The 167,424-nt window shown below is 59.7% G+C and carries 149 protein-coding genes, 7 tRNA genes and 1 pseudogene; 82 read left to right on the top strand and 75 right to left on the bottom strand.

What is annotated here, in order from left to right; translation table 11 throughout:
- From BLQ09_RS24100 to BLQ09_RS24115, 4 genes are all read right to left on the bottom strand, one after another.
- The coding region (locus BLQ09_RS24100; protein WP_043293829.1) for a helix-turn-helix domain-containing protein at window positions 1-242 on the bottom strand (242 nt) is incomplete at its 3' end.
- 120 nt (window positions 243-362) lie between these two features.
- Window positions 363-1,457, bottom strand: a complete 1,095-nt coding sequence (gene zapE, locus BLQ09_RS24105; RefSeq protein ID WP_027604847.1) for a cell division protein ZapE — start codon at window positions 1,455-1,457, stop codon at window positions 363-365.
- Window positions 1,458-1,536: 79 nt separating this feature from the next.
- Window positions 1,537-2,892 (bottom strand): tryptophan--tRNA ligase, encoded by a 1,356-nt coding sequence (locus tag BLQ09_RS24110; RefSeq protein ID WP_027604848.1) that lies wholly within the window; start codon window positions 2,890-2,892, stop codon window positions 1,537-1,539.
- A 24-nt stretch (window positions 2,893-2,916) separates the two neighbouring features.
- Window positions 2,917-3,546: an alpha/beta hydrolase gene (locus BLQ09_RS24115; RefSeq protein WP_043293448.1), complete on the bottom strand. Its 630-nt coding sequence runs from the start codon at window positions 3,544-3,546 to the stop codon at window positions 2,917-2,919.
- 147 nt (window positions 3,547-3,693) lie between these two features.
- Here BLQ09_RS24115 and BLQ09_RS24120 point away from each other — a divergent pair, with 147 nt between their 5' ends.
- The gene (locus tag BLQ09_RS24120; RefSeq protein WP_003171734.1) at window positions 3,694-4,131 is read left to right on the top strand and encodes a Z-ring associated ZapG family protein; all 438 of its coding nucleotides are present in this window, start codon (window positions 3,694-3,696) and stop codon (window positions 4,129-4,131) included.
- Between the two features lie 84 nt (window positions 4,132-4,215).
- Here BLQ09_RS24120 and BLQ09_RS24125 read toward each other — a convergent pair whose 3' ends face one another.
- From BLQ09_RS24125 to BLQ09_RS24135, 3 genes are all read right to left on the bottom strand, one after another.
- The gene (locus BLQ09_RS24125) at window positions 4,216-5,940 is read right to left on the bottom strand and encodes an ABC transporter ATP-binding protein/permease (RefSeq protein WP_027604850.1); all 1,725 of its coding nucleotides are present in this window, start codon (window positions 5,938-5,940) and stop codon (window positions 4,216-4,218) included.
- 97 nt (window positions 5,941-6,037) lie between these two features.
- Entirely contained in the window at window positions 6,038-6,598 is a 561-nt protein-coding gene (locus BLQ09_RS24130; protein ID WP_010565532.1) for a response regulator transcription factor, read from the bottom strand.
- Window positions 6,591-7,853, bottom strand: a complete 1,263-nt coding sequence (locus BLQ09_RS24135; RefSeq protein ID WP_027604851.1) for an ATP-binding protein — start codon at window positions 7,851-7,853, stop codon at window positions 6,591-6,593. Before BLQ09_RS24135 ends, BLQ09_RS24130 begins: the two co-directional genes overlap by 8 nt.
- A gap of 204 nt (window positions 7,854-8,057) precedes the next feature.
- Here BLQ09_RS24135 and BLQ09_RS24140 point away from each other — a divergent pair, with 204 nt between their 5' ends.
- The 10 genes from BLQ09_RS24140 to BLQ09_RS24185 all read left to right on the top strand — a co-directional run bounded on the left by BLQ09_RS24140 (window position 8,058) and on the right by BLQ09_RS24185 (window position 21,465).
- Window positions 8,058-8,771 (top strand): SIMPL domain-containing protein, encoded by a 714-nt coding sequence (locus BLQ09_RS24140; protein ID WP_027604852.1) that lies wholly within the window; start codon window positions 8,058-8,060, stop codon window positions 8,769-8,771.
- A 92-nt stretch (window positions 8,772-8,863) separates the two neighbouring features.
- Window positions 8,864-10,465, top strand: a complete 1,602-nt coding sequence (locus BLQ09_RS24145) for an ABC transporter substrate-binding protein (RefSeq protein ID WP_092358784.1) — start codon at window positions 8,864-8,866, stop codon at window positions 10,463-10,465.
- A gap of 258 nt (window positions 10,466-10,723) precedes the next feature.
- The gene (locus tag BLQ09_RS24150; RefSeq protein ID WP_027604854.1) at window positions 10,724-12,352 is read left to right on the top strand and encodes an ABC transporter substrate-binding protein; all 1,629 of its coding nucleotides are present in this window, start codon (window positions 10,724-10,726) and stop codon (window positions 12,350-12,352) included.
- Between the two features lie 364 nt (window positions 12,353-12,716).
- Window positions 12,717-14,261, top strand: a complete 1,545-nt coding sequence (locus BLQ09_RS24155) for an ABC transporter substrate-binding protein (RefSeq protein WP_371914549.1) — start codon at window positions 12,717-12,719, stop codon at window positions 14,259-14,261.
- Window positions 14,262-14,432: 171 nt separating this feature from the next.
- On the top strand, window positions 14,433-15,830 hold the full coding sequence (locus BLQ09_RS24160; RefSeq protein WP_027604856.1) for an OprD family porin: 1,398 nt from the start codon (window positions 14,433-14,435) through the stop codon (window positions 15,828-15,830).
- Window positions 15,831-15,910: 80 nt separating this feature from the next.
- Window positions 15,911-17,506 carry an ABC transporter substrate-binding protein gene (locus BLQ09_RS24165; protein ID WP_027604857.1) on the top strand — a complete coding sequence of 532 codons (1,596 nt, stop codon included), beginning with the start codon at window positions 15,911-15,913 and terminating at the stop codon, window positions 17,504-17,506.
- A 76-nt stretch (window positions 17,507-17,582) separates the two neighbouring features.
- Complete coding sequence (locus BLQ09_RS24170; protein WP_003215992.1) at window positions 17,583-18,593, top strand: ABC transporter permease subunit; 1,011 nt, start codon at window positions 17,583-17,585, stop codon at window positions 18,591-18,593.
- A 10-nt stretch (window positions 18,594-18,603) separates the two neighbouring features.
- Window positions 18,604-19,515 (top strand): ABC transporter permease subunit, encoded by a 912-nt coding sequence (locus tag BLQ09_RS24175; RefSeq protein ID WP_027604858.1) that lies wholly within the window; start codon window positions 18,604-18,606, stop codon window positions 19,513-19,515.
- Window positions 19,516-19,525: 10 nt separating this feature from the next.
- Complete coding sequence (locus BLQ09_RS24180) at window positions 19,526-20,494, top strand: ABC transporter ATP-binding protein (RefSeq protein ID WP_027604859.1); 969 nt, start codon at window positions 19,526-19,528, stop codon at window positions 20,492-20,494.
- Entirely contained in the window at window positions 20,494-21,465 is a 972-nt protein-coding gene (locus tag BLQ09_RS24185) for a peptide ABC transporter ATP-binding protein (protein ID WP_017138288.1), read from the top strand. Before BLQ09_RS24180 ends, BLQ09_RS24185 begins: the two co-directional genes overlap by 1 nt.
- A gap of 119 nt (window positions 21,466-21,584) precedes the next feature.
- On the opposite strand, the gene BLQ09_RS24190 is transcribed toward BLQ09_RS24185, so the two are convergent.
- Complete coding sequence (locus BLQ09_RS24190) at window positions 21,585-21,830, bottom strand: hypothetical protein (protein ID WP_027604860.1); 246 nt, start codon at window positions 21,828-21,830, stop codon at window positions 21,585-21,587.
- 133 nt (window positions 21,831-21,963) lie between these two features.
- The gene (locus BLQ09_RS24195) at window positions 21,964-23,547 is read right to left on the bottom strand and encodes a peptide chain release factor 3 (RefSeq protein WP_027604861.1); all 1,584 of its coding nucleotides are present in this window, start codon (window positions 23,545-23,547) and stop codon (window positions 21,964-21,966) included.
- Between the two features lie 295 nt (window positions 23,548-23,842).
- On the opposite strand from BLQ09_RS24195, the gene BLQ09_RS24200 reads away from it, so the two are divergent.
- From BLQ09_RS24200 to BLQ09_RS24220, 5 genes are all read left to right on the top strand, one after another.
- Window positions 23,843-24,595 (top strand): ABC transporter permease, encoded by a 753-nt coding sequence (locus BLQ09_RS24200; protein ID WP_262382155.1) that lies wholly within the window; start codon window positions 23,843-23,845, stop codon window positions 24,593-24,595.
- Window positions 24,596-24,615: 20 nt separating this feature from the next.
- Window positions 24,616-25,509 carry a glycine betaine ABC transporter substrate-binding protein gene (locus BLQ09_RS24205; protein ID WP_092358788.1) on the top strand — a complete coding sequence of 298 codons (894 nt, stop codon included), beginning with the start codon at window positions 24,616-24,618 and terminating at the stop codon, window positions 25,507-25,509.
- A 12-nt stretch (window positions 25,510-25,521) separates the two neighbouring features.
- The gene (locus tag BLQ09_RS24210) at window positions 25,522-26,175 is read left to right on the top strand and encodes an ABC transporter permease (protein ID WP_027604864.1); all 654 of its coding nucleotides are present in this window, start codon (window positions 25,522-25,524) and stop codon (window positions 26,173-26,175) included.
- On the top strand, window positions 26,172-27,329 hold the full coding sequence (locus BLQ09_RS24215; RefSeq protein WP_017138294.1) for an osmoprotectant ABC transporter ATP-binding protein OsmV: 1,158 nt from the start codon (window positions 26,172-26,174) through the stop codon (window positions 27,327-27,329). Before BLQ09_RS24210 ends, BLQ09_RS24215 begins: the two co-directional genes overlap by 4 nt.
- Before the next feature lie 400 nt (window positions 27,330-27,729).
- Window positions 27,730-28,893, top strand: coding sequence for a type III PLP-dependent enzyme (locus BLQ09_RS24220; protein WP_014716890.1), 1,164 nt, complete (start codon window positions 27,730-27,732; stop codon window positions 28,891-28,893).
- Between the two features lie 49 nt (window positions 28,894-28,942).
- On the opposite strand, the gene BLQ09_RS24225 is transcribed toward BLQ09_RS24220, so the two are convergent.
- Window positions 28,943-29,692, bottom strand: coding sequence for a tetratricopeptide repeat protein (locus tag BLQ09_RS24225; protein WP_027604866.1), 750 nt, complete (start codon window positions 29,690-29,692; stop codon window positions 28,943-28,945).
- A gap of 1 nt (window position 29,693) precedes the next feature.
- The gene (locus BLQ09_RS24230) at window positions 29,694-30,374 is read right to left on the bottom strand and encodes a Fe2+-dependent dioxygenase (protein ID WP_027604867.1); all 681 of its coding nucleotides are present in this window, start codon (window positions 30,372-30,374) and stop codon (window positions 29,694-29,696) included.
- Window positions 30,375-30,580: 206 nt separating this feature from the next.
- Here BLQ09_RS24230 and BLQ09_RS24235 point away from each other — a divergent pair, with 206 nt between their 5' ends.
- Together BLQ09_RS24235 and BLQ09_RS24240 are read left to right on the top strand one after the other, a co-directional pair.
- Entirely contained in the window at window positions 30,581-32,884 is a 2,304-nt protein-coding gene (locus tag BLQ09_RS24235) for a TonB-dependent receptor (protein WP_027604868.1), read from the top strand.
- 132 nt (window positions 32,885-33,016) lie between these two features.
- Entirely contained in the window at window positions 33,017-35,542 is a 2,526-nt protein-coding gene (locus BLQ09_RS24240; RefSeq protein WP_092358790.1) for a PepSY domain-containing protein, read from the top strand.
- Between the two features lie 56 nt (window positions 35,543-35,598).
- Here BLQ09_RS24240 and BLQ09_RS24245 read toward each other — a convergent pair whose 3' ends face one another.
- Genes BLQ09_RS24245 through ptsP form a run of 4 tightly spaced genes read right to left on the bottom strand, consistent with a single transcriptional unit; the run spans window position 35,599 to window position 42,691 of the window.
- Window positions 35,599-37,140, bottom strand: coding sequence for an alkaline phosphatase D family protein (locus BLQ09_RS24245; RefSeq protein WP_092358792.1), 1,542 nt, complete (start codon window positions 37,138-37,140; stop codon window positions 35,599-35,601).
- A gap of 44 nt (window positions 37,141-37,184) precedes the next feature.
- The gene (locus tag BLQ09_RS24250; RefSeq protein WP_027604871.1) at window positions 37,185-38,900 is read right to left on the bottom strand and encodes a PTS fructose-like transporter subunit IIB; all 1,716 of its coding nucleotides are present in this window, start codon (window positions 38,898-38,900) and stop codon (window positions 37,185-37,187) included.
- Between the two features lie 11 nt (window positions 38,901-38,911).
- Window positions 38,912-39,832: a 1-phosphofructokinase gene (gene pfkB / locus BLQ09_RS24255; protein WP_027604872.1), complete on the bottom strand. Its 921-nt coding sequence runs from the start codon at window positions 39,830-39,832 to the stop codon at window positions 38,912-38,914.
- On the bottom strand, window positions 39,833-42,691 hold the full coding sequence (ptsP, locus tag BLQ09_RS24260) for a phosphoenolpyruvate--protein phosphotransferase (protein WP_092358794.1): 2,859 nt from the start codon (window positions 42,689-42,691) through the stop codon (window positions 39,833-39,835).
- Window positions 42,692-42,985: 294 nt separating this feature from the next.
- Between ptsP and cra the strand changes: the two genes are divergently transcribed.
- Together cra and BLQ09_RS24270 are read left to right on the top strand one after the other, a co-directional pair.
- Window positions 42,986-43,981, top strand: coding sequence for a catabolite repressor/activator (cra, locus tag BLQ09_RS24265; protein ID WP_027604874.1), 996 nt, complete (start codon window positions 42,986-42,988; stop codon window positions 43,979-43,981).
- A gap of 2 nt (window positions 43,982-43,983) precedes the next feature.
- A complete protein-coding gene (locus BLQ09_RS24270) occupies window positions 43,984-44,760 on the top strand; it encodes a TatD family hydrolase (RefSeq protein ID WP_092358796.1) in 777 nt (258 codons plus the stop codon).
- On the opposite strand, the gene BLQ09_RS24275 is transcribed toward BLQ09_RS24270, so the two are convergent.
- The 6 genes and pseudogenes from BLQ09_RS24275 to BLQ09_RS24295 form a co-directional block, all read right to left on the bottom strand.
- Window positions 44,707-45,138 carry a hypothetical protein gene (locus BLQ09_RS24275; RefSeq protein ID WP_092358798.1) on the bottom strand — a complete coding sequence of 144 codons (432 nt, stop codon included), beginning with the start codon at window positions 45,136-45,138 and terminating at the stop codon, window positions 44,707-44,709. The genes BLQ09_RS24270 and BLQ09_RS24275 overlap by 54 nt on opposite strands.
- Before the next feature lie 126 nt (window positions 45,139-45,264).
- A complete protein-coding gene (locus BLQ09_RS32020; protein ID WP_370737678.1) occupies window positions 45,265-46,005 on the bottom strand; it encodes a methyl-accepting chemotaxis protein in 741 nt (246 codons plus the stop codon).
- Window positions 46,006-46,122: 117 nt separating this feature from the next.
- Window positions 46,123-47,262 (bottom strand): annotated as a pseudogene (locus BLQ09_RS32025) (HAMP domain-containing protein); the annotation flags it as partial.
- Window positions 47,263-47,491: 229 nt separating this feature from the next.
- Window positions 47,492-48,328, bottom strand: coding sequence for a regulatory signaling modulator protein AmpE (gene ampE, locus BLQ09_RS24285; protein ID WP_092358800.1), 837 nt, complete (start codon window positions 48,326-48,328; stop codon window positions 47,492-47,494).
- Entirely contained in the window at window positions 48,325-48,888 is a 564-nt protein-coding gene (gene ampD / locus BLQ09_RS24290) for a 1,6-anhydro-N-acetylmuramyl-L-alanine amidase AmpD (protein ID WP_092358802.1), read from the bottom strand. The genes ampE and ampD overlap by 4 nt, the downstream gene beginning before the upstream one ends.
- A gap of 61 nt (window positions 48,889-48,949) precedes the next feature.
- Complete coding sequence (locus BLQ09_RS24295; RefSeq protein WP_092358804.1) at window positions 48,950-51,100, bottom strand: DUF1631 domain-containing protein; 2,151 nt, start codon at window positions 51,098-51,100, stop codon at window positions 48,950-48,952.
- Between the two features lie 244 nt (window positions 51,101-51,344).
- On the opposite strand from BLQ09_RS24295, the gene nadC reads away from it, so the two are divergent.
- The gene (gene nadC, locus BLQ09_RS24300; RefSeq protein WP_027604881.1) at window positions 51,345-52,193 is read left to right on the top strand and encodes a carboxylating nicotinate-nucleotide diphosphorylase; all 849 of its coding nucleotides are present in this window, start codon (window positions 51,345-51,347) and stop codon (window positions 52,191-52,193) included.
- Window positions 52,194-52,275: 82 nt separating this feature from the next.
- On the opposite strand, the gene BLQ09_RS24305 is transcribed toward nadC, so the two are convergent.
- The 4 genes from BLQ09_RS24305 to BLQ09_RS24320 form a co-directional block, all read right to left on the bottom strand.
- On the bottom strand, window positions 52,276-52,581 hold the full coding sequence (locus BLQ09_RS24305) for a DUF6388 family protein (RefSeq protein WP_027604882.1): 306 nt from the start codon (window positions 52,579-52,581) through the stop codon (window positions 52,276-52,278).
- Between the two features lie 150 nt (window positions 52,582-52,731).
- Window positions 52,732-52,804, bottom strand: a tRNA-Thr gene (locus BLQ09_RS24310).
- A gap of 48 nt (window positions 52,805-52,852) precedes the next feature.
- Window positions 52,853-54,253: an O-antigen ligase family protein gene (locus tag BLQ09_RS24315; protein ID WP_027604883.1), complete on the bottom strand. Its 1,401-nt coding sequence runs from the start codon at window positions 54,251-54,253 to the stop codon at window positions 52,853-52,855.
- A 35-nt stretch (window positions 54,254-54,288) separates the two neighbouring features.
- A complete protein-coding gene (locus BLQ09_RS24320; RefSeq protein WP_027604884.1) occupies window positions 54,289-54,699 on the bottom strand; it encodes a pilin in 411 nt (136 codons plus the stop codon).
- Between the two features lie 202 nt (window positions 54,700-54,901).
- Here BLQ09_RS24320 and BLQ09_RS24325 point away from each other — a divergent pair, with 202 nt between their 5' ends.
- Genes BLQ09_RS24325 through yacG form a run of 4 tightly spaced genes read left to right on the top strand, consistent with a single transcriptional unit; the run spans window position 54,902 to window position 57,790 of the window.
- Complete coding sequence (locus tag BLQ09_RS24325; RefSeq protein ID WP_092358806.1) at window positions 54,902-56,110, top strand: type II secretion system F family protein; 1,209 nt, start codon at window positions 54,902-54,904, stop codon at window positions 56,108-56,110.
- Entirely contained in the window at window positions 56,107-56,973 is an 867-nt protein-coding gene (locus tag BLQ09_RS24330) for a prepilin peptidase (protein WP_092358808.1), read from the top strand. The genes BLQ09_RS24325 and BLQ09_RS24330 overlap by 4 nt, the downstream gene beginning before the upstream one ends.
- A complete protein-coding gene (gene coaE / locus BLQ09_RS24335; protein WP_092358810.1) occupies window positions 56,970-57,593 on the top strand; it encodes a dephospho-CoA kinase in 624 nt (207 codons plus the stop codon). The genes BLQ09_RS24330 and coaE overlap by 4 nt, the downstream gene beginning before the upstream one ends.
- Entirely contained in the window at window positions 57,590-57,790 is a 201-nt protein-coding gene (gene yacG / locus BLQ09_RS24340) for a DNA gyrase inhibitor YacG (protein WP_027604888.1), read from the top strand. Before coaE ends, yacG begins: the two co-directional genes overlap by 4 nt.
- Here the strand turns inward: yacG and BLQ09_RS24345 are convergent.
- The 3 genes from BLQ09_RS24345 to BLQ09_RS24355 form a co-directional block, all read right to left on the bottom strand.
- Window positions 57,787-58,002: a hypothetical protein gene (locus BLQ09_RS24345; RefSeq protein ID WP_003171680.1), complete on the bottom strand. Its 216-nt coding sequence runs from the start codon at window positions 58,000-58,002 to the stop codon at window positions 57,787-57,789. The two genes, yacG and BLQ09_RS24345, sit on opposite strands and share 4 nt — an antisense overlap.
- 75 nt (window positions 58,003-58,077) lie before the next feature.
- The gene (locus tag BLQ09_RS24350) at window positions 58,078-58,767 is read right to left on the bottom strand and encodes an energy-coupling factor ABC transporter permease (protein ID WP_092358812.1); all 690 of its coding nucleotides are present in this window, start codon (window positions 58,765-58,767) and stop codon (window positions 58,078-58,080) included.
- Window positions 58,764-59,231: an FAD/FMN-containing dehydrogenase gene (locus tag BLQ09_RS24355; RefSeq protein WP_092358814.1), complete on the bottom strand. Its 468-nt coding sequence runs from the start codon at window positions 59,229-59,231 to the stop codon at window positions 58,764-58,766. Before BLQ09_RS24355 ends, BLQ09_RS24350 begins: the two co-directional genes overlap by 4 nt.
- A 105-nt stretch (window positions 59,232-59,336) precedes the next feature.
- Between BLQ09_RS24355 and BLQ09_RS24360 the strand changes: the two genes are divergently transcribed.
- From BLQ09_RS24360 to BLQ09_RS24370, 3 genes are read left to right on the top strand one after another with little or no spacing between them, the layout of a single operon-like run.
- Entirely contained in the window at window positions 59,337-59,966 is a 630-nt protein-coding gene (locus BLQ09_RS24360; protein WP_027604891.1) for a DUF1780 domain-containing protein, read from the top strand.
- Between the two features lie 53 nt (window positions 59,967-60,019).
- On the top strand, window positions 60,020-60,193 hold the full coding sequence (locus BLQ09_RS24365) for a DUF3094 family protein (protein WP_043293437.1): 174 nt from the start codon (window positions 60,020-60,022) through the stop codon (window positions 60,191-60,193).
- A 60-nt stretch (window positions 60,194-60,253) separates the two neighbouring features.
- Window positions 60,254-61,552, top strand: a complete 1,299-nt coding sequence (locus BLQ09_RS24370) for an NAD(P)/FAD-dependent oxidoreductase (protein ID WP_092358816.1) — start codon at window positions 60,254-60,256, stop codon at window positions 61,550-61,552.
- Window positions 61,553-61,680: 128 nt separating this feature from the next.
- Here BLQ09_RS24370 and BLQ09_RS24375 read toward each other — a convergent pair.
- From BLQ09_RS24375 to rluD, 7 genes are all read right to left on the bottom strand, one after another.
- Window positions 61,681-61,757: transfer RNA gene (locus tag BLQ09_RS24375), tRNA-Pro, on the bottom strand.
- Between the two features lie 94 nt (window positions 61,758-61,851).
- Window positions 61,852-61,927: transfer RNA gene (locus BLQ09_RS24380), tRNA-Lys, on the bottom strand.
- Window positions 61,928-61,932: 5 nt separating this feature from the next.
- Window positions 61,933-62,009, bottom strand: a tRNA-Pro gene (locus tag BLQ09_RS24385).
- Between the two features lie 9 nt (window positions 62,010-62,018).
- Window positions 62,019-62,094, bottom strand: a tRNA-Asn gene (locus BLQ09_RS24390).
- 303 nt (window positions 62,095-62,397) lie between these two features.
- Window positions 62,398-64,962, bottom strand: a complete 2,565-nt coding sequence (clpB, locus tag BLQ09_RS24395; RefSeq protein ID WP_027606841.1) for an ATP-dependent chaperone ClpB — start codon at window positions 64,960-64,962, stop codon at window positions 62,398-62,400.
- A 146-nt stretch (window positions 64,963-65,108) separates the two neighbouring features.
- Window positions 65,109-65,834 (bottom strand): peptidoglycan editing factor PgeF, encoded by a 726-nt coding sequence (gene pgeF, locus BLQ09_RS24400; RefSeq protein ID WP_092358818.1) that lies wholly within the window; start codon window positions 65,832-65,834, stop codon window positions 65,109-65,111.
- On the bottom strand, window positions 65,831-66,793 hold the full coding sequence (gene rluD / locus BLQ09_RS24405; protein ID WP_027606843.1) for a 23S rRNA pseudouridine(1911/1915/1917) synthase RluD: 963 nt from the start codon (window positions 66,791-66,793) through the stop codon (window positions 65,831-65,833). The genes pgeF and rluD overlap by 4 nt, the downstream gene beginning before the upstream one ends.
- Window positions 66,794-66,942: 149 nt before the next feature.
- On the opposite strand from rluD, the gene BLQ09_RS24410 reads away from it, so the two are divergent.
- Both BLQ09_RS24410 and BLQ09_RS24415 read left to right on the top strand, forming a co-directional pair.
- Window positions 66,943-67,968, top strand: coding sequence for an outer membrane protein assembly factor BamD (locus tag BLQ09_RS24410; RefSeq protein ID WP_027606844.1), 1,026 nt, complete (start codon window positions 66,943-66,945; stop codon window positions 67,966-67,968).
- A gap of 125 nt (window positions 67,969-68,093) precedes the next feature.
- A complete protein-coding gene (locus tag BLQ09_RS24415; protein ID WP_027606845.1) occupies window positions 68,094-68,327 on the top strand; it encodes a PP0621 family protein in 234 nt (77 codons plus the stop codon).
- Here BLQ09_RS24415 and thiO read toward each other — a convergent pair.
- The 5 genes from thiO to pilV form a co-directional block, all read right to left on the bottom strand.
- Window positions 68,314-69,423: a glycine oxidase ThiO gene (gene thiO / locus BLQ09_RS24420; protein WP_092358883.1), complete on the bottom strand. Its 1,110-nt coding sequence runs from the start codon at window positions 69,421-69,423 to the stop codon at window positions 68,314-68,316. The genes BLQ09_RS24415 and thiO overlap by 14 nt on opposite strands.
- A 62-nt stretch (window positions 69,424-69,485) precedes the next feature.
- Window positions 69,486-69,887: a type IV pilin protein gene (locus BLQ09_RS24425; RefSeq protein WP_092358820.1), complete on the bottom strand. Its 402-nt coding sequence runs from the start codon at window positions 69,885-69,887 to the stop codon at window positions 69,486-69,488.
- 11 nt (window positions 69,888-69,898) lie between these two features.
- On the bottom strand, window positions 69,899-70,429 hold the full coding sequence (locus tag BLQ09_RS24430) for a PilX N-terminal domain-containing pilus assembly protein (protein ID WP_092358885.1): 531 nt from the start codon (window positions 70,427-70,429) through the stop codon (window positions 69,899-69,901).
- Window positions 70,430-70,436: 7 nt separating this feature from the next.
- On the bottom strand, window positions 70,437-71,138 hold the full coding sequence (locus BLQ09_RS24435; protein ID WP_092358822.1) for a prepilin-type N-terminal cleavage/methylation domain-containing protein: 702 nt from the start codon (window positions 71,136-71,138) through the stop codon (window positions 70,437-70,439).
- The gene (pilV, locus tag BLQ09_RS24440; RefSeq protein ID WP_092358824.1) at window positions 71,135-71,620 is read right to left on the bottom strand and encodes a type IV pilus modification protein PilV; all 486 of its coding nucleotides are present in this window, start codon (window positions 71,618-71,620) and stop codon (window positions 71,135-71,137) included. The genes BLQ09_RS24435 and pilV overlap by 4 nt, the downstream gene beginning before the upstream one ends.
- Before the next feature lie 203 nt (window positions 71,621-71,823).
- Between pilV and BLQ09_RS24445 the strand changes: the two genes are divergently transcribed.
- The gene (locus BLQ09_RS24445; protein ID WP_092358826.1) at window positions 71,824-72,405 is read left to right on the top strand and encodes a GspH/FimT family pseudopilin; all 582 of its coding nucleotides are present in this window, start codon (window positions 71,824-71,826) and stop codon (window positions 72,403-72,405) included.
- Here BLQ09_RS24445 and ispH read toward each other — a convergent pair.
- From ispH to murJ, 6 genes are all read right to left on the bottom strand, one after another.
- Window positions 72,359-73,306: a 4-hydroxy-3-methylbut-2-enyl diphosphate reductase gene (gene ispH / locus BLQ09_RS24450; protein WP_027606852.1), complete on the bottom strand. Its 948-nt coding sequence runs from the start codon at window positions 73,304-73,306 to the stop codon at window positions 72,359-72,361. The two genes, BLQ09_RS24445 and ispH, sit on opposite strands and share 47 nt — an antisense overlap.
- A gap of 111 nt (window positions 73,307-73,417) precedes the next feature.
- The gene (gene fkpB / locus BLQ09_RS24455) at window positions 73,418-73,855 is read right to left on the bottom strand and encodes an FKBP-type peptidyl-prolyl cis-trans isomerase (protein WP_175472328.1); all 438 of its coding nucleotides are present in this window, start codon (window positions 73,853-73,855) and stop codon (window positions 73,418-73,420) included.
- A 7-nt stretch (window positions 73,856-73,862) separates the two neighbouring features.
- On the bottom strand, window positions 73,863-74,375 hold the full coding sequence (lspA, locus tag BLQ09_RS24460; protein ID WP_027606854.1) for a signal peptidase II: 513 nt from the start codon (window positions 74,373-74,375) through the stop codon (window positions 73,863-73,865).
- The gene (gene ileS, locus BLQ09_RS24465) at window positions 74,368-77,199 is read right to left on the bottom strand and encodes an isoleucine--tRNA ligase (protein WP_092358828.1); all 2,832 of its coding nucleotides are present in this window, start codon (window positions 77,197-77,199) and stop codon (window positions 74,368-74,370) included. The genes lspA and ileS overlap by 8 nt, the downstream gene beginning before the upstream one ends.
- A 14-nt stretch (window positions 77,200-77,213) precedes the next feature.
- Window positions 77,214-78,152: a bifunctional riboflavin kinase/FAD synthetase gene (gene ribF, locus BLQ09_RS24470; RefSeq protein WP_027606856.1), complete on the bottom strand. Its 939-nt coding sequence runs from the start codon at window positions 78,150-78,152 to the stop codon at window positions 77,214-77,216.
- A gap of 119 nt (window positions 78,153-78,271) precedes the next feature.
- The gene (gene murJ / locus BLQ09_RS24475; protein WP_092358832.1) at window positions 78,272-79,810 is read right to left on the bottom strand and encodes a murein biosynthesis integral membrane protein MurJ; all 1,539 of its coding nucleotides are present in this window, start codon (window positions 79,808-79,810) and stop codon (window positions 78,272-78,274) included.
- Between the two features lie 253 nt (window positions 79,811-80,063).
- Between murJ and rpsT the strand changes: the two genes are divergently transcribed.
- On the top strand, window positions 80,064-80,342 hold the full coding sequence (rpsT, locus tag BLQ09_RS24485) for a 30S ribosomal protein S20 (protein ID WP_003188401.1): 279 nt from the start codon (window positions 80,064-80,066) through the stop codon (window positions 80,340-80,342).
- A 202-nt stretch (window positions 80,343-80,544) separates the two neighbouring features.
- Here rpsT and BLQ09_RS24490 read toward each other — a convergent pair whose 3' ends face one another.
- Complete coding sequence (locus BLQ09_RS24490; protein WP_027606858.1) at window positions 80,545-81,030, bottom strand: FKBP-type peptidyl-prolyl cis-trans isomerase; 486 nt, start codon at window positions 81,028-81,030, stop codon at window positions 80,545-80,547.
- On the opposite strand from BLQ09_RS24490, the gene BLQ09_RS24495 reads away from it, so the two are divergent.
- The 3 genes from BLQ09_RS24495 to BLQ09_RS24505 all read left to right on the top strand — a co-directional run bounded on the left by BLQ09_RS24495 (window position 81,029) and on the right by BLQ09_RS24505 (window position 84,395).
- Window positions 81,029-81,319: a DUF3565 domain-containing protein gene (locus BLQ09_RS24495; RefSeq protein ID WP_065948463.1), complete on the top strand. Its 291-nt coding sequence runs from the start codon at window positions 81,029-81,031 to the stop codon at window positions 81,317-81,319. The two genes, BLQ09_RS24490 and BLQ09_RS24495, sit on opposite strands and share 2 nt — an antisense overlap.
- Before the next feature lie 79 nt (window positions 81,320-81,398).
- Window positions 81,399-83,498, top strand: coding sequence for a phosphate acetyltransferase (gene pta / locus BLQ09_RS24500; protein WP_027606860.1), 2,100 nt, complete (start codon window positions 81,399-81,401; stop codon window positions 83,496-83,498).
- Window positions 83,499-84,395, top strand: coding sequence for an acyltransferase (locus BLQ09_RS24505; RefSeq protein WP_092358834.1), 897 nt, complete (start codon window positions 83,499-83,501; stop codon window positions 84,393-84,395).
- A gap of 178 nt (window positions 84,396-84,573) precedes the next feature.
- Here the strand turns inward: BLQ09_RS24505 and cysN are convergent, their stop codons facing one another.
- The 3 genes from cysN to BLQ09_RS24520 all read right to left on the bottom strand — a co-directional run bounded on the left by cysN (window position 84,574) and on the right by BLQ09_RS24520 (window position 88,294).
- The gene (gene cysN, locus BLQ09_RS24510) at window positions 84,574-86,472 is read right to left on the bottom strand and encodes a sulfate adenylyltransferase subunit CysN (RefSeq protein ID WP_065924067.1); all 1,899 of its coding nucleotides are present in this window, start codon (window positions 86,470-86,472) and stop codon (window positions 84,574-84,576) included.
- A gap of 9 nt (window positions 86,473-86,481) precedes the next feature.
- Window positions 86,482-87,399: a sulfate adenylyltransferase subunit CysD gene (cysD, locus tag BLQ09_RS24515; protein ID WP_017137614.1), complete on the bottom strand. Its 918-nt coding sequence runs from the start codon at window positions 87,397-87,399 to the stop codon at window positions 86,482-86,484.
- A gap of 136 nt (window positions 87,400-87,535) precedes the next feature.
- Window positions 87,536-88,294: a Nif3-like dinuclear metal center hexameric protein gene (locus BLQ09_RS24520; protein ID WP_092358836.1), complete on the bottom strand. Its 759-nt coding sequence runs from the start codon at window positions 88,292-88,294 to the stop codon at window positions 87,536-87,538.
- A 102-nt stretch (window positions 88,295-88,396) separates the two neighbouring features.
- Here BLQ09_RS24520 and algW point away from each other — a divergent pair, with 102 nt between their 5' ends.
- Together algW and BLQ09_RS24530 are read left to right on the top strand one after the other, a co-directional pair.
- Window positions 88,397-89,551 carry a Do family serine endopeptidase AlgW gene (gene algW / locus BLQ09_RS24525; RefSeq protein WP_027606864.1) on the top strand — a complete coding sequence of 385 codons (1,155 nt, stop codon included), beginning with the start codon at window positions 88,397-88,399 and terminating at the stop codon, window positions 89,549-89,551.
- 112 nt (window positions 89,552-89,663) lie between these two features.
- Window positions 89,664-91,760: a TonB-dependent siderophore receptor gene (locus BLQ09_RS24530; RefSeq protein ID WP_092358838.1), complete on the top strand. Its 2,097-nt coding sequence runs from the start codon at window positions 89,664-89,666 to the stop codon at window positions 91,758-91,760.
- 51 nt (window positions 91,761-91,811) lie between these two features.
- Here BLQ09_RS24530 and hemH read toward each other — a convergent pair whose 3' ends face one another.
- Together hemH and BLQ09_RS24540 are read right to left on the bottom strand one after the other, a co-directional pair.
- Entirely contained in the window at window positions 91,812-92,837 is a 1,026-nt protein-coding gene (gene hemH / locus BLQ09_RS24535; RefSeq protein WP_092358840.1) for a ferrochelatase, read from the bottom strand.
- 15 nt (window positions 92,838-92,852) lie between these two features.
- Window positions 92,853-93,752: a TIGR01777 family oxidoreductase gene (locus BLQ09_RS24540; protein WP_027606867.1), complete on the bottom strand. Its 900-nt coding sequence runs from the start codon at window positions 93,750-93,752 to the stop codon at window positions 92,853-92,855.
- Between the two features lie 212 nt (window positions 93,753-93,964).
- On the opposite strand from BLQ09_RS24540, the gene BLQ09_RS24545 reads away from it, so the two are divergent.
- The 12 genes from BLQ09_RS24545 to BLQ09_RS24600 all read left to right on the top strand — a co-directional run bounded on the left by BLQ09_RS24545 (window position 93,965) and on the right by BLQ09_RS24600 (window position 103,962).
- Window positions 93,965-94,951, top strand: coding sequence for an NAD(P)/FAD-dependent oxidoreductase (locus BLQ09_RS24545; RefSeq protein WP_027606868.1), 987 nt, complete (start codon window positions 93,965-93,967; stop codon window positions 94,949-94,951).
- Window positions 94,948-95,163: a TIGR02450 family Trp-rich protein gene (locus BLQ09_RS24550; RefSeq protein WP_065924060.1), complete on the top strand. Its 216-nt coding sequence runs from the start codon at window positions 94,948-94,950 to the stop codon at window positions 95,161-95,163. Before BLQ09_RS24545 ends, BLQ09_RS24550 begins: the two co-directional genes overlap by 4 nt.
- Window positions 95,164-95,274: 111 nt before the next feature.
- Window positions 95,275-96,240 carry a YbgA family protein gene (locus BLQ09_RS24555; RefSeq protein ID WP_027606870.1) on the top strand — a complete coding sequence of 322 codons (966 nt, stop codon included), beginning with the start codon at window positions 95,275-95,277 and terminating at the stop codon, window positions 96,238-96,240.
- A 15-nt stretch (window positions 96,241-96,255) separates the two neighbouring features.
- On the top strand, window positions 96,256-97,185 hold the full coding sequence (locus tag BLQ09_RS24560; RefSeq protein WP_027606871.1) for a MerR family transcriptional regulator: 930 nt from the start codon (window positions 96,256-96,258) through the stop codon (window positions 97,183-97,185).
- On the top strand, window positions 97,186-98,628 hold the full coding sequence (gene phrB / locus BLQ09_RS24565) for a deoxyribodipyrimidine photo-lyase (protein ID WP_092358842.1): 1,443 nt from the start codon (window positions 97,186-97,188) through the stop codon (window positions 98,626-98,628). It abuts the gene before it with no gap.
- The gene (locus tag BLQ09_RS24570; protein ID WP_027606873.1) at window positions 98,621-99,043 is read left to right on the top strand and encodes a nuclear transport factor 2 family protein; all 423 of its coding nucleotides are present in this window, start codon (window positions 98,621-98,623) and stop codon (window positions 99,041-99,043) included. The genes phrB and BLQ09_RS24570 overlap by 8 nt, the downstream gene beginning before the upstream one ends.
- A complete protein-coding gene (locus BLQ09_RS24575; protein WP_092358844.1) occupies window positions 99,040-99,822 on the top strand; it encodes an SDR family NAD(P)-dependent oxidoreductase in 783 nt (260 codons plus the stop codon). Before BLQ09_RS24570 ends, BLQ09_RS24575 begins: the two co-directional genes overlap by 4 nt.
- Entirely contained in the window at window positions 99,819-101,066 is a 1,248-nt protein-coding gene (locus BLQ09_RS24580; protein WP_092358846.1) for an NAD(P)/FAD-dependent oxidoreductase, read from the top strand. Before BLQ09_RS24575 ends, BLQ09_RS24580 begins: the two co-directional genes overlap by 4 nt.
- Window positions 101,063-101,872, top strand: coding sequence for a DUF1365 domain-containing protein (locus tag BLQ09_RS24585; protein ID WP_092358848.1), 810 nt, complete (start codon window positions 101,063-101,065; stop codon window positions 101,870-101,872). The genes BLQ09_RS24580 and BLQ09_RS24585 overlap by 4 nt, the downstream gene beginning before the upstream one ends.
- A complete protein-coding gene (locus BLQ09_RS24590; protein WP_092358850.1) occupies window positions 101,859-103,130 on the top strand; it encodes an SAM-dependent methyltransferase in 1,272 nt (423 codons plus the stop codon). The genes BLQ09_RS24585 and BLQ09_RS24590 overlap by 14 nt, the downstream gene beginning before the upstream one ends.
- The gene (locus BLQ09_RS24595) at window positions 103,123-103,602 is read left to right on the top strand and encodes a DUF2878 domain-containing protein (RefSeq protein ID WP_092358852.1); all 480 of its coding nucleotides are present in this window, start codon (window positions 103,123-103,125) and stop codon (window positions 103,600-103,602) included. The genes BLQ09_RS24590 and BLQ09_RS24595 overlap by 8 nt, the downstream gene beginning before the upstream one ends.
- A 54-nt stretch (window positions 103,603-103,656) precedes the next feature.
- Complete coding sequence (locus tag BLQ09_RS24600; protein ID WP_027606879.1) at window positions 103,657-103,962, top strand: YkgJ family cysteine cluster protein; 306 nt, start codon at window positions 103,657-103,659, stop codon at window positions 103,960-103,962.
- Between the two features lie 74 nt (window positions 103,963-104,036).
- On the opposite strand, the gene BLQ09_RS24605 is transcribed toward BLQ09_RS24600, so the two are convergent.
- The 6 genes from BLQ09_RS24605 to hemA form a co-directional block, all read right to left on the bottom strand.
- On the bottom strand, window positions 104,037-104,555 hold the full coding sequence (locus tag BLQ09_RS24605) for an acyloxyacyl hydrolase (RefSeq protein ID WP_027606880.1): 519 nt from the start codon (window positions 104,553-104,555) through the stop codon (window positions 104,037-104,039).
- Between the two features lie 103 nt (window positions 104,556-104,658).
- On the bottom strand, window positions 104,659-105,453 hold the full coding sequence (murI, locus tag BLQ09_RS24610; protein ID WP_027606881.1) for a glutamate racemase: 795 nt from the start codon (window positions 105,451-105,453) through the stop codon (window positions 104,659-104,661).
- Window positions 105,446-106,201 carry a molybdopterin-synthase adenylyltransferase MoeB gene (locus BLQ09_RS24615; protein WP_027606882.1) on the bottom strand — a complete coding sequence of 252 codons (756 nt, stop codon included), beginning with the start codon at window positions 106,199-106,201 and terminating at the stop codon, window positions 105,446-105,448. Before BLQ09_RS24615 ends, murI begins: the two co-directional genes overlap by 8 nt.
- A complete protein-coding gene (gene prmC / locus BLQ09_RS24620) occupies window positions 106,195-107,025 on the bottom strand; it encodes a peptide chain release factor N(5)-glutamine methyltransferase (protein WP_027606883.1) in 831 nt (276 codons plus the stop codon). The genes BLQ09_RS24615 and prmC overlap by 7 nt, the downstream gene beginning before the upstream one ends.
- Window positions 107,026-108,108 carry a peptide chain release factor 1 gene (prfA, locus tag BLQ09_RS24625; RefSeq protein ID WP_027606884.1) on the bottom strand — a complete coding sequence of 361 codons (1,083 nt, stop codon included), beginning with the start codon at window positions 108,106-108,108 and terminating at the stop codon, window positions 107,026-107,028. It abuts the gene before it with no gap.
- Window positions 108,105-109,391 (bottom strand): glutamyl-tRNA reductase, encoded by a 1,287-nt coding sequence (gene hemA / locus BLQ09_RS24630; RefSeq protein ID WP_027606885.1) that lies wholly within the window; start codon window positions 109,389-109,391, stop codon window positions 108,105-108,107. Before hemA ends, prfA begins: the two co-directional genes overlap by 4 nt.
- A 182-nt stretch (window positions 109,392-109,573) precedes the next feature.
- On the opposite strand from hemA, the gene BLQ09_RS24635 reads away from it, so the two are divergent.
- The 19 genes from BLQ09_RS24635 (at window position 109,574) to BLQ09_RS24720 (ending at window position 123,944) form a co-directional block, all read left to right on the top strand.
- A complete protein-coding gene (locus BLQ09_RS24635; protein WP_027606886.1) occupies window positions 109,574-111,298 on the top strand; it encodes a tetratricopeptide repeat protein in 1,725 nt (574 codons plus the stop codon).
- 4 nt (window positions 111,299-111,302) lie between these two features.
- Window positions 111,303-111,920 carry a lipoprotein insertase outer membrane protein LolB gene (lolB, locus tag BLQ09_RS24640; RefSeq protein ID WP_027606887.1) on the top strand — a complete coding sequence of 206 codons (618 nt, stop codon included), beginning with the start codon at window positions 111,303-111,305 and terminating at the stop codon, window positions 111,918-111,920.
- A gap of 49 nt (window positions 111,921-111,969) precedes the next feature.
- Complete coding sequence (ispE, locus tag BLQ09_RS24645; RefSeq protein WP_205885421.1) at window positions 111,970-112,773, top strand: 4-(cytidine 5'-diphospho)-2-C-methyl-D-erythritol kinase; 804 nt, start codon at window positions 111,970-111,972, stop codon at window positions 112,771-112,773.
- Between the two features lie 37 nt (window positions 112,774-112,810).
- Window positions 112,811-112,885: transfer RNA gene (locus tag BLQ09_RS24650), tRNA-Gln, on the top strand.
- Between the two features lie 46 nt (window positions 112,886-112,931).
- Entirely contained in the window at window positions 112,932-113,873 is a 942-nt protein-coding gene (locus BLQ09_RS24655; RefSeq protein WP_003171603.1) for a ribose-phosphate pyrophosphokinase, read from the top strand.
- A 138-nt stretch (window positions 113,874-114,011) separates the two neighbouring features.
- Complete coding sequence (locus tag BLQ09_RS24660; protein WP_027606889.1) at window positions 114,012-114,611, top strand: 50S ribosomal protein L25/general stress protein Ctc; 600 nt, start codon at window positions 114,012-114,014, stop codon at window positions 114,609-114,611.
- A 167-nt stretch (window positions 114,612-114,778) separates the two neighbouring features.
- Window positions 114,779-115,363, top strand: a complete 585-nt coding sequence (gene pth, locus BLQ09_RS24665; protein ID WP_010213318.1) for an aminoacyl-tRNA hydrolase — start codon at window positions 114,779-114,781, stop codon at window positions 115,361-115,363.
- A 22-nt stretch (window positions 115,364-115,385) separates the two neighbouring features.
- On the top strand, window positions 115,386-116,486 hold the full coding sequence (gene ychF, locus BLQ09_RS24670) for a redox-regulated ATPase YchF (protein WP_027606890.1): 1,101 nt from the start codon (window positions 115,386-115,388) through the stop codon (window positions 116,484-116,486).
- Between the two features lie 311 nt (window positions 116,487-116,797).
- Window positions 116,798-117,721: a sigma 54-interacting transcriptional regulator gene (locus BLQ09_RS24675; RefSeq protein ID WP_027606891.1), complete on the top strand. Its 924-nt coding sequence runs from the start codon at window positions 116,798-116,800 to the stop codon at window positions 117,719-117,721.
- A gap of 220 nt (window positions 117,722-117,941) precedes the next feature.
- Window positions 117,942-118,154, top strand: coding sequence for a hypothetical protein (locus BLQ09_RS31140; protein ID WP_133822121.1), 213 nt, complete (start codon window positions 117,942-117,944; stop codon window positions 118,152-118,154).
- Window positions 118,155-118,200: 46 nt separating this feature from the next.
- Window positions 118,201-118,632 (top strand): EscI/YscI/HrpB family type III secretion system inner rod protein, encoded by a 432-nt coding sequence (locus tag BLQ09_RS24680; RefSeq protein ID WP_256221293.1) that lies wholly within the window; start codon window positions 118,201-118,203, stop codon window positions 118,630-118,632.
- Between the two features lie 5 nt (window positions 118,633-118,637).
- Window positions 118,638-119,438 (top strand): type III secretion system inner membrane ring lipoprotein SctJ, encoded by an 801-nt coding sequence (sctJ, locus tag BLQ09_RS24685; protein ID WP_027606893.1) that lies wholly within the window; start codon window positions 118,638-118,640, stop codon window positions 119,436-119,438.
- A gap of 13 nt (window positions 119,439-119,451) precedes the next feature.
- The gene (locus BLQ09_RS24690; RefSeq protein ID WP_027606894.1) at window positions 119,452-119,988 is read left to right on the top strand and encodes a hypothetical protein; all 537 of its coding nucleotides are present in this window, start codon (window positions 119,452-119,454) and stop codon (window positions 119,986-119,988) included.
- A 24-nt stretch (window positions 119,989-120,012) separates the two neighbouring features.
- Window positions 120,013-120,609 (top strand): type III secretion system stator protein SctL, encoded by a 597-nt coding sequence (gene sctL, locus BLQ09_RS24695; protein WP_027606895.1) that lies wholly within the window; start codon window positions 120,013-120,015, stop codon window positions 120,607-120,609.
- Between the two features lie 10 nt (window positions 120,610-120,619).
- A complete protein-coding gene (locus tag BLQ09_RS24700; RefSeq protein WP_027606896.1) occupies window positions 120,620-120,838 on the top strand; it encodes a hypothetical protein in 219 nt (72 codons plus the stop codon).
- A 1-nt stretch (window position 120,839) separates the two neighbouring features.
- Entirely contained in the window at window positions 120,840-121,232 is a 393-nt protein-coding gene (locus BLQ09_RS24705; RefSeq protein ID WP_027606897.1) for a hypothetical protein, read from the top strand.
- Between the two features lie 14 nt (window positions 121,233-121,246).
- Window positions 121,247-123,382, top strand: coding sequence for a type III secretion system outer membrane ring subunit SctC (gene sctC / locus BLQ09_RS24710; protein WP_027606898.1), 2,136 nt, complete (start codon window positions 121,247-121,249; stop codon window positions 123,380-123,382).
- Window positions 123,379-123,582 (top strand): HrpT family type III secretion system protein, encoded by a 204-nt coding sequence (hrpT, locus tag BLQ09_RS24715; RefSeq protein WP_027606899.1) that lies wholly within the window; start codon window positions 123,379-123,381, stop codon window positions 123,580-123,582. The genes sctC and hrpT overlap by 4 nt, the downstream gene beginning before the upstream one ends.
- An 11-nt stretch (window positions 123,583-123,593) precedes the next feature.
- Complete coding sequence (locus tag BLQ09_RS24720) at window positions 123,594-123,944, top strand: hypothetical protein (RefSeq protein WP_043293689.1); 351 nt, start codon at window positions 123,594-123,596, stop codon at window positions 123,942-123,944.
- On the opposite strand, the gene sctU is transcribed toward BLQ09_RS24720, so the two are convergent.
- The 11 genes from sctU to sctW are packed head-to-tail and all read right to left on the bottom strand — an operon-like array spanning window position 123,945 to window position 134,115.
- Window positions 123,945-125,042, bottom strand: coding sequence for a type III secretion system export apparatus subunit SctU (sctU, locus tag BLQ09_RS24725; RefSeq protein WP_027606901.1), 1,098 nt, complete (start codon window positions 125,040-125,042; stop codon window positions 123,945-123,947). It abuts the gene before it with no gap.
- Window positions 125,039-125,827 (bottom strand): type III secretion system export apparatus subunit SctT, encoded by a 789-nt coding sequence (gene sctT / locus BLQ09_RS24730; protein ID WP_027606902.1) that lies wholly within the window; start codon window positions 125,825-125,827, stop codon window positions 125,039-125,041. The genes sctU and sctT overlap by 4 nt, the downstream gene beginning before the upstream one ends.
- A 10-nt stretch (window positions 125,828-125,837) precedes the next feature.
- Window positions 125,838-126,101, bottom strand: a complete 264-nt coding sequence (gene sctS / locus BLQ09_RS24735; RefSeq protein ID WP_027606903.1) for a type III secretion system export apparatus subunit SctS — start codon at window positions 126,099-126,101, stop codon at window positions 125,838-125,840.
- Window positions 126,102-126,108: 7 nt separating this feature from the next.
- A complete protein-coding gene (sctR, locus tag BLQ09_RS24740; protein WP_027606904.1) occupies window positions 126,109-126,762 on the bottom strand; it encodes a type III secretion system export apparatus subunit SctR in 654 nt (217 codons plus the stop codon).
- Entirely contained in the window at window positions 126,759-127,772 is a 1,014-nt protein-coding gene (locus BLQ09_RS24745; protein WP_027606905.1) for a FliM/FliN family flagellar motor switch protein, read from the bottom strand. Before BLQ09_RS24745 ends, sctR begins: the two co-directional genes overlap by 4 nt.
- Window positions 127,766-128,227: a type III secretion system HrpP C-terminal domain-containing protein gene (locus BLQ09_RS24750; protein ID WP_027606906.1), complete on the bottom strand. Its 462-nt coding sequence runs from the start codon at window positions 128,225-128,227 to the stop codon at window positions 127,766-127,768. The genes BLQ09_RS24745 and BLQ09_RS24750 overlap by 7 nt, the downstream gene beginning before the upstream one ends.
- Window positions 128,224-128,652 (bottom strand): type III secretion system stalk subunit SctO, encoded by a 429-nt coding sequence (locus BLQ09_RS24755; protein ID WP_027606907.1) that lies wholly within the window; start codon window positions 128,650-128,652, stop codon window positions 128,224-128,226. The genes BLQ09_RS24750 and BLQ09_RS24755 overlap by 4 nt, the downstream gene beginning before the upstream one ends.
- Entirely contained in the window at window positions 128,639-129,997 is a 1,359-nt protein-coding gene (locus BLQ09_RS24760) for a FliI/YscN family ATPase (protein ID WP_027606908.1), read from the bottom strand. Before BLQ09_RS24760 ends, BLQ09_RS24755 begins: the two co-directional genes overlap by 14 nt.
- The gene (locus BLQ09_RS24765; protein WP_027606909.1) at window positions 129,994-130,902 is read right to left on the bottom strand and encodes an FHA domain-containing protein; all 909 of its coding nucleotides are present in this window, start codon (window positions 130,900-130,902) and stop codon (window positions 129,994-129,996) included. The genes BLQ09_RS24760 and BLQ09_RS24765 overlap by 4 nt, the downstream gene beginning before the upstream one ends.
- Before the next feature lie 34 nt (window positions 130,903-130,936).
- Complete coding sequence (gene sctV / locus BLQ09_RS24770) at window positions 130,937-133,030, bottom strand: type III secretion system export apparatus subunit SctV (RefSeq protein WP_027606910.1); 2,094 nt, start codon at window positions 133,028-133,030, stop codon at window positions 130,937-130,939.
- A complete protein-coding gene (sctW, locus tag BLQ09_RS24775; protein WP_169899173.1) occupies window positions 133,027-134,115 on the bottom strand; it encodes a type III secretion system gatekeeper subunit SctW in 1,089 nt (362 codons plus the stop codon). Before sctW ends, sctV begins: the two co-directional genes overlap by 4 nt.
- A 262-nt stretch (window positions 134,116-134,377) precedes the next feature.
- Between sctW and BLQ09_RS24780 the strand changes: the two genes are divergently transcribed.
- The 13 genes from BLQ09_RS24780 (at window position 134,378) to BLQ09_RS24840 (ending at window position 145,505) form a co-directional block, all read left to right on the top strand.
- On the top strand, window positions 134,378-134,929 hold the full coding sequence (locus tag BLQ09_RS24780; protein ID WP_027606911.1) for an RNA polymerase sigma factor: 552 nt from the start codon (window positions 134,378-134,380) through the stop codon (window positions 134,927-134,929).
- A 361-nt stretch (window positions 134,930-135,290) separates the two neighbouring features.
- Window positions 135,291-135,367: transfer RNA gene (locus tag BLQ09_RS24785), tRNA-Met, on the top strand.
- A 168-nt stretch (window positions 135,368-135,535) separates the two neighbouring features.
- Window positions 135,536-136,777 (top strand): tyrosine-type recombinase/integrase, encoded by a 1,242-nt coding sequence (locus BLQ09_RS24790; RefSeq protein WP_092358887.1) that lies wholly within the window; start codon window positions 135,536-135,538, stop codon window positions 136,775-136,777.
- A 300-nt stretch (window positions 136,778-137,077) separates the two neighbouring features.
- Window positions 137,078-137,746, top strand: coding sequence for a hypothetical protein (locus BLQ09_RS24795; RefSeq protein WP_092358854.1), 669 nt, complete (start codon window positions 137,078-137,080; stop codon window positions 137,744-137,746).
- A 67-nt stretch (window positions 137,747-137,813) separates the two neighbouring features.
- Window positions 137,814-138,317 (top strand): MerR family transcriptional regulator, encoded by a 504-nt coding sequence (locus BLQ09_RS24800; RefSeq protein ID WP_092358856.1) that lies wholly within the window; start codon window positions 137,814-137,816, stop codon window positions 138,315-138,317.
- Window positions 138,310-138,564, top strand: a complete 255-nt coding sequence (locus BLQ09_RS24805; RefSeq protein WP_092358857.1) for a helix-turn-helix transcriptional regulator — start codon at window positions 138,310-138,312, stop codon at window positions 138,562-138,564. Before BLQ09_RS24800 ends, BLQ09_RS24805 begins: the two co-directional genes overlap by 8 nt.
- Entirely contained in the window at window positions 138,561-138,866 is a 306-nt protein-coding gene (locus tag BLQ09_RS24810; RefSeq protein ID WP_092358859.1) for a hypothetical protein, read from the top strand. The genes BLQ09_RS24805 and BLQ09_RS24810 overlap by 4 nt, the downstream gene beginning before the upstream one ends.
- 527 nt (window positions 138,867-139,393) lie before the next feature.
- Entirely contained in the window at window positions 139,394-139,675 is a 282-nt protein-coding gene (locus BLQ09_RS24815) for a hypothetical protein (protein ID WP_092358861.1), read from the top strand.
- Window positions 139,672-139,953: a DUF3077 domain-containing protein gene (locus BLQ09_RS24820; RefSeq protein WP_092358863.1), complete on the top strand. Its 282-nt coding sequence runs from the start codon at window positions 139,672-139,674 to the stop codon at window positions 139,951-139,953. Before BLQ09_RS24815 ends, BLQ09_RS24820 begins: the two co-directional genes overlap by 4 nt.
- Window positions 139,950-142,856 (top strand): DUF927 domain-containing protein, encoded by a 2,907-nt coding sequence (locus BLQ09_RS24825; protein ID WP_092358865.1) that lies wholly within the window; start codon window positions 139,950-139,952, stop codon window positions 142,854-142,856. The genes BLQ09_RS24820 and BLQ09_RS24825 overlap by 4 nt, the downstream gene beginning before the upstream one ends.
- A 328-nt stretch (window positions 142,857-143,184) precedes the next feature.
- Entirely contained in the window at window positions 143,185-144,537 is a 1,353-nt protein-coding gene (locus BLQ09_RS24830; RefSeq protein WP_092358867.1) for a DUF1963 domain-containing protein, read from the top strand.
- Window positions 144,538-144,954: 417 nt separating this feature from the next.
- On the top strand, window positions 144,955-145,146 hold the full coding sequence (locus BLQ09_RS24835; RefSeq protein ID WP_092358869.1) for a hypothetical protein: 192 nt from the start codon (window positions 144,955-144,957) through the stop codon (window positions 145,144-145,146).
- Window positions 145,147-145,301: 155 nt separating this feature from the next.
- Complete coding sequence (locus BLQ09_RS24840; RefSeq protein WP_092358871.1) at window positions 145,302-145,505, top strand: hypothetical protein; 204 nt, start codon at window positions 145,302-145,304, stop codon at window positions 145,503-145,505.
- A 194-nt stretch (window positions 145,506-145,699) separates the two neighbouring features.
- Here BLQ09_RS24840 and BLQ09_RS24845 read toward each other — a convergent pair whose 3' ends face one another.
- From BLQ09_RS24845 to BLQ09_RS31145, 5 genes are read right to left on the bottom strand one after another with little or no spacing between them, the layout of a single operon-like run.
- Window positions 145,700-147,073: a TolC family outer membrane protein gene (locus tag BLQ09_RS24845; protein ID WP_256569108.1), complete on the bottom strand. Its 1,374-nt coding sequence runs from the start codon at window positions 147,071-147,073 to the stop codon at window positions 145,700-145,702.
- A complete protein-coding gene (locus tag BLQ09_RS24850; RefSeq protein WP_092358873.1) occupies window positions 147,073-148,497 on the bottom strand; it encodes an HlyD family type I secretion periplasmic adaptor subunit in 1,425 nt (474 codons plus the stop codon). The genes BLQ09_RS24845 and BLQ09_RS24850 overlap by 1 nt, the downstream gene beginning before the upstream one ends.
- Window positions 148,498-148,500: 3 nt before the next feature.
- Window positions 148,501-150,660 (bottom strand): type I secretion system permease/ATPase, encoded by a 2,160-nt coding sequence (locus BLQ09_RS24855; protein WP_092358875.1) that lies wholly within the window; start codon window positions 150,658-150,660, stop codon window positions 148,501-148,503.
- Between the two features lie 26 nt (window positions 150,661-150,686).
- Window positions 150,687-164,507, bottom strand: coding sequence for a S8 family serine peptidase (locus BLQ09_RS24860; protein WP_175472327.1), 13,821 nt, complete (start codon window positions 164,505-164,507; stop codon window positions 150,687-150,689).
- A 56-nt stretch (window positions 164,508-164,563) separates the two neighbouring features.
- Window positions 164,564-165,208 carry an imm11 family protein gene (locus tag BLQ09_RS31145; protein WP_139202136.1) on the bottom strand — a complete coding sequence of 215 codons (645 nt, stop codon included), beginning with the start codon at window positions 165,206-165,208 and terminating at the stop codon, window positions 164,564-164,566.
- Between the two features lie 1,501 nt (window positions 165,209-166,709).
- Between BLQ09_RS31145 and BLQ09_RS24870 the strand changes: the two genes are divergently transcribed.
- The gene (locus tag BLQ09_RS24870) at window positions 166,710-167,030 is read left to right on the top strand and encodes a hypothetical protein (RefSeq protein ID WP_092358881.1); all 321 of its coding nucleotides are present in this window, start codon (window positions 166,710-166,712) and stop codon (window positions 167,028-167,030) included.
- 252 nt (window positions 167,031-167,282) lie between these two features.
- Here BLQ09_RS24870 and BLQ09_RS32030 read toward each other — a convergent pair.
- Window positions 167,283-167,424, bottom strand: a 142-nt coding sequence (locus BLQ09_RS32030; protein ID WP_371914550.1) for a hypothetical protein, incomplete at its 5' end; no start/stop codon positions are given.

Raw genomic sequence — 167,424 nt, forward strand, 5'->3', positions numbered from 1 at the left:
TCCTTCATCGCGACTACACGGGCCAAAATCTCGTCGTCGGTTTTATTTGGGCTGTTGTGAGGTCGCCGGGACAGTTCGGATAAAGACCTCAAATCGCCGTCGTGCCGGGCAATCCACTTATCGACGGTAGGTCGGCTAACGTCAAAGCGGCGTGCCAACTGACTTTTAGTGAAGTTGCCAGAAAGCCAATCAGCTACCAGCTTGATTCTTTGATTCATGGGGGACTCTTGGTTCCAGGGCATGATCAGTTACCTCCTGATCATGCGTATTAGCCTGTAAACCATGTCCCCGGTTAGAAATGTAAACGATGTCCCCGGTTTGTACCGGGGCAAGCCCCCTCCCACATTTGACCTACATCGGTCTCAGGGTTTGTGCCCGCGCGACAGGAACTCGTGGGACTGCATTTCGAGCAAGCGGCTCAATGTCCGTTGGAATTCGAAGTTCAAGCGCCCGCCGGTATACAAGTCCTTGAGTTCGACTTCCGCCGAGATGATCAACTTGACATTACGGTCGTAGAACTCGTCGACCATGTTGATAAACCGTCGTGCGATATCGTCGGTGGTGACGCTCATCTGCTCCACGCCGCTGAGGATCACTGCGTGGAAGATCTTGCCCAGTTCGATGTAGTCGTTCTGGCTGCGTGGGCCGTCGCACAGTTGGCGGAATTCGAACCAGGCCACGTCATCGCAGGTACGCAGGGCGATGATTTCGCGGTTCTCGATCATCAGCTTGTCGTTTTCCACCGCCTGGGTGCATTCCGGCGTGAGGGCGCGGAAGCTTTTGCGCAGGCTTTCGTGCGCCGCTTCGTTCAGCGGAAAATGGAACAACTCCGCCTGTTCGAGGTGACGCAGACGGTAGTCGACGCCGCTGTCGACGTTGACGATCTCGGTGTTCTGCTTGATCAGCGCAATGGCCGGCAGGAAGCGCGCGCGTTGCAGGCCGTCCTTGTACAAGCCGTCGGGCACGATGTTCGAGGTGGCGACCAGGGTCACGCCGTTCTTGAACAACTCTTCCATCAGGGTGCCGAGGATCATGGCATCGGTGATATCGGAGACGAAGAATTCATCGAAGCAGATGACCCGCGCTTCATCGGAGAAACGCTTGGCGATGATGGTCAGCGGGTTTTTCTCACCCGGCAGGGTCTTCATCTCTTCGTGCACGCGCTTCATGAAGCGGTGGAAGTGTGTCCGTACCTTTTCCTTGAACGGCAGCGCTTCAAAGAATGTATCGACCAGGTAGGTCTTGCCCCGGCCCACGCCACCCCAGAAATACAGGCCCTTGACCGGCACGTGGTCTTTCTTGCCGAACAGCTTGCTGAGCATCCCCGGCTTGCTCTGTGAGGCCGCGACCAGGTCGTCGTACAGGCGCTGCAAATGACGCACCGCCGTTTCCTGGGCCGCGTCATGGAAGAATTCAGGGCGTTTCAGATCAGCTTGATATCGTTCTAGGGGCGTCATAATTTCGTTAGCAAGGCAACAAAAACGGGCCGTCACTGTAACGACGGCCCTGGATAATGGCAATCAACCCTTGGTCGGGTTAATCCTCGATTGGGGTCAACGCGATGCGCAAGGCTTCGATGGCGGCATCACGGGATGCGGCATCGGCGAACTCGGCGCTGTCGGCCACTGCGGCGCCGTCCAGCCATACGCTGAAGCTCAGGGCCTCGGTACGTACATCCAGCGCTTCACCGTTTTGCAGTTGCTTGGTCACCGCACCGGCCGCCTTGCCATCGACAAAGTTGCGCGACAGCAGCAGTTGTTCGCCATCGGCGGCCAACAGGCGGAAGCGGAAGCTGCCGTCGTCTTCACGGAAGCTCACAAAACGTGCGGCTTTGGCGGCCTTCTTCTTGGTCGCAACCGGCGCCGCAGCCTGGTTGACGAACGAACGCAGGCCCACCGCTTCACGCAACTCGGCCAGGAATGGCGCGGCTACGGCACGGGCTTTCCTGGCGCCCACCTGCAACAGGTCTTCCATGTCCGACGGGCGCGACATCAACTGGTGGTAACGCTCGCGCGCTTCGCCGAGCTGACCATCAAGCAGCTGGAACAGACGGTTCTTCGCCTCGCCCCAGCCCAGGCCTTGCAGCAGCTCGCCGCGGAACGCTTCTTCCTGGGCCTTGCTGGCAAACGCCTGGTAGAGGGTGAACAGGTGCGAGTTGTCCGGGTCCTTGGCTTCGCCGGGCGCGCGGGAGTCGGTAACGATCCGCGAGATGGCGTCTTTCATGTCCTTGGCACTGGTGAACAACGGGATGGTGTTGTCGTAGCTCTTGGACATCTTGCGGCCATCCAGGCCCGGCAAGGTGGCAACGCTTTCCTCGATCAACGCCTCGGGCATGGTGAAGAATTCTTTACCGTTGCCGAACAGGTGGTTGAAGCGCTGGCCGATGTCGCGGGCCATTTCCACGTGCTGGATCTGGTCGCGGCCCACCGGCACCTTGTGCGCGTTGAACATCAGGATGTCCGCCGCCATCAGCACCGGGTAGCTATACAGGCCCATGGTGATGCCCGCATCCGGGTCTTCGCCGGTCTCCACGTTCTTGTCCACCGAGGCCTTGTACGCATGGGCGCGGTTGAGCAGGCCCTTGGCGGCGACGCAGGTCAGCAGCCAGGTCAGCTCGGGGATTTCCGGGATGTCGGACTGACGATAGAAGGTCACCCGGTTCACATCCAGGCCACCGGCCAGCCAGGTCGCGGCGATTTCCATACGCGAGCGCTGGATGCGCTGCGGGTCATCGCATTTGATCAGGGCGTGGTAGTCGGCCAGGAAGTAGAAGGAATCGGCATTGGCATCCTGGCTGGCCAGGATCGCCGGGCGGATCGCACCGGCGTAGTTGCCCAGGTGCGGCGTGCCGGTGGTGGTGATGCCGGTGAGGATACGGGTACGAGTCGTCATGGGTAATCGCTTATCAGACTGCTATCAATTCGAGAGGCGCGGCAGCACCAGATCCTTGAGATCGGTGAGCTTGCCATGAAAAAAGTGCCCGCATTCTGCCACTTTCAGCAGCTCATGGGGGCGTTTCAAGGCGGCGGACCAGTCGTAGACGGTTTGCGGGTCGACCACTTCGTCGGTTTCCGGCTGGATCAGGGTCAACGGGCAGCTGTGGGGCAGCACATCGGTATCGCGCAGGCGCATCACCGCCGCGGCGACCATGAACAGGTGCGCGAGCTTTTCGCCTTTGGCTTCCAGGCGGCCGCCGAGGCTGGCCGCCACGTAGCCGCCAAAGGAAAAACCGAGCAGGGTGATCGGCAGGTCGGGGTGCTTTTCACGCAGCCAGGTGGCAGCCGCTTCGGCATCGTCCACTTCACCGGTGCTCATGTCGTGGGTGCCGGCACTCGCACCGACGCCACGGTAATTGAAACGCAAAGTAATCAACCCGGCATCGCGAGCCGTGCGTTGCAGGGTCGAAACGACTTTATTGAGCATGGTCCCGCCCTGCACCGGATTAGGGTGGCAGATCAGCGCCAGGCCACGTGGCTCGGAGTGATCCAGGTACAGGGCTTCCAATTGGCCTACCGGGCCATCGATCAAAACGGGGGTTTCACGCATGAGCAAGGAATGAACTCCGTGACCTCTCAAAGGGTCGACTCGTCTAGCTAAAAGTCTGTGCATGGCATCATTGCGAGCTTAATCGCGGTATACAGCGCAGGTTTGAGCCGTTAACGTAAAGCAAAGCCGTTTATAGAGGAAGGACTCGTGGAACACTCGCTCTTAGTTTGGTTGTTGCCGACTCTCGCCTTGGTTGCCGGTGTCGCCATTGGATTCCTGGTTGCCCGCCTGCTGCCGAATGCCGCGCCTAACCGCACGCAGCGTCAGTTGGATGACATTCAGGAACGTTTTGACAGTTATCAGAACGAGGTTGTTACCCACTTCAACAGCACCGCGACCCTGGTCAAGAAACTCACCCAGAGCTACCAGGAAGTACAGGATCACCTCGCCGATGGGGCAAACCGCCTGGCCCTCGACGACATCACCCGCCAGCGCCTGCTGGCCGCGCTGCATTCCGATGCACCGCAAACTCCACGGGAACGCCTGACTCCGCCCCGGGAGAACCAGGAACCGCCACGGGACTACGCGCCAAAAACGCCAAACGCCCCAGGCATGCTGGATGAGCATTACGGCTTGAAGAAGTAAGTTATTTTCAAGCAATAGAAAAGCCCGGTTGATCGCTGATCAACCGGGCTTTTTGTTGGGCACCATTCTCCAGAACAAGGGGCCTCAGGCCACAGGTTGCTCTTGAAGCCACCCACCCTCGATCCGCACATGCCGCCCATGGAAGCGCTTGAGGCTGCTGCGATGACCGACGCTGACAATGCTCAACCCCGGCAATTCATCAATCAACGCCTGATACAACGTCGCCTCATCCTCTTCATCCATGGCCGACGTCGCTTCGTCCATGTACAGCCATTGCGGCGCGAACAACAAGGCACGGGCAAAGGCCAGGCGCTGTTGCTCGCCGGGCGAGAGCATGCGTTGCCAATGGTTGGCTTCGTCCAGGCGCTCCACCAGGTGCGGCAGGCGACAGGTTTCCAGGACCTGTGCATAACGTTCCGCCGAATAGACGCTGTCGTCCTGTGGGTAACTCAACACCGCCTTGAGCGTGCCGATCGGCAGGTAAGGCTTCTGCGGCAGGAACAGGTAACGCCTGGCCGGCAGGCGAATGCTGCCGTGACCAGCCGGCCAGAGATGCCCCATGGCGCGCAGCAAGGTACTTTTGCCGCTGCCGGAACGGCCGCTGAGCATGACGCGCTGGCCCGGTTCAACGATCATGTTGGCGTCGGTCAGCAGGTGGCGACCATCCACCAGGTTCAAGCCCAGCCCTTGCACCACAAGACGCTCGCCTTCAGCGCTGACGTCGATGGCAGCTGGGCGCTGCTCGTTCTCACGCATGGCCTGCTGAAAACTCAGTAGACGGTCGCTGGTCGCGCGCCAGCCGGCCAGGTCGGCGTACGCGCTGATAAACCAGCTGAAGTTGCCCTGCACGTTGCCGAACGCCGAGTTGATTTGCATCAGCTCGCCCAGTTCGATCTTGCCGGAAAAGTAGCGCGGGGCAGCCACGATAAACGCAAAGACGATCGCAATCTGTTCATAGCCGGCAGTGAAGAACGTCAGGCGCTTGGACACCTTCATGATGTCCCAGTAGTTATGCCAGACCTTCCCGAACCGCGCGTTCAAACGCTGATGCTCATTGGGTTCGCCGTTGTACAGGGCGATGCTCTCGGCATTCTCCCGCACCCGCACCATGGAGAAACGCAAGTCCGCTTCGAAGCGTTGCTGCTGGTTGCTCAAGCCGATCAAACGACGACCGATCAGATGGGTCAGCCAACTGCCGACACCGGCATAGACCAATGCACACCAGAACATGTAGCCGGGGATGGTGATACCGAACACTTCAATACTGCCGGACACGCCCCATAGGATAATGGAGAACGACACCAGGCTGACCACATTGCGCAACAGCCCAAGGCCAAGACTCAGGGTGTTCAGGGTAAAGCTGTTGAGGTCTTCGGAAATCCGCTGGTCCGGGTTATCGGTGTAGCCGCCCTGCTCCAGCTGGTAGTAGTTCTTGTCGCCAAGCCAGCGGGCGAAATACTTTTCGGTGAGCCATGCACGCCAGCGAATGGTCAGCATCTGGGTGAGGTAGAGACGGTAGACCGCGCCGAGAATCGCCACCGTGGCGATACCGCAGAAATAACCGATCTGTTGCCAGAAGGCGGCGGTGTCCTTGTTTTCCAGGGCGTTGTAGAAGTCCTTGTACCAGTGGTTGAGCCACACGGAAATGGCCACGCTGAACAGCGACAGGCCAATCACCACGGCGAGCAACAACCAGGCCTTGCCCTTCTCTTCACTTCGCCAATAAGGCGTGATCATCGCCCAGGTTCGGCGAAAAAATTGCCCACGCACAGCGTCATTGACCGCGGAGTACTCAGCGTTCTGATTCATCGTTCAGGCTCGTAGGGAGGAAGGCAGGCGTTTGAACCGATCATAGGTGATCGGTTCAGGGTTCCGTGCGGCCTGAAGCAGGCTGTTCAGCTTAGGTTCAGCGGCGTACCGGACGCTTCTGCAGCTTGCGTTGCAGGGTGCGCCGGTGCATGCCCAGGGCGCGGGCAGTGGCGGAGATATTGCCTTCGTGTTCGGTGAGGACGCGCTGGATGTGTTCCCACTGCAGGCGGTCCACCGACATCGGGTTTTCCGGCACCAGGGTGTCGAGGTCGGCGTGCTCGGACAGCAATGCGGCCAGCACATCATCGGCATCCGCCGGCTTGCACAAGTAGTTGCAGGCGCCGCGCTTGATGGCCTCGACGGCCGTGGCAATGCTGGAGTAACCGGTGAGGATCACCACGCGCATTTCCGGGTCGAGTTCCAGCAGCTTGGGCAACAGCACCAGGCCGGAATCGCCGTCCATCTTCAGGTCGAGCGCGGCATAGTCCGGCAGGTCGGCCTGGGCGATGGCCAGGCCCTCTTCGGCGGAGCCGGCGGTGCTCACGCGAAAACCGCGACGGCTCATGGCGCGCGCCATCACGCGGGTAAACGTGGCGTCATCATCTACCAGCAACAGGTGCGGCAGTTCTTCGCCTTCGACTTGGATCTCGTCACTCATCGATATCTCCTCGTGCGACACGGGGCAGGCGCAGCTCGGTGAGCGTACCGCCTTCCTCGTGACTATAGAGCTTCACTGAGCCGCCCGCGCGGGTCACGCTGGCCTTGCTCAAAAACAGGCCCAGGCCGAAGCCTTTGCCCTTGGTGGTAAAGAACGGTTTGCCGATCTGCTCGGCGATGGCCAGCGGCACGCCTGCACCATGGTCGCGAATGCTGATCGTCAGGTCATCCACATCCCAATCCAGCCGGACTTCCAGGCCTTCGGGGCAGGCGTCGGCGGCGTTGTTCAGCAGGTTGAGCAAGGCTTGGGTCAGGTCCGGCGGTGGCGCCAGGCGCGGCACGGTCCCCTGCCCCAGCAGATGGAAACGGTAGCTGGCTTCGGGGCGCATCAGGTGCCAGCGGTTCAGGGCTTCGTCGAGCCACTGGGTCACGTCCTGCATCTCGACCGCCAGGCGGCGATTGGCTTCAGCCGCGCGTACCAGTTGCTGCAAGGTTTGCTTGCATTGCTTGACCTGTTCGCGCAGCACGCCGAGATCCTCTTGCAGCGCCGGGTCGTGATGGTCCTGGGTCATTTCGTTGAGCAGCACGCTCATGGTCGCCAGCGGCGTGCCCAATTCGTGAGCCGCGCCGGCGGCCTGGGTGGCGACGGCGAGCAGTTGCTGGTCACGCAGGCCTTCTTCGCGGCGAATGGCGCGCAGTTCTTCCTGGCGGCGCAGCTCTTCGGCCATGCGCGCAGCAAAGAAGGTGATCACGGCGGCAGACAGGGCAAAGCTCAGCCACATCCCGTAGATCTGCAGGTTTTCGCGGGCGATGGGGAACGTTTGCAACGGATAGAACCGCGCCAGCAGCAGGGTGTACAGGGTCAGGGCGATACCCGACAGCACCACCGAGTAGCGCCACGGCAAGGTCACCGCAGCGATGGTCAGTGGCACCAGGTAATAAGACACGAACGGGTTGGTGGAACCGCCGGAGAAATACAGCAACACACTGTGGATAAACAGGTCGCAGGCCAATTGCAGGGCGTATTCCAGCTCGGTCACCGGCCAGGTGGTGCGCAACCGAATGGCGGTAAACACACACAGCACGATGGAGAAACCCAGGGTCACGCCCAATTGCAGCCACGGCAGCGGCAGCAGGTCGAACCAATAGGCGAGCCCGACCGAACCAGCCTGCGCGGCCAGTACCAGGGTACGAATGAACGTCAGGCGCCAGAGGTTCTGGCGGGTGGCGGAAGTCAGTTTTACGGCGGCGAGCATGAGCTCTCCCGATGAGCGCTGCAGGCGGATCGGCAGGAGTATAAACGAAGCGGGCACGCTGGCATGGCGCGTGTGGCTCTTTGCCGCAGGCCGGGCGAACGACCGTTCGTCGGCGGCCGCACAATGTGTAGCGAATATGTAAACCCGAAGAACCCGACACCACCGTCTACAGTCATACCGATACGAACACCCTAAGGAGCTTCCATGTCTCGTTTCACTCGCAGTGCAGTTGTTCTCACCCTCAGCGCCAGCGCCCTGGCCAGCCTTCCGGCACTGGCCGCCGATGCACTGAATTACAACCAGATTTCCCTGCGCGCCGAGGTCAGCCAGGAAGTGGCCCGCGACAAGATGATCGTCACCCTCTACACCGAGTCCCAGAACGCCGACCCGGCCAAGCTCGCCGCCGAAATCACCACCACCATGAACAAGGCCCTGGGCCAGGCGCGCGAAGTCCAGGGCGTGACCTTGCGCCAGGGCAGCCGTAACAGCTACCCGATCTACGACAACAAGAACCAGAAGATCACCGGCTGGCGCGAGCGCGCCGAACTGCGCCTGGAAAGCGCGGACTTCCCGGCGCTGTCCAAACTCACCGGCGAACTGCTCAACACCCTGAAAATGGAAAACATGGACTTCGCCATCGCCGACACCACGCGCAAGACCAGCGAAGACGCCCTGCTCAAGGACGCGGTCGCCGCGTTTAAAGCACGCGCGCAACTGGCCACCGATGCGCTGGGCGGCAAGGGCTACAAGATCGTCAACTTGAACTTCAACACCAATGGCTACCCACAACCTTATGCCCGTGGCGGAATGATGATGAAGGCGGCCATGATGGATTCAGCACCGACGCCGGAAGTGGAGGCAGGTACCAGCCAGGTCAGCATGAGCGCCGATGGAGTGATCGAAGTGCAGATGCCGTAACCCCTACCCGGCAAACCTGAACGGCGGTAACCTCGGTGACCGCCGTTTTCGTTTGGGCAGCGTTTATATGCCTGCCACTTCTAGGGGTCTCCATGGAAAGAACCACCTTCAAACCGCTACTCCTTGCCGCAGGCCTGCTGGCTTTTATGCCGATGGCCCACGCAGCCAGTACCCTGGTCTACTGCTCCGAAGCCAGCCCCGCCGGGTTCGACCCCAGCCAGTACACCAGCGGCACCGATTTCGATGCGTCCGCCGAAACCGTGTTCAACCGCTTGACCCAATTCAAGCGTGGCGGCACCGAAGTCGAACCGGGCCTGGCCACACGCTGGGAGGTGTCCGAGGATGGCCTGGCCTACACCTTCCATCTGCGCGAAGGCGTCAAGTTCCACACCACTGATTTCTTCAAACCCAGCCGCGATTTCAATGCGGATGACGTGCTGTTTACCTTCAATCGCCTGCTGGATGCCGAGAGTCCGTTTCGCAAGGCCTACCCTTCCGAATCGCCGTACTTCACCGACATGGGCCTGAACACCACGATCAAGAGCGTCGACAAACTCGACGAGCACACCGTGCGTTTCAACCTGAACAACGTCGATGCCTCGTTCGTGCAGAACCTGGCCATGAGTTTCGCCTCCGTGCAATCGGCCGAGTACGCCGCCCAGCTATTGAAGGAGGGCAAGGCCGAAGACATCAACCAGAAACCGGTGGGCACCGGGCCGTTTGTGTTCAAGCGCTACCAGAAGGACTCGCAGATTCGCTACGTGGCCAATAAGCAGTACTGGAAACCCGAGGATGTGAAACTCGACAACCTGGTGTTCGCCATCACCCCGGACGCCGCGTCGCGCCTGCAAAAGCTCAAGGCCGGCGAATGCCAGGTCAGCGGCTACCCGCGCCCGTCGGACATCGAGGTGATGAAACAGGACCCCAACCTGCGCGTGCTGCAGCAAGCGGGTTTCAACCTGGGCTTCCTGGCCTACAACGTGACCCACCCACCGCTGGACCAGCTCAAGGTCCGCCAGGCCCTGGACATGGCCATCGACAAGCCGGCGATCATCAAGGCGGTTTACCAGGGCGCCGGACAATTGGCGCAGAATGCACTGCCACCGGCGCAGTGGTCTTATGACCCCTCCATCAAGGATGCCCCGCACGATCCGACCAAGGCCCGCGCGCTACTAAAAGAAGCAGGAGTTGCACCGGGCACTACCATCAACCTGTGGGCAATGACCGTCCAGCGCGCTTCCAACCCGAACGCGCGCATGTCGGCCCAGATGATCCAGCAGGATTGGGAAAAAGTCGGCATCAAGGCCAATATCGTCAGCTATGAATGGGGCGAGTACATCAAGCGCGCCAAAAATGGCGAGCACGATGCGATGATTTATGGCTGGACCGGCGACAACGGCGACCCGGATAACTGGCTCGGCGTGCTCTACAGTTGTGCCGCGGTCAAGGGCAGCAACTACGCCAAATGGTGTAACCCGGCCTACGACAACCTGGTGCAGCAGGCCAAGGTCAGCAGTGACCGCGAGCAGCGCATCAAGTGGTATCAACAGGCACAAAAAATTCTTAAAGAACAAGTACCTATAACGCCCATTGCAAACTCGACGGTTTTCCAACCCCTGCGCAAGGAAGTGAAGGACTTCAAGATCAGCCCCTTTGGGCTGACACCGTTCTACGGCGTGAGTCTAGATAAGTAACAGCAATGCCCCAACCGAGTGCGCCAGACGCCTCGGTTGACCCTCTCTGGTGCACCTTATGCACCGAAAAAAACCCATAAATACGTTCAAATATGTCAAAACTTTCATAATTGCGACATTCCTGTACGTTCGTACCACTCTTTCCGCCTTGCGACGGTTCAGCATCTTGCAATGGGTATGGCGCCTGCATAAGTATCCGCAGGCCGACTCACGAGGTCGCCCTCACCACCAAAAATGACAACAAATCATGAGGCCAACATGCTTAAACACGCAGTCCTTCCGTTATTAGTGAGCGCTGGCCTTATGGCCGCGGCCCCATTCGCCCAAGCGGCGACTAACCTGGTGTTCTGCTCCGAAGGGAGCCCGGCCGGTTTCGACCCAGGCCAGTACACCACCGGAACAGACTTCGATGCCTCGGCCGAAACCATGTTCAACCGCCTGAGCCAGTTCGAACGAGGCGGCACCGCCGTTGTTCCTGGCCTGGCCACCAGCTGGGACGTGTCCCCGGATGGCCTGACCTACACCTTCCACCTGCGCGAAGGCGTCAAGTTCCATACCACCCCATACTTCAAGCCGACTCGTGAATTCTCGGCTGACGACGTCCTGTTCACCTTCAACCGGATGATCAACAAAGACGATCCATTCCGTAAGGCCTACCCCACCGAGTTCCCGTACTTCACGGACATGGGGATGGACACCAACATCAAGAACATCGAGAAGGTCGATGCCCACACCGTCAAGTTCACCCTTGGCACCGTGGACGCCGCGTTCATCCAGAACCTGGCGATGAGCTTCGCGTCGATCCAGTCGGCCGAATATGCCGCCCAGTTGCTGAAGAATGGCACGCCTCAGGACATCAACCAGAAGCCAATCGGCACTGGCCCGTTCGTATTCAAGAGCTACCAGAAAGACTCGAACATTCGCTACACCGGCAACAAGGACTACTGGAAACCTGAGGACGTGAAGATCGATAACCTGATCTTCGCCATCACCACCGATCCGTCGGTGCGTATCCAGAAGCTGAAGAAAAACGAGTGCCAGATCACCTTGTTCCCACGTCCGGCCGACCTCAAGGCGCTGGGTGAAGACAAGGACCTGAAACTGCCGCACCAGGCCGGTTTCAACCTGGGCTATGTCGCCTACAACGTCATGGACAAGGTCAAGGGCAGCGACCAGCCCAACCCACTGGCCGACCTGCGCGTGCGCCAGGCGCTGGACATGTCGGTGAATAAACAGCAGATCATCGATTCCGTCTACCAGGGCGCAGGCCAACTGGCGGTCAACGCCATGCCGCCAACCCAATGGTCCTACGACACCACCATCAAGGACGCCAAGTACGATCCCGAGAAAGCCAAGGCGCTGCTCAAGGAAGCGGGTGTCAAGGAAGGTACCGAGATCGTTCTGTGGGCGATGCCGGTTCAGCGTCCGTACAACCCGAACGCCAAGCTGATGGCCGAAATGCTGCAAAACGACTGGTCCAAGATCGGCCTGAAGGTCAAGATCACCAGCTACGAGTGGGGCGAGTACATCAAGCGCTCCAAAGGCGGCGAGAACCAGGCCATGATCATTGGCTGGAGCGGCGACAATGGTGACCCGGACAACTGGCTGAACGTGCTGTTCGGCTGCGACTCCCTGGCCGGTAACAACTTCTCCAAGTGGTGCGACAAGAAATTCGACGGCGTCGTGAAAGAAGCCAAGGCTACGTCGGACGTCGCCAAACGCACCGAGCTGTATAAGCAGGCGCAACATATCCTCAAAGATGCAGTCCCGATGACACCTATCGCGCACTCGACGGTGTATCAACCCATGCGCAACACCGTACAGGACTTCAAGATCAGCCCGTTTGGCCTGAACTCCTTCTATGGCGTGAGCGTAAGCGGCAAGTAAGGACCAATGACGGCGACGTTTAATAACGTCGCCGCTATTGCATCCGCCTGGACCGTAGGAAATAGACCACGCTCGTAATCGCCGCTTCCTACAGCTGCGAACTGCGACAAGTAGCTCTTTTGCCTACAAGGTCAGTCCAATTTGGCGCATTTACTGCGCAGTCCGCGGCCCATACCGTCGTAGGACAGCAGAGGCTCCAACCTGGGAAAGGCACTTGCTGTGTGTGGGATCAGTAATGTCCCCCTGGCCGTACGCCTGGGTGATTGCTTGCTGATGACAACTACAAACAAGGATCGGGATCGTCATGCGCCATACCACCGTTCTATCCGCAATTTTTGGCACCAGCCTGCTGGCCGTAGCCACGATGGGCCAGGCGGCCGACAAGAAGAGCCTGGTGTTCTGCTCCGAAGGCAGCCCGGCAGGGTTCGACACCGCGCAGTACACCACCGCTACCGATAACGATGTGGCCGAGCCGCTGTACAACCGCCTGGTTGAGTTTGAAAAGGGAGCGACCAACGTCGTACCTGGACTGGCGACCAAGTGGGACATTTCCGAAGACGGCCTGACCTACACCTTTCACCTGCGTGAAGGCGTGAAGTTCCACAGCAACAAGGAATTCAAGCCGACGCGGGATTTCAACGCCGACGACGTGCTGTTCACCTTCAATCGCATGCTTGACCCCGACCATCCATTTCGCAAGGCCTACCCCACCGAGTTTCCGTATTTCAACGGGATGAGCCTGAACAAGAACATCGCCAAGGTCGAGAAAACCGACCCGCATACCGTGGTGATGACGCTGAACTCGGTCGATGCCGCGTTCGTGCAGAACATCGCCATGAGCTTTGCCGCCATCCTGTCGGCCGAATACGCCGAGCAGTTGCTCAAGGAAGGCAAGCCCAGCGACATCAACCAGAAGCCGATCGGCACTGGCCCCTTTGTCTTCCAGCGCTATCAGAAAGACTCGCAGATCCGTTATGTGGGCAACAAACAGTACTGGGACCCGAGCAAGGTCAAGCTGGACCAGCTGATTTTTGCCATCAACACCGACGCCTCGGTGCGCGTGCAAAAACTCAAGGCCGGCGAATGCCAGGTCACCCTGCACCCGCGCCCGGCCGACGTCGACGCGCTCAAGGCCGACCCGAACCTGCAACTGCTGACCAAGCCGGGCTTCAACTTGGGCTACATCGCCTACAACGTGCGCCACAAGCCCTTCGACCAGCTCGAAGTGCGCCAGGCGCTGGACATGGCGGTGAACAAGCAGAGCATCCTCAACGCCGTATACCAGGGCGCGGGGCAGTTGGCAGTCAATGCCATGCCGCCGACCCAATGGTCCTACGACGACAGCATCAAGGACGCCGCCTACAACCCGGAAAAAGCCAAGGAACTGCTCAAGGCCGCCGGCGTGAAGGAAGGTACCGAGATCACCCTGTGGGCGATGCCGGTGCAACGGCCGTACAACCCCAACGCCAAGCTGATGGCCGAGATGCTGCAAAGCGACTGGGCCAGGATCGGACTGAAGGTCAAGATCGTCAGCTACGAGTGGGGCGAATACATCAAGCGCACCAAGAACGGTGAGCACGATGTCAGCCTGATCGGCTGGACCGGCGACAACGGTGATCCGGACAACTGGCTGGGCACCCTCTACAGCTGCGACGCCATCGGCGGGAACAACTACTCCATGTGGTGTGACCCGGCGTACGACAAGCTGATCAAGCAAGCCAAGGTCGTGACCGACCGCGAACAAAGGACTGTTCTGTACAAACAGGCGCAACAACTGCTCAAGCAGCAGGTGCCGATCACACCCGTCGCCCACTCGACGGTCAACCAGCCGTTAAGCGCCAAAGTCGAAGGCTTCAAAGTAAGTCCCTTCGGCCGCAACGTGTTCTCGGGCGTCAGCATTAACCCATAAGAAAATAACCGGATTGCAGGGAGCGAAGTTGGCTCTCCCGCAAACGTGCAGCCTTTTATTGGGAAATTTCCTACGGCAAACGTTTGCAACAGCTTGATCGAGTTACACACCCAATAGCCGGATCACCAAAAAAGACCGGCATTAAAAAGAGAACCAAAGGAGCTTCAACCCATGAAACTGAGCAGCAAAGCGCTTCTGGCCTTGGCCATCAGCAGCATCACGGCCACCGCCTATGCTGAACCCGCCAGCCAGGACTTCGTCCCGACCACATTGGCCGGCGCCAGCGCCCAAAGCGAGGCCAAAGGCTTTATTGACGGTCAAAGCCTGGGCGGTACAACCCGTAACTGGTACTCCAGCGAGAAGAAATTCCGTGGCCAGCGTTTCTCCTATGAGAAACACAATCAGACGCGCACCGACGCAAACCGCACAAACTGGGTACAAGGCACCATCCTCAATTACTCCTCGGGCTTCACCCAAGGCACCGTGGGGGTGGCGACCGAAGTCGCGGCTTACAACGCCGTGGTCCTGGACCGCAGCAAGCGTGATATCAAGGGCGGTTCCAACCGTACCCTGGCTGACTCCGACGGCGATGCAGTAGGCCAGTGGAGCAAACTGGGCCTGGCGAACGTCAAGTTCCGCGTGTCCAACACCACCTTGACCGCCGGTCGCCAGAACTTCAGCAGCGGAATCGTCGATACCATCGGCAACCGTGCCCTGCCTTCGAGCTTCGAGGGTGTGAGCTTCAACAGCGAAGAGTTCAGCAACTTGTCGTTCCAGGGCGGCATCTTTGATCGCGTTTCGCCGCGTACCGAACAAAGCCTGTCGAAATTCCGTTCCGAGTACGGCAATGGCCAGGAAACCGACAAGGTCAAGACCCTGGGCTTCAACTACCAGCCGTTCAAGAGCCTGAAAACCAGCGTGTTCGCCGCTAACGTCGAAGACTTCTGGAACCAGTACTACTTCGGTGCCACCCACGAATTGGGTGATGCACAGACCCTGGCACTGACCACCGGCCTGAACTACTACAAAACCACCGACACCGGCAGCAAGAAGATGGGCAACATCGACAACGACACTTACTCGTTGTCCCTGGGGCTGACCCACCAGGCCCACAGCCTGACCTTCTCGTACCAGGAAGTTAACGGTGACGAGTACTTCGACTACCTGCACGAAACCAACGGCATCTACCTGGCCAACTCCCTGACCTCCGACTTCAACAGCCCGAACGAGAAGTCCTTCCAGATCGCCTACGGCATCAACATGGCCGAATACGGCGTGCCGGGCCTGAAGTTCAACGTCTACTCGGCGCGCGGCTGGGGCATCGACGGTACTCACTACAACGGTACCGCCTACGGTGAAGCCGGCGCTTCGCGTAGCGACCTGCGCCTGATGGACGGCGAGAAACACCAGGAATACGGGGTTGGCACGTCCTACGCGATTCAGAGCGGCCCACTCAAGGCCACCACCATCCGTGGCACCTACGTGACTCACCGCGCCAGCGCACAACAGGCTGACGGCAACATCAAAGAGTTCCGCCTGGTCACCACCATCCCGTTCAACATTCTTTAACTAGCACCAGGTAGACGGCAGGCTCAGGACGAGCCTGCCGTCTACGCTTGTCTGGTCCCATCGATTGCAGAGGGCTCTGAATGAAAATGCTCCCGCTACAAGCTGCCGTTGCCGCTGCGCTGTTAAGCGTGGCTATCGGCGTATCGGCCAAACCCCTGGTGGTCTGCACCGAAGCCAGCCCGGAGGGTTTTGACCCGGTCCTGTACACCACGGCCGTCACCGCCGATGCCGCCGCCGAAACCATGTTCAACCGCCTGGTGGACTTCAAGCCCGGCACCACCGAGATCGTGCCAGCGCTGGCCACTTCCTGGGAAATCAGTGACGACGGCCTGACCTATACCTTTCATCTGCGCGACGACGTCAAGTTCCACACCACCGACTACTTCAAACCCACGCGCAACATGAATGCCGACGACGTGCTCTGGAGCTTCCAGCGTCAACTGGACCCGAAACACCCGTGGCACAACAAATCCAGCGTGGGCTACCCGTACTTTGAAAGCATGGGCTTCAAGGAACTGCTCAAGAGCGTGGAGAAGACCGATGACCATACCGTCGTCTTCACCCTGACCCGCCCTGAGGCACCGTTCCTGGCCGATGTCGCGATGCCGTTCACCGCCATCCACTCCGCCGAGTACGCCGACAAGCTACTTGCCGCCGGCAAGACCGAAGAGCTCAACAGCAAGCCGATCGGCACCGGCCCGTTCATTTTCACACGCTACCAGAAGGACGCTCAGGTGCGCTTCAAGGCCAACCCGGAGTACTTCCGTGGCAAGCCTCCGGCCGATCCGTTGATCCTGGCCATTGCGGTCGACAACAACGTGCGCCTGCAGAAGCTCAAGGCCAACGAATGCCAGATCGCGCTGTATCCCAAGCCTGACGACCTTCCCAGCATCAAGAAAGACCCGAACCTGAAGGTCGCCGAACTGGCGGCGATGACCACCGCATACACCGCCCTGAACACCACCCACAAGTACATGAGCGACGCGCGGGTGCGTCACGCGATCAACATCGCGTTCGACAAGAAAGGCTACAACGAATCCCTGTATGGCAAAGGCAACGCCGTGGATGCCACCGGCCCGTATCCGCCGACCCTGCTGGGCTTCAACGACAAGCTGAAAAACCCTGAGCGCGACCTGGACAAGGCCCGTGCTCTGCTCAAGGAAGCCGGTGTACCGGAAGGCACCGAGTTCACCCTGTTCACCCGTAACGGCGGCGGCCCGACCAACCCCAACCCGATGCTCGGCGCCCAGCGCATGCAGGCGGATCTGGCGCAGATCGGCCTGAAGGTCAATATCAAGGTCATGGAGTGGGGCGAAATGCTCAAGCGCGCCAAAGCCGGCGAGCACGACATGGTTTCCGCCGGCTGGGCCGGTGACAACGGCGATCCGGATAACTTCCTTACGCCGAACCTGAGTTGCGATGCAGCGAAAAACGGCGAAAACTACGCCCGCTGGTGTAACAAAGAGTTTCAGGACTTGATCGATAAGGCCCGCGCCGACGCTGAACCCCAGCAGCGGGCCGCACTCTATCAACAAGCCCTGGAGGTTTTCGACAAGGACCAACCGTGGATTCCCATGGCGTACCCGAAAATGTTCACCGCCATGCGCAAGAACGTCGAGGGTTATACCCAAAGCCCTCTGACGAACAATAACTTCGCCACCACCCAGGTGAAGTAAATAAGAGAAACGCTCGGCACCGCCCACCAGGACGGTGCCGAACCTGCCTAACCGGCTGATTGAGGTACACCACAAGATGTTTAGTTTTATTGCCCGCCGACTGGGGTTATTGATCCCCACGTTTTTCGGCATCACGTTGCTCACGTTTGCGTTGATACGCATGATCCCTGGCGACCCTGTCGAAGTCATGATGGGCGAGCGGCGCGTCGACCCCGAGATGCACGCACAGGCAATGGAACGCCTTGGCCTTAACAAGCCGCTGTACGCGCAATACCTGGACTACGTCGGCAAGCTCGCCCACGGCGACCTTGGCGAATCCCTGCGTACCCGTACCAGCGTGTGGACCGAGTTCACCGCCCTCTTCCCGGCGACCCTGGAACTGTCCATGGCCGCCCTGTTGTTCGCCGGCATCCTGGGCCTGTTGGCCGGGGTGATCGCGGCACTCAAGCGAGGATCCCTGTTCGACCACGGGGTGATGGGCATCTCCCTGGCGGGCTATTCGATGCCGATCTTCTGGTGGGGCCTGATCCTGATCATGTTCTTCTCCGTGAGCCTGGGCTGGACCCCGGTGTCCGGACGTATCGACCTGCTCTACGACATCGAGCCGCGCACCGGCTTCATGCTGATCGACACCCTGCTGGCTGACGAGCCGGACGCATTCTGGGATGCGCTGCACCACCTGATCCTGCCGGCCATCGTGCTCGGCACCATTCCGTTGGCAGTGATCGCGCGGATGACCCGTTCATCCATGCTCGAAGTGCTGCGTGAAGACTACATCCGCACCGCCAAGGCCAAGGGCCTGTCGCCGGCGCGCGTGGTGTTCGTGCACGGCCTGCGTAACGCACTGATCCCGGTACTCACCGTGGTCGGCCTGCAAGTCGGCACCCTGCTGGCCGGTGCGGTGCTGACCGAAACCATCTTCTCGTGGCCCGGCATCGGCAAATGGCTGATCGAAGCCATTGGCGCACGGGACTACCCGGTGGTGCAAAACGGCATCCTGCTGATCGCCTGTCTGGTGATCCTGGTGAACTTCGTGGTGGACATCCTCTACGGCTTCGCCAACCCACGCATCCGTCACCAGCGCTGAGATCATGACCATGACCACACCTACTCAAGTGTCAGCAGTCGATCAAAGCCTGCTGTACCCGTCGCCGTACAAAGAATTCTGGCAAGCCTTCTCCAAGAACAAGGGCGCGGTTGCCGGCCTGCTGTTCATGTTGCTGATCGTGTTCTGCGCGATCTTCGCCCCCTGGGTAGCGCCGCATAACCCCAGCGAGCAATACCGCGATTTCCTGCTCACCCCACCGTCGTGGCTGGAAGGCGGGCAGATCCAGTTCCTGCTCGGCACCGACGAACTGGGCCGCGACCTGCTCTCGCGCCTGATCCAGGGCTCACGCCTGTCCTTGCTGATCGGCTTGTCGTCGGTGGTGATGTCGCTGATCCCGGGCATCCTGCTGGGTCTGTTCGCCGGTTTCTTCCCGCGCCTGCTCGGCCCGACCATCATGCGCCTGATGGACATCATGCTGGCCCTGCCCTCGCTGCTGCTGGCGGTTGCGATTGTCGCGATCCTCGGCCCTGGCCTGATCAACACCGTGATCGCCATCGCCATCGTGTCGCTGCCGTCCTACGTACGTCTGACCCGCGCTGCGGTGATGGGCGAGCTGAACCGTGACTACGTGACTGCCGCCCGCCTCGCCGGCGCCGGCCTGCCCCGCCTGATGTTCATCACCGTGCTGCCTAACTGCATGGCACCGCTGATCGTGCAGGCGACCCTGAGTTTCTCTTCGGCGATCCTCGATGCCGCGGCCCTGGGCTTCCTTGGCCTTGGCGTACAACCGCCAACCCCGGAGTGGGGCACCATGCTGGCTTCGGCCCGTGACTACATCGAACGCGCCTGGTGGGTGGTGAGCCTGCCTGGCCTGACCATTTTGCTCAGCGTGCTGGCAATCAACTTGATGGGTGACGGCCTGCGCGATGCGCTGGACCCGAAACTCAAGAACGCCGCCTGAGGAGATTCCCATGTCACTGTTAGAAATCAAGAATCTCAATGTGCGCTTCGGCGACAAGACCGCCGTGCCGGTGGTCGATGGCCTCGACATTGCCGTCGACAAGGGCGAAGTCCTGGCCATTGTTGGCGAGTCGGGCTCGGGTAAATCCGTGACCATGATGGCGCTGATGGGGCTGATCGAGCACCCTGGCATCGTCACCGCCGACGCCCTGAACTTCGACGGCAAGGACATGCTCAAGCTGAGCAACCGCCAGCGCCGCCAGATCGTCGGCAAAGACCTGGCGATGGTGTTCCAGGACCCGATGACCGCGCTGAACCCCAGCTACACCGTGGGTTTCCAGATCGAAGAAGTGCTGCGCCTGCACCTGAAAATGTCCGGCAAGCAAGCCCGCAAGCGCGCCATCGAGTTGTTGGAAAAAGTCGAGATCCCGGGCGCCGCCAGCCGTATGGACGCCTACCCGCACCAGTTGTCCGGCGGTATGAGCCAGCGTGTGGCCATCGCCATGGCGATTGCCGGCGAGCCGAAACTGCTGATCGCGGATGAGCCGACCACCGCGTTGGACGTGACCATCCAGGCGCAGATCATGGAACTGCTGCTGGCCCTGCAGAAAGAGCAGAACATGGGCCTGGTGCTGATCACCCACGACCTGGCAGTGGTGGCTGAAACCGCCCAGCGCGTGTGCGTGATGTACGCCGGCCAAGCCGTGGAAGTCGGCCAGGTGCCGCAGTTGTTCGATATCCCGGCGCACCCGTACAGCGAAGCGCTGCTCAAGGCGATCCCCGAGCACAGCCTCGGCGCCACGCGCCTGGCCACGCTGCCGGGTATCGTGCCCGGCCGCTATGACCGCCCGCAGGGTTGCCTGCTGTCGCCACGCTGCCCGTATGTGCAGGAAAGCTGCCGTGCCCAGCGGCCCGGCCTTGATCCGAAAAGCAACAGCCTTGCGCGCTGCTTCTACCCCTTGAACCAGGAGGTGGCGTAATGGCCGTCGTTCTTACCGCCCGCGACCTGACCCGTCATTACGAAGTGTCCCGTGGCCTGTTCAAGGGCCATGCGCTGGTACGCGCGCTTAATGGTGTGTCGTTTGAACTGGAAGCCGGCAAGACCCTCGCGGTTGTAGGCGAGTCGGGTTGCGGCAAATCCACCCTGGCCCGTGCGCTGACGCTGATTGAAGAGCCATCCTCGGGCTCGTTGAAAATCGCCGGCCAGGAAGTCGCCGGTGCCGACAAGGCCCAGCGCAAGCAATTGCGCAAAGACGTGCAGATGGTGTTCCAGAGCCCGTATGCCTCATTGAACCCACGCCAGAAGGTCGGTGATCAGCTGGGCGAGCCGCTGCTGATCAACACCAACCTGTCCGCCGCCGAACGCCGCGAGAAAGTGCAGGCGATGATGAAACAAGTGGGCCTGCGCCCTGAGCATTACCAGCGCTACCCGCACATGTTCTCCGGTGGCCAGCGCCAACGCATCGCCCTGGCCCGCGCGATGATGCTGCAACCGAAAGTGCTGGTGGCGGATGAACCCACCTCGGCGCTGGACGTGTCGATCCAGGCCCAGGTGCTCAACCTGTTCATGGACCTGCAGCAGGAATTCAACACGGCCTACGTGTTCATCTCCCACAACCTGGCGGTGGTGCAGCACGTTGCCGACGATGTGATGGTGATGTACCTCGGTCGCCCGGTGGAGGTGGGCCCCAAGGAAGACATCTACGCGCGCCCCCTGCATCCGTACACCCAGGCGCTCCTCTCGGCCACCCCGACCATTCATCCGGATCCGAACAAACCGAAGATCAAAATCGTTGGCGAGTTGCCCAACCCACTGAACCCGCCGCCGGGCTGCGCGTTCCACAAGCGCTGCCCGTATGCGACGGCACGTTGCAGCAGCGAGGAGCCACAACTGCGCGCCTTGGATAACCGCCAGGTGGCTTGCCACTACGCGGAGCAGTTCGTTGCCTGAGTAAAACAGCTGCTACGGAACATCAGATTAAAAATGTGTAAGCAGTGATACAGCGTTCTACAGCCCTTCCCGTCAGGTTGCGCATCAGCCTGGTGGGAGGGGCTTTCTTTTGGATGCAATTAACTGTCGCCGTCATCGTAGGTTTCGCTGTCTTCCCCTTCGTTGTAGGGGTTTTCTGCGTCCTCTTTTGGCGCAGGCTGGGCCTGGGGTTGCCAACTGCCGGAGTTGACCTCGTTCTGCTTTTTCTTGGTGACCGGCCCCGTGTCTTTCCACTGCGGCGCTCCTGCGCCCGCCAGTGCCGGAAGGGGCGCCAGCCCCAGGACGGCCAGCAACACCAGAGGGATGGCGCGTTGAGCATTTCGCACGGTGATCTCCTTTGCAGTCGGTGGTTAAACGCTAGACCCGATGCCGGATTCTCGCCAATCCCATGCCTGGAGGAGAAAAAAATGTGGGAGGGGGCTTGCCCCCTCCCACATTTTGTTTTGCGGCGCTCAGACCTTAGTGGTGCTCGCGGGTCGCGCGGAATTTCACATCCGGCCAGCGCTCTTCCATCAGCGCCAGGTTGACCCGGGTCGGGGCCAGGTAGGTCAGGTGACCACCGCCGTCGAGCGCGAGGTTTTCCACGGCCTTGTTGGAGAACTCTTCCAGCTTCTTCTTATCGGCGCATTCGATCCAGCGCGCGGAGTACACGGTGATCGGCTCGTAGGAGCATTCAACCTTGTATTCCTCTTTCAAGCGGCTGGCGACCACATCGAACTGCAGCACACCCACGGCGCCGAGGATGATGTCGTTGCTGCGCTCGGGGAAGAACACCTGGGTAGCGCCCTCTTCCGCCAGTTGCTGCAGGCCTTGGCGCAGTTGCTTGGATTTCAGCGGATCGCGCAGGCGCACGCGACGGAACAGTTCCGGGGCGAAGTGCGGGATACCGGTGAAGCCCAGCGTTTCACCTTCGGTGAAGGTGTCGCCGATCTGGATGGTGCCGTGGTTATGCAGGCCTATGATGTCGCCGGCGTAGGCCTCTTCGAGCTGTTCACGCTCGGAGGAGAAGAACGTCAGGGCGTCGCCGATGCGCACGTCCTTGCCGGTGCGCACATGGCGCATCTTCATGCCTTTTTCGTACTTGCCCGAGCAGATGCGCATGAAGGCAATACGGTCGCGGTGCTTGGGGTCCATGTTCGCCTGGATCTTGAACACGAAGCCGGTGAATTTCTCTTCCACCGGTTCCACGGTGCGCTCGTTGGCGACACGGGCCAGCGGCTTCGGTGCCCAGTTCACGACAGCGTCGAGCACGTGGTCGACGCCGAAGTTGCCCAGGGCGGTCCCGAAGAACACCGGGGTCAGCTGGCCGTCGAGGAATTCCTGCTGGTTGAACTCGTGGCAGGCGCCCTGAACCAGTTCCAACTGATCGACAAAGCGGTCGTACTCGTCACCCAGGTGGGCGCGGGCTTCGTCGGAGTCGAGCTTTTCGATGATTTTCACATCGGTGCGCTCGTGGCCATGGCCGGCGGTGTAGACAATGATGTAGTCGTCGGCCAGGTGGTACACGCCCTTGAAGTCGCGGTAGCAACCGATCGGCCAGGTGATCGGCGCAGCCTTGATCTTCAGGACGGCTTCGATTTCATCCAGCAATTCGATCGGGTCGCGGATATCACGGTCGAGTTTGTTGATGAAGCTGACAATCGGCGTATCACGCAGCCGGCATACGTCCATCAGCGCGATGGTACGTGGCTCGACGCCCTTACCGCCGTCGAGGACCATCAGCGCCGAGTCCACCGCGGTCAGGGTGCGGTAGGTGTCTTCGGAGAAGTCTTCGTGGCCCGGGGTGTCGAGCAGGTTGACCATGTGGTCGCGATACGGGAACTGCATGACCGACGTGGTAATGGAAATACCCCGTTGTTTTTCCATTTCCATCCAGTCGGAGGTGGCATGGCGGTCGGATTTGCGCGATTTCACCGTGCCGGCCACTGCGATCGCCTTGCCCATCAGCAGGAGCTTCTCGGTGATGGTGGTTTTACCGGCATCGGGGTGGGAAATAATGGCGAAAGTGCGGCGTTTCGCGACTTCGGCGGCCTGGTGGGTCATGGGAAATCGCCTGGCAGGTGAGTCAAAAAAGGGCGGCGAGTATAGCGCAAACCGCAGGTGCCGGACCACCGTTCACCCCATTGGGGGTGGCTAAATGCTGCCAAGTATGGAACCTTTTAAAAGGTAGAGACGTCCACTCCCCTGCTACCGCACTCGTAACAGGGGCTGAAAAATCAGCAAGTTAGCCTGACGAGGCTGCGCTCATGGCTCGATTTGATACCGCGTTGCCGGTATTGGCGAGCTGCTTTTCGCGACCCTATTCGCCGACAGCCAGGAATGGCATTGCCGCTCGGAAATGTGGTCGCCGACAAAAGAAAAAAGGAGTCCGCCTGTGGCTATTCGCTATGGCAAAGGGCTGATAGGAGGAGTGGTTGTCGTCGCTCTCCTGGCCCTGCTGGTCCACTGGATCGGCATCAACACGATCGAACTGTACCGCGACGATTTGTTGTTTTACCTGCAAGCTCATTTGATCCTGGTTCTAGTCTCCATGCTGGCCGCCCTCGTTGTGGGCATCCCCGCCGGTATCCTGCTCAGCCGACCGAACATGGTCGGGCGCGCAGAACGCTTCATGCAGATCTTCAACATCGGCAACACCGTCCCCCCCCTGGCCGTACTGGCCATCGCCCTCGGCGTCCTCGGCATCGGCAGCGGCCCGGCCATCTTCGCGCTGTTCCTCGCCTCCTTGTTGCCCATCGTGCGCAACACCTACGAAGGCCTCAAAAACGTTCAAGGCTCGCTGAAAGAAGCCGCCACCGGTATCGGCATGACCCCGCGCCAGGTGCTGTTTCGCGTCGAATTGCCGAACGCCGTGCCGATCATCATCGGCGGTGTGCGCGTGGCCCTGGCGATCAACGTCGGTACCGCGCCGCTGGCGTTCCTGATTGGTGCCAATAGCCTGGGCAGCCTGATTTTCCCCGGCATCGCCCTGAACAACCAGCCGCAACTGCTGCTCGGCGCCGCGTGCACCGCGTTGCTGGCGTTGCTGCTCGACGGCCTGGTAACCATGGCCAGCCGCCTCTGGCTGGAACGCGGGTTGCGTCCGTCTTAAGGCTTGGCAAAGGAATACACATGAAAAAAATCAACTTGATACTGAGCTGCGTCCTGCTGTTTGCAGGTCTTGCGCAAGCTGCCGAAAAACCCGTGATCCGCATTGGCGCGCGGGTGTTCACCGAACAGACCCTGCTGGCCGAAATCACCTCCCAGTACCTGCGCACCAAGGGCTATGACGCCCGCGTGACCGGCGGCCTGGGCAGCAACCTGGCGCGCAGTGCCCAGGAAAGCGGGCAACTGGACCTGATCTGGGAATACACCGGCGTGTCGCTCGTGGCCTATAACCATGTGGACGAGAAGCTCGACAGCGAACAGTCCTACGCCCGAGTGAAAGAGCTCGACGCGAAAAAAGGCCTGGTCTGGCTGTCGCCGTCGCGCTTCAGCAACACCTACGCCCTGGCACTGCCCGAGAAAGTGGCCGAGGAGCATCCAGAGATCAACAGCATCAGCGACCTCACCAACGCCATGGCAGAAGACACCAAGGAACACCGCCTCGTGGCCCTGGACACCGAGTTCGCCAACCGCTCCGACGGCCTCGCCGGCATGGTCAAGCTGTATGACATGAACCTGACGCGCAAAAACACCCGGCAGATGGACGCGGGCCTGGTCTACACCGCCCTGCGTAACGGCCAGGTGTTTGCCGGCCTGGTCTACACCACAGACGGTCGCCTCAACGCGTTCAAATTGAAGCTGCTGGCCGACGACAAGCACTATTTCCCGGACTACACCGCCGCCCCCGTGGTGCGCCAGGTTTACCTGGACGCGCACCCGCAGCTGGCCGCAGACCTTGCGCCACTGGCCGCGCTGTTCGACGACAAGACCATGCGCGAGTTGAACGCGCGGGTCGACGTCGACCATGAAAGCCCATCCGCTGTTGCCGCCGATTTCCTGCGCCAACATCCGATCAACTAAGAAGGAGAAGACATGGAATTCCTGAACGCCTTTTCCCATCTTGATTGGGCCCAGGTCCTGCACCTGACCTGGCAGCACATCACCCTGGTCGGTATCGCGGTGATCCTGGCGATTGTCGTCGGCGTGCCCCTCGGCGTGCTGATGACCCGCTTCCCGACCCTCGCCGGCCCGTTGCAAGCCAGCGCCACGGTGCTGCTGACCGTGCCGTCCATCGCCCTGTTCGGCCTGCTGCTGCCGTTCTACTCCAAATTCGGCCAGGGCCTGGGGCCGATGCCGGCGATCACCGCCGTGTTCCTCTACTCCCTGCTGCCGATCATGCGTAACACTTACCTGGCCCTCACCGGCGTCGAACCGGGCATCCGCGAAGCCGCCAAAGGCATCGGCATGACCTTCGGCCAGCGCCTGCGCATGGTCGAACTGCCCATCGCCGTGCCGGTGATCCTCGCCGGCGTGCGTACCGCCGTGGTGATGAACATTGGCGTCATGACCATCGCCGCCACCATCGGCGCCGGTGGCCTGGGTGTACTTATTCTGGCTTCCATCAGCCGCAGCGACATGTCGATGCTGATCGTCGGCGCCGTGCTGGTCAGTCTCCTGGCCATCTTCGCCGACCTGCTTCTGCAATGGCTGCAACGCTCGCTGACTCCAAAAGGACTGCTCAAATGATCGAACTTCAAAACCTGACCAAGACTTTTCAAAGCAACGGCAAAACTGTTTCGGCCGTGAACGACGTAAGCCTGACCGTCAACGAAGGCGAGATTTGCGTGTTCCTCGGCCCTTCGGGCTGCGGCAAGAGCACCACGCTGAAAATGATCAACCGCCTGATCAAGCCGACCTCGGGCAAGATCCTGATCAACGGCGAAGACACCACCGACCTCGATGAAGTGACCCTGCGTCGCAACATCGGCTACGTGATCCAGCAGATCGGCCTGTTCCCGAACATGACCATCGAGGAAAACATCGTGGTCGTGCCCAAGCTGCTGGGCTGGGACAAGCAGAAATGCCACGACCGCGCCCGCGAGTTGATGAGCATGATCAAGCTGGAACCCAAGCAGTACCTGCATCGCTACCCGCGTGAACTGTCGGGCGGCCAGCAACAGCGTATCGGCGTGATTCGTGCACTGGCGGCGGACGCGCCGCTGCTGCTGATGGATGAGCCGTTCGGCGCGGTCGACCCGATCAACCGCGAGATGATCCAGAACGAGTTCTTCGAGATGCAACGGGCGCTGAACAAGACCGTGATCATGGTCAGCCACGACATCGACGAAGCCATCAAGCTGGGTGACAAGATCGCCATCTTCCGCGCCGGCAAGCTGCTGCAGATCGATCATCCGGACACCCTGCTGGCCCATCCGGCCGACGAGTTCGTCAGCAACTTCGTGGGCCAGGACAGCACCCTCAAGCGCCTGTTGCTGGTGAAGGCTGAAGATGCGGCGGACAACGCCCCATCGGTGAGCCCGGAAACCCCGGTGGCCGATGCCCTGGAGCTGATGGACGAAACTGACCGCCGCTATGTGGTAGTCACGTGCGCCGAGAACAAGGCGCTCGGCTATGTACGCCGTCGCGACCTGCACCGTCAGACCGGTACCTGCGGCCAGTACCTGCGCGAGTTCAACGCCACGGCGGCGTATGACGAGCATTTGCGCATCCTGTTGTCGCGCATGTACGAGTTCAACCGCTCGTGGTTGCCGGTGATGGATGCGGAGCGGGTGTTCCTGGGTGAAGTGACCCAGGAGTCGATTGCCGAGTACCTGAGTTCCGGTAAGTCCCGTGGGGGCAAGACCAGCATTGTCTCCCCCGCCGAGACCGCCCTGGCCTGATCTTATGTGGGAGGGGGCTTGCTCCCTCCCACATTTGGTCCCGCGATCTGTCAGGGAAACACCTTCAATTATCCACATCCGGGGAACATCATTCCGTCACACGTGTCGGTTACATAAGTAGCTGCGCGCGGTCCCGCGACGAACGCGTGCAAAAACGCGACATTTTTAGTTGATCTATGGCCCCTCACGTCCTAAAGTTCGCGCCGAACGTCCATGCTGGAAACGATCCATCCGGCTCAAGTACTGACGACGAGACAGCAAGGCCAAGGGAAGCGACTATTCCCATGGCCTTTTTGCTTTCGGCGACATGCCTTGGGAAGTAGGCGAACCAAAGTGGGGATACGGAGGACGTTCATTTGCACCCATTGATCAATTTAGTTTGCCCTTAGGAGTTCCCAGCATGTCGATCAACGTCGAAGATTATTTCGCGCGCGCCACTTTTGACAAAATGAAGGCGTTCGCCGACAAACAGGAAACCCCGTTCGTGGTGATCGACACCGCGATGATCAGCCAGGCCTACGATGACCTGCGCGCCGGTTTCGAATTCGCCAAGGTGTATTACGCGGTCAAGGCCAACCCGGCCGTGGAGATCATCGACCTGCTGAAAGACAAGGGCTCGAGCTTCGACATCGCCTCGATCTACGAGCTGGACAAGGTCATGGACCGCGGCGTCAGCGCCGACCGTATCAGCTACGGCAACACCATCAAGAAATCCAAGGACATCCGCTACTTCTACGAGAAGGGCGTGCGCCTGTTCTCCACCGACTCCGAAGCCGACCTGCGCAACATCGCCAAGGCCGCGCCGGGTTCGAAAGTGTATGTACGTATCCTCACCGAAGGCTCGACCACGGCTGACTGGCCTCTGTCGCGCAAATTCGGCTGCCAGACCGACATGGCCATGGACCTGCTGATCCTCGCTCGTGACCTGGGCCTGGTGCCCTACGGCATTTCGTTCCACGTTGGCTCGCAGCAACGCGACATCAGCGTGTGGGACGCGGCAATCGCCAAGGTCAAGGTGATCTTCGAACGCCTGAAGGAAGAAGACGGCATCCACCTCAAGCTGATCAACATGGGCGGCGGCTTCCCGGCCAACTACATCACCCGCACCAACAGCCTGGAAACCTACGCCGAAGAAATCATCCGCTTCCTCAAGGAAGACTTCGGCGATGACCTGCCGGAAATCATCCTCGAGCCAGGCCGTTCGCTGATCGCCAACGCCGGCATCCTGGTCAGTGAAGTGGTATTGGTTGCCCGTAAATCCCGTACCGCCGTCGAGCGCTGGGTGTACACGGATGTGGGCAAGTTCTCCGGCCTGATCGAAACCATGGACGAAGCCATCAAGTTCCCGATCTGGACCGAGAAGAAAGGCGAGATGGAAGAAGTGGTCATCGCCGGCCCGACCTGCGACAGCGCCGACATCATGTACGAAAACTACAAGTACGGCCTGCCGCTGAACCTGGCGATCGGTGATCGCTTGTACTGGCTGTCGACCGGTGCCTACACCACCAGCTACAGCGCGGTTGAGTTCAATGGCTTTCCGCCGTTGAAGTCGTTCTACGTGTAAGACGCCCGCACACAAAAAACCCATGACATGTCATGGGTTTTTTTATGCCTCAGGCAAGGCTCACGGCCCGTTGGTGGAAGGCCTCGGCCAGCGCTCGAACCCGCGGATCACTCGCCGCCGCCAAGGCCGTGTGGGCTGTTCGCAGGAACTTCAGATTTCCGCCCGCCAGCGCCTTGCGCAACCACTCCAGCGCCGCCTCGACCTGGCCCCTGTCGGCCAACACCGCCGCGTAACTGAACTGCCCGCGAAAATCCCCGGCCTCGGCTGAGCGTCGATACCACTCCACAGCCGCCTCCAGGTCCCTCGGGCAAACCTGAGCGTCTTCCAGGTAGCGCCCCAGCAGGTTCATCGACTTGGCATGCCCCTGTTCTGCGGCTTGCCGATACAGGGCCAGCGCGTGCTGCGGGTTCTCGGCAACACCCCGGCCCGTCGCCAGCAGATTGGCATAGTTGTACTGGCCCCAATCCAATCCCGCGTCTGCCGCCAAACGGTATTCCCGCGCAGCCGCCGCTTCGTCGATGGCACACCCCCAGCCATGCTCCAGGCAACGCCCGGCCATATTGCGCGCCATTAAATGCCCGCCCTGCGCCGCAATCTGGAACCACCGCAGCGCCAGCGCTTCGTCGCGCGCAATACCGCGGCCTTCCAGCAGGATTTGCCCGAGCAAGGCCTGGGCATCCACCACGCCCTCCTTGGCCGCGATCAGAATCGCCTGGGCCGCGCGCACCGGCGAGTCGTCGAGCATGCCCTGCAATTGCTCAACGTTGAGCACTTCTTCGCGGCGCAATAAAAAGCCCATGTCAGACCTCGACCCAGCGACGCAACAGGTTGTGATAGGTGCCGGTGAGCTGGATCAACCCAGGGTGGTCGGGTACATCACGGCTCAATTGCTGGATGGCGCCGTCCATCTCGAACAGCAGGGTGCGCTGGCTGTCTTCGCGCACCAGGCTTTGGGTCCAGAAAAACGCGGCATACCGCGCACCTCGGGACACGGCGTTGACTTTGTGCAGGCTGGAGCCTGGGTACAGCACCATATCGCCGGCCGGCAACTTCACGCGCTGCAGGCCGAAAGTGTCCTGGATCTCCAGTTCGCCGCCGTCATAGTCATCCGGATCGCTGAAGAACAGCGTAGACGACAGGTCCGTGCGCACCCGTTCATGGCTGCCCCTGGCCTGGCGCACGGCATTGTCGATATGGAAGTCGAAGCTGCCACCGGCCGTGTAGCAATTGAGCAGCGGCGGGAAGACCTTGTGCGGTAACGCCGCTGACATAAACAGAGGATTTTTCCACAACCGTTCGAGCATTGCCGCGCCGATCTCCTTGGCCAGCGGGTGGCCTTCGGGCAATTGCAGGTTGTGCTTGGCTTTGGCGGACTGGTGCCCGGCGGTGATTTTGCCATCGGCCCAATCGGCGGTTTCCAGGGCGTGGCGGATGCGCTGCACTTCCTCGCGAGAGAACAGGCCGGGAATGTGCAGCAGCATGGGGCAATACCTGTAGGCAAAGAGGCGCCAATGGTATTGATTCTTATCCGCCCTGTAAAACGCCGGAGACGAACGAGAGCGTAAAAACCGTAAGGCAAAAGTGTAAAGAATGTAAATTCAGCGCGAATAGTAATGTATCGCAATTGATAGAAAGTCTTGTTCACCCTATATTCCGCGGCCTCACCTCCTTGGGGAAAGGACACGTCATGTCGCGCACCACCACAAAAACACCTGTTGGCTCACCCCGCATGCTGGCTTCGGCCATCGGCGTTGCGCTCAGCGCCAGCTCTGTCGCCCATCTGGCGCAGGCGGCCGAAGACACTGAACAAAAAGGCCAGCGCAACAGCATCGCCCTCGGCGCCACCAGCATCACCGGCGAAGAACAGGACAACACCGCGTACCAGGTCGAAAAAGCCTCTTCGCAAAAATACACCGCGCCGCTGGTGGACACGCCGCGCTCGGTGACCGTGGTGCCACAACAAGTCCTCAAGGACACCGCCGCCACCTCGTTGCAGGATGCCCTGCGCACCGTACCGGGGATTACCTTCGGCGCCGGCGAGGGCGGCAACCCCCAGGGCGACCGTCCATTCATCCGTGGTTTCGACGCCCAGGGCGACACCTACCTGGACGGCGTGCGCGACACCGGCGGCCAGAGCCGTGAAATTTTCGATATCGAGTCCATCGAAGTCAGCAAAGGCCCGAACTCCTCCTTCGGCGGTCGTGGCTCGGCCGGTGGCAGCCTCAACCTGGTGAGCAAGACTCCGCAAGCCCGGGACTTCACCAACGGCGGCTTCACTTACGGTTCCGACCAGACCCGCCGCTATGTACTCGATGTGAACCGTCAGTTCCTCGACGACAGCGCCGCGTTCCGCCTGAACCTGATGAGCCACGAACAGAACGTGGCCGGCCGTGACGCGGTCAATTACGACCGCTGGGGCGTGGCCCCATCGCTGACCTTCGGCCTGGGCACGCCGACCCGCGTCAACCTCAGCTACTACCATATGGAAAGCAATGACCTGCCGGATTCGGGCATTCCGTATGGCTACAGCTCTTCGACCGCCACCACTCATGCGCACGACAAACCCACCGACGGCGGCGACAGCAATAACTTCTACGGTCTCAAGGACCGTGACTTCCGCAAGACCCGCGCGGACATCAGCACGTTCTCCATCGAGCACGACCTGAACGACGACATGACGCTGAAAAACACCCTGCGCCATGGCAGCACCGGTCAGGACTACGTGCTCACGCAGCCGGACGATAGCCAACGCAACGTCAACCGTTTCGGCACGGTGTGGCGTCGCGCGAACACTCGCGTCTCCACCACCACGACCACCACCAACCAGACAGATCTGTTCGGCAATTTCCAGGCGCTTGGCTTCAAGCACAGCTACTCCACCGGCCTGGAATTCACCGGCGAAGAAACCCGCGTCAGCGGTTACACCGTCACACCGAACAGCAACCCGACGTGCACCGTGGCCGGCGGCGGCCGGGGTGGACAGTGCACCTCGCTGAGCAACCCGAATCCGGACGACGCCTGGACCGGCAGCATCGCGCGCAATTACAACGGCACCAACACCAAGGCCACCAGCCGTGCCGCCTATGTGTTCGACACCATCGAACTCGATCCGAAATGGCTGCTGAACGTCGGCCTGCGCTACGACACCTTCGACACCGAAGCCAACACCAACGCCGTACCGACCTCGACGGTCAGGGCGCGCAGCAAGGTCAAGGACGACAGCCAGTTCTTCAACTGGCAGGCCGGCCTGGTCTGGAAGCCTTTGGAGAACGGCAGCATCTACACCTCCTACGCGACCTCGGCCTCACCGGCAGGTGGACTGGTGGGCGAAGGAGTCGACAGCAATGCGATTCCTACCGGCATCAACACCAGCGACCTCAAGCCCGAAGAAACCGTCAACTACGAACTGGGCACCAAGTGGGACCTGTTCCACAACCGCCTGTCCCTGTCTGCCGCAGTGTTCCGTACCGAGAAGAAAAACACCCGCATCCTGGTGGACTCCAACACCTACGAAACGGCAGGCGAGTCGCGGGTCGATGGCCTGGAACTGTCCGCCAGCGGCAAGATCACCGAACAGTGGCAAGTATTCGCCGGCTACAGCTACCTGAAAGCCGAACTGGTTGACCCAGGCAAAAACGGCAACCGCCAGGGCGTCGTCCAGGCCGGTTCCAACAAAGGCAACCAAATGCCCAACACGCCGGAGCACTCGTTCAGCCTGTGGACCACCTATAACCTGACCCCGAAGCTGACCATCGGCGGTGGCGCGTTCTACGTCGATCAGGTTTACGGCGATGCGGCCAACACCGTGTATGTGCCCTCCTACACCCGCTACGACGCCATGGCCAGCTATAAGCTGAGCAAAAACGTCGACCTGCAATTGAACGTGCAGAACCTGACTGACAAGACCTATTACGACAAAGCCTACGCCTCGCACTTCGCCAACCAGGCGGCGGGCCGCACGGCGCTGCTGTCCACAAGCTTCCACTTCTAAACGGTCAGCAGCCCACAAAGCCCCACGCATCGGATGCGTGGGGCTTTTGCGTGTCAAACAGAATGTTTCTCGACAACCCACGGCATAATGCGCGCCGTGCCCTACATATTCAGATAGACGAGGCGGTCCGACGTGTTGAAGAAAACCCTGTTCCAGTTGCACTGGTTCTTCGGCATCACTGCCGGGCTGGTGCTGGCCTTGATGGGGATCACCGGGGCTGCGGTCTCGTTTCAGGATGAGATCCTGCGGGCGCTCAACCCAAGTGTGTTGAGCGTGGAGAAACGCGAAGCCGGCGTGCTGCCGCCCGCCGAGCTGGTGCGCAAGCTGGAAGCCACCGAAGGCAAGGCCGTGTCCATGCTGTGGGTGGAAAGCGAAAGCGGCAACGCCGCCCGCGTGTTCTTCACCCCGCCGCCGGGTGAGCGCCGTGGCCAGATGCGCTATTTCGACCCCTACACCGGCGACTACATGGGCGACGCGGTCGGCCAGGATGTACTCGGCTTTATCCTGCAACTGCACCGCTTCCTGGCCATGGGCGAAACCGGCCGGCAGATCACCGGCGCCTGCACGCTGATCCTGGTGTTCTTCTGCCTGTCCGGCCTGTACCTGCGCTGGCCGCGCCAGGTCGCCAACTGGCGTGCCTGGCTGACGCTGGACTGGCGCAAAAAGGGCCGCAGCTTCAACTGGGATTTGCATTCGGTGTTCGGCACCTGGTGCCTGCTGGCCTACCTGCTGGCGGCGCTGACCGGCCTGTCCTGGTCCTACGACTGGTACAGCCAGGGCCTGACCAAACTGCTGTCCGACGCGCCGCAGAATGAACGGATGCGCAAGCGCGGCCCACCGCCCGCAGGCCCGGCACCAGTGGCCAACTACGACGCGATCTGGAGCAGCATCTACAGCAACGCCGGCCCAGGCTTGAGTGCCTATAACATCCGCATGCCAGCCGTCGCCGGGCAACCCGCCATTGTCTATTACCTGCTCAAAGACTCCCCCCACGACCGCGCACTGAACCAGATCAACCTGGACCCGGCCACCGGCGAGGTCAAATCCCATGACACGTACGCCGGCAAAACCTTCAAGTCGCAGTTACTCACCAGCATCTACGCGCTGCACACCGGCAGTTATTTCGGCCTGGCGGGGCGCATTATCCTCACCGTCAGCTCGCTGCTCATGCCGTTGTTCTTCATCACCGGCTGGCTGCTGTACCTGGACCGTCGGCGCAAAAAACGCCAGGTACGCGACGCACGCAAAGGCCTCAGTGCCAACCACAGTGATGCCCCGGCCTGGCTGATCGGTTTTGCCAGCCAGAGCGGGTTTGCCGAGCAACTGGCCTGGCAGACCGCCGGACAATTGCAGGCGGCTGGCCTGCCGGTGAAGGTGCAGCCTCTGGGCAGTGTCAGCCAGGACGACTTGCGCCAGTCGGAAAATGCGCTGTTCGTAGTCAGCACCTTCGGCGACGGCGAAGCCCCCGACAGCGCCCGCGGTTTCGAGCGCAGCGTGCTCGGCCAGGATCTGTCACTCAAAGGCCTGAACTACTCGGTGCTGGCCCTGGGTGATCGCCAGTACCAACACTTCTGTGGCTTTGCCCGGCGCCTGCATTTCTGGCTGACCCACCAGGGTGGCAACCCACTGTTCGCCCCGGTGGAAGTGGACAGCGGCGACAGCGCCGCCCTGCTGCACTGGCAACAACAGCTTGGACAGCTGACGGGCCAGGCACCCGTCGCCGCCTGGCCGACCGCCCAGTATGAAAACTGGACGCTGAGCCAGCGCACCCTGCTCAACCCCGGCAGCGCCAGCTCGGACGTCTACCTGCTGGGCCTCACATCGCCATCGAAACAAAACTGGCTGGCCGGCGACCTGGTGGAAATCCTGCCGCGCAATTGCCCGTGGGCCATCGAGCACTTCCTCGAAGGCCTGGGGCTGATCGGCACTGATGGCGTGCTGATCGACGGCCTGCCACACACCCTCAACCAGGCCCTTGCGACCCGCCAACTGCCGGACAACCGGGCGCACCTGGTCGGCCTGCACGCTCAAGCGCTGGTGAACGCGCTCGCACCCCTGGGCATGCGCGAATACTCCATCGCCTCGATCGCCAGCGACGGCGTGCTGGAATTGATCGTGCGCCAGGAACGCCACCCCGACGGCAGCCTGGGTGTGGGCTCGGGCTGGCTCACCGAACATGCGGCCATTGGCTCGGCAATCAGCCTGCGCCTGCGCCGCAACAGTGGCTTCCACCTGCCGGAGGCGCCGGTGCCATTGATCCTGCTGGGTAACGGCACCGGCCTGGCCGGTTTGCGCAGCCTGCTCAAGGCGCGCATTGCCGATGGCCAGCAGCGCAACTGGCTGCTGTTCGGCGAACGCTCCATCGCCCACGACTACCTGTGCCGGGACGAGCTGCAAGGCTGGCTGGCCAGTGGTGACCTGGCCCTGCTGGACCTGGCGTTTTCCCGGGATCAGGAGGAGAAAATCTACGTGCAGGACCGCCTGCGCGAATCCGCCGATGTCCTGCGTAAATGGCTCGCGGACGGCGCGGCGATTTATGTGTGTGGCAGCTTGCAGGGGATGGCGACGGGCGTGGACCAGGCGCTGGTCGACATCCTCGGGAATGAGACAGTGGAGCGCTTGATCGAACAAGGGCGCTACCGCCGGGATGTCTACTGATGTGATCCAATGTGAGAGGGGGCTTGCCCCCTCCCACATTTAGATTGCATTTCAGGTCAGACCGGTTGCAGCTTCTGTTCGAATACCGAGACCCCATCCAGGTCGCGCAAAATCACGGTCAACTCCGCTGTCTGCCCGTCAATCTGCACTTCGCCAAAAAACTGAAACCCGGCAAACGGCGAGGTGTTCTGCGCCGGCGGGGCCTTCTCGAACACCACCTCAGGGCCAAAGGTTTTATCCAAGGGATTCGGACCGAAGCTGCCCGCATTCAGAGGCCCGGCGACAAACTCCCAGAACGGCTCGAAATCCTGGAACGCCGCCCGATCCGGGTGGTAGTGATGGGCCGCGCAGTAATGCACATCCGCCGTCAGCCACACATGGTTGCGCACTTTCTGCGCGCGCAGAAAGCCGAGTAATTCGGCGATTTCCAGCTCGCGGCCCTGCGCCGGGCCTGGGTCATTGTTGGCAATGGCTTCCCAGCGCGGTACGCCGGGGCTGACTTCGCCGTCGGGCACGCCGAGGCCGATGGGCATGTCGGCGGCGATCACCTTCCACTGGGCCTGGGAGGCCTTGAGTTCGCGCTTGAGCCAGTCCAACTGCTCGCGGCCGAGGAAGGGTTTTTCACCGCCCAGGTTGTCATCGTTGGGGCCGCGATAGCTGCGCATGTCGAGCACGAATACATCCAGCAGCGGGCCATAACTGAGCGTGCGATAAATCCGCCCGCCGCCGTCCGCGCTTTGCCGGCGCATGGGTGAATACTCCAGCCAGGCCTGGCGTGCACGACCCACCAAGGTGTTGATGTCCTTGGTCTGGTAGCGCTCGTCGAGTTGCTTGCCGGGCGACCAGTTATTCACCACTTCATGGTCATCCCACTGCCAGATCTGCGGCACCTCGGCATTGAAGCGACGCACGTTTTCATCCAGCAGGTTGTAGCGGTAGTTGCCGCGATATTCGTCGAGGGTTTCGGCGACCTTGCTCTTGGCTTCGGTGGTGATATTGCGCCAGATGCGCCCGCCCTCGGTAGGCAATTGCGCGGGCACCGGGCCATCGGCGTAGATGGTGTCGCCGCTGTGGATAAAGAAGTCCGGCAGGCGCAGGCGCATGGCTTCGTAGATGCGCATACCGCCGATGTCCGGGTTGATGCCAAAGCCTTGGCCGACGGTGTCGCCGCTCCACACAAAACGGATGTCGCGGCGTTGGTACGGCACGCTGCGCAGGTGGCCGAACCACGGCTCGCTGGCGACGCCGGTCTGGGCGTCTTCAAAGTGCACGCGGTAGAAAATCGCCTGGTCGGCGGGCAGTCCGGTGAGTTCGACGCGGGCGGTAAAGTCGGTGCGGTTGTCGGCCAGGGGCGAAACAAATCGACGCGGGTTGCTGAATACGCTGCGGGTGTCCCACTCCACCACCATCTTCGCCGGGCGGTCGCTGCGGCTCCAGATCATCGCGCGATCACCGAGCAGGTCGCCGGACTGCACGCCGTCGGTGAGTTGCGGCCGGTCCTTGACCGACGCGATCACCGCCGGGGCCAGGCCCGGCAGCAACAGACCGGCGCCGACGACTTGCATCACGCGGCGACGGCCGAGATCGAAGTGACTCATGCAGGTGCCCTCTTGAGTATCAAAAGGGCCACTAAAGCATGCGCTTATGACACCGGTGCGACAGCCAGCTCCACCGCTTCCGGACGCTTGATCAGCGCATACACCAAACCGGTCAGCAGGCTGCCGGCAACGATTGCCAGCAGGTACAGCAGCGCATGGTTCATCGCATTCGGGATCACCAGCACAAACAGGCCGCCGTGGGGCGCCGCCAGTTTGCAGCCGAAGTACATCGACAGCGCCCCGGTCAACGCGCCACCGGCGATGCTGGCCGGGATCACGCGCAACGGGTCCTTGGCGGCAAACGGGATCGCGCCTTCGGAGATAAAGCACATGCCCAGAATCATCGCGGCCTTGCCGGCCTCGCGTTCGGTCTGGGCGAACTTGCGTCGCGCCAGAAACGTGGCGATGCCCATGCCGATTGGCGGCACCATGCCGGCGGCCATGGTCGCGGCCATCGGTGCACCGCTCTGTGCCGCCAGCAAGCCGACGGAAAACGCATACGCCGCCTTGTTGATCGGCCCGCCCAGGTCGACACACATCATGCCGCCCAACAGGATGCCCAGCAGCACCGCATTGGTGGTGCCCATGGTCGCGAGAAAATCGGTCAGGCCCGTGAGCATGCGCGCCACCGGCGGCCCCACCAGGTAGATCATCGCCAGGCCCGTGAACAGGCTCGCCAGCAACGGGATGATCAGGATCGGCTTGAGTGCTTCCAGGCTCTGCGGCAACTTCACCGCACGGGTGATCAGCTTGACGCAATAACCGGCGAGAAACCCGGCGAAAATCCCGCCGATAAAACCGGCTCCCAAAGTGCCCGCCAACAGGCCACCGATCATGCCGGGGGCAATGCCCGGGCGGTCGGCAATCGAGTAAGCGATGTAACCCGCCAGCAGCGGCACCATCAGCATAAAGGCGCGGTCGCCGACGGTTTTCAGCGCGGCCGCCAACGTGCCTTCCTGCTCAAACGCATGGATGCCGAACACGAATGACAAGGCGATCAGCAAACCGCCCGCCACCACCATCGGCAACATGAACGACACACCGGTCAGCAGGTGTTTGTAGACGCCGGTTTTTTCTTTCTTGGCCACAGTACCGCTGGCGGCACTTTCCACCGCGCCTTCGGCCAGGGCTTTGTTGAGGGTCGCCTCGGATTGCTTGAGCGCAATACCGGTGCCGCAACGGTAGATCTTCTTGCCGGCGAAACGCTCGGTGGCCACTTCAATGTCGGCCGCCAGCAGCACTACGTCGGCATTCGCGATGGCCTCGGGGCTCAACGGCGTACGGGCACCGACCGAGCCCTGGGTCTCGACCTGCAAGTCATAGCCCAGGCGCTTGGCCGTCTGCTGCAAGGCTTCGGCGGCCATGAAGGTATGCGCCACGCCGGTCGGGCAGGCGGTAATCGCGACGATACGCGGCGCATGCTTCGACGCAGCCGCTGCCTGGCTGACGACATACTCCTGGGCTTCTTCAGCGCCCCGGCGCAACACCGCCTCGACATCCGCCAGCGCCTGGGCCGGTGTGCTCTGGAACACCCGCTTGCCGACAAACCGCTGCATATCCACCGCCGCGCTGCTGACCAGCAACACCCATTCGGCGGCGTCGATGGTGGCCTGCGACAACTGGCGCTCCGGGCGCTGTACATCCACCACCTCGACGCTGGTGCTCCAACCCTGGCGTTGCGCGGCGGCGTCCAACAAGCGGGCGCACAGCACACTGGTGACCATGCCGTTGGGGCAGGCAGTAACAATGGCTAACTTCATGACAATCCCTCTTATTGTTCTGTCAGCGGGCGTACAGCGACGCCGCTTTCAAGACGCGCCAGCTGCGCGGCGTCGCGGATGCCGAAACCGATCTGTGTCACCGCCATGGCGGCAATTGCCGTGGCGCGACGCAGGGTTTGTTCAGGCGCTTCAGACTCAAGCAAACCATGGAGCATCCCGGCCAGCAGCGAATCGCCGGCACCTACCGTACTGGCCACCGTCACCTTGGGCGGCGTGGCATGCAGGGTGGTGGCCCGGCTGTACCAGCTCACGCCCGCGGCACCGTCGGAGACGACCACATGCTCAACACCCTGCTGATGCAGTTGGCTGATGACGTTGGTGGCATCGCCCAGGGCATCGGCGAGCTCTTCGGTATTGGGTTTGATCAACCACGGGGCCGCCTTGAGACCGGCACGCAGCGCCTCGCCGCTGGTGTCCAGGGCGACTTTCAAGCCCAGACGCTTCAGGTGTTCCAACAGCCCCTGCAACCACTGCGGGCTGACGCCACACGGCAAGCTGCCGGCGACGACCACCGCATCATGGCCCGGCGCAATGCGCGTCAATTGGTCGAGCAACGCCTGCTGCGCCTGCTCACTGACCAACGGCCCCGGCGCATTGATATCGGTGACCCGGCCGTCCTGCTCGGCAATCTTGATATTGCTGCGGGTTTCGCCGGGCACGCGGATAAACGCGTCGGCAAAACCACGTTGTGCAATCAGCGCCTCGAAGGCTTGGGGATTGTCCTCGCCGAGAAAACCGCCCACGGTCACTTGATGGCCCAGGTCGGCCAGGACTTGCGCCACATTCACGCCCTTGCCGGCGGCATGGGTGAGCAGGGTTTCGCTGCGGTTGACTTCACCCGGCTCCAGGTGCGCCAGGCGTACCGTCAGGTCCAACGCCGGGTTCAGCGTCAGGGTCAGAATCCTTGCCATCTACACGGCCTCCACAAGGGCACGCACCTCGGCGGGCGAACCCACCGCCAGTGCTTTTTGCGCCAGGCCCTGGGCCTCGCTCAGACTGAATTCACGCACCCGCGCCTTCACTTCGGGAATGCTGCGGGCCGACACGCTCAACTCATCCACACCCAGGCCGACCAGCACCGGCACCGCCAGCGGGTCCGCCGCCAGTTCGCCGCACACCCCGACCCATTTGCCATGGGCATGGGCCGCACGCACGGTGATGTCGATCAGTTGCAGCACCGCCGGGTGCAGGCCATCGGCCTGGGCCGACAAGGTCGGGTGGCCACGGTCGATGGCGAGGGTGTACTGGGTCAGGTCGTTCGTGCCGACACTGAAGAAGTCCACTTCCTTGGCCAGCACCGGCGCCAACAGCGCGGCGGACGGCACTTCGATCATGATCCCCAGTTGCAGGTCGGCCACCGGGATTTCCAGGCGCAGGCGTTCGGTCATGTCGCGGGCCGCACGCCATTCATCCACGCTGCCGACCATGGGGAACATGATGCGCAACGGGCGGTTATCCGCCGAGCGCAGCAGTGCGCGTAATTGCGCTTCCATGATCTGCGGGCGTTGCAGGGTCAGGCGAATACCGCGTACGCCGAGGAAGGGGTTTTCTTCCTCGGCAATCGGCCAATACGGCAGCGGTTTGTCGCCGCCCACATCGAGGGTGCGCACCACCAGCGGGCGGCCACCGAGGCCGTCGAGCACACGGCGGTACTCGGCTTCCTGGGTGGCTTCGTCCGGGGCTTGGGGGTGGGCCATGAAAATCAGTTCGGTGCGCAGCAAACCAATGCCTTCGGCGCCCTGCTCCACGGCGCTGGCCACACCGGCGCTTTCGCCGATATTGGCGAACACCTCCACGGCGTGACCATCGCGGGTCAGCGCCGGCTCGTGGCGCTGGGCCGAGGCGGCCTGCAAGCGTTGCTCACGGGTATCGCGCTCGACGGTGGCACGTTGCAGGGTGGCTGCATCGGGGTCTACATGCAGGCGACCGCGCTGGCCATCCAGCAACAACGGCGTGCCGGCGGCCAGCAGCAATACCGCCGGGCCGGCACCGACCAACGCGGGAATACCGAGGGCCCGCGCGACAATGGCGCTGTGGGCGGTTGCGCCGCCACGGGCGGTGAGGATGCCGGCGACACGGGCCGGGTCCAGGCGTGCGACGTCGGAAGGGCCGACTTCGTCCATTACCAGGATGTAGGGTTCGCTCGGCTCCTGGGCGGTTTCAACGCCGCACAATTGCGCCAGCACCCGGCGACCGATGTCGCGCAGGTCGGCGGCGCGCTCGGCAAGCAACGCGTCCTGCAACGATTCCTGCTGCCTGGCGGCGGCTTCGATCACGCTCATCCACGCCGCTTGTGCGCTTTCACCTTGCTTGAGACGGGTGTCGACTTCGTCGGTGAGTTCCGGGTCGTCGAGCATTTCCTGGTGGGTGATGAAAATCTCGCGGATGGCTTTGGCCTGGCTGCGTTCGATCAGGCCCTGGATATCCCGGCGCACATCGGCCAGGGCATCCTGCAGGCGCTGGCGCTCAATGGCCGAGGACTCACCGCGCAAGGGGTAATCGAACACCTGTTGAATCTGGATATGTGCAGGACCAATGGCAATGCCCGGCGCCGCAGCGATGGCCTGGAGCTGGCTGCCGGCCTGTGGCGCGCTGATCACTGGCGCAATATCAAGGGCTTCGGGCTGTGCGCTCATGGTCGGCAGTGGCTCGACCTCTTCGCCCAGGCCCTCTTCGACGGCGGCCAGCAGCGCGGGCAACGCATCGCCGGCAATCGTCGGTTCAGCAACAAATTCCAGCACCTGGCCACGCCGGGCGCCAAGGCTCAGCAGCTTGCTCAGGCTCTTCACCGACACGGCGCCCACCGGGCCGTCAACGATGCGCACGCGGATGTCGCCTTCAAAACTTTTGGCCAATTGCGCGAGGATCTTCGCCGGCCGTGCGTGCAGGCCGTGGGCGTTGGCCAGGGTGATGCGGGCGCTGGGCCAGTCAGCTGGCAGCTCGCCGCCGAGCACTTCGAGCACCGCGCGACTGCTGGTGGCGCGGCCCAATTCCTGGCCACGACCTTCGATCAGTAACGCGCACAAGCGTTCAAGCAAGGCCTGATGGGCTTCACCCAGGCTGGCCAGGCAGAACAGACCGTTAAGGGGCTGGCCGAGATAGCGCATGGGCTTATCGGGCGTGACAAACGCCAGGCCCGGGCGCTTGACCGTCTGTTCACTGTGCAGCCACCACAGGCCATCACCCAGGGGCAAAGCATCGACCTGTTGCAGCACTGCGGCAAACCCATTGCTGACGCAATCGGCCTGGCGCAGCAGGCGTGCGCCTCTCCAGACAAGCTCTTCGAAGTCATCGGCAGACACGCCCAGGCTGATCATCTGCGCGTCCAGCGCCAGCTCCTGGGGGGCGCCCTGCAGCAGTTTCAGCAAGGCTTCAGCCGTGCCGGCGCGGCGCAGCGCCTGGCCCAGGTCGGTTTCACCGAGGGCGCGGGTGAGCAGTTGCAGCAGGCGCAGGTGTTCGTCGGATTTGGCGGCAATACCAATGGCCAGGTACACAATCTGCCCATCGCCCCAGTCCACCCCTTCGGGGAACTGCAACAGGCGCACGCCGGTGGAAAACACCTGGTCGCGGGTTTCGGGGGTGCCATGGGGGATGGCAATACCTTGGCCAAGAAAGGTCGAGCCTTGGGCTTCACGGGCTTGCAAGCCGCTGAGATATCCCTCGGCGACCAGGCCATCGGCCACCAGTTTGTCAGCGAGCAGGTGCAGGGCAGCAGATTTATCCACAGCCACCTGGCCCATGGAAATCTGCTCTACAGTGAGCTCAAGCATGCCGTTCTCCTAGTTAGTGCGATGGACGCACTAGGTATTGTTTTGAATAAAACAGTGTAATGGTGTTCCGGGACAGCTGACCGAGTAGTCAATTGGCAGTAGGCACTCAGTGGCTAACGTCGTAAAAATACGCTGGCTGAAACGTTTAATCTAGAATTTATGGCAGGTTACGCGTTAATTGCGCATCCTTGAAGGACCACTCGGCACTTGAGCTGAGACATTAGTCGTGTGCAGGAATCGGTTACGATTGGACAAAATGTCGGGGCGAGCTCCAAAAAACAAGGAAATCCCGGTTTGAAACTCAGTGATATCGCACGTCTGGCCGGTGTGTCCGTGACCACCGCCAGCTATGTCATCAATGGCAAAGCCGCACAGCAACGCATCAGCAGCGCGACCGTCGAGCGCGTGCGTGCCGTGGTTGAAGCCCATGGCTTTACGCCCAACCCCCAGGCCGCCGGGCTGCGCAGCCGGCATACCCGTACCCTGGGGTTCATCCTCCCGGACCTGGAAAACCCCAGTTACGCACGTATCGCCAAGCTGCTGGAGCAAGGTGCACGGGCCCGCGGCTATCAGTTGCTGATCGCCAGCTCAGACGATGAAGCCGACAGCGAGCGCCAACTGCTGCAACTGTTCCGCGCCCGCCGTTGCGACGCGCTGTTCGTCGCCAGTTGCCTGCCGGCCAGCGATGACAGTTACCGCGAGCTGCAAGCCAAGGGTTTACCGGTGATTGCCATCGACCGGGTGATGGGGGCGGACCAGTTCTGCTCGGTGGTCAGCGACGACCGCCAGGCCTGCCAGCAATTGACCAGCAGCTTGCTGCAACCGCTGCCCAAGCAGATCGTGCTGATTGGCGCGCGGCCCGAGCTGAGCATCAGCCAGGAGCGTGCGGCCGGTTTCCGTGAAGCGCTCGGCGGTTTCACCGGCGAGGTCATCGTCGAACACGGCGAAGCCTTCAGCCGCGACTGTGGCCGACAGCTGATGGAGCAACTTCTGCATCAACTGGGGCACTTGCCTGACGCCTTGGTGACCACGTCCTACGTGCTGCTGCAAGGCGTGTTCGACGCACTGCATGACTTCCCGCTCAAGTCACGCCCGCTGCGCCTGGGCACGTTTGGTGACACCCAGTTGCTGGACTTCCTGCCGCTGCCGGTCAACGCCATGGCCCAGCAACATCAGCTGATTGCCGACACCGCCCTGCGCCTGGCCCTGGCCGCCATTGAAGAAGAACAATACCAACCGGGCGTGCACGCCATCGGCCGGACCTTCAAGCAGCGTATCCACGAGGCCTGAGCGTGGAGCTGATCGACACCCACACCCACCTGGACTTCCCGGACTTCGACAGCGATCGCCGGGAAGTCCTCGACCACAGCCGTGAGTTGGGCGTGCGGCGCATGGTGGTGCTGGGGGTGTATCAGCAGAACTGGCAGCGGCTGTGGGATCTGGTGCAGGCGGATGCCGGTTTGTTCGCGGCCTTTGGCCTGCATCCGGTGTACCTCGATGAGCACAAGCCCGCCGACCTGACGGAGTTGGGCGACTGGTTGACCCGCCTGCACGGCCATCGACAGCTCTGCGCGGTAGGTGAGATCGGCCTGGATTACTTTGTTGAACAGCTGGATCGCGAGGGCCAGCAAGGCCTGTTCGAAGCCCAGCTCAAACTGGCGGTGGACTTCCAGCTGCCGGCGCTGCTCCACGTACGCCGCAGCCACGCGGCCGTGATCGCCACGCTCAAGCGCATCCGCCTGCCACGGGGCGGCATCATCCACGCGTTTGCCGGCAGCCGGGAAGAAGCCCATGAATACATCAAGCTCGGGTTCAAGCTCGGCCTGGGCGGCGCAGCCACATGGCCCCAGGCCCTGCGCATGCATAAGGTGCTGGCACAGCTGCCGCTGAACGCGGTCGTACTGGAAACCGACGCCCCCGACATGGCGCCGGCCATGTACCCGGGCCAGCGCAACAGCCCGCAGCACCTGCCGGCGATCTGCACCGCCCTGGCCGAGCGCATGGGCACCAGCCCCCTAGCGCTGGCCGAGGCGAGCACACGCAATGCGTGCGAGCTGTTCAATTGGTAATACCGGGGTCACCGCTTGCAGGTTCAAGGTCATTCGCTGCCGATGACGGACATAGCGCAGCACCAGGAAGTGCACCAGCAGCACCATCAATGACACGTTGAGCTGCCCGACCACACTGATCAGGCCAATCCACTCCGTCACCAGCGCCACGATCAGCACCACGCACGTCAGCACGGCCATGCTCGGGCATACCAGCGCCCAATGGTCCAGCGCCTTGAAATGTCGCAACTGCCGGGGGCAGTTCAGCTCCAGGACGCGCTGGCAATACGGGCAATCAAAGGGTTCTTCAATGGCGATGGCGTTCAACTGCCAAGGCTTGAGTTCAAACGTGATGTCGCAATGGGCGCAGTGCCCCTTGACGCCGACTGCAGTGGTCATTGTCATGCCTCCCTTGGACCTTGATTGAGTGACACAAATCTTCACTCATTCACCCGCGCAAAAAAGGCACTCCAGGAAATCAGGACAGGCACTACACCAACCAAAGACCAATCCTACGCCACCGCCTTACACACGAAAGGCCCCGATCAGTTGCTTCAACTCGATCACCTGTATCGACAGCTGCCGGCTCGCCGCTTCAGTCTGATGCGCGCCTTGGGCTGCATGCTCGCCGGCACGATTGATTTCGACGATATTCTGGTCGATGTCATGGGCGACGGCGGTCTGCTGCTCCACCGCTGCGGCGATCTGCTGATTCTGATCGACGATCATGCCCACGGCACCGAGGATATTTTCCAGGGCTTGCTGGACCTTGTCCGACTGTTCCACGGTGCCGCTGGCCATTTCATGGCTGGTGCCCATGGCCTTCACGGCCGCTGCCACACCGCTGTGCAGGCGGCTGATCATTTGCTCGATTTCTTCGGTGGAATGCTGGGTACGCCGGGCCAGGGTTCGCACCTCGTCGGCCACCACGGCAAAGCCGCGTCCCTGCTCACCGGCCCGTGCGGCCTCGATGGCCGCATTGAGTGCCAGCAGGTTGGTTTGCTCGGCGATACTTTTGATCACCTCCAGGACGCTGCTGATGGACTGGCTGTCGGTGGCCAACTGGTTGATCACCCTAACCGACTGGTCGATCTCCGAGGCCAGCCGCGCAATGCTGCCCTGCTGGGATTGCACCAGGCCGCGGCCATTGACGGTTTCATCGTTGACGCTGTGGGCACTGCTGACCGCCGCCGCGGCACTGCGCGCCACTTCCTGGGCGGTGGAAGACATTTGGTTCATGGCCGTCGCCACCTGCTCAATCTGCATGCGCTGGCCAGAGACCGCCTGATTGCTCCGGGCCGAGACCGTTTCCACTTGGCCGGCCTGCAACTCGACCTGGCTGACGGTATGCCCGACGCGCTCGATCAAATCATGGATTTTCGCCACGGTGCCGTTGAACACTTGGCCCAGGTCGCCCAACTCATCGCGGCTTTGGGCAACAAAGGTAACGGTCATGTCGCCGGCGGCCACCTTGTCCATCATCGCCCCCAGGCGCCGTAACGTGGTGCGCGTAGACGCGTAGAACCCTGCATACAGGTAGAAGATCAGCAAAAACACCGCCGTCAGCGCCGAGACCAGCACCACCATGTGCGTACGGTTCTGCGCCAGGCGCTGCTCCAGCTGCTGCCCGAGGAACGTCAGGGTGGCGTCATCGAGCTGATAGGTGTGCTCCATCAATTGGCTGACGCTGTCATAGAAACCCTGCCACGGCGCGTCAAGGGTTTCGGCCATCACCACCTGCTCTTCAAACAATTCACTGCCGTGCTTGAGGCTGGCATTGCTGGCCTTCGCCAGGCTGTCGAGCGCCGCGTGCGCGGCGTTGCTGGAGCCCAGGACGTCCTGCAATTTCAAGGCGTATTCGGCCTGGAGCTTTTCCAACTGTTGCAGCAGTTCGTCGAAGCGGGTACTGGAAGATGAGTTGAGAAAACCCTGGCCCAGGGAGTAGGCCCCCATCGCCCGGCCTTCTCCCAGGGTCTGGGTGACCTGCGGGGTGACACTGGTGATCAGCTCGCTGAGCTGGCGCAAGTCACTCTGGGGGTCGCGGCTCAAGCCGGACTGGCTGGCAATGATCTGGCTGAGCATCTGGGCCTTGTTGAGCAACTTGCCGATCAACGCACTTTTGCTCTGCAGCGAGCTTTCCTGTTGCTGGGCCTGGAAGGCGGTGATCAGTTCGTCACGCTTACCTTCAAAGGCGGCGATTTGCTCAGGTTCGGCAGCCATCGGGGTGAGGCCTTGCAGACGGGCGAGCACGCTCTGCTCCAGGGCGCTGATCTTGCCCTCAAGGTCAGCGGCCTTGCCGGACTGGCCAAGTATTGCGTTGATCTGCACCTGGTTATTGAGGGTTTCCAGGTCACGGCGCAGGACCAGGCTGCTGCCGAGCAAATCCAGGCTTTGCAGCTCGACACGGGTGCCCTGGAATTCGCGCCAGGAATCGCGCACCAGGTAATAGTTGGTGGCCAGCATCGGCAGCAGGAACAGCACGCTGATCAGGCTGAACTTCATGCCGAAGCTAAGACGGTTCATCAGCGCGACGGCGGGATAGAGCAAGCTCTTCACAGGTGACCTCCCCTTTGTTTTATTTTTATTCAGGCGCAGGGCGGCGGCAGAAAGCCACTATTTGGCGCTCTGTCTGTATAGCTCAATTTGAAAGGGAGTTTTGTAACGTAAAGTTAACGGACGAGGATTGCAGCGGGCTGCTGCGCAGCCCGGCGCGGGCGGTGCGACGATTCGACAAGCCCGCTTATCACAGGAGTCAGGGCAACACGGTCCAAATGGCGAAACCGGCATACCACAGCACCGCCGCACGCAGCAGCAGTTCCCACAGGCGATCCAGGCTGTTGATGCCATCGGCACCCACGGCCGGAGGCGGGATTTCAGCCGCGACCAGGCCAACTTTTTCCACCAGTTGCGCCGCGCTGATGTCCCAGCTCAGCAACTCGTGAAGCATGACACGGCTGACCGCGACGAAATTGCCCACCAGGGCAAAACTGGCCGCCAGCAGGCGCACCGGCAGCCAGTCGAACGCGTGACGCAATTGCCCGGCGCGCTCGGCCACCAGAGGGTTGTGGCTGTGCTCACTGGCGAGCGCCAGCAGTCGATAGGCCAGCGCGGCGACCGGCCCCAACAGGAAGTACCAGAAAATCACGGCAAAGAAGCTCTGGTAGGCCTGCCACAACAGATGGCCCTGGACGCGCTCCAGCAGTTGCTCGCCGCTGTCGGCGCCCAGCTTCAGGTCGCGCTCGGCCACATGCTCGGCCGCCTGCAGGTCACCACGGCGCCAGGCATCGCGAAATGGCCCCAGCCCAGCCAATAGATCGCCACGGCCCAGGCTGTAGATCACCACCAGCAAGTGCACCGGCAGCGCCAACAAACCATAGGCCACCGGCTCCAGCACCAGCAACAACAACGCCAGCAACGCCACCGGCAGCAACACCAGCAGGAGCAGAATCAGCCACGGCTGCTTGCCCATGCGCGGGTTCGACTCCAACTTGGCCAATTCGCGCAACCAGCCGCCATCACGCTGCAACCGCTGGCGCAGGGCCGAGAACTTCTCGATCCACACGGCCAGCACCAACACCAGAAAACTCATCGTGCGTGTCCTCCATCCTGCAGGGCGCTGCGAAAGCGCACCCAATCAAAAGCGGGGCCGGGATCGGTCTTGCGCCCCGGAGCGATATCGCTATGGCCGCAGATACGCTGCGGCGTAATACCTGGATAGGCTGCCAGCAACTGCCGTGTCAGGTCGATCAGCGACACATACTGGGGGTTGGTGAACGGCAAATCATCCGTACCTTCAAGCTCTATGCCCAGGGAAAAGTCATTGCACGTCTCACGCCCTTCGAAACACGAGACCCCGGCATGCCAGGCCCGGTCTATGCAGGATACAAACTGCGTCACGGTGCCATCGCGCTCAATCAGAAAATGCGCAGACACCCGTAGGTCGGCAATCCCTTCAAAGTAGGGATGTTCCGTGACGTCCAGGCGATTCTGGAAAAACTCCTGCACTTTGCCGGTAGCGAACTGCGCGGGTGGCAGGCTGATGTTATGCACCACCAACAGTGAGATTTCGCCTGCCGGGCGCTCGTTGAAGTTGGGTGAAGGGCAATGACGAATGCCCTGGCACCAGCCGCTGGCGGGGTCCAACTGCATACAGGATCCTTGAACGTGACTAAGTGTGACCAGTATGCCGCGTTCGACCCCGTGGTTGCGATCACTTGCCGCGATTGAGTTGACGCAGCTTGCCCACCACCGCCGCCAACGCCCGCTCGAACAGCGGCTCATCGTCGAGGTTATGCAGCGCGCCACGCTTGAATGCCATCGCCAGTTGGCCGGCACTCTTCTCCAGGACCTTGAGCCCGGTACGGCCGACGAAAATATAGGTGTTGGCCGGCGCCATGATCGCCGTCAGCTTGCACCGCAGGGTGCCTGCCGGGCCCTGCTGGAACACGATCCAGTCACCGACGCGCAATTGGTGCACCTTGGCCAGGTCCGGATCATCCTCCGGCAGGCCCTCGACGGGATCGAGCGGCAGTACGCTGAACACAAAGGGTTCACGCACTTCGAGCCATCCATCGCCACCCTCGGGCGGCCGGACATGCAGGGTCTGCAAGCGCACAAAAAAATCACGGGTGCTGAAGGGGTCGAATGCAGCGCTGGTCAACCCGTCGCGCAGTGCCTTGAGCAACCCGGGCAACTGCTCCAGCAAGTGCACCCCGGCTTCAGTGTCTGCCGGCAGGCTGACACTCCAGATCAGCTCATCCATGGTGCGCAGCCCTGCTTGCCATTGCACCGACTGCTCGCCGTGCTTGAGGCTGGCCAGCAACAGCACCTGGCTCCAGGCCTGTTGCAGGAACTGCACCACCGCCTGCGGCAAAACCTTGCCCAGCATCCGTCGATTCAGTACCTCGGCCACCCGTGCCCGCGCCGCTTCTGTACGCACGCGCCCTTCTTCAGCATGGCGGGTGTGCTGTTCAAGCAATTCGCTGCGACGACGCTCATCGGCAGTGAACGCGGTGAATTCAGTCAGCAATTGGGAAAAAATCGCCGGATCTTCAACAAACTCATTGAGTAAACGCTGAACCACCTGCTCTATGCGCAGGTACAGGCTGTCGCGCTGGAAGTCATCGACCGGGCTCCAGCCCATGGCGGTGGTAGCGATTTCATTCAACAGGCGCCGCGCCGGATGACCGGGGCGACTGAAAAAACTCTTGTCCAGCACCGCCACTTTCAGCATCGGGATCTGCAGGCGGCCGATCAAGGCCTTGAAGGCGTCCGGCACTGCGCGGTCATTGAGGATGAATTCGAACAGCAGGGCGATCAGGTTGATCACATCTTCATCCGCATCCTCCACCACCCGCGACTTGCCACTCTTGACGCTGACGCGGGTAAGCAACTGCTCGAGCTGGTTACGCAGGTCGAAATCATCCTCGGCTTCCGGCTCCGGGACGTACTGCTGCAAATGGGATAACAGCCGCAACAGGTCGCGGGTGGCGATGGGCTGGGGTTCGGCACTGGCTTCAAGGGTAGGCGACACGCTACCGCGCACGACGGTCAACAACGCCTGCAAGGCGCTGAAGGCTTGCTGGCCATTTTCGTCGACGTGTTGGTCGGTGCTCGGCAATACCTCTTCACGCTGATGATCACGGGCGGCACGGCCACAGGGGCGGCGGGACGGCGCGGCCTTGAGTTCCGGCAACACGCCGGTCGCGACCAGCAGCTGATTGGCTTCACCGTACAGTTGGTCAGCATCACTGAGTACGTACTTTTCAAACAGCTTGAGCATGATCAGCTTGACGCGGATCTCCACGCCCAGGCTACGCCCGGCACGCAGGAAAAACTCGCACAGCAGCGCCGGACCCAGGGGGTTCTCACTGTCGTCCAGGCGATTGCCGAGCAAGGCACTCAAGCGTGCCGTGAGTTGCGACAGCGCCAGGCCGTCGCGGTGGCGCACCCGGCCCAGCATGGCCTCAAGCGCGACGGCTTTTTCCAGGTCATCCTTGGACGTGCCTGAGGCCGCGTCATAGGACACCACCGGCACCAACTGAAGTTCACCACGGCCCGCCAGCCCCAGGTTGCCAAAGGCTTCGAACAGCCGCTCCATGAACACGCGCTCGAAATTCTTGCGCTTGAGGCGCAGGTCGCGCATGGCTTCAAAGAAGATATGGTGGTCCACGTTGTTGCGGGCCTTGTCGGCCATTTCGAACAAGGTGTCGTCGGCGTTATCGAACAGTTCCTGTAAACCCTGCTGTAACTGCTGCGCCGCCTTGTCGCGAACCTGCAGCAGCACCACCGGCAGGCGCGCGAGCGGCGATGGCGTGGCTTGTGCCTTGTTGATTGGCACCACCTTTCCGTCATTGTGCATCCTGGCCTCCTGAAACGGCGGTAAAGCGTTGGGGAAAGATCGGGTACAGGCCCAATAAGGCTGTGGATAACCGGTTATCACCAGGACGTCAAAGCTATGACGCCAATTGCAAGGCGCGAGATTATCTTGCAAATGAGTGCCGTTGCGCCAGCAAACTCTGACATTGCGCTGTAAATGAGTGGTGAGCCTGGGTTCAAACGCACGCTGCCCCTATAATCGGGACACTTTGTTTGTGGAGCCTGTTATGCCGAACCTCCGTCTTGCCGACCTCACCGCCGAAATCGAAGCCAACGTGCGCCGCGCGCTCCTGGAAGACATCGGCAGCGGCGACATCACCGCACAGTTGATTCCGGCCGAACGGCTGGCCACGGCCACCATCATTACCCGCGATGCCGCCGTCATCGCCGGCACTGCGTGGGTGGATGCCGTATTCCGCCAACTGGACCCACGGGTCGCCGTGCACTGGCAGGTGGCCGACGGCGAACGTGTCAGCCCCAACCAGGCACTGTTCCACCTGGAGGGGCCGGCGCGCTCGCTGCTCAGTGGCGAGCGCTCTGCCCTGAACTTCCTGCAGCTGCTGTCCGGAGTCGCCACCCGCGCCCGGTTCCTGGCGGATTTTGTCGCCAGCACCCAGGTCAAGCTGCTGGACACTCGAAAAACCCTGCCCGGCCTGCGCCTGGCGCAGAAATACGCGGTGACCTGCGGTGGCTGCCACAACCACCGTATCGGTTTGTATGACGCGTTCCTGATCAAGGAAAACCACATCGCTGCCAGCGGCGGGATTGCCCAAGCCATCAGCGCCGCCCACAAGATCGCACCCGGCAAGCCGGTGGAAATCGAAGTGGAGAGCCTGGACGAACTGCGCGAAGCGCTGGCAGCGGGCGCCGACATCGTCATGCTCGACGAATTGAGCCTGGAAGATATGCGTGAAGCCGTGCGCCTGAATGGCGGCAAGGCCAAGCTGGAAGCCAGCGGCGGGATCAATGAAAGCACCCTGCTGCCTATCGCGGAGACGGGGGTGGACTACATCTCCATTGGTGCGATGACCAAGGATGTGAAGGCGGTGGATTTGTCGATGCGCCTCAGTATCTGAGGAGAGGGCAAGCGGTGAGCTTCAAGCTGCAAGAGGGCTGCGTTCCAACTTGCAGCTTGCAGCTTGAAACTTGCAGCAGCGTCTAAACGACCAGGTCATTCATCTCGCAATACTCTTCCCATTCGACACCCAGCACCTCGGCCGCCTCTTTGTGCAAGGCCAGCCGTGCCGCTTCGAACTCTTCCGGCGTCGAGGTGTACTTGAGGGTCAGTTCCCAAGGCTGGAAGCCCTGGCTCTCGGCCTCGTCCTCAAACGCCCACTGGATCTGGTCGCGCTGATCATCGGCGCTCAGGTCCTTGATCTCTTCTTTAAGCTGCGGCGACTCCTCAAGGTATTTTTCGAGGGCTGCTTGATGCCGAACTTCCTGGGTCATTTCAGTCGTGGTCATGTCGTTCTCTTAGATCGAGGAATGGGGATGCATCTGGGTCATCAAGGTTGCGCAGATACAAAAGAGCCGGCACACGTGCCAACTCGTCTGGCCTTCAGAACCATTCTGGGATCATCTGAAAACATTGCCTTTGAAGCAGTATTGCCTTTTTGCCCGAGACAGGAATCGAACCTGCGACCTTCGCGTTACGAGTGCGCTGCTCTACCAACTGAGCTACACGGGCGGTGGGCTAAAGCTAGCACCGCATCGGGCGTCCGGCAACTTACGCCCTTCAACGGGCAATGACCCCCTGAGCCCAGAAGCGTGGTTGCAGGTAGTTACCTTTGCGGTCCTGGTACTGCTGCTGGGCTTGTTGGAGGTGAGGCACATCGCGCACCGCGATAAACACCAACAGACCAACGGCCAACACACCCAAGGCTTTCCATAGGTTCCGCGCCAACGGCAGCACAGCGCTTGCTGGCACGCGCAACTCATGCAGCGCCATCAGCCAGCCCACCACCAGCGCCAACCAGACCTGGGAGTTGGGCATCACGATCACGCCATCGACCATGGACTGCACCAGCGTCCCCACCAACGCCGCAAACAGGCACAAGCGCAGCAGATCAACCCGCGCGGCGGACAGCGCTCGCTCGCGCAGCACAGCCAAGGTGGTCCAGCCGCCTCGCCATGCCAACACCGCCACGCACAGCGCCGAGGGCACACCCCATTCGCTGGCCCATTGCAGAATCGCCTGATGGGGATGAGCGGCAATCCTGTTGGCAATATCGGCAAAATGCATCGGCCCAAAACCAAGCCACGGGCGCTCGACAAGCATATGCCACGCCTGCCACCAGATCGGGCCCCGTCCCGACAGCGAGGTGGTGAGGCGATCTGCGGCATCACTGGTGAGTTCAATCCCCAGGTAACCCGCCAGCCCCGTGAATATCAGCCAATACAGCAACAGCCCAACCGACACCGCGACCAATTGCCAGCCCAGCCAGCGACGCCCCCATGGCCCAAGCAGCGCCAACACCACGCCCGCCACGCCCATGCCAAGCCAGGTACCCCGCGTACCGCCGCTGATTGCTATCAGCCACCAGACACACAGCAACGCAAACACCATCCCCCGCAAGGCGCGGGAGACATTGGGCATCAGCAAAGGCAGCGCCAGCAATGGCAAGGTAAATGTCTGAAACTGTCCGTAGAAACGCTTGTTGGAAAAGCCGGAGAGCAGTCGGTCAGGATCCAGCATGCGCTCGCCGCTGGTGAACGCCAGCGTACCGGCATACAGATACTGGAGCGACTTGATCAGGCACAGCAACACCACAACCAGGATCAGCACGCGATCCAGAGGCTCGCCGCCGTGACGACGAAGCAGGGCAAAGGCGACGGCAATCGCCGCGCAGCTGACAAACAGCGCCACTTCGGTGAGTGCCCACAGCGGCTGATGGGCCAGCGCCGAGGACAGCAGGCCCAGCACCACAACCAGCACAACGCCCCAGGCAGTGGGCCTGTCTACCCAAGGTTCAGTGGAGGTAACCGATAACCCATACAGCACCGCGCAAAACCCGATGGCAATTTGCATGACACGCTGTAGATCATGCCCGCCGAACGGTGCACAGATGCCGACACTCAACAGGCACACCGCTGCTACCAGGAAAACACCGCCTCGCTGCTGTACGGATAACACCATCGGCCACCTCTACTTCCCTGTGGATGGTTTAGCAGTTATGCGCCGTCGGCGCCGCAGCCCTTGCTGGCATATTTCGCTTCAGCGGTCGTCGCGCACTTCCAGCCGGCGGCGCTGCGGACCAGGGTGATGGTCTTGCCCAGCACCGGTGCCGGTGCGTCGAGTATTTCGCAGCTGATGGAGCCCGCCCCCGTGGCCACATCGCCTGCCACATCGATCTTGCAGTTGGCCGTAGGGCTGGTGCCGCCGATCAAGGCCACGGTAGGTACGGTGCCCTGGTTGATGGTGTCTTCGTAACCGGCCTTCAACGCGGCAATTTCAGCCAGGCCGGCAGTGAACTTGGCCTTGGCCTGGTGGGTGGTGTACATGGGCAGGCCGATGGTGGCCAAAATGCCGATGATTGCCACGACGATCAACAACTCGATCAAGGTAAAGCCTTTCTGACGTATCACATTCACTCTCCCGAATAGAACTCATGACAAGGCGCGTCCTGCACCCCGTTTTTGCAACGGCGCCAGTGTACTCACCCGCAAGCGGCCAATCGCGCTCAAGACGCACATTCTGACATTTTTATCCTGCGCCATCGGCATGCCCGAATCCGTCACCTGACTAAGCTATAAATCTTCGACAGCCTGTATGCGGAACCGCGACATGGACAACGCTTCAACGACTTACGCCTGGGAAGGCATCAACCGCAAAGGGCGCAGGGTGTCCGGGCAAACCAAGGGGCACAACGCAGCCCTGGTCAAGGCACAACTGCGCCAGCAAGGGATCAGCCCCGGTCGTGTGCGCAAGCAATCCCCGCTGCTGCCAAGCCTCACCCCATCAGTCAAAGCGGCTGACATCACGCTGTTCACGCGCCAACTGGCGACGCTGCTGAAGGCTGGGGTTCCACTCCTGCAAGCCTTCGACATCATCTGCGAAGGCGTCGACAATCGCGCTGTGCGTGAGCAGGTGCTGGGACTTAAACAGGCGATCGCCGCCGGCAGCAGCCTGGCTGAGGCATTACGCAAACAACCGCGTTATTTCGATGAGCTGTACTGCAACCTGGTGGCCGCCGGCGAACAGGCCGGGGCGCTTGAGACACTGCTGGAAAGGGTGGCGATCCACCGGGAAAAGAGTGAACAGCTCAAGGCCAGGATCAAAAAGGCCATGACCTACCCCATTGCTGTCCTGGTGGTTGCCAGCCTGGTCACCGGCATACTGCTGGTCCACGTGGTACCGCAGTTCCAGGCCCTGTTCGCCGGAGTCGACGGCAAACTGCCGGCATTTACCTTGCACGTGATCGCCCTGTCGGCGTTCATGCAGCACGCATGGTGGATGCTGGTATTGGGCATAGTCGCGGGAGCCGCTGGGCTGCGCCAGGCCTATCGGGCTTCGTCGAGCTTTCGCTACTGGCTGGACACAGGTTTGTTGAAAGCGCCCCTGGCAGGCAAACTGCTGACAAAATCCGCCGTGGCCCGCTACGCCCGCACGCTCTCCACGACCTTCGCCGCCGGTGTTCCACTGGTCCAGGCATTGGATTCAGTCGCCGGCGCCGTGGGAAACGGCCCGTTCAAACAGGCAATCGAACATATGCGTCACGATGTATCCAACGGTATGCAACTGAATCAATCCATGCTCAACAGCGGCCTGTTTCCCGGCATGGCGATCCAACTGACGGCGATCGGCGAAGAGTCGGGCACCCTGGAACACATGCTGGAAAAGGTCGCCAGCCACTATGAGTCTGACGTGGACAACCAGGTCGACAACCTCACCAGCCTGATGGAGCCATTGATCATGGTGGTGCTGGGGGGCATCGTCGGTGCGCTGGTCATCGCCATGTACCTGCCGGTCTTCCAGCTGGGGAGTGCATTTTGAGCCTGCTGCTGAACGAGCACCCATTGGCCTTTGTCACCATCGCGCTGTTACTGGGGCTGATCGTCGGCAGTTTCCTCAACGTGCTGGTCTGGCGCCTGCCAAAAATGCTCGAACGGGAATGGCGTGCCCAGGCCCATGAAGTGCTCGGCTTGCCTGCCGAACCTGGCGGGCCGACCTACAACCTGATGCACCCCAACTCATGCTGCCCACACTGTGACCATCCCATCCGGCCGTGGGAAAATATCCCACTGCTCAGCTACCTGATGCTCAGGGGGCGCTGCGCCCATTGCCAGGGAGCCATCAGCCCCCGCTACCCTTTCACGGAACTCGCCTGTGGGTTGATCTCGGCCTGGGTTGCCTGGCATTTCGGCTTTGGCTGGCAGGCCGCAGCGGTGCTGGTGTTGAGTTGGGGGTTGCTGGCAATGAGCCTGATCGACGCAGACCACCAGTTGCTGCCTGATGTGCTGGTGCTGCCATTGCTGTGGCTGGGGCTGATCGTCAACAGCTTTGGATTACTGACGACATTACCCGACGCACTATGGGGCACCGTGATCGGCTACATGAGCCTGTGGAGCGTGTTCTGGCTGTTCAAGCTGGTCACCGGCAAAGACGGCATGGGCCACGGTGATTTCAAGTTACTGGCCTTGCTCGGCGCCTGGGGCGGCTGGCAGATATTGCCGATGACACTGTTGATGTCGTCGCTGGTGGGGGTGTTTGTCGGGTTGATCCTGATGCGCCTGCGCAAGACCCCGGCGTCCACGCCGATGCCGTTTGGTCCGTATCTGGCAATTGCCGGCTGGATTGCATTGCTCTGGGGTGGTCAAATAACCGACTTCTATTTGCAGTCTGTCGGTTTCAGATGACCACTCCTGTTGCAACACCTTGGATTCTCGGCCTCACCGGTGGCATCGGCAGCGGTAAAAGTGCGGCAGCCCAGCACTTTATCGACCTGGGCATTGACCTGGTGGACGCCGATCACGCCGCGCGCTGGGTGGTCGAACCCGGCCGGCCGGCGCTGGCCCGCATCGCCGAGCATTTTGGTGCCGGCGTATTGCAGCCTGACGGCCAGTTGGACCGCGCCGCGTTGCGCAAGCTGATCTTTGAGGTGCCCGAAGAGCGCCGCTGGCTGGAAGCCTTGCTGCACCCGTTGATTGGCGAGGAGATTCGCAGTCACCTGGCTCGCGCCCGCTCGCCTTACGCGATCCTGGTGTCCCCGCTGCTGATCGAATCCGGCCAGTACAGCATGACCCAGCGCATCCTGGTGATCGACGTGCCGCAATCGCTGCAGATTCAGCGTACCCTGCAGCGCGACGGCATCAGCGAACAACAGGTTCAGGCAATTCTCAAGGCACAGTCCAGCCGTGAAGACCGCCTGACCCATGCCGATGACGTGCTGGTCAATGACCAGGATCTCGCCTGGCTGCACAGCGAGGTCGAGCGACTGCACCACTTTTACCTTACTTTGCGTGGAGGCCGATCATGAGCCAACCCTTGACCGTCGACTGCCCAACCTGCGGTGCACCCGTGGAATGGAATGCAGCCAACCCCAACCGGCCGTTCTGCTCGGACCGTTGCAAGCTCATCGACCTGGGCGCGTGGGCCGCCGAGGAACACAAGATCCCCGTGGCGCCGGATGCCGAAGACGAGCTGTTTTCCGAAGACTTGCCGCCGCGCCACTAAGGCCGCATAAAGGCGTATTCCTGCTGGTCGTCGAGGTTTTCTGCGAGGTATTGCAGCTCGTCGGCCAGGTCTTCGAAGCTGCGTACGCCCTTGCTCTGCTGCACCACCGCGCTGAGCATGGCGCGCAGGGTCAAGCCCGGGTCGAAACCGATTTCCTGTGCCGCATCCTGGCTCCTGCGCAACTCCTGCCGTGCCCACTCGTACACACTCATGATTCGTGCTCCCGCCTTGCCTAGGAAAATTTCGCAGAGCATGGGCCTGCTCGGCTGCGCGGGATTTGATCTGGGTCAACGCTGCGATTCGTCATCCTTCCAGGGCGCCGAGAGGTAGCGTGTGCGGTTGAATGTCTCCAGCCATTCCGGACAAAACACCACCAGGGCGCTGATCACCATGCCGTTGATAAAGGCTTCGGGGAAGATGATCAGCCACAGGTAGCCGACGAAATCCTCCAGCCATTCAGGCATGGCAAAACGACCGTCGAACCACAGCAACCCCAGCCCCAGCAGCAGGCAAAACAAGGCCGACAACGCGGCAGCAAAAAAACCGGAGCAGAAGATATACACGAAGGGATTGCGCGGCTGCGCTCGCTCGACCACAAGTGCACAGCCTTCGGTGACCAGCACCGGCAGCACGATCAGCAGCAGGCCGTTGACGCCAAGGGCTGCCAGGTCCTGGCGCCCAAGCAGCATTAACCCGAACTGGGCGGCAAAACCACCAACGATGGCCAGGGGCCAATCCAACAGCAGGGTTACGGCGGTCATACCGATAAAGTGATAGGACACGCCGGTATCGAAATCCCGTCGTACCAGCCACAACATGAACAGTGCGAACACCGTACCGAACAGCAAATGCTGGCGCCGCCGGTCGGCAAACAACTCGACCCAGGGCGAACGCAGGATCGCCCACAGCAGTACCGGTGCATACAACAGCCAGCCGATGCCGAGGGTTGTGGGCGCCAGCACTGCGGCACTGATCACGGCTTCACCTGCTCCAGGGCCTGGCGCAATTCGACAGCGGTGCCGTATTCATTTTGGGAAACCAACTTACCGTTATCCAACTGCAGCCACAGCACTTTATCCGCCGCCGCGGGATAACGCGGGGCGATACGCGCATCACGGTCCAGCATGACGCGGTAGTTGTAGGATTGCATGGCCGGTACCGCGAACAATTTGGCGATCAGTCGAGGCATGCGCTGGATGTCAGCGACGAACACCGCATGCCGCGCTTCGAGGTAGCCTGCAGGTTGGCCTTGCAGCGCCGCGTCGACCAGCTTGGCCGCGTCCATGCTGCGCGCCACCAACAGAATCCGTGCCTGGTTATCGAGGGTATAGGCTTGGTCGAATTGATCGAGCAAGGTCCAGGGAGCGAGGCGTTCGCCCACTTCAACAGCCTGTGCCCATACCGGCAAAAGACTCAGCAACATCACCACCAGACACTTCACCGCACGCTCCTCATAAGGGGGTAATTACGCTTGAAAGGCCAGTCTACACCCTGGCTTTTGCAGCAGGACTTCCTGCGGTCATCATTTGGACGCTAAGCTGCAGGCATGGATGACTCAGATTATTTGCGCCTGCTCACCGTAGCAGCCGAACAAGCCAATGCGTTCCTGTCCAATGCCCGCAAATGGGAGCGTGAGCGTTGGGTCTGCCAGCGCCTGTTGCAAGGCTTGAATGTGCCCTACCGCGCCGAAGAGTTTCACCCCGCCGGGCAAGAACCACCCGACGTGCTGTTTCGCGATGCCAGTTTCGAGGTGTTTTTCGTACTCGATGAAGGGCGCCGCCTGAACGACGAATGGCGTGACGAGCTGTTGCGTCGACGCAGTGCATTCTCCCTGAGCCAGCTGGTGCGGCGCGAAGCCAAGCCGCGGCGCATCCCCGCCCATGAATTCCTGCTGCGCCTGGCGCCCACGTTGCGCAAGAAGGCCCACAACTACAAAGAGCGCGGGATGGACCTGGGCGAATTGGATATCGTCGCGTTCACCAGCCTCAAGCGCGAAGTGCTCGACCTCAACAGCCACTTCCCCCCACCCACCGAATACTTGCGCCAGGGCTGGCGCTCGCTGTCGCTGGTGGGGCCGACGTTTGCCCGGGTGCTGTTCGCCCACCCGGACGCGCCGGATTTCTTGCGCAACAACCTGGGGCGCAGCATAGTGTTCGATGTGGGCATCAGCCTCTGATCCCCCACTGTAACGTGGCGCCCTTTTGCAACGTCTACCTGACGAGGCCTTATATGACCAGCCGCCTGAACCCCGACGACCAACAGCATGTCGAAGAGTACCTGCAACTCTCCCAGAACCGAGTCGAGCGCAGGCCTTTCCGGCCGTGGCTGCTCCTTGGTGTGGTGCTGGTGGTGGTGATCGGGCTCGGCCTGCTCAGCCGCCTTTTGAGTTACCTGACGCTATGAGCTGCCTGGCGCTCGCGAGGGTAACTGCTCCGATTTCCTTTAGCCTTGCGAGATACCCCCATGACCCATCGTATTATTATCGTCGGCGGCGGCGCCGGCGGCCTGGAGTTGGCTACCCGCCTGGGTAAGACTCTGGGCAAGCGCGGCACCGCCAGCATCACGCTGGTGGACGCCAACCTCACCCATATCTGGAAGCCTCTGCTGCACGAAGTCGCAGCCGGCTCACTCAACTCTTCGGAAGACGAACTCAATTACGTCGCCCAGGCCAAATGGAACCACTTCGAGTTCCAACTGGGGCGCATGAGCGGGCTCGACCGTGAGCAGAAGAAAATCCAGCTGGCCGCCACCCTCGACGAAGAAGGCCGCGAGCTGGTGCCCGCGCGCGTGCTGGGCTATGACAGCCTGGTGATTGCGGTGGGCAGCACCACCAATGATTTCGGCACCGAGGGCGCGGCGCAGCACTGCCTGTTCCTCGATACCCGCAAGCAGGCCGAGCGTTTCCACCAACAGCTGCTCAACCACTATCTGCGCGCCCATGCCGGGCAGACCGATGTGGTGGAAAAGATCAGCGTCGCCATCGTCGGTGCGGGTGCAACGGGCGTCGAGCTGGCCGCAGAACTGCATAATGCGGCCCACGAGCTGGCTGCGTACGGCCTGGACCGCATCAAGCCGGAAAACATGCACATTACCCTGATCGAAGCCGGCCCTCGTGTACTGCCTGCCTTGCCGGAGCGGATTGGCGGGCCTGTGCATAAAACCCTGGAGAAGCTCGGGGTGACGGTGCTGACTAACTCAGCGGTCAGCGAAGTGACCGCCGACGCATTGATCACCAGCAGTGGCCAGGTGATCCCTGCCAGCCTCAAGGTATGGGCCGCCGGGATTCGTGCCCCGGCTTTCCTCAAGGACATCGATGGCCTGGAAACCAACCGCATCAATCAACTGCAAGTGCTGCCGACGCTGCAAACCACCCGCGATGAAAACATCTTCGCCTTTGGCGACTGCGCCGCCTGCCCGCAACCGGGCACCGACCGCAATGTGCCGCCACGGGCCCAGGCCGCGCACCAACAGGCCTCGTTGCTGTCCAAGTCATTGAGACTGCGTATCGAGGGCAAAGACCTGCCGGCGTACAAGTACACCGACTATGGGTCGCTGATCTCGCTGTCGCGGTTCTCGGCGGTGGGTAACCTGATGGGCAACCTGACCGGCAGCGTGATGCTGGAGGGTTGGCTGGCGCGGATGTTCTATGTGTCGCTGTACCGCATGCACCAGATGGCGCTGTATGGCTTCTTCCGCACGGCGATGCTGATGCTGGGCAGCAAGATTGGACGCGGGACTGAACCGCGCCTGAAGCTTCACTAACAACAGGGTCCCTTGCGGGACTGGCCAATGTGGGAGGCTTGCTCCCTCCCACATTGGTTGTGTGTTGGACTTGAGATAATTCCAGGCAAAAAAAATCCCCGTATCTTTCGATACGAGGATTTTTAATATGGTCGGGGTAAGGGGATTCGAACTCCTGACATCCTGCTCCCAAAGCAGGCGCGCTACCGGACTGCGCTATACCCCGGTAAAAAAAAGGCGACCTTTCAGTCGCCTTCTTCGATCAGCGCTTTTGGCCTCTGATCTTAAGATTCGATTCCAGCGTTAACTGGTCTCAAAAATGGTGGGTCGTGTGGGATTCGAACCTACGACCAATTGGTTAAAAGCCAACTGCTCTACCAACTGAGCTAACGACCCAAATATGGTCGGGGTAGGGGGATTCGAACTCCCGACATCCTGCTCCCAAAGCAGGCGCGCTACCGGACTGCGCTATACCCCGGTTTGAAATTGGCTCCGTGACCAGGACTCGAACCTGGGACCCAATGATTAACAGTCATTTGCTCTACCGACTGAGCTATCACGGAACTACATATTTCAAAGTACAACTTTTGCTGCTGTGTAACCTTCTCTTCGACCCTGTCCGTATCGCTACGTTAGCGTCTCTGAGGCGCGCTATTCTACAATCTTAAAAACCCCTGTCAACCCTTTAAATTGCTTTTAAGACAATGATTTGCGCTTCTTTCTGATTTCTTCTTGGGGAGAAGAAACCCGTGGGCTGACGTTGCTGCGGGGCGCACTTTACAAGCCTTTGCCTTACAGTTCAACGCCCTATCGAAAAAAAAGGCCCTGGGATGCAGGGCCTTCTCTTATTGCAGTGCAATCCGGGCTCAGTGGAAGACGATTTCGTCGTTCTCCACAGTCGCCTCGACGCTGGTGCCCGGCATAAAGCTGCCCGACAGGATCAACTGCGCCAGCGGGTTCTCGATCCAGCGCTGGATCGCACGTTTCAAAGGCCGTGCACCATACACCGGGTCGTAACCGACCGCGATCAGCTTGTCCAACGCCTCACGGCTCAGTTCCAGCGACAACTCGCGCTCCGCCAGGCGACCGCGCAGACGCCCCAGCTGGATCTCGGTGATGCCCGCGATCTGATCCCGCGCCAATGGCTCGAAGATCACCACTTCGTCGACCCGGTTGATGAATTCCGGACGGAAGTGCGTGGTCAACGCATCCATTACAGCAGCGCGCTGGGCCTCACGATCACCTACCAGTTCCTGGATCTGCGCCGAGCCCAGGTTGGAGGTCATGACGATCACCGTGTTGCGGAAGTCCACAGTGCGCCCGTGGCTGTCCGTGAGTCGTCCATCTTCCAGCACTTGCAGCAAGATGTTGAACACGTCCGGGTGAGCCTTCTCCACCTCATCCAGCAGGATCACCGAGTAAGGCTTACGCCGCACGGCCTCGGTCAGGTAACCGCCCTCCTCGTAGCCCACATAGCCTGGTGGAGCCCCGATCAGGCGAGCCACCGAATGTTTCTCCATGAACTCGGACATGTCGATCCGTACCATGGCCTCTTCAGTATCAAAGAGGAACTCGGCCAGGGCCTTGCACAGCTCGGTCTTACCCACACCGGTCGGGCCGAGGAACATGAACGAGCCGCTCGGACGGTTCGGGTCGGACAAGCCGGCGCGGGAACGCCGTACCGCGTTGGACACCGCCACGACGGCCTCTTCCTGGCCGATCACGCGCTGGTGCAACAGGTGCTCCATCTTCAGCAGCTTGTCACGCTCGCCTTCAAGCATTTTCGACACCGGGATGCCGGTCCACTTGGACACGACTTCGGCGATTTCTTCCTCGGTCACCTTGCTGCGCAACAGCTGATTTTCAGCCTTACCGTGCTGGTCGACCATTTGCAGGCTGCGTTCCAGGTCCGGGATCACCCCGTACTGCAACTCGGCCATGCGGTTCAGGTCGCCTTTACGACGTGCGGCTTCCAGCTCCTGGCGCGACTGCTCGATCTTTTGCTGGATCTGCGCAGAGCCCTGTACTTCGGCTTTTTCCGAGGTCCAGATTTCTTCGAGGTCAGAATACTCGCGCTCCAGACGGACGATTTCTTCCTGAAGTTTCTCCAGGCGTTTCTTGGCTGCGTCGTCCTCTTCTTTCTTGAGGGCCTGGGATTCGACTTTCAGTTGAATCAGGCGACGATCCAGGCGGTCGAGCACTTCCGGCTTGGAGTCGATCTCCATGCGAATGCGGCTGGCCGCTTCGTCGATCAAGTCGATGGCCTTGTCCGGCAATTGACGGTCGGTAATGTAGCGATGGCTCAACTTGGCCGCCGCAATGATCGCACCGTCGGTGATCGCCACTTTATGGTGGACCTCGTAGCGCTCTTTCAGGCCCCGCAGGATCGCGATGGTGTCCTCTTCGCTCGGTTCTTCCACCAGGACTTTCTGGAAACGCCGCTCAAGGGCCGCATCTTTCTCAATGTACTGGCGATATTCGTTAAGCGTAGTAGCACCGACACAATGCAACTCACCCCGCGCCAAGGCGGGCTTGAGCATGTTGCCAGCATCCATGGAGCCCTCGCCTTTACCGGCGCCGACCATGGTGTGCAGTTCGTCGATAAACAGAATGATCTGCCCTTCCTGCTTCGACAGTTCATTAAGCAGGGATTTCAGGCGCTCTTCGAATTCACCGCGGAACTTGGCACCGGCGATCAATGACCCCATATCCAGGGACAGCAGGCGCTTGCCTTTAAGGCCGTCCGGCACTTCACCATTGATGATGCGTTGGGCCAGGCCTTCGGCAATCGCGGTTTTACCCACGCCAGGTTCACCGATCAACACCGGGTTGTTCTTGGTGCGACGCTGCAGAACCTGGATGGTGCGACGAATTTCATCGTCACGGCCGATCACCGGGTCAAGCTTGCCCTCTTCGGCACGCTTGGTCAGGTCGACGGTGTACTTGTCCAGGGCCTGGCGCGACTCCTCGTGGTTAGGGTCATTAACCGCATCACCGCCACGCAGGTTGTTGATGGCGTTTTCCAGGGCTTTCTTGCTGACACCCTGGCCAAGCAACAACTTGCCAAGCTTGCTGTTCTCGTCCATGGCGGCGAGCAGCACCAGTTCGCTGGAGATGAACTGGTCACCCTTCTGCTGGGCCAGGCGGTCGGCCTGGTTAAGCAGGCGCGCCAGATCCTGCGACATATTCACGTCGCCGGTAGGGTTTTGGATTTTCGGCAGTTGGTCGAGCTCTTTGCTCAACTCCTTGCGCAGGCTGTTGACATCAAAGCCCACCTGCATCAGCAAGGGCTTGATAGAACCACCTTGCTGTTCCAGGAGTGCCTGCATCAAGTGCGCAGGCTCGATGGCCGGGTGGTCAAGACCCACCGCCAAGGATTGGGAGTCCGATAAGGCCAACTGCAATTTGCTGGTTAAACGATCAATACGCATTAGTCACCTTCCTTTTGAGCAGGCCGGAGCTATAAAACATCCTGAATGAAGAAACCTGCCAGATACCCTTATAGATGGGGTGGATTCTGGAAGATTCAAGCGAGCGGCGGTTGATATGGATCAGCGTTGACCCAGATCAGCAGAGTCTAGCGCTCAAGCCAGATAAGGGAGGCAAAACGTCCGGTGCGGGGGCTGCGCCGGTACGAAAAGAAGCGCGGGTCGGTCACGGTGCAGAAGCCACCACCATAAACCGCGGTGACGCCCCGCGCAGCAAGGCGCAGGCGGGCCAACTGATAGATGTCGGCCATGAATTTGCCGGGATTGCGGCTTGGTACAAAGGCTTCGGCAGTTGTCGGCAGGTGCTGCATGAAGGCTTCACGCACTTCAGGGCCAACCTCAAAGGCTTGCGGGCCAATCGCCGGGCCCAGCCATACCAGGATGTCCGAAGGCTCTGCGTCAAGGCTTTCGAAGGCTGCCTCCAGCACGCCCGCCGCCAGCCCACGCCAACCGGCATGAGCCGCAGCCACACGAGTGCCGGCACGGTTGCAGAACAACGCAGGCAGGCAATCGGCGGTCATCGCGGTGCAGGCGATGCCGGGGGTGCTGCTCCAACTGCCGTCGGCTTCGGCGGTGCGGCCAGGATCGGCCTCGACCACATCCACGCCATGGACCTGGCGCAGCCAGGCCGGCTGGATATCAAAGGCTTCGGTAAGGCGACGGCGATTCTCAAGGACGGCCTCAAGACTGTCCTCAACGTGATCGCCCAGGTTAAGGCTGTCGAACGGCGCCTGGCTGACGCCGCCCGTTCGGGTAGTCACACAGGCTTTCACCCCGACAGGCGCGGGCCAGTCAGGAATCAGCCAGTCATTCATCCGACAAACGCCTCGCGATCCTGCTTGAGCAGCGACAGCAACCAGACAAAATCGTCTGGAAGTGGCGATTCCCAGCTCATGCGCTTACCGCTCGTCGGATGGTCCAGCTCCAGGAAACGTGCATGCAAGGCCTGGCGCGGGAACGTCTTGAGCGATTCGACCATGGTCTGGCTCGCCGCAGGCGGAATGCGGAAGCGGCCGCCATAGGCCGGATCGCCCACCAACGGGAAGTTGATGTGGGCCATATGCACGCGAATCTGGTGGGTACGACCGGTTTCCAGCTTGACCCGCACATGGGTGTGGGAACGGAAACGCTCGAGCACGCGGTAGTGGCTCACCGCCTGCTTGCCGCCTTCCATCACCGCCATACGCTGGCGCTGCTGGCCGTGGCGACCGATCGGAGCATTGATCTTGCCGCCAGCCACGACCACACCGATCACGATGCATTCGTAGATACGACTGACGCTACGGCTCTGCAATTGCGTAACCAGTTGCGTCTGCGCCTGAATGGTCTTGGCCACCACCATCAAGCCAGTGGTGTCCTTGTCCAGACGGTGCACGATGCCGCAACGCGGCACGTTGACGATGTCGGGGATGTGGTGCAACAGGGCATTGAGCAAGGTACCATCAGCGTGCCCGGCCGCCGGGTGAACCACCAGGCCTGCGGGTTTGTTGATGACCAGGATGTCGTCGTCTTCATAGACGATGTCCAGCTCGATGTCCTGGGCGACCCATTCTCCCTGGGCTTCCTGCTCGGCAGTCAGCTCAAGAATCGCACCGCCATGGACTATGTCTCGCGGGCGGATAACCGCTCCATCCACAGTCAGGCGGCCGTCTTTGATCCAGGCGGAAAGGCGCGAGCGCGAGTGCTCAGCGAATAATTGTGCGGCGACTTGATCGAGGCGTTGGCCGCCCAATTCGGACGGCACCTCTGCGCGAAGTTCAATTTTATCGGACATGCTCAGACTAGGCGTGGCACAGCCTTTGGTTTCGGCTGCGCGCTTGTGGTTAAATACGGCGTCTTTTGCCCCGAGGCTTTCAACGGGGCGCTCATCATAACAGGACGGCCCCGCCCAAGACAGCGGCCGTCATAGGGACGCAAGCCGCCATGCAAGTGAAACACCTGCTGCTGATCGCCATCCTCGCCATGACTGCTGCTTGCTCGTCAACAAAGGAAGTCGTCGACGAAAACCTGAGCGAAGTCGAGCTGTACCAACTGGCACAGAAAGACTTGGACAATAATAGCTACACCAGCGCCACAGCGAAGCTGAAGGCCCTGGAGTCGCGCTATCCGTTCGGGCGCTACGCCGACCAGGCCCAGCTTGAGCTGATCTACGCCAACTACAAGAACGCCGAGCCGGAGGCTGCGAAGTCCGCCGCCGAGCGCTTCATCCGCCTGCACCCGCAACACCCGAACGTGGACTACGCCTACTACATGAAGGGCCTGACCTCGTTCGACCAGGATGTTGGCCTGCTGGCGCGCTTCCTGCCGCTGGACATGACCAAGCGAGACCCAGGCGCCGCCCGTGACTCCTACAACGAGTTCGCCCAGTTGACCAGCCGCTACCCAAACAGCCGCTACGCGCCGGACGCCAAGCAGCGCATGATCTACCTGCGTAACCTGCTGGCTTCCTACGAAATCCACGTGGCCCACTACTACCTGACCCGCCAGGCGTATGTAGCTGCCGCCAACCGTGGTCGTTATGTGGTGGAAAACTTCCAGGAAACCCCTTCCGTGGGTGACGGCCTGGCGGTGATGACCGAGGCTTACCAACGTCTGCACCTGGACGACCTGGCCAGCACCAGCCTGGAAACCCTGAAGCTCAACTACCCTGATCACCCGAGCCTGAAAGACGGCCAGTTCGTGCCTCAGGTTGCCGAAGCGGACAACCGCTCGTGGCTGAGCAAGTACACCCTGGGCCTGATCGAGTCGCGGCCGCCGTTGCCGCCGGGCGAAACTCGCGCCAACCAGGACGTGATCAAGCAGTTCCAGGATGCCAAGGAAGCCATTCCTTCGGACCTCAAGCCGCACGATGAGAACGGCGACGTGATCGAAGAAGAAGAGCCGCAGGCCCTGGGCAACAACCAGGACCGCTCGTGGTTCAGCTACATGACCTTCGGTGTGTTCGACTGAGCCTGTCGACGCAACGCAAAAAGGAGCCTTTCGGGGCTCCTTTTTTATGGGCAAGGATTATTGCGCTGTGCGCCTGCCACGTCCTTGGCTAAACTGGCGCATTCCTTATCGAGAAACCGCCCATCATGCTTCGTCTTCTGTTCTGGATTGCCGTTATTGCTGCCGCGGTATGGTTCTGGCGCAAATTCAAAAGCCCGACCGCCAGGCAGCAACGCACCAGCGAGCCCGGCGCTGCGTTGATGGTGCGCTGCGCACACTGCGGCGTGCACTTGCCACAGGATCGCGCCCTGAGTTCGCGCCAGGAGTGGTATTGCACCCAGGCGCATCTGGAGCAAGGACCGAAGTCTATCCAGCGTTGATCCGACCTTCGGGGGCATAGGGTGCCGGATCGATGATCGGCGCACGCTCCAGTAGCAAATCAACAAATAACTGGCACGATGCCGGCGCCAGGACCAACCCGTTGCGGTAATGCCCGCAGTTGAGCCACAGCCCGTTGAAGCCGGGTACCCGACCGATATAGGGGATCCCCTCCGGCGAGCCGGGCCGCAAGCCGGCCCAATGCCCCACCACTTCGGCGTCGGCCAGAGCGGGAATCAGTTCCACAGCCGAAGCCTTGAGGCTTTCCAGCGCGGTGTCGGTTGGCGTCTTGTCGAACCCCTCATGTTCCAGCGTGCTGCCGATGAGGATGTGCCCATCGCGCCGAGGGATCGCATAACGCCCTTTGGCCAGGACCATGCTCGACAGGAAGTCCGACGCGCATTTGTACAAAATCATCTGCCCCTTGACCGGCTCTACCGGCAGCGCCAAGCCCAGTGTGCCGAGCAACTCGCCGCTCCACGCCCCCGCGGCAAGCACCACCTGATCCCCCAGAATCGGCCCCTCTGCCGTATCCACGCCCACTACGTTGCCGCCATCCAGAACAAAACCGGTCACTGCGCACTGTTCGTGAACGGTCACGGCAGGCAGGGCCAATAGCGCGGCCTTCAGGGATTTGACCAGGCGCGGGTTGCGCACGTTGGCCACGTTGGCCATATAGATCGCCTGGGAATACCCGCCACCCAAGACAGGAACCGCATCATGGGCGGCAGACACATCGACCTTGCTCAAAGGCCGCCCTTCACGAGCAGCCCAGTCCAGCGCCTCGGCTTCATCGTCCAGGTCCAGCCAGTACAACCCCGTGGTATGGACCTCCGGATCGACACCGGTAGCGGCAAACAGCCGCTCAGCCAGTTGCGGATAAAAATCCTGGGACCAATGGGCCAACGCTGTGACCGCCGGGCTATAGCGCCACGGATACAGTGGCGAAACAATGCCTCCGCCCGCCCATGACGACTCCTGCCCCACACCGGCACGCTCCAGCAGGATCACAGCCTGCCCCTGGGTTGCCAGATTGAACGCCGTCAACAAGCCGATGACTCCGCCACCGACAATCACCACTTGCTGTTGCTTAGCCATCATTTGATCCAGTCGATAAATAGGAATAAACGCGCCCGGCGCCCAATCATCCAGCACCCTCATCATTGCCCCCAGCATGTCTGGCGCGACATTTCAGGTGCCGCCCCCGGATTGCCACGCGCACCGCTGCTGTCCAGGCTGAAGTCACCGCAAGGGTCGCCGGCCATCAACGAATCGGCGCCCGGTGTAGCAACCAGGTAGAAATCCTGAGGGTTCAACGCTGCGGTGATTCTATAGCGATCATTGCCCGTACTGACGCCGCTTGCGTCAATAAAAGTGCCGTTCCTCATATGAAACCGCTCCAGGTGCTGAGCCTGCTCGGTCAACAGCGCGACGATTTCCGCGCGATAGACCTTTTTCACATGGCCGGTGTACCCGGGGTAAGCGATTCCGGCCAGAAACGCGATGATCGCCACGGCGATCAATAGCTCGATCAGGGTAAAACCCTGGCTGTCCATGCCCATTCCATTGCTCCTTATTGAAGTTGCCGCCACGAAACCCGCCGAAACCGCGAGCCGCTCTCGTCCTCCACCCGCGCATATACGCTCTCCAATACGGTGCGCGATTGACCACTGAGCCCGACCGCTGTTACCCGGTACAACGTCGCCAGGGCTTGCGGCGGCACATGCGGCAGCCCTGCACCAGGCCCCAGGGACTGAATACCGTACAGCCCACCCTTGATGGCAACCCAGTTAACCGATGACACAGGATGGGGACCGGCACCCACCACCGAAAACGCTTCATCCGGTGGCCCGCAGGCAGCGATCGACTGGCACTGCGGCAAGGCCGCGCCCTTTCGCCTCACACCTTGCTCGCCCAGCCTCAAACCACTTTCTGCGGTTTGCAGCGACTGGTTGCGGTGCCACAGGCTACCGGTGATCTTTTGCTGGGTGACCGCCCCCTGTATCGAAGACAGGCCGATCAACGACAACAGCAGCAAAAACACCAGGCTTATCAGCAGAACCATCCCCCCCTGCCGCGAAGAAACACCCCCAGCAAACACCATGGTCGCCCTAGCCCACACGGTTTCGCAGCGCCGCCACGACGCTGTAGGTTTGATCTTTTACCCGCCCCGTCGGGTCTTGCAGCGTCATGCGGATGCGCACACTGCGGATCAAGGACTCATCGGTCGGGATAGCGTCATAACGCACAACCCGAACGGATACCGGGCTGGCAGCCACGCCGAAACTGACATCGAAAGCCCGTACGTTATCCACCAACACAGCCCTGGCCGGCGAGGCAGGCGTGCTGACCTTCAACTGGCCCGCCTCAAAGGTGTAGGTCAGTTGCCGAATCGCAAAACGAATCTGCCCGGGAGCAGGCGCAGGTGAGCTGCCTGAATAGGCTTGGGCGCCAGCAGTGCAGTCGGAGAGCACCGTCCAGTCAGGCCTGCCGCCGCCCACATCGGCAGTGACCAGCGTCAGCGACTTTGAACTGCCCCCGGCATTCCAGCTGACTGGCCTTTCAAAGGCTGGCGGGGCATTCTCGATAAAGGCCGTGGCCAAGCAGCCAAACATGCCCGCCTGGCGAATGTCCCGGATCATCTTGCCCAGCACAAACCGCGCATCATCCTGCAGCAACATGGCCGCCTGCTGGCTGGCGTGGGTCGCTCGGGAATTGATCAGCACCTGGCTCCCGCCAAGCACCAGCACCAAACCGACGGCCAGGGCCAGCAACAATTCCACCAGGCTGAAACCTCTAACCCGATGCCTCATTGCATCACCCCCGGCTCATTGTCGATGCGACTGGTCAGGGTGAAGGTTTCCCGCGCGCCAGGCGTGTTTGCACCCCGGCTGTCATCCCAACTGATACTGACAGTCACTTCATCTGCACTGACCGCCACGGAGCCTTTGCCGCTCTCCCCGGCAAAACCGCGAATATTGGCCTCGAAATCATGCAGGTCCACGTCACGCACGCTGGTGGTCGCGGTACTGGCCGGCGCTCGAGCGCCACGACGCAACGAATAGTCGGCACCGGAATTGGCACGGATTCGGTCGAGCATATCGTAGGCGATGAAACTGGCCTGGCTGGTCATCCTCGAACTGTCGGTGTACTTGAGGGCGTTGAGCTGGAGCATCACTGCCCCTAACAGCCCGACGGCGAGAATCAGCACCGCCACCAGCACTTCAATCAATGTCATGCCGATTTGGCACCGAGGAAAAGTCAGGAAGAAACAGGTTTTCAGGCAGGCAGGCATTACCGTCGTCATCCGTGTCGAGGGCCGAAAAAAGCAGGAAAACCCTGCTGTGCCCCCCAAGACTAGCGTCGGTTTTTCGCCGGCGCTGGCTACGGAACAAAGGGAAATACTTTGGACATAAAGGCCATCATTCGACACTCCGAGCCGGACGCTATACCTATGTCTCAACCCTGTATGTACACACGCCCACGGAGGGACGGCCTATGGAGCAACGAGGTTTCACCCTGATCGAACTGCTGCTCGGACTGATCGTGAGCGGCATCCTGGCGCATCTGGCTACGCCCAGTTTCACCAGCCTGCTGGAATCACAGCAGCGACAAAGCGCGGCGCAATCACTGACAAACGGATTTCGCTTCGCACGCACTGAAGCCATCACGCGTAACCGCGCGGTGGTCATCCACGCACTGGACGATGACTGGAGCCGGGGTTGGCGGGTCGTGCTGGATGTAAGCGGGCGTGGCCATCTGGACGACGACAACCCGGTGTTACTGGAGCGCCAGGGCAGTGGACGGGTGCCGATCGTCGGGAATGGACCGGTCAAAAGCCAGGTACGCTTCAGCGGATTGGGCGAGCCGGTATTTGCTGGGGGAGGTTTTCGTGCCGGCACTGTACATATATGCGCCACGGACTCGGTACAGAGCCTGTACCAGGTAGTGCTGGCGCCCAGTGGGCGCATCAGCCTGCGCAGCGATAGAGCCGAACAGGCGTTGTGCCGAAGTTACTCCGGCACCCTGGCATTCAGAGCAGCGAGCGAACCCGCAGCTCCTTGGGCATGGAGAAAGTGATGTTCTCTTCACGACCGGCCAACTCATCGGCGCCCGTAGCCCCCCATGCATGCAACTGCTGGATGACGCCGCGCACCAGGACTTCCGGGGCCGAAGCGCCCGCCGTGATGCCAATACGCTCGACACCATCGAACCAGCTGCGCTGCATATCTTCAGCACCGTCGATCAGGTACGCCGGTGTCGCCATGCGTTCGGCCAATTCGCGCAGGCGGTTGGAATTGGAGCTGTTAGGGCTGCCGACCACCAGCACTACATCGCATTCATCGGCCAACTGTTTGACTGCATCCTGGCGGTTTTGGGTGGCGTAGCAGATGTCGTCCTTGCGTGGCCCACCAATGGCCGGGAAGCGGCTGCGCAGCGCGTCGATGACGCGGCTGGTGTCGTCCATGGACAAGGTGGTCTGGGTCACGAACGCCAAACGCTCAGGGTTGTGAACCTGCAAGCTGGCGACGTCTTTTTCGTCTTCCACAAGGTAGATGGCGCCACCATTGCTGCCGTCGTATTGGCCCATGGTGCCTTCGACTTCCGGGTGGCCGGCATGGCCAATCAGGATGCATTCGCGACCATCACGGCTGTAGCGCGCGACTTCGATATGTACCTTGGTGACCAGCGGACAGGTGGCGTCGAATACTTTCAGGCCACGGCCAGCCGCTTCGGTACGCACTGCCTGGGAAACACCGTGGGCGCTGAAGATAACGATAACGTCGTCCGGCACCTGCTCCAGTTCTTCGACAAAGATGGCTCCACGTGCGCGCAGGTCTTCGACCACGAACTTGTTATGGACGACCTCATGGCGCACATAGATCGGCGGCCCGAAGACTTCCAGGGCGCGGTTGACGATTTCGATCGCCCGGTCCACGCCGGCGCAGAAGCCACGGGGGTTGGCGAGTTTGATTTGCATGCTGTGCCTCGTGTCTGGCGCTTGGGCCAGAGTTGATGCTACTGAACTGACAATGGCGACCAAAGGCGGGAGCGGGCTTGCCCCCTCCCACATTTTAGCTCGGGGCGTTGATCAAAGAGCTTTAACGTCGATGATTTCAACGTCGAACGTCAAGGTTTTACCGGCCAACGGGTGGTTGAAGTCGATAGTTACCTGCGCGTCATCGAAGGTTTTGACCACACCGGGCAGCTCGGTATTCGCCGCATCGTTGAAGATCACCAGCAAGCCTTCCGACAGATCCATGTCCTGGAACTGCGAACGCGGGATGATCTGCAGGTTTTGCGGGTTGGGCTGGCCAAAGGCGTTTTCCGGCAGGATCTGCAGGGTGCGCTTGTCGCCGGCCTTGAAACCGAACAGGGCCGCTTCAAAACCCGGTAACAGGTTGCCGTCGCCGACCTTGAAGGTCGCCGGGGCTTTGTCGAACGTGCTGTCGACCGTGTCGCCATTCTCCAGGCGCAGTGCGAAATGCAAGGTGACTTCCGTGTTCTGGCCGATGCGTTGCTCAGCCAATACCTGATCAGTCATTGACGGTCTCTCCGGTTTTCTTACTTTTGAACATGTCCAGCGCCAGCATGATTGCACCGACGGTGATGGCGCTGTCGGCAAAATTGAACGCCGGGAAGTAATGGCGGTTCTGCCAATGCACCAGGATGAAGTCGATCACATGGCCCAGGGCTATACGGTCGTACAGGTTGCCCAGGGCGCCGCCCAACACCAGGGCCAAGGCGATGGCCAGCCAGGTGTCATCGCGACCCAGGCGCTTGAGCCAGACCACGAGCACCGCACTGACCACCACCGCGATCAGGGCGAACAGCCAGCGCTGCCAGCCGCCACCGTCAGCCAGGAAGCTGAAAGCGGCGCCAGTGTTGTAGGCCAGGGTCCAGCTGAAGTAATCCGGGATCACCACGATTTGCTGGAACATTTCCAGGGAGCCCTCGAAATGAGCCTTGCTGACCTGGTCGATGACCAGGACCAGCACACTCAGTACGAGCCAGCCCAGGCGTCCGAAACGACTGGCTGCATTAGGCATAGTGGCGAACCTCGCCTTCACCGGAAATGTTGTCGACGCAACGACCGCAGATTTCCGGATGCTCAGGGTTCACCCCGACGTCTTCACGGCAGTGCCAGCAACGGGCGCACTTAGGGAAGGCTGACTTGACAACCTTGAGCTTGAGGCCCGGCACTTCGGTGGCCACGGCGTCCGCCGGTGCCAGGGCAAACGGTGCCAGGCTCGCAGTGGAAGTGATCAACACGAAGCGCAGTTCGTTACTCAGCTTGGCCAGGTCGGCAGTCAGGCCTTCCTCGGCAAACAAGGTGACTTCGGCCTGGAGGTTGCCACCGACGGCCTTGGCCGCACGCTGAACCTCCAGCTCCTTGTTCACCGCAACCTTGACGGCCATTACGCCTTCCCAGTAGTCGCGGCCCAGTTCGAAGTCGGCCGGCAGTTCGGTCAAGCCTTCATACCAGGTGTTGAGCATGACGGACTCGTTACGCTCGCCCGGCAGGTATTCCCACAGTTCGTCGGCGGTGAAGGCCAGGATCGGTGCGATCCAGCGCACCAGCGCTTCGGAGATGTGGTACAGCGCGGTCTGCGCCGAACGGCGGGCCTTGCTGTTGGCACCGGTGGTGTACTGGCGGTCCTTGATGATGTCGAGGTAGAAACCACCCAGCTCCTGCACGCAGAAGTTGTGGATCTTCGAGTACACGTTCCAGAAGCGGTATTCGCCGTAGTGCTCCTGCAACTCGCGCTGCAGCAACAGGGTACGGTCCACGGCCCAACGGTCCAGGGCGAGCATGTCCTCGGCCGGCAGGATGTCGGTGGCCGGGTTGAAACCGGTCAGGTTCGACAGCAGGAAGCGCGCGGTATTACGGATACGGCGGTAGGCATCGGCGCTGCGGGCCAGGATCTGGTCCGACACGGCGATCTCGCCGGAGTAATCGGTCGACGCCACCCACAGGCGCATGATGTCGGCGCCCAAGGTGTCGTTGATCTTTTTCGGCTCGATCACGTTCTTCAGCGACTTGGACATCTTGCGGCCCGTCTCGTCGACGGTGAACCCGTGGGTCAGCAGCTCGCGGTATGGCGCGTGGTTGTCGATGGCGCAACCGGTCAGCAGCGACGAGTGGAACCAGCCCCGGTGTTGGTCGGAGCCCTCCAGGTACAGGTCGGCACGCGGGCCGGTCTCGTGACCCATCGGGTGCGAGCCGCGCAGCACGTGCCAGTGGGTGGTACCGGAGTCGAACCACACGTCGAGGGTGTCGCTGATCTTGTCGTACAGCGGCGCTTCGTCACCCAGCAACTCGGCGGCGTCCAGCTTGAACCAGGCTTCGATGCCTTCCTGTTCGACACGCTGGGCCACCACTTCCATCAGTTCGACGGTGCGTGGGTGCAGCTCGCCGCTTTCCTTGTTGAGGAAGAACGGGATCGGCACGCCCCAGTTACGCTGACGGGAGATGCACCAGTCCGGACGGTTGGCGATCATCGAGTGCAGGCGCGCCTGGCCCCAGGCCGGGACGAACTTGGTGTCTTCGATAGCCTTGAGCGAGCGCACACGCAGGGTGTCGCCGCTGGTCGGCTCTTTGTCCATGCCGATAAACCATTGCGCGGTGGCGCGGTAGATCAGCGGGGTCTTGTGGCGCCAGCAGTGCATGTAGCTGTGCTTGATGGTGTCGGTTTGCATCAGCGCACCGACTTCACGCAGCTTGTCGATGATCGGCTGGTCGGCCTTGAAGATGAACTGGCCGCCGAAGAACTCCAGCGAAGGCACATAAACACCGTTGCTTTGCACCGGGTTGATGATCTCATCGTTGACCATGCCGTACTTCTTGCAGATCACGAAGTCGTCCACGCCATAGGCAGGCGAGCAGTGAACAATGCCCGTACCCGAACCCAGCTCGACGTAGTCAGCCAGGTACACCGGCGACAGACGGTCATAGAACGGGTGACGGAAGTTGATCAGCTCCAGCGCGGAACCGGTAGTGGTGGCAATCACCGAACCTTGCAGCTCGTAGCGAGCCAGGCACGCTTCGACCATTTCCTCGGCCAGCACCAGCAGGCGATCACCGACGTCCACCAAGGCGTAGGTGAATTCCGGGTGCACGTTCAGCGCCTGGTTGGCGGGAATGGTCCACGGGGTGGTGGTCCAGATCACGATGGCAGCCGGCTTGCTCAGGCTTGCCAGGCCAAAGGCCTCGGCCAGCTTGGCGTCGTCGGCGATCGGGAAGGCCACGTCGATGGTCGAGGACTTCTTGTCTTCGTATTCGACTTCCGCTTCAGCCAGGGCCGAGCCGCAATCGAAGCACCAGTTCACGGGCTTGAGGCCCTTGAACACGAAACCGCCCTTGACGATTTCGGCCAAGGCACGGATTTCACCGGCCTCGTTCTTGAAGTTCATGGTTTTGTACGGGTTGTCCCACTCGCCCAGCACACCCAGGCGGATGAACTCGGACTTCTGCCCTTCGATCTGCTCGGCAGCGTAGGCACGGCACAGTTCGCGGGTTTTATCCGCGCCCAGGTTCTTGCCTTGGGTCACTTCGACCTTGTGTTCGATCGGCAGGCCGTGGCAGTCCCAACCCGGGACATACGGCGCGTCAAAACCCGCCAGGGTTTTCGAGCGCAGGATCATGTCCTTGAGAATCTTGTTCAGCGCATGACCGATGTGAATCGTGCCGTTGGCATAAGGAGGGCCGTCGTGCAGGACGAATTTCGGACGATCCTTGCCAATTTCGCGCAACTTTCCGTACAGGCCAATACTGTCCCAGCGCTGCAGGATCTGCGGTTCGCGCTGTGGCAGGCCGGCCTTCATTGGGAAGGCGGTGTCCGGAAGGTTTAACGTGGCTTTATAGTCGGTCATTTAAGGCTCTTCGGTTAGCGATGGGCGCTAGGTGCGGCTAGTGCACGGGCGGCGGCGACATCCGCATTGATCGCCGTTTTCAACGCCTCAAGCGAGGCGAAACGCTGCTCTTCACGCAGCTTCTGGTGGAAAACCACCGTCAAACGCCGGTCATACAGATCACCGGCAAAATCCAAAAGGTGAACTTCCAGGTGGGCCTTGCCATCACCTGCAACCGTGGGCCTGACGCCTATGTTGGCGACTCCCGGCCACGGCTGGCCGTCGATGTCGACGCTGACCAGGTAAACCCCGGTGAGCGGCACACGGCGGCGCTTGAGTTGCACGTTGGCGGTTGGCGTGCCCAGTTGGCGCGCCAGCTTCTGGCCGTGCAGTACCCGCCCGGCAATGCGGAACGGGCGACCGAGCAAACGCTCGGCCAAGGCGAAGTCGGCAGCGGCCAGGGCGTTCCGCACCTGGGTGCTGCTCACGCGCAGGCCGTCCAGTTCGACGGTTTGCGCGGCTTCGACGGTAAAGCCCTGGGTGATACCGGCGTGTTGCAGGAACTCGAAATCCCCGACCCGGTCGCAGCCAAAACGGAAGTCGTCGCCGACCTCCAAATGTTGTACGCCCAGGCCGTCTACCAGTATGCGGTCGACGAACTCGGCAGCGCTGAGACTTTGCAAACGCTGGTTGAAAGCCAGGCAGAGGACGCGGTCCACGCCTTCTTCGGCCAGCAGTTGCAGCTTGTCCCGCAGACGGGCCAGACGTGCCGGTGCCGTTTCCGGGGTGAAATATTCCCGCGGCTGCGGCTCGAAAATCACCACGCAGCTGGGTACGCCCAACTCGACCGCACGCTCGCGCAGCCGGGCCAGGATAGCCTGGTGGCCACGGTGAACACCGTCAAAGTTGCCAATAGTGGCGACGCAGCCCCGATGCTCAGGGCGCAGGTTGTGGAGACCTCGAACCAGCTGCATAACGCGCTTCTTGCTCATAAAGTGGTCGATTATAACCACACCCGGCCCCGGACGACAGGCAACAGCGCAGGGCAAATGGATCGAATCGATAAAACAACCGTTTTATCGCGGCAAACTCTCTAGCTCAACGACTTGCGATTGAAATCCCGCAGGCGGAAGCCTTGCAGCAGCAACATCCCGAAGTACACCACCACGCCGGCCACGACCAGCACGCCCAGGCGCATGAAGCGCTCCAGCATATGCCCCTCATCCCAGGCCGGCATGAAGTGCATCAGGCCGAGCAATACCGCCGACATCATCGCAACGGCCACCAACAACTTGAGGGCGAACATGCCCCAGCCAGGCTGAGGCTGGAACATCTGTTGTTTGCGCAGCTGATAAAACAGCAGGCCGGCATTGATGCACGCACCGGCACTGATGGCCAGGGCCAGGCCGGCGTGGGCCAGCGGACCGATAAACACCAGGTTGAGCAGTTGCGTGACGATCAGGGTGAAGATCGCGATCTTTACCGGCGTGCGGATGTTCTGCTGGGCATAGAAGCCAGGCGCCAGCACCTTGATCACGATGATGCCGAGCAGCCCGACGGAATAAGCCACCAGCGCATGCTGGGTCATCAACGCGTCATGGGCATCGAATTGCCCGTATTGGAACAGCGACACCGTCAGCGGCTCGGCCAGGATCCCCAACGCCAGTGCGCACGGCAGCACCAGCACGAAACACAGGCGCAGTCCCCAATCGAGGATGCGCGAGTATTCCTGGCGATCCTTGCTGGCATAGGTGCGTGCCAGCGTCGGCAGCAAAATGGTGCCGAGGGCTACGCCCAGCACGCCGGACGGCAGTTCCATGAGGCGGTCGGCGTAATACATCCATGACACCGAGCCGGATACCAGCAGCGAGGCGAACGCGGTGTTGATGATCAGGGAAATCTGGCTCACCGACACCCCAAGGATCGCCGGCAACATATTGCGCATCACGCGCCAGACGCCGGTGTCCTTGAGGTTCAGTCGCGGCAATACGAGCATGCCGATCTTTTTCAGGTGCGGCAGCTGGTAGAGCAACTGCGCCAGGCCACCGGCCAGCACGGCCCAGCCAAGGGCCATGACCGGTGGATCGAAGTAAGGTGTCAGGAACAGCGCAAAGATAATCATGCTGACGTTAAGCAGCGTCGGCACGAACGCCGGCACCGAGAAACGGTTCCAGGTGTTGAGGATCGCACCGGCCAGGGATGACAGCGAGATCAGCAATATATAAGGAAAGGTCACCCGCAACAGGTCAGTGGTCAGCGCGAATTTTTCCGGCGTATTGGCAAAACCCGGCGCCGTGGCCCAGATCACCCAGGGCGCGGCGAGCATGCCGACGAGGGTCACCAGCATCAACACCAGAGTCAGCAGGCCCGAAACGTAGGCGATAAAGGTCCGGGTCGCCTCCTCACCCTGTTGAGTCTTGTATTCGGCCAGAATCGGCACGAACGCCTGGGAAAACGCGCCCTCGGCAAAGATCCGTCGCAGCAGGTTGGGCAGTTTGAAGGCAATAAAGAACGCATCCGTGGCCATGCTGGCGCCGAAGATACGCGCCAGCAGGGTGTCACGCACAAACCCCAAAACCCGGGAGATCATCGTGATAGAGCTGACGGCGGCCAACGATTTGAGCAGATTCATTGAAAGAGTTTGCGCCTATAGATAAAGAGCAGGCGAACTAAGCGCCTACTTATGCGATACTGCGCGCCTGCAACAGCACAGCGCCAAAGCTCGCGAGTTTACAGGTCAAGCGCCGGAAATAAATCACCCGCCTCTTCAGATCGACCACTCAGCAGTTCGCATCAGCCGGCCTTGACAACACATCAAGTCATCGGCATGATTCGCGGCCTATTTTGTTTGCTATTTCCTAAAAAGTCTTTCGAGGAGCTCGACGGTGGCCAACACACCTTCCGCCAAAAAACGTGCAAAACAGGCTGAGAAGCGTCGCAGCCACAACGCCAGCCTGCGTTCCATGGTTCGTACCTACATCAAGAATGTAGTTAAAGCCATCGACACCAAAGACGCTGAAAAAGCTCAAGCAGCTTACGTTCTGGCTGTGCCAGTTATCGACCGTATGGCCGATAAAGGCATCATCCACAAGAACAAGGCCGCTCGTCATAAGAGCCGCCTGAACGGCCACATCAAGGCTCTGAGCGTTCCTGCTGCAGCCTAAGTGGTAGCAACTGCAACGCAACCCCGGTTGCGAAACAGTTAAGAAATGCCCCATACCGAAAGGTCTGGGGCATTTTTGTTTGTGCCTGAAAATACACCACGATCAAAATGTGGCCGGGGTATCCGGTAGAGATTTTCAAGCGCACAAAAAAACGCCCCGAACCAGCCGGGGCGTTTTTGCTACCACTTGATCAAAACATCAATCAATGGTGATGACCGCCTTCACCGTGGACGTGACCGTGGGCCACTTCTTCCTGGGAAGCGTCGCGGATGGCAACGATCTTCACTTGGAAGTTCAGGCGCTGGCCAGCCAGAGGGTGGTTGCCGTCGACGGTGACGTCGTCGCCGTCCAGGTCACGGATGGTGACGATCTGCATTTGACCGTCCGGCGCGGAAGCGTGGAACTGCATGCCCACTTCCAACTCATCAACACCTTCGAACATGCTGCGGCTCAGGGTGCTGACCAGTTCGGCGGAGTATTCGCCGTAGGCATCTTCAGGTTCTACGGCAACGGTCAGCTCATCACCGACGCTCTTGCCTTCCAGAGCCTTTTCCAGGCCTGGGATGATGTTACCTGCGCCTTGCAGGTAGACCAGCGGCGCGCCGCCGGCTGAGCTGTCGATGACCTCACCAGCGTCGTTGGTCAGGGTATAGTCGATGGAGACAGCCTTGTTAGCGGCGATCGTCATGGGGCGAGACCTTTTGCATAAGAATGAAGAACGGACAAGTCTAAACAAGGATTTGCCCGAAAGCGAACAGAACCCGGACGGACGGGGCCGATCAACGGCATCCTTGATCATCGGCTTCCACCAGGACGAGGAGGGTCACTGGGTTGCCGAGCTGTCCTGCGGCCACACCCAGCACCTGCGCCACCAGCCGCCATGGCAGTCTCGCGCCTGGGTACTCGACGCCACACAGCGCCTGGAAAAAATAGGCCAGCCCTTTGCCTGCGGCTGGTGTGCGCAAGCGCCCGAATAACGATAACCTTGGCGCCTGATTCCCGGTAGGCACTCAACCATAGGGCGCCACCGAAGCCATGCACCTCCAGAGAATTCGCATGCAGACTTTTTTTATCGCGCCCACCGATTTTGGTGTGGGTCTGACCTCCATCAGCCTTGGGCTGGTGCGTACCCTTGAGCGAGCCGGCCTGAAAGTCGGTTTTTTCAAGCCGATTGCCCAGCCACATCCCGGCGATACCGGCCCCGAACGCTCCACCGAGCTGGTGGCTCGCACCCATGGCCTCAAGCCGCCACAACCGCTAGGCCTGGCTCACGTGGAACGCATGCTCGGCGACGGCCAGCTCGACGAGCTGCTCGAAGAAATCATCACCCTTTATCAGCAGGCCGCCGTGGGCAAGGACGTGCTGATCGTCGAAGGCATGGTACCGACCCGCAGCGCCAGCTATGCGGCCCGGGTCAACCTGCACCTGGCCAAGAGCCTGGATGCGGAAGTGATCCTGGTCTCGGCCCCGGAAAACGAAGTGCTCACCGAACTCTCCGGCCGCGTGGAACTGCAGGCCCAGTTGTTCGGCGGCCCGAAAGACCCGAAAGTGCTCGGCGTGATCCTGAACAAGGTGCGCACCGACGAAAGCATGGAAGCCTTCTCGGCGCGCCTCAAGGAGCATTCGCCCTTGCTGCGCAGCGGTGATTTCCGCCTGCTCGGCTGCATTCCTTACCAGCCGGAACTCAACGCGCCGCGCACCCGCGACGTGGCCGACCTGATGGGCGCGCAGATCCTCAACGCCGGCGACTACGAAACCCGACGCATGACCAAGATCATCATCTGCGCCCGCACCATGCGTAACACCGTGGAGCTGCTCAAGCCCGGCGTGCTGGTGGTGACCCCCGGCGACCGTGACGACATCATCCTCGCCGTCAGCCTGGCCGCGATCAACGGCGTGCCCCTGGCCGGCCTGCTGCTGACCAGCGACACCCTGCCCGACCCGCGCATCATGGAGCTGTGCCGCGGCGCCTTCCAGGCCGGGTTGCCGGTGCTGTCGGTGAGTACCGGTTCCTACGAGACCGCCAACCTGCTCAACAACCTCAACAAGGAAATCCCCATCGATGACCGCGAGCGCGCGGAGATCATCACCGATTTCGTCGCCAGCCACCTCGATGCGCGCTGGCTGCACCAGCGTTGCGGCACGCCACGGGAGATGCGCCTGTCGCCGGCGGTGTTCCGCTACCAGCTGATCCAGCGCGCCCAGGCGGCCAACAAACGCATCGTGCTGCCCGAGGGCAGCGAACCGCTGACCGTGCAAGCCGCCGCCATCTGCCAGGCCCGGGGCATCGCGCGCTGCGTGCTGCTGGCCAAGCCGGCTGACGTAGAAGCGGTCGCGCGCGCCCAAGGCATCGAATTGCCCGAAGGCCTGGAGATTCTCGACCCGGACCTGATTCGCCAGCGCTACGTGGAGCCCATGGTTGCCCTGCGCAAGAGCAAGAGCCTGAATGCGCCGATGGCCGAGCAGCAACTGGAAGACACCGTGGTGATCGCCACCATGATGCTCGCACTGGATGAAGTGGACGGCCTGGTCTCCGGGGTTATCCACTCCACCGCCAACACCATTCGCCCGGCCCTGCAGTTGATCAAGACCGCACCGGGCTGCACCCTGGTGTCGTCAGTGTTCTTCATGCTGTTTCCCGAGCAGGTGCTGGTCTACGGCGACTGCGTAATGAATCCGCACCCAAGCGCCGCCGAACTGGCGGAAATCGCCTTGCAAAGCGCCGACTCGGCCGCTGCCTTCGGTATCACCCCGCGTGTGGCGATGATCAGCTACTCCAGCGGCGACTCGGCCAGCGGTGAGGAAGTGGAGAAAGTCCGCGAAGCCACCCTGCTCGCCCATGAACAGCAAAGCTCACTGCTGATCGACGGCCCGCTGCAATACGACGCCGCCGCCAACGAAACCGTCGCCCGCCAACTGGCCCCCGACAGCCTGGTCGCCGGCAAAGCCACCGTGTTTGTGTTCCCGGACCTGAACACCGGCAACACCACGCACAAGGCCGTGCAACGCAGTGCCGATTGCGTCAGCCTGGGGCCGATGCTCCAAGGCCTGCGCAAACCGGTCAACGACCTGCCACGGGGTGCCCAGGTCGACGACATCGTGTACACCATCGCGCTGACTGCGATCCAAGCCGCCAACCGACCTATGGATATCTAAATGCTGGATTTTCTACCTGCCGCCGTACGCGGGGTGATCGCGTCCTTGTTGCTGGCGCTGAACACGATCCTGCTGTGCTCATTCCTGTTCATCGTGGCGCTGTTCAAGGCGCTGCCCTTCGCCAAGGGCTTCAGCGAATGGCTGATGAACCACACCCATGAAGCCTGGGTCACCAACAACAAAGGTTGGATGAACCTGGTGTGCAGCACCCGTTGGCACCTTAAAGGCCTTGAAGGCCTGGACTACCAGCACTCGTACCTGGTGACCAGCAACCATCAGAGCTGGGTCGACATCATGGTCCTGCAATATGTGCTCAATCGTCGGATTCGCCCGCTGAAGTTCTTCCTCAAGCAGGAGTTGATCTGGGTGCCGGTGATTGGCCTGGCGTGGTGGGCACTGGGCTTTCCCTTCATGAAGCGCTACACCAAGGCCTACCTGGAAAAACACCCGGAGAAGAAAGGCAAGGACCTGGAAACCACTCGCAAGACCTGTGCGAAGTTTCGCGACAACCCGGTGGGTATTTTCAACTTTGCCGAAGGCACGCGTTTTACACCGGGCAAGCATGCGCAGCAGAAGTCGCCGTTTCGCTACCTGCTCAAGCCCAAGGCGGGTGGTATCGCGTTTGTGCTGGATGCCATGGGAGAACAGCTGAAATCACTGGTCAATGTGACCATTCACTACCCTGGCGGGCGCCCGGGGTATTGGGACTTGCTGTGCGGGAATGTGAAGGACGTTGTGGTGCAGTTTGAAGAGGTGCAGATTCCGGCCGAGTTTATCGGCAGGAATTATGAGCAGGATGGGGAGTATCGGTTGGCGTTCCAGGGGTGGATCAACCAACTGTGGGAAACCAAGGATGCGTTGCTGGACCGACTTCACAAAGACTTTCCAGACAAATGATGAACAAAATGTGGGAGGGGGCTTGCCCCCGATAGCGGTGGATCAGTGACAGATGTACTGACTGACACACTGCTATCGGGGGCAAGCCCCCTCCCACATTTGACCGTGCTCGATCTTGAAGATGTAAAAAAGCCCGCCACTGATCACTCGGTGGCGGGCTTTTTTGTGGCCGCGAGGTTTAGATCGCGCCGCGCTGACGCAACAGCTCCAGCACTTGCTTGACGCTGTCTTCCAGCGACAAGGCCTGGGTGTCGATTACCAGGTCGGCATTCAACGGCACGTCGTACGGGAAGGATTCGCCAGGGATGTTATCCCCACCCGCCGCGTACAAGCCCTGCGGATCACGCTCGGCGCACACCTGCGGGGAGGCCTGCACGTACACGGTCAACAGGCGGTCGCTGCCAATCAGCGCCTTGGCCTGTTCACGGCCTTCGGCATCCGGGGCAACGAACGCGGCCAGGGTCAGCAGGCCGGCTTCGTTGAACTGACGCGCCACGTGAGCGGCACGGCGCCAGTTTTCGGTACGCCCGGCACGGTCCTGAGGCAAGCCCTTGTTCAGGTCGTGACGCAGGTTCTGGCCATCCAGCACGAACACCGCACGGCCCATGTCGAACAGCTTGCGCTCGACCGCATAGGCCAGGGTGCTCTTGCCCGCGCCTGACAGGCCGCTGAACAACACGGTAGCCGGTTGCTGGCCGAAACGCTGGGCGCGCTCCTCGGTGGCGACATGGGCCAACTTGCCGTGATGCGCCGCACTGCCGTGGGTGACCGGCGGTGCGATGATCATGCCGGCGCCCACGGTGCCGTTGGTCAGGCGGTCGATGACGATAAACGCACCGGTGGTGCGGTTGCTGTCATAGCCATCCAACGCGATGGCGGCGTCGAGGCTGACCTTGACCCGGCCGATTTCGTTCAGTTGCAGCGAACTCGCAGGGCCTTCGGCCAGGGTGTTCACGTCCACACGGTGCACGATGCTGGTGATGGAACCCGGCACGTAGCTGGTGGCGCGCTTGATGTCGTATTTCTTGCCCGGCAGCATCGGTTCTTCGGCCATCCACACCAGCATGGCGTCGAAGGCGTCGGTCACTTGCGGCACGTTGTCGGCATGCACCAGCAGGTCGCCACGGGAGATGTCGATCTCGTCTTCCATGGTCAGGGTCACGGCCTGGCCTGGGCCGGCGTGTTCCAGCTCACCTTCGAAGGTGACGATGGATTTGACGCGGCTGCTCTTGCCCGACGGCAGCACCACGACTTCGTCGCCCTTGTGCACGATGCCGCTGGCCAGGGTGCCGGCGAACCCACGGAAGTTCAGGTTCGGACGGTTGACGTACTGCACCGGGAAACGCAGGTCGGTGTAGTTGCGGTCGTTGGCGATCTCGACGGTCTCGAGGATCTCCATCAGCGACTGGCCGGTGTACCAGGGCGAGTGCTCGCTCTTGTTCACCACGTTGTCGCCCTTGAGCGCCGACATCGGCACGAATGCCATGGTGCTCGGCTTGAAGGCGATGCCTTCGGCGAACTTCAGGTAATCGGCCTTGATCGACTCGAACACGCTTTGGTCAAAGCCATTGATGTCCATCTTGTTGACGGCGATCACGATGTGCTTGATGCCCAGCAGCGAAGCGATATAGCTGTGGCGACGGGTCTGGGTCTGCACGCCGTAGCGTGCGTCGATCAGGATGATCGCCAGGTCACAGGTGGATGCACCGGTGGCCATGTTGCGGGTGTACTGCTCATGGCCGGGGGTGTCGGCGATGATGAATTTGCGCTTGGCGGTAGAGAAGTAGCGGTAGGCGACATCGATGGTGATGCCCTGCTCACGCTCGGCCTGCAGGCCGTCGACCAGCAACGCCAGGTCGATGTCGTCACCGGTGGTGCCGGACTTTTTCGAGTCACGGGTGATGGCTTCCAAGTGATCTTCGTAGATCATCTTGGAGTCGTGCAGCAGGCGCCCGATCAGGGTGCTCTTGCCGTCGTCGACGTTGCCACAGGTCAGGAAGCGCAACATTTCCTTGCGCTCGTGCTGGCCCAGGTAGGCGAGGATGTCCTCGCTGATCAAATCAGATTGATGCGACATGACAGCCCCTTAGAAATAGCCTTGACGTTTTTTATCTTCCATCGAGCCTGCACCATCGTGGTCGATGACACGGCCCTGGCGCTCGGAAGTTCGCGTCAGGAGCATTTCCTGAATGATGTCCGTCAGCGTCTCGGCTTCGGACTCCACCGCGCCCGTCAACGGGTAGCAGCCAAGGGTACGGAAACGTACTTTCTTTTTGACGATTCGGGCTTTGTCTTCGTCGGACAAGTGCTCGAGGATGCGGTCGTCGTCGATCATGATCAACGTGCCGTTCTTCTCGATGACATCGCGCTCGGCGGCGAAGTACAGCGGCACGATCGGGATGCCTTCCAGGTAGATGTACTGCCAGATGTCCAGCTCGGTCCAGTTGGACAGCGGGAACACACGGATCGACTCGCCCTTGTTGACGTTGCCGTTGTAGACGTTCCACAGCTCCGGGCGCTGGTTCTTCGGGTCCCAGCGGTGCTTGCTGTCGCGAAACGAGTACACGCGCTCTTTGGCGCGGGATTTCTCTTCATCGCGACGGGCACCGCCGAAGGCCGCGTCGAAACCATGCTTGTCCAAGGCCTGCTTGAGGCCTTCGGTCTTCATGATGTCGGTGTGCTTGGCGCTGCCGTGGGTGAACGGGTTGATGCCCTGCGCCACGCCATCCGGGTTGACATGGGTGATCAGGTCCAGGCCCAGTTCCTCGACCATTTTGTCGCGGAACTTGTACATCTCCTGGAATTTCCAGCGGGTGTCGACGTGCATCACCGGGAACGGCAGCTTGCCCGGGAAGAAGGCCTTGCGCGCCAGGTGCAGCATCACGGCGGAGTCTTTACCGATCGAGTAGAGCATCACCGGGTTATCGAACTCGGCGGCGACCTCGCGGATGATGTGGATGCTTTCCGCCTCCAGCTGTTTCAGATGCGTCAGTTTGTCGACCATGGTTACTCACGGAAAAACGATCTTATGGACGGCCAGCGGGCCGTGTTCGAGCGGGGCATGCTAGCACAGCACCTTCTTCTATTCAGGGCGCCAGCTAGATCGAAACGGTATATCAATATGCCCCAAGGTTTGGCCATCAAATCGGGTTGGGGCAATCGATGAACAGATGCTCCAGGGCGAAGCGCCGCGCCAGGTAATCGCCCAGCGCCTGTACGCCGTAACGTTCGGTGGCGTGGTGGCCGGCGGCGATAAAGCTGATGTCGTTTTCCCGGGCACTGTGGAAGGTTTGCTCGGAAGCTTCGCCGCTCAGGAACAGATCGACGCCCGCGGCGATGGCGTTGTCGATGTAACCCTGGCCGCCACCGGTGCACCAGCCGACGCGGCGGATCATCTGGCTGCCTTCGATCAGCAGCGGCTCGCGGCCCATCACGTCCTGCACACGCCGGGCGAAGTCGCGGGGCGACAGCGGTTCGACGAGCGAGCCGACCAGGCCGACGACCCTGGGGTTGCTCGGGTCCAGTGGGCCTTCGACGGTGATATCCAACTGGCGGGCGAGTTGCACGTTATTGCCAACGTCGGGGTGCAGGTCCAGCGGCAGGTGGTAGGCCAGCAGGCTGATGTCGTGTTTGAGCAGGGTTTTCAGGCGGCGTTGCTTCATGCCGGTGATACAGGGGTTTTCGCCTTTCCAGAAATAACCGTGGTGCACCAGGATCAAATCGGCCTGGGCTTCGACGGCCGCGTCCAGCAGGGCCTGGCTGGCGGTCACGCCGCTGACGATGCGCATCACTTGCGGCCGCCCCTCGACCTGCAGGCCATTGGGGCAGTAATCGGCAATCTTTGCGCTGCCGAGGTAGCGGTCCGCTTCCTCGACGAGGGTGGTAAGGGGGACGGCCATAAAAGACTCCTAAATATCCCGTTCCGAGGCGCTCGCAGCCTCGTATAATGCGCGACATTATGGGCGCTCTCCCGCCCCCTGCAACCTGTCAGGACTTACTTGATGCTCAAGGCACTGCGTTTTTTTGGATGGCCATTGCTGGCTGGCGTGCTGATCGCGATGCTGATTATTCAGCGTTATCCCCAGTGGGTGGGCTTGCCCAGCCTTGATGTCAACCTGCAACAGGCGCCCCAGACCAGCTCGGTGGTGCAAGGCCCGGTGACTTACGCGGACGCGGTGGTCATCGCCGCTCCTGCGGTGGTCAACCTGTACACCACCAAGGTCATCAACAAGCCGGCCCATCCGTTGTTTGAAGACCCGCAGTTCCGCCGCTACTTCGGTGACAACGGGCCCAAGCAGCGCCGCATGGAGTCCAGCCTGGGTTCCGGGGTGATCATGAGCCCCGAAGGCTACATCCTCACCAATAACCACGTGACCACCGGCGCCGACCAGATTGTGGTGGCCCTGCGTGACGGCCGTGAAACCCTGGCCCGCGTGGTGGGCAGCGACCCGGAAACCGACCTCGCGGTCCTGAAGATCGATCTGAAAAGCCTGCCGTCCATCACCCTCGGCCGCTCCGATGGGCTGCGGGTGGGTGATGTGGCACTGGCTATCGGCAACCCGTTCGGAGTGGGCCAGACGGTGACCATGGGCATCATCAGCGCCACCGGGCGAAACCAGCTGGGGCTGAACAGCTACGAGGACTTTATCCAGACTGATGCGGCGATCAACCCGGGCAACTCCGGCGGCGCACTGGTGGATGCCAATGGCAACCTGACCGGCATCAACACGGCGATTTTCTCCAAGTCCGGCGGCTCCCAGGGCATCGGCTTTGCGATCCCGGTAAAGCTGGCGATGGAAGTGATGAAGTCGATCATCGAGCACGGCCAGGTGATTCGCGGCTGGCTGGGGATCGAAGTACAGCCGCTGACCAAGGAGCTGGCCGAGTCGTTCGGCCTGACCGGGCGCCCAGGCATCGTGGTTGCCGGGATTTTCCGCGATGGCCCGGCGCAGAAAGCCGGCCTGCAGCTGGGGGATGTGATCCTCAGCATCAACGGCGAACCGGCCGGTGATGGGCGCAAGTCGATGAACCAGGTGGCGCGGATCAAGCCAACCGACAAGGTGGCGATCCAGGTGATGCGCAACGGTAAAGAGATCAAGCTGCTGGCGGAAATCGGCCTGCGTCCACCCCCTGCACCGGTCAAGGAAGAGGAATAAACCACCTCGCCAGGTACCCGTTCGCGGGTACCTGTAAGCATATATTTCAAAGCAAAAGCATTCTCATTAGACATGTTATATTGTTTCAATATCGCTATTGGAACGCTCTATCATGCCGTCTCGAACGTTTGCCCCCCTGGCTGGCCTGGCCTTGGGTTTGCTGCTGGATCCCGCCTTTGCCGAAGACAATACCGTTGAGCTGGACACCATCAGCGTCACCACCGACGCCTATGAATCCGCCACCGGCCCGGTCAAAGGCTACCGTGCCACCCGCTCTGCCAGCGCGACTAAAACCGACACCGCCCTGCGCGACATCCCACAGTCCATCAGCGTGATTCCCGCCTCAGTACTCACGGACCTGGGCAGCACTAACGTGGAACGCGCCCTGGAGTTTGCCGGCGGGGTGTCCAAGCAGAACAACTTTGGCGGCCTCACGCTCTACGAATACAGCGTGCGCGGCTTCACCACCTCGGAGTTCTACCAGGACGGTTTCAGCGCCAACCGCGGCTACCCGAGCACACCGGACGCGGCCAATATCGAACGCATCGAAGTGCTCAAGGGCCCCGCAGCCAGCCTGTATGGCCGCGGTGATCCCGGTGGCACGGTGAATATCGTCACCAAAAAACCCCAGCCCGAAGCCTTCACCACCATGCAAACCAGCGCGGGCAGTTGGGACCGTTATCGCACTGCCGTCGATATCAATACGCCGCTGGACAGCGAGGGCGACCTGCTGTCGCGGGTCAACCTGGCAGTGGAAGACAACAACAGTTTCCGCGATCACGTCGAGAGCAAGCGCGTATTCGTCGCGCCCTCATTCAGCTGGCAGCTGGACCCGGACACCCACCTGCTGGTGGAAAGCGAATTCGTACGCCACAGCTCCACCTTCGACCGGGGCATCGTCGATGCCCCAGGCGTATCGCGCTCCACCTTCCTCGGCGAACCCAACGACGGCACTATCGACAACCACAACAACCGCATCCAGGCGACCCTCGAGCATCATCTCAACGACGCCTGGAAACTGCGCCTGGCCAGCCATTACAAACAAGGCAGCCTGTGGGGCGACGCCTCGGAAAACCGCGCGCTGAACACCGACGGCCATACCCTTAACCGCCGTTACCGCGAACGCTCCACGGGCTGGCACGACAGCATCACCCAACTGGAACTGCGCGGCCTGTTCGACCTTGGCAGTTGGCAGCATGAATTGCTGGTCGGCACCGAATACGAGGACTACCGCAAGAAGGAGCGCGTCACCGCCATAGCCGGCAGCCCCTACGCCATCGACCTCTACAACCCGGTCTACGGCCAGCCCAAACCCAATGGCGCACGCTCCGGCACCGACTTCTTCGAACAGACCAAAAGCCAGGCACTGAACCTGCAAGACCAGATCATCTTCACCGACCGCTTGCGCGGCATGGTCGGCGCTCGCTTCGAGCATTTCGAACAAGGCACCGACGACTTCACCCGCAACCACGCCAAGAGTCGGCAAACCCACGACGCACTTACCCAGCGCGCCGGCCTGCTGTATCAACTGACGCCAGAGGTCGGCGTATTCGCCAACGCTTCCACCTCGTTCAAGCCCAACAGCGGCCTGGACGCCAGCGGTAAGACCTTCAAGCCCGAAGAAGGCGTGGGCTATGAGGTGGGGATCAAGAGCGAGCTGTTCGACGACCGCCTCAGCGCCACCCTCGCCGCCTTCCATATCGAAAAGGAAAACGTGCTGGCCCTGGACCCGGCCACCAATACCAACCGCGCCATGGGCAAGGCACGCAGCCAGGGCTTCGACCTGCAACTGACAGGACAACTGACTGATGCGGTACGCGTGATCGGCGCCTTTGCCTACATCGACGCCGAAGTGACCAAGGGTGATAAAGCCATTCCTGCGGGCAGCCGCATCCTCGGCGTAGCCAAGCACAGTGGCAGCCTGTTGGGGGTGTATGAATTCCAGGACGGCGCGCTGCGCGGTTCAGACCTGGGCGCGGCGTTCACCTATGTAGGGGATCGCTCGGGTGAAGCGGGCAGCCGCTTTGAACTGCCCGCCTACCACACCGTCGATTTGCTGGCCCATTACAAGGCCACGCAGAGCGTCACCGTGGGCCTGAACCTCAACAACTTGTTCGATGAAAAGTACTACGAGCGGTCCTACAGCAATTACTGGGTCAATCCCGGCGAGCCGCGCAATCTCACCGTCAGCCTGACCCTCAACCTGTAACACAATCAAAAACGTGAGAGGGGTTAAGCCCCTCACATTTGGATGACGTGATTACAGCGAAAGCGGGGCTCTTTCACACAAGGTATTGAGCGCTGCCGCCCACTGCGGATCGTCATTCAAACACGGCACCAGCACCAACTCCTCACCGCCCGCCTCGCGGAATTGCTCCCGACCACGATCACCGATCTCTTCCAGGGTCTCGATGCAGTCGGCAACAAACGCGGGGCACATCACCAGCAGCTTTTTCACCCCTTGCCGGGCCAGCGCTTCCAGGCGTGCCTCGGTGTAGGGTTCGATCCACTTCGCACGGCCCAGGCGCGACTGGAACGCCACCGACCATTTGTCGTCAGGCAAACCCAGGCGCGCGGCGAAGTCGCGGGCAACGCTGAAGCATTGCGCGCGGTAGCAGGTCGCGAGCACCTCAGGCGAGGCGTTCCTGCAGCAGTCCGCATCCTTGAAGCAATGCTGGCCGGTCGGGTCGAGCTTTTTCAGATGGCGCTCGGGCAAGCCGTGGAAGCTCAGCAGCAAGTGGTCGTAATGCGCGTCTATATAAGGTCGGGCGCTGGCTGCCAACGCGTCGAGGTATTCCGCCTGATCGTAGAATGGCTGCAGGATCGAGAACTGTACGTTGAGCTTTTTGTCACGCACTACCCGCTTGGCTTCTTCAATCACTGTGGTCACGGTGCTGTCGGCAAATTGCGGGTACAAGGGCGCCAAGGTGACTTTTTGAATACCTTGGGCGGCCAACCGCGTGAGCGTCGTTTCCAGGGAAGGCTCGCCATAACGCATCGCCAACTCCACTGGCCCCTGGGTCCACTGCGCGGTCATCTGCTGTTGCAGGCGACGGCTGAGCACCACCAGCGGCGAGCCCTCGTCCCACCAGATCGAGGCGTAGGCATGGGCCGATTGCTCGGGGCGCTTGATCAGGATCAGCGACACCAGCAAGCGCCGCACCGGCCACGGCAGATCGATGACATAAGGGTCCATCAGGAACTGATTGAGGTAGCTGCGCACATCGGCCACCGAAGTGGACGCCGGTGAACCCAGGTTGACCAGTAACAACGCGTGATCCGTCATGCAACATCCTATCTCTTAGCGGCGGCTGGAAACGTCGTCCAAGGCCGCACGCAACTCAGTGAACTGAAAAGTGAAACCGGCCGCCAGCAGGCGTTCGGGCAATGCTTTCTGGCCGCCCAGCAACAAGCCGGACAACTCGCCCAAACCCACCTTCAACACAAAGGCCGGCATCGGCATGAACGCCGGGCGGTGCAGCGCCTGGCCCAATGTCCTGGCGAACTCGCGGTTACGCACCGGGTGCGGCGCGCAGGCATTATAAGGACCGCTGGCGTCATCCTTGTGCAGAAGAAAATCAATCAAGGCGATTTGATCCTTGATATGCACCCACGGCATCCACTGCCGCCCGTTGCCGATAGGCCCGCCCAGCCCGAGTTTGAACGGCAGCAACAGGCGCGACAAAAAGCCGCCCTCGGCCGCCAGTACCAGGCCGGTGCGCACCAGCACCACGCGGATGCCCATCGCTTCGGCACGTTGGGCGGTTTCTTCCCAGGCGATGCACAGTTGGCTGGGGAAATCGTCCTGTACCGGCCCACTCGCCTCGGTCAGTTCGCGCTCGCCGCCGTCGCCGTACCAGCCCACCGCCGAACCGGAAACCAGCACCGCCGGCTTCTGCGCCTGGCTTTCGAGCCAGGCCAGCAGGGTTTCGGTCAAGCCGATGCGGCTGCTCCAGAGCAGCGCCTTGCGTTTGTGGGTCCAGGGACGGTCAGCTATCGGCGCGCCTGCCAGGTTGACCACCGCGTCCACCGCGCCAATCACCTCTTCCAGACGAGCCACCCCGAGCACCGTTGCACCGCATAACCGTGCGACGTCTTCAGGATGGCGGCTCCACACCGTCAGGCGATGACCTTGGGCAATCCAGTGTTGGCAGAGTTGGCGACCGATCAGGCCGGTACCGCCGGTCAGCAAAATATGCATGGGACGCTCCTCATGTAACGTTCGCCGCCGATCACTAGTCTATTTTATAAGCAGGGATCAATTTGTAATCGAGCGTGACTTTTGTTTAAGCCTCATGCTTAACCATAGGTCACGCCAAGCGATCAGGTACGCCAAAACTTATACCAAAAAATAATATTGTACAGCTATTGGTGTCGGCGTAGCCTGTACCCAACGGTAAAACGAGGCCTCCCATGACTGTCCCCATCGCGATCATCGGCACCGGCATCGCCGGTCTCTCCGCCGCCCGAGCGTTACAAGACGCCGGGCACGTTGTACAACTCTTCGATAAAAGCCGCGGCAGCGGCGGCCGCATGTCCAGCAAGCGCAGCGACGCCGGCGCATTGGACATGGGCGCCCAATACTTCACCGCCCGCGACCGACGCTTCGTCAACGAAGTGCAGCGCTGGCAAAGCAACGGCTGGGCCGAGCAGTGGAAGCCCCAGCTGTACAACTTCAAGTCCGGCCAACTCACGCCCTCCCCCGATGAACAGATCCGCTGGGTCGGCACGCCGCGCATGAGCGCCATTACCCGCGCCCTGCTCGATGACCTGCCGGTGGAGTTCGGTTGCCGGATCACCGAAGTGTTCCAAGGCAAGCAACACTGGAACCTGCTGGATGCCGACGGCGAAAACCACGGCCCGTTCAGCCATGTGATCATCGCCACGCCTGCGCCCCAGGCCACGGCCCTGCTGGCGGCAGCGCCCAAATTGGCGAGTGCCGCCGCCGGCGTGAAGATGGACCCGACCTGGGCCATTGCCCTGGCCTTCGACAAGCCCCTGGATACCCCCATGGAAGGCTGCTTCGTGCAAGACAGCCCGCTGGACTGGCTGGCGCGCAACCGCAGCAAGCCCGGGCGCGATACGACCCTCGACACCTGGGTGCTGCATGCCACCAGCACCTGGAGCAAGGCCCACCTGGACCTGTCCAAGGACGCGGTGATCGAACACCTGCACGGCGCCTTCGCCGAATTGCTGCACAGCGCCATGCCCGCACCATCCTTCAGCCTGGCCCACCGCTGGCTCTACGCACGGCCGTCAGCCGCCCATGAGTTCGGGGTGCTGGCCGACGCCGACCTGGGCCTGTACGTGTGTGGCGACTGGTGCCTCTCGGGCCGCGTGGAAGGGGCGTGGCTCAGTGGTCAGGAAGCCGCGCGACGGTTGATCGAGCACCTGCAATGAACCGCATCAACCCGGCCAAATTGCTGCTGTCAAAGTGGACGGCAGCCCGGCCCCGCAACAAGGAAAAACACTTCCTGGTCACCGAACTGTTTCGTGACGAGGACGGCACAGTGCTGGAAATCGAGTTGCAAGCCGTGATGACCCTGCGCGCTGAGCGCCTGGCCTGGCAAACCCTGCAAAATGCCGAGGCTTGGCAAATCGGCTGGAAATAGCCCCGCGCAAATACTTGTACAAAATATTTGACTTGTACAGCATCAAACCTATGATGAGATTTAGTTGTACAGATTTCAGATCTTGTACAGGAATCTTGCAGAGGTTTGGCCATGCCTAGCACACCGTCCATCAAGCCGAAGATTGGCATCAGCGCCTGCCTGCTGGGCGAGAACGTGCGTTTCAATGGCGGTCACAAGCAATCCCAGCTATGCAGCGAGGTCCTCGCCGAATACTTCGACTTCGTGCCGCTGTGCCCGGAAGTGGCGATCGGCCTGGGTATCCCCCGTGAAACCATTCGCCTGGTGGGCGATGCCGAACAGCCCCAGGCCGTCGGCACCGTACACCGCGAGCTGAATGTCACCGCGCCGCTGGACGCATACGGCCGCAAAATGGCCGCCGAACACACCGACCTGTGCGGCTACATCTTCATGCAGAAGTCGCCGTCCTGCGGCCTGGAACGCGTCAAGGTCTACCGTGAAAACGGAGCGCCGGTGGAGGGTGGCGGGCGTGGCATCTACGCCCAGGCGTTCTGCGCGCGCCACCCGAACCTGCCTGTGGAAGAAGACGGCCGCCTGAATGACCCGGTACTGCGGGAAAACTTCCTGACCCGCGTCTTCGTCTACGCCAGTTGGCAGCAACTGCTGGCCGAGGGCCTGACCCGCCACCGCCTGCTGGCGTTTCACGCGCGCTACAAGTATTTGCTGATGGCCCACAGCCTGATGCACTACAAGAGCCTGGGCCACCGCCTCGGCAGCATGGCCAGGGACGTCAACCTCGACGAGGTGGCCGCCTGCTATTTCAGCGACTTGATGACCGGCCTGAAAAAGTGCGCCACCCGCGGCACCCACACCAACGTGCTGCAACACATCAGCGGTTACCTCAAGCAGGCCATCAGCGCCGATGACAAACAGGAAATGCAGACAGTCATCAGCCAGTATCACCAGGGCATCGTGCCGCTCGTGGTGCCGTTGACTCTGCTCAAGCATCACTTTCGCCAACACCCGGACCGCTACATCGCGCAGCAGGCCTACTTGCAGCCGCACCCGGAAAATCTCAGCCTGCGGAATGCGATCTAAACCATGAAAAGCGTCATGACCGCTATCTTGCAAGACGAACCCGGCGCAGACATCGCCCAAGCCCTCGAAGACGGCTGGCTGCCGATCCGCGAAGTGGCGCGCCAGACCGGCGTCAACGCCGTGACCCTGCGCGCCTGGGAACGCCGTTATGGCCTGATCGTGCCCCAGCGCACCCCCAAGGGCCATCGGCTGTTCAATGCGGACCATGTCCAACGCATCCACACCATCCTCACCTGGCTCAATCGCGGCGTGCCGGTCAGCCAGGTCAAAGGCCTGATCGATTCCGCCCAGGCCCTTCCCGATGCCGTCGAGAACGAGTGGCACGCCTTGCGCCAGAACCTGGTACAGGCCGTCAGCGAACTGGCCGAACGCCGGGTGGACGATGTGTTTAACCAGGCGATGGCGCTGTACCCGCCGCGCACCCTGTGCGAGCAATTGCTGCTGCCGTTGCTGCAGGAGCTGGAACAGCGCTGGCAAGGCCAGTTTGGCGCACAGATGGAGCGGGTGTTTTTCCTGTCCTGGCTGCGCAGCAAGTTCGGTGCACGCATCTACCACAACAACCGGCAGTTGCACGGCGCGCCGCTGCTGCTGGTCAACCACTCCGACCTGCCCCTGGAGCCGCACCTGTGGCTCAGCGCCTGGCTGGCCAGCAGCGCCGATTGCCCGGTGGAAGTCTTCGACTGGCCGTTGCCCACCGGCGAGCTGGCCCTGGCGGTGGAACACCTGCAACCGCGCGCCGTGCTCCTGTATTCGAGCATGGCCCTGCAATTGCCGGCACTGAGCAAGCTGCTGGCTGGCGTCAATTGCGCAAAACTGCTCGTCGGACCCACGGTCTGCATCCACCAGACCGAGCTGTCCGTATTAACCCAAGACATTGCGCAATTGTTCGTGGCCGAAGACCCGTTGTCGGCCCATCAGCTCCTGATCCAGCGTGGACTTATCTAAATGCACTTGATCTGGCTGCGCACCGACTTGCGCCTTCACGACAACACCGCCCTGGCCGCGGCCTGCCAGCGAGGCCCGGTGGCGGCCGTGTACCTGGTCACGCCCGAGCAATGGCTGGCCCATGACGATGCCCCCTGCAAAGTGGATTTCTGGCTGCGCAACCTGCAGCACTTGAGCCAGGCCCTGGGCGCCCTGAACATTCCCTTGCTGATCCGCCATGCCGCTGACTGGGATCAGGTTCCCGCCGTGTTGAGTCAACTGTGCCGGGAACTGGCCGTGGAGTCGGTGCACGTCAACGAGGAATACGGCATCCATGAAAGCCGTCGCGATGCCGCCGTTGCCAAGGCCCTGGAGGCCGTCGGCGTGACGTTCCACAGCTACCTGGACCAACTGCTTTTCCAACCGGGCAGCGTGCTGACCAAGACCGGCACCTACTTCCAGGTGTTCAGCCAGTTCCGCAAGGTCTGCTACGCGCGCCTGCACAGCGCCCTGCCGCGTCGGGTCGCAACGCCCAAGGCCCAAGCCCCGCTCGCGCTCAAGAGCGATCCGATTCCCGAACAGGTCGACGGCTTCGAACCGCCCAGCGACACCTTGCGCGCCCTCTGGCCCGCCGGCGAAGACGAAGCCCGCCGCCGCCTCGACGCCTTTGCCGACCAGCAGATCAGCTACTACAAAGACGAACGGGATTTTCCGGCCAAGCCCGGCACCAGCCAGCTCTCCGCCTACCTGGCCGCCGGCGTGGTTTCGCCGCGCCAATGCCTGCACGCCGCCCTGCAGACCAACCAGGGCGAATTCGAAAGCGGCGACATCGGCGCCATCACCTGGATCAACGAGCTGTTATGGCGTGAGTTCTACAAGCACATTCTGGTCGGCTACCCACGGGTCTCCCGTCACCGCGCTTTCCGTCCCGAGACCGAAGCCCTGGCCTGGCGCGATGCGCCCGAGGACCTCGCCGCCTGGCAACAGGCGCGCACCGGCCTGCCGATCATCGATGCCGCGATGCGCCAGTTGCTGGAAACCGGCTGGATGCATAACCGCCTGCGTATGGTGGTGGCGATGTTCCTGACCAAGAACCTGTTGATCGACTGGCGCGAAGGCGAGCGCTTCTTCATGCGCCACCTGATCGACGGTGACCTCGCCGCCAACAACGGCGGCTGGCAATGGAGTTCATCCACTGGCACCGATTCGGCACCGTATTTCCGGATTTTCAGCCCGCTGAGCCAGTCGGAAAAATTCGACGGCGACGGCGTGTTTATCAAGCGCTGGCTGCCGGAGCTGGCCATGCTGAACAAGAAGGAAGTGCACAACCCGCAAGCGCTCGGCGGCCTGTTTGGCGTGGCGGATTACCCGCGCGCGATTGTCGACCTGAAAAAATCCCGCGAACGCGCCCTCGCAGCCTTTCGCAACCTGCCTTCACGCCAGGAGGTCGCCGAACATGAGTGACTTCCTGCGCCGCTTCGCCCAGGCCTTTGCCTCGCTGGACAAGCACAATCTGCAGCTGCTCGACAGCCTCTACAGCCAGGACATCGCGTTCACTGACCCACTGCATGAAGTCCATGGACTGACCGCGCTGCACACGTATTTCGCCGAGTTGTACAGCAACGTCAGCCAGCTGCGCTTCGACTTCCATGGTTTCGACCAGGTGGCCGAAGGCGAAGGTTACCTGCGCTGGAACATGAGTTTCTGCCACCCGCGCCTGGGCAAAGGCAAGGTCATCCGCGTGGAGGGCTGCTCGCATTTGATGTGGCGTGACAAGGTGTACCGCCACCGCGATTACTTCGACGCCGGCGCCCTGTTGTACGAACACCTTCCCGTGTTGGGTGGGGTCGTCAGTTGGTTGAAAAGGAGAGTGGGATGAACGCACTGCCGCCCCGTCGTTATTGGCTGACCGGTGCCAGCAGTGGCATCGGTGCTGCGCTGGCCGTGGAGCTGCTCAACAGCGGCGCCCACGTGGCCCTCAGTTCACGCACCAAAGGCCCGCTGGAAGCACTCGCCCAACGGTACCCCGGCCAGGTGCTGGTGGTGGCCGGCGACCTGACCAACAGTCAGACCGTGCGCGAGATCGGTGAACACATCGGCGCGGCCTGGGGTTCGGTCGACACCGTCATCCTCAACGCCGGCACCTGTGAATATGTCGACGCCAGGCAATTCGATGCCTCGATTATCGAACACGTGGTGCGCACCAACCTGCTGGCCAGCAGTTACTGCATTGAAGCGGCGCTGCCGTTGTTGCGCGCCGGGCGCACGCCACACCTGGTGGGCGTCGCCAGCGCCGTGACCTACCTGCCGATGCCACGGGCCGAAGCGTATGGCGCGTCCAAGGCCGGGCTGCGCTACCTGTTCGAATCCCTGCGCATCAGCCTGTCGACCGAAAACATTGATGTCACGGTGATCAGCCCGGGCTTCGTCGACACCCCACTCACCGAGCGCAATGACTTCCCGATGCCCCTGAGCTGGCCAGCCGACAAGGCCGCGCGGCATATCTTCGCCAAGCTGGAAAAACGCCCGCTGGAGATCGCCTTCCCCGCACTGTTTATCGCCACGCTGTGGCCGCTGTCGAAACTGCCGAACCGCGCGCAATTGATCATCGGCAAACGCATGTTGCGCAGCCCGCCACCGAAAAAGGACGACCTGTGAAGATCGCCATTATCGGCAGCGGCATCTCCGGGCTGACCAGCGCCTACCTGCTCAGCCGCCGCCACGACATCACCCTGTTCGAGGCCGGCGACCGTATCGGCGGGCACACCCACACGGTCAACGTCACCGTCGAGGGCAAACCCTATGCCGTGGACACCGGCTTCATCGTGTTCAACGACTGGACCTACCCCAACTTCATCCGCTTGCTGGGGCAGATCGGCGTGACCTTCAAACCCACCGAGATGAGCTTTTCGGTGTGCGACCAGGGCAGCGGCTTCGAGTACAACGGCAACAACCTCAACAGCCTGTTTGCCCAGCGCCGCAATATCCTCTCGCCGGGCTTCTGGGGCATGCTGCGTGACATCCTGCGCTTCAATCGCCAGGCCCCGCTGGACCTGCAAGAGCAGCGCATCAGCACCGAGATGACCTTGGGTGACTACCTCGAAGCCGGGGGCTACGGGCCACGGTTTATCCGGCATTACATCGTGCCGATGGGCGCGGCGATCTGGTCGATGTCCCTGGCGGACATGCTGGATTTCCCGTTGCAGTTCTTTGTGCGTTTCTTCAAGAACCACGGTTTGCTCTCGGTGAACAATCGGCCGCAGTGGTGCGTGATCGAAGGTGGCTCCAACCGTTATATCGAACCGTTGACCCGCAGCTTTCGCGAGCAGATCCGCCTCGACTGCCCGGTGCATCTGGTCGAGCGTGACGCAGAGGGCGTAATCATTTACAGCGCCGCCGGCACCGAAGCCTTCGACAAGGTGGTGTTCGCCTGCCACAGCGACCAGGCACTGGCCCTGCTCGGCGACCCAAGCCAGGCCGAGCAGGAGATCCTCGGCGCCCTGCCCTACGCCGACAATGACGTGGTGCTGCACACCGACACGCGCCTGCTGCCCGAGCGCAAACTGGCCTGGGCCAGCTGGAACTACCGGCTGAGCGGCGACACGCAGACCCAGGCCGCTGTCACCTATGACATGAACATCCTGCAAGGCATCGACAGCGCCACCACCTTTTGCGTCAGCCTCAACCAGACCTCGATGATCAACCCGCTGAAGATCCTCGCGCGCTATACCTACGCCCACCCGCAATACAGCCTGGCCGCCGTGGCCGCACAAGCACGCTGGGAAGAACTGAACGGCACCCGCCATACCTGGTACTGCGGCGCCTATTGGGCCAACGGCTTCCATGAAGACGGCGTCGTCAGCGCCCTGCGCGTAGCCGAAGCCTTCGGGGAAAGCCTGTGAACAGCGCCCTGTACAGCGGCTGGATCGCCCATCGGCGGTTTGCCCCCAAGGCTCATGCCTTTCGCTACCGCATCGGCCTGCTGTATCTGGACCTCAGCGAACAAGACGAAGTGCTCGGGCTGTCGCCCCTGGCCGGTGCAAGTCGCCTGGCGCCCTTCGGCTTTCGCGAGCAGGACTACCTGCGTGAATTCACGCGCCACGGCATGAGTTTGACCGATGCCGTGCGCCAGGAAGTCGGCAAGGCCCTGGGGCATACACCCCTGGGCGTTATCTGCCTGCTGACCCAGGCCCGCAGTTGGGGCCTGGCTTTTAACCCGGTGAGTTTCTTCTACTGCTTCGAGGCCGATGGGCAACTGGCCGCGATCCTGTGCGAAGTGACCAACACCCCATGGCGCGAGCGCTATCACTACGTGCTGCCGGCCCAGGCCCTCGGCGCGGATGAACACCAGCACTTCGCCGTGGCCAAGGCGTTTCACGTGTCGCCGTTTTTGCCGCGCGACCTGGAATACCGCATGAGCTTCAGCCCGCCCGCCACCAGGCTCGGCGTGCACATGGCCGATTGGCAGGGCGACGTGAAAGTCTTCGACGCCACCTTGAGCCTGCACAGGGAAACGCTGAACCGCGCCAGCCTGCACCGTTACCTGTGGCGCTTTCCGTGGATGACCGCCAAGACCTGCCTGGCCATTTATTGGCAGGCCCTGCGCCTGTTGCTCAAGCGCACACCGATTTTTTCCCATCAGGCCGCCGACGGCGCCTCTCGCACAGCTGTCGGGTACACCAAGGATCGCCGCCATGAAATCCCCTAGCTTATCGGTCAAGACCCACCGCCTGAACGTCAACGGCATGACCAGTGCGCTGCTGCGCAAGGGCGTGCTGCGCCAACTCAGCCAACTGCGCCATGGCCAGTTGGTGGTGATCGAGGACGGCGAGCGCCAAGTATTCGGCGCACGGGAAGCGCACCTGCTGGGGGAAATCCAGATTGTCGATTCGGCGGTCTGGGGGCTGGTGGCGGCCAACGGCTCCATCGGTGCGGGCGAGGCCTTTATCCACGGCTATTGGACCAGCCCGGACCTGACGGCGGTGGTGCGGGTGATGGTGAGTAACCTGGATGTGCTCGATGCAATGGAGGGTGGCCTGGCGAGATTGGCACGGCCGTTCACCCAAGGCCTGCACTGGCTCAACCGCAACACGCGCAAGGGCTCGCAGAAAAACATCGCCGCCCACTACGACCTCGGCAATGAGCTGTTCGAAGAATTCCTCGACCCGACCATGATGTATTCGGCCGCGCAGTTCCTGACGCCCGACGACAGCCTGGAACAGGCGCAACTGAACAAACTGCAACGCATCTGCCAGAAGCTCGCGCTCAAGCCCACCGATCATCTGCTGGAAATCGGCACCGGCTGGGGCAGCATGGCGCTGTATGCGGCGCAGCAGTACGGCTGCAAAGTCACCACCACGACCTTGTCCAAAGAGCAGTTCGCCTACACCGAAAAACGCATCGCCGCCTTGGGCCTGCAAGACCAGGTCACGTTATTGCTGCAGGACTACCGCGACCTGACCGGCGAGTACGACAAGCTGGTGTCCATCGAAATGATCGAAGCGGTGGGCCATCGGTTCCTGCCGACCTACTTCAAGCAGTGCGCGCACCTGCTCAAGCGTGATGGCCTGATGTTGCTGCAAGCCATCACCATCCGTGAGCAACGCTTTGAGCAGGCGAAGAACAGCGTCGACTTTATCCAGCGCTATATCTTCCCCGGCGGCGCCCTGCCCAGTGTGCAGAACATGCTGCATATCGTCAGCCGCGACACCGACATGAACCTGTTGCACATGGAGGACTTCGGCCTGCACTACGCGCGAACCCTGCGCCTGTGGCACGAGAACTTTCGCCACGCCCACGGCCGCCTGACGGAGTTGGGCTACGACGAATATTTCCTGCGACTGTGGGAGTTTTACCTGTGCTACTGCGAGGGCGGCTTTATGGAGCGCACCATTGGCACGGCGCAATTGCTGTTGGCCAAACCGTCGGCCATCAACCCTCCGTTGCTCGGGCGCTTCAGTGCTTAAACCACTGATCAATGCCGTGCTGTTCCAGTGCGGGTGGTTTGCCTGCGTACTCGGTGGCGATAGCCCTTGGTTGCTGGTGGGGCTGGCGGGGCTGGCAATCCACCTGCTGTGGATAAGTTCGTGGGCCACCGACGGCGCGCTGATTATCCGCGTGACGCTGCTGGGCACGGTACTGGATACGTTGCTGCGCAGCCTGGGGGTGTTTCACTTCAGCGAGCCCGGACCGCTGATTCCCTTTTGGCTGATCCTGCTGTGGGCGGTGCTGGCCACCACCCTGCGCCATTGCCTGGCCTGGAGTGCACGGCCCTGGTGGCGTGCGGCCGCATTGGGGGCGATCGGGGGGCCGTTGTCGTATTACGCCGGGAGCCAGTTGGCGGGCGTGCATTTTGGCTACCCACTGCTACCCACCCTGGCGGGGCTGGCGCTGCTTTGGGCGGCGGTGTTCGTCGGACTGCATCGGCTGGCGCGCTGACGCCTGTCAGACCTTTCACACCTGCGTCACCCGCTTGCCTTACACTGCGCGCCTATGACCAACATCCCCCACATCCAGATCACCGAACCCGCCGTCACCTGCTCGACCTGCGCGGCCTGCTGCTGCCAGTTGGAAGTGATGCTGATCACCGACACCGGCGTGCCGGAGCGCTATATCGACACTGACGATTGGGGCGGTGAAGTGATGCTGCGCCTGGATGACGGCTGGTGCGCGGCGCTGGATCGGGACACGATGATGTGCACGATTTACGAACGTCGGCCGTTGATTTGCCGGGAGTTCGAGATGGGTGCACCGGAGTGCCTGACCGAACGCGAAGGCATCGCCACGGCCTACCGCTGATCTCAGGCCAGTGAGGACCTTAATGTGGGAGGGGGCTTGCCCCCTCCCACACTGTCTTGCAGCGTTCCTGGGAATTACAGCGGCATGGTGTAGTGCAGCGAGTAGCTTTCTACACCATCGTTATTGCTGCTGATCCCGGCATTGGAGTAGTGCGTGGCGCGAATGCCGACTTCATGCCCACCGGTGAAGCGCAGGCCAAAGCCCAGGCGGTCTTCGAACTGGAAAGCCTGGCCGATGTTGTTGTCTTCCAGCTTGGTACGGGAAAACACTGCCACGCCAATCCCGGCTTCGATGTAGGGCTTGACCGACTGGCCGGCAAACTCATACACAAATACCGGCGAGAACGACAGGCTGCTGGCACCTGCACGGTCATCACCCTCCCAATAGGTATAGGCGCCGCTCCAATAGCCGGTCAGGCGACCGACGTCGCTCTGCATCCAGCTTTTATCCCAATCCGAGGTCAGGCCCAGCCGATAGGTCAACGTCGAATCGCTGGTACTGCCCACCCCAAACTCCAGGCCTGCAGCCTGGGCCGAAACAGAGTGTCCCACCACTACGGCCGCAATCGCGGCCAAACAGAACAAGCGCTTCATAAGAAACAGTCCTTTGAAAACAAAGTTTGTATGAATTTTTACAGGCCATCTCGCTATAGAAGCTGACGCACACTCAGAAGTTCAGCGACATTTCACGAAATTTTCACGACCCGAAGCTTCGCACAACTGCAGAATGTTTCCATAGTGTCGGTAGGATATTTCTTAGGTGATACACATCACCACTGGTCCAGAACTGTGCAGGCTCAGGATCGCCGAGGGCCAGCAGTTCGCGTTCACCCAGCAAACGCTTGAGCTGTCGCGCGACAGCAGCGCCGGTGTCGATGAGGATGATGCTGGCGGGCAGCATCTGCGCCAGCAGCGGCTTGAGGAAGGGATAGTGGGTACAGCCGAGGATGATGGTGTCGCAGCCGGCGCTGAGCAGCGGGTCGATATAGCCCTGCAACAACTGACGCAGGGCCGGGCTGTCCAGATCACCGGTTTCAATCAGCTCCACCAGGCCCGGGCACGGCTGGGTGATCACCCGCACATCGGTGGCAAACCGATCGAGCAACGCGGCGAACTTGGCGCTTTGCAGGGTGCCGGTGGTGGCGAGCACCCCGACCACGCCACTGCGCGTGGCCGCCGCGGCGGGTTTGACCGCGGGCTCCATGCCCACCAGGGGCCAATCGGGGTAGTCCTGGCGCAAATCCGCGACGGCCGCCACGGTTGCGGTGTTGCAGGCGATCACAAAAGCCTTGGCGCCCTGCTCGCGGAAAAATTCGGCGACAGACCGGGAACGCTCAAGAATGAACGCCGGGGTTTTCTCGCCGTAGGGGATATGCCCGCAATCGGCCACGTACAACAGGGACTCATGGGGCAGCAATTGCTGAATCTCAGCCAGCACCGACAAGCCGCCGACGCCGGAATCGAACACACCGATTGGCGCGTCCTTACCCATGTTGTGTCCCGCAGACACTGCAAGCGGGATCACGCTTGACCCGCAGTTCGCGAAAACGCGTGGTCAACGCATCGATCAGCAGCAAGCGGCCCACCAACGGCTCGCCGAAACCCGCCAGCAACTTCAAGGCCTCCAGGGCTTGCAGGCTACCGACCAGGCCCACCAGTGGGCCGACCACACCCGCTTCGCTGCAGGTCAGTTCAGTGTCGCTGCCATGCCCGTATAAACAGTGATAGCACGGGCTTTCGGCACGACGTGGATCGAACACCGACAGTTGCCCTTCAAGCCGGATCGCCGCGCCGCTGATCAATGGCCTGGCCGCCGCCACACAGGCAGCATTGACGGCCTCGCGGGTGGAGAAGTTGTCGCTGCAATCGAGCACTACGTCCACACCCGCCACCGCCGCCGCCAAGGTATCGGCATCCAGCGCGATGGGATGGGCGACCAAAGTGATTTCGGGGTTGAGGGCACTCAGGCGGCGCATGGCCGAATGGACCTTGGCCTGCCCGACGCTGTCGGTGTCATGGATGATCTGGCGTTGCAGGTTGGTGAGGTCGACGGTGTCGAAATCCGCCAGGTGCAACTCACCGACACCCGCGGCGGCCAGGTACATCGCCACCGGGGCACCCAGGCCACCGAGGCCGACGATCAACGCGCGGCCGTTTTTCAGGCGCAATTGGCCGTCGATGTCGACATGCTGCAACAGAATCTGTCGGCTGTAGCGCAACAGCTCCTGATCGGTCAGCACGGCCGGCGTCCCAGGGAGATGCGTTCGTGACCGCCAAGGTCGATGCGGCTGTGCACCTGCTCGAAGCCTTGGCTCAGCAACAGGTCGCGCACCGCGCCAGCCTGGTCGTAACCGTGCTCCAGCAGCAGCCAACCCGCCGCGTTCAGGTGGGCCGGGGCCTGGGCGATGATCAACCGCAGGTCATCCAGGCCATCATGGCCCGCCACCAAGGCGCTGGCCGGCTCGAAACGCACATCGCCCGCCACCAGGTGCGGATCGTTGGCGGCGATGTAGGGCGGGTTGCTGATGATCAGGTCGTAGGCGTGGCCTGCCAGGGCGCTGAACCAATGACTGTTGATCACCGTGGCGTTATGGAGGTGCAGGCGCTGGCGATTGCGCTCGGCCAGCGCCACGGCTTCCAGCACGCGATCGACGGCCGTGACGTGCCAGGCCGGACGCTCGCTGGCAAGGGCCAGGGCGATGGCGCCGCTGCCAGTACCGAGGTCGAGGACCTTGACCGGTGTGGCCGGTAACAATTCCAGGGCCGCTTCCACCAGCAGCTCGGTGTCCGGACGCGGGATCAGCGTGTGGGGCGCGACCTCCAGGTCCAGCTTCCAGAAACCTTGCTGACCGAGGATATAGGCGACCGGCTCGCCGGCGCGGCGGCGTTGCAGGTAGCCGGCAAACGCCAGGGCGTGTTCGCTGCTGACGATTTTTTCCGGCCAGGTGTGCAGGTAGCTGCGGGACTTGCCCAAGGCCGCCGCCAGCAATAACTCGGCATCCAGGCGCGCCGTGGGCGAGTCGGGCAGGTCGGCGGCGCGCAACAGGCTGGCGATAATGGTCATTTATTCACCTATCGCCGCCAGCTGATCGGCCTGGTATTCGGCGAGCAGTGGCTCGATCACCGCATCCACGCCACCGGCGAGAATCTCGTCCAGGGAATAAAGGGTGAGGTTGACCCGGTGGTCGGTGACCCGGCCCTGGGCAAAGTTGTAGGTACGGATGCGCTCGGAGCGGTCGCCCGAGCCCACCAGCAATTTGCGCTCGCTGGCAATCGCGTTGGCGGCGGCGCTGGTCTGCTGGTCATTGAGCTTGGCCGAGAGCCAGGACATGGCCCGTGCACGGTTCTTATGCTGGGAACGTTCTTCCTGGCACTCCACCACGATGCCCGACGGCAAGTGGGTGATACGAATCGCCGAGTCCGTCTTGTTGACGTGCTGGCCACCGGCGCCCGACGAGCGGTAGGTATCGACCCGAAGGTCGGCCGGGTTGATCTCGATGGCTTCCTGCTCGTCCGGCTCGGGCAACACGGCCACGGTGCAGGCCGAGGTGTGGATGCGACCTTGGGATTCCGTTGCGGGAACCCGCTGCACACGGTGGGCACCGGACTCGAACTTCAGCTTGCCATAGACATTGTCGCCTTCGACCCGCGCGATGACTTCTTTATAGCCGCCGTGCTCACCTTCGTTCTCGGACAGGATCTCGACCCGCCAACCGCGACGCTCGGCATAACGCGAATACATGCGGAACAGGTCGCCGGAGAAAATCGCCGCTTCATCACCGCCGGTGCCGGCACGGATTTCAAGGAACACATTGCGCCCGTCGTTGGGGTCTTTGGGCAGCAGCATGCGCTGCAGGTCACCTTCCAGCTCGGCCAACTTTTCCTTGGCCTCGCGGACTTCTTCCACGGCCATTTCACGCATGTCCGGGTCGCTGTCCTTGAGCAGCGCCTGGGCGCCTTCAAGGTCGGCCTGCACTTTGGTGAGATTCTTGTACGTGGCCACAATGGGCTCAACTTCGGCGTATTCCTTGGAATAGGCGCGGAACTTGGTTTGATCGGAAATGACTTCGCCGTCGCCGAGCAAGGCGGTCAGTTCTTCGAAACGGTCCTGGAGCACGTCCAGTTTATTGAGCAGTGACGCTTTCATTGCGATTTTTTATCCGAAGAGCTGGGCGCGCCCTCACCGAGGGCAAAGAGTTCCTGGGCCATGGCCAGCGCATCGAGGCGGCCTTCGGCAGTCAGTTTTTTTAATTGTACGCTGGGCGCATGCAGCAACTTGTTGGTCAGGCCGCGGGCCAGTTGCATCAGCACCTCCTCGGCGCTGCTGCCGTTGGCGAGCAGGCGCTGGGCCTTGATCAACTCTTCATCACGCAGGCGTTCGCCCTGCTGACGATACGCCTTGAGCACGTCCACCGCCGCCAGCTCACGCAGGCGCACCATGAACTCTTCGGCACCGACGCTGACCATCTCTTCAGCCGCCTGGGCAGCGCCCTGGCGACTCTTGAGGTTTTCGGCGACCACTTCATGGAGATCGTCGACGCTATAGAGGTAAACGTCGTCCAACTCGCCGACTTCGGGCTCGATATCCCGGGGAACGGCAATGTCCACCATGAAGATCGGCTTGTGCTTGCGCAGTTTCAGCGCGCTTTCCACCGCGCCCTTGCCGAGGATCGGTAGCTGGCTGGCGGTGGAGCTGATGACGATATCGCTGCGCACCAGTTCGGCCGGGATGTCCGACAGCAGCACCGCATGGGCGCCGAACTGCTCGGCGAGAATGCTGGCGCGCTCCAGGGTACGGTTGGCGACCACGATGCGCTTTACGCCCAGGTCATGCAGGTGGCGGGCAACCAGGGTGATGGTCTCACCGGCGCCGATCAACAGCGCCTGGCTGCGCTGCAGGTCGCTGAAGATCTGCTTGGCCAGGCTGACGGCGGCAAACGCCACGGACACCGGGTTTTCACCGATGGCGGTGTCGGTGCGCACCTGCTTGGCGGAATTGAAGGTGGCCTGGAACAGACGCCCCAGCAGCGGACCGACGGTACCGGCCTCGCGCGCCACGGCATAGGCGGATTTCATCTGGCCCAGGATCTGCGGCTCGCCCAACACCAGCGAATCGAGACCGGATGCCACGCGCATCATGTGACGAACTGCCGCATCGTCTTCGTGCACATAGGCGCTCGCGCGCAGGTCGTCGAGGCTCAAATGGTGATAATCGGCCAGCCAGCGCAGTACCACATCCGCCGAGAGATGTTCCTGCTCTATATAAAGCTCACTGCGATTGCAGGTCGAAAGGATCGCAGCTTCGCGGCTGTCGGTGAGACGGCAGAGCTGCTGCAAGGCCTCAACCAACTGCTCTGGCGTAAACGCCACGCGCTCGCGCACGTCTACGGAAGCAGTCTTGTGGTTAATACCGAGTGCGAGGAAGGCCATTCAATATCGCTGATGATGTCGGGAAGCCGACAATTGTCCTACTTCGAAAGATTCAGAACAACCACCGTCGTCTATTGTCCTAATGCCTTGTGTCTATAAAGGCATCAACTGAGACTCGGTTATGTTTGGCCGAAGGCTTGTGTCATGATGATCCGACCGCAGGTTAGTCGTCCTCTTCCTATATGAATAGATCTTCCGCGTTGCTCCTTGCTTTTGTCTTCCTCAGCGGCTGCCAGGCCATGGCACCCGTGTCGCCGGACGGTACACCGCCGGTGGAAGACAGCACACCCGCCCCTGAAAAGCCCAAGGTTTATTCCTCGTTCAGTGAAGAAACGGTGTTCAGCCTGCTCAGTGCGGAACTGGCCGGCCAGCGCAATCGCTTCGATATTGCGCTGGATAACTACGTGACCCAGGCCATCAACACCCAGGATCCGGGAATTTCCGAGCGGGCGTTCCGCATTGCCGAGTACCTCGGGGCCGATCAGGCCGCGCTGGATACTTCGTTGATCTGGGCAAAGAACGCGCCGGACGATCTGGAAGCCCAACGGGCAGCCGCCATTCAATTGGCGCGGGCCGGGCGCTATGACGACTCCATGGTCTATATGGAGAAAGTCCTGCAAGGCAAGGGCGACACCCATTTCGACTTCCTCGCGCTGTCGGCTGCCGACACCGACCAGGACACCCGCAATGGCCTGATGAAGAGTTTCGACCGCCTGCTGCAAAAACACCCGAAGAACAGTCAACTGGTGTTCGGCAAGGCCCTGCTGCTGCAACAGGATGATGAAGCCGAAGCCGCATTGAAGCTGCTGGAACAGAACCCGCCGGAAGACGGCGAGATCGCGCCGATTCTGCTGCGCGCGCGCCTGTTGCAGAACCTCAACCGCGGCAAGGAAGCGATTCCACTGCTGGAAAAAAGCATCAAGAAATACCCGGACGACAAGCGCCTGCGCCTGACTTACGCACGCACGCTGGTGGAGCAGGACCGCATGGAGGACGCCAAAGTGCAGTTCGCCAACCTGCTCCAGCAATACCCGGATGACGATGAACTGCGTTATTCCCTGGCACTGGTGTGCCTGGAAGCCAAGGCCTGGGACGAGGCCAAGGGTTACCTGGAAGAGCTGATCGAGCGCGAAAGTCATGTCGACTCGGCGCACCTGAACCTGGGTCGCATCGCTGAAGAGCGCAGCGACCCGCAGGCCGCCCTGCTCGAATACGCACAGGTCGGCCCAGGCAACGACTACCTGCCGGCCCAACTGCGCCAGGCCGACATCCTGATGAGCAACGGGCGTACCGATGAGGCAGAAAAACGCCTGGCCGCTGCACGGGATGCCGAACCGGACTACGGGATCCAGCTTTACCTGATCCAGGCCGAGACCTTGTCAGCCAATAATCAGGGCGAGCGCGCCTGGAAGGTGCTGCAACAGGCCTTGCTGCAATTCCCCGACGATTTGAACCTGCTGTACACCCGTGCCATGCAGGCGGAAAAACGCAATGACCTGGCGCAGATGGAAAAAGACCTGCGCCTGATCATCAAACGCGACCCGGACAACGCCATGGCCCTGAATGCCCTGGGCTACACCTTGTCCGACCGCACCACGCGCTACGACGAAGCCAAGGCGTTGATCGAGCAGGCGCACAAGCTCAACCCGGAAGACCCGGCCGTACTCGACAGCCTGGGCTGGGTGAACTATCGCCTGGGTAACCTCGACGAAGCCGAACGCTTGCTGCGCCAGGCCCTGGAGCGCTTCCCCGACCAGGAAGTCGCTGCACACCTGGGCGAGGTGCTGTGGGCCAATGGCAAGCAGCGCGAAGCCCGCCAGATCTGGGAAAAATTCCTCAAGGAACAACCCGAAAGCCCCATCCTGCGCGGCACCATCAAGCGCCTGACCGGATCCGAGACCCTTTAAGCTTATGTTCTTGCGCCACGTTATCGTTTTCAGCTTCATCGCCCTGCTCGCCGGTTGCGCGGGCTTCGGTGCCCGCGAATCCGTTGAGGGCCAGGGCAACCCGGCGCAATGGAAGCAGCACAAGGATCAGCTCGGCAGCATCGACGGCTGGCAGATCGAAGGCAAAGTCGGGGTTCGCGCACCGAAAGATTCCGGCAGCGGCACCTTGTTCTGGCTGCAACGCCAGGATTACTACGACATTCGCTTGTCCGGCCCCTTGGGGCGTGGCGCCGCGCGCCTGACCGGCCGCCCGGGACAAGTCAGCCTCGAAGTCGCCAACCAGGGTCGCTACGAGGCCACCTCGCCCGAAGCGCTGCTGGAAGAGCAGATTGGCTGGAAACTGCCTGTCTCGCACCTGGTGTGGTGGGTCCGCGGCTTGCCCGCGCCGGACAGCAAGAGCCGCCTGAGCCTCAACGGTGACAGCCGCCTGGCCACCCTGGAACAGGATGGCTGGCAGGTCGAATACCTCAGCTACGTGGAACAGGGCGGTTATTGGCTGCCAGAGCGCATCAAGCTGCATGGCACCGACCTTGACGTCACGCTGGTGATCAAGGACTGGCAACCGCGCAAGCTGGGGCAATAACGTGGCCGTACAAAAACTGACCCTGCCCTCTCCTGCCAAACTCAATCTGATGCTGCACATTCTCGGTCGCCGTGAAGACGGCTACCACGAGCTGCAGACACTGTTTCAATTTCTCGACTACGGCGATGAGCTCACCTTCGCCCTGCGCGACGATGGCGTGATCCAGCTGCACACTGAATTCGAAGGCGTGCCCCACGACAGCAACCTGATCGTGAGGGCCGCGAAAAAACTCCAGGAGCAGTCCGGCTGTTCCCAGGGCATCGATATATGGATCGATAAGATTCTGCCCATGGGTGGCGGAATCGGTGGTGGCAGCTCGAATGCAGCGACCACACTGCTGGGTCTGAACCATTTGTGGCAACTGGGCTGGGACCATGATCGCCTGGCTGCGCTGGGCCTCACGCTGGGCGCCGACGTCCCGGTTTTCGTGCGTGGACACGCCGCTTTTGCTGAGGGCGTGGGGGAAAAACTCACCCCGGAATACCCCGAAGAGCCGTGGTATGTCGTGCTTGTCCCGCAAGTATCTGTAAGTACAGCAGAAATTTTTTCAGATCCGCTGTTGACACGTAACTCTCCTCCCATTAAAGTGCGCCCCGTTCCCAAGGGAAACAGTCGAAATGACTGCTTACCGGTTGTAGCAAGGCGTTATCCAGAGGTACGTAACGCTTTGAATTTGTTAGGTAAATTTACCGAAGCAAAATTAACCGGAACTGGAAGTTGTGTGTTTGGGGGCTTCCCAAGCAAAGCTGAAGCTGATAAAGTCTCGGCCCTTCTTACAGAGACCCTTACAGGGTTTGTAGCAAAGGGAAGCAACGTTTCGATGTTGCATCGCAAGCTGCAAAGTCTGCTCTAAAAGGAATCGAGTACTGGGTACTCGTTGCAACAGATACAGGGGCGTCGCCAAGCGGTAAGGCAGCAGGTTTTGATCCTGCCATGCGTTGGTTCGAATCCAGCCGCCCCTGCCATTTTCTAATACTCATCCAGGTTACCCTCAGCCTCTAGGTACTGCGCGTGTCCAAGATGATGGTCTTTACGGGGAACGCCAACCCCGATCTGGCTCGACGTGTCGTACGTCAGCTGCATATCCCTCTCGGTGACATCTCTGTCGGTAAATTCTCCGACGGCGAAATTACAGCCGAGATCAATGAAAACGTCCGCGGTAAAGACGTCTTCATTATCCAGCCGACCTGCGCTCCGACCAACGATAACCTGATGGAACTCGTCGTGATGGCTGATGCCTTCCGCCGCTCCTCAGCGACTCGAATCACAGCTGTAATCCCTTACTTTGGTTATGCCCGCCAGGATCGCCGTCCGCGTTCCGCACGTGTGGCTATCAGCGCGAAAGTCGTTGCTGACATGCTGACCGTGGTAGGTATCGACCGTGTGCTCACGGTTGACCTGCACGCTGACCAGATCCAGGGGTTCTTCGATATTCCGGTAGATAACATCTACGGCTCCCCCGTCTTGGTGGATGACATCGAAGACCAGCGCTTTGAAAACCTGATGATCGTGTCCCCGGACATTGGTGGCGTCGTGCGTGCACGGGCTGTTGCCAAATCCCTGGGCGTGGACCTCGGGATCATCGACAAACGCCGTGAGAAAGCCAATCACTCTGAAGTGATGCATATCATCGGTGATGTCGAAGGGCGTACCTGTATTCTGGTTGATGACATGGTCGACACCGCCGGCACCCTGTGCCACGCGGCCAAAGCCTTGAAAGAGCACGGTGCTGCTAAAGTCTTCGCCTACTGCACACACCCTGTGCTGTCGGGCCGAGCGATCGAGAACATCGAGAACTCCGTGCTGGACGAACTGGTGGTGACCAACACCATCCCGTTGTCCGCCGCTGCTCAAGCCTGTGCGCGTATCCGTCAACTGGATATCGCACCGGTAGTTGCCGAAGCGGTTCGCCGCATCAGCAATGAAGAATCGATCAGCGCGATGTTCCGCTAAGGGTCAAACCTTCGGAACACCTCACTGACGAAAAGCGCCCCGCCCCAGCATACTGTTGGGGCGGGGCTTTTTTGCCCATATCGCCTTTAGCGCTGGTCGCAAACGCTGGGGCGAATGTGGTTATTTTGGAGATACAACATGAACGATTTTACTCTGAATGCTGAAGTGCGTTCCGACCTGGGGAAAGGTGCGAGCCGCCGCCTGCGTCGTCTCGCAAGCCTGGTTCCAGCTGTAGTTTACGGTGGCGACAAAGCCCCTGAATCCATCAGCATGCTGGCTAAAGAAGTTGCCAAACTGCTCGAAAACGATGCGGCCTACAGCCACGTTATCGAACTGAACGTTGGCGGCAAAAAGCAAAACGTCATCATCAAAGCCCTGCAACGTCACCCATCCAAGGGTCATGTTCTGCACGCTGACTTCGTACGCGTCGTAGCCGGCCAGAAACTGACCGCTATCGTGCCTGTGCACTTTGTTGGTGAAGAAGCTCCGGTCAAGAAAGGCGGCGAGATCTCTCACGTCCTGAACGAAATCGAAGTGACCTGCCTGCCGAAAGACCTGCCTGAGTTCATCGAAGTCGACCTGTCGGCTCTGGAAATCGGCGCAATCATCCACCTGTCCGACCTCAAGGCTCCTAAAGGCGTTGAGTTTGTCGCACTGGCTCACGGCGATGACAAAGCTGTTGCAAACGTACACGCTCCACGCGTTGCTCCAGAAGCTGAAGAAGGCGCTGCAGAGTAATTCACTCTGTATTGCCGGAGCTTGAGGAAACATCGCGGACCGAAACGTAGCGAGAAAGCGGGCGATAACGCGGCGTTTACTCTTGAGTAAATGATCTCTTGTCGTCCACTTTCGCCGCACGCAGGTGTAGCGATGTTATCCACAACTCCAAAGGAAGGGCCCCTGTCGTGACTGCCATTAAACTGATCGTTGGCCTGGGAAATCCAGGCGCCGAATACGAACAGACCCGGCATAACGCGGGGGCCCTTTTTGTTGAGCGCATCGCCCACGCCCAAGGTGTAAACCTGGTGGCCGATCGCAAATATTTTGGCCTGACCGGACGCTTCTCGCATCAGGGTCAGGATGTTCGTCTGTTGATTCCCACCACCTACATGAACCGCAGCGGCCAGGCTGTAGCGGCGCTTGCGGGCTTCTTCAGGATCAAACCCGAAGAAATCCTGGTGGCCCATGACGAACTGGACCTGCCACCCGGCGTTGCCAAGCTCAAGCTCGGCGGCGGGCACGGCGGGCACAATGGCCTGCGCGACATCATCGCGCAGTTGGGCAATCAGAATAATTTTTACCGCCTGCGGCTCGGCATTGGCCACCCAGGCGTCGCCAGTATGGTTTCAAATTTCGTCCTGGGTCGTGCGCCACGCGCCGAACAGGAAAAACTCGATGCCAGCATCGACTTTGCCCTCGGCGTGCTGCCGGATATCTTCGCCGGTGAATGGAACCGCGCGATGAAAAACCTGCACAGCCAGAAGGCCTGACTTTTTTCCGAGGGGAAACACCATGGGATTCAATTGCGGCATCGTCGGCCTGCCCAACGTCGGCAAATCCACCTTGTTCAACGCTTTGACCAAGTCCGGTATTGCGGCGGAGAACTTCCCCTTCTGCACCATCGAACCCAACAGCGGCATCGTGCCGATGCCCGATCCGCGCCTGGACGCACTGGCGGCCATCGTCAATCCCAAGCGCATCCTGCCGACCACCATGGAGTTCGTCGACATCGCAGGCCTGGTAGCCGGCGCGTCGAAAGGTGAAGGCCTGGGCAACAAGTTCCTGGCCAACATCCGTGAAACCGATGCCATCGCCCACGTGGTCCGCTGCTTTGAAGACGAGAACGTGATTCACGTCTCCAACAGCGTCGACCCGAAACGCGACATCGAGATCATCGACCTGGAACTGATCTTCGCCGACCTCGACAGCTGCGAGAAGCAACTGCAGAAAGTCGCGCGCAACGCCAAAGGCGGCGACAAGGACGCAGTGGTCCAGAAAGGCCTGCTGGAACAGTTGATCGCGCACTTCACCCTGGGCAAGCCAGCACGCAGCCTGATGAAGACCATGGGCGCTGACGAGAAGGCCGTGGTCAAGGGTTTCCACCTGCTGACCACCAAGCCTGTGATGTACATCGCCAACGTCGCTGAAGACGGCTTCGAGAACAACCCTTTGCTCGACGTGGTCAAGGCCATCGCCGACGAAGAAGGTGCCATCGTGGTACCGGTGTGCAACAAGATCGAAGCGGAAATCGCCGAACTGGATGACGGCGAAGAGAAAGACATGTTCCTTGAGGCCCTGGGCCTGGAAGAGCCTGGCCTGAACCGTGTGATCCGCGCCGGCTACGAAATGCTCAACCTGCAGACCTACTTCACCGCCGGTGTCGAGGAAGTCCGCGCCTGGACCGTAAAAGTCGGCGCCACTGCGCCACAGGCTGCCGGTGTGATCCACACCGACTTTGAAAAAGGCTTTATCCGCGCGGAAGTGATCGCCTACAACGACTTTATCCAGTTCAAGGGTGAGGCCGGTGCCAAGGAAGCGGGTAAATGGCGTTTGGAAGGTAAGGAATACATTGTTAAAGATGGCGATGTGATGCACTTCCGCTTTAACGTGTAAACGCTACCTGCGAAGTCTACGACAAATAAAAAAGCCGATGCACTGCATCGGCTTTTTTGTAGGTGAAACTTCCTAACATAGGACAAGCATCGTTCACACTTCACTACCAGACTTCCCCTACTTACCCCCTCCGCCTTTAATGCAGCCAGGCAGTTGCACAATTTAAACTCAATAATGCCGGGGTTTTCCTACATTATTCCGGCCCACACTTACGTCAATATCCCCGTATAAGTTCTATACCCTCATTCCTGATTGACGAGCATAGACTGTCCTCTCAACACTGAAGTCGAGCGATAATGGAGAACTCTTCGATGTCGGTCTCCACCCTTGGAGAAAATGAAAAAGATACTTCACTCTTCGAAGACACGGATATTGAAAACACACTGAGCAGCACGGCCCCCCTCAACATAGACATACTGTTGCTGGGAGAAACCGGCACTGGCAAAGATACCCTGGCGCAGCGGGTTCACCGCCTATCGACACGGCGGGGCAATTTTGTCGCGGTCAATTGTGCGGCTATTCCTGATAGCCTCGCCGAAAGCCAATTGTTCGGCGTCAACAGCGGTGCCTATACCGGCGCCATCCAGTCCCGTGCCGGTTTTATCGAGGCAGCCCATCTCGGCACCCTGTACCTCGATGAGATCGATAGCATGCCGTTGAACCTGCAAGCCAAACTGCTGCGCGCGCTGGAGTCGCGGGGGGTAGAGCGCCTGGGCTCAACCCGCTTCATCCCGGTGGACATGCGTGTGATCGCGTCTGCCCAACAATCGCTCCACCAGATGGTCGAACTCGGAACCTTCAGGCGCGATCTGTACTTCCGTCTGAATGTCGTCAACATCCAGCTTCCAGCCTTGCGTGATCGGCGAGAGCACATCATCCCGTTGTTCCTGGAGATGATTCAGCAGGAAGCCCACCGGTTCAAACGCACTGCCCCGCCGCCCACTGACGGGCTGCTGCAACAACTGCTGTGCCACACCTGGCAGGGTAATGTTCGGGAGTTACGTTCTACGGCCAAGAGGTTCGTGCTGGGCCTGCCACCGTTTTCTACCTCGGTGAGCGACCAACAGAAAATCCAGATGGGCCTGAAGGCACGCCTACAACACGTTGAAAAAGCGTTTATTGAGGAGTCGTTGCGCAGGCATCACCACTGTGTAGAAACCGTCGCGCTTGAACTGGGTGTTGCCAAGCGCACGCTGTACTACAGGATGAAACAATTAAATATATCATTAATGTAGAAAAACTGTTCCAGCTAAGTGCCTCGCCTAACTAGACACCAGCGCATCTAAAAAAACACATTTAGGAACATCTATACCGAGCAATATTCGGAACCATTTTCTTCTAGCAACCACACACTCATCGTCAGATTCAAGTTGTGGAGAAACATGTCACAGACTCAATACAATTTGCTTTACTGACGGTTAGTACCACTTAAATACCTTAAGATAGGAAGTTATTATGAGCGCAATTTCCGCTTCAAGCCCTGTTTCTTCTGGCTACGCCACAAATAATTACGCTTCACCAACGTCATCGGATTTGTCCGGAGCAATGGGCGGAGGCGACGATGATCTGATAGCCCAAGCAAAAGCTGTCGGCAGGGACGGTGCGATGAAAATGCTTGATATGAAAGCGTTTAACAACGTCACCTCGGCCGCTAAAGCAGTCCAATAATAAAAGCACCTCTCCGAGCTGATGATTGGAGAGGTGCTTGTACTGCTTGAATGATTCAATCGTTAACGTCAGCGACAAAAAACTATCGCCCCCACACAGTAGACTTCACATGTGGATAGAAAATATTGAGTCTTCAGTATCTGACGAGACTGTCGAGAGGAACGACAAGACGTCTGAATTTTTGGCGCTGGATACGGATGTCAACTTTTTCAGCTCAATGCTCGAACACTCATTCCCGGCTACCTCCGCCTCAGGAAAAAGAGGCCTGCCGACGGCGCTGATAGAAGCGATTGAGCCGCTCAATATCACAAGAGCGCGTCTTGCGCGAGCACTGAAATCCACAAACAAGCAGATAAATATCCAAGAACTTAAAAAATTTCCGGGAGAGCTTTCCGGTGCGGTTCTCACGTCTCAACTACTGGTAAAAACCCTTGGCAAGACAACTCAAGGCATCGACAAGATTTGCAATATGCAATAGTGAACATGAATAGATTGTTATCCGCCGCGCTGATTTTTTTTATTACGTTGATATTAAGCGGTTGCGGTGACCGCGTTGAACTTCATCGTCAGCTCTCTGAACAAGAGGCCAATGAGGTCATAGCAGAATTGGCAGATAAACATATTCGAGCCTTAAAAATCCCGGCCAAAGATGGTGTCGTCGTGGCGGTTAACGCAATCGATATCGGACGCGCCGTACGTACCTTGGAAGCCGCCGGTCTACCGAGAATGGCCCGGGCAACATTGGGCGATACCTTTCGCAAGGAAGGCGTTATTTCCACGCCATTGGAGGAGCGCGCACGTTACATCTATGCCTTGTCCCAAGAGCTTGAGGCGACCTTCTCTAACATCGACGGCGTTATCGTTGCGCGGGTACACGTAGTGTTGCCCGAACGCATCGCACCTGGGGAACCTGTCCAACCCGCATCCGCGTCAGTATTCATCAAGCATGATCCGCGCCTGGATCCCGATAACATCCAAGCACGCATTCGCAGAATGGTGGCAAGCAGCATCCCTGGCATGACCACAGCAGTGGAAAATCCGCAAAAACTGACCGTGGTATTTGTACCTGCCACCGCTTACCAGGAACAGCAGCGCCTCGTGTATTTTGGCCCTTTCCTGGTACCCAGCGATGACCTGGGGTTTTGGCGCAACAGCACAGTCTTCACTCTGCTAGCCATGGTTGCCGTCGTGAGCACCGGACTATTCCTACGCAATCGGCGTCAGCGTCTTGTAAAAGGTGCGTCCGTGGCAGGCGAATCGACTGGCCTCTCCCATGACGCCTAGACCCGTCAATCCAATGAGCGAACATCTGGCCTGGGCTCAATGGTGGGCATTCCCATGGAAGTATGCCCACGAGGACTGGAGAGGCGAAAAATACCCAGCGATCAGCACGCTATATCACCTTGGACGGTTGGCGCCGGGCAACCTCACGGGGGTTGCAACCTGCTTGCCTGCTGCCCCTCACCCTACCGTGCTTCGCCTGGCCCTCGCCTCAACTGAGCAACTCGACCTGGCGATGACACTGATTCACGACACCTTTAATCCTGAGGCAGCAGCCCCCTTGAGCAACAGCCATCATCTGTGGTGCATGCGTCTGTCCAAGGCGCTGCCCCCAGCCATGCTGCCTTGCGACGCTGATCCATTGCAATTGCTCCATAGCTGGGTGGAACCGGCGACTTGGCAACGTCTTCGGTTGCGCTTCCCACGTGAGCGTGTAGGTGATGTCGAAAAAAGAAATATCTCATTCGAGAACGCCAGCAGCCGCCTGAACACACTGTGGCAAGCCGTGGTCTGGCGCGTGACGAATTTGGCAAGCGACCCCACGCCCCCCTGAATCGAAGGGGTAAGGAAATCAGCGATGTTATGTCGATACACCATTGAGTTGCTCAAGGACGCTACGCACGTACAGAGCAGCCTGATCCTGCGGGAAGAGCTTGCCAACTGGAAGCAGGCCGACCAACTCTTGAACCGGGCCCATGCACAGGCCGATGAGCTGATAAGCCTGGCAGAGGAAAAATGCGAAGCCTTGCTGGAAAAAGTATCCCTGGAGGTCTGGCAGCGCGCGGATGCCCAATTCAAGCGATGGGAGCACGACCGTCAAGCGATGTACGACAGCCTGGAGCACTACGCAACATCGATCACCAACCAGGCAATTCGCTGCCTGCTTGACGAGACGGTAGCCCAACAAAGGCTTGGAGCCCTTCTCAAGCATTTGATGGCGAACCAGATTCAAGAGGTCAACGCCACACTACTCTGTCACCCCCATGACCTGGAGGAGGTGAAACAGTTTTTTGTTCGTCACACCTCCACACGCTGGAAACTTCAGGCTGATGGCACAACCCCCCTGCAGACACTGGTACTGAAAACAGACGAGGGCGATTTTCGCATCAGTTGGAATTCGATGATCGAAGCTTTTTTCAACGGCAGTTACGCAAACGAGTCCTCTCCACAATAAGGAAAACCATATGGACTTTTTCGATAAGTTGTCACGCCAACTTTTGAAGAATAACGCTGTCAGCGATAAACGTCTTAGGGCTTTAGTGGAGATGGAAGAAGAGGATGAAGAGTCTGCCGAACTATTCTACAACCTCGCGCTAAGACGCTCTGCGAGCGATATGGCTTATCACGAGCACAAGCGGGCGACCCATCTTATGTACAAATCGACGTTTGAGAGTTTCACCTGATATGCACGAGTTGATCAATGAATGGTTAAACAGCCATAACGAACAGATCAGTTTGTTCGAAGGCGACGATGAAATCATTCTTAAACGTCAAGGGGAAGTGCTATTACTGGGTGCTCAACTAACTTCAGTTCGTCCCGATAATGCAATCCTGCAGAATTGGATGCGACTGGGCGCCGCCAGCCTGAATCATTTCCAAGGCGCACTGGCCCTCAAAACTGAAAGCGGCGCGCTATGGCTGGTTCAAAGTCTGCGCAGCGGGCAGGAAAAGAGGGCTGTGCTCGGCTGTCTCGAAGCCCTGCTTAACCAACGTGACACATGGCGCTCAACGGTGACACGTCTCGCTCAGCCGGCCCGAAACCTCAAACCCACTTCGCTACGCTCACTATCCTACTGAACAGAGAACTGTGAATGTCTAACAAGCCTCACAAGCGCAGTCGCTTGCGTCCAGACTCGCCTGCCGATTCCCTTAAAAGATTCCATTGGCGCAACATGATCCTGCTTCCCTGGCTGCTGATCCCAGCAGGGAACACACTGGCGGCCATACCCCCCGAGTGGAAAAACACCGCATACGCTTATGAAGCTGAACATAAGCCACTCCGGGAAGTGCTGGAGGATTTCGCCCAGACCTTTGGGACACAACTACATGTCGAGGGCCTGCTGGAAGGCAACGTAAATGGCAAGATTCGCGCCAATACCCCGCAGTCGATGCTCGACCGTCTGGGGGTAGAACACCGTTTCCAGTGGTACCTGTACAACAACACCCTCTATATCAGCACGCTGGACCAGCAAGACTCGGCGCGCCTGGAGGTTTCTTCCGAGACCATTGCCGACCTTAAGCAAGCGCTCACCGATATTGGCCTGCTCGATAGCCGTTTCGGTTGGGGCGAGTTGCCCGAAGACGGCGTGGTACTGGTTTCGGGCCCTCGACGCTATATCGAGCAGATCAAACAGTTCAGTACCCAGCGCCGCTCTCCGGATGAAAAGCAGAGTGTGCTGAGTTTCCCGCTTAAATTCGCCAATGCGACGGATCGTCAAGTGGATTACCGCGGCGAGAAGCTCACTATTCCGGGAGTGGCCAGCATTCTGCGTGGATTGCTGGAGCCGCGCTCCAATTCGACCCTCAACAGGCTGAACCAACCCTCCCCGTCACAGCCAGCGCCGCTCGTACCGAACATTCCCCGATTGAACAACCCTTTACTGCGGCAGATGCTGGGTACAAACGTTAACACCGGGCAGGTGGATCCGCTCCCGACACTCACCTCGCGAGCCCCGGTCTCACCCAGCAGGATTCGCGTCGAAGCCGATGTACGCAATAACGCTGTGCTGATCTATGACCTGCCTGAGCGGCAGGGCATGTACCGAGAGTTGATCACTCAACTCGATGTCGCGCGCAAACTGGTGGAAATCGACGCGATCATTCTCGATATCGAGCGCACCCAATTGCGAGAGTTCGGGGTGAACTGGGGGTTTCAGAACAGCCGATTCCGTGGCGGCGTCAATATGGCACCGGGCACCTCTTCACAGGTGTCGATTGAGAACCGCGAGCGCTTCTACGCAGATATACGCGCGCTGGAAGCCAAGGGGCTGGCAAGCATGGTCTCCAACCCCTCGGTGCTCACCCTGGAAAACCAACCGGCGGTCATCGACTTCAACCGCACCCAGTACCTGACCCCCGGCCGGGAGAATGCAACCATTTTACCGGTCACCGTGGGCACCAGCTTCCAGGTGGTCCCCCGTGTCATCACCAGCCGTGGCAGCCACCAGATCCATTTGGCGGTGGATATCGAAGATGGCAACTTCAACGAAACCAACCCCACTCCCGGCAACCTCGATGTACGCCGAGGCAAGGTCAGCACCCAGGCCGTCATGGCGGAAAAGCGCTCACTGGTGGTCGGTGGTTTCCACGTCACCGAAAGCAGCGACAAGCGCAACAAAGTCCCCCTATTGGGTGATATCCCGCTACTGGGCAAGGCGCTGTTTTCCTCGACAGAACGGCAGAATAATCGACGTGAACGCCTGTTCATCCTCACCCCGCGCGTCATCGGTGACCAGGCCGATCCGTCGCGCTACCTGCCCCAGGCCGACCAGGTCGAATTGCAGGCAGCCCTCGCACCGTTGGCGCGGCGCTACAGCCCTCACCAGCCGGTAATCAAGCGCAGCGACATCATCAGTACCCTGGCGCACATGGTCAGCGGGAAAGTGCCCAAGGCCTTCAAGGCGGCACCAATGCCCCTGGGGCTGAACAGTTTGTGCAGCACCCGCGACTTGCTCGCGCTGAACACCGAACGCAGCCAATGGTATGCGGGACCGGACTACAACGTGGCGGTAGTGGTCCTGCGTAACCAGGTCAAACGCCACGTGCGTATCGACGAAAAGGAATGCAGCAACTCGCAGACCCTGGCCGTCAGCGTATGGCCGCGCGCCTGGCTCAAGCCGGGTGAGGAAGCCGAGGTGTTTATCGCCATGCGCCCGGTGGTGAAGGATGAACACCTCAGCGTGCCTCGCCCCTCCTTGATTACTCCTGCTCAGAAGGCCACGCCATGAAACACCGCTTATTGTGCGTCACCCTGATCGCAACGGCACTGCTTGTCACCGCCTGCACGCCCACCTGCAAGGGGGACTCCTGCTCACGCCCGCAATCGAGCAAGGACAAGATGGTGATCTGGTGGCCACCGCAGATGCGTGCCGAGCCTGGTCCCGCCGGGGAACGTGCGGATTACCAGACTATCTCGCTGGAACGATGAGCCGCCAGGAAATGCCCGACAATCAACGCCAGGTATTTCTGGACAATCTGGTGAGTGGCGCTGCCGCTCACCTGATACTCGCTCCCGGTATCAAAGCATGTGCACTGCACGCCGGCAAACGCCCGGGCATGGCCTTGCAAGTCGCTCGTTCAGCATTACAGGCAGGGCAGTTGCAGCAGGTATTGGAGCGGCGCTTTGAGCTTGCCGTGGTGTTCGATGGTTGTTTTATCTACCTGGACGCGCAGGATGCCTTGGTAATCTGGCACGCGCTGCCGGCTGCAAACGATGCGCTCGACGGACTCCTCAGCCGGATGCTTTCCCTGGCCAATCTCCAAGCCCTGGACACACGCTCCACCTGCTGATCAGCGACGTTCCAACTCAGGCAATTCCAGCGTTTCGCGCTTGGCTTCATCATCAAGCTCACGCAAGGTGCGATAGATCAGTGCCACAGCCTGCAAGGATTCGCGGGGAATGCTTGCTCCCAACGCTTTGGTATAGAGCAAGCGTGCCAGCCATACGCATTGGATGACCGGCACCTCGGCAGCCTTCGCCTGCGCAATCAACTGGCGGGCGACGGCATCCGTACCTTTGCTGACCAGCAGCGGAAGCGGTGTCTTGCCCGGGCGGTAATACAGGGCGACAGCAAAGTGGGTCGGGTTGACCACCAGCATGTCGGCTTCCTCCAGCTTGGGCAGCTTGACCTTCGGTTCCTCCTGGGCCAATTGCTGCGCCAGCGCGCGGCGCTGGCCCTTCACATGCGGGTCGCCTTCCATATCCTTGTACTCTTTGACGACCTCGACCTGGGTCATGCGCATGCGCTTGGCGAAGAAGTACTTCTGCAAGGTGAAATCGATAACTGCCAGTACCAGTAACAATGCAAGACAGGCATGCAGCAGATAGCGGAACAGGGCGATCAACGCCAGTAGGTAACTTTGCAGATCGCTGTTGGCCAGGTTGATCAACGTCCCAAGAGAGGGCCAGACCACCAGGAATACGATCAGCCCCAAAAGAAACGCCTTGGCGATGCTCATCAACAGATTCATCAGCGACTGGGCAGAAAAGAATTGTTTAACTTGGCTGATCGGGTTGAGACGATTGAAATCGAGCTTCAGTGCCTCGGGTGCAAACAGCAATCCGAACTGCATCCAACTGGCGATCAGCTTCGTGGCAATCGCCACGCCGGCCATCAGCAGGCCGAATGAGAAGAACACCACCAGGCCTTCAATCAGCACTTCTTCCAACGCCCGTACAAAGGGCTGGTCCAGGCGTGAGATCGGCAACACCATCAATTGCTGGAAACGTTGCAAGCTGGTATCGGCGGTGAACAAGGCGATCTCGCTGATGGCCGCCAGCACCATCAACTTGGCCACATCCTGACTTTGAGCGACCTGGCCTTTCTGGCGCTGGTCACGCAGCTTCTTGGCTGACGCCGGGTGCTTTTTTTCCCCCGAGTCACTCATGGCATCGGGGCCTTGAATAAAAGGCCCAGCGAGTGCTTCAGGTCACTCAGTTGGCTCATACTCCCCACGATCAAGTCCTGCAGCAGCGCAAAATACAACAGCAGAATACCGATCCCCGCCAGGCACTTGACCGGTGGCGCCAGCGTACTCACCTGTAGCTGCTGACTGTAGACCCCCAGCAGTGCGATGCCGAACTCCAGCAACAGCAGCACCGCGATAAAGGGAGCAGCGTAGAGCATCATATGGGTGAAGGTGTCGCCCAGCAGGCCGACAAATACGCTCATGCCATCAGGCGCCGGGAGTGGGAACCATACGGTGGGTGGCCAAATCAGGTAACTGTCCCAGATCACCTGAGTCAACGCGCCTAACCCCAGGGTGGCCATCAATAGAAAAATCGCCAATTGCTTGAACAAATGCCCTATCGGCGTCGCATCCGGCCCCAGTGAAGGATTGAGCTGACCACCGGCCAAGGCTCCGCGCTGGTTATCGAGCAAAGCCCCCACCGACTCGAACAGCCAGAACGGCATCGCAAGCAACATCCCCAGCAACACCCCCAGTGCCAGCTCCTTGAGCGCCAATGCAGCGAGCACAAACGCTGAGTAATCATGCTCCGTCAACACAGCATGAATACCCGGCGCGGGCATCAGCGCCATGACCATCACAAGGATGTGCCGGAGCATGCCGCGTATATGCTGGAAACAGAACGCCGCCACCAGTATTCCGCACGGGTAGATTCGCGCCATGCCGATCATCAGACTGGGAAGGAAATCAAGATAAGCCAACACGGGCGAGGCCTCAGTTCCGGGCCGAGCGGCCAATCATTTCGAAGGTCAAGTTGATCAGTTGGATCAACTCCACGCCAATCCAGCGCCCCGTCAGGATCAACGTAACCCCTACGGCCACCAGCTTGATGCCAAAAGGCAGCGTCTGGTCCTGTATCTGCATCAATGCTTGCACCAGAGACACCAGCACCCCCACCACCACCGCCACAATCAATGGGGGGGCAGACAGCACCACCACCAGCAACATGCCCTGCTTGAACAGCACAATCGGGTCCATACGCCACTCAGAGATAGGAGAGGAACAAGCTGTCGAGCAACCGTGACCAACCCGACACCAACACGAACAACAGCAATTTGAGCGGCAGGGAAATGGTCATCGGCGAGACCATTTGCATGCCCAGCGCCAGCAGCAGGTTGGAAACAATCAGGTCGATCACGATGAAGGGGATATAGATCAAGAAGCCTATCTCGAACCCTGCCTGCAGCTGCGACAACACGAAAGCCGGAATCACCAGGATCAGATCTTCGCGTTGCACCTCCTGCGCCATTTGTGCAGGCCAGAGGCGCGTGGTGTTTTCCAGCAGGTGCGTCAATATATCCGGGTCCACATTGCGCAGCATGAATGCGCGTAACGGTGTGATGGCCTCATTGCCCGTCTGCAGAAACGTTTGCACGTTACTCATGTCCAGGGGCGATGCCTTGACGCTCTCGGCGATCTCATAACCCACTGGTGCCATGATGAACAGCGTGGCCGCCAACGCGATGCCATTGATGGCCATGCTGGGCGGTACCTGCTGCACACCGATGGCATTGCGGGTGATCATCAGCACGATGACGATCTTCAAGAACGATGTGCAGACGATCAACAGCATGGGCATCAGCGTTAATGCCCCCAGGAATACCGCCAGAATGAGGGGGTCTATCCCCTGCAAACTCATCGGCCGAACATCACGCGAGACAACTGCAACCCCAGGCGCCCATCGACTTCCACCAACTGCCCCTGGCCAATCGGCCGATCGCCGTAATACAGGCCGGCCATGCCGGGAGCGTAACCGCTAATGCCCAATACCGAACCGGGCGCGAGGTTACGCAGTTCGCCCAAGGTAAGGTTCAGCGTTCCACAGCGCACATTCAGCGCCATGCTCAACTCATCGAATGGTTCGTGGCCAAATACATCCACGACCGGTTCATCATCCTCATGCGCCGAGTAATGGGGCGCTGCAAAATGTTCGTCCACAGACGAGTCCTCGATAGAAGTAAGCGCCAGGCACAACGGCCCGGTGTCATCGTCAATGCGGCCATGCAAACGTTGCCTGCCAACCTGCACGTAGCCGCTGCCTTGGGCGGAAAAAAAATACGGGCCGAGCACCAGCACATCACCGGTACGCAGGCTGCGCACCTGCGCAATCGGTAACTGCACGCGGCCCAGGGTCACGGCGATTGCCAGTTGAAACGGCGCCGGCAAAGCTGCCGCAGTGGCGCGCCAAGGCCCTGCCTCACACAAGGCCAGGAAACTCTGGGGGGTCAACCATAGGTAGCCTTCAACCCGGGACGCCCCCTGGGTCACACTGAGCCGGCAGCCAAACCCCTTGGGTCGATCCGTTTCCAGCAAGCGCACATAACCCAGCAGCGCCCGCACCTGGGGACTCATGTGGTACTGGTACAAGGCCCAGAACCAGGAGTCCGGATCGTTGCCAACCTGGGACAGGGTCACCGGGCACTCACCCAGCAGACTGAGCAACGGCCCTGCTTCTACAAGCGCCAGCACGCCACACACCGTCTCAAAGCACAAAGCCTTGCCGCCAGCTGGGGCACGCCCGGGCTCAATCAGCAACTCGCCGGCCTGCCCGGCCACCTTGAACGGCAGGCGCAGGCCGCGCCCCAATCGACGGCGCGCGGCAACCGTATCGCTATTAATCAAGGGAAAGGTCAGCGCCGGCATCAGCATGCGCAACCGACGCTGGGCATCAGCAAGTTCACCGGCAGCCCCAGCGCTCCCGCGAATCGACCCTCGCACTGTTGGCGTACACCGCAAAGCCAGCGCGCCGTAGCGTCCTGCTCCGCCTCCAGCTCGATCGTCCAGGCGCCCTGCTCGCGGCGCACGCTGGCGTTGATCCGCCCCAGGCGAGGCAAGTACAGCACCGCCTGCAACGGCCACTGCGACGCAGCCTGCACACGAGGCGCCAGTTGCTCGGCAAGCGCCTCGATCAGGGCTATACCGGTACACGCCTGTTTGCCCGATAAGGCAGTCCCCACACCAGCGCCGCCATCGTCTCCAGTAAAAAATTGAGTGAATAATCGCCCGAGTTCCATGGACACGGCTGTCGTGGCCCCCGGCTCACGCTCGTCCCGCGGCTCGCGCTGGCGCGGACGCTCAGTGGGTTTATTTGAAACCTGGGTCATGTCGGCTCCTGAGCCAGTAAGAGGGATAACTCCTGAAGTTTTTCCACCTGCCGCAGGCACTCCGTGACGTGTTTCTGGGCGCTGCCAACCCGACTTTCGCTTTCCCCCTGCTGGCCCCGCAACGCCTCCAACTGGCCTATCTCCCGCTGAGTACTGGCAGATAGGGAGCGCTCCTGCGCGCCCCAAGATTTCAAGGCCTTGAGGCTCAGCACCTGACCCTGATGCTGACTGAGCAATTCAGCACTTTGCCGGGCCTCCTCCTGCCGAGTCTGCTCAAGCGCATCCTTAGCCTGCTGGATATGTGCAAGCAGGGCCTGCTGGGCGCGCCTGGCCTCACGCAGGGCGCGCTCGGCGCGGTCAGCTCTGTGCCTGCGCAGGCGCCGCAACGTCTCGACTTCACCGAGAAGCACATCAGAATGGGACATGGGCGGTCAGATCCTTAAGTTGCTCCAGCGTCGCCACCATCGGCGTAGGCACACGCAAGTCCTGGCGCAGGAACCCGTCGACCGCCTGACGGCTGTCCACCGCCAGATCGGTCAGGGCATCGCTGCCGGGTTGATACTCTCCCAGCTTGAGCATCAGCTCGATCTGTTGGTACGCCGACAACAACCGTCGCAATGCCGTACCCGCCTGGATGTCCTCCGGCTCCGCGACGTTGCTCAAGATCCGTGAAAGGCTTGCCAACACATCCACCGCCGGGTAGTGCCCACGCTCGGCAAGCTTGCGGGACAGCACGATATGCCCATCGAGCAGCGAGCGAACTTCGTCGGCCACCGGATCGTTCATGGAGTCCTGCTCAATCAGCACCGTATAGATCGCGGTGATCACACCGTCACGCGTCAACCCGGCACGCTCCACCAGTCGTGGCAGCAGGCTGTATACCGAAGGAGGCAAACCTCCGCGCCCCAGGGGTTCGCCGGCAGCCAGGCCGATCTCACGCTGGGCCCGGGCGAAACGGGTCAAGGAGTCAATCAGCAGCAATACCCGCTGCCCCTTGCGCCGAAAACCTTCGGCCAATGCCGTGGCCGTGAACGCGGCGCGGGCGCGCTCCATGCTGGAGCGATCGGAGGTGGCGCACACCAGTACCGCCTTGGCGCGCAGCTGGTCATCGAGCTCATGGTCGAGAAATTCACGCAGCTCCCGCCCCCGCTCGCCGATCAGGCCGAACACGATGACATCGCACTCGACGTTACGCGCGATCTCGGCCAGCAGGGTGGTCTTGCCACAACCGGCCCCGGCGAACAGGCCTACACGCTGCCCCTCGCCAATCGTCATCAGGCCATCGATCGAACGCACGCCGGTGGCCAGTGCACGGTTAATCCTCGGCCGTTCAGTGGGCAACGGCGCTTCACACAACACCGCACTGGTATCCGGTAAGTCAGCCTCGACAAACGCACTCACGCCCTGCCCCGTAATCGGCCGCCCAAAACCATCCAGCACCTGGCCCAACAGGGCCTCGCTGACCTGGACTCGATGCGATACCCCAAGGCGCTCCACTCCAGCACCTACCCGCACGCCTTCCAAATTACCCAAGGCGCTGAGCACCGCGTCCTGCTGATCGAAGCCGATGATCTCGGCGAGCATGTAGTCGCCCGGACTTTTTTCCACCTGGCACAAATCGCCGATACGCGCCTGGGGTAGCCGGCACTGCAGCAGCATGCCGTTGACGCGCTGGATTCGGCCACGCATCGTCACCGGTGCAAAGGTGCTCAGTGACTGGGCCTGACGCTGTTGCCAGGCGTCCAGACGAGCTTGCAGTTCCGCACTCACCAGCGCACCTCGTAACGCTGCGCACCATCAAAAACCACTTTGCCGTTGTCGATCAGCACCAGCCGCAGCCCTTCCACTTCGTCGCCCACAAACAGTCGGCTGCCTTCTTCCAGGACCACGTGACCATTCGGCCCGCCGACGATTTGCACAATCCTGAATGGCAGTGTGCCGTCGCGCACACGCACACGGCTGATCACCGGCACCGAGCTGTCGAATTGCTCGCCAAAACGGCTGAGCATGCGCGCTACCAGCTCCACCTCGTCCTGTGAGACCTCTCCATTGAGCGCCACCTGGTCATTGATCACTTGCAAGGTGACCCGCTGACTCAACTCACGCTCGCTGAGCATCTTCAACAACTGCTGGCGTACTTCAAAAGACGAAGCCAATTCCTGTTTCTGCACCGCGGGCGGCATCAGCGAAGCCTGCGCCTCACGCTCCCCAGTGGAAACCATGCCCACTGCCACAATGATTACCGTCACCACCAGCACCAGGCTGATCAGGCGCTTCTGCTGGGAGGGCGAGATTGACGATAACGTCATCACCTGCGCAGGCACATCGGCCGCTAGCGGCACTACCGGCGCTACCGGAGCAGGGGCTGCGGGTTGAGGCCAGGGTTGCTCGGCCAAGGTCACGCACAGCCGCACCCCTCCCACTGTAAACGGCACATTCAGTTCCAGTTTGGCGATCTGCGCCAGTACCTGGCCTTCGGGGTCTCGCAACAGTCCGGCTTCGGCCTGCACCAACCAGTTGGCGTCGATAAACCGCAGGCACGCATGCTGCTCGACGACTCCCGGATCGTTCAACATCAGGTCAGCGTCCGCGTGCGCACCAATACTCCATCGCTCCCCAAATAACGGCAACGCAGCGCCCTGGCGCAGCCCATCAAGCACCCTTAACTCAAACATCATCGCAACCTCCACGCTGGCCATGGCCGAATACTCATGCCACCGCACCACGCATCAGCTCGTCCTGGCCCAGGTCAATGCGCCCCAGCACCTTGACCTTGGAGGAGCTCCCCAACTCGGCAAACGACAGCACCGGGACATGGTTGAACTCTTCCAGCAGCAAGGTACGCAAGGGGCTTCGCAGGTCCTGCGCCACCAACAGCACACTTTTACTCTTGGCCCTTAAGGTAAAGGCCTGGTTGAGCAGGCTGATCAACGCAGCGCTGTGCTCATCGTCAAGCGCGAAAAACACCCCGGTCTGGGTCTGTCGCAATGCCTCGCGCAGGATGTTTTCCGTATGCGGTGAAAGCAGCCAGGCATGCAGGCCGTCGGCCTCGCTGTACTGGTGGAAAATCTGCGCCTTGAGCGCAATACGCGCGTAGTCGGCCAATGCTTCCGGTTCACGCTCATGCTGGCCATACTCGATCAACGATTCGACAATCAGCCGTACGGCCCGCAGCGGCACACCTTCGCTGGCCAGGCGTTGCAACACCGACGAAAAGCGCGACAGCGGCATGATTCGCTGCAGTTCCTGCACCAGCTCCGGCTGGTTGTGCTCCAGCCAGCTGAGGATCGACTTGCTCTCCTGGATCCCCAGGAACTGCGGGCCGCTGAGCATCATGGCCTGCTTCATGCGTTCGATGATCAGACTGGTCGCGGTGAAGCGCTCCAGTTGCGGATCGTCGAGCAGTGGATCATCCGGTGCCAGCCAGACCCAGTCCTGTTCATCACGCTCGGCCAGCCCGGGTATTCCATGCTCGGGCTCGACCGTCAAGGCGTTACGCTCAACGGCCAGATAGTTGACAACCGAGGCCTTGACCATCGGCACTTCATGCACACAGAAACGCATTTCATCGGCGGCCAGCGAGTCATCGAGCTCGACCTCGAATGGCGGCAGGGTCAGGCCGATATTGGCAACCAGTGCATTTCGGGACTGGCGAATCCCATGAATAAGCTCCGTCACCTCAGGCGTCCCACGCAAAACCGGGGGAAACTGCAACAGGTAGGGGCGCGACGGATCGAACCCGCGCAAGTCCTCTTTTCCGTTCTCTTCGGGACGCACGGCTTCGGAGGCTTCGGCCGCGGGCGCTGCCTCTCGCTGACGCTGGCGCATCAGGTAATACCCCAATGTGCCGGTTATCAGCGAAATAAGGATAAATACCCCGGTCGGCATACCGGGCACTATCGCAAAGGCGAGCATGCCCACCGAAGCGATTATCCAGCTCTTGGGCTCGCTGGTCATTTGCCGGGCAATTTCGGCCCCCATGTTACTGATGCCCTTGCGCCCCTCCGGCGCCACCCGGGTGATGATCATGCCGGCGGTCAGGGAGATCAGCAGCGCCGGAATCTGTGCAATCAGGCCATCGCCGATAGTCAGCACCGAATACAACGCCATTGAATCAGCGGCGCTCAAGCCGTGCTGGAACATGCCCGTAGAGAAGCCACCCAGCAGGTTGACCACGACGATGATCAACCCCGCGATAGCGTCGCCCTTGACGAACTTCATGGCCCCATCCATCGCACCGAACAACTGGCTCTCACGGGACAACTGCTCGCGCTTGTCCCGCGCTTGCGTGCCGTCGATCAGGCCGGCACGCAAGTCACTGTCGATGGACATCTGCTTGCCCGGCATGGCGTCCAGGCTGAACCGCGCCGCGACCTCGGCCACCCGTTCCGAGCCCTTGGTGATCACCAGGAAGTTAACCAGGGTCAGGATCAGGAAAATCACCATCCCCACCGCCAGGTTGCCCCCCACCACGAAATTACCGAAGGCCTCGACGATATCGCCGGCGTCTTGCTCCAGCAGGATCAGACGCGTGGTTGCAATCGACAGGGCCAGTCGAAACATGGTGGTCAACAGCAGGATCGAGGGGAACGAAGAAAACGCCAGGGGGCCCGGCAGGTAAAGCGCAAGCACGATCAACAGGCACGAAATGCAAATATTGAGGGCGATCAGAATATCCACCAGCCAGGTGGGTAACGGCACGATAAAGATGAATACGATGGCCATGACCACCACAGCGCCCAGCACCTCGGCGCGTTGTGCCACTTTGAGCAACCCACGGTTGATGGCCGACAGAGCGGTCACGTCATCAGCCTCGGTTCACCGGCATACCGTGTGGGTCCACGCAAGGCGCGGTCCAGTTCATCGATCACCGTCAGCAGGATCTGCAGGGTTTCCAGGCGTATTCGCTTTTCGGACCACAATGCTAGGGGAAATTGCTGAAAAAGAGGGTAAAGGGCATTGAGGGACATCAGTTGACGGTCAAGCGGACCGCCTCCCAGTTCGTCCCCCAACCGCAGCAATTCATCGACAGCGATACCGGCGCCGGCATACCCCAGCAGGCGTTGCAACAAGCTCACGGCGTTATGCTCGATACTCAAGCGCTGGATCAGCTTGTGACAACCGCCCAATACGCTGCTCAGTTGCCCGCAGTCCCGCAGGCCCATCAGCAAAGTGCGCAACAGGGGTGTGGGCATTGACGACACCGCGGCCGCGATGTCATCCGCCAAAGCCTTACGCATCACCTTGAGCCCGACGTGGAACTGCTCACCACCATATACACCCAGCAAAGCCTGCATCATCGTCGACAGGGACTGGCGCGTGACCACACTGGCATAGTAGAGCACACGCAGTGCCTGGCGCTCCTGCGGGTCGACCCCGGCCGACTGCAATGCCAAGGCAATGTTCAGGCCGGCCTGGATCTCCCCTTTGAAACGAGCCTCAAGCTTGGCAATTGCATCGCGCGCCAACGTAGTGTCGGACGGGCGGCCCTCGCTGTCTGCCTTGGCCACCACATGCTTGAGCACCACGAACGCGCGCGCCGGGTCCCCGTCCGCAAGCTTCAGCAATTTTTCGACAGTCGGTCTGTCCTGCAATTGCTGCCTGAAGAGCAGTGAGAGGAAAGCCAGGGTTTTCTTGGCCGGATGGCCCAACTGATCATAAAGTTGCGCAAGCTGCTCGGCCGGGAGCACGCGTACCACCATCTTTCGTTCGTTCAGCGCCCGGCTGTTGAGCTCCACCTCCTGACCAAACAGATGTGCAAGCTCATCGATGCCCTTCGCGGATGTGTGCACTTGCGCTGAGGCATGGCTGACAACCGCTTCACCCTCAGAGGGGTGGGTGCGCACATCGTTACGAGGGTCAGTTGTTTTACGGGATACTTGTTCCATGGACACGCCAGTACAGGAAGAGTGTTTCCCTGTGTGGCAACGTCTCCCCATGCAGTTCCATCAAAATCCGTGCTCACTAGGAATTTGAAAAAACTTGCAAAAGCCTTAGGCGCCCCATGCAAATCACTGCATAAAAACCCACCAAATAAAAATATTTATATATGTAAATCATATAGTTATGTGTTTTTTTCGATTGGCACAGGGAGTGCTAAGGGGACCTGTCGACACCCGCTCGACTGCGTCTACCCTAAGGAAAAAAAACATGAATCTCCCCATTGAAGCTTTAGCTCACCTCGTTGGCAGCTCGCCTCAATTCATGCATCACCTGACAGACGACCAGCAGAAAAAACTCAGGCGCTTCATTCACAAGCGCGTACTTAACCCCGAAGATGCGGATGATCTTCTGCAACTGACGTACCTGGAGGCCTGGCGCAACCGCGAGCGCTTCTGCGGTAACGCCTCGCTCAGCACCTGGATGTGCGGCATCGCGCAAAACCTGATTCGCAACCACTTCAGGCGCATGTATGCCAAACCCGTGCATTGCGAATTTGATGAATCGTTGTGGCATGGACAGGAAGAAAACAACAACCTGGATTGGGAGTTTGAGATCAACCGCCGCCTGGAGAACACCCTGAGCGCCATTGACCACCTGCCGACGGAAATGCGCAGGACGATGTACGCCTCGCTGGAAACCGACGGCAGCTACCAGGACACCGCCGATGTATTGGACATCCCTATCGGCACCGTTCGCTCACGCTTGTCGCGAGCACGCGAACAGCTCAAGCGCACCACCCAGAACCCGTTCCAATCGTAAAACCGGCTGACTGGCCAAGCGTTGGGCGAAAGGGATATCTGCCCAACCGAATCAGACCTTTTTCGTACGTGCCAGGAAGATCACCAATCACCCTGACAGCGTCGCACCGATCCCGCCAAAACCGAACATCAGCCCCAAGCCCCTTGAGCGATCAGTCCCGTTGCAAGCAGGATCAACGAGCTGCTTTGCCCAGCAGCCGAGGGATTGCCTGGCGCCAGGGGGGTCCCTTCATAGAAGCAGCGAATCATCAACCACTCGTCGCCCAACTCGCTCATTTCCGATAAACAATTGAAAGCGTAGATAAAAACTCAAAATAAATGCTTGACGCATTCCCGTTCTACGCGAATAATGCGCGCCACTTGGCTACATAGCTCAGTTGGTTAGAGCATAGCATTCATAATGCTGGGGTCCGGGGTTCAAGTCCCTGTGTAGCCACCAAGTACCTGTTTATAGATGTCTACAGCAGTCTATAAACACCCCCAAGAAGCCCGCCTAGTGCGGGCTTTCTTGTTTCTGGCTGTTCACCTCTGTCTACCCCTATACCTTCCCACCGTGTATCCCCCTGTGTATCCTTGGTAAAAAATAGAACTCAGGGGATACATGCCCATGAAGCGTTCTGAAATCAAGCGCCGCCCCTTGTCTGACACCGTCCTGGCAAGCCTGGAGCCCGACATCAAGGAATACCGGGAGCAGGACGGCAACGGTCTGTACTTCCGCGTAAAACCCGACGGTCAAAAGTCCTGGCAACTGCGCTACAAAACGCCAGCCGGCAAATGGAGCTGGTTAGGTCTCGGGGGTTATCCAGAGGTCAGTGGCGCATTTGCAAGGCAGAAGGCTTCCGTACTGCGCAGCGACGCAGCCGACGGCAAGAACCCAATGGCGACTAAACAGGCTCGCCGAGCTGCTGAGCTAGCGGCAAGTAACAATACGTTCGAGCCACTCGCACGGGAGTGGCATAGCTCGCGGCTCAACGCCTGGGATACCGGTACCGCTAAACGGGTCTTAGGTGCGTTGGAGCGCCATGTGTTCCCCACCTTCGGCAATCGCCCATACACAGGCATTCTGTCGATGGAGTGGATGGAACTGCTACGCGGAATGGAACGACAAGGCATCCTTGAGCAGATGAGCCGAGTCAGAGCCTACTGCAAAGACATCTATGACCTGGCTCGGGTAACCGGCCGGGCGATAAACAACCCACTTGATGGCGTGCATAAATTCCTTTCGGCAGGTAAGCCCGAAAACTATGCCCACGTCAGCATTGAAGAACTGCCCGCCCTCCTCCGCGCCATTCGCTCCTACCCTCACGCCAAAGATGTGCAACTGGGCTTGCGCTTGCTGACACTCCTCGCTGTTCGCCCCAGTGAGCTACGTGAAGCGTGCTGGGACGAGTTCGACCTCGATAAAAAACTTTGGACAATCCCGGTGGAACGCAAAGGCCGTAAGAAAGGCCTCGAGCACTTAGTACCACTCAGCCGTCAGGCCGTTGAAGCACTCAAAGAGCTGTACGTCCTGACCGGCGCTTACCCGCTACTCTTTCCTGGCAGAAGCGACCGCACCAAACCTCGAAGCGACACGGTATTTCTAATGGCTCTACGCCGTCTCGGGTATGAAGGTCGACAGACAGGCCATGGGTTTCGGCACATCGCTAGCACCGCCCTGAATGAACACCGATTTGATGCTGACCATATTGAGGCCCAACTCAGTCACAAGGCACCAGGTGTGCGCGGAATTTACAACAAGGCCCAGTACCTGGCGCCGCGTACAACGATGATGCAGTGGTACGCCGATTACCTCGATGGACTAGAGAAAGGTAACGTGATCGAAGGGACTTTTGGCAGGGTCGAATAATGATGCGTTTCCGTACCCCCTCAAAAAACGGTGTTCCAGGTGTTCCAGGTGTTCCACAAACGCTGAAAGCCGCGTATTACGTGGCTTACAGCGGTGGAACACCTTTTTGTTTTAGCTGGAACACCTGGTGTTCCACACAAAAAAGGTGTTCCAGGAGAAAACCCGAGAATATCGGCTTTTTAGTAAGCTCCGTACGTAGAAAACAGCACAGCAGCGGGACAGTTACGCAACGCCATCTATCCCTGTTGGCAAATTGCTGCGCGGGAGTAGCGCCTGGACTATGGACGCGGGGTGCGGTGTATGACGGACAATGAATATCTTGCCGTGGACCACATCGGGGGCCTTATTTACTCTATCGAAAGCCATTGGCGCTTTCTTCAGGGGGATTACCCAAAGTGGCCGGAGATCCCAGCCTTCGTTTTTGTAGCTGAGGAGATGCGAGCGCCTCACGAACATAATCAGGGTGACAATCTACTTAGGCGGAGGCTGCTGACAGACCCGAACCATCTCTGCCCAGCATTCAGAGTGATCGACACCCTTTGGGCCATCGCAAACGAAGACTACAAGGACGAATCGCCCCGTGAACATCTTCGGATATCTTCTGCATGGACCGCCCATGCACTCGCTCAAAAGTCCATGAAGATGGCTCTATCCAAGGCCGAACTTAATGAGCTGGGTTGGATGTTGACGCAACTGGTTGCGCTAGATACGAAACCAATCAAGGCTGCGCTCCTATCCTTGCAAGTCAACGGCGGTGTTAAGTCAGGAGAGTCCCGGCGCGCGGATACCGCTGAGCGAGATAGGGACATATGCGCGTATGGCACACACCTCCAATCGGAAGGTCACGAAGATCACGAAATTGTTGGGATGGCCGTAAAGACCAAGCGGTGGGATCTAACAGGTAAACGAATCAGAGAGATACTTAGGGAGGGAAAAGTGCTTCCGCCCGCCAAAAAAAAACGGAAGTGAACTCAGCACACTTCCCGTTGAGTAAATAGATTCGCTCCTGTCGATCACGGATACGCAGGAGATTGATATGTACGCAAACGCCGTTCCATCAGAATCGCTAAACACCGCTGCTCCCACCCAGGCGCGGACAAACGTCACCCTCGGCTCGCATGACTTTTTGACTGGCGGGCAAGTCGCTTACGCACTGCGCATCTGCCCCGAAACCCTTGCGGAATGGCGCCGCAAGGGTAGACCTCTCAACTGGACGAACGTCGACGTCAGGCCCAAATACCGAAGGTCCGAGGTATTGCGCTGGTTGTACCGTTGCAGCAAAAACATCGGAGATTTAGAACCGCTCGCGAGTGTCCCGCATGGTTTTTTGTCTGAGGGGCAGGTCGGTTATTCGCTGCGCATAGGCTACGGAACTCTTGCGGATTGGCGCCGCCGGGGTAAGCCGCTCACATCGACAGGGATCGCAGGACAATACCGTTATCGCCTTGTCGAGGTCGTCCAGTGGATATTCCAATCCAGGAATGAAACTCTGTCTTTGGATGCGACCCCATTTGGGCCAGAGGGGGACGATCATGACTGACCGGAACCCTCTACCCTTTCAACTTGATCCAGCCACTACGCTGATCCGCATAGGCGAAGTCTCAGCCATCGTCGGTCTCGCCAGATCCACGATTTACAAGCTGATGTGCCAGCCGGAAAGCGGCTTTCCTCTCCCCGTCAAACTCAGCGAAAGCAACGCTCGTGGAGCGCCGGTAGCCTGGGTTTTAAGCGAAGTTCAGAACTGGGTCCGAGCACGCATCGCGCTGCGCGCCAAGGAGGCCGCATGAGAGCGTCTGTAGCCCATAAAGCGACATTGCACCCATTCTCTCTCCTTCAGGAAATCGGCCTGTCTCAGGCAGCCATGCAGCGCCTCATCCGGTATCGAAATAAGCATGAAAGCCTGGGCCGGGCTGTCGCCGTCATGACCTGGCCTGACGGCAACTGGGGCGTACTCGCTATGCATACAGAAAAACTCAGCCTCGTCGCTATCGAGGATGACCAAAAAGCAGCTGCCTATGAGTATGCACATTCGATGATCGAGGGCGGCTATCTACCGCTGCTCCACCTGCGCTGGGAAATTCATGCCTGAAATGAAAACGCCCCCGGCGGCAACCGGGGGCGTTGGAGGTAAATCTAGATGCCCAATCAATGTATTTCGCCCCCAGCAAATCTTCAAGCTTCGCTTGTGGTTGCACGTCGGAAAACTGAGCGCTATGCTCTGGCCGTCGCTGCAAATTCAGCGGCCGGGTTTGGCGACCCGAGTTACTTGGCGCACAAGCGCCCCATCCGACAGCAGGCGCTTTTTTTGTGCCCGCCGTTTCGTGTTATGGCGGCTGTGCGTGGGAGACCTTCGGGTCTGCCGGGTTCCAAGTTCCCGGTTCGCCAACCTGCGCACAGCTGCCACCCTAATTCGTTTGGCGACGATCAGTGGCAGCTCCACCTCAAACTTGGAGCTCTACCTATGCGCACTACCAATCCGTCCAAAATCCGTGCTGCTGCCCACCGGGCAATGGCTCGCGCCGCTCTACACGCAAACTCCAGCCTCCGTTCCCGACTCGCCCGCTACAACTCTCACATGGAAAAAGCACGCGCCCTGGAAGCCACAGGGGGTGTGAAATGAAATCGAAGTGCCTTGCTCTGCCAGAAGAGCTCTTGACCGTCTCCGGCGACGTCGAAGCAGGCATACCGATCGATGCGATCAGCTGCGCCATCATTCGCGCCGACTCAGTATTGGCCTTGCTTGAGGAACACTTCATAGAGGGCAGACCGCCGCTCCCATCAGCGATAGTGGCGGGCACCCTTTGGGATGTACGCGGCGCACTGGCTCTCATAAAAACACTGGCCGAACACGGCCATGATTCCACTCGCAAAATGCCTCGTGATGGAGGTGCCCAATGACCTCGCCAGCCGAACACAAAACACCGGGCCATACCCAGTTCACCAAGGTGAATAAAGAAGGTCGGATGCTGTTTCGCGTCAACCCAGGCATATCAATCGATGAGGCTTTAGAGGTCGCATCACACCTGCAATTTTTCGCCAATCAATTCGCGCTCGACGCCGCCATGACCGATAACTGCGAGCGGTTAAGTTGGGCGTCTTATTACCTGGGCGAGATGGCAAAAGCACTCATCGATGACGTCACGGACGGGCTATTTCTTGCGAGGCCTGACCAATGACCGAGCGCCGCGCTAAAACAGGCAAACGCCCCAGTTTCGCCCAGGTGAAAGCCGCCTCCCTTAAGGCTATTGACCGAGTGTTGGCTCACTGGCTACCCAACGGGAAACGCGAAGACGGCGGCAAGGAATATTCAGCGCCGAATCCAACTCGCGCCGACAAGCACGCCGGATCGTTCAAGGTGAATTTAGCCAAGGGCACCTGGGCGGATTTTGCCACCGGCGACAAGGGCGGCGACCTGATTGATTTGGTCCGTTATTTGGATGGTGGAACAGAGGTCGAAGCGTGCAACAAACTCGCCGACTTTCTGGGTGTGGCCAACGACTCAAATAGCGTCTCAACAACCGCAAAATCGGCGCAAAACAGAACACCGGACTGGGTGGCCGTTCGCCCCATTCCTGATGAGGCCATGGCGAAAATTTTGGTCAAGCATCGCCAGCATGGAACGCCCTCAAAGGTTTGGATTTATCGAGACGCCGACGCCCTGCCGTTGATGGTGCTCTATCGCTTTGACCTGCCTCCAGATGACAGCGGCAATCCGCGTAAGGTGTTTGCACCTCTGACCTGGTGCAAAGGCAAAAATGGTGTCCTCCAGTGGCGCTGGCAAGGTTTGCCGGAACCGCGTCCGCTGTTACACCTCGACCACCTCAAGCAACGCGACGTGGCCCCCGTCGTGGTGACCGAGGGCGAGAAATCTGCCGACGCCGCCGCGCTGCTAATGCCGGGGTACGTGGCCACCTGCTGGCTCAACGGAACGAACTCTTGGCGCAAGTCGGACTTTAGTCCGCTGATTGGGCGCGATGTGCTGCTGTGGCCTGATAACGATGCGTCGGGGCTCAAGTGCATGGAAGAGCTGGCCGAGCACCTGCGCACGCTGGGAGCGGCCTCTGTGCGCGTTCTGGCGCTCGCGGTGTTCAGTCAGCGACCGGGCCTCAATGGAGAAGCACCGACCTTTGCCAAGGGCGGTGTGTGGGCGGACGGCGATGATGCTGCCGATGCTCAGGCAAAGGGTTGGACGCCCGCCCACTTTGCCGAGCTGGAGCGCACCGGAGAGCTTTTCTCTCTGCCGCTCACGGCGCCAGGCGACAAACCGTCCAAAGCCAAGCAGACCACGAGCAAACAACCCGCTAGGAAATCCAAAACCAATACGCTGCCAGGTGGCTTTCGGCTCACATCCGAAGGCGTGTTTTATGCCGGCGATGATGGTGAAGCTCGGCCAGTCTGCTCTCGCCTGGAAATCCTCGCCCGCACCCGGGACGAAAAGGGCAATAACTGGGGCTTACTGGTCGAGCTGGATGATCCCGACGGTGATAAAAAACGCTGGAACATCCCCGCTCGCAACATGGCCGGTGACTTCGGCAAGGAAGTGTTGGGGCCGCTGGTGGACATGGGCTTGCGGTTGGCGGGAAGTCGCTCAGGGCGTAACGCTCGCAACGATTTGCAGGGCTACCTGCAAAGCTACGACAGCGACAAACGCGCCCGAGTGGTTAACCGACTCGGTTGGCATGACGATGCCTATCTGCTCCCAGAGCAACAGATTGGCGTCAGCAAAGAGCAGCTGCATTTCTACGATGCGGGTGCTCAACTTCCGCCCATCAGTCAGGCCGGAACACTCGCACAATGGCAACGCCATATTGGTTCTCTATGCATTGGCAACCACCGCCTGACGTTTGTTGTGTGCGCCGCTTTCGCGGGGCCACTACTGCACATGCTGGGCCATGAGTCAGGGGGCTTTCACCTTTACGGTGACAGCTCCGGCGGGAAGACCACCCATTTACAGGTGGCCGCATCGGTCTACGGGAGTCCCCGTTGCGTACGCTCCTGGCGCTCGACTGACAACGCCCTCGAGTCCATCGCCGCCGCGCACTCAGATGGCTTATTGGTGCTCGATGAAATCGGCATGTGTGATCCGCGCATCATTGGCGAAACGGTTTACATGCTGGGTAATGGAAGTGGCAAAGCACGCGCCAATGATCGAGGCCAGGCCGGTCGTCACGTTCAGGAATGGCGTTTGTTGTTTCTCTCGACCGGAGAAAAGACGTTGGCGCAACACATGGCGGAGGCAAACAAGGACCTCAAAGCGGGTATGGAAGTACGCATGCTCGCAGTACCTGCCGATGCCAGCAAAGGGCTTGGAATGTTCGACGCCCTCAATGGATTTGAGGATGCAGCTGCGCTTTCAGACGCTCTAAAAGCGCGGGTGACCAAGTACTACGGCACCCCGCTAACCGCCTTCCTGTCCGCCCTATGTGAGCCCGGAAAGATGCTGGGGTGGTCGACCATTTTGCGCCACACCATTGAGCGGTTTGTCTCGACGTCACTACCTAAATCAGCAAGCGGACAGGCCCAACGTGCTGCCACTCGTTTTGGGTTGGCCGCTGCCGCTGGAGAGTTGGCCACCGCCTTGGGGATAACAGGTTGGCCTGAGGGTGGAGCGACCACTGCGGCAAAGGTTTGTCTCAATGCCTGGCTGAATGAGCGCGGCGGCGCCGGAAACTTCGAGAGTGATGCCATCGTGGCGCGGCTTCGCCAAGTGATCGAGCGTTTTGGGGAGAGCCGTTTCACTCGCTGGGAATCCGCCGCCGCCAAGATCGACGAGCACGGCCCTCGCACCATTGACCGGCTGGGCTTTCGCAAGACGCTGGAGCATGGCCTGGGTGATGCGTTGCACACCACCACTACCTACTACGTATTGCCCGAGGCTTGGTGTTCCGAAGTCTTCAAAGGCATGAACCTGAACGCCGTTAACAAAGAGCTATTGAACCGCTCCATTTTAGAGCCCGGCAGCGATGGCAAAGCGGCTCAATCGGTAAGGCTACCGGGAATGCCCAAAGCGCGCGCTTACGTCTTTAGCTCATCCGCACTGATGATAGATAACAACGAGCAATCCTTCGAAGCCGCCTAATTCGTTGTCAACCCTGCCTTCTGCCTCGGCGATCGAAGTGGTTTGGCTGAGACAGATAGGTCCAAACGAACCAAAACACCGCACAGAGTTTGTCTTCCAACATAAATTTTTTGTGACTTTGCTTCAGTCCGGTGAGGGCTGACTGGTCAATATACAGATGAGGCTTGGAGAAAACGCCACTCCATCGGAAGCAAGATGTAATACCTCCTGCCTGCAATCATTATAAAAACAATAACAACACGCAAAATCAGTGCTAGCTGAAGGAAATTTAAAAGCTCAGGGCGACAAAAACCTCTTAACGAAATAATTTAGCACAAGGACTAAACCAGTGATAAAAAAAGAAAACACCCAATCTATTTTAGACAGGCTCGAAGAGCAAGCGGTGTTAGTATTTCGCCCATATCCACCAGTGAATCTCCCACAAGTTAACAGTCAACTCGGAGGTCTACCAACTTTGCCGAAAAATGTGGAATGGCCGAGGGCAAGCGATGGGACGCCACTGCATTTTCTTGCCCGAATAGATTGCTCCGAACTGCCCGAATCTAATGGTCCATTGCCTAAAAGTGGAACCCTTCATTTCTTTGCCCGTCTCAACGAAGACTTAGACTGGAACGAACCCTATTCTGACTACGCTCGAGTTATTTATCATGACGATAAAGTAGACCAGCCCTTATTACCCCCTGATGACCTTCCGTCTATCGAGTGGGCGTCTGACTGTTTTGAGAGTCAAATGAGGTTGCCAGGGGAGCCTAAGGCATCTAACCACCCGGCTTGGCCATTACAATTCAAAACCATTCGCTCCTGGCCTCCCCTGCTCACAGAGCCTAGTGATGCGGCAACAAGCAATGAATACCGGAACATCGTTGGCCGGGCTCGAGCCGCGGAGGTTGTTAGAGTCACAGGTCGGTTAAACGGTTCTCTACGCCCGAACTGGGGTGAATATTGCTTCGACCGAAACGGTAAAAGCTTTTTAAAGCTACCAGACAGAAGTAACGCGTCAGCGGAGTTTCCCGAAGCTTGGATAATTGCAGAACGTATCGCTCGAGCGATGGCTCACTTGGCAAACGAAAAAATTCAGTACTTTCAAAGTGTTATTGAAAAAGGAAAACGACTGCAATCAGTCGACGCGCCTGAACAGATCTTGGTTAAATTCGAGATTATTGCCAACCAAGCTTTAGTTTGGGTGCATCGTGCACAGAAATCTGGTCTTGGTACGGCCATGGGCACCGCCGAAGCAAAGGAGTATAGAGAGTGGCTTGTCCACTTAGGTCGCGACGACCTTTTCGATATTTTTTATCTTGCTAGCAAATCCCTTGAGCACGGTATGAAAAGCGCTGTGAACCACTGTGGCGGCTCGCGCCAGGCTTCATCTGTGGTTCCAGTCGAATATATGAACCGCCTAGAAAGTGCGCATTCAATGATATCTACTGATCTCGGGGCATTCGCTAAAGCGCCGGCGCGCAACATCAGCGCCTTACACCATCAAATGCTAGGCCATGCACCAACGTCGCAAAACTTTGAAAGGCAAAGCTCCCAGGATATTCTACTGCTCCAATTAGTTAGCGACTCCGGGGTTGACTTCATTTTCTGTGATTGTGGCGAGATACAGTTCTGGATTGATGCTGAGGATCTTGCGGCACGACGTTTTGATCGAGTGAAGGCCAATGTGCAAGGCTATTAGCTGAAACCCACCATTCTAGCTACATACCATAGCCGGCATCTTACACTCTTTATTCAACTAGAGATGACTACAACTTATTTAACCTACGAACATCCAGGCAGACACCCAAGCCGTCATGTTTCATGAAATTTCATCCTGATGGCCTGGGTGTTCGTAAACGGATTAGTGCTGCTTGGCTGTGCCACGCTAAACAACACGACCACCCTTTTCAGCCTCCATCACCGGAGCGTCGACGCGGCGGAGAGTCCGCGATAGTAGGTGTTTATCAGCGGAGCCGAAGATATCCAAGAAGAATAACGCAGGTAACAAAATTTTCGGTCGATCAGTTACTTTTATGGTGCCATGCGTATACTGGGATCTCAAAACAGACTTTCTACCATATCGCTTGAGAGTTAGCTCTGGCCAACGACAGGGTTGATGTACCTTTTGCATTTCAGTGCTGTTTTGCGTAAGGGTTTCAATCCGTTTGTGGGCGAGGTTTTCATTGAGGTGTTGGTTGAGAGCGATGCTGGCAATCAGATCACCAAGCTGAGCGAGCTGAGTGTTCTGCCCCCTAAGGGTACAAGAATAGGCGTGTTGGCAGCATTCAATACCGGCTTTGAAAGCTAGGGTTGGCGTCCACTCAAATTCAAGCACACATCATGTCTAGGCTTTGTAGGTTGGGTTGTGCCTTGGTCGGGCGAACGCTTTGAGATAAGCTTATTTATGAGTATTCCATCGACAAGCTGATTTATAGTCGTGTTTCTTACGGATGGGGCATACAGATGAAAATCAAAATCGAACAGTCACCGAATGAGGCAAGCTGGCTAGTGAAATTGGACGAATGTGTTGTGAGCTTTCGTACTAAACAGGAAGCGCAAGGGTTTGCCAATAAGCTGCAAGCGAGACTCGACTCACCTCATAACCTGCCGGACAACTGCTTGGAATTATTGGTGGAGTTGCCATTGCCAGCACGCTCTCATGAATAACCAATATAGAGACCTAACCTATCGATAATAACCGAGCAACTTTAGATAGCTTTTTTGACAAAATATAAACTCAACCTCGCGCTCTGAAGCCGAGTCACTGAACAGGCGATACCACTTTTCCAATTAGAAAGACTAGTGCCTGACTACATAAGATGAATAGCAGCGCCGTTAAATATCTATTGCCGCCTAAACATTCATACCCCGGAATTGTTATCAAAGCACCGTGCCAAGATACTTATGTCCACATCCGACAGCTTGCCGGCGAGGAATCGTACTTTCAGCCACGACATCAGATAGGCATAGCGCGCCTGGGCCAGATTGCGTAGCGCATCGTAGTATCGCTGCTCGGCATCCAGAATATCGGAATTGACGCGCTCCCCACCCGCCACGCTTTTTTTCATCGCCACGGTCAATTCCTGAGCAGAGTTTACGGCAAGCTGAAAAGCTCGCATTTTGGCGAAGCTGCTGTTGTACAGGTTGAACTGCTTGCGCAAATCATTCATCACTTCATTAAGCTTGGCTTCATTCTCATAGCGCAGCCGACCACTGTTGTCGACGGCTTGTCCCACCGCTGCCGATACACCGCCACCGGCAAAGATCGGTACGCTGACCTGAATACCCACACTGTTAGTGACGTAGCGCTGATCATAGGTGGACTCCGAACTCGACTTCTGCCGCCCCGCCGTCGCATAAAGACTGACCTTAGGCAGGTGGCCGGCACGCGCTTGTTCGATCTGCTCGTCTGCGGCGTCCAATGCGTAGCGCAACGAGGCCAACTCCGGATTGTTGAGCAGCGCAATGTCACGCCAGGCCTCAAAACTGTTGAGCTCTAACGGCAGCATTTCGAACGTCACGGCCAGGGGTGCGAGGTCCTGGGCACTTAGAGGTTGCCCGACCATCGCGATCAGATCTCTCATCGCTGCATCAGCATTATCCTGCGCCTCGATCTCTTGGGCCTGCGCCAGATCGTAGCGCGCCTGCGTCTCCAACATATCGGTGCGGGTGCCTTCACCCACTTGCAAACGCCGTCCATTGAGCTTCATCTGCTCAGCAAACGCACGCTTCTGGGCCTGGGCCAGTTCGATCTGATCATTGGCATACAGTGCCTCGGTATAGGCTTGAGTGACGCGTACCGCAAGTTCCTGGCTGCGGCTTCGAAAGCGGGCGTCGGCATGGTGCGCCTGGGCCACTCCTCGGTAGTAACGCGAGATCGCCTCATAGTCGATAATCGGTTGCTCCAGCGTCAACGAGGACGAATAACTGCGGTATCTGCGATCGGTCGTGGTTGAACCGAAAAAACCAGGCTGGGTGACTTCGGACTCATTACGGCCGCTCTGGTACTGGAGCGACAATTTTGGCAGCAACGCAGCCCGACCGATCGCTCGCTCCCCAAGACCCGCATCACGCTCCTTCATCGCAGCGTGGTAAGTGGGGTCGTACTCTAGAGCCAACCCGTAGACCTCCATCAGGCCTGTGGCATGGTTACTCGCCTGGCTTTCGAGGCAGAACACGGCAAGCGCCAGAACCGTCCAATACCATCTGCCGCTGACGCCTTTCCTGTCAGTCATCAACGCTCCCGAATACTTTCGCTGCCGTACTGCATCAGGGGATCGAGGAAATACTCAATCACTCGACGCCGGCCTGTCTTGATCTCGGCAGTCACGGCCATGCCTGGCGTTAAACGAATGTCGGCGCCTTTGACGGTAATGCTTGAGCGCGCCATGGCGACCCGCATGGAGTAGATAAGGCCGCGTTTTTCGTCATTGATCGCGTCGCTGGAGACCGAAGTCACGGTGCCCGGCACGATGCCGTATTTGGTGTAGGGGAAGGTCTCGATCTTGACCTCGGCTTCCTGCCCAGGCAGCACGAAGCCGACATCTTTGTTCTCCAGGAAAGCCTCGATCTCCAGGACCTTTTCTTCCGGCACCACCAGCATCAGCGGCTGAGCCTCTGTTACTACGCCGCCTAGCGTTCGCACGGCCAACTGCTGAACAGTGCCGGACACTGGCGCGGTCAGCCGAGTCAGGTGCTCGGACTGCCGAGCCTTGACCAGATCCTGCTCCAACAAAGAAATATACTGACTCCCCTCGTTCAAACGTTCGAGGCTGGCGTGCCGGGCATCTGCCCAAAGGGTTTCACGCTGCTGCCTGACCTCCGCAATGGAGGCTTCGATTTCTTTCAAGCGACTGCGCTGCACAGCCAAGTCAGACTCTTGCTCGATACTTTCGCGCTCGCGTTCCAGATAGGTATTGCGCGCCACGTATTGCTCGCCAGCCAAGTCTTTCATGGCCTCGGCACGCTGGCGAACGATGGGTGAGGTTTTCTCCAGCTTACTCACCAGAGCCAGCGTTGAGCGATGCTCGGCCTGCCGGCGCGCCAGTTCTGCATCAATGCCGAACTGCTTGGCCTGCATTGCCGAAAACTCCGCTTCTACCAGGCGCTGCATATCCGCCGACGCCCGAGGATCGACATTGATCTGCGCCAGCACAGGTTTGCGCTTTGTGTTAATCGCCGCGAGCATGGCTTCGGCGCGTGCGACCTGCAGGGACCATGTCTGCAACTCGTTGACGAGGCGCTGCTGTTCGGCCCCGGTGATGGTGCTGTCGAGCTCAATCAGCAAATCCCCTGCCCGCACGAACTGCCCTTCGCGCACATGGATGGCTTTAACGGTCGCCGTACCGATGGGCTGTACGACCTGTGTACCTTCGCTGGGAATGATCTTGCCCTGGGCGGTCGCCACGATGTCCACGCGGCCGAAGACCGACCACAACACCGCCAATACCGCAAAAGTAATGAGCAACCACATTGCCACTCTGGGCGCTGGCGACACCGCCTTCTGCTGCAACGACAAAGCCGCTGGCAGAAACTCCGCCTCATCAGCGGAATGCCGCTTGCGCTCCCAGGATTTGCGCTCGCGCCAAGCGGCCGCCCACACGCTGGCATAGCGCTTGTACAAATCGCCCCAAGCGCTGAAAGTCTGTCCCCAAGCCATGCACTACCCCTGTTGCATGCGATGTAGGGCCGCGTAATGCCCCCGTTCTCGTTGGATAAGTTCGGCATGCGTGCCTTGCTCGACAATATCGCCGCGCTCCATGACAACGATGCGATGAGCATCCTTCACCGCTGACAATCGATGGGCAATTACCAGTACAGTCCGGCCTTGACTGATCTGGCGCATGTTCTTCTGGATGATGCGCTCGGACTCATAGTCCAGAGCACTAGTGGCTTCATCGAAGATCAAGATGCGGGGGTTTGAAAGCAGCGCCCGTGCAATAGCAATGCGTTGACGCTGACCGCCCGACAGCGTTGAACCCTGCTCGCCGACCATCGTGTCGTAACCTTCGGGCAACTCGGCGATAAACTCGTGGGCACCGGCCAACTGCGCCGCCGCGATGACCTGTTGCAATGGCGTACCGGGATCGTTGAGCGCGATGTTCTCGCGAATGCTCCGGCTGAACAGCACGTTTTCCTGAAGCACCACGCCGATCTGGCGGCGCAGCGAACTGGCGTCAATGGTCGAGATGTCCACTCCATCAACCAGCACACGACCTTGTTCTGGCTGGTACAAGCGCTGCACCAGCTTAGTCAGGGTGCTTTTACCTGAACCGGAGCGTCCGACGATCCCTACCGTTTCCCCGGCCTTGATTACCAAGCTAACCCCTCGCAACGCAGACTGTGCACCTGGCCGGTAACGAAACTCGACCTTGTCGAACTCGATCGTGCCACGCACAGGCGGTAATGCCGGCCTGGGGGTATGCACTTCGGTACGGGTATTCAAAATATCTCCCAGCCGCTGCATCGAAATGCCCACCTGCTGGAAGTCCGCCCATAGTTGTGCCAGACGCATCACCGGGCCTGCGACGTTCCCCGATAGCATGTTGAAGGCAATCAGTTGGCCGACAGTCAACTGCCCATCAATTACCAAGCGCGCACCCAGCCACATGGTGCCGACGGTGACCAGTTTGCTGATCAGCGTCACGCCGCCGTTGGCAACGGTACTGATAGTGGTGGTACGAAACCCGGCTTTGACGTAAGCGGCCAACTGGTTGTCCCACTTACGTATCCACTGCGGTTCAACGGCGCTGGCCTTGAGTGTCTCCACACCGCTGATGGTCTCCACCAGAAATGACTGGTTCTGTGCACCACGGTTGAATTTCTCATTCAACCGCGCACGCAGAGCCGGCGTAAAACCCACGGATAAGAGGAAATAACAGGGCAACGAGACCACCACGATCAGCGTCAGCCAGACGCTGTAGTAGGTCATGACGGCAAGGAACACAATGGAGAAAAACAGGTCCAGTACCACCGTGATGGCGTTGCCAGTCAGGAACGAACGGATGTTTTCCAACTCACGTACCCGCGCCACCGAGTCGCCCACCTGACGGGCGCGGAAATAAGCCAGCGGCAGATTCAATAGGTGTCGGAACAACCTGGCACCCAGTTCCACATCGATGCGGCTGGAGGTGTGGGCAAACACATAACTGCGAAGCGCGTTGAGCACCACTTCGAAGGTGACGACCGCCAACAACCCGACCGCAATCACATCTAATGTCGTGAAACTGCGGTGCACCAACACCTTGTCCATCACGACCTGAAAGAACAGCGGCGTGACCAGCGCAAAGAGCTGAAGAACGAAGGACACTACAAACACTTCCAGCAGCAACCGGCGATACTTAACGACGGCAGGAATGAACCAACTGAAGTCGAACTTCGCCAGGTCGCCGGCGATGGAGGCGCGAGAAGCAATCAGGATCAATTCGCCTGCCCAGCGTTGTTGCAACTCTTCCAGGCTCAATTCACTGGGGCCTGGTTGACGAGGATCCTGGATCAACACTTTGTCGGCGTCATGCCGTGCCAGGATGAAAAAATTGCCATCCCGGTCACAGCCCATCGCCGGCAGCGGGGTAGTAGCGAGACGCTCAATTCGGGTGCTCACCCTTCGAGCCCGTAGGTCTAGTTTTTTCGCCGCCAGCAATACCTCGGTCACACCGAACCGCTCGGCATCGCCGCGAAACTCATGGGCCAACTGATCGATATCGACTGCCACCTGGTGATAGCGAGCAAGCATGGCCAGACAGAGAAGGCCGGTATCGACGACGCCCTCACCTGAGGGAGGGCTCCCGCCGACGCCAGCCTGCTCATCGAGATTTTTCATGGGACGTGAATGTTCGTGCTCGCCCCTCATTGCCAGTTCGCCGCGATCACCGGCGCCAAGGCAGTGGCGTAAGCAGGTGGCAAGGTAGTTTGACCACTTGCCGGAGGCGTGAACGCCGCCATGGCATTGACCAGGTTTTCTACCTTGGTATCCAGAAGGACTTTGGAACTGACCTGAATTTTCTCAACGTGATGCTGAGTGCCCAGGTACCAGTCATCCACAATTACCTTGTCGTCAGTCCCGATCACGCTGATCTCCAGGTCATCGCCTACATGACGGAACCAAAGCTTGTCGGCAGTACGTCCACCAGAAGCCAGTAGAATCGTGTCTACGTTGCCTACTGTGGCATCGTTTTCGATAATGTGGTCTAACCCGAAGGAGTCGCTCACCATCAGGTACCGATCATCACCCGTACCACCAATCAACGTGTCGTTACCCGCGAATCCATTAAGGATGTCGTTGCCGCCTGCGCCGCTCAAGGTATTGGCGGCACCATTGCCGAGCACGGAATTGGCAGCATCGTTCCCCATGGCATCAATAGCGCCATCTCCCACCAGCAGTACTCGCTCGACATTCTCCGGCAACGTAAAGGAGACATAGGAACGGACCAAGTCGTTGCCCTCATTGGGCATTTCGACAACCTTGTCTTCGACGCTGGAAACCTCGTAGGTATCGTCCCCCTGCCCACCAATCAAGGTATTGCGACCGGAGCCACCCACCAGGGTGTCGTTGCCTGCATTACCGATCAAGGTATCGTCGCCGGCGCCTCCTGATAGTGAGTCGGCCTCCGGCCCGCCCACAAGTGTGTCGTCGCCGTCATTAGCGCTCGGTGGGGGAGGCCCGCTCTGCCAGTTCGCATCGAGTACCGGCTTCAACACGGCCATAAGGCTGCTGGGCATGAGCTTCTGCCCTTCAGTCGGTGGCGTCAGCTTGGCCATGGCCTGAACCAGCGCCTCGACCTGACTCGCCAACAAGATTGCCCCCGAAGCGGTCTGGAATTTTTCCACGCGATACTGCGACCCAAGGTACCAGTCACCCACCCGCAGATAGTCATCGGTACCAATGATCGCGACTTTCAGGTCGTTCTGCTCACGGCTGAACCAGAGCTGGCTGGTAAGGATGGCGGCACCGAACCGCACGATGTCGGTATTACCAGGCGTTGCATCATTTTCAACAATATGATCGCTGTCATCATCCCGACCAAACAGGTAGGTATCGTTGCCGAGTCCACCTATCAAGGTGTCATGAAAAGCGCCACCGGACAGAATATCGTCCCCATCGCGCCCCTCCAGCCAATCACTGCCCTCGCCGCCGTACATAGTATTGGCCTGGTTATTCCCCCTGAGTTTGTCGGCGAACTGGCTGCCCACCAGGCTTTCGACATTAAGCAAAGTGTCGTTGCCCGAACCTCCTGTGGCCTGGATAGCGGTCAAGGCAAGATCGAGTACGACGCCGCCCGTAGAATTGGCGTAAGACACCGTATCCGTGCCGGCGGCACCGTCGATAAAATTATCCCCGACCGTAGCGTCAATCCGGTTATCCAGGGCATTGGCAGTAAGGCTGCTCCTGCCTGTTGTAAGGATCTGCACGTTCTCAATATTTTGCCCCAAGGTGTATTGATCGACAGATAAGAGCACGGTATCCACACCGCCATCGGTCAGTTCGATCACCACATCATTGCTGCTATCCACAACATAGGTGTCATCACCCAGCCCACCACGCAAAGTATCGGCCCCGAGCCCGCCATCGAGCCGGTTGTTCCCCGCATTGCCGGTCAGTACGTCGTCAAAACGAGTGCCGACCAAGTTTTCAATGGAGATCAAGGTATCGCTACCAGAACCAGCGGTCTGCTGGTCGCTGGCAAGGTCCAGGCTAACCACCACCGCCGAGGTCATGTTTTCATAACTGACAGTGTCGCTGCCTCCCGCGCCATCCATCACGTTGCTGTCCTGGCTCGCGTAAATGACATTGGCTAAGTCATTACCAGTCAACCAGGTCTTGCCCAATTGCAAGATACGAGCGTTTTCGACGTTGTCAGCCAGGATGTAATTGATGAGCCAGGAGTTGACTGTATCCGTGCCGGCATTCCGGTTTTCTATGACAATGTCACCAGCATTTTCGACCACGTAGGTATCGTCGCCGTTGCCACCAGCCATCCAGTCAGCGCCACTGGCACCGTCGATAGTATTTCCCTTTGCATTTCCCGTAATCGTATCGTTGTAGCCACTCCCAATCGCATTATCGATGTAAAGCAGCTCGTCCTTGCCAGACCCACCTGTCACCTCTGGTGCGTAGTGGTCAAAGGTCAGATTGAGGGTGATCGCCGACTTTGCATATTGATAACTAACAGTATCGTTGTTAGGCACGTCACTCGCGGTAGTACTACCAATTAGTTGGTCGTCCCCATCCCCGGCATAAAGGACATTCGCCAACGCATTGCCCCAGAGGGTCATACCCGTTGTCCCTAGGATGCGCCCATTCTCTACATTCTCTGGCAGGGTGTAATACGGCAAAGGGACCAACGCCTGGGAAGATACGACGACTGTATCGGTGCCGGCACTCGGCGCCTCGATGATCTTGTCATCGCGATGATCAACGTAGTAGACGTCATCACCCGATGTGCCCTGCATGGTATCGGCGACAGGACTTCCTTGAGGGGGCCCTTGTACCACGACACTTCGGGGAACACTGGCAGCCGCAAGCACCGAGCGCAAAGTTGCGTCATCAGGACCTTCAAACCCGACCTGTGGATTGAATTCCGGGTGCGCCGCCCGATACGCAGCCATGGTTTGTACCAGGCCATCAATCTCGTATAGCGCCACGCCATCGCCCGTCAAAATCCGTTCAAGCCGATTAGCTGCATTGGCGTACCAGTCTCTCAGAGTGACCCGATCCTCTGTACCCACGACCTCGACAAGCAGATTATCGCCCGAGCGACTGAACCAGAGTTGGCGAGCGTTGACATCATTACCGAACAATAACGTCCCGGTCTGCAGCGTCACGCCGGTAAGTCCGTTGATAATTAGGTCTTGACCATCGCCGCGATTGAACACATAAGTATCGCTGCCGCCACCGCCATACAGCAGGTCGTTTCCGCGACCACCGTTGAGCGTGTCATCACCCATTCCGGCATTTAACAGATCGTCGCCTGCTAGGCCATACAGAGCATTACTACCGGCATCGCCGTGCAGTTCGTTAGCCAGTCCGTTACCGGTCAATTGCAGGCCGATCCCCATAGAGACCAGAGCTTCGACGTTCGCCGCCAGTTGTAGCACGCTCAAGCTGGTCTGAATCGTATCGTAACCCCCATTGACAGTCTCAATGACGGCGTCCGGACCGTTGATCACATATACGTCATTGCCACCAAGGCCTATAAGACGACTGCCCCGACCATTGCCTAACAAGCGGTTACCACCTTCGCTACCGGTGAGCGTAAGGTTTTTGTCGCCAGTCAGTTGTCCATTTTCGATGCTGGCAAATTTGCCTAGGTCCAGATTCACTGAAGTCTGGATCGTATCGCTGCCCTCACCAGCATTTTCATGGATTTCATTGGCCAGGTTGGCATCGTCCCAAATATAGGTATCGTCGCCGACCCCACCCGCCAGATAGTCGTTCCCGGCTCCTCCGACAAGCATGTCATCGCCTTCTCCTCCATAGAGCGTGTCCGTGCCATCGCCGCCATACAATTCATCATTGCGGGTACCGCCATACAGCACATCGTTACCACTACCGCCATACAACCGATCATCGCTGTTATAGCCGCCGGAAATTACATCATTGCCGCCTCGCCCATACACGGTGCCACCGGAAAAAGGTGTCCCGAGGGCATCGGAGCCCATGGTCCCGACCACTGGTTGATTTTGGGACCCAAGCCAACCGTCAAGCCTGTAGGTTGCATCAAAGAAGGGATCAAAAAAGGTGCCATTAGCACCCATCACATCCGCCAGCACCATGTAGCTGGTAAAGACCGAACCGTCGGCCTGGGTCTTTTCAAAGGTGAGCAGAATGTCACTGGCCAGTTCGTTGTCTGCGGATACAGGTATCCAGGCGTTCAGAGAGAACTTACCGTCCTTGGCGCGTGTTGGGTCAAGACGCCCCAACTGCCAAGCATGACGATTGTTGGCGTCGTCGCGCAGCAGACCTACCGTATCGGCGCTCGCACCTCGCTCTACGACTCTATCTCCTCGATCCATCTGCACAACGGCAAAACCAAGGTTGGCCCGATCAAACACATAGGTATCCGCACCCTCGCGGCCACGTGCGTAGACATTGCCGCTCAACTGGATAGTTTCCGAAGCCGCCGTGCCGAGGTTTATATTCGCCTCGGCCATTACTCCCTGGAGGTTGCGCACGCTATCAGCCAGCATATCCACATCTGCAGGCGCAGGGCGCGTACTTGGGTTTATAACGCCCGCTGCCGAGATCAACATACCGATTGATACAGTGGCGTCGTCGAATACGACAGATTCGACCTGCTGCTCGCCATTCTCGCCCTTTTCGATAATGACATCTGCGGCCAGAGAGCTGGCGCCTCCTCCCGAGATACGCAGGGCCCCATCATAAAGGACTTCGACCGTGACCTCTTTGCTCTTATAACCCTCCATCCTCAAGCGATCTTGGCCCCTAGCCCCCGCCCCCGCCGTGCCGATCAAGGCCATGACCGTCATGCCACCATCGCCTTTGCGATAGAGGTAGGTGTCGTTGCCGTCGCCGCCGTTCAGATAATCACGCAGTTTATAGGACCCGCTGGGTGATTCTCTGTATTTGGGATCGGATAAGAGGAACCCGTCACTTTGATAAACTGAACTCGACCAGCGCTCCGTGCTTAACGTGGTCGAAGTATCGCGCTGACGCTTTCCATTACTTAGCCACGTTCGCTCCAGGTAAGCACCGCCCCCCCAAAGTGTATCGTCGCCACCATTGCCCAGCAAAACGTCCGATTGCCCCACCACATCCCTGTAAGAACTGGAGTCAAGCAAGGAGTAAGAGGGTGCAGTACCAAAGGTGGTTTGGCTTGCCGAAAGATCGTTGCCACCGGAGGTATAGTCATACTCCGACGACGGGCTGCCGGATGTAGGCACTTTGATATTGCCCAGACGAAAACTGAATCGACCTTCTAAGTATTCGCTAGCCTCAGCCCCCATAACCATGGATGATTTGCGGCTATTGCCCAGGTTGAACCCGGCCAAGGAAAGACTCTGTCCCGAAGTGATATTGTAAAGACCTTGTTGACCGGGATCGACTCGTGTCATGCGACCATGGCTCAGTAGTAACGCATTGAGGTCCATGGTAATGGCCTTGCCCTGGTCATCAAGGATTGAGGTGAACGAGATATTCTTGACGTTGTTGTGCTGGACGCCATCGGCGAAGTAGCCCACGATATCCATCGTTATTTTGCCGTCTCGCGACTGCACGCGCAGTGTGTCGAAGGACCGTATGCTCTGATCACTCTGCGGTTTGAATCCGAACCGCAACGGATCATCAGTCATCCCAAGGTAACTCTGTAGCTCCGTTGTCCCCTCCCGAAGAACCGTACTTTGGTAGCCAGTCAAACTACCTTGCAACGGATTGCCTACACGATAAAAGAGCAGGGTCTCCGCGGTATTATCTGACACGACGAGTGTGTCTTCGCCTACGCTCTGATAGGAGCCCCGAATCACCATGGCACCATTGCTGGCCAGGTACTTGTCGTTCCCGGCCCCTCCATCCAAAACAGCCCCTGAGCCACCTGCCGCCAAGTCGTCGTTGCCTTCACGCCCGACCACATACCAGTAGGCCGCTTCGTTTGAAAGAATCGGTCCACCATACAAATGATCATCACCTGCGGTGCCGGCATAGGCACTGAGCTTGCTCTTGTCGCCTACCAACCCGGTGTCGTAAACCGCAACCCAGCCGAAATCCACAGGCACATAACCATCATTCTTCGGCTCAAAATCACTCAGTTTCTTGCGCACACCATTGGCAAACACCACTGTGGTGTCATCGGAGAAGTCTTTGAGGTTCAGCGAGTTGTTTCCCCAGGAAATCTTCCCGCGTATTTCGTGGAACAATTCGAATTTGACGGCTTCCAGGTTCAGGTCCGTAAACAGGATGGTGTCGGCCGCTGACAACGCCCACACCGTGTCATTACCAGATCCTGTGCCCACGCGAATCGTGTCGGTGCCGGAGCGTGCGATGATGACATCGTCTCCTGCGCCGCCCTCATAGACATTAATTCCATCGCCGCCAATCAGCGTATCGTTGCCAACGCCGCCATACAGTTCGTCGTTAAACTCGCCCCCGTAGAGCAAGTCGTCCCCCTCCTCACCGTACAGCGAGTTTTCTCCCGCGCCGCCAGTCAGCCTGTCGTTGCCTGCGCCCCCATAAAGCTTGTCGGCGCCCGCACCGCCTGCCAGCACATCGTCACCGGCATCGCCACGTAGCTCATCATCACCGACACCGCCTATCAGCGTATCGATGCCTACGCCGCCGTTCAGTCGGTCATCACCGTCGCCGCCATCCAGCACGTCGTCCCCGGCACCGCCATCCAGGGTGTCCTTGCCAGCGTTGCCTTGCAGGCTATCGTTACCACCACCACCGTAGATAGTGTCATCCCCGGCACCGCCGAGCAGTGTGTCGTTGCCCGATTGAGTGCCCGCCAGGTCATCGCCGTAGATAATGGCCCCGGCGCTACCTGCAGTGATCGCATCATTCCCCAGCCCACCGATCAGCGTATCGACGCCGGTCGAACTGCTGGCAAGCATCTGTATACGGTCATCACCCGCGCCGCTGTCGATTCGGTTACCACCGGCGAGCACGTAGAGGGTGTCAGCACCGTCACCGGTGTCGATGGTCAGGCCGTTGGCCTTGCGGGCGAACACGATATCGTCACCGCCCAGGGTGCTGAACGAGGTGGTACCAAGGCGCTCCTGCACGATGATGTCTGCGCCCTGGGTCAGATTTTGGCCGTTGAGCAGCAATGACGGGCGCGGGACGCCCTGGAACTGGAAGTTGCCAGGTAGCAGGTCGATATTGCCGGCAGCCAGCCGGTCAACGCTGAAGGTGAACGGCAACGCCAGCACCACACGCACACCGTCACTGTTGATCAGGCTGATGCGGGCGGAGAAAGTATTGACGTCACTGCTTGAATAGGTCGCCGTCGTCCGCAACTGCAAGCTGCCGGCGTTGAGAAACTCCACCGTATCCAGGCTTTCCAGATCGGCGATTACCGACGTCTTGTAGCCGGCCGCGAACACAAACCGATCAGCGCCAGTACCGCCGTACAGCAAGCCACCACGGGTGGTGAGGATATCGTTACCCGCGCCGCCCCACAGCGAGCCCGAGCCGGTCAACGTGTCGTCGCCGTCGCCGCCTTCAAGCATGCCGCTGCCTGTAAGGGTGTCTTTACCGGCACCGCCGCGTATGACCGAACTGGGGCCAGCAATTCGCACACCACCAACGGCGTCATTGGTTAACAACACCACTTCGGCACCGATATCCGCAACGCCTTGCAGAATGTCATCGCCGTCATCACCGGACAGGGTGTCGCCGCCGGACACGTCGATCAGGGTGTCGTCACCCTTACCGCCCTCAAGAATGTCGCCACCGGCGCCCCCTTCCAGCCGGTCGTCGCCGTCGCCGCCGCTCAGCTTGTCCTGACCAGCACCGCCGTACAAAAAGTCCTTTCCGGTTCCGCCATCGAGTTCATCGTCGCCGCCATTACCGGTCAGGATGTCGTCACCACTGCCGCCGAGCATTCGATCAGCCGAATCGTCGCCAATCACCTCGTCATTTCCGCCGCCAGCGTCGAATAGCCGGAGACTGTCCGTGAGAGCTTTGAGCCATTTATCCGACAAACCGACGGGAGCACTCACCACAGAGCGGCCCACCAGCATCAGGTCATCCCCGCCGGTGCCCTGCGGCCCCCAAGTCACACCCTGAACCTCAAACCAATAGGCCAGTTGCTCCAGGGTATAGGATTGACCGTCGACTAAATAAAGGTTCAGCAAACTACCGTCGGCCTGACGCTCCTGGATCAACGTCGGGTTGAAACTTACTCGATCGCCGTTGTGATAAGACACCACGCCGCCGCTGACCACACCGTTGAAATAGACGCCGTTTTCCGTCACGGTCAGGCCGTCTCGTGAATAGGGTTTCTTACGACCGACTACGGGAATGGGTGACACATAGATAACGTTTTTGGTAGTTACCCCGTCGGATGCCGGGTTGATCTTTACCTCACCGCTGGCTGACATCCAATTCAGTTGTGTGTCGGTCAAGGCCTGCTTGACGCCCTGCAACACAACATTGCGTGTGCCACCCTGGCCCTGGTAGCTCAAGTGCAGGCCGTCTGCCTGCACCGCCTGGCTGACGTTGCTGGTGCTTAGGCGATCCTTACCACGCAATACCAATGAGTCGCCGCTGGCAATATTAAAATCAACAATCGTCACGGTGCCAGGACCGTCGTCTTCAATCAGGAAAATGTCTGCTTCGGTGCCCCCGGTTAGGCGGTCGCCCACACCGCCCACCAGCAAATCCTTGCCCGCACCGCCGTCTAGGACATCGCTGCCCTGTCCACCTTCCAATCGGTCCTTGCCATCGCCTCCCGTCAAGGTGTCGTTGCCACGCGCACCGATCAAGGTTTCGTCCCTATCCGCCCCCAGCAACGTGTCGTTGCCATCGGTGCCCACCACCCGATCTACTCCGGGCATGACCGTCAAAGTCTGTCCATTCACCAGACTTGTTGTGGCGCCGGAGAGGTCAATGCGTACAGCACTGCTGACGGAGGCGGCGTTCAGCTCAGAGGGGCCGGACACCGGATCGATCCGCCAGTTGCCGGCATACTCGTCGGTCAAGACATAGTGCTTTACGCCGTCCTGGGCAGTACCCGCCACCTGCAGGCTAGCACTCACTCCACCCAACCCCGCAGCGCCGACGGCCTTGTCCTCTATCACCAACTGCCAGTTACCGTAGGTGTCCTCACCTCGGAACTGCACACTCATCAGGTCTACGTCCAGTAGCGTCCCCCCCGAGGGATTGGCAATGTGCCCGGCCAGGCCAGGCCGATCCAATAGCACGCTGCGAGTGCCGGACGGGGAAATCAGGGTCACCACCAGATCGCTCCAGCGCGTATGGCCCACACTCAGGTGCAATAGCGCTTGCTCGGCCCCCACGTGTTTGTCGACAAAGAACGACAGAGTTCTTTGTCCCATGTCCGGCAATGCATCCGCCTGCGCCGCCACCGAGTTCGTGTATTCAGCGGTGGAGGAGCCCGGCGTCCAGGTTTCTGCCATGCGCACGGCAGCGGACGCATCGACCATGCCGAAGCCGAAGTCGTCGCTGAAGTGCATGCCGACACCATTCCAGCCGAGGTCTCGGTTATTCGACCAAGTGGTGCCCGAAACGGTGCCGGTGCCCATATCCTTGCGGGCCGTCAAGGCCAGAATCGTCTGCACGTCTCGGTAGGTCAGCTTGGCGTTGGCCTGCAACATCAGCGCGGCGATACCCGACACAATGGGCGCTGCAAATGATGTTCCCTGCGTCTCTGCGCTGGTGCTGCCGATCTTGTTGCCATCTGCAGTCTCAACTTGGACACCGGTTGTCATGATGTTGGAGGCCGGCGCAGACACCAGAATATTGGCACCGCGATTGCTGAATGGCCGGGATGGCTGGGTACTGCCACCCACATTGCCAATCAAGTTCACCCCGCCAACGGTAATGCTGTATTCGTTGCTGGTCAGCGTGCTGAGCCCGGCGTCATAGCCCTTGGCACGGTCATTCCCGGCGCTGTACACCATGACAGTGCCAAGACCCTGACGGCCCTGTGTGGCCGCGATTCGCTGGGCGGTAAACTCCGCCTGGGTTTGCATCAATAGCGCGGGGTCACCTGCGGTCAGGCCGGCGTACCAACCAAACTGATCAGGGTTGCTTTGCCCCCAACTGTTGTTGACGACGTCGTAGTACTGCATCGACATCAGGTCTTCGCGAAAACGCGCCACCGTCGCCGTCGGGTTGGAGAACGGAATAAACCCCTTGGCATCCAGCGTCGCATCGTAAGCGACGCCCACGCCGCCAATGCCATTACGAGCCGCGCCGATCACACCGGCTACCATGGTCGCGTGCGTCGCATGTACCCAGGTGTCGCTGAAGCTGCCACTCTTGTTGGCGACCAGGTCGGGATGATTGAGATCGGCGGCCTGGCGATCCGACGCAAACTCACCGCTAGGCTCCAGCACCAGTACCTTGACGCCCTTGCCTGTATAACCGTGCTCCCAGGCGGCTCCGACACCCACAGCCCCCAGGTACCATTGCTTGACGTAATCCGGATCGCTGGGAGCTCCCAAAGGCACCAACAGCACTCGGGCTTTCATCTCGCCTTGCAGCGTACTGTCGCCCGTGTTCGCGATGATTGGCGCTGCATTGCCCTGTGCATCGTTGACGCGATAGCTGAACTCAATCGGTCCGCTGTAACCAGCCGTCGGGGTGAACGTCACGCTCAAACGATCCGAGCTGAGTCGGACCGTTCCACCGACAGCGTCGCCAACCCAATTGATATTCAACTGAGCCGCATCCAGGTGCTGGAAATCCAAATCGTTGGCCAACAGGCTCGCCACCGCGATAGTCACCGGGCCACCCGCCGCTATGGAAATTCGGTCGTCCACGGGCAGCGGAGCATCCAGTCCGAGCGCCAGGGCGGTCATTGCTGTGCCGGATTTGAACGCAAAGCTTTCGACGTTGTTCAGCAGCATCGTGCCGTCACGGTCAGCCACCAGGTCGGTGATCTGATAGGCTCCGCTGGCGGTGCGAACAAAACGGTATTGCGACAGGCTGCCCGACAATTGGATCAGGTCGATGCCGGCCCCACCGTCGATGACATCGTTACCGCCTGAGCCAATGATGATGTCGTCACCGGCGCCGCCATCAATGAGGTCATCCCCAGCGCCACCGTCAAGCACATCGCCGCCGGCCTCACCGAACAGTTGGTCATTGCCACGGCCACCACGGATCAGGTCATCGCCGGAACCGCCATAGACAACGTCATTGCCATCCTGGCCCGACAGCGCATCGTCAGCGCCGCCGCCACGGATGTAGTCATCACCGGCAGCACCTTCGATAAAGTAGTTATCCGCACCGCCACCAATCAGCACATCCGCGCCGTAGCCGCCGTAGACCACCTCGATATTGGCCTGGGACAGGTTCAGGGACACGCCTCTGTCGTCCGCGATCAACACCGTATCGATGCCAGCTCCGCCATCGATATCCACCTGGCGGTCCCAATGGTCAATGACCAACAGATCGCTGCCCGCCCCACCCTGAAATTTGTCGGATCCTTGGCCGCCGATCAGCCAATCATTGCCTGAGGTGCCGATCAGCGTGTCGTTACCCACGTGGCCGATCGCCTGGGTCGCGCCGCTACCATTGAGGTCAAGGCGCACGCCCAGCGCACTCTTGGCGACCAATGCGGCTTGCTCGCCGAGTACGGATTTGTCGACACCAGCTGCATACGAGGCAGTCACCGGTTTGCCCGAAGGTGCATGCGGCGAAAGGTCAACATCCCAAAGGGTACGGGTCGTCCCATTGGTGTAGGTGGCGACTACGCCTTTGACATTAGTTTGCCCGGCCACCGCGCCTGAGATTGGCGTCAGGTTGATGGATTGGATTCCGAGATCTGCCAGGCTGGACAGCTCACCAGCGCTGGCGTAAGCGTCCTGATTGCGATCGGCCCACAGCCGCAGTGCGGACCATTGTTTGTCCGTAGCATCCAGCTTGCCGTCGCCGTTGGAGTCAAGCGTTGCCAGGGCTGGACGAGCTCCGGCGCTTTGTGCGGTCAGGGTAAAAAGTTCGGTGCCATTGGCGATACGTCCATCGCCATTGCGGTCGAGGACCAGAATCGGATCTGTGGAAGCGGTCCAAGGCAAACGCTCTGCGACACCGTCGGCATCAAGGTCGAAGTCTATCTGCCCCACGCCGATGCGCACGCCATCACCGCCGCCATCGAGCACAATCGGGTCGGTATCCGCCACCGTATCGGCAGCCTGCTTGGCGTCCAATAACGCCGCGACGTAGTCACTCTCGACAACCCACCAGCCATCGGCACTCACCCCACCGTTGGCATTGGAGGCATTTTCACCCACCAATATCGTTTGGGAGCTGTTTAATTCGAATTCTCGCCCATCCGCAAACTTGACTGTGCCCACCTGGCCTGCATCCGGGGTAAAACCAATCCAGTTACCTTGAGCATCAAAGTACAGCGTGGCGTTGTAGCTCTTCCCATTCTGAGTCACTACCCCATGATTACCGCTGGCCGGGGTCGGCATCTCCCAGCCCATCCCCTCTTCACCCATCGAGCCCGCGCTTTGGGTCTGGGCCCGCAGCGCGGCCATCTGTGCAGCCAGATCGTTGACACTGCCATTACCGGGACGGGTGCCACCGGTCACCACGTTGCTGGGCGAGACGAATTCGATACCGTCACGGTTCACATAGCGTTCAAGCATGGTCGCCGCGTAACCTGCGCCAGACTGCAGCAAACCCTGTCCGCCGCCTGTACCGCCAAGGTTCAGGTTGGACGGATTGAGCGTCGAGGGGTCAGTAGCCACATCCAGAATGCTGCCGTTGTGGTTCGTTGAGCCATTGAGTTGATTGGAGAGCCAGGCCTTGAGCTGTTCCTTGTTTTCTTTGTAGGCCTCATAGGCCGGTGCCTGTTCGATACTGTCGGCAAAGGTATTCAACTGTTGGATAGAGCTGTCATTCGGATAGAGCTGACCGTACAGGCGGATCACGCCGATAATGTCTTCGCCAGACAACAGCAAATCCCACGCGTGCTTGGCCCAACCAAACGGCAATGCCAGGCTCACGCCAATATCGAACGCCGCCTCGCCAGCCACTTCACGCAGCGCCTTTTCATCGAGTTCAAGACCCAAGGCCTTGCGCGCGTCATCGAACGAAACAGGACGATTGAGCTCGGCGGCCATCGCCTCTTGCTGATGGAAGACCATGGTGACCAGCCCAGCTGCGGTGAGTGCAACAATGGCGGTGCTGTGGCCTTTTTTTACTATTCCGACTGATTGGTGTATTTGAGCCTTGGCGAAGACCGAAGGCGTTGAAGCTTTGATGCCTAATTGACTGTCCATGGCCTTGGCGACATCAGCGCTGGAGGCAAAGGTTGAAACGTCCAGCGCGCTTTTAGAGCCCGGGGTGGCATCCAGAGCGCCGGCGCCTGCATGTGAGCCTGGGGCAAACTGACTCCCGGTAATATAGGCTGGGTGGCTGGTGATGGCGGGGTTAAAGGTTAACGTATCAACATCGAAGAACGTGTTGGAAAACTTCGCCCATAGTTCAGTTGACGTTGCGTCCAAGCGACTGCCATCTGAGGTATGAAGTTTGAGTCCTGAGTTTGGATTTACCAGCTCTGCTTTTAAAAATGCGGCGTAACCATGAACCACTTTCGCCTGCGCCGTCAGCCAACCAGTTTCGGAGCCGTATGCCCCCCAATTGCCAGTTCCGCGTAACTCTCGGTACGCATCGTCGAATGCATCGAAGATACGCTTTTGGTCCGCATTGTAACCACTGTGATACCCGGTATGTGCAGCTCCGCCTACCACCTCGCGATTAGTTGCCGTGGTAGCTTTTTTTTCATCAATTGTATCAACCAGCGCGACGCCATTGGTTTTAAAGCTGACTTGGTCCCATAGACCTTTATTATCTTGCAGCGCTTGAAGAAATTCAGACGTTTTGAATATTTCGTTTGCTATCACGTGATGACGTGCATAGGTAACAGTATGGTCCCCATCCGTGGCGTGGACAGCCACTGACGGTAGAGATTTAACATCAACAAAACCGAGTTTATCGAGATCAAGATTGGCTGCCATTTTAATATCCCTATAATTAATATATGAAGCCATATCTCGAAGCGTGGAGATCAAAATTAGCCGTTAATCACAGCACATTTTTTTATGACATCCCACCCCTCGATATGCTCTTGCTTAATACGATTCCACAATTCATCCGAGCAAAAGTAACCTGATACCGAGCGACCGGGATGGTCCGGCGTTTTCCCAAACTCGCGTGGTAACTTCCAAAAATGATGCCCCTCGATAATCCGAGCATCCAATGTACATACAGCCGATCTCTCGTGATCGAAGCGAGCACTCCGTTTATAACCTTCTCTTCCAAACCCTTTAGTAAAGGTTGTTTGCTCAATAACAACCGCATCAACACTAACAAGTCCGAGTATCAGATAATACGTTCCAAATATTTTCTCATCAACGCCCTGCCGGAAGCTACGAACCTCAATAGGAAAAAAATCATGCCTGCCAGGCTCAAGTTCTTCCAATATATCGCGCAGACGCTGACAGATAACAAAAGGGCCGATATTCCACCCAATAATTCCCGGCACTCCTCCACTCTCAAGCTCGGAAACTCTCAGAACGCTTGGAATAGCAGCCCTCAACTCAGGAGTCAGCGGTTCCCCCGATCCGATTAAAGCAGACAACCGCCCATCAATTTTTGGATCGAATACTAGACCAACAACCTTTCCAGGCTCTGAAGTTAATCCAATCAAATACGGCATGCTCTTTCCTTATCAATACCTAGGTTCGGGACAATCCAAAATGTCGTGCTGCCAAAGCTTTAACAGCACCACTGTCAACTTTGCAGTGTGACTGACCCTCCTGCCTCCTTCAATGGAGGCCTTCGATAGAGCACAGCGGTTGAATTTTTGACTCCGCTTGCCCGCATCATTGCCTTCACAGATGAAGTTCAGGTTACTCAACCCCACGAAACCAGATTTAGCATTCAGTCGCCCCGAATCAATATCGTCTTGCCCCTACCCAGTATCGGCACCGTTATACCTAGACGGCTCGCGGGTAACGCCTCCGAACCTTGTAACAAAAATTTCACGATTGGCTTTCCGCCATACGACAATCAGCAGGTACCAAACCTAAATCGAATGCAGCATTACGCCTAGGTCAAAGCGGCCTGTTGGACGGAGTCAACCTTTCAATTTTTGCAGCCCAGGCGTGGTGGCCTTTATGAAGGTAGGTAGCCCCGATGACAACGCTGCTGAGAGAGAAGAATCAAACGTCCGTTGAGCCGTAATCCATGGCTTTCAGTACTACGTCTGTCCTCATACTAATCATTCCTGGCGCAACCTTACCGTTAGCTGAGGGCGGCTCTCGGACTGAATTAACACTCCATCAAACTGGAACACCTTTTTTCCTTGGAACACGTGGTGTTCCAGCTAAAACAAAGAGGTGTTCCAGGCTTAAAGCCACGAAATACTTGGCTTTCAGCCTTGGCGGAACACCTGGAACACCTGGAACACCGTTTTTTGAGGGGTATCGGTTTTTAACCCCCATCACCCCGTCGCATTGGGCGCCTTCAGCGATCAGCAGAGGGGTTCGCCACACGCCTCCCATCCCTCCTCCAAACGCGCAGACAGCAGGCAACACACGACCCGTCGGCCTTACTCATGGGTCCTTTGGAAGGTGATTTGGATTGGGGTAATTCGAACCCCGATGTTTTTTCAGATTCAAGTGGCTATAGGGGGTTCCGTCTCCGGTTGGGTAGTAGGTCAGTAGATGGCCAGGCCCCCCAGCCCTTGCACAGCTATCATTGAAGCTGTTGAGGTGTCAGGGGAAGAGGTGCCCCTGTGGTCACCACCATTACCCGCTGTTGGTACCCCAGATAAAGGGCGGCGGGATGAATGAATAACTCAACCCTCCTCAATCCGGTGCTCCACAGGCTCCCGGTGCACCATAAACGCTGAAGGCCACGGAATATATGGTTTTCAGGAGCTTTACACCGAATAGAAATAGTCGGAACACCTCGTATTCCAGCAGCTAAGCGTGTTGCAGGAGAGGGGAACATGCCCCCCTCTTAGGCTCGTCCCATCAAGCTCACCCACAGCCACACAGTTACCCTTCAAGAAGGGCAGATACCGGCCAAGAGCGGACTGTCGTTCACCTCCGGAGCGGACAAGGTATCGTTCATGGATGTGATCTGCTAGAAGGGATCATCGACAGGTTTCAATCAAAAAACTCAACAAACCACTCTCGGGAACGGTTGAAACTGTGGAAAAAATCAAGTTGATCAAAGCGATGATGAAAGCCGGCCGGGCTAAAGATCTACTGACATTCGTCGAAGGTGAGTCCCCCTACCTGACTGATGCGTCGGAGGGCGTATCAAATGCGCTAGAGCTGAGGCGCAATTGGATTCTGGTTGTTCATCACCTGCGATTCGTATCTATATTTGGGCATGAAAAATCTCCTCAGCAATGGAGCGGAAAAATTTTGGCGTCATATCCTTCTGACTTTGAGTTTTGGCTTGACGCCGGAGCCCCAGGGATTGCGGAAGTGGATCTGCACGCTTATCTGGCAGACTACCCTTTGTGAAGTCATCCAGAGGGCTGGCGGTCTAGAGCTGGTGTCACGCTTTATATTGAGTATCGTTCGGGTGTCCGCTGAGGGTCCAGGCTGTGTGAAAACGCACTAAATACGTCGAAAGTTGAGAACGACGGGCGTTGTCTGCGAAACCAGCAGACGGAAGCGCGAATAGCACTAGTCAGCTACATAGACGTTCGTAATGCTGCTTGGGCCGCGTTAGCGGCCCAAACAGCCGCTAACTGGCGAGCCAAGCGGCTGGATTCACGCCCTGATCGCCTCAAGCAGTCCTGCAATGCCGAAGATGCTCATCATTCGTTTGAGGTTGTAGGCGAGTACATGAAGGCTCATTTCGGTACTTACTCGCGGAAGTGTTTTGGTCAGGAAGTGGGTGGCTCCCATCCAA

The organism is Pseudomonas sp. NFACC25, assembly GCF_900100935.1.
Classification (GTDB): domain Bacteria; phylum Pseudomonadota; class Gammaproteobacteria; order Pseudomonadales; family Pseudomonadaceae; genus Aquipseudomonas; species Aquipseudomonas marginalis.

What these genes read in the sequence shown, in the direction of transcription:
- zapE (WP_027604847.1), bottom strand. Translation starts at nt 1,457, where the DNA reads ATGACGCCCCTAGAACGATATCAAGCTGATCTGAAACGCCCTGAATTC.
- BLQ09_RS24110 (WP_027604848.1), bottom strand. Translation starts at nt 2,892, where the DNA reads ATGACGACTCGTACCCGTATCCTCACCGGCATCACCACCACCGGCACG.
- BLQ09_RS24115 (WP_043293448.1), bottom strand. Translation starts at nt 3,546, where the DNA reads ATGCGTGAAACCCCCGTTTTGATCGATGGCCCGGTAGGCCAATTGGAA.
- BLQ09_RS24125 (WP_027604850.1), bottom strand. Translation starts at nt 5,940, where the DNA reads ATGAATCAGAACGCTGAGTACTCCGCGGTCAATGACGCTGTGCGTGGG.
- BLQ09_RS24130 (WP_010565532.1), bottom strand. Translation starts at nt 6,598, where the DNA reads ATGAGTGACGAGATCCAAGTCGAAGGCGAAGAACTGCCGCACCTGTTG.
- BLQ09_RS24135 (WP_027604851.1), bottom strand. Translation starts at nt 7,853, where the DNA reads ATGCTCGCCGCCGTAAAACTGACTTCCGCCACCCGCCAGAACCTCTGG.
- BLQ09_RS24140 (WP_027604852.1), top strand. Translation starts at nt 8,058, where the DNA reads ATGTCTCGTTTCACTCGCAGTGCAGTTGTTCTCACCCTCAGCGCCAGC.
- BLQ09_RS24145 (WP_092358784.1), top strand. Translation starts at nt 8,864, where the DNA reads ATGGAAAGAACCACCTTCAAACCGCTACTCCTTGCCGCAGGCCTGCTG.
- BLQ09_RS24150 (WP_027604854.1), top strand. Translation starts at nt 10,724, where the DNA reads ATGCTTAAACACGCAGTCCTTCCGTTATTAGTGAGCGCTGGCCTTATG.
- BLQ09_RS24155 (WP_371914549.1), top strand. Translation starts at nt 12,717, where the DNA reads ATGGGCCAGGCGGCCGACAAGAAGAGCCTGGTGTTCTGCTCCGAAGGC.
- BLQ09_RS24160 (WP_027604856.1), top strand. Translation starts at nt 14,433, where the DNA reads ATGAAACTGAGCAGCAAAGCGCTTCTGGCCTTGGCCATCAGCAGCATC.
- BLQ09_RS24165 (WP_027604857.1), top strand. Translation starts at nt 15,911, where the DNA reads ATGAAAATGCTCCCGCTACAAGCTGCCGTTGCCGCTGCGCTGTTAAGC.
- BLQ09_RS24170 (WP_003215992.1), top strand. Translation starts at nt 17,583, where the DNA reads ATGTTTAGTTTTATTGCCCGCCGACTGGGGTTATTGATCCCCACGTTT.
- BLQ09_RS24175 (WP_027604858.1), top strand. Translation starts at nt 18,604, where the DNA reads ATGACCACACCTACTCAAGTGTCAGCAGTCGATCAAAGCCTGCTGTAC.
- BLQ09_RS24180 (WP_027604859.1), top strand. Translation starts at nt 19,526, where the DNA reads ATGTCACTGTTAGAAATCAAGAATCTCAATGTGCGCTTCGGCGACAAG.
- BLQ09_RS24185 (WP_017138288.1), top strand. Translation starts at nt 20,494, where the DNA reads ATGGCCGTCGTTCTTACCGCCCGCGACCTGACCCGTCATTACGAAGTG.
- BLQ09_RS24195 (WP_027604861.1), bottom strand. Translation starts at nt 23,547, where the DNA reads ATGACCCACCAGGCCGCCGAAGTCGCGAAACGCCGCACTTTCGCCATT.
- BLQ09_RS24200 (WP_262382155.1), top strand. Translation starts at nt 23,843, where the DNA reads ATGTGGTCGCCGACAAAAGAAAAAAGGAGTCCGCCTGTGGCTATTCGC.
- BLQ09_RS24205 (WP_092358788.1), top strand. Translation starts at nt 24,616, where the DNA reads ATGAAAAAAATCAACTTGATACTGAGCTGCGTCCTGCTGTTTGCAGGT.
- BLQ09_RS24210 (WP_027604864.1), top strand. Translation starts at nt 25,522, where the DNA reads ATGGAATTCCTGAACGCCTTTTCCCATCTTGATTGGGCCCAGGTCCTG.
- BLQ09_RS24215 (WP_017138294.1), top strand. Translation starts at nt 26,172, where the DNA reads ATGATCGAACTTCAAAACCTGACCAAGACTTTTCAAAGCAACGGCAAA.
- BLQ09_RS24220 (WP_014716890.1), top strand. Translation starts at nt 27,730, where the DNA reads ATGTCGATCAACGTCGAAGATTATTTCGCGCGCGCCACTTTTGACAAA.
- BLQ09_RS24225 (WP_027604866.1), bottom strand. Translation starts at nt 29,692, where the DNA reads ATGGGCTTTTTATTGCGCCGCGAAGAAGTGCTCAACGTTGAGCAATTG.
- BLQ09_RS24230 (WP_027604867.1), bottom strand. Translation starts at nt 30,374, where the DNA reads ATGCTGCTGCACATTCCCGGCCTGTTCTCTCGCGAGGAAGTGCAGCGC.
- BLQ09_RS24235 (WP_027604868.1), top strand. Translation starts at nt 30,581, where the DNA reads ATGTCGCGCACCACCACAAAAACACCTGTTGGCTCACCCCGCATGCTG.
- BLQ09_RS24245 (WP_092358792.1), bottom strand. Translation starts at nt 37,140, where the DNA reads ATGAGTCACTTCGATCTCGGCCGTCGCCGCGTGATGCAAGTCGTCGGC.
- BLQ09_RS24250 (WP_027604871.1), bottom strand. Translation starts at nt 38,900, where the DNA reads ATGAAGTTAGCCATTGTTACTGCCTGCCCCAACGGCATGGTCACCAGT.
- pfkB (WP_027604872.1), bottom strand. Translation starts at nt 39,832, where the DNA reads ATGGCAAGGATTCTGACCCTGACGCTGAACCCGGCGTTGGACCTGACG.
- ptsP (WP_092358794.1), bottom strand. Translation starts at nt 42,691, where the DNA reads ATGCTTGAGCTCACTGTAGAGCAGATTTCCATGGGCCAGGTGGCTGTG.
- BLQ09_RS24275 (WP_092358798.1), bottom strand. Translation starts at nt 45,138, where the DNA reads ATGACCACTGCAGTCGGCGTCAAGGGGCACTGCGCCCATTGCGACATC.
- BLQ09_RS32020 (WP_370737678.1), bottom strand. Translation starts at nt 46,005, where the DNA reads ATGCAGATTGAGCAGGTGGCGACGGCCATGAACCAAATGTCTTCCACC.
- ampE (WP_092358800.1), bottom strand. Translation starts at nt 48,328, where the DNA reads ATGAGTTTTCTGGTGTTGGTGCTGGCCGTGTGGATCGAGAAGTTCTCG.
- ampD (WP_092358802.1), bottom strand. Translation starts at nt 48,888, where the DNA reads ATGCAGTTGGACCCCGCCAGCGGCTGGTGCCAGGGCATTCGTCATTGC.
- BLQ09_RS24295 (WP_092358804.1), bottom strand. Translation starts at nt 51,100, where the DNA reads ATGCACAATGACGGAAAGGTGGTGCCAATCAACAAGGCACAAGCCACG.
- nadC (WP_027604881.1), top strand. Translation starts at nt 51,345, where the DNA reads ATGCCGAACCTCCGTCTTGCCGACCTCACCGCCGAAATCGAAGCCAAC.
- BLQ09_RS24305 (WP_027604882.1), bottom strand. Translation starts at nt 52,581, where the DNA reads ATGACCACGACTGAAATGACCCAGGAAGTTCGGCATCAAGCAGCCCTC.
- BLQ09_RS24315 (WP_027604883.1), bottom strand. Translation starts at nt 54,253, where the DNA reads ATGGTGTTATCCGTACAGCAGCGAGGCGGTGTTTTCCTGGTAGCAGCG.
- BLQ09_RS24325 (WP_092358806.1), top strand. Translation starts at nt 54,902, where the DNA reads ATGGACAACGCTTCAACGACTTACGCCTGGGAAGGCATCAACCGCAAA.
- coaE (WP_092358810.1), top strand. Translation starts at nt 56,970, where the DNA reads ATGACCACTCCTGTTGCAACACCTTGGATTCTCGGCCTCACCGGTGGC.
- yacG (WP_027604888.1), top strand. Translation starts at nt 57,590, where the DNA reads ATGAGCCAACCCTTGACCGTCGACTGCCCAACCTGCGGTGCACCCGTG.
- BLQ09_RS24345 (WP_003171680.1), bottom strand. Translation starts at nt 58,002, where the DNA reads ATGAGTGTGTACGAGTGGGCACGGCAGGAGTTGCGCAGGAGCCAGGAT.
- BLQ09_RS24360 (WP_027604891.1), top strand. Translation starts at nt 59,337, where the DNA reads ATGGATGACTCAGATTATTTGCGCCTGCTCACCGTAGCAGCCGAACAA.
- BLQ09_RS24365 (WP_043293437.1), top strand. Translation starts at nt 60,020, where the DNA reads ATGACCAGCCGCCTGAACCCCGACGACCAACAGCATGTCGAAGAGTAC.
- BLQ09_RS24370 (WP_092358816.1), top strand. Translation starts at nt 60,254, where the DNA reads ATGACCCATCGTATTATTATCGTCGGCGGCGGCGCCGGCGGCCTGGAG.
- clpB (WP_027606841.1), bottom strand. Translation starts at nt 64,962, where the DNA reads ATGCGTATTGATCGTTTAACCAGCAAATTGCAGTTGGCCTTATCGGAC.
- pgeF (WP_092358818.1), bottom strand. Translation starts at nt 65,834, where the DNA reads ATGAATGACTGGCTGATTCCTGACTGGCCCGCGCCTGTCGGGGTGAAA.
- rluD (WP_027606843.1), bottom strand. Translation starts at nt 66,793, where the DNA reads ATGTCCGATAAAATTGAACTTCGCGCAGAGGTGCCGTCCGAATTGGGC.
- BLQ09_RS24410 (WP_027606844.1), top strand. Translation starts at nt 66,943, where the DNA reads ATGCAAGTGAAACACCTGCTGCTGATCGCCATCCTCGCCATGACTGCT.
- BLQ09_RS24415 (WP_027606845.1), top strand. Translation starts at nt 68,094, where the DNA reads ATGCTTCGTCTTCTGTTCTGGATTGCCGTTATTGCTGCCGCGGTATGG.
- thiO (WP_092358883.1), bottom strand. Translation starts at nt 69,423, where the DNA reads ATGGCTAAGCAACAGCAAGTGGTGATTGTCGGTGGCGGAGTCATCGGC.
- BLQ09_RS24425 (WP_092358820.1), bottom strand. Translation starts at nt 69,887, where the DNA reads ATGGGCATGGACAGCCAGGGTTTTACCCTGATCGAGCTATTGATCGCC.
- BLQ09_RS24430 (WP_092358885.1), bottom strand. Translation starts at nt 70,429, where the DNA reads ATGGTGTTTGCTGGGGGTGTTTCTTCGCGGCAGGGGGGGATGGTTCTG.
- BLQ09_RS24435 (WP_092358822.1), bottom strand. Translation starts at nt 71,138, where the DNA reads ATGAGGCATCGGGTTAGAGGTTTCAGCCTGGTGGAATTGTTGCTGGCC.
- pilV (WP_092358824.1), bottom strand. Translation starts at nt 71,620, where the DNA reads ATGCCTGCCTGCCTGAAAACCTGTTTCTTCCTGACTTTTCCTCGGTGC.
- BLQ09_RS24445 (WP_092358826.1), top strand. Translation starts at nt 71,824, where the DNA reads ATGGAGCAACGAGGTTTCACCCTGATCGAACTGCTGCTCGGACTGATC.
- ispH (WP_027606852.1), bottom strand. Translation starts at nt 73,306, where the DNA reads ATGCAAATCAAACTCGCCAACCCCCGTGGCTTCTGCGCCGGCGTGGAC.
- lspA (WP_027606854.1), bottom strand. Translation starts at nt 74,375, where the DNA reads ATGCCTAATGCAGCCAGTCGTTTCGGACGCCTGGGCTGGCTCGTACTG.
- ileS (WP_092358828.1), bottom strand. Translation starts at nt 77,199, where the DNA reads ATGACCGACTATAAAGCCACGTTAAACCTTCCGGACACCGCCTTCCCA.
- ribF (WP_027606856.1), bottom strand. Translation starts at nt 78,152, where the DNA reads ATGCAGCTGGTTCGAGGTCTCCACAACCTGCGCCCTGAGCATCGGGGC.
- murJ (WP_092358832.1), bottom strand. Translation starts at nt 79,810, where the DNA reads ATGAATCTGCTCAAATCGTTGGCCGCCGTCAGCTCTATCACGATGATC.
- BLQ09_RS24495 (WP_065948463.1), top strand. Translation starts at nt 81,029, where the DNA reads ATGGGGCGAGACCTTTTGCATAAGAATGAAGAACGGACAAGTCTAAAC.
- BLQ09_RS24490 (WP_027606858.1), bottom strand. Translation starts at nt 81,030, where the DNA reads ATGACGATCGCCGCTAACAAGGCTGTCTCCATCGACTATACCCTGACC.
- pta (WP_027606860.1), top strand. Translation starts at nt 81,399, where the DNA reads ATGCAGACTTTTTTTATCGCGCCCACCGATTTTGGTGTGGGTCTGACC.
- BLQ09_RS24505 (WP_092358834.1), top strand. Translation starts at nt 83,499, where the DNA reads ATGCTGGATTTTCTACCTGCCGCCGTACGCGGGGTGATCGCGTCCTTG.
- cysN (WP_065924067.1), bottom strand. Translation starts at nt 86,472, where the DNA reads ATGTCGCATCAATCTGATTTGATCAGCGAGGACATCCTCGCCTACCTG.
- cysD (WP_017137614.1), bottom strand. Translation starts at nt 87,399, where the DNA reads ATGGTCGACAAACTGACGCATCTGAAACAGCTGGAGGCGGAAAGCATC.
- BLQ09_RS24520 (WP_092358836.1), bottom strand. Translation starts at nt 88,294, where the DNA reads ATGGCCGTCCCCCTTACCACCCTCGTCGAGGAAGCGGACCGCTACCTC.
- algW (WP_027606864.1), top strand. Translation starts at nt 88,397, where the DNA reads ATGCTCAAGGCACTGCGTTTTTTTGGATGGCCATTGCTGGCTGGCGTG.
- BLQ09_RS24530 (WP_092358838.1), top strand. Translation starts at nt 89,664, where the DNA reads ATGCCGTCTCGAACGTTTGCCCCCCTGGCTGGCCTGGCCTTGGGTTTG.
- hemH (WP_092358840.1), bottom strand. Translation starts at nt 92,837, where the DNA reads ATGACGGATCACGCGTTGTTACTGGTCAACCTGGGTTCACCGGCGTCC.
- BLQ09_RS24540 (WP_027606867.1), bottom strand. Translation starts at nt 93,752, where the DNA reads ATGCATATTTTGCTGACCGGCGGTACCGGCCTGATCGGTCGCCAACTC.
- BLQ09_RS24545 (WP_027606868.1), top strand. Translation starts at nt 93,965, where the DNA reads ATGACTGTCCCCATCGCGATCATCGGCACCGGCATCGCCGGTCTCTCC.
- BLQ09_RS24550 (WP_065924060.1), top strand. Translation starts at nt 94,948, where the DNA reads ATGAACCGCATCAACCCGGCCAAATTGCTGCTGTCAAAGTGGACGGCA.
- BLQ09_RS24555 (WP_027606870.1), top strand. Translation starts at nt 95,275, where the DNA reads ATGCCTAGCACACCGTCCATCAAGCCGAAGATTGGCATCAGCGCCTGC.
- BLQ09_RS24560 (WP_027606871.1), top strand. Translation starts at nt 96,256, where the DNA reads ATGACCGCTATCTTGCAAGACGAACCCGGCGCAGACATCGCCCAAGCC.
- phrB (WP_092358842.1), top strand. Translation starts at nt 97,186, where the DNA reads ATGCACTTGATCTGGCTGCGCACCGACTTGCGCCTTCACGACAACACC.
- BLQ09_RS24570 (WP_027606873.1), top strand. Translation starts at nt 98,621, where the DNA reads ATGAGTGACTTCCTGCGCCGCTTCGCCCAGGCCTTTGCCTCGCTGGAC.
- BLQ09_RS24575 (WP_092358844.1), top strand. Translation starts at nt 99,040, where the DNA reads ATGAACGCACTGCCGCCCCGTCGTTATTGGCTGACCGGTGCCAGCAGT.
- BLQ09_RS24590 (WP_092358850.1), top strand. Translation starts at nt 101,859, where the DNA reads ATGAAATCCCCTAGCTTATCGGTCAAGACCCACCGCCTGAACGTCAAC.
- BLQ09_RS24600 (WP_027606879.1), top strand. Translation starts at nt 103,657, where the DNA reads ATGACCAACATCCCCCACATCCAGATCACCGAACCCGCCGTCACCTGC.
- BLQ09_RS24605 (WP_027606880.1), bottom strand. Translation starts at nt 104,555, where the DNA reads ATGAAGCGCTTGTTCTGTTTGGCCGCGATTGCGGCCGTAGTGGTGGGA.
- murI (WP_027606881.1), bottom strand. Translation starts at nt 105,453, where the DNA reads ATGGGTAAGGACGCGCCAATCGGTGTGTTCGATTCCGGCGTCGGCGGC.
- prmC (WP_027606883.1), bottom strand. Translation starts at nt 107,025, where the DNA reads ATGACCATTATCGCCAGCCTGTTGCGCGCCGCCGACCTGCCCGACTCG.
- prfA (WP_027606884.1), bottom strand. Translation starts at nt 108,108, where the DNA reads ATGAAAGCGTCACTGCTCAATAAACTGGACGTGCTCCAGGACCGTTTC.
- hemA (WP_027606885.1), bottom strand. Translation starts at nt 109,391, where the DNA reads ATGGCCTTCCTCGCACTCGGTATTAACCACAAGACTGCTTCCGTAGAC.
- BLQ09_RS24635 (WP_027606886.1), top strand. Translation starts at nt 109,574, where the DNA reads ATGAATAGATCTTCCGCGTTGCTCCTTGCTTTTGTCTTCCTCAGCGGC.
- lolB (WP_027606887.1), top strand. Translation starts at nt 111,303, where the DNA reads ATGTTCTTGCGCCACGTTATCGTTTTCAGCTTCATCGCCCTGCTCGCC.
- ispE (WP_205885421.1), top strand. Translation starts at nt 111,970, where the DNA reads ATGCTGCACATTCTCGGTCGCCGTGAAGACGGCTACCACGAGCTGCAG.
- BLQ09_RS24660 (WP_027606889.1), top strand. Translation starts at nt 114,012, where the DNA reads ATGAACGATTTTACTCTGAATGCTGAAGTGCGTTCCGACCTGGGGAAA.
- ychF (WP_027606890.1), top strand. Translation starts at nt 115,386, where the DNA reads ATGGGATTCAATTGCGGCATCGTCGGCCTGCCCAACGTCGGCAAATCC.
- BLQ09_RS24675 (WP_027606891.1), top strand. Translation starts at nt 116,798, where the DNA reads ATGTCGGTCTCCACCCTTGGAGAAAATGAAAAAGATACTTCACTCTTC.
- BLQ09_RS31140 (WP_133822121.1), top strand. Translation starts at nt 117,942, where the DNA reads ATGAGCGCAATTTCCGCTTCAAGCCCTGTTTCTTCTGGCTACGCCACA.
- sctJ (WP_027606893.1), top strand. Translation starts at nt 118,638, where the DNA reads ATGAATAGATTGTTATCCGCCGCGCTGATTTTTTTTATTACGTTGATA.
- BLQ09_RS24690 (WP_027606894.1), top strand. Translation starts at nt 119,452, where the DNA reads ATGAGCGAACATCTGGCCTGGGCTCAATGGTGGGCATTCCCATGGAAG.
- sctL (WP_027606895.1), top strand. Translation starts at nt 120,013, where the DNA reads ATGTTATGTCGATACACCATTGAGTTGCTCAAGGACGCTACGCACGTA.
- BLQ09_RS24700 (WP_027606896.1), top strand. Translation starts at nt 120,620, where the DNA reads ATGGACTTTTTCGATAAGTTGTCACGCCAACTTTTGAAGAATAACGCT.
- BLQ09_RS24705 (WP_027606897.1), top strand. Translation starts at nt 120,840, where the DNA reads ATGCACGAGTTGATCAATGAATGGTTAAACAGCCATAACGAACAGATC.
- sctC (WP_027606898.1), top strand. Translation starts at nt 121,247, where the DNA reads ATGTCTAACAAGCCTCACAAGCGCAGTCGCTTGCGTCCAGACTCGCCT.
- hrpT (WP_027606899.1), top strand. Translation starts at nt 123,379, where the DNA reads ATGAAACACCGCTTATTGTGCGTCACCCTGATCGCAACGGCACTGCTT.
- BLQ09_RS24720 (WP_043293689.1), top strand. Translation starts at nt 123,594, where the DNA reads ATGCCCGACAATCAACGCCAGGTATTTCTGGACAATCTGGTGAGTGGC.
- sctU (WP_027606901.1), bottom strand. Translation starts at nt 125,042, where the DNA reads ATGAGTGACTCGGGGGAAAAAAAGCACCCGGCGTCAGCCAAGAAGCTG.
- sctS (WP_027606903.1), bottom strand. Translation starts at nt 126,101, where the DNA reads ATGGACCCGATTGTGCTGTTCAAGCAGGGCATGTTGCTGGTGGTGGTG.
- sctR (WP_027606904.1), bottom strand. Translation starts at nt 126,762, where the DNA reads ATGAGTTTGCAGGGGATAGACCCCCTCATTCTGGCGGTATTCCTGGGG.
- BLQ09_RS24745 (WP_027606905.1), bottom strand. Translation starts at nt 127,772, where the DNA reads ATGCTGATGCCGGCGCTGACCTTTCCCTTGATTAATAGCGATACGGTT.
- BLQ09_RS24750 (WP_027606906.1), bottom strand. Translation starts at nt 128,227, where the DNA reads ATGACCCAGGTTTCAAATAAACCCACTGAGCGTCCGCGCCAGCGCGAG.
- BLQ09_RS24755 (WP_027606907.1), bottom strand. Translation starts at nt 128,652, where the DNA reads ATGTCCCATTCTGATGTGCTTCTCGGTGAAGTCGAGACGTTGCGGCGC.
- BLQ09_RS24765 (WP_027606909.1), bottom strand. Translation starts at nt 130,902, where the DNA reads ATGTTTGAGTTAAGGGTGCTTGATGGGCTGCGCCAGGGCGCTGCGTTG.
- sctW (WP_169899173.1), bottom strand. Translation starts at nt 134,115, where the DNA reads ATGGAACAAGTATCCCGTAAAACAACTGACCCTCGTAACGATGTGCGC.
- BLQ09_RS24780 (WP_027606911.1), top strand. Translation starts at nt 134,378, where the DNA reads ATGAATCTCCCCATTGAAGCTTTAGCTCACCTCGTTGGCAGCTCGCCT.
- BLQ09_RS24790 (WP_092358887.1), top strand. Translation starts at nt 135,536, where the DNA reads ATGAAGCGTTCTGAAATCAAGCGCCGCCCCTTGTCTGACACCGTCCTG.
- BLQ09_RS24795 (WP_092358854.1), top strand. Translation starts at nt 137,078, where the DNA reads ATGACGGACAATGAATATCTTGCCGTGGACCACATCGGGGGCCTTATT.
- BLQ09_RS24800 (WP_092358856.1), top strand. Translation starts at nt 137,814, where the DNA reads ATGTACGCAAACGCCGTTCCATCAGAATCGCTAAACACCGCTGCTCCC.
- BLQ09_RS24805 (WP_092358857.1), top strand. Translation starts at nt 138,310, where the DNA reads ATGACTGACCGGAACCCTCTACCCTTTCAACTTGATCCAGCCACTACG.
- BLQ09_RS24810 (WP_092358859.1), top strand. Translation starts at nt 138,561, where the DNA reads ATGAGAGCGTCTGTAGCCCATAAAGCGACATTGCACCCATTCTCTCTC.
- BLQ09_RS24815 (WP_092358861.1), top strand. Translation starts at nt 139,394, where the DNA reads ATGAAATCGAAGTGCCTTGCTCTGCCAGAAGAGCTCTTGACCGTCTCC.
- BLQ09_RS24820 (WP_092358863.1), top strand. Translation starts at nt 139,672, where the DNA reads ATGACCTCGCCAGCCGAACACAAAACACCGGGCCATACCCAGTTCACC.
- BLQ09_RS24825 (WP_092358865.1), top strand. Translation starts at nt 139,950, where the DNA reads ATGACCGAGCGCCGCGCTAAAACAGGCAAACGCCCCAGTTTCGCCCAG.
- BLQ09_RS24835 (WP_092358869.1), top strand. Translation starts at nt 144,955, where the DNA reads ATGTACCTTTTGCATTTCAGTGCTGTTTTGCGTAAGGGTTTCAATCCG.
- BLQ09_RS24840 (WP_092358871.1), top strand. Translation starts at nt 145,302, where the DNA reads ATGAAAATCAAAATCGAACAGTCACCGAATGAGGCAAGCTGGCTAGTG.
- BLQ09_RS24845 (WP_256569108.1), bottom strand. Translation starts at nt 147,073, where the DNA reads ATGACTGACAGGAAAGGCGTCAGCGGCAGATGGTATTGGACGGTTCTG.
- BLQ09_RS24850 (WP_092358873.1), bottom strand. Translation starts at nt 148,497, where the DNA reads ATGGCTTGGGGACAGACTTTCAGCGCTTGGGGCGATTTGTACAAGCGC.
- BLQ09_RS24855 (WP_092358875.1), bottom strand. Translation starts at nt 150,660, where the DNA reads ATGAAAAATCTCGATGAGCAGGCTGGCGTCGGCGGGAGCCCTCCCTCA.
- BLQ09_RS24860 (WP_175472327.1), bottom strand. Translation starts at nt 164,507, where the DNA reads ATGGCAGCCAATCTTGATCTCGATAAACTCGGTTTTGTTGATGTTAAA.
- BLQ09_RS31145 (WP_139202136.1), bottom strand. Translation starts at nt 165,208, where the DNA reads ATGCCGTATTTGATTGGATTAACTTCAGAGCCTGGAAAGGTTGTTGGT.